Source organism: Psychroflexus planctonicus, from assembly GCF_014640195.1.
Lineage (GTDB): Bacteria > Bacteroidota > Bacteroidia > Flavobacteriales > Flavobacteriaceae > Psychroflexus > Psychroflexus planctonicus.
The window spans coordinates 115,344-318,041 of sequence record NZ_BMGM01000003.1 but is presented as its reverse complement, the minus strand read 5'-3'; the positions used below and the strand labels follow the sequence as shown (position 1 = coordinate 318,041).

Here is a 202,698-nt window from a genome sequence, read left to right as displayed (position 1 = left end):
AGTTTTACACTACCTATTGAATTATAAAAACCAATTGCACCTCTTCCATTGAGGGAAGAGGCTGGGAGTTGGGTGTTTTTAATTTGAATATACTATTATCCAAAACACCCATCTCTGGTCTTCCCTAAAAAAGGGAAGAAGCCGTTTTGAGTTTAAACTAAAATTATGGTTTTAATTATCATTTTTCATTAAATGAAATTCTTATAATTTCTTGGGAATCAAAATGACTTTTTGTATAGTTTTCTTGTTTTTAGCAATTCTGTAAAGACTTTACTTTTAATGAAGAAAATTAGTTAAAATTTTTCCCTTGGAGGGAAATGCCGAAAGGCAAAGGGTGTTACTAATTATCAAGAAACCCTTCCAGTTTCGTCTTTTGTAAAAAAGTTTCAATTCAACTAAAATCGAAATTCAAATTTGTTGAAAAACCTTCAACTCAACAAATAGCCTTATTTTCGTAGTCAAAAAAAAAAATGGACATTTCAATTGAAGCTTCTTGGAAAAAGATATTGTCTTCAGAATTTGAACAAACTTATTTTCAAGAACTCACTAAAGTGGTAAAAGAAGAATACCAAAATTATACTTGCTACCCGAAGGCACAGGATATTTTTCGTGCTTTTGATGTTTGTCCGTTTTCAGATGTAAAGGTGGTGATTTTAGGTCAAGACCCGTATCATGGGCCTAATCAAGCCAATGGATTGTGTTTTTCGGTTCAAAAAGGAATTGCTTTGCCGCCTTCTTTGGTGAATATTTACAAGGAATTGGTCAATGATGTAAAAATTAGTTTTCCAAGTCATGGCGACTTAGGAAATTGGGCAAATCAGGGCGTGCTTTTACTCAATGCTTTTTTAACGGTACGAGCGCATCAAGCGGCAAGTCACCAAGGCTTGGGTTGGGAGAAATTTACCAATGCAGTTATTCAAAAAATTTCAGCCGAAAATGAAGGAGTTGTTTTTTTACTCTGGGGCGGATTTGCTAAAAAGAAAGCCAAATTAATCGATACGAATAAACACCATGTATTAACTTCGGGACATCCATCGCCTTTGAGCGCAAATCGTGGATATTGGTTTGGAAATAAGCATTTTAGTATGACTAACGATGTATTGAAAGCGCAAGGAAAAACGCCTATCGATTGGCAGGTTTAAAAGCTATAATTATTCATTTTTAGCGCTGTTCATCATTTTCAAAATCAAATCCATGAGTCGGCTGCTGTAACCGCGTTCGTTGTCGTACCAACCGATTAGTTTTACCAAATGTCCGCCGATAACCGATGTCATTTGTGCATCGAAAACACAAGAATGAGAATTTCCTTTGATATCTATGGAAACAATAGGATCTTCAGTGTAAGCTAAAATTCCTTTCAATTCATTTTCAGCCACATTTTTGAATAATTTGTTCACTTCTTCAATAGAAGTTTTACGTTTTACATTTAACGTCATGTCCGTTAACGAACCATTTGGAACGGGAACGCGAATTCCGCAACCGCCGATGACTTCACTTAAATCTGGAAAAATTCTGGTCAATGCTTTGGCTGCTCCTGTCGTGGTGGGCACAATAGATTGACCTGCGGCGCGCGCTCTGCGTAAATCGCGATGAGGTTGATCGTGCAAACTTTGGTCGCTGGTATACGAATGAATGGTAGAAATATAAGCTTGCTCTACCTGAAAAGCTTCATGAATTACTTTTAACATGGGTGCTGCATTGTTGGTGGTACAAGACGCATTGGAAACGATTACATCTGATGGCTCTAAAACTGCATCATTTACCCCAAGCACAATCATTTTAACCGAATCGTCTGTAGAAGGAACACTCAAAATGACTTTTTGAGCACCATTTTTCAAGTGATGTTCTAACTCGGTTTTGGTTTTGAATTTTCCTGTACATTCAACAACTAAATCTACATTGTACTTTTTCCAAGGAATAGCTTCAATAGACTTTTCATTGATTACAGCAAAGGATTGATTTTCAATATGAATGGCATTATTTTCAGCAGAAACTTCTTTGCCAAAATTTCCATGAATGGAATCGTATTTTACCAAATGAGCTAAAGTGGCTGCATCTGCTAAATCGTTGATGACCACCACTTTAATTTGCGGATGGATATAAGCCAAACGAAAAAGGCTTCGGCCAATGCGACCAAAGCCATTAATTCCAATTCGAATTGAATTCGCCATGTATTTTTTACTTAATAAATGTGTTTTTGCGCTTTGTAAGAAGAACGTACCAAAGCAGAACTTTCTACGTGTCTAAAGCCCAATTCAAGTCCAACTTCTTCGTATTTTTTGAATTGGTCGGGTGTAATAAATTCTTTTACCGGTAAATGTTGCTTGCTGGGTTGAAGGTATTGCCCAATAGTAACCACATCGCAATCCACACTACGTAAGTCTTTTAAAGTTTGAATTACTTCTTCTTCATGTTCGCCTAAACCTAGCATAATTCCAGATTTGGTACGGTTGATGCCTTGTTTTTTCAAATAATCCAATACGCCTAAACTGCGGTCATATTTGGCTTGAATGCGCACTTCACGAGTTAATCTTCTCACCGTTTCCATATTGTGTGAAACTACTTCTGGGTTCACTTCAATAATTCGATCGATGTGTCTTTCAATTCCTTGAAAATCGGGAATTAAGGTTTCTAAAGTAGTTTCAGGATTCATTCTACGGATAGCTTTCACGGTTTCCGCCCAAATGATGGAACCCATGTCTTTTAAATCGTCACGATCTACCGAAGTGACCACCGCATGTTTGATGCCCATAATTTTGATAGAACGCGCCACTTTTTCAGGCTCATCCCATTCTACTGTTTCAGGTCTTCCAGTTTTTACACCACAGAATCCACAAGATCGGGTACACACATTTCCTAAAATCATGAAAGTGGCAGTCCCTTCGCCCCAACATTCACCCATATTTGGGCAACTTCCAGATGTGCAAATGGTGTGTAAATCGTATTTATCTACTAATTTTCTTAGGTTTCTATATTTTTCACCGGTAGGTAATTTTACGCGTAACCATTTCGGTTTGCCTTTGCTAACCGTGGTTTTTTTCTTTTCAATTACTTCTGGTGCAAGTGTTGCTGTTGCCATATTAATGAATTGTTATGCAAAGATAGGAAATAATATACGTACAAGATAAGGCAGAGAAATTCTTAATAAGGCTTTAATAAAGTTTTACTAGCAAATAATTCGATGCAGTTCTTTTCAGCTGCTAATATTTACATTTATTTTATGCCTAGAGAACATAATATTAAAACAGAAATATTCTAGTATGCATTTTTTTTCATAAATTTAGAAACCAAATATTTTCAATTCCCAAACCTAAATTACTTAGATGAATGTACTTTTTTTTACTAGAGAATTTCCACCCTATGTATATGGTGGAGCTGGTGTTCATGTTGAATATTTAGCCAAGGAATTAGCTAAATTAATCTCATTGGAAGTCCGCTGTTTTGGCGATCAAAACCAAGAAGATAACCATCTACTTGTTAAAGGATTTGAATTTGAAGGATTAGATTTTACTGCTGCTCCTAAAAATTTACAGTCCGTTTTTAAAACCCTACAAACTTGCATCAATATGAATGCAGTATCTACCGATGTAGATTTGGTTCATTGCCATACGTGGTACGCTCAATTTGCTGGTATTATTGCCAAATTGTGTTATGGAGTTCCTTTGGTAATTACCACACACTCATTAGAACCCATGCGTCCTTGGAAAAGAGAACAATTAGGCAGAGGTTACGATATGTCTTCTTGGATAGAAAAAACAGCTATTGAAATGGCTGATGCAATTATTGCTGTTTCAAAAGGTACCAAGGAAGAAGTCCTAGAACATTTTGATGTAGATGAAGAAAAAGTAAAAGTGATTTACAACGGAATAGATTTAAAGCAATATGTTCCTGTAAAGGAAACGCAAGTTTTAGAAAAATACAACATCAATACTTCTAAACCTTATGTTTTATTTGTAGGTAGAATTACCCGACAAAAAGGAATTATACATTTGGTAAATGCAATTCAATTTATTCATCAAGATACGCAAGTTGTACTTTGTGCTGGAGCTCCAGATACCCCAGAAATTGCAACTGAAATGAAGCAAAGTGTTGAGCAAGTAACCAAGGAAAGAAAAAATGTTATTTGGATTGAAGAAATGTTAGACAAGGAAAGTGTAATTCAGTTATATACACATGCTGCCGTTTTTTGTTGTCCTTCAATTTATGAGCCATTTGGAATCATTAATATTGAAGCCATGGCTTGTGAAACTGCCGTTGTAGCTAGTGCGGTTGGCGGTATAAAAGAAGTGGTAATTCACAATGAAACTGGTTTGTTAATTCCTTTAAAACAACAAAAAGAAGCTCCTTTTGAACCAGAAAACCCAACTCAGTTTTCTAAAGATTTAGCAGCTGGAATCAATACGCTAGTCGAAGATGAAGAATTGAGAAGAAAAATGGCTAAAAATGCTAGAAAAAGAGTAGAAGAAACTTTTGATTGGATGGCTATAGCCCAAGAAGTTAAAACACTTTACGAACAATTAATCAAATAATTATGTACAACGACAAAGTTTTAAACATTATTTTAGGAGGCGGTCAAGGTTCTAGATTATATCCATTAACCGAACAACGTTCAAAACCAGCTGTTCCTATTGCTGGAAAATACAGATTGGTAGATATTCCTATATCCAATTGTATTAATTGTGGTTTAAAACGAATGTATGTACTTACGCAATTCAATTCTGCTTCATTAAATAGACACATCAAAAACACCTACCATTTTAGTTTTTTTAGTGAAGCTTTTGTAGATATTCTTGCAGCTGAGCAAACCATAAATAGCGATAAGTGGTTTCAGGGAACCGCCGATGCAGTTAGACAAAGTATGCATCATTTCTTGAATAACGATTTTGAATATGCATTAATTTTATCAGGAGATCAGCTTTATCAAATGGATTTTAATGAAATGATTAAAAAGCATATCGAATCGAATGCACAAATTTCAATTGCTACTCAGCCAGTAACCGCAAAAGAAGCACCTTCATTTGGAATTCTAAAATCGAATACCGAACAGGAAATTACTTCATTTATAGAAAAACCAGCAATGGACCAATTGGAAGGCTGGAATTCTGAAGTGACACCAGAAATGAAAAACCAAGGACGCGAATATTTAGCATCGATGGGGATTTATATTTTTAACCGTGATGTTTTAATAGACTTAATGAACGATCCTGATACAGTCGATTTTGGTAAAGAAATCATTCCTAGTTCAATAAACAAACATAAAGTAGTAAGTTACCAATATCCAGGATATTGGACAGACATCGGTAACATCGACTCGTTTTTTGAAGCAAACTTGAATTTAACAAACGATTTGCCTGAATTCAATTTGTATGATAAAGAAATGCGAATTTACACCCGAGCAAGAATGTTGCCTACATCTAAAGTTACTGGTAGCGATTTAAAAAATACAGTGATATCTGAAGGTTGTATTATTCATGCTAAAAAAATTGAACGCTCCATAATTGGAATTCGTTCTCGAATAGGAAAAGCTTCAGTTATAACCAATACCTATATGATGGGCTCAGACTATTATGAAACTTTAGAAGAAGTAGAGAAAAAGAAAATAGATATTTTCATGGGAATTGGTGAAAACTGCATCATTAACAATGCCATAATCGATAAAAATTGCCGCATTGGTGATGGTGCTCAAATTATGGGTGGTAACCATTTAGAAAATCAAGAAACAGACAATTATGTTGTAAAAGACGGAATTGTTGTTATTAAAAAAGGAGCTGTAATACCTAAAGGGTTCAAAATAGGTTAGTTCATTTTTAGAATAAGCTTAAAAAGATAGCCCACGATTAATTCGTGGGCTAAATTACATTAAGGTAATTACGAATTTCGTAATTTTACACAGCAAAAATTTTAAAATATCAATTTAGCAACATAATGGAACAACAAAAACCATATATTCCCAAAAATCAAATTAGAATTGTAACCGCTGCATCCTTATTTGATGGTCACGATGCCGCCATTAATGTCATGCGGAGAATTATTCAAACCACTGGCGTTGAAGTGATTCATTTGGGCCACGATAGAAGTGTTGAAGAAGTAGTGAATACCGCCATTCAAGAAGATGTGAATGCCATCGCCATGACTTCATACCAAGGTGGACACAACGAATATTTCAAATACATGTTCGATTTGCTTCAAGAAAAAGGAGCAAGCCATATCAAGATTTTTGGTGGTGGTGGAGGCGTAATCCTTACCGAAGAAATTGAAGATTTAATGAAACACGGCATCACAAGAATTTACTCGCCAGACGATGGTCGTGAAATGGGATTGCAAGGAATGATTAATGATTTGGTCAAACAATCTGATTTTCCAACACCAAAACTTGAAGAAGCAGAAAAAACCACGGAAAAACTTCAACAAAAAAATGTAAATACCATTGCGCGTTTAATTTCTTTGGCTGAAAATAGACACGAAGAGTTTAAAGAAATTTTTGATCCCATACAAAAAGCCAGCAAAAATGAAGTTCCTGTATTAGGAATTACTGGAACTGGCGGTTCTGGAAAATCATCTTTGGTAGATGAATTGGTAAGACGATTTTTAGTCGATTTTGAAGACAAACAAATCGGAATTATCTCGGTTGATCCTTCTAAAAGAAAAACAGGTGGTGCTTTGTTAGGCGACAGAATTCGAATGAATGCCATTAACTCACCTCGGGTTTATATGCGTTCGTTAGCTACTCGTCAATCTAATTTAGCACTTTCAAAATACGTGCAGGAAGCCGTTGAAGTTTTAAAAGCTGCCAACTACGATTTAATCATTTTAGAAACCTCAGGAATCGGTCAAAGTGATACCGAAATCTTAGATCATTCGGATGTTTCTTTATATGTAATGACACCTGAATTTGGTGCAGCTACGCAATTAGAGAAAATCGATATGTTAGATTTTGCCGACTTGGTTGCCATCAACAAATTTGATAAACGCGGTGCTAAAGATGCTTTACGTGATGTAAAAAAACAATACCAACGCAATCACCAATTGTGGGATGCTAAGCTTGATTCACTTCCGGTTTATGGAACTATTGCTTCTCAATTCAACGATCCAGGAATGAACATTTTGTACAAACACATCATGGATCAAGTGGCTGAAAAAACCAAAGCTGAACTGAAAAGCAATTACCAAATTACAGATGAAATGTCTGAGAAAATTTTTGTCATTCCACCCGCAAGAACACGTTATCTTTCTGAAATTTCTGAAAACAACAGAAGCTACGATAGCAAAGTAAATCATCAAGTTGAAGTCGCTCAACGATTATATGGAATTTTCAAAACTTTAGAGTCTTCTGCGGAAACGCAATTAGTTTTAGACAAAAACGGAATCGATGAAGAAGCTTTAGCAAATGCTACCAATGAAGATAACCAACAATTAATTAGCTTATTGAAAAAGGAATTCGATCGTGTAAAAATGGATTTGGATCCTTACAATTGGGAGAAAATATTATCATGGGATGCTACAGTAAAACGCTACAAAGATCCGATTTACAGCTTCAAGGTTCGCGATAAAGAGATTAAAATTGAAACCCATACCGAATCGCTTTCACACCAACAAATTCCAAAAATTGCTTTACCCAAATACCAAGCTTGGGGCGATTTACTCAAGTGGTTATTGCAAGAAAATGTGCCTGGCGAGTTTCCATACACCGCTGGTTTATATCCTTTTAAACGAACTGGTGAAGACCCAACTAGAATGTTTGCTGGAGAAGGTGGACCAGAACGGACCAACCGAAGATTTCACTATGTAAGTGCTGGATTACCCGCCAAGCGTTTGTCCACAGCATTCGATTCGGTTACTTTATATGGTAACGACCCAGACCACCGACCAGATATTTACGGAAAAATTGGTAATGCAGGTGTTTCCATCTGCTGTTTAGATGATGCAAAGAAATTGTATTCAGGATTCGATTTGGCGCATCACATGACTTCAGTAAGTATGACCATTAACGGTCCAGCACCTATGCTACTAGGATTTTTCATGAATGCTGCTATCGACCAACAATGCGAAAAATACATCACAGAAAATGGCTTAGAACAAGAAGTGGAAGCTAAAATCAAACAGATTTATAAAGAAAATGGTTTAGAAAGACCCAAATACAATGGCGATTTACCCGAAGGCAACAACGGCTTAGGCTTGATGCTGCTCGGTGTAACTGGCGACTTAGTATTGCCTGCCGAGGTGTATCAAAAAATTAAAATGGATACCATTGCCGTGGTTCGTGGAACCGTACAAGCTGATATTCTAAAAGAAGACCAAGCACAAAACACCTGTATTTTCTCTACCGAATTCGCTTTGCGATTGATGGGTGATGTACAAGAATATTTTATTGAAAATAAAGTAAGAAACTTCTATTCGGTTTCCATTTCGGGTTACCACATTGCTGAAGCAGGTGCCAACCCGATTACACAATTGGCATTAACGCTTTCCAACGGTTTCACTTACGTGGAATATTACTTAAGCCGTGGAATGGATATTAACAAATTTGGTCCTAACTTAAGTTTCTTCTTCTCCAACGGAATCGATCCTGAATATGCCGTAATTGGTAGAGTTGCCAGAAGAATTTGGGCGAAAGCCATGCGCGATAAGTATGGAGCCAATCCACGAGCACAAATGTTGAAATACCACATTCAAACTTCGGGTCGCTCGTTACATGCTCAAGAAATTGACTTCAACGACATCCGAACGACTTTACAAGCTTTGTATGCCATTTACGACAACTGTAATTCATTGCATACCAACGCTTACGATGAAGCCATTACCACACCTACAGAAGAATCGGTAAGACGTGCTATGGCAATTCAGTTGATTATCAACAAAGAATTAGGTTTAGCGAAGAATGAAAATCCAATTCAAGGTGCGTTTATTATTGAAGAGTTAACCGATTTAGTTGAAGAAGCCGTTTTAACCGAATTCGATCGTTTAACTGAACGTGGCGGCGTTTTAGGCGCAATGGAAACCATGTACCAACGAAGCAAAATTCAAGAAGAAAGTTTGCATTACGAAACCTTGAAGCATACGGGTGAATTCCCAATTATCGGTGTGAATACGTTTTTGAGTTCTAAAGGCTCGCCAACGGTAAAACCAAGAGAAGTAATTCGTGCAACCGAAGAAGAAAAAGAATTCCAAATCAATACGTTAAATAAGCTTCACACAGCTTACAAAAACAAAGCCAGCAAGTATTTAGGTGAAGTACAAGATGCAGCCATCAACAACAGAAATATGTTCGCTGAATTGATGGAAGCCACCAAATATTGTTCTTTAGGTCAGATTACTGAAGCTTTATTTGAAGTAGGCGGTCAGTATAGACGGAATATGTAAACATTTCATAGCCCACGGTTTAAACCGTGGGCTATGAAATTTATTGATTATTTTTTTCGAAAATCCATTCCTTCGCATTGACAAATGCTTGTAACCAAGGCGAAACTTCATCGGTTTGGTTTTTGGGATAATGTGCCCAATTCCAAGGAAAAATAGAACGTTCCAGGTGAGGCATCATTACCAAATGTCTACCGGTTTTATCGGTTAATACAGCAGTATTGAAGTCAGATCCATTCGGATTAGCTGGATAGCCTTCGTAACCGTACTTTCCAACGATTTGATAATGGCTTTCTGCTTTTGGAAAACTGAACTTTCCTTCGCCGTGTGCGGCCCAAATACCCAATTGTGTTCCAGCCATGTTTTTCAACATCACCGAATTGTTTTCTTGAATTTTCACACTGGTAAAGTTGCATTCAAATTTACCACTGTCATTATGAAGCATTTTTGGTTTTTCGGCATCTTCGGTGTGCAATAAACCCAATTCAATGAACAATTGACAACCATTACAAACACCCAAAGACAAGGTATCTTCTCTGGCAAAAAAGTTTTGCAAAGCGGTTTGTGCATGCTCGTTATAGGCAAATGCACCTGCCCAACCTTTCGCGCTTCCTAGCACATCCGAATTGGAAAATCCACCAACGGCAGCAATGAGTTGTACATCTTCTAAATTTTCGCTACCCGACATTAAATCGGTCATATGGATGTCTTTCACTTCAAAACCTGCCAAGTGTAAAGCACGTGCCATTTCCCGCTCGGAGTTAGAACCTTTTTCACGGATAATAGCAGCTTGTGGCCGATTTGCTTCATCTATTTTCGGAAGTTTTCCTGTAAAATGTTCTGGAAATTCAAACTTGAGTGGTTGATTTTTATAATTTTCAAATCGTTCGTCTGCTTTTTCTATTCCACTTTGTTGGCGGTCTAATAAATGCGATGTGGTATACCAAACGTCACGGTATTCAGCAATATCAAAACTCAATCTTTCTTCGCTATTCTTCAGTTGAAGCTCAGCGGTTTCAATTGCATTTCCTATTGAAAAGAATTCGATATTTTGTTGTTGAAGTTGTTGTTTTGCAGTTTCATCTTTCAGTTGAAGCAATACGCCTGCATTTTCGGAAAACAGTAATTTAGTTGAATCATTTTCACCTAAAGAAGTCAAATCGATTTCCATACCACGATTGGGTTCAGGAAAACACATTTCCAATAAAGCGGTAAGCATTCCTCCAGCCGAAATATCATGGCCAGCAACTACCAAATCAGCTTTAATCAAATCTTGAATGGCATTGAAGCTTTTGGCAAAAAAAGCATCATCTTGAATACTTGGAGCTACTTTACCAATTTTATTTTTGATTTGCGCAAAAGATGAACCGCCTAACTTGTAGGCATCTTGCGATAAGTTGATGTAAATCAATTCGCCTTCTTTTTGCAAAACCGGCTCTACTACTTTGGTAATGGCATTGCAATTTCCAGCAGCAGAAATAATTACCGTTCCAGGAGAAAGCACTTCTTTGTCGGCATATTTTTGCTTCATCGAAAGTGAATCTTTTCCGGTTGGTACATTAATTCCTAAGGCGATGGAAAATTCAGAAACGGCTTCAACGGCTTGGTATAGTCGAGCATCTTCACCCGGATTTTTGCAAGGCCACATCCAATTCGCTGATAAGGAAACGGAATGCAAACCATCTTTTAATGGAGCAAAAACAATATTGGTCAAGGCTTCTGCTATGGAATTTTTGGCTCCCGCTACGGGATCGATTAATCCTGAAATAGGGGAGTGCCCAACCGAAGTAGCCACGCCTTCCTTTCCTAAATAATCCAAGGCAGCTACTCCACAATTGTTCAGCGGAAGCTGCAAACTACCACAGGTTTGTTGTTTGGCTACACGACCACTTACACAACGATCTACTTTGTTGGTTAGCCAATCTTTACAGGCAACGGCTTCCAATTGAAGCACTTGTTTTGCATCTTCATAAAGCGCTTGCTTTTCGTAGCTAATTTCTTCATAATCATGTTGAATACTTTCGTCTTTCATGATGGTTTTTGGTGAACTACCAAACATGTCAGAAAGTTTCAAATCCATTGGTTTTTCACCTGTTTTTGAATTTTGAAAAGTAAATTGATGGTCGTTGGTTACTTTTCCGACTCGATACATTGGAGCACGCTCACGAGCTGCAATTTTTTCAAGTTTTAAACTGGCATCTTTTGGCAAAACCAAGCCCATGCGTTCTTGAGATTCGTTGCCGATAATTTCTTTTGCAGAAAGTGTAGGATCGCCGATAGGAAGTTTGGCAATATCAATCTTGCCACCCGTTTCTTCTACCAATTCGCTAAGGCAATTCAAATGTCCGCCAGCTCCATGATCATGAATAGATGTGATGGAGTTTTCTTCACTTTCTACCATTCCACGGATGGCGTTGGCTGCTCTTTTTTGCATTTCGGGGTTGGAACGTTGGATGGCGTTCAATTCGATTCCGCTGCTAAATTCGCCTGTATCTGCTGAAGATACCGCAGCTCCACCCATTCCTATTCGGTAGTTGTCGCCACCTAAAATCACGATGTCTTCATCTGCTTTGGGAATGGCTTTTATAGCTTGATTTGCTTTTCCGTAACCAATTCCGCCTGCTAACATAATCACTTTATCGAAACCAAGGTGTTTGTTGTTTTCGGAGTGTTCAAAAGTTAAGACTGAGCCACAAATTAGCGGTTGACCAAATTTATTTCCAAAATCGGATGCGCCGTTGGAAGCTTTAATCAAAATATCCAACGGAGTTTGGTACAACCACTTTCGTGCGGGAAATGCTTTTTCCCAGTTTCTGTCTTCGGTTAAACGCGAATAACTGGTCATGTAAACGGCCGTTCCTGCTAAAGGAAGCGAACCTTTTCCACCGGCTAGTCGATCTCTAATTTCTCCGCCGCTTCCCGTGGCAGCACCGTTGAAAGGCTCCACCGTAGTTGGGAAATTATGGGTTTCAGCTTTTAGCGAAATCACCGATTCGAAATTTGTATTTTGATAAAAGGAAGCTTCATCAGCACGAAAAGGTGCAAATTGTTGTACAACGGGCCCTTTTACAAAAGCCACATTGTCCTTGTATGCAGAAACAATTGAATTGGGATGAGTTTCAGAAGTTTTTCTTATTAATTTGAATAGCGATTCTTTTTTTTCTTCACCATCAATAATAAATGTACCGTTGAAAATTTTATGTCGGCAGTGTTCAGAATTCACTTGCGAAAACCCAAAAACTTCGGCGTCGGTCAAGGGTCTTTCTAATCGTTTTGCTAAATCTTCTAGGTAGGTTACTTCTTCTTCATTTAAGGCTAAACCTTCTTTTTTATTGTAATCTGCAATGTCTAGAATGGGTTTTACATGTTCTGGTGTAATGTTTATGTCGAACAATTCTTGATTCAATTCAGCATAAGCTTGAAACAACATGGGGTCAAAGGCTTCATTTTTTTCATTACGACTAAACTCTTCAATGCGCTCAATTCCTACAATTCCCATGTTTTGGGTAATTTCTACGGCGTTGGTAGACCAAGGCGTAATCATAGCTGCTCGTGGACCGATAAAGTTGCCTTCTATTGTTTTTTCATCGATAAATTTAGCGTCGCCAAATAGCCATTTCAGTTTTTTAATGGTTTCGTAATCAGGACGGTTTGGTGAAGAAACTACATAAAATTGAGTAGGAGAAGACTGAAAAAAATGAATCATTGCACGAAAATTTAGATACTAATTTTTATGCGTTCAAAAATACGATAAATAATAGCATTTTTGGTTTGAATTCATTTAAAATGAAAGTAATGATTTATCTTTGATTTAGGTTGTATTGCAATTCACAATTTATACTTTATTGCGAAAGCTTCAATATTAAGCATATCGCTTTCTTCTATAATAATTAAAGCCGAACGAAATAATCCCTAATACCAAAATTCCACCAACTAATAAAATGGTTTTCCAAGCATTTTGGCTGGCTTCCATTTTGTCTTGGTCTAAAATAGGTAGTTCTATTGATTTTGTTCTTAAATTCACTAAAGCTTCATCACCGAGTAAAAAGTTGGCTGCATTCATCAGAAATTCTTTGTTTCCGTACGTATTTCCTGTGTATTGATCGAAACCTAATTCTTGTGGTTGACCTTTAATTACTTCATTTTTAATTACATCTCCATCCGAAATGAAAATTTGTTGGGTAGACTTACTTTTATTTAAATGATTTTCATTTTTGAAAGGCAAAACCCGTTTGTTGTATAAGGAAGTAAATTCGCCTTCTACCAAAGCAGCTAAAATTTGAGCTCCAGCTTTATATTCATCAGGATTTACTTCATCTTGAATTTGATTGAGTTTAATTTCTCGAGGCGTTCCTTCCAATTTGGTTAAGTCTGAAGATTTTAGCAAAGTGGTTTGCTCAATTTCATCTCGTTTTAAAAACTCAATAGGATTGGCAAAATTAAAATGAACCGCGTTTAAGTTTGCAACGATAGGATGTTTGCTAGCTTCATCTGCCAAAGGTTCATAAAACCAAGGAAAAGGATTGAATTGGGTCTGGCTTCCTTGTCCTTGTGCCAACACGATTGGAGCGGAATACAAATCGTTGACTAAAGTGGGGTTGATGCGAACTCCGTACGAAAAAAACAAATCGTAGGTATCCAATTCCTTTGGAAACGCAACCATGGAGCCTGATTTTACCAAACTGTCTTTTTCTGCCATGACTTGCTCGGTTAACCAAATGGCTTTACCGCCATTCATGATAAATTGGTCTAAGCAATATTTTTCTGCTTCGGTAAATTTTTGTGTGGGTTTGGCATCGATGATTAAATCGAATTTTTGTAACTCGGTTAAGGTCTTTTGGGGTTGTTCTTTTATGGTTTTTAAAGTAAAAGGAGCAATGCGATAGTATTTGCCCAATTCCTTGATATAGTCGGCTATGTAGGCATCTTTTAATTGACCATTTCCACGTAAAACGGCTACTTTCTTTTCTTTTTCACGAGTTAACTTTACCAATGCGTTGGTGATTTGGTATTCCAAATTTTGAATGGAACGGGCTACCAATTCTTCATTACTTGCACCTAACTTTTTTTGCAATAAAGGAATTTGAATTTTCTTGCTACCTATTTTTACTTCAGCCCAAGGAAAAATCCAGTTTTCGATGGTTTTTCCGTTTTGAAGAACGTTCAAACGTTCAGGTGTCATTCCGCGTTGGTAAAACGAATTGGCAACTTCTTCTACTGGTTTTCGGGTATTTAACGGATCGGTAAACCTGAATTTAATATTGGAATTATAAGCTTGGTATTCTTCAAATAAATAACGTGTTTCCAATTGAAGCTGTTTGAAAACGGAAGGCAAATCACCCGTTAAAAAAACTTCAACTGCAAGCGGATGTTCAATTTCGTTTATAAAAGAAACACTGGTTTCAGAAAGGCTGTAACGTTGATCTTGCGTAAAATCGAATCGATAAAAAAATTGACTGGCTATCAGATTCAACACTACAAATCCAACTGCACAATAGGCTAAAAAATAGGATTGCTTTTTCATTGTCCCTGTGTTTTTTGAAGCCGGTGAATGCAAATGGCGATAAACAATGCTGTAAAACTTAAAAAGTAAACGATGTTTCTTGTGTCAATTACACCGCGGCTTAAGCTTTTGTAATGAAAGCTCAAACTCAAGTATTCCATAGCATAAATGGAAGAACCAAACAAAGCGATGTTGCTGATGCCTTCTAAAGCAAAAAATGCTGCTAAACACAAAACTGCCCCGATGCTAAAGGAAAGGATTTGGTTTTTTGAAAATGCCGAAGCCAACAAAGAAATTGCGATGTAACTACACGTGAGTAAGCCCAATCCAAGATAGGAGCCAAAAATAGCGGGGAAGTCTACTTGGTAGGAATTTTTCACTAAAAAGTGAATGCATGCCACAAAAAGTAAACTCGGTAATAAGGCAATTCCAGTAATGGCTAAAGCGGCAAAAAATTTACCTAAGACTAAATTCAGTTTGGTGATGGGTTTGGTGTAAAGCAACTCTAAAGTGCCTGATTTTTGTTCTTCCGAAAAGCTTTTCATGCAAATTGCAGGAATCAAGAAAATAAATATCCATGCAGAAAGTTCAAAAAACGGAACCAGATTCGCATTTCCTGAATTCAATATATTATAGTCTGAATTGAAAAACCATAAAAATAGCACATTGATGACCCAATACATCCCGAGTACCAAAAAGCCAGTGGTGTTGGCAAAAAACGCATTGATTTCTTTTTTAAAAATAGCTTTCATAGATTTATTTTAAGCTAACTAATTTTTGAACGCTCCAAGCTTCTGGTTTTGCACAAAAATTCTTTTTTGTAGCTGCCCAAATATTTTTGAAAAGTTCAGAATTCCGGTAATTTTCTAGATCTTTTTCATCTTTCCAATACGAGTACGTAAAAAAGATTTCTTTATTATTCAAGTCTTGGTAAAGTTCTAAAAATTCGCAACCATCTACATTTCTAATTTTGTGTTTTTGTGCTTCAAATAAAGCTTTAAATACTTCAATTTTATCTTCTTCAAACTGCATTTTTACAATTCTAACCAGCATATTTTGTTTCGTTTTCAAAATTAATGGAAATGGTGTTGGTCAATTTCAATCCAAATAAACTTGCCGCGCTTCCCACCGTATGCGGATTGCTTTTGTAAATGGCCAATTCTAAATAACCAGACGTATTAAAGAGCGCCAACTTCTTGCCTTCTTCTTCTCGCTTTTCTTTTGGAAGCTTAAAATTGATGGCTTCGCTGTAAGAATTATAAACTTTATTAAAATTGATGTTTCTGGCCGAAATCACGAAACTCCTTCCTTTTCCAATTTCCGTAAATCGTTTTTTGGTGATGTTGCTCACTATGTTTCCGTAGTTGTCAATATAAATTACATGCCCCAATATCTGATTTTGTTTATCATTGACAATGGGTTCCAGGTTTTTTATTTGTTGAATTTCAGGAATGAGTTTGCCGATGACTTCAAGCGTCCCGCCACGACAAATGTGAGCCGCAACTTTTACAAATACATCCAAAACAGGGAAATTGGTCTCTATGCTATTATGTATATTGATTTCTACAATTTTTTCTGGTTTTATTTCAGATGCGATTAGTGATAAAATTCCATTATTGGCGCAAATGAAATAATGTCCATCTAAAAAGATAGCCAAATGTTTATTTTCTGGTGAAAGTTCCGCATCAACTCCGATTAAATGTATGCTTCCTTTCGGGAAATTATGGTAGGCATTTTTAATGATGTAAGCTGCTTCAGTAATATGAAAAGGAGAAACTTCATGCGAAACATCTACAATAGTCAGATCGGAAAGTTCACTGTACAAAGCAGCTTTTACCGCAGCAACGGAATGATCCTTATAACCAAAATCTGAAGTAAGTGTAATAATGGGCATAAATGGATAATAATTTTGTAATGTTTACCGAAGAATATTTTCGTAAATTTGTTGTGCGAATTTAACCATAATGTCTAAAATCTTCTGCTTTTGAACGAACTTATTATCGAACTTTCAGAAATTAGTCCACAGGACTTCTTTGGGAAAAACAATGAAAATATTCAACTGATTAAAAAATATTTTCCAAAATTAAAAATTGTTGCTCGGGGAAATAAGGTCAGGGCGTTTGGAGATGAAGATTTACTAGAAGAATTTGACAAACGATTTGCAATGATTTCGGATCATTTTGCCAAATACAATGCAATAGATGAAAATAGCATTGAGCGCATTCTTACCAGTGAAACAGAAAAAGAATTACAAACTTCTGCTTCCGCTGAAAAAACCATTTTACATGGCGTTGGTGGCAGAGTGATTAAAGCACAAACCCACAACCAGCGCAGATTAGTAGAAGAAGCCAGTAAAAACGATATGGTTTTTGCAGTAGGTCCAGCAGGAACCGGAAAAACCTATACCAGTGTTGCTTTAGCGGTAAAAGCCTTAAAAGAAAAACAAGTAAAACGAATTATTTTAACTCGACCAGCTGTTGAAGCGGGTGAAAATTTAGGTTTTCTACCTGGAGACTTAAAAGAAAAGTTAGATCCGTATATGCAACCTTTATATGATGCACTTCGGGACATGATTCCGCATGAACGTTTGGAAACATTTATTGAAAAAGGAGTGATTCAAATTGCACCGATGGCTTTTATGCGGGGTAGAACTTTAGATAATGCGTATGTTATTTTAGATGAAGCACAAAATACATCACATGCACAAATGAAGATGTTTTTAACCCGAATGGGAAAACATGCAAAATTCATTATTACTGGAGATCCAGGTCAAGTTGATTTACCAAGACGAATTATCTCAGGTTTAAAAGAAGCTTTGTTAGTGCTAAAAGATGTAAAAGGAGTAGGCGTAGTGTATTTAGATGAAAAAGACGTAATTAGACATAAATTAGTAAAACGCATTATTGCAGCTTATAAAGCCATAGAAAATCAAGCTTAAAAAATGAACAATACCTTAACCAAAACCAATCTTCAGTTAGAAGGATTACAATCTGTTTATCACGGAAAAGTACGTGAAGTTTATGAAGTTGCCAACAATCAATTGGTGATGGTAGCCACCGACCGTCTTAGCGCTTTTGATGTAGTTTTGCCCCAAGGCATTCCTTATAAAGGACAATTGTTAAATCAGTTGGCATTGCACATGTTGGAAGCTACTTCAGATTTGGTTCCGAATTGGTTAACAGCAAGTCCAGACCCGAATGTGAGTGTGGGCGAAAAATGTACTCCTTTTAAAGTGGAAATGGTGATTCGTGGTTATTTAGCCGGTCATGCTTATCGTGAATACAAAGCAGGAAAACGGACTTTATGTGGTGTGCATTTACCAGAAGGACTTAAAGAAAATGACGCATTTCCCAAACCCATTATCACGCCCACAACCAAGGCAGCAATGGGGAGTCACGATGAAGATATTTCCCGAGAAGCCATTTTGGAAAACGGAATTGTAACTAAAGCAGATTACGAAAAATTAGAAGAATATACGTACAAACTATTCGCTCGCGGAACAGAAATCGCCAAAAAACAAGGTTTGATTTTAGTTGACACTAAATATGAATTCGGTAAAACCGCAGACGGAAAAATAGTGGTGATTGATGAAATTCACACCCCAGACTCTTCTCGGTATTTTTATTTAGAAGGATATCAAGAACGGCAAGACAAAGGCGAAAAACAAAAACAACTTTCCAAAGAATTTGTAAGAGAATGGCTGATTGAAAACGGATTTCAAGGAAAAGAAGGTCAAAAAGTACCTAACTTACCACCAGATTTCATTCAATTGGTTACTCAACGTTATATTGAATTGTACGAAAAAATCACCGGAAAAGAATTTGTAAAAGCAGATACAGAAGATATTCATCAGCGTATACAAAGCAACTTGGATACGTATTTTTCTGAAAAGTAATTTAAAGGCAAATAAAGATTTTTAATTTCATGCCACGAATGCACGAATAATTATTAGTGCATTCGTGGCATTTTTTTTTAGATACAGTCATCACCTTGGAAGTTATATGTGAAATAAATTTTGCTCGATAGATAATAATATGGAGTCTTTTTTTGTTTGAAGAAAATAAAATAAACAAAAAATGGCAAGCGACCTACATCACACCGCTGCGACCATCTACCCTTGCTGCGTTCCCGCCCTGGGGGATTCGACAGGAGCTGGTTGTGTAGGACTTGCCGGTGCAAATATACAATCTTTAGTAATCTTAACAAGTGTTTTTAATCATTAAATTCATAATTTAGCCAACCTAAATAATTAACTTTTTATGCGTCTTTTTAAACACCTGTTTTTCATTTTTTTAGCCTTCGCTGTGGTTTCTTGTGAGGAAGATTTAGCTAATCAAATTCAATTAAAATTTCCAGATAATCAAACTAAAGTTCCTATTGGGAAAACTTTAAATGCAAGCTTAGTCCTACCAAAAGAAGGTGAAGTTTCTGGGAAAGTGAAATTACAAGACGAAGTTTTTTTTATTGAAAGTAAAAACCTGCAAATTCCTATTTCAACAGACTTACTTTTAGGTAAACATCAAATTAGAGTCGACTTTGAGTACTTAGATGAAACATTTTCTATTCAAAAAGAAATTGAAATCATCAATAACAAAGCTCCCAAACTAATGGGGTACAAAATATTAAATACGTATCCGCATGATCCGAAGGCTTACACGCAAGGTTTAGAGTTTTTAGGCGACACTTTATACGAAGGAACGGGACAATATAAACAATCCAGTTTACGAAAAGTAGACTATAAAACCGGAGAAGTTCTACAAAAAATAAATTTATCAGACCGTGTTTTTGGCGAAGGCATTAGCATTTTAGACGGGAAAATTTATCAATTGACATGGCGCTCAGGTTATGGATTTGTTTACGATTTAGAAACTTTTGAAGAATTAGATAAATTTTCATTTAACAATAGTGCTGAAGGTTGGGGACTTTGCAACGATGGAAAACAGTTTTATAAAAGCGATGGAACCGATAAAATTTGGTTGTTAGAACCCGAAACCATGAAAGAGCTGAGCTACATTCAACCTACTACGCACAAAGGAACCAACAAACAATTGAATGAATTGGAATGGGTAAACGGAAAAATTTATGCCAACACATATCAACGTGATGGTGTGGCCATTATCAATCCTAAAAATGGAGCTATTGATGGCATTATCGATCTTCGTGGATTTCGTGATTTAATCAACAAGCCATCTGATTTTGATGAGGTGAACCACGTTTTAAATGGAATTGCAGTTCATCCAGAAACGGGAAACTTATTTGTAACAGGAAAAAACTGGGACAAGCTTTTTGAAGTTGAAATATTTGAAAAATAATCTGTTTTTAAAATCGTTATGAATACCTTATATAAAATATGATTGACCTAACTAAACAACATATCAATTTGAAACTAAATTGCTCTAATTCCAAACTTTTTAGAATATTATTTTTGGGCGTCTTTTTTACCTTTATTGTATTGACTTCTGCATGTCGAGACGATTTTGAAACGGTTCCCAGTACAGGAGAATTGGAGTTTTCTACAGATACTTTGTTTTTAGATACCGTTTTTACAAATACATCATCTAGCACTTATCAATTTAAAGTCTATAACCGAAGTAGCAAAGACATCAATATTCCTAAAATAGAACTCGGTGAAGGAGAAGCTTCCAACTATCGATTGAATGTTGATGGAATTCCGGGTAAAACTTTCGAAAATATTGAGCTTTTAGCAAAAGACAGTTTGTTTGTTTTTGTTGAAGTTACCGCAGATATTGAAAATTTAGCAAATCAAGGTACGCAATTTACCTATGAAGATGTAGTCGCTTTTGATACGGGTATGAACCAACAAAACATCAGGCTGATTAGTTTAATTCAAGATGCTGTTTTTTTATTCCCAGAGCGTTTTGAAGATGGAACAACCGAAACGCTTTCCTTAGGTGTGAATGAAGAAGGAGAAGAATTGTTTATTGAAGGTTTTTTTCTAGATGATGAACATTTGCATTTTACCAATGAAAAACCTTATGTTATTTACGGTTTTGCAGGTGTGCCAAGTGGAAAAACCTTAACGATAGATCCTGGCGCACGCATTCACTTTCATGCCAATAGTGGAATGATTGTAGCCAATAACGGAACTATACAGGCCAACGGCGAAATTAGTCAAGACCAAGAAGCTTTAGAAAACGAAATTATTTTTCAAGGTGATCGGCTGGAACCAGGTTTTAGTGAAATCCCTGGTCAATGGGCTACCATTTGGCTAACCCAAGGAAGTACCAACCATATATTTGATTATACCACCATTAAAAACGGAACTGTTGGAATTTTAATGGATTCTAATGACGGTACCAATAATCCTACGCTTCAACTTAAAAACACGCAAATTTATAACCATACCAACGTAGGCTTGTTGGCTAGAACTGGTTTTGTAGAAGCTGAAAATGTTGTGATTAACAATGCGGGGCAAGCGGCGGTTAATCTTTCACTAGGTGGTAGATACAATTTTAAACATTCAACTATTGCTAATTATTGGAGCAATTCTTTTCGACAATTTCCCGCTTTACTAATTGAAAATAATTTACAAACACAAGAAGAAGTTTTTGTAGCCGACCTAGTTGAAGCAACTTTTAGTAATTGTATTATTTATGGTACAGAGCGAATAGAAGTGCTTTTTAATCAAGTAGATGAAGCTGCCTTTAACTACAAATTTGAAAACTGTCTAATCCGTTTTAACGATATCAACAATCAATATGTAGACAATCCACTTTACAATTTTGAAGATTCAAATATTTTCTTAGATAATGTATTCAATGAATCTCCTGATTTCTTAAATCCAAATCAAAATCAATTGCAAATTGGCTTGGAATCGGCTGCTTTCAATTTAGGAAATACAAATACAGCACAAGAAGTTCCATTAGATTTATTGGGAATTAATCGCGTTGCAAATCCAGATTCGGGAGCATTTCAAGCTATTGAATTTGAAGAAGAAGATTAATAAAAAAAATGAAATTCTAAATAGAAATAAAAAGCCACTTTAAATTAATAAAGTGACTTTTTATTTAATCTATTTGCAATAAATAGTATTTAGTAACCATCCATGTATTTTTGCAAAATTGGCATCAATTCCATAGAAAATTCTTGTCCTATTTGCATCGAAGCTTGAAAAATTTCTTCTTGACCTTCTAACATGGTTTTCCCCAAATCAGTTTCATAAAAATCCAACAATGCTTTTATGTCTTCATGTGAGTATTGTTCAGCTGCAACCTTTGCCAATTTAAGATACATTTCATCTAAAACAGGTTGCATTTCCTGCTTAAAGGCTTCTAAGTTTTCTTCAGGGATTTGGCTATAAATTGGTTGCAAAGAAGATTCAACAGTAGCATTAGATAATTTCATTAGTTTTAATGCATCCTTAATTTCTGGTGATGTTTCTTCTTGGGCTATTCCAAATTGAGCAAATAGAATTGCTAAACAGATAATTATTTTTTTCATGATAATGTATTTTTTATTTAGTTTAAGCATGCACACCATCAACAAACAGTGGACGGTGACTCATCATTTCTTCAACTTCATTTTTAATTGACTTGAGCTCTTGTTCATTTTCAGGATTTTGGATTACACGGTTGATAAATTCAACAATTTTAGGCATTTCACTTTCAGATAAACCACGTGTAGTAACGGCAGGTGTTCCTACTCTAATCCCAGAAGTAACAAAGGGAGATTCTGTATCAAAAGGAACCATATTTTTGTTCACTGTAATGCCAGCTTTACCTAAAGCTTCTTCAGCAACTTTACCAGTAACAGATTTATTTCTAAGATCAATCAACATCATGTGGTTATCAGTTCCACCAGAAATAAGTTGATAATCAAGATTTACAAAAGCCTTAGCCATTGCAGAAGCATTTTTTTGTACTTGTTTCATGTAATACGTAAAGTCATCAGTTAAGGCTTCACCAAATGCAATAGCTTTGGCAGCGATAATGTGTTCTAAAGGACCACCTTGATTTCCAGGAAAAACACCGCTATCCATTAAAGATGACATTTTTTTAAGTTTTCCACTTTTTAATTTTAGGCCAAAAGGATTTTCAAAATCTTCCCCCATCATAATAATTCCACCTCGTGGTCCACGTAAAGTTTTATGTGTAGTTGAAGTAACTACGTGGCAATGTGGAATAGGACTTTGTAATAAACCTTTTGCTACTAATCCTGCAGGGTGTGCAACATCTGCTAATAAAATAGCTCCAACTTGATCTGCTATGTTTCTAAACTTTTTGTAATCTATTTCTCTAGAATAAGCAGAAGCTCCTGCAATAATTAACTTTGGTTTGTGTTTTTTAGCTTGAGATTCAACTTGATTGTAATCAATATAGCCTGTTTTTTCATTTACTCCATAAAAAACGGGCTGATATAATTTTCCAGAAAAATTTACAGAAGAACCATGTGTTAAGTGTCCTCCATGTGCTAAATCGAAACCTAAAATTTTGTCGCCTGGATTTAAAAGCATCGAAAATACAGCTGTATTAGCTTGAGAGCCAGAATGTGGCTGCACATTAGCATAAGCTGCACCAAATAATTTTTTGAGTCGTTCTCTAGCTATATCTTCAACTTGGTCTACAATTTCGCAACCGCCATAATAACGCTTTCCAGGGTAACCCTCGGCGTATTTATTGGTTAAAACTGAACCTGCAGCTTCCAGTACATCGGAGCTCACAAAGTTTTCACTTGCTATAAGTTCTAAACCTTTAGTTTGTCTATCTTGTTCTGCTGAAATTAAGTCGAAAATTTGCTTGTCTTTTGCCATGATATTATTTCGTTAAATAAGCTTCAAAAATAACAAATGTATTCGGTTATTTCAGCTAAAACTATATATTTGAAATATAGTTTTAACTATTATTAATCAACCCAAATAATACACATATGTCATTAGCCGCTAACGATCCATCTAGAAAAACCTGGTTAGCTATTCCAGACAACACAGATTTTCCTATCCAAAATATTCCATTTGGAGTGTTTTTAACTCGAGACGATATTATTACCATCGGAACCCGAATTGGTGATACCGCTATAGATTTAGGTGCTTTGCATCAGTTAGGATATTTTAAAAATATACCATTAACAGACGATATTTTTTTGCAAGACAGCTTAAACGATTTTATTGCTGATGGAAGAAAAACTTGGCGTGCTGTTCGAAATAGAGTTGCTGAACTTTTTGATAAAAAAAACAACGAACTCAAAAATAACAAAGAACATTGCACGCGTGTTTTATTTACTATTGATGAAATTGAAATGCAATTGCCAGTTCACGTAGGTGATTATACCGATTTTTATTCAAGTAAAGAGCATGCTACCAATGTTGGTACTATGTTTAGAGATCCCGATAATGCATTGTTACCTAATTGGCTTCATATTCCAGTTGGTTATCACGGCAGAAGTTCTTCTATTATTCCTAGTGGAATACCTATACATAGACCACAAGGCCAAAAATTGCCAAAAGGAGCAGACGAACCCATTTTTGGGCCATCACGATTAGTAGATTTTGAATTGGAAATGGCATTTATTACCACAGACGCTAACGATTTAGGACAACCTATTCCTATTGATGAAGCTGAAAGCCATATTTTTGGAATGGTTGTATTTAACGATTGGAGTGCTAGAGATATTCAAAAATGGGAATATGTACCGCTAGGACCTTTCTTGGCTAAAAGTTTCGCTTCTTCTGTTTCACCATGGATTGTTACTTTAGATGCTTTGGAGCCGTTTAGAGTAGAAGGACCTAAACCAGAGAAAAAATTACTACCATATTTACAAACTTCAGGTAAAAAGAGTTTCGATATTAATCTACAAGTATCTATTACGCCTAGAAAAGGAGAAGAAACGGTAGTTACCAACTCTAATTTTAAATACATGTATTGGAACATGAGTCAGCAACTTGCTCACCATACCATTAATGGTTGTCCTGTAAATAGTGGAGATATGATGGCAAGTGGAACTATTTCTGGTCCAACTCCAGATTCGTATGGTTCGATGTTAGAGTTATCATGGCGTGGCTCTAAACCATTGAAATTAAAAGGTGGCGAAGAACGTAAATTTATTGAAGACTATGATACGGTAACTATGCGTGGTTATTGCCAAAATCATGAAGTAAGAATTGGTTTTGGTGAAGTTAAAACTCAATTGCTTCCTGTTTTTAAATCTAAATAAATTTTAAAATTTTAATATATTGAGGGGTTGTTTGTATTTTACAAGCAACCTTTATTTTTACTTATGAAAAAAATAAAATTTATTCTAAATTTTTTATACAACATCAAATACATAAAAGTACTAGTTGAAAGTATAAAGGATTTTTCTAAAAACGATTCTATTAATTTTGCAGCAACAACTGCTTTTTATACCATATTTAGTTTACCTGCCTTTTTTATTTTAATATTGAAAGTAGGCTCAACTTTTTATCAAAAATCGAAAATTAAAGAAGAACTTTTTTTACAAGTTGAAAATTTAGCTGGAAGCGAAGCCGTTACAACTATTGAATCTACCTTAGAAAATATTTCTATGGACGATACAGGTGTAGTTTCAAGCACTATTGCTTTTGGTATTTTAGCTTTTAGTGCAACTACAGTATTTGTGAGTTTACAGAATGCCATGAATCATATTTGGCATATCAAAGCAATTCCAAAGCGTGGTTTTTTGAAATACATCATCAATAGGTTACTTAGTTTTTCGTTGGTCTTGTCTATGGGATTTATTCTCATTGTTTCTTTACTGCTAGATGCCATTGTTTCGGTCATTTTTACACACTTGGAATTTTTATTAGATACTTACGCGGTAAAACTTTCATCTGTTGTACAAATTATTTTGTCGCAAGCCATATTGGTTCTAATTTTTGCTTTAATGTATAAAATTTTACCCGATGCAAAAGTTCGATGGAAAGATACCTGGGTTGGAGCTTTGGTTACCGCTATTTTATTTATAGTTGGCAAGTTTGGTATTGGATTTTATTTAGGAAATACGGACTTAGGTAATACCTATGGAGCCGCAGGTTCTTTGGTTATTTTATTGGTTTGGGTTTATTATTCTGTTATTATTTTCCTACTTGGTGGCCAAATAACTTTTTACATAGCCAAATTTTATGGAAATATAATAGAACCAACTTCTAACGCAACACGCATTGAAATTGTAGAAATAGATTAGCCTTGGGTTACAAGTTGATTTTAATTTACACAACTTTGCAATAATTTTAGGCTTAAAAATCAAGCTAAAACATTGAAGTTTAATTCATTTTAATTTAACTTCAATTCATCTTTTATTAGCTATATTTGCCTGCAATTAAATGTAATTGCAATGGCAAATTCTTCAAAAATTAAAGAGAAAGGTTTAACTTACGATGACGTTCTCTTAGTTCCTGCTTATTCTGATGTGCTTCCTAGAGAAGTTAGTATTAAAAGCAAATTTTCAAAAAACATTTCACTTAACGTTCCTGTTGTTTCTGCAGCTATGGATACAGTTACGGAGTCGAGAATGGCAATTGCTATTGCTCGAGAAGGTGGAATAGGGGTTTTGCATAAAAATATGACAATTGCTGAACAAGCTCTAAAAGTTAGAAAGGTAAAACGTGCAGAAAGCGGAATGATTATCGACCCAGTTACCTTACCTAAAAATGCCAGTGTTGGTGATGCTAAAAACAGCATGAGAGAACACAGTATTGGTGGTATTCCTATTGTAGATAAGGATAAAAAGTTGGTGGGAATTGTAACCAATAGAGATTTGCGATTTGAGAAAGATTTTGATCGTCCGATTGCAGATATTATGACCAAAGATAATTTGGTTACAGTAGCCGAAGGAACTTCATTAGATCAAGCAGAAGATATTCTTCAAGCTCATAAAATTGAAAAACTTCCTGTTGTAAAAGACGATAATACCTTGGTTGGGCTAATTACATTTAGAGATATTACCAAGCTAACCCAGAAGCCAATAGCTAACAAAGACCAATTTGGAAGATTGAGAGTTGCTGCTGCTTTAGGAGTAACACCTGATATTAAAGATCGAGCTGAAGCACTTGTAAATGCTGGAGTAGATGCAGTAGTAATTGACACTGCTCACGGACATACTAGAGGAGTTGTTGAAGCTTTAAAAGTGGTAAAAACAAATTTTCCAAAATTAGATGTTGTTGTAGGTAATATTGCAACTGCAGAAGCAGCAAAATATTTAGTTGAAGCGGGAGCAGATGCTGTTAAAGTAGGAATTGGTCCAGGTTCAATTTGTACTACTCGAATTGTTGCTGGAGTAGGTTACCCACAATTATCTGCTGTAATGGAAGTCGCACAAGCTATTAAAGATACTGGCGTTCCCGTTATTGCCGATGGTGGAATAAGATACACAGGCGATATTCCAAAAGCTATTGCAGCCGGTGCAGATTGTGTAATGTTAGGTTCCTTATTGGCTGGAACTAAAGAATCTCCCGGAGAAACCATAATTTACGAAGGAAGAAAATTTAAATCTTACCGTGGAATGGGTTCTGTAGAAGCTATGAAAAAAGGTTCTAAAGATCGTTACTTCCAAGATGTTGAAGACGATATTAAAAAACTAGTTCCTGAAGGAATAGTAGGTCGCGTTCCTTATAAAGGCGAATTAGTAGAAAGTATGGTTCAATTTATTGGTGGTTTACGCGCTGGAATGGGCTATTGCGGAGCAAAAGACATTGAAACGATGAAAAATATTACACAATTTGTAGAAATTACAACTTCTGGAATACTAGAATCGCACCCACATAATGTTTCCATTACTAAAGAAGCTCCAAATTATAGCAGATAAGAACTAATTGATCTTCTCCTCAACTAATTTCATAATTTGATCAAATTGTTCTGTTGGAGATAAATTTGAATTGTCTATTTTAATAGCATCATCTGCCATTTTTAAAGGTGAATGTGTTCTGTTGGAATCAATCTCGTCGCGTTCTTTTACGTTGGCTAGTACTTCTTCAAAACTTACATTTGCTTCTTTTTCTTTGAGTTCGTTGTACCGGCGTTCGGCTCTAATTTTGGCTGAAGCTGTCATGAAAATCTTCAGTTCAGCATCAGGAAAAACTACCGTGCCAATATCTCTTCCATCCATTACAATGCCTTTGTTCTCACCCATTTTTTGTTGAATTTCAACTAGCTTTTTTCGCACTTCAGGAAGTTTTGCAACCGTACTTACACGAGAAGAAACTTGCATATCTCGAATGTATTCTTCAACATTTTTGTTATTTAAATATACTTCACCTTGTTCTTGATTTGCTTGTTTTCGAAATTCAATGTCAACGCTATTCAGTTTTGAAAGTAAGCATTCTTCGTTTAGTTCAACATCATTAAAACATCCTGATTGCAAAGCAAAATAAGTTACTGCGCGGTACATAGCACCTGTATCTACATAAATGTAATTTAGCTTTTTGGCCAATTGTTTAGCCACCGTACTTTTTCCAGTAGAAGAGTGTCCGTCTATGGCAATACTAATTTTTTTTGTCATGTTTTTTTATTCTGGATATTCAATTCTGAGGTGAAAAATATTTTTCAGTTTAGCTTTCAAAACTTTTTTAATCACTTCAATTTCTTTAAAGGTGATGTCTGCGTTTAAGAATTGTTTTTCTTCAATTTGCTTGTCAATTATTTTTTCAACAAACTGATCTACAATTTTTGCGGTAGGCTCTTTTAAGCTTTTACTAGCTGCTTCAACTGCATCACACATCATTAAAATAGCTGTTTCTTTGCTAAATGGAATTGGTCCTGGATATTGAAAATCTTCTCGTTTTACTTCATCTTCACTTTCCTTTTTAGCCTTCGCATAAAAAAAGTATACTGTAGAAGTTCCGTGATGTGTTCGTATAAAATCGATTATTCGATCTGGTAAATTGTGTTTTTTTGCAATTTCAATTCCGTTAATTCTGTGGTCTATTATAATTTTAGCACTTTCTTTTGGAGAGATTTCATCATGTGGATTTACAGAAGTGCTTTGGTTTTCCGTAAAATAATATGGGTTTTTCATTTTACCAAGATCGTGATATAGCGCACCAACTCTTACTAGTAAACTATTAGCCTGTACTTCATTAGCAGATGCTTCAGCTAAATTGGCAACGTTTAATGAATGATGAAAAGTACCCGGTGCAACTTCAGACAATCTCTTCAATAATTTTGAGTTGGTATCAGACAGTTCTAATAAAGACAAATCCGATATCAGTCCAAAGGCTTTTTCATAACCATAAATTAGGGGTTGTATAAATAACAATCCAATTCCATTTATGGCAAAGTAAATTAAATTTTCGAATGCAATTTGTTGAAATGATGCTTCTTGAATTAAGTTGAATGCCAAATAGGCAAAGAAGTAAATAAGTGTTATTCTTCCAACAGCAAGAAACAAATTGGCTCTTTTGTATAATTCTGAAACAGTAAGAATGGTTACAATTCCAGCAATAATGTGCAAGAACATATATTCATAACTATTAGGGACTACAAAACCCAATATTAAAAGTGTGATTACGTGTGTAAATAAACCTAATCTTGCATCAAAAAATACCTTTAACGTAAGTGGAAGTATACAAATGGGTACGACATAAATATAGTCGTTAGAAAATTCCATTACCAGCAAGGTGAGACCAACTACTAATAAAATGTTGAAAAAAATGAAAGTAAGTTTGTTGTTGTTTTCGTAAATATTTGGGCGATACAATTTAATAAATAACAAAAGCATTAATAAGGCCAAAGCTACTAACAAGCTATATCCAAGACTTACAAACAAATACTGATTTTGACTGATGTTTTTTCGCTTGAATTCTTCTCTTAACGAGTCTAGTTTTTTGTATTTATCCGCATCGATTAATTCGCCATTATTAATTATTTTTTCTCCTTCTTTAACTAAACCTTCCGTATATGAAATTTCATCGAACTTCTTATCTAACTTCCTTTGTGTAAAACTCTTGTCGAAACTTATGTTGGCTGGATATTCTTCTATTAAATCAATGAGTACTTCTTCAAATTCTTTTAGATTTGAATTTTCAATTTGAGATCTGTAATTTCTTTTTACATTTTTACGTTGGCTAAATTGTCCGTAAAGTGTTTCAGTTACTAGGTTTCCTTTTTTTAGAAAAACAAGTTGGTTGTTATTGAATTGTTTTTCGTTATCAATTACTCCAACTTGATAAACTTCATCAAAATACGCTTTTGCAAAATTGAAAATTTCGTCTTGTTTTGAAGGTAAAATGCTATCCGGAATAGTTGATTTAGCATTTTGTAGTTTCTTATCAAATTCGTTCCAAATGCCTATATCTACTTTAAAATAAGGAATGTGGTTAGATTCAATCTCTTTTTTTTCATCTTCAATTTGCTGGTCAGACTTGTATAAAGCAAAACTAAATGGCGCATAATAGTCGTCGTACTGCCATACCTGATTTTTTGTGAAGTCGTATTTAAATTGCGCACCTTTTGGAAAAAAGTAAACAATTAAAAATGTACTTAAAGCAAATAAAAAGACTTTGTAAATCAAGCCTTGATATTTATAAAACTGATTGCTGAATTGTTTAAAATATTCCATTAAATTCAAAGTTAGAAAAATATTCAAATTAGCCGCTTAATTTTGTTTTATACTGCATCTTTTGTTTTTAAAATTCTATATTTAAAAATTATGGATATGGCAATATGAGACTAGTTATCAGCTTGCTTTAAGAAGAATTAACAATAAAAGCCTTATTTATTTGAAAACTTCATTTTAACAATGGTTTAATTTGAGTAAATTAGCAGCAAATAAAAATTGAAGTATTATGCAAGAAGTTGTAATTGTTAGCGCAGCAAGAACTCCAATTGGTAGTTTTTTAGGAAGTCTTTCTTCTATACCAGCCACAAAATTAGGTTCAATAGCTATAGAAGGCGCTTTAGATAAAATAAATTTAAACCCGAGTGAAGTCGATGAAGTTTTAATGGGTAACGTAGTTCAAGCTAATAACGGTCAAGCTCCAGCAAGACAAGCTGCACTTGGAGCCGGTATTTCTGATAATACACCCTGTACTACTATAAACAAAGTTTGTGCTAGCGGAATGAAAGCAGTTATGCAAGCAGCGCAATCTATTGCTTTAGGCGATGCAGAAGTAATTGTTGCCGGTGGTATGGAAAACATGAGTTTAATACCACACTATGTTCATTTACGTAAAGGTCAAAAATTCGGTTCAACTGAGTTGATAGATGGTTTGCAACGTGACGGTTTGGTAGATGTTTACGACCAACAAGCTATGGGAGTTTGCGCAGATTTATGTGCAACAGAACACAAGATTTCTAGAGAAGAACAAGATGAGTTTGCTATAGAATCTTACCAACGTTCAGCAGCCGCATGGAAATCAGGAAAATTTGATAACGAAGTTGTCCCTGTTGAAATTCCACAAAGACGTGGTGAGCCTATTATTATGAGAGAAGATGAAGAGTTTAAGAATATTAAGTTAGATAAAGTAACATCTTTACGTCCAGCTTTTTCTAAAGATGGAACAGCCACAGCAGCTAATTCTTCTACAATTAATGATGGAGCAGGAGCAATGATTTTAATGTCTAAGCAAAAAGCTGAATCTTTAGGATTAGAAATTTTAGCAAGCATTACCGGTTATGCAGATGCGGCTCAAGAACCAAAATGGTTTACAACTGCACCAGCAAAAGCATTACCTAAAGCTTTAAGCAAAGCTGGAATTACACAAAATGATGTTGATTATTTTGAGTTTAACGAAGCTTTTTCTGTGGTAGGCTTAGCCAATATGAAACTTTTAAACCTAGATAGTAGCAAAGTAAATATTCATGGTGGTGCCGTTTCATTAGGTCATCCATTGGGTTGCTCAGGTGTAAGAATTTTAATTACTTTGCTAAATGTTTTACAACAGAACAATGCTAAAATTGGTGCAGCTGCCATTTGCAATGGTGGTGGTGGTGCTTCAGCTTTAGTATTGCAACGTTAACTTATAAATATTAGATGCAATACGGTTTATGTCCCTTGAGTATTGTGCCCGTTCGAGCAGAAGCTAACGATCGTGCAGAGTTGGTAACTCAGTTAATTTACGGAGATATTTTTGAAATTATTTCTAACCAAAAAAATTGGATTCAAATCCGTATTGCATTTGATACTTACGAAGGCTGGATAGATATTAAACAAGCCTTTCCAATCGAAGAAAATGATTTTAATGAACTTAAAAAAAGATTCTTCAATTGCTCACAAGACTTAATTGAATTTGTAGAAACTGCCAATAACCAACTTATTCCAATTCCTATTGGCTCTAACATTGCAGCTACAAATATTCTGCAGCATCAATTTGAAGGTCAGGTTTTTAATTCCAAGACTTTTCAGAAAGAGAAAATAGCAGAAATTGCCTTACTTTATTTAAATGCTCCGTATTTGTGGGGCGGGAAAACTCCTTTTGGTATTGATTGCAGCGGATTTACACAAATGGTTTATCGCATTTGCGGATATGCTTTGCAACGCGATGCTTCTCAACAAGCTAAACAAGGTGAAGCTTTAAGTTTCATTGAAGAAAGTGAACCTGGCGATTTAGCTTTTTTTGATAACGAAGAAGGAAGTATTATTCATGTTGGAATTGTCTTAGGTGATAATTACATTATTCATGCTCATGGAAAAGTGAGAATTGACCGCTTAGACCACACCGGAATTTTCAATACTGAAAACAAAACCTACTCACACAATTTACGGGTGATTAAAAGTATTTAGTGAGTATTATTCTTCTTCCTTACCAAAAAATGAAAATGAAGATCCACCGTAATTACGAGTTTCTTGATACAAAAGGCCTTCGGATAAATCCATGTGTTTAGAATGTTCAATAATACACAACTCAACTTCATTTTCGGGCTTTAAGATTTCTTCAACTAACTTTATAAAAGTTTCCGTTTCTAAATCGTAAGGTGGGTCGGCAAAAACAATGTCTGCTGTTAATTTGTTTTTAGCAACAAACTCAAACACATCGGCTTTTATAACTTGTAGTTCTACTCCTAAATCTTCAGCTGTTTGACTTAAAAATTTCACACAGTTAAAGTTTTTATCAACCGATGTGATATTTTCTGTTCCCCGTGAAGCAAATTCTAAAGAAATGGAACCAATACCTGAAAATAGGTCAATTACCCGAATATGTTTGAAACTAAAACGATGATTCAAAATATTAAACAAGGCTTCTTTAGCCATATCAGTAGTTGGTCGAACAGGTAACTTCTTAGGAGCTATTATTCTTCTACCTTTTAATTTTCCGGAAACTATTCGCATAATTGTAAAGCTAAAAATGGATTTGTATTGAAAAAGTTACTTTGTTCTGAGTTTACATCAACTTTAAAGTGTAGTTCTTCAAATGAAATGAGCACTAAATTTTTGATATAAGTATACATATAATGATGTATTTCACTTTCAATTGAAACATCACCTAACATAGAAAAATGCATCTGTTCTCTATCCAATTGAAATTGTTCGATAGCAAATAAACAGTAATAAGTGAAATCTTCAGCTGTAACGTAATCAAAATAATTTGCTAGTTGAAGCTGTTTATCTTTGAAAATAACCAACACAAAAGAATCTTTTTGAACAAAGGCAAAAGCATGTTCTCCGTTTTGATTTCTGCAGAGTTTTTCAGCCCATTCAATACTTGAATGTATACTATGTGTAAATTCTACCAAATTGTATACATCTAGTAATTCGTTGTGAATATTAATATAAGGAACAAAAGGAATATGCACACTTAGTTTTTCTATTTCTTCTTCAGAGATACTATCGTTAGGGAATAATTGTGTGTTGAATTTTAAGTAATCGCTAGTAAATTCAGGGCTATAAATTTCTGATGGAACAATAGCAAAATAAGAATGATGATAACAAATTTTAATTTCTGCATTAGGGTATTCCTTTTTCCAATTTTTTTTCAACTCTTCATCAATCTTTTCTAAAACTGAATTAGCAGAGGCTTGTAAAATGGTCTCAGACTTATAATTTATAACTTGATGTATATTTCTGTCTAAAACAAAAAAAGAATATCCATTTTGAGTAATCAAAATGGATATTAAATGGGTATAAGTTGTATTTAAATTAATCTGCTTTTCCATAGTTAGTTGGCCAGTTACCACTTGAGCTAACTTCATTCATGGATCCAACTTTAATGTATCTTCCATTTACACCGTCTACAGAAACCGTTTGTAATTCCTGAATTAACAAGTCGTTATCTAAATCTCCTAGTATTAATTTTTTATCTGCTTTTACTTCAAAAACAGGTACTTTAGAGTTTTTAACCTGCAACAATCCTGCTTTAAGTTCAAACTTTTCACCATCTGTATAAGGAATAGTCGCCATATTTTTGTAGCGGTCTGTACCATCAAATAAGGAATCTTTTACAGAAACAAAATCTAAGGTGTCAATCACATAATCGTCAATATATTTATCAACTTTATATATTTTTTTAAACTCTTCATCTAAGTAAGTTGTGTCTCTTCTTTGGGTAATGGTAAATTGAGCAGTATCAATAAAACGAACTAATGAGTCGAAGCTAGGGGCGTAGGTTCTTGTAATTTCGTTATATGCTAGCTGAGACTTTCTGATGTCTTGTAATTTTGCAATTACTTTTTCAAAACGTTTTTCTTTTTCTTTGTTAAATTCAACAGGCCCATAAATGGCTTTGTAATTGTAGTATCCTAAAAATACAATCAATACGGTAAGAACAATAGATAAAACAGGTCTGAGCTTTTTGGGAAGATAGTTATCAATTAATTTAACAAGACCTAAGATTAATAATATCCCTACTACAATGTAAATAATAAGTGTTACCATAGCTAATTTTGATAGTTTAAACCGATATAGGCAAAACTACAACTTTTTTTCAATCATAAAAGTTTATGCATCTAAAATCATTTCTATATTTGAGTAATATTTAATTTATATGACTTCAAACCAATTTTACCAACTTCTAAAAAAAGATTTAGGGCATGCGCCAACTCAAAAACAAGATTTGGGTTTACAATTGCTTTCTAAGTTTATAGTCGAAGAGCATTTGGACTATATTTATCTTCTCAAAGGCTATGCAGGTACTGGTAAAACCACTATGATAGGTACTTTGGTAAAGAATATTGGGAAGATTAGAAAGAAGTTAATTTTAACGGCACCAACTGGTAGAGCTGCAAAAGTGATTTCAAATTACAGTAATCAACAAGCGCAAACCGTTCATCGAAAAATATACTATCCTAAGAAAACAAGTAGCGGCGGAGTAGACTTTGTTGCCCAGCAAAACAAGCATAAAAACACCATATTCATAGTAGATGAAGCTTCTATGATTCCTGATATTCCAACGGGTGAAGATTTATTTAAAAGCAATTCACTTTTAGAAGATTTAATTGAATACGTGTACGCTGGTGAAAATTGCCAGCTTATTTTTATTGGCGATACGGCTCAACTTCCACCCGTAAAAGCAGATCTAAGCCCAGCTTTAAGCGAAGAAACCTTAACTAGGCAATTTGGAATGGAAGTAATAAGCGTAGAGTTAGATGAAGTGGTTCGCCAAGAATTGGAAAGTGATATTTTGCGAAATGCCACCTTAATTAGAAATGCACTTCAAAATGAAATTTACGAAAGTTTTCAATTTGAATTAACAGGCAAAACAGACATGGTTCGGTTAGTCGATGGTTACGAAATTATGGATGCCATAAATGATGCCTACCACAACAACGGCCATGAAGATACCGCAATCATTGTGCGTTCTAACAAAAGAGCTAATTTATACAATCAGCAAATTAGAGCTCGAATTTTATATCGCGAAGACGAAATTGCTCCCGGAGATTTTTTAATGGTGGTCAAAAACAATTACTTTTGGGTAAAACCCAATTCCGATGCAGGTTTTATTGCCAATGGCGATATTGTTGAAATTCTGGAGATTTTTAGATTCAAAGAGTTGTACGGATTTCGCTTTGCGGAAGTAAACGTGCAAATGGTAGATTATCCCAATATGAAACCATTTGAAACAGTATTAATTTTAGATACTTTGGATGCCAATGCTCCGTCTTTAAGTTATGAACAGTCTAATAATTTGTATCAAGAAGTAATTAAAGATTATGAAGATGAACGTTCCAAATACAAGAAATTTTTAAAAGTGAAACAAAACAAATATTTCAATGCATTGCAAGTGAAATTCAGCTATGCCATTACTTGCCACAAATCGCAAGGTGGACAATGGAATACGGTTTTTGTTGAACAACCTTACTTGCCAAACGGAATAGATAAAGATTATTTACGTTGGCTTTACACTGCCATAACTCGCGCAAAAGATAAATTGTATTTAATTGGATTTAAAGATGATTTTTTTGCTGAAACCAACCCAGAAGAATAAAGTTTATGAACATAATAGCCATGATTCCCGCCCGTTTTGAAGCTTCTCGCTTTCCGGGTAAACTATTGAAAGATTTAGCTGGAAAACCTGTAATTGTCAGAACTTATGAAGCGGCTTTGCATAGTAGCTTATTTGATGAAGTATACATTGTAACCGATTCGGATGAAATTTACAATACCATTGAAGCCATTAATGGAAAAGTAATTTTAAGTAAAAAAGAACACGAATGCGGTAGTGATCGCATTGCAGAAGCGGTTGAACATATTGATGCAGATATTGTAGTAAACGTGCAAGGAGATGAACCTTTTATCAACGAAAAAGCATTGTCTAAATTATTGGAAGTTTTTAAACACGACGAGCAAAACCAAATCGATTTAGCTTCTTTAAAGACGCGTTTAACCAAAACCGAAGCCATAGCGAATCCCAACAATGTAAAAGTAATCACCGATTTAAACGATTTTGCTTTGTATTTCTCACGTTCACCCATTCCATTTCATCGAGATGAAAGTGTTGAAGTGAAATATTTTAAACACGTTGGAATTTACGCCTTCCGAAAAAAAGCGCTACTCGATTTTTATCATACACCGATGAGTCCGTTAGAAGCAGCAGAAAAAATAGAATGTATCCGTCATCTCGAAAATGGAAAAACCATTAAAATGGTTGAAACCGATCAAGTAAGCATAGGCATTGACACTCCCGAAGATTTAGAAGAAGCTCGAAAGTTTTTTTAGCATCGCGGAATGCAATTCCGCACTATCATTTATCATTTTAACAAACTACACTTGTGAGATCGCGGATTTGCAATCCGTGACTCGAGTTCGCGGATTTGCAATCCGTGAAAACATTTCCCTATTGACTAAAAAAATAGTATCATATGCAGAATCATTATAACGAGCTCAAAACAATTACATTTGTGAGATTGCGGATTTGCAATCTGTGAAAATACATTTCTACTAACTAAAATTTAGCATCATCTATAATTATAGTAAGCTTAAAATAATCACATCCAATTCATTTTCTAATCCTGCATAATTTCTAGCTGAGCTAAAGTAATAATCTTCTGGTGAAGTAACTATTTTGTCTTTTACAGGATTATTGTGAATGTAATTCACTTTTTGTTTTATAAATGAATTGCTAAAAATATGCTCAGCATGATAACCGTTTTGCCAAACTTTATATTGTTGGTTTCGTTTAAGATGCTTGCACGCTTTTTTGAAACTTTCTAACATCCAATCTCTCCTGCTTTCTGGTTCGTTTATTATGTTTTGAATGATTTCCTTGGAAGTAAACTTTTTGAAATCTCTTATTACATCAGACAAAATATTTCCATTGGTTGCCCTACAAAACAAATGCAAATGATTACTCATTAAGCAGTACGCGTAAATTTCTAAACCTTTATTTTGCTGGCAATATTGAAGCGAATTTATAATAATGTATTTTTGATTTAAACGAGTAAATACATCAATCCAACCTACAGTTGTCATTGTGATGAAGTATGCATCTTCGGATGTTGTTGCTTTATATTTAGTTGACATTTTAAATGGTATAGAAACAAAATTAAGTTTTTTTATAAATTAATGAACTGTTAATATAGCCGCACGGAATGCAATTCCGCGCTATCATTTATCTTATCAAATTTTCCAAAAATGCCAATTTCGACTTGTTTTAAGTTTTCATTGGAAGAGATTCCGTATAAAATCTTACTAAACTCAGATTTTTACGAAATGACAGTTTGCGATCGAATTTTCACAAACTACACAAGAGTTCGCGGATTTGCAATCCGCGATTATTTTAATGCAATTCTTTTCCTAAAACACATTTAAACTATTTTTCATAGGTTCTGGTATTTTCTTTTTAAGATGTTCTAAAAATTGATTTAAAGATTCTTCATCAGCTACATCTTTGTTGATTCCTATATCTCTTTTTTCAGATTTAATCAAAATATCGCCAAACTTTTTCTCAATACTAATAATATCCGTGTATTTAATCCTAGGCCATCCAAATTGAGCTATTACTTTTTCATCGTCATATTTTACAGCTTGAAACCCTATCATGCCAAGCCAAAACGCCACTTGAAATACAAATGAGATCATTAACCAAATGTTAGAGTCGTTTGTTAAAAAATTCCATACCGAATAGATAAACGCAATTACTATTATTAAACTAATGGAATTCAACCACAAACGTCTTTTCTTTTTAAATTTTACCGTCATCATTTTTTTATTTAGAATTTACGAGAATGCATCTACTTGCAATCTGCGACTATATTTTTGTTTAAACGCTAGTTCTAAGATTTGTAATCCGTGAAAACATTTTCCCATTGACTAAAAAAAATAGCAGTATTTGCAGAATCATTATAACAAGCTCAAAACAACTACATTCAGTTCACTTTCTAATCCTGCATAATTCCATGCTGAACTTAAGTAATAATCTTCATATCTTTTGCTTTCAAGTCTATCATTGATACTCCAAATGCAGTCTATCTTTGATCTCTAACAATTCTTCCTTTTTGTTGGGGAAGGTAAAAAATAGTTCATCCAAGAGTTTTTTCGCTACTTGGCAGTTTTCAAAGTCATTTTCACATTGAAAACTATATGCATTTACTAATCTATAACTAATATCGTAGTTTTCTGGAAATAATTTGATTGCTTTTTCATATTTAAAAACTGAATTATACCAATTTCCTTTTTTAAACCATTCATCTCCTTCTTTCACTAGCAATAAAAACTCTTTTTCCTTTTTATTATATTCTGATTTTTTTTGTTCTTCAAGTTTTAAATCAATCTGTTTAAATGAAATTGAAGCCAAATAAGAGATTATAGTCAACAATAAAATGAAAATACTTAAAAGTAGTAAATTTTGCTTTTTTCGTTCTTTTATTACTTTTTTCCTTATCGCCAACAATTCTTCTTTCGTTGCCTTTTTTAAAGATGTTTTTTTGCCAGACGCATTAACATATTCTTGCTTGCGCTTCAAAAAGCTATGTTCTTTATGAAATAGTCGTTTAGACCTAAGCAACTTTTTATTGTTACTTAGGCTAGTTATCATTCCTTGAATACTACCGCCACCACCAAACATTTTATTAATTTTTTAAGCTTAATATCAGGGATTATATATATGAATCAATAGAACTTAAACTTTAAGTAAAGCAAATTGCAAATTGAATATATATTTATTTCAACTTTTTAGTTTTTTGTAATTCTTCAAAAGATAAATCCATTAATGGGTATCTTTCCCAACCTTGGTAGTCGAAATGCCACCATTCACTTGGATAAACGCTAAAACCAAAGTTGGTCATAACTTCGATAAGTAAATCTCGATTTTTAATAATTTCTTCAGGTAAATCTACATAATCAGGATGTGCTTTTTCGGTAAAATCATCGTAAGTAGTGGGCATTTTGATTTCTAGACCAGTTTTGGCATCAACCAAAGTCAAGTCGATAGCACAACCGCGGTTATGTCGAGATCCAAATTTAGGATCGGCCACAAAATCGGTATCTGGATAAACTTCATAAAATTTTACGGTAGCTTGGTATGGTCGGTATGCGTCAAACACTTTAATTCTGTAACCTAGTTTCAATAAAGAATCATTGGCTTTTATTAAAGCTTCAGCAACGGGTTTTCTGGCAAAAGCTTCAGCTTCAGGATAAATGATGGTTTTGGTAAAGTTATTTTTGGTTGCATAACGGATATCGAATTTCAAGTTTTTGCCAAATTCTTTTAGATCAATCATTTTAAAATCAGGATTCTTTTTTACGTCAGCTACATAATCTTCAACTTGACTTTGAACATCTAATTTGTCTTCAGAACAACTCATGAAGACGAATAATACAATTAAGGTCAAAAACTTTAGTTTCATTTTTTGGAATTTAGAAATTGAAAGATATTAATTTTTTCAATAGTAGAGTCAAGCTTGCAGATTTGCAATCCGTGACAATGTAAAACTAATTTTCTAATTCTTCCGCAATGTATGTTTTTCAATAATTTGTTTCGCATTGGCTCTCGATTTCTGCGATTGAATTATTCCCCAAATGGAATCTGAAGCTTTTTTTCTAGCTGAATCTAAATCAACTATAGGCATGGGGTAATCTCGTCCCAATTCAAAATTGTACATGTTTTGTTCCATAGGAGTCAATTTCCAAGGTTCATGAATAAATTCTTTTGGAATGTTTTTCAATTCGGGCACATATTGTAAAATAAACTCACCGTCTGGATCGTGTTTGTAGGAATTTTTAATGGGATTATATATTCTGAGCGTGTGTGCACCAGTTGTCCCAGCTTGCATTTGCAATTGTGGATAATGAATACCAGGCTCAAAATCTAAAAATAAACTGGCTAAGTGCGATGAAGCATATTGCCATTTTTGCCATAAAATATGCGTAAAAAACGAAACCAATAAAGCACGCATTCTAAAATTGAGAAATCCTGTTTCAATTAAGCAACGCATACTTGCATCAACCATCGGAAAACCAGTTTTTCCTTGTTTCCATGCTTGAATCAATTTTTCGTTTTTAGGTTGATTCAATACATTAAAAGCTGCATTGAAATTAGAAAATTCAATGCGATCTTCCATTTCAAATTTTTGAATAAAGTGAGCTTGCCAACGCAAACGAGATTTAAATTGCGCTAATGCCGTCTTGCTTTTGGTTTGTACTTGCTCAGCTGCTTGCACCACTTCACGCATGGATAAATTTCCCCAAGTAATATACGGTGAAAGTCGACTGCAAGATGTTCGGGCAGCTAGCGGTTTGGAAATGTTTCGTTGGTAGTTTGTATGCCGATCATTTAAAAAAGATTGTAAGTATTGTAAAGCAAACTTTCTGCCACCATGCTGCATTTTTTTGGAGGTAGTAGTCTTTAAATCTACTATTTTAAAGTTATTTTCTAGGATATTGATTTCATTAATAGGTATAAAATCTCTTGTTTTAGCTTCAAATGGAATAGGTTTTTTGTTCATATGGCTTTCCCATAGTTTCACCCAATTGTTTCTATTTTGAAGCCCACGAGAAACTCCATTCAAAACAAATTCTTTCCATAGAATAGATTTGCTTTTAAAAAATTCCTGAAGTTGTAAATCCCGTTTATAGGTTTTTAAAATACCAGTTTCTTGATGTGAAAAAACCTGTTTGTTGTTATGTAAGTCATCTAGTTTTTGAAACACTTCAACCGCTTCACCTTCAACTACCAGTATTTTTGTTTGGTAGGTTTGAAGTTGACTTTGTAATTCGGTTAAAGATTGTTTGATGAATCGAAAATGCCTTTTGCTGTAATGTGAGTCTTGGAGCAAAATGGGTTCAAAAATGTAGAGTAGGAGACAAGCATCATTTTGTTGAAGCGCTTCAAATAAAGCTTCATTGTCATCTAGCCGCAAATCTTTTTTGAACCAAACGATGTTCATATATAGTTATCTAATTGAAAATTTCTGATTGGAGATTTAAGTATAAAGCCTAACAGCAAACAGCTAAATTCTATTTTTTCTTAACCGCCGCCTTATACGTTTCTAAGCAGCGTTCTCTTGCTATTTTGTGTTCTACCATGGGTTTAGGATAATCATCAGTTCCAAATTCAGGAACCCATTTTTGGATGTATTTTTTGTCCTTATCAAATTTATCAGTTTGTGAATACGGATTAAATACTCGAAAATACGGAGCCGCATCTACACCCGTTCCAGCGACCCATTGCCAACCACCAATGTTAGAAGACATTTCATAATCCAGTAATTTTTCAGCAAAGTAAGCTTCGCCCCAACGCCAATCGATTAACAAGTGTTTGCATAGAAAACTACCCACCACCATTCTGATGCGATTGTGCATCCAACCTGATTTATTTAGCTGTCGCATTCCTGCATCAACAATGGGATAACCCGTTGTTCCTGTTTTCCATTTTTCAAATTCAGCTTCGTCATTTCTCCATTTAATTTCATCATAAATGGGTTTGAACGAACGACTTTGTGTTTCTGGAAAATGATGCAAAATGGCTTTGTAAAATTCTCTCCAGATTAATTCGTTGAGAAAAGTTTCGTTTTTAGCTGAAAGCGCTTTTAGAACAATTTCTCGATAACCAACGGTGCCAAATCGCAAATGTGGACTCAACCTAGATGTTCCATTAATGGAAGGAATATTTCGGGTGTCTTCGTAATTTTCTAAGAACTCTTTTTCTAAGTGATAGTCAGGAACCTGAATTGAAGAAGCTTCAAATCCCATATCACTTAAACTCAAATTGGGTAATCGAGTATTGTTGTAGGTGTTGTTTAGGTGTTTTTTGGATGCATAAGCTTCAATAGAATTTTTTTCAAATTCTTTTTTCCACTGCTTCATATACGGTGTGTATACCAAATACATGCCACCATCATTTTTTTCAACTTCGTTTTTTTCGAAGATAACTTGATCTTTAAAATCATGGAATTCAATTCCATTTTCTGCTAAAAGCGCTTGAATTTTTGCATCACGTTTATATGCATACGGTTCGTAATCCCGATTGGTGTAAACTCCTTTTACATTAAAATCTTCAATAATCTCAGCAAATATTTCTTCAGGATAACCGTAATAGGTAGCAATGGAACTGCCATACTTCTCTTGTAACTCAACGCGCATTTTTTGAATTTCATCAAAAATGAAACTTACACGGGCATCATCTTTAGGCAATTCATCCAAAATGTGTTTATCGAAAATAAAGACCGGTAAAGTAGCGTCATCTTTTTGTAAGGCATGGAAAAGACCTACATTATCATTCAAACGCAGATCTCTTCTAAACCAAAAAATATTTACTTGTTCACTCATAATTGCAAATTAGGATACATTCAATGAAGACATTCCACCGTCTACTCCAAGCACTTGACCTGTAATCCAAGAACTATCTTCACTTAACAAAAATGCGGTTATTTTTGCAATATCCACCGCTTCACCCACACGTTTTAACGGGTGACGTTCATCCATTTTTTCTTTTTTCTTTTCGTTTCCTAGCAACTTATCAGCAAGCGGAGTGTTGGTTAATGAAGGTGCGATTACGTTTACTCGAAAGCTTGGCGCATATTCTGCGGCTAACGAACGTGCAAAACCTTCAATAGCTCCTTTTGCAGCTGCAACACTGGTGTGAAAAGGCATTCCAGTTTGAACAGCAACCGTACTATAATAAACAATACTGGCTTGGTCTGAGTTTTTAAGTTGTTTTAAAACTGCGTGTGTAGATTTCACCAATCCCATAAAATTCAATTGAAAATCTTCTTCAAAAACACTTGGTTTCATCATTTTGAAAGGCTTCAAATTAATGGTTCCTGGGAAATATACCAATCCGTCTAAAGTGTCAGGTAAATCTAAATCAGAAATATCATCCTTGGTAACATCAAACTCATGATGCGTTACATTTAATTCATCTAGCTTACCTTTGCTTCTAGAAGCAACAATAATATTGTGGTCTTCATGTAGTAGTTTAGCAGTTTCAAATCCGATTCCTTGGCTTCCGCCGATAAATAATATATTCTTTTTCATAGCAATTTATTTTATTATAGAATACCGAACAATTCGGTCATTTTTTGTTCTCTCGCTTTAAATATTTCGTTCAATTTTGGTTGTACTAAAAAGGGTTTTACCAACTGGCCTAACCATCCCAATGGTAAAGCATAATGTACGATATCTTCAATTTCTACTCCACCATCGATTTCATGAATAAAATGTTTGTGGTGCCATAATTTGTAGGGACCAGATAGTTGAATATCGACAAATAAATTTGGCTTTTCAACATGAGTTATTTCGGTTACCCATCGTGTTTTAAACAAAGGCAACGGAGTAACATTATATTGAATAATTTGACCTGTATACATTTTTTGATTTGCTCCAGAAATAATTTCAAAACCCATTTTGTCAGGCATTATTTTTTGAAGATTTTTTGGGTTGGAAAGAAAATTCCATGCTTCCTGTTTACTTATTGGAAGTCTTTGTTTGGTATGTATTTCATATATTTTCACATACCAAAATTACAATTGATTTTGTTTAATAAAAAAAGATTCGAGTTAAACAAAAGTTATAATAAAGTACAAAAAAACCACCTTGGCTGAAGGTGGTTTTACATTATCGAATTTATGTTTTAATTATCAATCACATCACCGTCAAAAGCTGGTGGACCAATAAATCGTGGTTCATCATCTTTTTTATTTTGTTGTCTATTTTTTGCTTCAAATAAACGATATGGTGCCACTTTCTGAACTTTACTTCTTTTTTTACAATCCAATTCGTTGTAAGTAGAATCGTATTTTTCTTGAGCTTCATTATTCCACAAGAAAAAATATACTTCTCTTATATAGGTTAAGTAAGTTTTATATTGCTCTGGATGATTGTAATGATTTATTTGAATACTTGCTTTTTTAGGACTACTTGCACGTTCTTTACTATCATCTGGATTGGTGATAAACGTGTAAATAAATTCTTTGAATTTTACATCGTTCAAAAAAGACAAGTCCTTTCCATTTACCAAAACTTTTCCTTCTTGGTTGATGATAATGTCTAACAAATCTGAAGTATTAGCCTTTTCAATATCTGTTGCTGTCATTTCTTCTTCGATAGGACAGGAATTATCAAGCCATTTCTGGGCATGAGTTACAGAAACAAATAAGAATATAAATAAATAACAAATCGGTTTCATAAAATTTATTTTATACAAATATACAGAATGTAATTTGAATGATTATGAATTTAGTTTTTCAAGTAATTCTTTAAAGTAGGGGAATGTTTTTTTCATTCGGCTGCCAAACCAACTAAAACTTTCTCCATCTACAACTTCCAATTTAAGTCGTTTATCAACAAATGCTGAAAAATCATCTTTTTTGAATGGAAAAGGTTCAGATGAAAGAAAAATCCAATCGGTTTCTGGTAAATTTTGTAAATCTACTTCTGGGTAGCGCTCTAGATGGGCAAATGCATTTTTTAAGCCTAATTCATTTAAAACGGAATTGATAAATGTATGGTTTGCAGCTACCATCCAAGGATTTTTCCAAATGAAATAGGTTACTTTTTGTTCTTGTTTGCTTTGTTGAATTGCCCTTAGTTCAGTAAATTGATTTTGAATATCAGCCACTAATTCTTCAGCTTTTTCTTGCTGTTGAAATATCTTCCCATAATCTGAAATAAGTTGGTAAGCATCTGAAAATGTTGTAACATCTGCCACATGAACTTCTGCAATTTGTTGAAGCGCTTTTACCATTTCGGGTGTGTTTTCTTCTTTATTACATAATATTAAATCAGGTTGAAGCGCTTCAATTTTATCTAGATGAACACTTTTAGTCCCACCTACCATTTCAACTTCACTTTTTAAACTTTTGGGATGTACACAAAATTTAGTAATTCCAACCAAACTTTTGCGCATTCCTAAATCTACCACCAATTCTGTTTGGCTAGGTACTAAACTGATAATTCGTTTTGGAATTTGTTTGATATGAATTGGATTTCCTAATTGGTCATTCATCTAAAATGCTTTTGGTCAAAAATAAAAAATCCTGCATCAATTTGATGCAGGATTTAATTTATAAGAGTCGTCTACTGTTATGTTTTACTTTACTTTCTCTACTATTGCTTGAAAAGCTGCTGGATTATTCACCGCTAAATCGGCTAAAACCTTACGGTTTAACTCGATATTATTGGCTTTTAATTGTCCCATAAACTTAGAATAAGACATTCCGTGCATACGTGTTGCAGCATTAATTCTCACAATCCAAAGAGAGCGGAAGTTACGCTTGTTATTTCTACGGTCTCTGTATGCATAAAGCATACCTTTTTCCACCGCATTTTTAGCTACAGTCCAAACGTTTTTTCTACGTCCGAAGTAGCCTTTTGCTAGCTTCATGATTTTCTTTCTACGAGCACGTGAAGCGACTGAATTTGTTGATCTTGGCATAATTTTAAATTTTTTGTAGTAGGCAGCTTATTTGCATTTGTAAGCCCACTCCAGGGTTAATAATTGATTTTTAACCAATCAAACAACAATTACTTTAAACGTAATTGTTGTTTGATGTTAGCTTCGTCTGATTTGTGTACTAAAGTAGTATGCGTTAATTTAAGTTTTCTCTTTTTAGACTTTTTAGTCAAGATGTGACTTTTAAACGCATGCTTACGCTTTATTTTACCAGTTCCGGTTAATTTAAAGCGCTTTTTAGCACTCGACTTTGTTTTCATTTTAGGCATTGATCCTTGATTTATGTATTGACTCTTATTTTATTTGTCTTTTTTAGGAGTAATCAGCATAATCATACGCTTTCCTTCTAATTTAGGCATTTGTTCAACTTTACCTAGGTCTTCTAAATCCTGAGCTAGTCTTAATAACAAAATTTGCCCTTTGTCTTTAAATACGATGGAGCGTCCTTTAAAAAACACAAAGGCTTTTAGTTTGGCTCCTTCTTTTAAAAACTTTTCAGCATTTTTCTTTTTAAATTCATAGTCGTGGTCATCTGTATTAGGACCAAAACGAATTTCTTTCACAACCACTTTAGATGCTTTAGCTTTCATGGATTTTTCTCGTTTCTTTTGTTCATAAAGAAACTTTTTATAGTCCATGATTTTAGCAACTGGTGGATCTGCTTTAGGTGAAATCACTACCAAATCTAAATTAAGCTCTTCTGCTTTTTTTAAACAATCTTTGGTAGGATAAACTCCCATTTCAACATTATCACCAACTAACCTAAGTTTTGGTTCTTTAATGTTTTTATTAATTCGATGCGGATCTTCTTTTTGACCTCTTGGCGAATAATTTTTATTACTACGTCTTCTTAAAGCTATAACTAATTATTTTTTAGGGTTAAACTCTAAATTTTGACAATGAAGCATTTACTTCATTGTTAATTCTATTTACAAATTCTTCAACAGACATGCTTCCTAAATCTTCACCTCCGTGTTTTCGGATGCTAATGCTGTTGTTCTCTTCTTCTTTCTCACCAATGATAATCATATATGGAACTTTATTCATTTCCGCTTCACGGATTTTCTTTCCAGTAGTTTCACTACGATTATCAAATATGGCGCGAATTTCGTGATTTTTAAGTAAACTTAAAACTTTTTTAGAATATTTTTCATACTTCTCACTGATCGAGAGTATAGTAGCTTGTTCGGGTGTTAACCAAAGTGGAAAATTACCACCGGTATGCTCCAATAAAATGGCTACAAAACGTTCCATGCTACCAAAAGGAGCGCGATGTATCATGACAGGTCTGTGCATTTCGTTATCGCTTCCTTTGTATTCCAATTCAAAACGTTCTGGTAAATTATAATCTACTTGAATGGTGCCTAACTGCCAGCTTCTTCCTAAAGCATCCTTAACCATAAAGTCTAACTTAGGTCCGTAAAAAGCTGCTTCTCCAGTTTCAACCACGTAGTTTAAACCTTTTTCTTTGGCTGCATTTAAAATTGCATCTTCGGCTTTTTTCCAATTTTCATCACTTCCGATGTATTTGGTTTTGTTTTCAGGGTCGCGTAAAGAAACCTGTGCAGTAAAGTCTTCAAATCCTAAAGAACTGAACACGTACAAGACTAAATCAATTACTTTTTTGAATTCCAAATCCAATTGATCGGGAGTACAAAAAATGTGTGCATCATCTTGTGTAAATCCACGAACGCGCGTTAAGCCATGTAATTCTCCACTTTGTTCGTACCGGTAAACGGTGCCAAATTCAGCATAACGAACAGGTAAATCTTTGTAACTCCAGGATTGAGACTTGTATATTTCACAATGGTGCGGACAATTCATGGGTTTTAGCAAAAACTCTTCGCCTTCAGCTGGTGTGTTGATGGGTTGAAAACTATCTTCTCCGTATTTTTCATAATGACCAGAACACACATATAAATCTTTGTTACCAATATGCGGTGTAACTACTTGGTCGTATTCTGCTTCGGCTTGGGCTTTTTTCAAAAAGCTTTCTAAACGTTCGCGTAAAGCAGCACCTTTCGGCAACCAAAGTGGCAAACCTTGACCAACTTGTTGCGAAAAAGTGAATAATTTCAACTCCTTTCCTAACTTTCTGTGGTCTCTTTTTTTGGCTTCTTCTAAAAGTGCTAAATATTCTTTGAGTTGTTTTTGTTTTGGAAAGGAAATTCCATAAACTCTTGTAAGTTGTGTATTGTTTTCGTCTCCACGCCAATAAGCGCCTGCTACGCTCATTAGTTTCACGGCTTTAATAAAACCAGTGTTGGGTAAGTGACCACCACGACATAAATCGGTAAAATCATCATGATCGCAGAAAGTAATTTCACCATCTGCTAGATTTTCAATTAACTCTACTTTATACGGGTTTTCTTTTTCTTGATAATAGGCTAAAGCATCTGCTTTGCTAACTTCGCGTAATTGAAATTCATGTTTTCCACGAGCCAATTCCAGCATTTTTTTTTCGATTTTAGGAAAGTCAGCATCGCTGATTTTATGTTCCATAAAGTCGATATCGTAGTAAAATCCATTTTCAATAGCTGGGCCGATGGTTAATTTTACACCTGGATACATTTTTAAAATAGCTTGCGCCATTAAGTGAGCCGTACTGTGCCAAAATGTTTTTTTACCTTCATCATCGTTAAAGGTTAATAAAACCAATTTTCCGTCTTCTTGAAGTGGAGTAGAAGTTTCAACAATTTGATCATTAAATTTTGCCGAAATCACATTTCTAGCTAAACCTTCGCTAATGCTTTTAGCCACATCCATTGGTGTGGTTCCAGCTTCAAAAGATTTTATACTGCCGTCCGGGAGCGTAATTTTAATCATGTATTTTCAAAATTTGTGCAAAGATAAGGATATCCGCCTGCTTACCAAGTACAATTCTTTAAGCATTTACAGAATAGGTGAATTTTTAATTTTTTTGGTGTTCTCAGGAATAGAAAGTTGAAGCTGTTCTGCTGAATAATATTTAATTTTTGTGATTTGTGCTTCGCCTAAAATAGCTTTTTCTTCAAAATTATTTTCTGGATAAAACTTCCAATTTAAGGAAACAGGAATATGGTTAACCGTTATAAATCGGTCGTAATGCAAATGAATATTTTGAGCAGTTCTATTATTTCCTAAAAGTGAAGTCTTCATTTGAAGCCCTTTCATCATATTGGTTCTTCCTTCTACTAGAAAGCTTACTTCATTTGGAAAAAAAGCGGTATGAAAAGCTTCATTTTTAGTATGAATTTGTTTGAAATTACCATCAAAAAAAGTAGTTTCTTGAATTGGGGAAAGTACATATTCATTTTCGTCTAAATGAAAAAAAGCATGATAAAAAAACACTAACTGAAAGTTTCTTTTGGCTTCTCGATCACCCATGTTCGCCATGGCATCGATGAGAATATTTTTTCCGTTGTAATATGATTTCCCAAAGTTTTTTGATGTTATTTCTATCAGGCTCAAATCAGTTGCTGCTCTTACTTTTAATTCATCTTTTAAATTACCAAATTGGTAAGTAATTTGGTAACTCACAATATCTTCACTGAAAAATTTTTCTTTTTTATGAATGTCTTCAACACTGCTTAAAAATACTTGTTCTGTTGTTTTAGACTTTGTGGTTTCTTTTTGCTCGGTACTTTTTTCTTTTGAAGAATTGGAGTTGTTGCAAGCTAAAACAATATTGGCTAATAGTATTAAAGCGAAGATTTTACTGCTAAATTTCATAGTGTGGAATTGAAAGTCAAATATTGTAATTTTAAATTGTATGCGCAAATGTGAAATGAAATAAAAAAAGGAGCTTGAACAAAATTCAAACTCCTTTTTAAATAGTTATTTAAAGCAAGTTTACTTAATCATCTCGTAGCTGCGCTTTACAAATTTGGTCAGTGCTTCCCCACGAAGTAAGTTCTTAGACAGCAAAGCTAAATCTAAACTTTGGTTGATTAAAGCAGCTTGTTCTCCTTCTTCTTTTTGAAGGATGTCCGCCATTAATTCGTGATTTGTGTTCACTACTAAATTGTACATTTCTGGCATATTGCCCATGCCAAACATACCGCCACCGCCAGACTGTTGCATTTCTTTCATTCTACGCATAAATTCAGGTTCGGTGATGGTTATCGGTGCCGCTTTAGAATCCATGGCTTCTAATTGTACAGTGTATTTTTCTTTCGTTATATGAGTTTCAAAAGCTGTTTTTAACTTCTCTTTTTCTTCATCATTTAGCTTTGAAGTAGCTTCTTCACCTTTGTCGATTAACTTGTCAACATGTTCTGAATCTACACGTACAAAACTGACTTTTTGCTCTTTGTTGGCTTCAATTTTTTGAATTAAATGCGAAACAATTGGCGAATCTAAAAGTAATACTTCATAACCTTTGTCTTTGGCTGCTTCAATATAGCTGTGTTGTTCTTCCTTATTTGAAGCATACAGAACCACTAACTTATCGTCTTTGTCAGTTTGGTTGTCTTTTATTTTGGCTTCTAACTCTTCGTAAGTAAAATAGGTTTCATCAACCGTTGGATACAAGACAAATTTTTCTGCTTTTTCGAAAAACTTATCATCGGTTAGCATTCCGTATTCAATCACTACTTTGATGTCATTCCATTTTTTCTCAAAATCGGCTCTGTTGTTATTGAACAAAGATTTCAATTTGTCTGCTACCTTTTTGGTAATGTAGTTCGAAATTTTCTTTACCGCACCATCAGCTTGCAAATACGAACGTGAAACATTCAACGGAATGTCTGGCGAATCGATTACACCACGCAACATGGTTAAGAATTCAGGAACAATTCCTTCTACATTATCGGTTACAAACACCTGATTTTGATATAATTGTATCTTGTCTTTTTGTACCGCTAAATCTTGAGTTAATTTTGGGAAGTACAGAATTCCAGTCAAGTTAAATGGATAATCTACATTTAAATGAATGTGGAATAAAGGTTCTTCAAATTGCATCGGATACAATTCGCGGTAAAAGTTGTTGTAGTCATCTTCTTCTAAATCAGCTGGCTGTTTTGTCCAAGCCGGATTTGGGTTGTTGATGATGTTATCTACCGTTACTTTTTTAGGCTTTTCGTCTTCTTTAGCATCTTCAGGAAGTGGAAGCTCTTTTTCTTTGGTTCCAAACTTAATTGGAATTGGCATGAACTTGTTGTACTTGTTCAACAATTCTGTGATGCGGCTATCTTCTAAAAACTCTTTTTCATCGTCATTGATATGAAGCACGATTTCCGTTCCGCGCTCAGCTCGGTCGTGGTCTTCTAATGTAAATTCGGTTGTTCCTTCGCACGTCCAATGTGCAGCAGGTTCGTCTTTCCAAGATTTAGTAAAAATTTCAACTTTATTGGCTACCATAAAAGCAGAATAAAAACCAAGTCCAAAATGACCGATTATTCCGCTGTCTTTTGCTTCAGAATCTTTGTATTTTTCTAAAAATTCTTCTGCTCCTGAGAAAGCCACTTGATTAATGTATTTTTCTACTTCATCTTTTGTCATACCAATTCCTTGGTCTATAATATGAAGCGTTTTATTTTCTTTATTGATTTTCACTTCAATAGTGGGTTTGCCAATTTCTATTTTAGCTTCACCAATTCGTGCCAAGTGTTTTAGCTTAAGCGTTGCATCAGTAGCATTCGAGATGAGTTCTCTTAAAAAGATTTCGTGATCGCTGTATAAGAATTTCTTAATCAGCGGAAAGATGTTTTCAACAGATACATTAATATTTCCAGTTGCCATAATTTATATTTTGAATTTCCTAGTGTAAATCAAATTGAATACCACTACAACTAATGTGACAAATTGACATTTTGACAAATTTTGATTTAGGTTTAAACAAAATTGAAGCAGGCTAGTATCTAGAAAAGATTGCTTATTTTTGTCAAAAATTTACGCTTGATAAATTTATTCAGTTTTAGGTTGAATCTTCGATATTGGTTTTGTGTAGCATGCTTTGCTTTTCCGTTATTTATTTCAGCCCAACAAAAAATAAAATACGATAGTGACCGAACCCGAATGGATCAAGAAAACTATCCAGGTGCTTTTATATTTACAGGAGTAGAGAAACAAGTCTATTTTATTCACGAAGGCATTAAAGTTTGGTGCGACCAAGCTATTTTTTACGAAGAACAAAACTTTTTTAGAGCCTTTGGAAATGTAAAAATGAATCAAGGCGATACCATAAATCTTACTAGTAAATATGCAGAATACGACGGAATGACGCAATTTGCATTTGCAAGTGAAGATGTAGTTTTGACTTCACCGAGTAACGTCTTAACAACCGATTCCTTATTTTTTAACAGGATAAAACAAGAAAGTTTTTACCGAAGCGGTGGCATGGTAAAAGATTCTTCAAGTACCATTAATAGTATTGTAGGCAGGTATTTTATGGAGCGTGACAAATACGCTTTTAGAGATGATGTTGTGGTTACCAATCCTGAATATAAAATGAATACTGAAATTCTTGATTTTTATCCAGAATCGGGTCATGCCTATTTGTATGGACCATCTACAATTATTGGTGAAACCAGCAAAGTATATTGCGAACGTGGTTTTTACAATACAACGCTAGACGAAGGATATTTTACCAAAAATGCTAAAATTGATTACGACAGTAGAAATGTGGTTGGCGATAGTATTTACTTTAGAAGAGCAGATAATTTTGCTTCGGCAACCAACAATATCGTGGTGACCGATACATTGAATCAATCGGTTGTAAAAGGCCATTATGCAGAAGTGTACAAAGATTTGGATTCTTTGTTTATCACCAAAAATCCAATTGCTTCCACCAAGCAGGACAAAGATTCAGTACACATCGCTAGCGATGTTTTAATGATTACAGGACCAGAGAAAAACAGGATTATTCGTGCTTTTAAAGATGCTAGAATTTACAAAACAGACCTGAGTGGAAAAGCAGATTCCATTTGGAGTGGAGAAGCTTCTGGTTTAACAAAAATGATTACCAATCCAATTCTTTGGGCGGAAGAAAGCCAAATAACAGGCGACACTATTCATTTAATTTCTAATCAAGAAACCGAAAAAATAGATTCATTGAAAGTATTTTATGATGCTTTTATGGTTATGAAAGATAGCATTGAAGGTTACAATCAAGTGAAAGGAAAGGAAATGTATGCTTTGTTTAACGATGAAAACGATATTGAAGAAGTCAACTTTATTAAAAATACAGAAACCATTTATTACGTTCGGGAAGATGATGGCACTTTAGTGGGAATTGATAAAGCTTTGTCTGCTACCATTAAATTGCTAATGAAGGACAATGATATTGAGGATGTGTATTACTACAATGCAGTAGAAAGCGATTTGATGCCTGAAGAAGAGTTTCCACCTAACGCAAGAAAATTAAAGAATTTTAATTGGCGCGGAGATGAAATGATTAGGAGTAAAGCTGATTTATTTAAAGATAGGAAGGCATTTGAATTAGTCCCTATTCAAGGATTAAAAGCACAAGAAATTGAAGATGCCTTTTTTGATGATACAAATTCTTCAGAAAATCCAATAAATAATTCTAATTCTACCTTTCAGCAAAAGAATATAAAAGGGAAACAGGAAGATGAATCAGCTAATAAAAATGAAAAAAATTCCATTAAACCACAAACTAAAGATAAACCTAAAGAGAAACCACAGTTAGAAAAAATCGAAAACAAAAAAGAGTAAAGCTGATGAAAGCAGATTTTTTCACATATCAAGCGCAGACTACACCACATCCATTAGCCATGGAAGTAGATTTTGCAGAAGGAAGTTTTGTATACACTACAGACGGCAAAAAACACTTGGATTTTGTGGCCGGAGTTTCTGCTTGCGGATTAGGACACCGAAACCCAAAAGTGGTTAACGCAGTAAAAGAGCAAATAGATAAGTATTGGCACGTTATGGTTTATGGCGAATACATTCAGCAACCTGCGGTAGAATTTACCAAATTATTGGCACATCATTTACCTAAAAATTTACAGAAAACCTACTTGGTTAACAGTGGAACTGAAGCCATAGACGGAGCGATGAAATTAGCGCGAAGAGCAACTGGCAGAAGTCAAATAATCGCTGCTAAAAATGCCTATCATGGCAATTCTTATGGTGCTTTAAGTTTGATGGACAACCAAGAACGCACCGAAGTGTTTAAACCTTTAGTTGGAGATATTACTCATCTTGAATTTAACCAAACTTCTTGTTTGCAGCAAATAACCAACAAAACGGCAGCTGTTGTGTTAGAAACCATTCAAGGTGGTGCTGGGTTTATTGAACCAACAAATAATTACTTGCAAAAAGTAAAACAACGCTGTGAAGAAGTGGACGCTTTGCTTATTTTAGATGAAATTCAGCCTGGATTTGGCAGAACGGGTAAACTCTTTGGTTTTGAACATTACAATATTGTTCCAGATATTTTAGTGATAGGAAAAGGAATGGCATCAGGTTTGCCTGTAGGTGCTTTTATAGCTTCAACTGAAATGATGGATTTACTTAGCGATAAACCCAAATTAGGACATATAACCACATTTGGTGGAAATCCAGTTATTGCGGCGGCAGCTTTAGCTACACTGAAAGAATTAACCACGTCAAACATTATTGATCTAATTCCAAAAAAAGAGCAGCTTTTTAGACGACTTTTACAGCATGAACTCATCAAAGAAATTCGTGGCAAAGGATTGATGTTAGCCCTTATTTTTGAAGATGCAGAAATAGCTAATCAATTGGTTTTGATGGCTAAAGAAAAAGAATTGATTTTGTTTTGGTTATTGTTTGAAAAGCGAGCAGTTCGAATTTCGCCACCATTAACCATTACCGAAGAAGAAATAAAGTTAGGTTGTTCCATTATTTTGGAATGCTTAATTGAAATAAAAACAGCAAAACAGAGTTCAATTGTTAATTAAATTGTTGAAAACTGTTTTCATAAACTTAAAAAAGTATTCATTTTGCTAGTACATTAGCTAATGAAACCTAAATTGCACATATGAATTTTGGTAACCACGAAGAATTTGAATTTCCTATTCAAAAGTTTGAGCACATGCTCAAGACCAACGAAGTCCTATTTTTTGATACCCAAGACTTTGAAAATATCATATCTTACTATTTAGATATGGGTAAAATTGGATTGGCTAAAAAGGCCATGAAAATTGGATTGGAACAGCATCCCAATACCCCAACTCTTTTATTGTTGAAAGCAGATTTACTCATGTTTGAAGAAAAACATGATGAATCTTTAGAATTGCTGAATGAATTGAAAGAATTGGAACCCACAAACGATGAAGTTTTTGTTCTCATTGCCAATGTGTATTCCAAACAAGACAATCACCTAGCTTCCATATCAAATTTAAAACAAGCAGCCGCATTAACCGATGATGCTGAAGATATTTACCATTTAATTGGAATGGAATATTTAATGCTGGAATTATACGAAGAAGCAAAAGAGAACTTCATTAAAAGTTTAAGTGAAGATTTTGATGATTACGCTACTTTATACAACATTGTGTATTGTTTTGAATTTTTAGATCAACGCGAAGAAGCAAAAGTTTTTTTGAATAAATTTATAGACGAAAACCCGTATTGCCAGATTGCATGGCATCAATTGGGTTTGTTATATGCTGAAGAAAACGAATTAGTTGAAGCTTTAGACTGTTTTGAATATGCCATTATTTCAGATGAATATTTTGTAGGTGCTTATTTAGAGAAAGCCAAGATTTTAGAAAAAATGAAACGTTTTCCTGAAGCGGTAGAATTGTACCAAGTTACACTTCAAATTGATGATCCAACTGCTTTTGCTTACTACAGAATGGGCAAGTGTTACCAAAAAATGGGAGACACTAATAATGCATTGCGTTCCTTTAAGAAAGCGGTTCATGAAGATCCGTTAATGGATAGAAGCTGGTTGGCTTTAACCGAATTTTTCATTGAACAAAACAACTTTGAAAAAGCCTTACATTACATCAATAAAGCCTTGCACATCGATGAAGAAAATGAATTGTATTGGAAAAAATACGCCTTAATTTGTTCCAAATTGGGATTAAAAAAAGAAGTTTCTACAGCACACGGGAAAATCAATGATATTCGCCAATTTGATCTTTCTTTTTACACTTCGCATACCGATTTGATGGTTTCTGAAGGTTTATGGGATGAAGCCGAAGAAATTGCTATTGAAGGTTTAATCTTCTTTCAAAACAATCATGAACTTTTGTACCGTTTGGCTGCTATTCAATTGCACTTAGGGAAATCTCTAGAAGCTTTAGATCATTTTAGAGAAGCTTTTTCAGCATCGCCAGCCTACATAGAATTAATGCCGATTATTTTTCCTGACATTACACAAACAAAAGCCTATAAAGCAGTTTTAGGAATCTTAGGAGTAGATGATGACGATCTGCAAAATTTTTGATAGTTAGGAGTTCTAACAAAAGCTAAATTTTATTGTTCTCAAATTTAGTTAAAATTTCGCACTTTAGTTCATCCGCTTTAGTTTCTAAAAGCTTATTAAGCGCCACGAATACACGAATAAATGTGGTTTGTACTTTATCCATTAGTGTATTGGTGGCAAAACAGACTTTCAGTTTGCAATCAAACCTATGGACTTTAAGCACATAGTGATTGAGTTTACTCAACAAAACATAAATAATGAGACTTAATTAGTCAGCACAAAAAACTTATCTTGGATTTCTAATTGTTTAAACTCAAATGTTTCAGCTATGTAATGCAGTGTTTTTGCACTATAGAAAAAACAATGTGTAGGATCGTTTTTGTACCACCATTTTCTAAAATCTTCTGCGTCTAAGGCTTCGTAAAGCAATTCTGTTTTTCCGTAGAATTTCCCATTTGGGTCAAGTAGTTTTTTAATTCTTTCGAATTCCTTTTTTGGGTTGCTAAAATGTTCGACTACTTCGCAGCAAATTATAAATTGATAGGTTTGGCTTAGTAATTCATCATTAGGATAAAAGTAAGGATCATAGAGTTTGATGTTTTTAAAGCCGTTTTCTTTTAGTACATGCGTTATCACTGGTCCAGGGCCACATCCGTAATCTAGACCAATAGCATTTGTATTCTGATCTTTAATAATCTGTTCAGAAACAGGCGATACAAATTTTTGGTAGCGTTCATCTTCCACATCATTGTTGTGCATAGCATAACGACGTTCTTCTTCTTGAAAAGCTAATAATTCTTTTTTATCTAAATGAATTGAAGCGCAATTTGAGCAAGCATAGTAATTTCGGTTACCTAGTTTGGTTTCAAATGTCAAAAAATAGTCCGCTTCGTTTTCACAAAGCGGACATTTAGAAGTTTGCAAATTTACATTTGCCATAGCTTATAATTCATTAATTTTTTTCAACTTGGTTTTCCACATTTCCAGCTCTTCTCTATAACGTTCAATTTTATCCATTACTTCTTTTACTAACGGATTAGACTCATCTTTGGAGCTAAAAAACTGTAAATTATTTTCAAACTGATTGATGTTTTCTTTGGTTTCATCAATCTTCTTGCGTAAGAAAAAGACTTCCCGATTTACATCTCTGTCAGAGCCTTCATCTAAATCTTGTAAGCGTGTTTCGTATTTAAGCAATTCTGCTTTTTGTCGTTCAACACCAATTTTCTTAAAAAGTTGATCTAAAGCTCTATTGAATTTACCTTCAATATACCGCTTGTTTTGGGGGACAGAACCAATTTCGCTCCAGGTTTTTATAAACTCCTTTAAAGTTTTTAAATCAGCTTCTTTATCGTCTTTTAATTTGGTAGACTTCAGTTTGTTGATCAAGTCTTTTTTAGCTACAAAGGCTTTAAATTCTTCGTCTAAGTCTTCATTTTTCTGTGCATGTAAACGGTCGAAGTAATGGTTGCAAGCTTTCTTAAATTTCTTCCAAATTTTGTCGCTATCCTTTCTGGGTACGTGACCAATTTCTTTCCACTGATCCTGGATTTTTTTCATCAGCGGCGTAACCGTATCAAAATCTTCACTGTCTTTGTTTTCTTCAGCAATTTTAATTAATTCTTGCTTTTTCTCAAGATTCTCAAATTGTTCGCGTTTTAAATTTTTGTAAAACGCATTTTTCTTTCTATTGAAGCTTCTTGTGTTTTTCTTAAACGCATCCCAAACATCGTCCATATCTTTGCGTGGTACTTTCCCAGCTTTAAAGAATATTTCACGAAGCTTTTCAATGTGCTTCATTTTAGTTTGCGCATCTTGATGTGAAGTTACTTCTTGATCTGCAATTTTTCTAATTTCTTCAATTACATCATTTTTTACAGCTAAGTTTTTTTCACGCTCTTTGTCTAATTCATCAAAATAAGCTTGTCTTTTATCATGAATAACTTGTGTTGCTTTGCTGAATTTTTCCCAAATGTCTTCGCGATATTCTCTAGCTACAGGACCTAATTCTTCTTTCCACATTTTATGAAGCAACTGCAACTCTCTAAAAGCACGATTCATATCGTCTTCATTGGCAAGCTCTTCTGCACGGGAAATCAGTTTTAATTTTTGATCTAAATTGTGTTTAAAATCCATGTCTCTGAACTCTCGGTCCAGATGCAAAAAGTCATAAAAACGCTCTACATGAAAATGGTAATTTTGCCAAACCTGCTTGTAATCAGATTTAGGTACAGAACCTGCATTTTTCCAACGTTCTTGTAAATCTTTGAACTGTTTAAAAGTAGAATTCATGCTCTCGCCAGAGCCAATCATGTTTTTTAATTCTTCTATAATAGAAAGGCGTTCGTTTAAATTTTGGTTGAGGTTCTTTTTTAATTGGCTGTAGTAATTATCTCTCTTTTCTCGATAGTCGAAATAAATGGAGTTGAATTTCTTTTTGACAGGAGATGCGTACTGAAAGTCTATTATATTTCCGCCTTCTTCAATAAAAGCTTCTTTCTTTTCTTCTACTATTTCATTGAATTTTTTATCAAATTCAATTTTTATATTGGTAACATGGTCGCGAATGGCTTGAATTTTCTCTTTGCTTAGTAGGCTTTCTAATTCAATAACCAATTCGTCTAAAGACATGCTTTCGTAATCTTTCATCTCAATGCCGTGGCGTTGCGATACATCTTCGTCTTCTGCATCTTCTGCGTTGGCTTCATCAAGTTCGTCTTCTACTTTTTTATCTTCTTCCTTTTTTTCAGAAGCTTCACTTCTTTCATTTACTTGCTCAGTTTCAACAGATGTTTCAGCTTCTTCTTGATTTTCTTCAACTTGAACTTCTTTATTTTCAGCTTGGTCTACAACTTTGTTTTCATCAGAAACAACTTCTTTTTCTGTTGCATCTTCCACATTTTTATCAACTGCAGAATCTGTTTTATCTTTTTGATTTTCAGAAGTTTCTTCTACATTCTTTTCTGCTAAATCCTTTTTGGGTTCAGGGGATTTGGCAGATTTTTCTTCCTTTCGATTTGTTTCTTCTTGACGTAAATCTTTGTTTGCTTCTTCAGACATTTTTTTCAATGTTAAGGTTCCTAATAAAAGTTGAAATATAATAACTTGATGCATACTACACAACAAATTTAAAATTATGTAGTCAAGTAGCATTTAGGGAATAAAGTTTATTCCAAAATTTGTTTTTTAATGATGGTAATATTCTTAATTAAGGTTGATTTTTAGAAATAGCACAACTCATCCTTAAAATACAACAAGTCAGTACAAATGATTTTCTATTTTAGTCTATTCGAAGCATTTTGCCTTCAAATTAAAAATTATGAAACGAAAATTAATTATTTACTTAATTATTACGGTTGGTATCGCGTTATTAATTCACTTTATCAATTTCATGGCCATGGGATTTGATCAAGAATTTTTATGGCAGTGGAAGCAGATTCTAATTAACTACAGTTATGCAGTAATTATTGGTGTAGCTAATATTATCTATTTTTACTTTTTAAACACAAAAAATTCTTGGGAGAAACATCCAAAACAAATGATATTTATGGGTGTTATTGGTTCTGTAGTGATATCTACACTTTCTTTTTTTTTAGCAAGGGTTTTTCATATTGTGGTAATAGAAGGCTATAGCTTTGCAAATTTTTTAAGGATTGAGCACATTCAGAATTATATTTTTTCTATGCTCATTGCATTTTTAATCACACTTATTTTTCATTTATTTTATTTTTACAAAGCTTTGCAAGAATCTAAAATCAGGGAGCAACAAGTTATTTCTTCAGAAAAATCTGCAAGATTGAAGGCTTTAAAAGACCAATTGGATCCACATTTTTTATTCAATAGTTTAAATGTATTGACATCTTTAATTGAAGAATCTCCTGAAAAAGCTCAAGATTTTACAACAGGACTTTCAAAAATATACCGTTATGTCTTGGATCAAAAAGAAAAAGAAAAAATTGCTTTAGTGGAAGAAATCAATTTTGCCGAAACCTATGTAAACCTATTAAAAATGCGTTTTGAAGACAGTATTTCTGTTGACTTTAAAACAGCAACAAATACAGCATATTACTTGGTGCCGCTTTCGTTGCAATTGGTTTTAGAAAACGCCGTAAAGCATAATAAAATTAGTGCTACACAAATTCTTCATTTACGAATTTATATTGCAGATGAAATGTTGGTAGTAGAAAATTCTTATCAGCCCAAAAAGCAGCTTTCTAAGCGAAAAGGTGTTGGTTTAAAAAATATTGAAAGTCGTTACCAATTGTTTACTAATCGAAAAGTAAAAGTGGAGCAAAAAGGAAGTACTTTTCAAGTACATTTACCTTTATTAAGCAATTAAGTTATGGAAAAATTAAGCTGTGTAATTGTTGAAGATGAAAAGCCAGCCGCGAGAAGGCTAGCTAGATTGCTAGTTGATAATTCTTTGGATTGTAAAACTCAACTTCATGATGTAAAATCTGCGGTTAGTTGGTTTCAGCACAATCCTGCTCCAGATTTAATTTTTTTAGACATTCAATTAAGCGACGGTTTGTCTTTTGAAATTTTTGAAGAAGTAGCTATTTCTTGTCCAATTATTTTTACCACTGCTTATGATGAATACGCCTTGCGAGCTTTTAAATTAAACAGTATTGACTACTTATTGAAACCCATTGACAAAGAAGAATTGAGTTTTGCCATAAGAAAATTCAGACAGCAAAAATTAAGTAATAAAATAGATTTGAATAAGTTGCAGGATTTCTTGAATAATCAAGTTAATTCCAGAGCGTATAAAGAACGTTTTTCTGTTGTAGTAGGTCGCAATTTAAAAAGCATTACAACAGATGAAATCGCTCTTTTTTACAGTAGTAACAAAGCTTCATATGTGTTACATGCAGAAGGTAGATCCTATGTTGTAGATTATTCCTTAGATCAGTTAGAAGCTTATTTAAACCCCAAGGAATTTTTCAGAATCAGCAGAAAGTTTATTGTGAAGCATTCCGCAATTAAGCAAATTATCAGTTATTCTAATTCGCGTTTAAAAGTTGAATTGTTCACTGCTTTTGATGAATTATTAATAGTGAGTAGGGAACGCGTTAAAGACTTTAAAGTTTGGTTGGGTTAGAATGCTTTAATTTATTACTTGGATGTAGATTTAAAAATATAATTACCAGTTTTGTATTTTGAGTTAAAATAGATAGCACAATGTCAGCTTACTTGTAGCATTCAGGTCTGCCTTTTCACTCAGACAGGATTAAGCCTTAGAAAATTTTTTAATCTAAACTATGTATCATCTTCTTCCCTTCCATTGATGAAAGGCTAAGAAATGGGTATAAACTAACATACTAAAACACCCTTTGCCTTTCGGCATTTCCCTTGTAGGGAAAAAATTTCAATCAAACTTATTCATTAATAGTAAAACCAGTAAACCTTTTTGATAATATCAGAAAATAGACAAATTAAATAAAAATGTCATTGGTATTGATTTTTTGATAAAAAAATCGTTTTGAGAACCAATTCATATCCAAAAATTCTTATTCTTGATACTCCCGATACTTCGGGATCACTATTTTAAACGTTAAATTCATTCGATTTGACAGAATGTTATCAAAATGCACAACGGGTCATAATTATATATATTTAAAAAACAGCAAAAAAACTATCTAAAGCTATAATTTGTGTGGTGCAATGAAAACCAACTTTCCTGATTAAACTCATTTTGCAATCAATTAAAAAAAAGTAACTTGAACAAAAATAGTAGTATGAAGACTTTAGGACTTATAGGTGGTACTTCTTGGCATTCTACAATTGAATATTATAGAGAAATCAACACCCAAGTAAGTAAAGAAATTGGCAGCGCTTCTAATCCAGAGCTTTTGTTGTATTCTATCAATATCGATATTATGCGAAAGCAAGTTCTAAACGATATACAACAAAAATATTTAGAAGTATCTCAAAAACTCATTAAAGCAGGAGCAGAAGCAATTTTGATTTGTGCTAATACACCGCACATGGCAGCTGATTTTGTTCAGCCAAAAATAAATGTACCAATTTTACATATTGCTGATGCAACAGCAGAAGAAGCCAAAAAAATGGGATATAAAAAACTGGGCCTATTAGGAAACAAACCTACTATGACTAAGGCTTTTTTAAAAGATAGAATAGCCGAAAAGCATGATTTACAAGTTTGTATACCAGATGAAAAGGAAGTACAACAATCACATTACTTTGTTTCTAAAGAATTAACTCAAGGTAAATTTACACAGGAAGCCAAAGATTTTTATGTGAAGCAAATTATAGCATTTAAAAATAGGGGAGTAGATGCTGTAATTTTAGGATGTACCGAACTTCCCATTTTGTTGAAAGATGTTCAAACGGAGCTACCTGTATTATCAACAACAGATTTACATATTCAAATGGCAACTAATTTTATTATGAATACTTAAAAATAAAATATTCATTAATAGCATTTCTTTCTTTTGGCTTTCGTAATTTAAACATCAATAAATTACAAAATCTCTAAGCTTTAACATTTTATGTAACTAAAGTTACAAATTTCAATCATTTCAACTTCTATATTTGGTCAATTTATAAATTTATAGAGATGAAACCAAATTATCAAGTACTCATAATTGGAGCAGGAACAGCAGGAATAATGACGGCTGCACAATTATTGAAAAAAAATCAGAAGTTAAGTATAGGAATAATTGATCCAAAAGATACTCATTACTATCAACCTGCTTGGACGCTTGTCGGGGCGGGAACTTACAATTTTAAAGATACCGGTAAACCAATAAAAGAATTAATTCCTAATGGTGCTGATTGGATACAAGATTATGCAACTGCTTTTAAAGCTGATGAAAACATACTTGTAACTCAAAAAAGTGGAGAAATTTCTTATGAATATTTAATAGTAGCACCGGGATTAGTAATGGCTCCAGAAAAAATTGAAGGTTTAAAAGATGCGCTAGGAAAAGGGGTAGTTTGTAGTAATTATACCGATCCGAAACATACTTGGGAAGTGCTTCAAAACTTTAAAGATGGAAATGCTATTTTTACACAGCCTACAACACCTATAAAATGCGGCGGAGCTCCACAGAAAATTGCATATTTAGCTGCAGATTATTTTAAGAAAAATAAAATTGATGCTCGTGTTGTTTTTGCTACTCCAGGTTCCGTTTTATTTGGAGTTAAGCCTATTAGAGATACCTTAACGCGAGTAGTAGAGCGTTACGGAATACACTTCAAACCTTTTTATGCTCCTAAAAAAGTTGATGCTGATAAAAAGATAATCACCTTTCAATATGTTGGAGACGATGAAAACCAATGTGTAACCAATGAGAGTAAAGAAATTGGAGAGAAAATTTCTGGTATCACCAATATTGAAGTTCCTTTTGATATGCTTCATTTGGCTCCACCACAAGCTCCACCCAAGTTTGTGTCAGATTCTAATTTAGTTAATGAAGATGGTTGGTTAGATGTAAACATTAACTCGCTACAGCATAATACGTATCCTAATATTTTCGGATTAGGCGATGTGGCTGCTTTACCAACTGCAAAAACTGGAGCAGCAATTAGAAAACAAGTGCCTGTAGTAGTAGAAAATGTAATGTTTATGATGAATAATAAACCTGCCAACAATAAAAGTTACAAAGGATATTCGTCTTGCCCATTAGTTACTGGCTACGGAAAAATGGCTCTAGCAGAGTTTGATTATGAAGGCAATTTTACTCCCGACCCTAAACTTAAACAAATGTTGGTCTTTAATTCTGCTAAAGAACACTGGCGCTTGTGGATGCTTAAAAAATACGGGTTGCCTTATCTTTACTGGAATAAAATGATGAAGGGAGAAAACGTGTAATAAATGAAACTAAAAAGCAAAATTGATATAAGTTGATTTTGCTTTTTTTATATCATAATTAGTCAGTGTCTTAAGTGAATTGAAATATAATGCGTTCCTGCTTTTAATACTTCTAAGTTTAATAAAGCTTTTGATATAAGGATTAGAACACGTCGTAGTGTTATCATATTACAAAAATCTTAATTTTATAATTTGCATATCCTTATTTTTAATTCACATAAATTTAACTAATTTAATATATCTGAAGTTAATCAAATCTTAATTTATGTTCATTAGTAATTCATTAAATGGCTAACTTTAAGTTGTTCAGCAACAAAATTTTATTATGTTGAGTCTAAGGTGATGAGAAATATCCGAAAACAGTTAAATAATATTGCCGTAAATTATTAAAAATATTGTTAATGTTTAGGTGTGATGCTTGACTTAAATTTTTAAATTTGTCTTAAAATATTACATTATCAAAGCACAAATTTGCCTTAAACTGTTAATTACTCTTATTCTTTTCGGTTGTGCCGACGAGAATAAAGAACAAAATATACCCGTTCAAAAGAAAAATTACTTGTTTAATGACCTACCTGCAGAACAGAGTGGTTTATTTTTTAGTAACATGGTTTATGAAGATTTAGAGCACAGCATCATTAATTATATTTATTATTACAATGGTGGCGGTGTAGCTACAGGTGATATTAATGGTGATGGATTACCTGATTTGTTTTTTGTGTCTAATATGGGTGACAATAAACTTTTTTTAAATAAAGGGAATTTAAATTTTAAAGATATTTCAGAAAAAGCTGAGATTAGCGGAAATTCAAGTTGGAACACTGGAGTTACAATGGTAGATATCAATAATGATGGTTTACTTGATATTTATGTCTGTGCTGTTTCAGGACTATTAGACTTTACAGGCCATAACGAGCTTTTCATCAATAACGGAGATGGTACATTTACAGAAGATGCTAAATCCTACGGACTTGATTTTAAAGGTTATTCAACTCAAGCATATTTTTTTGATTACGACAAAGATGGAGATTTAGATGTGTACATTGTAAATCATGCTGTGCACACCAATTTATCTCATGGAAAAGCAGAGTTAAGGAATAACAGAGTTCCAAACGTAGGAGATGTTTTATTAAAAAATGACAATGGTAAGTTTATAGATGTAAGCAAATCAGCTAACATTTTTGGAGGTGTTAACGGTTATGGTTTAAGTGCAAGTATAGCCGATTTTAATAACGATGGCTGGGATGATATTTATGTTTGTAATGATTTTCATGAAGACGATTACTATTACATCAACAACCAAGATGGTACTTTTTCTGAACGCTTAGGTGAAGCATTTACAACTATTAGTAGGTTTTCTATGGGAAGCGATGCCGCAGATATAAATAAAGACGGATTCCAAGACCTGATTACATTAGACATGCTTCCAAAAGAAGAAAAACTTTTGAAAGAAACAGAAGGAGATGATGCTATGTTCAACATGCAAGCTTACCTTAAAAAACTAGGTTATAAAGATCAGTTTTCTAGAAATATGCTTCAAGTCAATCACAATGGTGATTATTTTAGTGAAGAAGCACTTTATCATCAAATAGCAGATACAGATTGGAGTTGGGCTGCTTTATTTGCAGACTACAATAACGATATGCATCAAGATTTATTTATTTCTAATGGAATTCTCAGAAGACCAAATAGTTTAGACTTTAAAAAATACGTTTCAAGTGCATTTAAAGGAAGAAGTGAAAATGAAGGTCTTAAGTGGTTATTCAATTCAATAGATCAAATGCCGAGTGGTAATGTGGCAAATGAAATTTTTCAAGGAAATTCTGAAACATTTACAAATCAAACAGGAACCTGGATTAAAAATGAGCCACAGCTTTCTAATGGAGCTATTTATGTAGATTTAGATTTGGATGGAGATTTAGATTTAGTAACCAATAACTTCAATAAAAACGCTTCTATTTTTGAAAATACAACAAACAAAAAATCCAATTACATCAACTTAAAATTTAGCTATACTGCAAAAAATAAAGAAGGAATTGGTGCCAAAGCAAGCGTTTACTCTGGTGGGACTTCACAATTTAAACAACTATTTAAGTCCAGAGGCTTTTTGTCTTCAGTTGAAGGAAAATTACATTTTGGATTAGGTACAAATACATCTGTAGATTCAATTCAAGTAATTTGGCCAAATAATGAAGTGGTTACACTCAAACAACCAACAATAAACTCTACAGTTACTATTGATTATAAAAAAGGAGAATCTTTTTTTAATTACCAAGATGAAACAGAACAAAACAGGATGTTCACTAAAACAAATCGTATAGATTTTGTGCATAAAGAAGATAACTATAATGATTTTGCCGAAGAAAAACTTATTCCATATCAAGTTTCTACCTTAGGACCCGCTTTTGCAATTGGAGATGTAAATAATAATGGTTACCAAGACCTTTTTATAGGTAGTGCGGCAGGGAAACCCGCACAATTACTAATAAACAATGGAGTGAGTTTTCAAGTTTCTGAACAACCAGAATTTGAAGAAGACTTTAAATTTGAAGACAATTCAGCTGTATTTTTAGATGTAGATAAGGATGGAGACTTAGATTTATACGTAGCATCTGGAGCCAATGAAGATGCTAATTTTAGAAATGATAGATTGTACGTAAATGAAAATGGAAAATACATTAAAAGCCAAGGCTTAATACCTGATAATAATCTAATTACTACTTCTATTGCTGTTTATGATTATGATAATGATGGAGATCAAGATATATTTGTAGGTAATTATGCTGAGCTAGGTAATTTTGGCAAAATGGTAGATTCCTATATTTTAGTCAATCACAGTAACGGTAGTTTTACAAAAGACAAAAACTTTAAACTTCAATCTAAAGTTACAGATGCTCAATGGCATGATGTAAACGGAAATGGACAAAAAGATTTAATTATTACTACAGAATGGGATAGACCTTATGTTTACATGAATTCTAATGGAAATCTATCAGAGATGAATCTGCCAGAAGAACTCAACGGACTTTGGCAAACTTCAATGTTATTTGATATAGATGAAGATGGCGACCAAGATTTACTCTTAGGAAATTGGGGCTTAAATACAAAATTCAACCTTTATTTTGATGGACCATTAAAAATGTTTCATTCAGATTTTGATAATAATGGGAAGGAAGAAAGTATTTTAGCATATAATAGAAATGGAAAATATTATCCATTAAATTCCAAAGACGAGCTTTCGGCTCAAATGAATATCATCAGTAAGCGATTTGTAGACCATAAAAGCTTTGCTAGCAAAACAATTGAAGAGGTAGTTACAAAAGATGCAATTTCTAATGCAGACCAGTTTACAGTTGAAGAATTAGCTTCCGGATATTTACTAAATGAAAATGGACAATTCACCAAATTTGTTCCATTTCCAAAAGATTTTCAATTAGCACCTATCAATAGTTTTTTAGAAATGGAAGTAGACCAACAAAAACATTTTATACTCGGTGGTAATTCAAATAAAATGAATACATATCATGGTAAGTATGTTTCTTTAAAAGGTTTATTAGTAAAAAATAAAAATGAATACAATTGGATTTCCGAATTAGGAATAGATCCTTTTCATTCCCAAATTAAAAAAATGGAAACAATACAAATGAAAGACTTTAACTTACTAATTATCATATCAAATAATGATGAAGTCAAATCCTATTCTTACAAGTAGGTATTTGTTTTGATGAATTTTAAGCACTATGAAAATTAATTTTTCCATTTCAATATTTCTTTTTTTAAGCTTACTAGCTTGTCAAGAAAACAAACAGTCTATTAAAATAGAGAGAGAGCATTATCATCATGCAATAGATAAACTTACTGAAGTTATGGTGCATGATATTTTTTCTCCTCCTGTAGCTAGTAGAATTTACGTTTATCCAAATATTGCAGCTTACCAGACCTTTAGTGATAAAAGTGAAAAATATTTTCCGCTTACAAATCAACTAAACGGCTTACAAAATTACGAGGCAATTCCAGTTCAAGCCCAGTTAAATTTAAATTTAGCATCATTAATTGCGTATATCAATGTTTCTAGTGAGTTAGTTTTTTCTAAAGAAATAATCACCAACTATCGAGACAGTTTATATCTAGAATGGAAGAAAATCAATCCTGTTGAATTTGAAGTATCCAAAAAACATGGTATTCAAGTGGCTGAGCAAATTATCAATTGGATGCAAATGGACGGTTATGTTGAAACGCGAAATATGCCAGACTATAATATATTTTCTGAAGATCCATCTGTTTGGCAACCTACACCACCGGCTTATATGAAAGGAATTGAACCACATTGGAATAAACTTAGACCTTTTGTTTTAGATTCAGCTTCACAATTTAAGCCTGTGCCACCTCCTGAGTTTTCACTAGAACCGGGTTCTAAATTTTATAAAGAGTTAATTTCGGTTTATAATATCAATAATACAATTAGAGGAGCAGGAGATGAAAGTGAAGAAATAGCTATCGCTAGATTTTGGGATTGTAATCCCTTTGTTTCAGTGAATAAAGGGCATTTTATGTTTGCTGATAAAAAAATATCACCTGGTGCACATTGGGTAGGTATTTGTAAAATTGCATGTAATGAAACAGAAGCCGATTTTAAAAAATCGGTTTATGCGCAAACTAAAACTTCAATTGCTATTGCAGATGCTTTTATAAGTTGTTGGGATGAAAAATACCGCAGTAATTTAGTAAGGCCAGAAACACTCATTACCAAATATATAGATTCTGAATGGCTGCCTATTTTACAAACACCACCATTTCCAGAATATACAAGCGGTCATTCTGTTGTTTCCAACTCAGCAGCAGAAGTCCTAACAGATATGTTTGGAGAAAACTTTGGTTTTTTAGATACTACAGAAATTCCTTATGGCTTGCCTTCCAGAAAATTCAATTCTTTTAAGGATGCAGCAAATGAAGCCGCAAGAAGTAGAGTATACGGAGGAATACATTACGATTCAGCTGTATTTGAAGGAATTACTCAAGGATCTAATATAGGCAAATTGGTTAACGAAAAAATTGACTTCTTAAATACAAATGCTAAACCATAAATAGATTTGTAACTTTCTTTCATCTTTATAAGTTGCCTACCATTTTAAATTGAAAAACTAACTTTAAATTAAATAAATGAAATCCAGATTATATGTTTTTATAGGCTTTATAATTTTATTTTTGAGTTGTAATGATATAAAACAAACTGAAGAAAAGGTAGAAACGAAAAAAGTTGACTATCCATCATACGATTTAATTAGTGAAAATGAAAGTATTACAGTTGAGTCATTTGATTCTACTGTGGTAGATATAAATAAATACAATCATAATAATATTGTGTATAAAGTAGGAGCTGAGTTTGTTTATGAATATCAACATATAACAAAGGAAAATAAAATTCAGTACTTTAAAAAAGCACCTAACGATAGTCGAATTTGGCACTTTGTAGATTCTGATTCTATTGATACTTCAACTATTAAAACAGTGAAAATATCTGTTGCAGATGGAAACCCAATGTCCAATCATATACCTGATTATAATCAAACCTGTGTAAAATATAGTTTTGATGATGAAATAACAAATTCAATGTCTGGGGTTATAGAAAATGAAGCAAATGTATGGATTCATCCACCTCGAAGTAATTATTTCAAAATACTTGAATTAAACCCATTTCCATATATAAAAGCTCCATATGAAATTGGGAATGAATGGGATTGGAGTTTACAAATCGGAGATTCTTGGGCTGATGCGCGTTGGAAAATGTGGGAAGGTTCTATCGAGAACAAATGCAAATATGAAATTATTGATAAAATAAAATTGGAAACTAAACTAGGAGAATTTGCGTGTTATGTAATTAAATCGACTGCAAAAAGTAGAATCGGACAAACAGAATTAACAGCGTTTTTCAACGAAAAATTTGGATTTGTAAAACTGAATTACACAAATATCGACGGCACTAAAACAAATCTAGAACTTATAGAAAAGAGACAGTACTTGTAATCGGTAAAGTTAAAACACTTGAAAAAATGCTGATATTTGTGCTGAACCTGCCTGCCGTAGTCAGGAGATGAGAGTTTTATTTTATTTAGAAAATTAAAAATTTTCATCTGTAAATACTTATACCAACATAGGTTTTTATGAATAAGCAGTTAAAGAAATAAAGCCTAAAACAAAAGTTTCAGGCTCTAAATAGAAAAATATTAGCTTTAAAATTCTGAAGAATTAAATCTATACTTTTTTAATAGCTCGTTTAAGCATATTTCTTTTTCATTACCACATAATACACCAATGGAACTACCAATAAAGTTAAGAAGGTAGAAACAATGGTTCCGCCCATAAGCGATAGTGCTAATCCTTGAAAAATCGGATCAAATAAAATCGCCACCGCACCAATAACTACGGTTCCTGCAGTGAGCAAAATCGGAGTGGTCCGAACTGCTCCAGCTTCAATAATGGTTTGTTTGAATGGAATACCGTCATTTAGTCTTAATTCGGTTGTATTAATCTATAAATCCCATCCACCACCAAGTGCTAAATAAAAATTCACGTACGCATTGAGCAATTGTTGTCTGGTCTCCACATAATTAAGTTCTGACTCAAAAGCCTGACGCTGAGATTCTAAAAATTCAAGATAACTTGTCGCACCTTTGTCATAGCGTTCACCGGATAAATACTGTGCTTTGAGTGACGCATCTAATCGATCCTGTCTGGCTTTCAGTTGTTCTTTAAGGGTTGAGATTTCTACAAGAGCATCTTCAACGGAACGAAAGGCGTCTAAAACGGTTCTTTCGTAAGCTAATAAAGCTTGTCTGGTTTTACTCTCTTCAATACTTAACTGACGCCTAAGCTGACCAAAATTGAATAAAGGGCCTAAAATAGAACCTCCGACATTCCAAGCTAAAGGTCCGTCTGTAAGCATTGACAATTCATTGGAAACTCCACCAACCAATCCGGTTAAGCTGATATTTGGAAATAGATTCGCTTTAGCTGAACCTGCAAAGGCGTTTTGAGCAATTAGGTTTTGTTCGGCTGCCATCACATCTGGACGCCTTAACAATAAATCACTTGGCAGACCAGCTGGAATTGTGAATGTGGTATCTATTTCTAAAAGTTTGCTTTCGGTAACTATTCTGCCTGGGTTTGCGCCGGCCAATAAACTCAATCGATGTTCGGTTTGAGCGATGAATCTTTTCCATACTGGAACAGACTCGGCTGCCACAGCACGTTTGATTTGGGCTTGATTCACATCAATTTCAGCAACAATGCCTTTTTCAAATCGTTGTTCGATGATGTTGAGCACACTATCCCTAAGCGCTAAGTTTCTTTCTGAAATTTCTAATCGTTTTTTATAATCTAAAAGCAGAAAGTAATTAGTAGCTACTGAAGTTACTAAGCTGAGTTTTGTTGCTCGATAGGCTTCTTCACTTTGCATCAGTCTTGCTCTGGCCGCTTCATTAAGACGCCGAAACTTTCCCCAAAAATCAATTTCCCAATTGGCAAATGCTACAGCAGAAAATGTATTTTGCGTGCTTGGAAGCTGAACCCCTTGAAAATTACCCCTTGTAGCCCGACCTTCGACCCCAAAACTGGGAAGCATGGCAGAACGTTGAACAATGATACCATCTTGTGCCTGAACAACAGTTTCAGCAGCTATATTTAAATCCTGGTTATATTCAATTGATTTCTGTATTAAACTGTCCAGAACAGGATCTTGGAAAAGACTAAAGAAATCCAAATCAGAAATACTGTCTTTTGATAAATCCATAGGGTTAACAGTAAGTTCGTTTGGCACTTCAGCTTCTTCTTCGAAATAAAAACGATCTGGCACATCAACTTCGGCACCTTTATAGTTTTTTCCAGCTTTACAGCCTATTAAAACCGATAATATTAAAACGACTAATATCAATCTATTTTTCATGGCTATCGTTTTTAGGTTCAAGGCTTCGGTTTTTTTCGTAGCCTGCCAATTTTCCAATCAACACAAACAGCATAGGATACATCAATACACCAATAGCAGTAGCAACGCCCATGCCACCAAGCAGAGCTACACCCATAACTTTTCTTGCTTCGGCTCCAGCTCCACTTGCAAGTAAAAGTGGTAAAACACCTAATATAAAAGCAAAAGTTGTCATTAATATTGGTCTGAATCTTAATACTGCTGCTTCTACAGCCGCATCAAATAGGCTGAAGCCTTCATCAAATTTAATCTTGGCAAATTCAACAATAAGAATAGCGTTTTTCGCAGCCATGGCAATTAACATCACCAAAGAAATTTGAGCAAAGATATTGGTGAGGTAACTCTCGCTAAATAATCTGGCTATGTATAAAAATCCAAAAGCACCCATCAACGCAAATGGTGTTCCTAGTAAAATAGCCAGTGGCATGCTCCAACTTTCATATTGTGCAGCCAAAATCAAGAATACAAAAAACAAGGAGAATGCAAACACTATCGAAAGTTGACCGGAAGATTTCTTTTCTTGATAGCTCATTGCATTCCAGCTGTAGGTCATATCGGATGGTAAAACTTCGGTCGCCACTTCTTCTAAAGCATTGAGGGTTTCTGCAGAACTATAGCCAGAAGCCGGTTGTCCGGTAACTTCTGCTGCACGATATAAATTGAATCTGGTTGTATAATCCGGTCCTGAATCCGGCACCACATCAACAAACGTAGAAAGTGGCACGGAGACCCCATCTTTATTTTGAACAAAAAACAAATCAAGTCCTTTTTCACTTTGTCGATATTCGGGTTCAGCTTGAACATAAGCTTTGTATAAACGGCCATATTTTGTAAAATCGTTGACATAAGCCCCCCCAAGAAAAGCCGCAAAGGTGTTGTAAACATCACCTAAAGCCACGTCAGATTTTAATATCTTGTCTTTATTAAGAATCATACGTCTTTGTGGTACACTGGCTTGAAAAGTTGTAAATGCAGATGCCACTTCAGGACGTTTTTGGGCTTCTGCAATAAATTTATAAGTTTGTTCAGCTAAATATGCCGGGGTTTGACCGCCTTTATCCTGAATCATAATACTAAACCCTGAACCATTCCCAAGACCAGGAATTGCTGGTGGCCCAAATGCCACGGCTTGAGCTTCAATAATATTATTACGCAATAAGGTATTAGTTTGTGAAATGGCTTCATTTGCTGTTCGCTCACGCTCATCCCAATTGGCTAATTTCACAAAAACAAAGGCGTTGTTTGGTATCATGGCGCCGGATAATAAGCTATATCCTGTAACCGCAGTCACATACTCTATATCTTCTTCCTGCATGAGTAATTCTTCAATGTCTTTAACCACAACATCTGTTCTTTGAAGAGATGCAGCGTTAGGTAATTGAACATTAACAAAAAAGTAGCCTTGGTCTTCTTCGGGTAAAAATCCGCCAGGTACCATAGCGCCAAAAATACCCGCAGCAATAACACTAATAATAAGATAGACTACACCGCGTTTCATTTTGCCTGATATTGCAGCAGTTGCTTTTCCGTATTTCTGGGTACCACGATCAAACATGGTATTGAACTTCTTGAAAAAACGAGCTAAAGCGCCTTTAGACTCGGTAGGTTTTTTCATTAATAAGGCGCATAGAGCTGGACTTAAAGTCAAAGCATTAATCGATGAAAACACTACAGATACAGCAATGGTAATCGCAAATTGCTGATACAGACTTCCCGTAATACCAGCCATAGCGGCAACGGGCACAAACACAGCTATCATGACTAATGTGGTTGCTATAATTGGGCCTGTAACTTCTTTCATGGCTGCAGTTGTAGCAGCTTTTGGGTTCATGCCTTTTTCAATATTAACTTGTACGGCTTCTACCACAACAATAGCATCATCTACCACAATACCTATAGCAAGTACAAGGCCTAAGAGAGATAAAGAATTGACCGTAAAATCGAGCATTGGGAAAAACATAAATGTAGCGACCAATGATACCGGAATAGCTAAAGTAGGAATTAATGTGGCACGCCAATCTTGTATAAACAGGAATACGACAAAAATAACTAAAACTAAAGCAATAATAAGGGTTTCGATAATTTCATGGATACCGGCCATAATAGGTTCAGTAGAGTCTAAAGACACTTTGTAAGCAATATCTTCTGGAAAATTTTCAGCCATGTTATCCATGGTTGAAGTCACTTTTTCTGCTAATTCCACAGCGTTTGTTCCCGGGGATTGAAAAATAGCTATGGCCGCTGCATCCTTTCCGTTAGTTCGTGATAAGGCGTTATAGTTTTCTGTGCCTAAATTAATTTCAGCAATATCCTTTAATCGTAATTGGCTTCCATCAGGTAAGGTACGAATTACAATATCTTCAAATTCGCTTTCATCTACAAGTTGTTCAGGCAATCTCACCGTATATGTGAATTCTGTTCCTGGCGGTGCCGGCTCAGATCCAATTTGCCCACCTGGTGAGACAACATTTTGTTGACGAATGGCATTCATGATTTCAGGTATAGATACACCCAATTTCGCTAACCTGTCCGGTTTTACCCATATACGCATTGAGTAATTACTTGAGCCTAAAACCTGAACTCTACCTACACCTTTAATACGGGCCAATTCATCTTGGATGTTGATGATGGAATAATTACCCAAAAAGTCTTTATCGTAGGTTCCATTGGGAGAAGTTACTGATAGTAACATCAAGATACTACTCATCGATTTTTTTGTGGTTACTCCAATTCGCTTTACGGCTTCAGGGAGTTTAGGCGTGGCCGTGGCTACACTGTTTTGAGTAAATACCGTGTTCATGTCCGGGTCTGTACCCAGATCGAAAGTTATTTCAAGGCTCATGCTACCATCATTGGCGTTGGTAGATTTCATGTAGAGCATATTTTCTACCCCGTTGATTTGTTGTTCAAGTGGGGCGGCAACAGAATTTTCAACCGTTGTGGAGTTTGCTCCGGTGAAGAACGTACTTACTCGGACTATTGGAGGCGTAATATTAGGGTATTGTTCAACGGCTATTCCTAAAACAGAAACTCCACCGATTATAAGCATAAATATAGCGATGACAATAGCAACAATAGGGCGTCGTACAAAAAATATATCTTTTTGATTCTCTTCCATAATTAATCCGCTTTGTATTGCGATTTGAATTCTATGACCTCTGCATCTACAACACTTCCGCTTTTGGCACGTTGTAAGCCTTCATAAACTACCCTGTCATTTGGCGTTAAACCTTCATCAACGACAAAATAATCCTTGTAGGCTTGGCCAAGTTTTATTCCAACTTGTTCAGCTTCACCATTATCTTTAACACGCATCACAAAATAATTACCTTGGATTTCACTTACACAGCGTTGAGGCACAAGCAAAGCATTTGGTATGGATTTCACAGAAGCTCTAACACGCGCAAACTGACCAGGTCTCACCAAGCGATCTGGATTAGGAAAGATAGATTGAACTAAAATAGCACCTGTAATAGCATCGACCTCCCTATTGATGAAATTTATTTTCCCTTTATACTCAAATAAACTGCCATCAGATAGTATTAACTTCAAAGGTATATCAATGGTTTTATCATCTTCTGATTTATCACGTTTACTCCACGATATATAATCATTTTCAGTCACAAAAAATTCAACCCGTAAAGAATCTATGGTAGATACCGTATTTAAAATTACAGGGTTTGGCGCTCTACCAACAAACTCTCCTTCACCAGCCAACGATTTTCCTATAACACCATCTACAGGCGATTTAATACTTGCATAGTTCAATCTTATTTGTGCTAGTCGTAATTTGGCTTCAGCAGCTTCTACAACAGATTCAGAACTTTTTTTGGCAGCAACTGCTGCATCTAAGTCTTTTTGACTCACAGCGTTTATTTTAGCTAAGGGTTCGATTCTGTTTAAATCGCTTATAGCACGTTCTTTGTTGACTTTGCTTCGCGCTAAATCACTTTTTGCAGCATTTACAGACTCTAAAAGTTGATCGGGATCTACTACATATAATAAGTCGCCTTTTTTAACATAGCTTCCTTCTTGAAAAGCAATTTGTTCTAGAAATCCAGCTACACGAGCTCTGATAGGGATATCATTATACCCATATACTTGTCCTACAAAATCCTTTTCGAGGCTAATGTTATGTTCTCTTAAACTAACGACTTGGACTTTTGGGTTTGTAACACTAACAGCCTTAGGTTTATCTTTACAAGCGAATAAACCTATGACTAGAAAACTCAATAAAAATTTTTTCATATCAAAAATTGAATATTTAATAAACTCCTTTTAGATAAATCAAGAACAATAAATTTTATTTTAAAGAATTAAAGATTTTTTTAGCAAACACCTTTGCATCATTATCAATGTCTTGTGGATTTTCAATTTTTGAAGTAACAACTGCAATCAATTGATCATTTTCTTTCTGATTCAAGTTGTAAACCACGGTTTCTAAAACATAAGTTTTGTAAGAATAAGTTGTAGTGGTCGGTTCAACATAAGTTCCAAATGAAGTATATGAATAAGGATTAAAATAATAAGTATAAAAACCATTGTAATATGAAGGATAAAAAGGTACAGTTGCACCGGCGTAATAGCCTCCGTCGCTATAGGTTTTTGTAGTTTCTTCTAAATCCTTAATGACATTTAGTACAACACCATCGAAACCTTCGATTTTTAGAAACTCTTTAAAAGCCATTTTTTGTTCTTCAGTTAATTCCTTACCTATTTTTAAATTGGTTGGCAAAATTGAAAAACTACTCGTTGCATTTATTCCTTCTTTATTTAATTTTTCAGCAATTTCAGATTCAAAAGCTATCCGAGCTTGTTTATCTCCTGTACGTGCAATTACAAGTACGTTTTTATTGTTTTTAATCTGATTCGCATTTTCTGATTTCCATGATGCGATTACCTTAGTATTAGAGCACGCAGAAATAACCAAAAGCATGAGCACTGATATTATTTTAATGTGATTTTTCATTTTAACATATTTTTTTCAATATTACAAAAAAATCATAAATCTACATTATTGACATCTAACCTGTTGTAAACAATTATTACATATTTTGATTTATAAAATAAATCATCTTTCTCAGATAATAAAGTCTTTTGCAAGCTTTTTAATTTTGAACAAATTCAAATTTTACGTTTAAACATCAACTATTTAGTTTTTTAATTTTAACTTTTAATTATGAATTAATGAATTGTATGATTTATCCTTTTATTAAAAGTCAATTATTTGTATTTATTTTTGAATGGAATTATTAAACACGATTGGTTTAAAGGCTTAATTTTAAACAATATATTAACAAGCATAAATTTATCATTATCAATATTATTTTGGCTGTATAGCTATATATCTCATAAAATTGGTTTTATTAAAAAAAGATATCCCAGTAGGTTTTGTACAGTAAATAAAATGTATTCCTATGAAGCATATTTCTTCTTCATTACCACATAATACACCAATGGAACTACCAATAAAGTTAAGAAGGTAGAAACTATGGTTCCGCCCATAAGCGATAGTGCTAATCCTTGAAAAATCGGATCGAATAAAATGGCTACTGCACCAATAACTACGGTTCCAGCGGTGAGCAAAATCGGAGTGGTTCGAACTGCCCCAGCTTCAATAATGGCTTGTTTGAATGGAATGCCGTCATTTAATCTAATTTCAATAAAATCGATTAATAAAACGGAGTTTCGAACCATGATTCCCGCTAAAGCAATCATACCAATAAAGGATGTAGCCGTAAAAAAGGCATCAAAAATCCAGTGTGCTAAAATAATTCCCACAAGCGAAAGTGGTATGGCGATCATCATAACAATTGGTGAACGGAAGCTTTGAAACCAACCTACAATTAACATGTATATAATGAATATTACACCAATAAATGCGATGCCTAAATCGCGAAATACTTCTAAGGTAATTTGCCATTCGCCGTCCCACTTTACTTTGTAATCGTCGGTATCTACAGGGATTTCAGTGTACAATTCTTCAATAGAATATCCCTCGGGTAGGTGCATGTCTTTTAAATATTCTTCCATGCCGAGAATGGCGTAAACCGGACTTTCTAATTCTCCAGCCATTTCAGCAGTTACATATACTACTCTTCGTTTGTTTTTTCTAAAAATGCTTTTCTCTATGGGCTGTTCTACAACTTTTACCAAGTCGCCAATTTCAACTGGATTTCCTTTTGCTGAAATTACTTTCAATTTCAATAACTGGTCTAAGTCGGCTTTGTCTTCATTTTTGGTTTTGTATACAATTCCTACATTTTGGTTAGAATTTTCTCTGTAGGCTTGTGCTATCGCATGTTCACCAAGACTGAGTTGCATAGCATTGACTAACTGTGCAGGAACAATTCCTTCTAAACTAGCACGCTCACGATCAATTTCAAAATGCATTTCTTTTTGGTCGGCTTCAACTCGCCAATCAATATCTACTACATCCTGAGTTTCGCTTAAAATTTGCTTGATGTTTCTGGCAATGTTAATTTGCTCGTTATAGTCTGGACCATAAACTTCAGCAACAATGGTAGACAAAACTGGCGGTCCTGGCGGAACTTCTACAATTTTAATATTTGCACCATATTGATCGCCTATTCTCTGAACATCTGCTCTAAAGGATTTTGCAATATCATGACTCTGCTCGCTGCGGTCGTTTTTATGGGTAATGTTTACCTGTATATCGGCCATGCGTGGTTCATTACGTAAATCGTAATGTCTAACTAACCCATTAAACGTTATGGGAGAAGCTGTGCCTACATAGCTTTGGTAATCGACTACTTCAGGTCTGTTTTTTACATATTCAGCAATTTCTTGCGTTACTGCATTGGTACGTTCTAATGTTGTTCCTTCGGGTAAATCGATAACAATTTGAAATTCATTCTTATTATCAAACGGAAGCATTTTTACTAACACCGACTGATTTAAAAATAGTACAATTGATGCCAGTAACAATAAAGTAATTCCACCAATAAACCCCCAGCGCTTGGTTCTACTTTCTAGCATTGGGCGTTGAATTTTATTGTACAACTTATAGATTTTTGTTTGTTGCAAATCCTTGTCTTCTTCACCAGCCGAGTCATTTTCAATTTCTTCAAAATCATCATCTTCATCTTCACCTTCAACGGGTTGTTTTCCATCTGCTTTTAAGAAATAATAAGCTAAATAAGGAACAATGGTTAAAGCAATAAACAAAGATAAAATCATAGTAATGGAAGCACCAATAGGCATCGGACTCATATAAGGTCCCATTAAACCACTCACAAATGCCATAGGAAGCACAGAAGCAATTACAATAAAAGCAGCTAAAATGGTTGGATTCCCCACTTCATTAATCGCGTAAATGGCTGCTTTTCGAAGACTCATTTTTTTCATCTTAAAATGCCGGTGCATATTTTCAGTAATAATAATAGAATCGTCTACCACAATACCAGTAATGAAAATCAAAGCGAAAAGGGTAATTCGGTTTAAAGTATAATCGAATAAATAATAACTCAACATGGTTAATGCAAAAGTGATGGGTACCGAAATAAATACCACCAAACCACCACGCCAACCCATGGAAAGCATTACAACAAGCGTAACTGCAATAATTGCACTAAGTAAGTTGAACAATAAATCGGATACCTTATCGGATGCGGTTTCTCCATAATTTCGCGTAACTTCCATTTGTACATCTTCTGGAATAATGTATTTTTCCCAGCGTTCTTTTTGCTTTACAACTGCTTCTGCAACTTGCATGGCATCTGCTCCTTTTCGCTTAGCAACTGAAATGGTAACCGCTGAATAAGAAGATGGCATTTCCTTTTTTAATTCGGATGCAGCACCATAACCAAAACTCACATAATTTTTGGCTGTTTCTGGTCCTTCTGAGATGGAAGAAATCTGATGCAAATAAACAGGTTGTTGTTGATAAGTACCAACAATCAATTGCCTTAAATCTTCTGGTCTAGAAATGTAATTACCGGTTGAGATTTTTATTTCCTCATCACTTTTTTGAATGTTTCCACTCGAAGACTGAATATGATTAGCTTGAATCATTTCGGTTACCTTCAAAATATCTAAACCGTAGTTGGCCATTTCTTGGTGGTTCAATTCAATTTGAAGTTCTTTATTTCTCCCACCTATGTTTTTAGTGGTGGAAACATTTTCTACCTTTTCAATTTCAACAATTAATTCATTTGCCATTTGATGCAATTGGTAATCGTCGTAATTTTCACTAAAAAGTGTGATTCCCATTACGGGTACATCATCTATAGAACGTGTTTTGATGAGCGGTTGCGTAACTCCTTTGGGCATCATATCCATATACTTCATAATTTCGTTATGAAGCTTTACATACGAGCGCTCAATATCTTCGCCAACATAAAATTGAACAATCACCATCCCTTGTTCTTTCATAGAAGTAGAATACACATATTCTACACCTTGAATATTTGAAATGATTCGCTCTAAAGGTACAATTACTCTATTTTCAACTTCTTTTGGACTGGCTCCTGGGTAACCCACAAAAATATCGGCCATGGGCACATCAATTTGTGGTTCTTCTTCTCTGGGAATTAATAAAGTAGCATAAATTCCAACTCCCATAAAAACCACCATTAATAAAACTGTGATTTTTGAAGTTAAAAACGCATTGGCTAATTTTCCTGCTATACCGTTTTTCATTTTGTTTTATTTAGTCCCTAATCTCAAAGAGAAACTTTAATTTAGCCTTTTGAATTAGTGGAAATTTTATTAGTTTTTTTTATTCTTTTACTTCTAAAATGGTTTTCGATTTTTCCCCTTGATTGAAATGCCAATAGGCAAAGAGAGTAATCGTTTCAAACTTTACACCCATCTCCCGTCTTCCCTGAAGGGAAGAAGCTTATTGGCTTTTTTAAAAAGCAATTTTGATTCCATTATACAACTTAGATTTTCCTGAGCTAATTACTTGTTCGTCGGGAGATAATCCGCTTAAAATCTCTATGTTTTCATCGATAATGCTTCCTACTCTTACCCAGCGTAACAAAGCTGTGTTTTGCTGACTAACCACATACAATCCTTTTAATTCTCCTCTTCTAATGATACTGTTTTTCGGAACAAAAATCCCTTTGTGAAGTTGGTCTGTTTGTAAAGACAAGCTTGCATTCATTCCAGCGAATAAAGCTTCATTTTCTACTGAAGTAATGCTTGCTTTTACCTTGTATTGTCCTCCAGTTGAAGCAGAAGATGCGCTTACTTCAGTTATTACAGCAGCTAATTTTCTATTTGAATCATTTAAATGAACTACCGCTGAGTCACCTTGTTGAAAGTTAGCAATATTGCGTTCTGAAACTGAAACTTCTATTTCAAAACCCGCTTTTCCTTCCAATTGAAGCATAGCTTGTTGCGGATTGGCCAAATCGCCTTTTTGAACATTTTTTGCAGTAATTACTCCGCTAAAAGGCGCTTTAATTTGGTAATATTTCATCTCTGAATTTACTTCTTGTAACTGTTGAAGTGCCGTTTGTTTCTGCGCTTTTACCGATGCCAACTGGAGCTCTATATTTTCCAGTTCTTTTTCAGAAATACTTTGCTTTTCGTATAAGTTTTGATACCGTTCTACGTCGCGTTGTGTGTTGTTTAATTGTGCATTAACTTGTTGAATTTGTGCTTCAACTTGTGCTTTTTTAGCTTGCAAATCGGCATTATTTAGGCGAATAAGTAAATCTCCTTGCTGTACTTGGTCGCCTGTTTTCACATACACTTCTTCAACAAAACTAGATCCACGTGTACGAATGCTAGTAGATTTTGCTGCATTAATTTTTCCTTTAAAACTTAAGGTTTTAGCTACCTCCGTAGTAGGTTTTACAAGCTTGACATCAACACTTGGAGCTTCATTTGTTGTTTGCTCTTCTTTGCTTTCACAGCTTATTAGTAGGCCAAAAGCGAAGATTAGTATTCCGAAAGTGTAGGTTATTTTATTCATTTTAAATGGTATTAAGTACATAGTATTAATTATAAGGCAAATTATTTTTATTAATTTTTTAAGTGTTATTGCTTTCTGCTTAATTTCTTAACCGCTAAGACGCCAAGGGCGCAGAGCTACTTTAGTTAGCATTCCCTAAAAATTGAACTTGCAATTGAGCTAAGTTAAATTGAAAAATAGATTGATTATAAAGTAACTCTTGATTGGCCAATTGTACTTCTGCGTTGAGTAAATCGGTTGCTCTTTCTAGGCCTTCATCAAATCTGTTTTTTCTAATTTGAAATGCTTCTTGTGCTTGCTCTAATGAAAGTTGATTTCTATTCATTAAGTTTTCAGCTTCTTCAAGTTTACGTTTTGCTTTTTGCAGTTCAACTTCGGCTGAAGCTTTGTAGTCTTCTGCTTCTAATTTTGCTTGTTGAAATTGAGCTTTCATTTTTTGGTTTTTGGCAATTCGGCTTCCGCCTTCAAATAAATTCCAATTTAATGATGCCCCAACAAAAAAGTTATCTGCGCCTGTGCCAAAAAGTTTTTCATCAAAATACTGTATGTTTCCAAAGGCATTGAGTGTAGGTAAATACATCATCCCTGCAGACTGCTTCATTTTTTGGTAAGCTTCCACACTTAAATCCATAGCCAAAATATCCTTTCGCGCATCTAAGTTTTCAGTAACATCATTTAGCTTTAGGTTAACTTGCAGCTCGTTTTCAGGAGCTAACAAGCTTCCTTCATCATTCATCATGTAATACATATAATCTGAAATAGATTGCAGTTCATTTTTGGCTTTAGTCAGCGCATTTTCTACTTCATTTACACGAACTTTTGCACTTAATACATCCGATTTTACCAATAAGCCTTCCGCATAAAAATCTTCAATACTTTTTAAATTGGCTTCAGCAGTAAGTTTAGATTTTTCTACAACCAGAATGCTCTTATAGGCTAATTGTAGTTGCATATACAAGCGATCAGCTTGTAAAAACAAGGCGTCTTTTTTAAAGGCGTTTTGTTGTAATTGTGCATCCGCTCGATCTTTTAAAGCCGAACGCATTACCAATTTATCTAAATTGATTAAGGGTTGTTCTACTTGAAAAGTGGTTACAAAGTTGGAAACGGCTGAGGGATTATTCAGGTTATCAACTGCAAAATCATTTTCTGAAAAAACACCTTGATTCAACAAAGTTCCAAATGCCATTACCGGATTGTCAGTGCGATAAGCCGTGTGTGAAGCACTTAATTGCGGTAAAAATGCCGTATTGGTTTCCCGGTATTCTGCCTTCATTTGTAAATAGGCTTGTTCGTTTACCAATAAACTTCTATTGTTTTGTTCTATTTTGTTTTTGAATTCTTCTAAACTGATGCGTTGCTCTTGTTGTGCAAAGCCAATGCTCAGAAAAAAAACAAATACCAAAGTAAAATTCAATTTTTGTTTCATATCACATTAATTTATAGTGCAAAATTAAAGCGATAGAGTTGTTCTATTAGTAACCTAAGTTACGTTAGCGAAATTGTCTTACATAAAATTGATTTTGGTCAGGTTTAGTTTATGAAAAGTGATAGAAAGCTTTCTAAAAAATAAAACTTACAAACGCGTTTGGTGTAAAAGCTAAGTTTTGAAGTATACGATTTTCTACTTGAGTTGCATCTTCATTGAGTTGATAAAATTGGTTTAGTTCAGTGTTTAAGTTGAATACATTCATCAAGCTCAAACCAAACTGGAGTTGACTTTTTTGGAATTCAATTTGCTTTGAAGCACTTGCGTTAACTTGAAAATAAACCGGTAAATTATCTGTATTTGGTGACAAGAAATTTATGGATGGATTGATATCTGGATCTAAAATTGGGCTATTTTCATTTATTCCTGTAGTGGGTTTGCCTGTATGAAACCTACTACCTAAGGAAAGAGAATAGCCATTATTTTCAAAAGTAATTCCGCTTGCATTGCTTAGACTTAACTCAAAATTATTCGGAAATACGGAAGGTGTAAATGCTGAAAATTCATAATTGTTTTGGGTTAAGGCAAAGTTGCTCCACACGCGCCAATTTCTCCACTTTTTCTGTACTAAAGCTTCCCAGCCAAAAGCAGTGTAATCTCCTATGATATTTACGTTTTCCAATTGGTTTTGAAACCCTTGGCTACTGGAATTTAAACCCATAACTGTTTTGTAGTACAAGTTGGTTTGTAGCAACCAATTTTGCTGATTGAAATTCCAACCCACTTCAATTTGATGGCTTTTTGCCAATTGAAAATCATTATTGTTATTAAGCGTCCATCTTCTTTTTTCAATTCCAAAAAAATCTTCTTGTTGGTCGATAACTTGACTTAAACTTTGGTGCTTTATTTGCCCCAAAATAAATAATTTATGACCATTATTGAAACGGTAATTCAAATTTAGCCTGGGTTCAAAAACAGCTTCATTTATCCTTGAGTAGTAATTTGTTCTCAATCCTAAAGTAGCTTCAAAACTATTCAAGAAATAAAATTTGGTTTCAGCAAATGCCGAATGAATATGTAAAATTTTCTGGTCTACAATTTCAATATTAGGTTGATTTACAATATTGGAATTGCTTACGCCTATCTCTTGAAAATTATAACCCAATAGCAGGTTTCCATTTTCATTCAATTGAATTTTGTGTTGCAGTTGAAGCCCTAAATCTAAAACTTCATTTTCTTGATTTAAAATTTGAGAAGATGTAGGGGAAGCATCTTTTGCAAATAAATTGTAATAAGAAGCAGTTGTATTGATTTTGCTCTCCTGTTTTTCATTCCACTGGTGTTTCCAAGAAGCAACTGCCAATGCATTTTTTTGCTCTAAAAGGTTAGATGCAGTTCGCATTTCGTCGGTTGAAGTTTCATCAAAATTCAATTGATTTTCGAATGCCATGAAACCAAGTTTGAAATGATTTTTTTCATCGGGTTGGCATTGCATTTCAAATGATACATCTCTAAAAAAGAAACCTTGTTCTTGTATAAAAACTTCATTTGAAGCATTTTCGGTAACGGCTGTATTCTGAAAAACACGATCAGAAAAATTTTGATAGGTAATTGAATTCAAAAAATCGGTAAACGAATAGCGAGCAGATGCTTGAATTTGAAATCGGTTATTTATTTTTTGCTGGGTAGAAAAGCTTCCACTGAGTAAATTAGCATGCATTGTTGTTTGATGGTTTTCTTCAAAACTTGAAAATGTGTTGATGTTCATCACTGAAGAAACTCCTTCGCCATAGCGTGCAGAACTCCCGTTTTTATAGACCGAAACTTCATGCAACGAAAATGGATTCAAGGCAGAAATCATCCCAAAAAAATGACCTGTTTGGTACATTCTTGCTCCATTCCATAAAATTAAATTTTGGTCGTGCGTTCCACCTCGGGTGTTGATTTCTGAAATGCTCTCCGTGGGACTTAAAACACCTGGAACATATTGTAAACTATGGAAAACATCAGGATTAATCAATCCTGGTAGGCTTCCGAATTCCTTTGGGTTAATTTCAATGCCTTGGTCGTTTTGCAAACGAATTCCTTTGGCTAAATAATCCACAATGAATATTTCATCTAGCGTTTCATTTTGAATAACATACACCGTTTGACAGCGCTTACTTTTTGAAAACTGTGTAGGTGTATTTTCCAATTCGTAAGCAGAAGACCTCAATTGAATGTGATCAATTTGTTTTAAATTATTGACAAACACTTTTCCAACGGTGTTGGTTTTTGCTTCCACGTTTTGGTTGATGATCAATGCTAAATCAGAAACTTCCTTTTCATTTATCAAATTGATGAATTGAAAGCAAAAATCATAGGTATAAGAAGTTATATTGTAATACCCATCTTTGTATTCAGTGATGTTGGAGTAGGTATGTAATTCAATAAAATAGATAATTTCTTCTAAAGATGAGCTACTTTTCAATAAACTTTCAGGTACTTCAAAGGATTGTGCATCTTCTGGTAAATAATTAAAATTTACCTGAAACCGATTTTCGAGTTGCTTAAAAATTGCCTTGCCTTCAATAAGCTTTTGACTACTCGCAAATTGGCTAAGCGCAATAAAACAAAAAAGGAAAAGTATGTTTTTAGTTTTCTTCATCTTCAACAAAAATATATTTATTCTTGTTGACTTGCTCGATTTTAAATTGATAAGTTGATGAAATGATTTCAAAGTTTTCTTTTAAATCCTGAGTGCTTAGTTTTCCACTGAATTGTTTTTCTTTTGAAATTGTTGAAATATCGATTTCTATATTAAAATGCTTTTCTAATAATTTTACCACTTTTTTCAATTCAGCTGCATTTAATTGAACATGTGCATCTGTCCAAAAAGGCTGATTGTATGGTATAAACTCTTTTTTTAATTCATTTTTGTTTGAGATGAAAACAGATTCATTTGCTTCAAGAATTTCCTGATGTTGATTGGTAATTACTTTTACTTTTCCTTCAAAACAGCGAACACTGAATTGATTTTCTGTTGCATCTACTTCAAATTTAGTTCCTAAAACCTGTACTAAACCAAGTGGAGTTTCAACATTAAATGTACTGCCTTTTTCTACTTCAAAATAGGCTTTTCCATTCAAACTTACATCTCTGTTGAACCACCATGTTAAAGCGTTGTATTGCAATTGCGAATTTGCTGCAAGCTGAATTTTGGATTGGTCAGGTAATTCAATTTTTTGTGTTTGGCTTAGGGTTACCACTTCTTTGGCAGCAAAGAAAAGAGAAAACGATGCCACACCAACAAGTAAGGCTAGTGCTGCTGCAAATTTGTAAAAAACCTTGAAATTTGATTTTTGCTGTATATTCCTGAATTCAATTTGTTGAAAGGTTTTTTCTTCGTTTAGATTAGGAGCAGCTAAATCCTGACTAATTTTTTTGATTTTTTGGTAGGTGTCAAAGCCTTCCAAATCTTGCATTTCACGGTCAGGAATTTGGTTATCTAACCATTTTGCTAATTTGTAATTTTCTTCCATAACTAAATGTTTTCAATAACATTACGCAAACTTTTTAGCGCATTGCTCATTCTTTTTTCTACTGCTTTAATGCTAATCTGTTCAATTTCTGCTATTTCTCTATAGCTTTTATCATCTATGCGATGTAGTAAAAAAACACTTCGTTGCTTTGGGCTTAACTTGTTTATAGCGGAAAGCAAACGCGTTTTAAATTCTTCTTCTTCCAATACATACAAAGGAGTTTGCTCATCTTCCGTTCTTCCTTGGTAATCATTTTTGTATTTTAATTTTACCTTTTCATGGTGGTGTTTGTTAATCAGCCAATTATTAGCGACGGTATACAAAAAGGATTTTACCTTTGGTAGAGGAACATCTTTACACTTTTTCCAAAGTTTTATAAACGACTCTTGCACGACATCTTCTGCCCATTCTACATTTCCAAATTTGTAGTAAAAATGTTTGAACAAGACTTGTGCATGCTCCGAATACAAATTTTGATATACCTTTTTTTCACAAACTTGAGATGGTATTTTTTTAATCATTATGCAATTGCTTATTGGTATAACATCTGAAGATTATTTTACCCTACCTTAGGGTAAATTAAATTTAGATTGTTTAATTATTACAAGATTATCTAATTTTACAAAATGAAAAAACATTATTGGTTATTTTTTTGCTTCATTCTACTTCATTTAGCTTCTTGCCAAAGTGATGATTTTTCGGTAAATTTTGATTCGGAAAACAGCATAGAAGCAAATGGAAGTTTAGCAGAATTAATCAGTAGAGCAACGCAAAACCCAACTGCATTGGATGATTTTATAGACCGAAGCAGCAGCACCAAAATTGAATTTCCCTACCAATTAAGCATCAACAGTGGAGAATTTATTGAATTAACTTCTGAAGAAGACTACCAATTGGTGATCAATGAATTGCAAAACTTGGGCGCCAATTACAGCATTCAGTTTCAATTTCCATTGGAAGTATCTTTAGTTAATTATGAAAACCTTGAAGTTTCCACACCAGAAAATTTAGAAAACATCAGTTCTTTGGAAGAAAATTCATCTGAAATAAATTGTATTGAATTTGTTTTTCCACTTCAAATCAATTCGTTTACCCTATCAAATGAAGTTGCAGAAAGTAGAAGTTTTTCAAACAAAGCCCAATTTTATAATTACTTGAAGCAGCTTCAAAACCAAAATGGATTTTTTGAATTTTCCTATCCTATTGAAGTTAATGTAGAAAACAGCATAGTAAGTATTTCTAATCTCACTCAATTAGAAACTACTTTTGCTAATTTAGACGCTTCTTGTTTTAGTCCTATTTTGTTTGAGCCCAGCCCAATCAATATTCAGTTTGAAGAATTTATTTTGAATGAAAGTTTTATCATTACTAGCTTTACGGATGATGGTGAAGATGAAACCCAGGAATTTGAAAATTTTGAATTTACCTTTTTAGAAGGTGGAGTAATTTCCATTTTTAATTTAGAAACTGAAATGAATTTCACAGGTGAATGGGAAATAAACGCAGATGATGGAGATTTGGAATTGAATTTAGACTTTACCGATTCGGTTTTTGGAGAACTTGATGACGATTGGTTAGTTGTTGAATTTGGTAACGATCAATTTATTTTAGAAGATGGTAACGATATTTTTATTTTTGAAAAAAATTAAAACAAAGGTAGGGTAGATTACTTTTAACCTGTTTTACCTATATAATTTAAAACATACACAATGAAAACGATTTCAAAAATCCTATTTTTCAGTTTAAGCTTAGTATTTTTCTCTTGTTCATCAGACGATGATGGGGGTTCATCGCCAAACTTGTCAAACTACGAAGCAGCCAGTCTTACAATTGAAGCTTCTCGGGCAACAAGTCAATCGTCAGGAAGACCAAAGGACATAAATGAAAATTTAGAAATAGCATCATTCATGCTCAATATATCACGAATTGAATTTGAATTTGCTGATGGTTTTGGGCAAGGAATTTCATCTCCTAGTGTTGATGACGAACACCTAAGTTTTGATGAACTTCCCCAAGAAATTCAAGATTATGTAAACGAAAACCATCCAAACGATACCTTTTGTAAAGCAGAATTAGAAGACGACCTAGACGATCCTTACCGTTATGAAGTAGAATTGCAAAGCGGGACAGAATTGTATTTTAGAGAAGATTTTAGTCTCTACGCAACCGATTTTGATGATGACGGATGCGAAGATGATGATGATTATGACGACGATAGCGATGATGATGAAGACTACAAAATTTTTGGTCCTTTTGAAATTGATTTATCTAACGAATCGACCACCATTGTTGAAGTAGAAATACCTGTTGCGGAATATGAAGAAGTAGAGTTTGAAATGGAACGAGGAATTGATGTTAACAGTCCGTTATACCAAAAATCAATGTTAATGACTGGGACTTTAAACGGAATGCCATTTGAATTTTATCACACCTTCAGTGAAGATTTTGAAGTTGACTATGAAGATGCTGGACAAAATTTAGTAATTACAGAAAACAACAATAACCAAGTTACTTTTCAATTCGATTTAGTGAGTGTTATCAATTCTGTTGATATGAATAATGCTTCAGATGGAAACGGAAATGGAATTATTGAAATTAGTCCTGAAGATACCGATGGGAACAATGCCTTAGCCAATCAAATTAAAAATGCGGTTAAGCAGTACGTAGATTTAATAGACTAATAATTTTTAGTTCAATTTAAAAATCCGCTTCATGCAAATGAAGCGGATTTTTGTTTGTATTAAACATCAGTAAATTGGTCGTAAATAGTGTTCTTATTCTTCAAATTATGTAATAATTCAATATTCTTGTAAACTTTTTTCAAATTTTAATTGTTACTTTTATAATTTACCGATGTAAATTTTATTGAAGTATTTTTCAAAAACTTTTTCCATGTTTTCAAAATTCTTTTTCATTTTTTATCTTTCAATTTTAGACGCTAAGCATTCCTTTTTGAGTAAAAAGAAAAGTCTATTTATAAAATCATTGTTTATTATCCTTTGTGCTTTTCAATCTGGTGGTCTTTTGGCTCAGGAAGGTGATAAGTTAGATGGCATCCGGAAATCATTAAGTCAACAAACCAACGATTCACTTCGGGTTTTAGATGAAATTAAATACACTAGAGCGCTCCACCGAAATAAACATGATCAAGCAGAAGAATATGAACATGCGCAAAACGCCATCGATTTGGCGCTTCAACTAAAAGATACATTGTTGTACGCGCGTGCTTTAGATAACTCAGGTTTATTGCATCGTTTTCATGAACAATATAATGAAGCTATCGATTTGCATGCAAAAGCATTTCAATTGGTAAGAGAAAAAGATGTGCAACCTATACATAAAATGATTTTTGCAAACAATGCAGGAGTTGCAGCACGATATAATCAAAATTATGATACCGCTCTTTCCTTTTACTTAGAAGCTTTGAAGATTGCCGAAGAAGAAGAAAATTTGCGAAACATCGCGATTTCCAGCAATGGAATTGGAAATACATTGGCTCAAATTGAAGATAGAGAAGATGAAGCATTAGCATACTTTCAACGTGCTTTGGAAGCCGAAAAAAAGCGCGATAATACTTTGGGAATGGCGATGAATTATCTTTCTATCAGCGATTTTTATATCAATAAAGAAGACTACATCACAGCAAGAAGTTATTTAGATAGACTAATTGAAATCAACGAAGAAAGGGATGATTTATATGGCTTGGCAATTACTCAAGAATTTTTAGGAATAAGTTACTTGAATGAAGGTACAGATTTAAATAAAGCAGTTTTTTACTTTGAAGAATCTTTAGCCAAATTTAAAAAAATTGGAAGCAAGCACAAGCAATCCGAATTGCTTAATATGATTGCTGATGCATATAAAAAACAGAAAAAAGGCAATTTAGCTGAGACATACTATAAACAGTCGCTTAATTTGGCAGAAGAATTGAATCAATTTGGACTCATTAGCTCTAATAGTTTAGCGCTTTCAAAAATTTATGAAAACAAAAACTATTATAATGAAGCTTTATCTTATTTAAAAATTGCAAAATCCTATGAATATAGTATTCAATTAAATGAACAAAAAATTAAAATTGAAGCCATAAAAAGTGAATACGATTTAGATAAAAAAGAAAACCAAATCGCTTTATTAGAAATAGATAAAGAATTACAAAATGCCTTATTAGATAAGCAAGAAGAAAAAATTAAACGAAGAGAAATTGTAACTATTTCACTTGGTATTGGCCTTGTATTGATTCTTGTGGTTTTTATTTTACAATATCGAAATTTCCAAACTAGAAAACGAATAAATGCTAAATTAGCTGAAGAAGAAAAAGACAAATTGAATGCCATTTATGAGCGAAATTTAGCTCAAGCTGAAATCTTAGTTTCTCGCCTAAGGCTTAATCCACATTTTTTGTTCAATAGCCTAAACGCGATTACTTATCTTATACAGAGTGAACAAAACTATAAAGCTATAAAATACCTAAAGATTTTTAGTAAGTATACAAGAATGGTATTAGAGACTTCAAAAGAGCAAGTAATTTCGTTAAAAGATGAATTACAACTTACCAGAAACTATTTAATGTTAGAAGGCAATCGTTTTGAAAAAGATTTTACTTTTAAAATAATAGGTGAAGATTCAACAGGAGTAGAAAAGGTTTTCATTCCGCCACTTTTGTTGCAACCATTCTTAGAAAATGCCATTTGGCATGGCTTGTTGTTAAGTGAAAATCAAGAAAAATTTCTAAATATTGAAGTCGATTTTCAACCAAAGCAAACAAAAATTTACATTGATGATAATGGGGTTGGAAGACAAGAGAGCATGAAAATTAAACGTAGCAAATCGCATAAAAGTATGGGAATGCAAATCATAAAAGAACGTATTGAGTTGTATAATAAAACGCATGCAAATACCTTAAGTTTTGAAGTTATTGATAAAAAAGACCAAAACAATTTACCTTTAGGGACTCAAATTGTAATAAGCATTTCAAAAAGCTAAATGCCACTATGCTAAAAAAAATAACATCCTAAAAAATTATTTTTTTAGGATGTTATTCATTATCAGCACTATTTACTAAAAATCATATTTTAAAAATACAGTAAAGTTTCGTCCTGGGTCAGTTAAACGTTCCATTCCACTTAAACCAGCTTCAGCTTGATTACGGAATGCAAAGTTTAAATGATCAAAATACTGCGTATCAAATAAATTCAATACAGCAGCTCCTAAATTAAGGTTCGGTAAAACTTCATAACCCAACCTAATATCCATTAATTCGTATCCAGGAGTTGCTTGGTTTTCTCCAAACGAAGTTGCTAATTTATCTTGTTCGCTAATTACGCGTAAATCGATTGCACTCCAGAACTTATTTTTGTTAAACTGTAAATTGAATTTGGTTCGTAGAGGAGGAGTGAGTGGTAAAGATTCGCTTAAATCTTCATTTCTAGCATAAACATAGGCTGTTTCTACATTGAATTGAAAATTTTCAAAAAATTGAATTCCCAAGTTAGCTTCAAATCCAGTTTTGTAAGCATTGTCTAAATTTCTGAATACTTTTGGGTTTGCAGGTTCTTGATTAGGCATAAATTTTCGATCTTTTGTAGGATCGATTATGGCAACAATATAATTTTCAAAATAAGAGAAATACACAGAAGCACCCCAATTGATAGTGTTCAGGTTAGTATTAAATTGTTTTTTACCTTGATAAGCTACTTCAAATTGGTTGTTTACTTCGGCATCTAAATTTGGATTTCCTATATATTCAAATGGGTCTTGTCCTACTTGAAAATGATTAATAGCTCGCTCAATCATATTCGCTGAACGCACGCCACGACCAAATGCAAATTCTAATTGATTGTTGGCATTTAGCAGTTTTTTTAAAGATAATGTAGCACTAAAGTTATGCTCAGTTCGGCTATCTAAATTTGGATAGTAGGCTAGAAAATCTGCTTCAGGGTCTTGAATTTCAGAATGTACTAAATCGTAACGTAGTCCAGCATTTAATAAAGTAGAAGCATTTATTTTGTAACGTGATTCTGCAAAAACACCATAATCGTTTAAGTAAGCATCTTGCCATATTTTATCGGTAAAAGCCATTGGTGGGTTGAGTGGCATGCCCATCATGTTTTGTTTTACCAAACGATTCCTAACTCCATCTCTACTAATTAATAATGCATCAGTTCCCGTAAAAAGCGTCCAAAAATCGGCTAATTTCCATTCTAACTCAACTCGACCACCTGCTGTGGTAGCTTCAACAGGCGAAGATGCTTCCGATATAGCAAAGTTGCTTCTTCTAGTATTGCTCATTAAGTGGTCTACATAAGAATAGTAAACTTTGGCTTGAATTTTCTGAAGTGTTTTTCCATGTCTTTTTTTAGAATAATCTAATGATAACATAGACGAATCATCATAATCTGAATCCATTGGCAAAGAAGCATGTAAAACATCTCTACCAAAAGATTGTCTCCAATGAAGCTGCAGTCGTTCTACATTAGAAAAATTATATCCCATTCTGAAGCTGTAATCGATGCTTCTAAACGAAGAAGGAATTTCTCTTCCCGCTCCATCTTCATAATTACCAAAATCTCGGTAACCGTACATGCCAACTACATCAAATTTCTCTTCAGCATATTGTAATCTAAGCATGTTTACAGAAGAGTTTCCATTGGTTTCATAACCAGTAGATGCGCTTCCTGAAAATCCGTAATTTCCGATTTCTGGTTTTTTAGAAACCATGTTTATTAAACCTCCAAAAGTTGCTCCGTAACGCATGGTGTAGGGGCCACGAACTACTTCAATTTTTGAAATATCTTCAGGAATTACATGTGTGGTTATAGGGTCCATACGGTTGGGGCATGCGTGCATTACTTTAGTTCCGCCATCGTATTGAATATTGAGTTGCTCGTACTGTGCAGCACGAAATGATGGGTCTATAGCGTAATTTCCACGTTTAATTAGCCCAAAACCATTAATGTCTCTAAATAAATCACCCACATTTTTAGGTTGTGTAACTTGTTCGGTTAAATCTGGTGTAGTGATACTCATTACAGGATCTTGAAACACTTTTCCAGTAATTAAAACTTCTGCCAATTCATTTTGATCTTTTTCTAATCGAATTAGCTTTGAACTTTCATTTTTTAAAAGCTGAATAAACTTGGTTCTATAGCCTAAGTAGGTAATTGAAATATCCTGCTTGACATGTTTTGAAAAGTCAACTACAAAAAAGCCATTTTTGTCGGAAAAACTACTTTTGTCTTCGTTTAAAAAAGTAATATAAGCTTCTGCGATAGGTTGACCTGTAGATTGGTCAATTATTTGATATTGAATTTCTTGGGCGTTTAGCTGAAATGCTGCTAACACCATAAATATAAAATGATATATTTTCATTGTGTATGCAATTTAGTTGATCGAACGAATTCGAATAATTTTTAAAATGATTCTGCCTAAACATTAGTTTGGCATAACGGAAATTAAATCAACTTTGCATTGGGTGGCTTCACCAAATCAGAAGTAAATAAGTATTGGTAAAGGTTGTAATAGGGTAGTAATTGTGTTTTATAATAATCTACTTCAAATAGATGGGTATTATTTTCTGAAAAGAAAAAGATTAGGTTACCTTCAACATAACTTGGTATTTCTGGTGTTTCTGTATTTTTCTTTTCAATTAAATCACTCAAAAAGCATTTTCCATCGCATTGCAGTTCTGGTTTGTCTTTGTTCTCACAAAAATTTTCAATAAAATTTTCAGTAAATGCAATGTAATAGCCAAAAAAGAAAGATTGCTTAAACGTAGCTAGAAACACGATTAGTGTAAAGATACAAGTAGTATATATTTTGGCATTTTTCACAATGCAAAAATAGATGTAAGAGTTTTTTTCTTTTGTAATTTAAGTTACAAATAGTGTTTATTTTTGCTAAAGTTGATATTTGTCAACTTTAGCAAAATGCTCAGTTTTACAACTTATTCTTATAAATCTGACCGTTTTTCATGATTAGTAACAAATTCGATTTTGTATCTGTAAACAACTCTAAGTTTTCAATAGGATTTCCATCTATGATAAGAAGGTCTGCAAAAGCACCTTCTTCAATAATTCCCACTTTAGCTTTATAAGGACTTCGTTTACCAGATAAAGCAAGTAAGTCGGCGTTATCTGCCGTAGCCATTTTCAAAATTTCATAATTGTCGAACCACCGTTTCATTTTGAGCAACTGTGCATTGGGCTTTGATGCCTTGTTTTTATTGAATAACACATCCGAACCGTAAGCAATTTTCATTTTGTATTTTTTCGCCATTGCAAATGCATTGTCAGTACCAGCGTACATTTCTAATTGTTTTGCACGGCTTTCTGGGGATAAATTACCGGTATTCCCTTCATCTATAAAAGGCTGCAGACTCCAAAAAACATTTTTTTTGACCATCATTTTTACGGTGGCTTCGTCTACAAGTTGACCATGGTCTATGCATTTTACACCTGCTTGAATAGCTTGTTGAATTGCTCTGGGAGTGTAAGCATGAACAGTAACATAGGTTCCCCAATTTTCGGCTGCTTCTACTGCGGCTTTAATTTCATTTTCAGTGTATTGCGTTACATCCAACGGGTCGTATACTGATGATACTCCGCCACCTGCCATCAACTTTACTTGGCTTGCTCCTTGCATGAGTTGTTCTCTTGTTCTTAAACGAACTGCATCTGGGCTATCCGCAATGGCAGCGGCATTTATCCGCTCTGCATAAGACAAACCCCGATTTGGGTCTGATGGTATTTCATTAGGTAAGCGAAAATCACCGTGTCCACCCGTTTGTGAAATAAAAGCACCCGATGGCCATATTCTTGGACCAATTGAAACTCCTTGATCAATCGCTTTTTTCAAACCAAAAACAGGACCGCCTAAGTCGCGAATACTTGTGTAGCCATTCATTAGCAAATTTTCTGCATTTTTCCCAGCTACTAAATTTACATAACCAATATCAGAAGTGAGTAACACAACTTGTGGTAAACTAGCAAACATGGCATGGTAATGCGCATCGATAAGTCCTGGCATAAGAAACTTGCCCTTTCCGTCTATAATTGTGATGTTTTCGTAATTGTCTGTTTCTACCTTTTCTTTTGAAATGCGATGGATAAGCTGGTCTACTATTAATACATTGGCCTTGATGGTTTTTTGGTCTTTGCCATTAAAAATTTCAACATCATTGATTAAAATGTTTGTTTGTGAAAATGAAAAATTCACAAAAATGAAGAAAGAAAAAACTACAGAAAGATGTCTCATGCTTTTCAGTTTTGATTTGTTAAAACAAAGATGATTAATTTTTCTTATTGAAAATAGCTTGCAACCTATTTTTTCTTAAAGCATTTGAAAATGAAGAAGATGAAAGATGAACTACTTAGTTGAATGTCTATTGAACCCAAAAAACGTATTAGCTTTTCTTCCAAAAACATGAGTAACATCATAGTTTACAATGTCCTTTGAACATACTTTTGCAGCTTCATTTTAGTAGAAAATAAATTTATACCGATGGAAAATAACCACGAATATAACGTAGAAGTAGAATGGATCAATACGCGCAAAGGAAAAATGTATTCACCAGAATTACATAATTTTGAAGCTGATTTACCCAATGAAATTGAAGTCGCTACTCCAACTCAATTTCCAGATGGAATACCACATACTTGGTCTCCAGAACATTTGTTTACATCGGCGGTGAGCAGTTGCTTAATGACAACTTTTTTGGCCATAGCCGAATATTCTAAACTGGATTTTGAAAGCTTTAAATGCAAATCGAAAGGCATTTTAGACAAAGTAGAAGGCAAGTTTGCCATGCGTGAGATTCAATTGTATCCAGAAGTAGTCATCAAGGATGAAGCTCACTATGACAAAACCCTTAAAGTTTTAGAAAAGGCAAAAAAAGCCTGTTTAATTTCCAATTCAGTTAAATCTGAAGTAAACATGTTTCCACAAATAATAGTGCTTCAACAAGAAGCGGTTTAAGTTAGACATCTCTTAAACCCTTAAATCCCTAATAAAGTTTCTAGCTTCATTAGGGATTTTGTTTTTATTGTTATTTAACATTAAACAAACGTAAAATTTTAAATTATGTAACACAGGTTACTTCTGATGTCTGCATTCAATATTATTTTTACAAATAAAAATCATGGATGTAGAAATTCTCTCTCGTATCCAGTTTGCTTTCACCGTTGCTTTTCATTACATCTATCCTCCATTAAGTATTGGTATAGGTTTAATTATGGTGGTTTTTGAAAGCATGTACTTGCGAACCAAGAAAAAAGAATACGAAGTTTTAGCCAAATTCTGGACTAAAATATTTGCCATTACTTTTGGAATAGGAGTAGTTACAGGAATTGTAATGGAGTTTGAATTCGGTACCAATTGGGCGACGTATTCGCGTTATGTTGGCGATATTTTTGGAAGTGCATTGGCAGCCGAAGGCATTTTTGCTTTTGCTTTAGAAAGCAGTGCACTGGGCGTCTTGCTATTTGGTTGGAATCGAGTAAAACCTTGGGTGCATTTGGTCGCTACTTGGGCGGTTTTTTTGGGATCTATGTTTTCAGCCGTTTGGATTGTAGTAGCCAATTCTTGGCAACAAACTCCGGCAGGATATCACATTGTAGGTGAAGGTATGCAAGCTAGAGCTGAGATTGTTGATTTTTGGGCTATGGTTTTTAATCCGTCTTCTGTAGATAGATTAACGCATGTTTGGTTAGGTGCATTTTTAGCAGGAACTTTTTTAATATTAAGTGTGCATGCCTACTATATATTGAAAGGGCGCTATGTGGTTTTATCGAAAAAAGCCTTTAAAATCACCTTGGTTGTGGCAGCAATTTCTTCTCTTGCACAATTGTTTACAGGACACAGCTCTGCTGAAGGGGTTTCTGAAAATCAACCCGCTAAACTAGCAGCAATGGAAGGTCATTTTGAAAAGTCAGCTCCAGCCGATTTATATTTACTTGGTTGGGTAGATAAAGAAAAGCAAGAAGTCACCGGATTGAAAGTTCCCGGTGGTCTATCGTTTATGCTTGACCAAGATTTTGAAACGCCCGTTACTGGTCTCAATGCTTTTCCTGAAGAAGATCGTCCTTCACAAGTAAATGCGGTTTTTCAATTTTATCATCTTATGGTGGCTATCGGTATGTTTTTAATCGCTTTGAGTTTATTTGCTTTATGGCAATGGAAACGCGGTAAGTTATTCGAAAAAAAATGGTTGCTTTGGACGTTTGTTTTCACAGCTATATTACCACAATTGGCCAATCAGTTTGGGTGGTTTGCTGCCGAAATGGGAAGACAGCCTTGGGTAGTGTATGGTTTGCTTAGAACGTCTGATGCTTTATCAAAAAGTGTTCAAGCCAACCAAGTTTTATTCTCACTGATTTTATTTTTTGTGGTATACCTTATTTTGTTCTTACTCTTTGTGTATCTAATGAATAAGAAAATAAAAAGCGGTCCCGATAGCGATATCGACTTCGATGAAGGAAGTTTAAATAAAGAAATAGCGGAAGTAATTTCAAAATAAAATAATATGGAAACCTTATTAGGTATTGATTATCCAACATGGTGGTTTTTAGTGGTTGGAGCTCTTTTCTCAGGATATGCCATTTTAGATGGGTTTGATTTTGGAGCAGGAGCATGGCACATGTTTTTTAGACAAAATAAAAGTAGAGAAACTGCACTTAAGGCAATTGACCCCACTTGGCATGGTAACGAAGTTTGGTTAGTAATTGGTGGTGGAACATTGTTCGCAGGTTTCCCCGTATTTTATGGTACTTTGTTTTCAGCGATGTACACACCATTTATTTTGTTTTTGCTTTTTATCATTTTTCGAGGAATTTCCATAAAATTCAGAAATATGGAAGAAATGCTTTGGTGGAGAAGAATGTGGGACTGGAGTTATTCAATCTCTAGTATTATGCTTGCTTTTTTATTAGGTGTAGTATTGGGCAATATTCTCAATGGAATGCCATTAGATGAAAACTACGAATATGTTGGACGTGGTTTTTTTGAATTTCTTAATCCTTTTTCTATTTTGGTTGGTCTTACAAGTTTAGCTTTGTTTATGATGCATGGTGCAATTTACCTATTACTCAAAACGGAAGGTAAACTATTTAACCGTATACAAGGATTCCTAAACAAGGGAATGGCTTTTTTTATTATTGCTTACCTAATTACTACGGTGTATGGTTTTCTGTATTTAGACCATTTGTTAGTGGTCTTTGAAGAAAATAAAATTTTATTTGTTGTTCCATTACTGGTTTTTTTAAGCATTGCGAATGTGCCTAGGTTAGCTAGCAAAAAACAATATGGCTGGGCATTTATTTTTACTAGTATTACCATCTCATTATTACTGGTAGTAGTCGCTTTTGAATTGTACCCAAGACTATTGCTTTCTAATCCTAGTATTGAAAATAGCATCACCATTTATAATGCAGCTGCATCGATTAAAACCTTAAAAATCATGATGGGTTTTGTGGCTATTGGTGGTCCTTTGGTGTTACTTTACAGCTACTTTGTGTACAAAACTTTCTGGGGTAAAGTAAAACTAGACCAAGATAGCTATTGATTTATAATGACTTAGTTTAAGCATTTTGTTTTAACTCCAAAATTATTTAAATTTAGTTTAAATAAGCTTTGCGGGCTTTATTTTGAATTATATATTTGCATTGTATTTATAACAAGTCTAAATAAAAACAATCAAATTAATTTTTTAAATGAAAAAATCAAATTTATACTTTAGTTTATTTCTAAGTTTTTCCGCAATTCTTTTTACATCGTGTAGTAGTGACGATGATTTGAATGGGGTTACAAATCCTGATGTAGAAATGCCATCAACCTATGCATTTGAGCGCAATGGAAATTCTTCGGTAAGTTACTCTGGCCAAACCGAACGCTTATTAATGGGAGCTGAGTTGGAGAGTGGTCTTATGAATACGGAAAAGACAGCATCAGAATTACTAGCCATGTATGCACATGAAGAAGGAAACAATGATTTTTCGGATCCTATGTTGAATGCTTCATCAAAAAATTTAAGAAGCAAAACTGCTGCTTCACGTGATTACTTTTCTGCAAACACAACAGCTGCAAACGAAATTAGAAGTCAAATAGAAGAATGGATTTCTAAGCAAGCCACAGAAGTTTTTCCAAATTGGGAAAGCTTTGCAGAAGCTGGTCAGGCAGGTCAAATACAAGAAGCTGGTGGAGGTTCAGTGCGGTATGTAAACGCGAAAGGTTTGGAGTATGACCAAGCGGTTATTAAATCCTTAATTGGTGGAGTAATGGCAGACCAAATGCTCAACAATTATTTAAGTACAGCTGTTTTAGATGAGGCCGATAATGTTGAAAATAATGACAATAACATCACCGAAGAAGGCAAGAGCTACACAACCATGGAACACAAATGGGACGAAGCATTTGGTTATTTGTACGGTACAGACAATGCCACCAATCCAGAACTTGGACAAGATTCTTTTTTAAACAAATATTTGGCTCGTGCCGAAAACGATGATGATTTTGCTGGTATTGCAAATGAAATTTACGATGCCTTCAAATTAGGTCGTGCAGCCATTGTTGCTAAAGAATATGACTTGAGAGATGAACAAGCTGAAATCATTAAGGAAAAAATTTCAGAAGTAATCGCTATTCGTGCGGTGTATTATCTTCAACAAGCTAAAAGTGGATTGGTTAATAATAAAGCCGCTGCATTTCACGATTTATCTGAAGGAGTTGGATTTATTTACAGCCTTCAATTTACGAGACAGCCAAATTCAAGCAATCCTTACTTCACAAAAACAGAAGTGGAAACTATGTTAAATACGCTTATGGAAGGCAACGGTTTTTGGGATGTTTCTGAACAAACTTTAGACGATTTAGCTAATCAAATTGCAGACCGTTTCGACTTTAGTCTTGCTCAAGCAGCAAACTAATTTAGAATTAGTTTAAGATTAAATCAAATAAGCAAACAACAGCTTACATTTATATTTGCAAAAATTTATAATTTATGATGAAGAGAACCTTTTTAGCCCTGTTTGCACTCGTTTTGCTATGGGCTTGTAGTTCAGATGATGAAGGGACGAATAACAACCCGAATGATGGTTTTAATCGTTCTGCAATGCTTACCAATTGGGCAGACAATATTATCATTCCCGTTTATGAAGATTTAAATACCAAGCTTGATGAATTGGTGTCTCAAAAAGATAATTTTATCGCGGAACCCAATGCAGTTAATCTTGATAACTTAAGAACTGCGTGGCAAGAAGCGTATTTGGTTTGGCAACATGCGGAAATGTTTAATATAGGCATGGCAGAAAACATGAATTATTTGTTTCAAATGAATGTGTATCCTACCAATGTAAGTGACATTCAGAACAATATTCAAAATCAAAATTATGATTTGGCAAGTGTTAATAACAACGATGCAGTTGGTTTTCCAGCCTTAGATTACATGTTGCACGGCGTAGGTGATACCGATAATGAAATCATAGAATTTTACACAGCTTCTGCTCAAGCTGAAAACAATAAAGCTTATTTGTCGGATTTGTCTGACCAGATGAAAAGCTTAACTCAAAACATCTTAGATGATTGGAAAAACGGCTACAGAGATTCTTTTGTAAGCAGTACCAATAACTCAGCAACAGGTTCAATCAATTTATTGGTGAATGATTTTATCTACTATTACGAAAAAGGATTTAGAGCAAATAAGTTTGGTATTCCGGCTGGAAATTTTTCTACAAACCCTTTACCAGACCGTGTTGAAGCTTATTACAAAGACGACTTTTCTAAGGCTTTGGCTTTAGAAGGTATGACGGCTATTCAAAACTTCTTTAACGGAATAGCTTACCAAAGTGGAAATGATGGCCAAAGCTTAGATGATTATCTCGATTACTTAGAAACAACTGATGATGGTGAAAAATTGAGTTTTTCAATCAATAACCAATATACTGAAGCATACGCAAAAATTGAAACACTTGATAACAGTTTTGCGCAACAAGTGCAAACCAATAATGTAGCTATGACGGAAACTTTCGATGTCATTCAGTTGGCTGTGGTTTTAATGAAAGTGGACATGTTACAAGCTTTAGACATCAGTGTAGATTTTGTTGATGCTGATGGCGACTAGTTTTCAATATTGTTGGTAAATAAATAATTAATTAAATACAAGGGATTTTCAAGCTTTGGAAATCCCTTTCTACTGTTATGTTAAACCAAATTAAAACCTATTTTAAAAAACAAACATCTGCTGCTCCGCTGGCAGTCTTCAGGGTCGGTTTTGGCTTAATGATGTTTTTAAGCATCATTCGGTTTTGGAGTTACGGTTGGATTGAAAAGCTATATTTAGACCCAAAATTTCATTTTTCATATTATGGTTTTGAATGGGTAAAACCCATTGGAGATTGGACTTACCTGATTTTTATTATTTGTGGGATTTCAGCTTTATTGGTTGCCCTAGGCTTGAAGTATCGTTTGGCTATTTTGGTTTTCTTTTTGAGTTTCACCTACATCGAACTCATGGATAAAACTACCTATCTCAATCATTATTACTTCATCAGTATAGTTAGTTTTTTAATGTTGTTTTTGCCAGCCAATGCATATTATTCAGTAGATAATCTCCTTCAAAAAAAACAATATTTACACATTCCAAATTGGACCATAGATAGCATTAAATTGATGTTGGGTATCGTTTATTTTTACGCAGGTTTAGCCAAAATAAACAGCGATTGGTTGTGCAAAGCCATGCCTTTAAAAATTTGGCTTCCGTCCAAGTACGATTTGCCCTTTATCGGTGAAAATGTAATGCATCAAAACTGGTTTCATTTTGCCATGAGTTGGTCTGGAATGCTGTACGATTTATTGATTCCTTTTTTGCTTTTGTACAAACCAACTCGAATTTTCGCCTTCATTTTAGTTGTGTTTTTTCACCTATTTACCAGAGTACTTTTTCCCATCGGCATTTTCCCTTATGTAATGATTGTAGGGAGTTTAATCTTCTTTGATGCTAAATTGCATCACAAAATCATCAACATTTTAAGGGTGATTTTAAAATCCTTCAAAATACAACCCAAAACTATGGCTCCTAAACCATTTCGATTTAACTACGAAAAAATTGTAATTTATGGTTTCGGTATTTTTTTCGCCATTCAATTGCTTTTGCCTTTTCGGTACGTACTTTATCCAAGCGAATTATTTTGGAGAGAAGAAGGCTATCGATTTTCATGGCGGGTCATGCTCATGGAGAAAAAAGGCTATGCGAATTTTAAAGTGGTTAACCCAGAACAAAACACCTTCTTTTATGTTGATAACACCGATTTTCTTTCTTCATTTCAAGAAAAACAAATGAGTACTCAACCCGATTTTATTTTAGAATACGCTCATTTTCTTGGTGAACATTTCAAATCACAAGGTCATCAACCTATCGAAATTTATGTAGAAAGTTTCGTAGCACTCAATGGAAGAAGAAGCCAAGCTTATATTGACCCAAACGTAGATTTACTAAAACAATACGAATCATTCCAACCAAAAAGTTGGATTTTACCTTTTGAAGATGAAATTAAAGGACTTTAGCATATTCATTATTTTGAATCTTTTTTCGGCGATAGCTTGGTCTCAAACTTATGAAGTGGAAGGTTATGTTTACGATAAAGCCAATCAAAAGCCGTTGGAATCCGTCATGATTTACGATAAGGTAAAAGGTTTACTCACCGAAACCGATACGAGCGGTTATTTTACATTTGAAACTTCCAAAAAACAATTGACCTTGGTTTTTTACGGTTTTGAATTCGAAATTGTAGAAAGAGTTATTAATGCTGAAACCGATTCCAACCTAGTCATCAACATCGAGACTTTATCACAAGAACTTTCAGAAGTTCAAATTACAGCTCGGAATGAAAAAGTGTTCGAGTTAAACCGCTTAAAAGATACCGAAGGAACGGCCATTTATGCCGGTAAAAAAACGGAAGTGGTTCAAGTTGACCAATCCATGGCTAATTTGGCTACCAATAATGCCCGACAAATTTATAGTCAAGTTGTAGGTTTGAATATTTATCAAAATGACGATGCGGGTTTGCAACTCAATATCGGTGGCCGCGGTTTGAATCCTAACCGAACATCCAATTTCAATACACGTCAAAATGGTTACGATATCAGTGCTGATGTCTTAGGTTATCCTGAAAGTTACTATACGCCAGCTTCGGAAGGTTTACAACAAATACAAATTGTGCGTGGGGCAGCTTCTTTACAATACGGGACGCAGTTTGGTGGGTTGGTAAATTTTGTAATGAAGAAACCCAATCCCAATAAAAACCTTGAAGTAATTACAAGAAACACAGGTGGTAGTTTCGGTTTGTATACCAACTTCACCAGCTTCAGCGGAACAAAAGACAATTGGAGCTACTATGCTTATGCAAATTACAAAAGGGGAGATGGTTTTAGACCCAATTCTGAATATGAATCGATTAATGTTTTTTCTCACGTAGGTTACCAATTCAATGAAAAAACGAAACTTACTGGCGAAGTAACTTATTTGAATTATCTAGCTCAACAAGCCGGTGGGTTAACCGATGCTATGTTTGACGAAGATCCTTTTCAAAGCAATCGAGAACGCAATTGGTTTGAAGTAAATTGGCTGCTATATAATTTAGAATTCTCTCATGAGTTTTCTGAGCAAACCAATTTTACATTCAATTTTTTCGGGTTAAAAGCACAAAGAAATGCCTTAGGTTTTCGAACCAATCGGGTGAATCAAATCGATCCGAATCAAGAACGGGATTTAATTGCCAGTGATTTCAATAATTTTGGTTTTGAAGCTCGATTGCTCAATAAATACACTTTGCTAAATAAAGATGCCACTTTCTTAATCGGAACCAAATTTTACAATTCCAACAACCAAGAGCAACAAGGAGCAGGATCAGATGGATTTGGAGCAGATTTTAGTTTTCAAAATGAAGCATTTCCCGCTTATCCTAATCAGTCGGTATTCGATTTGCCCAACACCAATGTGGCTTTATTCGGGGAAAATATTTTTTATATTTCAGATAAATTATCGGTTACTCCCGGATTCAGGTTAGAATACATTAAAACGGAAAGCGATGGTTTTTTTAGAAGAATAAACACCGATGCAGCTGGAAATGTAATTGACGACCAAACCATAGAAGACCAACGAAGTTTTGAGCGTTCTTTTGTGCTTCTCGGCATGGGTTTAAGCTACAAGCTCAACAAACAAGTAGAAATGTACGCCAATATTTCTGAAAATTACCGATCGGTAACCTTTTCAGATATCAACATCAGCAATCCCGCATTTGCAGTCAACCCTGATATTACCGATGAAGAAGGTTTTACCACCGATGTAGGTTTTAGGGGGAATTATAAAAATTTCATTTCCTATGATGCCAACATTTTCGCACTGTCTTATCAACGTAGGATTGGTTTTGTACAAAAGGTTTTAAATGATAATCGGGTAATTAGCGAACGCGGCAATGTGGGTGATGCGCTTATTTATGGCGTTGAGTCTCTTGTGGATTTTAATTTGAAGAAAATTTTAAGTTTAGGATCAGAATATGGCTTAAATTTCTTTGTGAATACATCCTTCATCAATTCTGAATATACACAATCTCAACAATCAGGTATTGAAGGAAATAAAGTTGAATTTGTACCTGACTTAAACTTCAAAACGGGCTTGAGATTTGCCTACCTAGATTTTGCCGCTAGCATGCAATACACCTATTTGTCGAGTCAATTTACCGATGCAAGTAATTCAGTTGAATCTAGTCTGAGTGGTGTAATTGGTGAATTACCACAATACGATGTTTTGGATTTTTCGTTTTCTTATCGCTACCAAAACTTCAAACTGGAAACAGGAGTCAACAACCTGTTGAACGAAAAATATTTTACACGCAGAGCTACTGGCTATCCTGGTCCCGGAATCATTCCTTCAGCACCTAGAAATTGGTTTGCAACTTTAGAAATTAAGTTTTGATCCAGAAAAAATTGCTTGATTTGAAGGAATAGCTTTTCTTTTTTTCTAGTAACATTTGTTACTGTTTAGCATCAATTTTGCAAGGATATTTGCATTACTATGAAGCTAAATTACTCCGTTTATTTTTTTTGTTTTGCTTTTGTAATTTGCAGCTATAGCCAAGAAGCTGCAACCAACAGGAATAGTTTTTTGGAACGCCACATTTTCTCTGGCGAATTGCGTAATTTTTATATGAATACGCTGAATCTTCAACCAGGTTTAGAAGACTATCAAACCAATGCAACCGCTTTGTTTTTAGCATATGTAAGTCCAAAATTCAATAACTTCAGTTTTCATGTTGGTAGTCGGTACATTACACGTTTAGATAATTTTAATCTAAATAAGATGGATGAAATTACGGAAAAAACAGCCAAGTGGGAATACGAACTTTACAATGTATTAGATAAGAATGACTTTTCTATTTTTACTTTAGATGAATTTTACCTTCAATTTGAAACTGAAAAGCTAAAAGCCAAAGTGGGTAACTTTTATAGTAGTCATACTCCTTTTTTTAATCAAAGTGATGGTAGGATGAGACCTTTTGCTTATCGTGGTCATTGGTTAGATTATCAAATTTCGGAAAAACACAAGATTCAATATGCTTGGCTAAGTCATGTTTTGGTGCGTTCTACTGCTAATTGGTATGGTTTTTCTGAAGCGATAGGCTTGTTTTCGCAAGGGTTTCAACCCAACGGAGAGGTGGCAGATTATGCTGATTTTATTCAGAGCAATGGAGCTGGTTTTTTAAATTACACTTTCAATAAAAAATCCTTCCAATTAGATTTGTATCAGTTTTATGTAGATCAATTGCTGGGAATTTCTTTTGCCGAGGTACACTATACATTTAAAAAATGGACTTCAGGTGTGCAGTATGCGTATCAATTCCCACTGCAAAACAGCCGTCAAATTGCTTATCAAAACCGTTACATTCAACCAGATGAAAATGCACAGGTCATCAGTTCAAAATTGGCGTACGACCATTCTTCTCAGTTAAAATTTTCAGCCGCTTATTCTTATTCTTTTGCCACAGGTAGAGTTCTTTTTCCTAAAGAGTTGGGCAGAGATTGGTTTTATACTTCTATAGCTAGAGCACGAATGGAAGGCTTGGGAGATACACATGCCATTTTGTTTACAGGAAATTACCGTTTAGAAAACCCAAATTTAAAAATAGGTTTGGAAATGATACAAATGTATGGGCCTAAACAAAACGATTTTCAGTTTAATAAATACAACATTGATGAATTTTGGCAACTGAATACAAGGCTAACGTATCAAACAAACTTCCTAAAAGGACTGGAATTCGATGTCTTATTCATCATTAAAGAAAATTTCAACTCAAATGCTATCGACTTTGTTTTCAACCGAAGTGATTTTGCACAGCTTAGCTTTGTAACTAAGTTGCATTTTTAAATGATTGTAGAAGTATTCTTTAACTTGTCAAATTAAGAATTTAAATTGATATAACTAAGCGCCTACTTAATAGTTATGCCGATTTGTTCATTATCCAAACGTGCTGATTTTGCTGATGTATATTTTAACCACGGAGACACAAAGATAACAGTGATTTTTAGATTCATTGTAAATACAACTTAAAAAACTAATTAATTGTAAATTATAGATAATATTTAAACACCTAAGTCAATAAATAGATGGCACGTAAAAATGTTAAATTTTGACATATGGCATTTTTTTTAAGACAAAATGCGTAAATTTATACAAAATAATTTGTGATGGAAACCTATAATTTACAACCTAACCGTATCGCATCAAAAGTCTTAGCACCTGCGTTGCTATCAAGTCAAGTAAGTCATTCATATAATGTATCTTCTTCTACAGATGAGACTCACCCTAAAGTTTCAGAAGTAGCCGAGCCACCTTATACCTTAGAAGCATCTACTGCCAGTTCATTTCCAAAAATCCTAAACGACGACCAAAATTACTTCACTCTAGTGATGGCTACCCGAAATGGTTTACCTTATAAAAGCTTTGAAAATGCACAAAGCTTAATGCCTTTTTCTTCTCAAGAATGGGCTGAAATATTGCATATTTCCAATCGTTCTTTAGTCCGTTTAAAGTCCGATAAAAAGCATTTATCTCGTACACAGTCCGAAAAGCTTATTGAAGTTACCTTACTTTTCGATTATGGGGTAGATGTTTTTGGTTCCACAGAAAAGTTTACACAATGGTTAAGCCGTACAAACATTGCTTTGGGTGGTATTGTACCCAAGTCTTTACTCGACACCAATCAAGGCATCAAAGCCGTCGAAACCGCTCTATCAAGAATAGAACATGGTGTTTTGGCTTAACTGCGATTATACATGAATGTTTTTTTAATGAATATTTCGGCTTAATGAAACTCTATAGACTTTCAAGAGAAAAATACACTAGAGACTTGACAGGCACAGGCGCTATGTTAAACGGTGGCCGGTGGAATTCTAGAAATAAATATGCACTTTACACTGCTGAAAATATTTCGTTAGCTAAGCTTGAAGTAGCAGTACATCTAGATTTCGACTTAATTCCTGAGGATTATTACTTAATTGAAATTGAAATGCCCGATGATGCAACTTTACAAATTATAGATAGTGCTCAACTTCTTGCAAATTGGGATTCTATTCCGCATTCGGAGAGCACTCAACGCATTGGAGATGAATTTTTAGATAGCCAAGAATTTTTAGCTTTAAAAGTGCCATCTGCCATTGTAAAGCAAGAATTCAATTACATTTTAAATCCTATCCATACTAGCTATTCAAAAGTAAAAGTGACAGCTATTGAATCTTTTCAATTTGACCATCGGCTGTTTAAGCGGTAAATCTCACAGTCAATGATTTTATTTTTCATTTCCCCCACTTATAATTTTTGAAATAATGCCTTTTTGAGTTGTGAATTCAGCAATAGCTACCCCTGCTAGGTGAAGAATTATAAATGAAAGCAAGTAGTATATTGAAAGCTCGTGGATTTCTTCCATTGGTTTCTTTATAGTCTTGGAACCGAACTCTATTAATAAACCAGTTACTAATGAAGTCAAAACACAAAAGTAGAAGAAGATATACACCCAACGTTGAAATTTTTCTTTTGTGGTAAGTGTTTTATTCAGTGGGTTTTGTATTTTCATTTCACCCCAAAAAGGAAGGGCAAAGCGAATACTAAAAAGCCCAACGAGTACATACCCTAAATAAACATGCCATTGCCACATGGGTTGTCTTATTTGTTTCGCCAAAACAATTAATTGGTCTTGGGTTAAACTGACTTCGTTGGTTGTTAAGTAGGTGTTGATGATGCCAGCCATGTGTTCTTTTTCCATCCAAGTGAGTCTTAATAAAATGGTAATCAGCAACAGCATAAAACTTATTGCTAAGCTCCAGTGTACGATTCGATATAGGGTAGAATATGAAGGTTTCATCGTTTTGGTATTGAAAATTGTTTTTTAGCTAGTCTGCTACAAAATTGAAGCTCAGTGAAGTAATATGAGCAGTAAAGTTTTGCGAAGTTCGGTTGTAGTAATTATATTCTATATTGATGCTTTTTAAACCAAAACCACCTAAGTTGAATTTACTTAGCGGGTCGTAATATTTAAAGCCTACCCCATATTGATGGGCATCATAACTTGCCAAATCGTAATCTGATGTGTAAAATTCTTGTGTAGATAGCAAGCTGTTATACGCACCAAATGCATCTGCTTGGGTTTGTGTATAGTATCTATACATTGGGTATAAGGCGTATTTTAAGCCCACTTTTACAGGCACTTCCATTTTAAAGGTGTGTGAATCTATTCCCCAATCGTCTGTGTAATAGCGATAATAAGTTCTTAAAATAAAATTTTCGTTCAAATAAAAGTTAGTTCGGTTACCTAAGGCAATTTTTAAATGGGAATCTGGTAAGCGTTCAATATCATTTCCAATAACAAAGTTTTCGATAACTGTATCGGCAATGTCTGCAAAATATACTCGTTGATGAGGGGTAGAAAGCAATCCGTCTTGCATTACAAAATCAGCCATAAAGGCAGTTTGAATGTTTTTTGTGAGAATTTGAGAAAAATTTATTCCAAGACTGTAAGAATTTCTGTTTAAAGTGGAAAATTCAGTATAACCAGAAGCAAAGTTGCTTTCACCTTCAAAATCGTAGTCACTTATAGTAAAGCTATTTCTAAATTCAATAGGATATTGTGGATTCCAGGTATCAAAAAAAACATTGGCTTTCAGTTGAAGTTCGGTGTTTTTTTGATTGAATAATTTGGTTAGGCTTCCGCCAAATCCAAAAGAGGTATAGTCATATTCATTTGCAAAGGAAAGGTTTCCGCTGATAATGGTGTTTCTGTCGTCGGATGAATGGGAATAGTTAGCCGTTAGTCCAAACCAAGTATCTTGTCTTGAAGCCCCAGTAGAAGCCACAAATGGATCAGCAGGCTGGTCTCCATCAAAAGGGTCTATATTGCTAGATGAAGCAGAGGTATAAGCTGAAACAGTAGCATCTATGGCCAGTACATCATCTTCATTGAGGGGAATGGCTACGTTGATGGATGGAGCAAAATCGGTTAGTTCTTCTGTACCTCGTCCACCTGTAACGGCAGCATTTTCACCATCTTGTGAATAATAGCTCGATAGCAAATTGACTTCGGTGCTTTCTAGTACTCGCTTTTTGTATTCAGAGGTTTTATCATTTTGGCAATACGTATTTTGTGCCAAGAGGAAACAAACACCTAAAAAAAGTATATTTTTCATAATCTATATGTTGTTTTGTATCAATTCTGGTTGTTTTTTAGTTGCAACCACAACCACCTCCAGTTTTTCCTCCGTTAGCGCCAGCTGCTGCTTCTCGATAGGATTGAAAGGTGGACTTGTATTTATCCAATTCTCGCTCCGAGAGTTTCATGTCTGGATCGTTCAGGTTTACTTTTTCATATTCTTTTACGGCTACACAAGAAGTAAATAGCAGGCTAATAAGTGCGAGTTTTGAAATGGTCTTGATCATTTTGTTGAAATATTTATGTGAGTTGAAGTGGCTAAACTGCCGTCGCTTTTTACAATGATGGCTTCTACTTGAGGAAGCTGATTAATAACATTTAAGCCTGCATCTACGCCCATTACAAAAATTGAAGTTGCCAATGCATCGGCCAGTTCTGCTTTTGTAGCAAAAACACTTACGCTTAAAATTCCTTGTGTGGGCATACCAGTGCGAGGATCGATGATATGCGCGTAGCGTTTCCCATCAATAATTACAAACTTTTCGTAGTTGCCAGAAGTAACTACTGTTTGATTTTCTAGTTCAAACAAACCGTAGTTTTTTGTTTTGTCCAACGGATTGGTAATGGCAATTTTCCATGGATTTCCATTGGGTTGTTTTCCCCATGTATTCATGTCGCCAGAGGCATTGATAATGCCTGCTGTAACACCCGCTTTTATCAAGAGATCCTTTGCTTTGTCTGCAGCATAGCCTTTTCCAATGGCTCCAAAGCCTATTTTCATTCCTTTTTTGGTAAGGAAAACACTGCTTTCTTTTTCGTTTAATTCGATGTATTGATAACCGATTTTTTCTACAGAGGCTGCTATTTCAGATGGACTTGGCATTGGGGTTTCTTGGCCATTAAAATTCCAAATGCGATCTATGGCAGCATAACTTAAATCGAAAGCACCGTCTGTAATTTTGGAAATGGCTATGCTTCGTTTGATAAGTTGAAATAGCTCGTCATCTACTTTTACGGGTTTTATGCCTGCATTTTGGTTGATGACAGAGGTTTGCGAAGTGGCTTTCCAGGAAGAAATCAAATTTTCTATGCGCTGTATTTCTTGAACTGCCTTATCGATAAACGTATTGCCTTCTTCTTCTGAATTGGCTACTACGGTGATGTCAAATTTGCTTCCCATCAAACCTAAATCTCGTTTGTAAATGGATTGGCTATAGGAAAAATTAACCCACAGGAAGACAATTGCAAATAATAGGTTAGTTTTCATAGATGGCGTTGATGTAGGCTTTAGGGGCTAAATTTTTATACCCTAGCTGGTTGATTATTTCTCCCTTTGCATTTAGTAAGATGACGAATGGGAAGTAGCCGTTGGGGTTGTAGCGTTCGGCTAAGGCTGCATTTTTTTTGCTTTGTTCTTCTGGGAGTTGGTTGTTTTTTCGTTTTGGAAAATCGGCTTTTACCATCACCAAATTTTCTCTGGCATGCGCTTCAAAAACATCCGATTGCCAAATTTCGTGATCTAACTTAATGCATGGTGCACACCAGTCTGAACCTGAAAAAACAAGAAGTATGTTCTTTTTTTCTTGTTGTGCTTGTTGTTTAGCTTGTTCAAAATCAAGTTGCCAATTTTGCGCAATAGATGTGAAACTAATGCAAATGAATAAGAGGAAAAATATTTTTTTCATGACGTATTTTATTTAACAAAATAACGCCATATTGGTGAGAGAAGTACAAGACTAAACCAATCTTAAGCCAATCTTAAGGTAGCTGTTTTTTAGGAATTTGAATGGTAAAAGTAGTTGCTTTATCAAGCTCCACAAGAATTTCATAGGCTAGTACTTTAGCGGCTTTTTGCACCAAAGCAAGGCCGATACCATAGCCTTTTTCTGTATTGTTGGTGCTTCTGTAAAAGGTGTCGAAAACATGCTTCACATCTTCTTTTAATAGGTTTCCACCTGTATTGCTAATGGAAATTGAAATAGTTTCTTTATTCTCTTTCAGATAAATATGTATTGTTTTTTTAGGTAATGAATATTTAATGGCATTGGAAAGTAGGTTTTCAAGAATAATTCTTAAGAAGTATAAATTGGTTGTTACCATTTTAGTATAAAGCTCTTGTTGTACTATAATTTTCAATTCTTTTTGTTCAATAGTTGCTTTGAACAATTTGATTTTGGAATTGATTATTTCTACAAGATTTACATCTTCTTTTTTTATGCTTTTGGCATCTTCATCAATTCGAGCTAAAATAAGCAGATTGTCTAATGCAAGATTAAGACGGTCTATTCTATCTATGGTTTCTTGTATATGCTGTTCATATTCTTCTATACTTCGCTTTCTGCGTAGCGATACTTCAAGGTTTCCTTTTATCGCTGTAAGTGGTGTGCGTAGTTGATGCGATGCATTGGCTGTAAATTGCTTTTCCTTTTCAATGGAGGCATGTATTCGGTCTAAAAATCCATTGATGCTTTTGGTAAGCACACTTAGCTCATCGTCGCCTTTTATTTCGTGAACTCTTAAATTTAGATTTTCACTGGAAATGACACTTACGGTGTCAGTAATTTTTGTGAGGGGTTGAATTGTGATTTTTGAAATATACCTCGATGCAAAAAAGGTAATGAGTAGAAGTATAGGATAAATGGCAAGCAGATTGTTTTTTAAGTTTTTTAAAACGGATAAGGTATCTTCTGATGAAACAGCAATTGCTATTTTACCATAAATTTTTCCATTTTTTTCTAATGGAATCTGTATTTGCCGAAGGGGTTCTTCAGATACATAGGTGTTAAAAATTTCTCTTGAAGTGGAATTGGATTCAAGAATAATCGATTTGTTTTTTAAATTTTCAGACTTTACAAGAAGTTGTTTTTTTGTGTCAACTAATTCTATGTAAATAGGATATACTTCAATTTCTAAATGCTCTCTTTCTAACAATTCTTCCGCGTAAGCGAAATAAACGGTGTCTTTTTTAAAAATAAGCTCATGGATATGTTTTGTAGCTTCAAATTCAAGCTTCTCATCAATTTCGCTAAAAGCAGAAACCTTCAAACTTTGATAGATAGCTATAAACACCACAAGCGATAGTATGGCTACAGAAATAACTGAAATGAGGGCAATTCTATTTTTGATGGAAATATTCATTCTTCTGCTATAAATCCTGAACCACGTATGGTTTTAATCAATTGATTTCGTTGTAAATTCAGTTTTTTTCTCAAGGCATTCATATGCACATCAAGAACACTGGTGTCATATTCAAAATGGATATCCCAAACATCTTCAATAATTTTCTTTCGGCTACAAACCTGTCCTTTATTTCTGATTAAATAGGCGAGCATGTGGTATTCCTTATCAGTTAAGCTTACGAGTTTTTCGCTTCTATATACCAAGTGTTTAGCTGTGTCTATTTCAATAAAACCCAATTGAAGAAGCGCTCCAATTTTATAGTGCATATTGAGTTGACTTTCAATTCGTGCCAACAATTCTGAAAAATGAAAAGGTTTTTTGATGTAATCGTTTGCTCCAGATTTTAGACCTTCTACCGTATCTTCTACGGTATCTTTGGCAGTTACAAAAACAATGGGGAATGTAAATTGCTTGTCACGCAGTAACTTGCATGCTTCTAGTCCGTTCATTATAGGCATAGTCCAGTCTAAAAGAGCAAGGTCAACATGGTTTTTTTCGGCAAAACTTACCGCATCTTTTCCGTTAGCAACCCTATGAACTTGATAGCCTTCTTCCGAGAGTCCTTTTACAAGAAAGACCGCAATTTCTTCTTCATCTTCTGCAATGAGTAAGGTAAAATCTTGTTTATCCATTTTTCAAAAATAATGTATTAATGATCATGTCCACCGCCTTCACCTTCTACTAAGTCAAAACCACCTTGGGTAAGGAAGGGTTTTTCTTTAGCAAAACTCTTTTTGCTTTGTAATGGTTTGAAACCATTTTGCTCAGGCAAATTTTCGACTTCTATCATTTTAAAATGGTATTCATCAGCAGTTTCTTCGGTAAGTTGCAGCACGTGAAGTTGATTGTCTTGATCGACAAATGCAGTAGTTGGTAAGGAAATTTCTTGTTTAGGGTCATTACTAAAATAGGCTTCTACAAACATACCCACGGCAAAATTTTCATCTTCGTTTACCGGATGTGCGTGTATGCGAACGCTTCTTTTTTCGTTGATTTCAGCACCGATTAATCGTACATAAGCTCGATACGATTGATTGGATATTTCAGGTATTTTGAAGTTTAAGCTGTCTCCTTTCTTAATTTTCAATACGTCTTTTTCAAATACATCTAACTCCAGATGCACATGGTCGGTGTCCAGAATTTCCATGATTAACGTAGAATTATCCAAATACATACCTTGCGCTACATTTACTTTCGCAATTTTTCCGCTGATGGGAGCATAAATACTGATTTCATCGGTGTAATTTCCAGCCAATACCGATTTGGTATTTACGTTCATCAATTGCAAGGTTTTTTGCAAACCTTCCACTTTGGCTTTCATTCGCATATAATCGCTTTTGGCTTTTTGGAAAACTTTTTCTGAAATTACCTGGTCGGCCAATAAATTTTGCTTGCGCTGAAATTCAGATTGAAGGTATTCCAATTCGCTATGGTTTTCGGCATAGTTTTGTTGAAGCTGAATAAACTCAGGGTTTTTCAGTTGAAGCAACAAGTCGCCTTTTTGTACTTCATCTCCTACCAGTAAGGTGGTTTTGCTTACAAATCCATTGAAAAATGAACTTACTAAAGCTCTATTATTGGGCGGCACATCAATCATTCCCGTTACGCGAAATGATTCTGAAAAAGTTTGAAGCACTGCTTTTCCTAGTCGAAAGTTTCCGTTTTCAAACTGTGCTTTAGTAAGTACAATTTCATCTTCATGAGCGTGTTCTTCTTGTTGATTTTCTTCATTTTCAGCTGTTTTTTCATCAGTACAGCTAAGCATGAAAAGGCTGGCTAAAAGGCTGATATATAATATTGAATTTTTCATTTCTCTAATTTAAAAGTAAGTAGTTAAATTGAATTACTTGTTGATTGTAAGCTGCCAGTAAGTTGAGGTATTCCAGCTTGATTTGCATAGCATTATCTACGCTTTGGGCGTATTGAAAAAAGTTGATTTCTCCATTTTTGAAGCTGCTTCTGGCGGTTTTCAAAATTTCTTTGGCCACTTGCAATTGGGTTTCTTCAAAGCGGTTGAGGCTTTCGGTTTGTGAAGTAATTCGGTTGAGCAATTTATTTTGTTGCGTTTGCAAATCGATTTTGGTTTGCTCTTCTTCCAATTGCACAACTTCAGTTTGCATTTTTTGAGCTTTTATTTTAGCCCTATCTCCAAAAAACAACAAAGGTACATTCAGCCCAATTTGATAACCGTTGAAATTTTTATCAATTGAAGCATTAGTTCGAATAAAATAACTTGCCGAAATACCTGGAAGCAGTTCGTTTTTGGCTAGGCTTAATTCATTGTTGGCTAGCTGAACTTCGGCTTGTTTTAAAACTAAATTGGGGTGATTTTCTATATTTTTCAACTGAAACTGCAAACGCCTAATTTCTTGCTCTTGTAACTGAATTTCTTCATCTGTTTGCAATAAATTCTGCAATTGAAGTCGATTGTTTTCTTCTTCTGCTTGAAGCAATTGCAACTGATTTTCAATTTGGGTTTGCTTGGCTTGTGCGGTTATTTTTTCAAGATAAGTAGACTCGCCTTCTTCAAACCTTCGAGATGCCATTCGGTAAAAATCGGCATATACGCTGTCCAATTCTTGGTAAATTTTCATTTTTGAATGGATCATCAACTGATTTTGATAGGCTAATTCTAAATTTTGAAATTGTTGCTGTATGGCCAACTCATTTTGAATGCTTCTTAATTCGGTAAAAGATTTATTTCTCTTTAATCGCTTGCCATACACGGTTGGGAAATCAAAATTTTGAATACCACCCCATTGGTACAATGGTTGATTCGCAATCGGGTCCCATTCGGCTTCATCGTAATTTTGATACAGCTGCAACTTCTGAAACTGAAAAGCTTCGCCTTCGGCCATTTTGCTTTTGGTGATGCTTTTTTCTGAAGCTTTTAAACCTTTGTTGTTATTCAGCATCACTGTTTTTAAACTGTCCAATTCTGTGGTTTGTGCTTGGCTAGTTGCTATACTTCCCACACAAAAGATACCGATCAGTAATAGGTTTACGGTAGATTTTGATAGTTTTAGTTTTTTGTTTCTCCCTTCAAAAGCGGCATACAAAACGGGCAACACAATGAGTGTAAGTAGGGTAGAAGTGAGTAATCCGCCAATGACTACGGTAGCTAACGGGCGTTGGACTTCAGCACCTGCACCAGTAGAAATGGCCATGGGTAAAAAGCCCAATGCGGTGGAGCTGGCGGTAAGTAGCACAGCTCGTAAACGTTCTTTGGTTGCTTTCATAATGTTTTTATTAGTCAATTCTTCTCCATTGTTTTGGAGGTCTTTAAAATATTCTACTAAAATAATTCCGTTGAGTACAGCAATACCAAACAAAGCGATGAAACCTACTCCTGCCGAGATACTAAAAGGCATATCTCGCAGCCATAACAAGAATATTCCGCCCACGGCAGAAAATGGGATGGCGGTAAAAATCAATAATGCATCTTTTAGGGTTTTTAAAGCAAAATACAACATGATGAAAATCAGTACCAAAGCAATAGGAACGGCAATTTGCAATCGCTTGGTGGCACTTTCTAAATTTTCAAATTGACCGCCGTAGGTAATGCTATAGCCTGTGGGCAAGCTAATATTTTCATCAATTAATTGTTTAGCATCGTCCACCACCGATTTTAAATCACGGTTTCTTACGTTGATGCCTACTACTATGCGTCTTCTGGTTTCGTCTCTGGATATTTTGGCTGGACCTTTATCATACACAATTTCAGCTACTTCGTTGAGCGGAATTTGTCCATGATTAGGAGTGCTAATGATCAGGTTTTGCAAATCGGTGATGTCTTGTCGGCTGCTTTCTTTTAAGCGAATGACCAAATCAAAACGCTTTTCACCTTCAAAGACAACTCCGGCTTTTTTTCCAGCAAATCCCGCTGAAATCACATCGTTGATGGCTTTTATTTGAAGGCCGTATCGAGCGATTTTACTTCGGTTGTAGTTTACAGACATTTGGGGTAAGCCTACAATTTTTTCTACCGAAATATCGCCTACACCTTCCATGTTTTTCACCAATTCTTTTATTTCATTGCCTTTTTTGGCTAGGATGTCTAAATCTTCCCCAAACAGCTTGATGGCCACATCTGAACGAACTCCGGTAATCAATTCATTGAAGCGCATTTCGATGGGTTGGGTAAACTCGATTTCCATATTGGGGATGATGCTGAGTTTTTCTTTCATCAATTCGGCAAGTCCTTCTTTGGTTTCGGCTGAAGTCCATTCGCTTTTAGGTTTTAAGCGAATAATCACATCCGAATCTTGCATAGACATCGGGTCGGTAGGAATTTCGGCGGCTCCGATGCGCGATACCACTTGCATTACTTCAGGAAACTCTTCCAACAGAATTTTTTCAATTTCTGTGGTGCGTTCAATCGTGCCTTCTAAGGATTTTCCTGTTTTAAGGATGGGCTGAATCACAAAATCGCCTTCGTCTAAAGTAGGCACAAACTCACTTCCCATCTTATTAAAGGTAAACACCCCAATTCCGATTAAAACAACGGCAGCTGCCAATACTATTTTTACGTTTTTTAAAGCCCATTTTATGCTGGGTTCGTAAACCCGATTTACCTGGTCTATAATTTTTGAAGAGAAGTTTTTTTCTTTCAGTTTTTCAGGTTTTAAGAACCAACTACTCGCTACAGGAATCCAAGTGAAACACAAAATAATCGCGCCGATGAGTGCGAAACTAAAGGTCAATGCCATGGGTTTAAACATTTTGCCTTCAACCCCAGTAAGGGACAAAATAGGAATAAACACAATCAAAATAATCAATTGCCCAAAAATAGCTGAGTTCATCATTTTGGTTGCTCCAGTGAAGGTGATTTTGTCTTTGAGTTCTTGCAATTCACTTCCTTGTAGAGATTTAAACTCCTTGGAGTTTTGAAGCATTTTAAAAGCGACAAACTCCACAATAATCACTGCCCCATCGATGATGATTCCAAAATCGAGTGCTCCCATGCTCATCAAGTTGGCATCGATGTTAAAGATGTACATCAAGCTGATGGCAACCAAGAAGCTTAGCGGAATTACAGAAGAAATGATCAATCCCGATCGGTAATCGCCTATAAGCAGTATCACAATAAAAGTAACCACTAAAAAACCCAGCAGTAAATTTTCTAAAATGGTATAAGTGGTTCGGCTAATGAGTTCACTTCGGTCTAAAAATCCATTGATATAGACGCCTTCGGGTAGGCTGTTTTCAATTTCAGCAAGGCGTTGCTTTACTTCATTGATGACTTGGTTGGAGTTGGCATCCTTTAGCATCATGATTTGCCCTAATACTTTTTCACCTTCACCATTTCCAGTAATGGCACCAAAACGGCGGGCATACCCATACCGCACTTCGGCTACGTCGCGGATTAAGATGGGTTGGCCATCGCGGTTTTCCACCACAATGTTTTCAATGTCTTCTATGCTTTTCAGCAAGGCTTCACCACGAATAAAATAGGCTTGTTCGTTTTTTTCAATATAACTTCCACCGGCTACCGAATTGTTGTTTTCTAAAGCTGCTAAAATTTCAGCAACCGAAATGTCTTTAGCCTGCAATTCTTCCGTTGAAAAAGCCACTTCATATTCTTTCAAATAACCACCCCATGTGTTGATTTCTACCACGCCTTTGATGCCAGCCAATTGGCGTTTTACAATCCAATCTTGAATGGTACGTAATTCGGTTGCATCGTATTGGTCTTTCATTTCATCTTCTACTTCTAAAGTATATTGATAAATTTCACCTAAGCCAGTAGTAATCGGCCCCATAGTTGGGGTGCCAAATTCAGATGGAATATTTTCTGATGCCGATTTTATTTTTTCAGAAATTAGCTGCCGAGGAAGATAGGTACCCATATCATCTTCAAAAACGATGGTAACTACCGAAAGTCCAAATTTTGAAGTCGAACGAATTTCTTTCACTCCCGGCAAATTGGCCATTTCTAGCTCGATGGGATAGGTGAGAAACTGCTCCACATCGGCCGTAGAAAGATTACGCGAGGTGGTGATGACTTGTACTTGGTTGTTGGTAATATCGGGTACCGCACCTATGCTGATTTGGCTCAAGCTATAGATACCAAAACCGATAATACATGCGATAAATAAGACGATAAGGAATTTAGATTTTAAGCTAAATTCAATGATTTTTGAAAGCATTTAAAAAAGAATTTGATGGATAAAAAAGACTTAACTTTTGTAATCGATCAAATGCTTGGGTGGTTGCAGAATTTCGGTAGCGTGTAAGAATGAAAAATGGTCTTCGTAGTTGAAGTTTTCTTGCTTGAAAATTATGCTTTGAATAGGAGTAAAATTGAATTGCTCAGTAGAGATGTAATACACATTAGCAGCTATTGAAAAACCTTCTTGAAAAGGCAATTCTTGGTGTTCATCGTGTTCATCGGAATGTGCTTGTTTTTGGCTTCCGTAATGTAAGTCTATGAATTCCCAAAAACTATCTTGGTGTTCGACTTTATGGTGATTGTAATGCGAAATTAAGTTTGAAAAGTTCACCAAATTCATTGCATTGACCCCAAAGGATTGCAAGGAAAATAAAATGATTAACAAATAGGTAAAACTTAGTTTCATGATTACAAAGGTAATACAAAACCCAAATTGAAGCTTGACTTTTTTGCTGATTTCATGTGCTACATCTTATTTTTATTGAATTTAGATAAAATGAATATTTCGTTTAACTTTTCAATTCTAAAATTTTTTTTGAAAAACAACTAAATTAGGTGTTCAATTATTGCTTTTATCATTTTGATTATCAGTTTTTTATAATTTTTCCTTACCTAGGATTATGAATTTCAGCTTTATCAGTTTCAAAGCCTTTAAGGCTATGTAAATTTTAGTTGCAAATCAATAACCGCAAAGGCGCAATGAACGCAGAGATTATTATTTTGTCAAACTATAAAACAAATGCCTTAATCAAGAAAATTAATAAGTTTACATTCTCCAAATATTACCAACTTTCTTAAAGTTTAACAATTATTTTGCTTGTATTCAGGGTATTGGTGAATTTCTTTGGCTAAATTGTGATGAATTTTTAAATAAAATCACAAAACATTATGGCTACTTTAAATTACGCAACAATCGATTCACTACTTCATCAAAAAACCTACTTAGATAATGGGGAATTAGTAAAGTGGAATGGACAAATGGATGATGTGCATTCTTCCATTTCCACAACTGAAGAATACAAACCTACTTTGCTTGGTAGCATTCCACATATGGATGAAAAAACAGCTTTAGATGTGTTGGATTCAGCTGTGAAAGCTTACGACCAAGGAAAAGGAAATTGGCCAACCATGCGGGTAAAAGACCGCGTTGCTTGCATGCAACAATTTGTTGAAATCATGCAAACCAAACGAACAGAAGTAGTGAAATTACTGATGTGGGAAATCGGGAAAACCTTACCCGATTCTGAAAAGGAATTCGATAGAACCGTGCAATACATTCACGATACTATCGAGGATTACAAACAATTGGATAGAGACAGTGCCAAGTTTGTAAAAGTCGATAGCATCAACGCACACATTCGCCGCGGACCGCTAGGTGTGGTGTTGTGTTTGGGACCTTACAATTATCCGTTAAACGAAACTTTTGCCTTGTTAATTCCAGCTTTAATGATGGGGAATACCGCTGTTTTTAAACCTGCCAAACATGGAGTTTTATTGTTATCTCCATTGTTAGAAGCATTTCAAAAAAGTTTTCAGGCTGGCGTAATCAATGTAATTTATGGTAGGGGAAGAGAAGTAGCAGCACCGATTATGAAAACAGGAAAAATTGATGTGCTGGCACTCATCGGAAATTCCACTTCGGCCATTGCCCTGCAAGACCAACATCCATATAAAAGCAGACTTCGACTCATCTTAGGCTTAGAAGCTAAAAATCCAGCCATCGTTCTTCCGGGAGCCGATTTAGATTTAGCCATTGCCGAATGCATCAACGGTACTTTATCTTACAACGGGCAACGTTGTACAGCTTTGAAAATTCTGTATGTACATGATGAAATTAAAGAAGAATTCAATAAACGATTTGCAGAAAAAGTAGATCAACTAAAATTTGGTCAACCTTGGGAAGAAGGCGTAAAATTAACTCCGCTTCCAGAACCCAACAAACCGGCTTACATTCAAGAATTGATTGATGATGCAACCCAAAAAGGAGCGAAGGTTTTGAATGAAAAAGGTGGAACGACAACGCCTAACTACATTTATCCAGCGGTTTTGTATCCTGTGGATGAGTCGATGCGTGTTTACCAAGAAGAACAATTTGGCCCGGTTATTCCAATTAAACCATTTAAGAATATTCAAGAAATTTTAGATGATATGGCCAAATCCGATTATGGTCAGCAGGTTAGTTTGTTTGGAAAAAACATCAACGAATTGTCGCCACTCATCGATGTATTGGTCAATTTGGTTTGCCGTGTTAATCTGAATAGTTCTTGTCAACGTGGACCTGATGTGCTGCCTTTTACTGGTAGAAAAGATTCAGCTGTGGGAACATTGAGTGTGCATGATGCTTTGCGTTCGTTTTCTATTCGAACTTTTGTGGCTTCCAAAGACAACCCGAAGAATAATGAAATTTTAGAAGAATTATTAAACAGCAAAAAATCGAATTTTGTAAGTACAGATTATTTGTTGTAAAATTCAGAACCAAATAAAATAGCGTTTTTTTGAAGCAATACTACTCAAATGAAAAATCATTTTAGTAGTATTGTTTTTTTGCGAAATCTTTCAAAGTTTAAAACATGACTACAAAACCCATCAAAAGGCATCCCGCTTTACAAAATTTAAGCAGAGAACATCATGATGGATTGGTTTTCGCTTTGCGACTTCAAAAAGGCATTGCTAAAAAAGCCGATTTGCTTGATATGAAAGCCTATTCCGATTGGTTTTGGGAAAATTACTTGGTAGACCATTTCAAATTAGAAGAAGAGATTTTGTTTCCCTTATTAGGCAATGAGCATGATTTGGTTTTGAAAGCGAAAAATCAACATTTAGCCTTGAAATCACTTTTTGAACTTCCTTCCAAAAACTTTTCAGATTTTGAAAAAATACACGATTTGTTGCAACAACACATTCGTTTCGAAGAACGGGAATTGTTCAATGTGATGCAGGAAAAAGTAGCTGAAAAGGATTTGCTTCAATTTGAAAAGCTGCATTCCGAACAAAAAGTCTGTAGTTTTTGGGAGAATCAATTTTGGAAATAATCTGAAACTTTCTTTTCTTACCATTAATTTTTTTCAAAACAAGCTTCAAACTCTTGCGCATCCTACAATGTAAATTAATTGTCACGAAGTGATATTTAAATTTTAAGGCTTCAACTAATTCATTAATTTTACCTTTTCAATTTAACCTATGGAAATTCCTTTATTAAAAGAAATCGTCATTGTTATGGGCATTGCTTTGCCTATAATTCTGCTCTTCCAAAAATTGAAAGTTCCTTCTATTCTTGGCTTTCTTATCGCAGGAATTATCGTAGGACCAAGTGCATTCAATTTGTTGAGTTCGCATCATGAAGTGGAGCTGCTTTCAGAAATTGGAATCATTTTTCTGTTGTTTATTATTGGTATTGAACTTTCTTTTAAAGGTTTAATCAGCATTTGGCGAACTGTTTTTATCGGTGGTGGTTTGCAAGTTGGTTTTACCATTTTAATAACCGCTTTAGTTGCTATGGGTTTAGGGCTTCCCATCAATCAATCGGTATTTTTAGGTTTTTTAATTTCATTGAGCTCCACGGCTATCGTGCTGAAAATATTGAACGACCGAAACGAAATTAAATCAACGCACGGTAGAATGGCACTTGGTATTTTGATCTTTCAAGATATTATAGTTGTGCCGATGATGTTGCTAACCCCAATTTTAGCCGGAAAAACAGATGATGTAACCAACACCTTACTTATTTTATTGGTGAAATTAATCGGTGTAGGATTGGTTGTGTTTGTCTTGCAACGCTACATTGTTCCATGGGTTTTGGAATTGGTGGTGAAAACCAAAAACAGAGAACTTTTTATTTTAACCGTTATTGTATTGTGTTTTGGTGTGGCTTGGCTAACGTCTTCCGTTGGACTTTCACTTGCACTCGGTGCTTTTTTTGCGGGTTTAATTATTTCAGAATCAGAATATTCGCATCAAGCTACTGCCAATGTGCTTCCGTTTAGGGAAATCTTTATCAGCTTCTTTTTTATCTCCGTGGGTTCGTTGTTAGATTTGAATTTTTTCATCGATAACGTGCCTGTTATTTTAGGATTTGTATTGGGTGTTTTTTTATTGAAAAAAATCATTGTCGTACTGATTGCGCTTCTACTTAAATACGATATCAAAAATTCACACATCGCAGGTTTCAACTTATTTCAAGTAGGTGAATTTTCGCTTTTGCTTTCTACAGTAGGCATTCAAAATGAAATTCTTACCACAGAAGTGTATCAATTATTTTTAGCGGTTTCCATCATTACCATGGGAATTACGCCGTTTATCATGGCCAAAGCCGGAGCGATGACCAATAAATTGATTCAGCTTCCTGTTCCTAAAAAGGTTAGGAAACGGATGGAAAACCGAAAGAAATTTATCAACGAAAATCCCAATGAAGGTTTTGATGAACTAGAAGACCATTTGGTGATTATTGGTTACGGTATTAATGGCAAAAACATCGCCCGAGTTGCTGAAAGCATGAACATTCCGCATGTTATTATCGAGTTTGATGCCAAATTGATGCGAGAAGCCAAAGCAGAAAACAAACATGTAGTTTTTGGCGATGCTTCACAACCTGAAATTTTGAACCATGTGAATGCTCACAAGGCAAGAGTAATTGTAATTGCTATTTCGGATAAGGAAGCAACACATCAAATCATTTTTAATGTCCGACAGTATTCGCAAACCACACACATCATTGTGCGAACGCGTTATGTGAAGGAAATCGATGAAAATTTAAGATTAGGTGCCGATGAAGTCATTCCAGAAGAATTTGAAACGTCCATCGAAATATTTTCGCGTGTGTTGAAGCAATATCTAGTAACCGAGTCTAAAATTTCAGAAATTGTCAACTCCATTCGTTCATCAGACTACGAATTGTTTTCATCGGTGAAACCCATCAACAAAAAAGGAAGTTTCGAGCAATTTAATGTTCCTAACAAAGAGTTGGCCACCCTGCATGTGCAACACGGCAGAAACGATATTGTTGGAAAAGTATTGAGTGAAACCGGTTTAGCGAATAAGTATCAAGTAAACTTACTCGCCATCAAACGCGGTAGAAAATACATTACTAATATCGGTCCAGATACCACCATAAAGGTGGATGATTTAATTTATCTATTTGGCTCTCCAAACCGAATTAACACCTTGAATAAGGAAATAAAAATTTAACTTTTAGCTTAAAATGGTATTTTCGTTTTAGCACATACGGATTATGAAAAAGTGGAAAAAAATATTCATAGGGTTGGTTTTAGTGCCCATCTTCATTTTTGGTTTGGCCAGTGTATTTTTAGTGGTGAAAAAAGATGCCATCACACAAAATTTAATACAAGACTACAGCGAAAACATACAAGGCAGAATTGAAGTTGAAGCGACTCAAATTTCGCCTTTCAAGAACTTTCCTTATATTTCGGTAGACCTTCAAACCTTCAAAATATACGAAGACAAAAATCAAACAAAGCCTTTTATTTCGATTGAAGATGTGTACGTTGGTTTTGATGTTTTGAACATTATTCAAGGTGATTTCAAAATAAAAAGCATTCAGCTTGAAAATGGTGAAATGGCTATTGTTCAGCATCTTGATGAAAGTTATAATGTTGTAAAAGCTTTTGAAAGTTTAGTTGAAGAAGCGGAAGATTCCAATGAAGCAACAAACTATTCTTTAGAAAAAATTCAACTGAAAAACATTCGTTTTTCAAAATTGAATACAAATGATTCGTTGAAACTTTCTGCACAAATTGAAACGGCAAAAGGAAAACTCAAATCAGCTGAAAATCAATTGAATATACACTTAGATACCGAGCTTATTTTCAACTTAATCAATGCAAAAGACACCAGTTTTGTGAAAAACAAATACATGGAATTGCATACTGATTTTTCCTACAATGTAAGCGAACCAAAAATTACATTTGAAGAATCTGAATTGGTTTTAGAAAACGGAGTTTTTAGAATGAACGGCAGTATTGATATAGCCAATGATGCAGATGTACAATTGGAATTTAAAGGGCTAAAAGAAAACTTCGACTTGTTTATAGCCTTAGCGCCGCCCGAAGTGGAAGAAGCGCTTAGTGTGTTTGAAAATCAAGGAGATGTGTTTTTCGAAGCTAAAATCAACGGAAAATCAATCAACGGATTTTCTCCTTTAGTTGAAGCTAAATTTGGTTGTAAAAATGGTTTCTTAGATAATTTAGAAGCAAACAAAAAACTTAGCGACTTGAACTTTGTAGGTAGCTTTACCAACGGAAAAGATCGCAATTTGAGTACATCTGAAGTGCAAATTCAAAACTTTAGCGCTTCACCTGAAGCTGGAATTTTTAAAGGAGATTTGCGCATCACTAACTTTGTAAGTCCAGAAATCGATTTGCAATTGGATTCTGATTTCGATTTGAATTTCTTAACGCGTTTTTTCAATTTAAACGACTTGCGCAATTTAACCGGACAAGTACAATTGAAAATGAATTTCAACGACATTATCGATCTCGAAAATCCAGAATTGGCTTTGGAAGAATTCAATCAAGCTTACTATTCTGAACTGGAAATCAATAATTTAAATTTCACTACCGATTCCTATCATTTGCCCATTAAAGATTTGAACATCAAAGCCAAAATGGATGGAAATTTAACCCAAGTGGAGTTTTTTAAGTTCAAAATAGGGGAGTCCGATTTAGCTTTAAAAGGTGAACTTACTCATCTTCTCGATATCATTCATCGGTCTAACAAAACAGTTGAAGCCAACTTACAAATCACTTCCGATTTGATGGATTTTACCGAAATTACCACCACAGGTAAAGCAAATGAAAAGGTATTTGATGAAAAGCTTTTCAACTTTCGTGCACAATTGAAATTTAATGGTGCTGCCAATACCCTTCAGGTTTCCGAAAGTCTTCCAATTGGAACGTTTTATATAGAAGGGTTATTTGGGAAGTTTCAAAATTATCCACACGAATTGCATGATTTTTTTGCTCGAATTTACATTCGTGAAAATGAATTAGAAATAGTCAATTTCAAAGGAATGGTAGACGATTCCGACATTCATTTTACGGGTAAACTCGAAAACTATAATTTGTTTTTAGTTGAAAATCCGAAGGGTGATGCGGTTTTTAAATTTGATGTAGATTCCAATTTAATTCGCTTAAAAGATGTGTTTTCTTACGGTGAAGAAAACTATGTCCCCGAAGATTACCGCGATGAAGTTTTACGCGAAATAAATGCAGATGGTAACTTGGCTTTGCATTTTCAAGATTCGTTGCAATCTTCCGATTTTCGGTTGGCTAATCTAGAAGGACGAATGCGCATACATCCTTTAAAGTTTAAAGATTTTTCAGGACGACTTCATTTTGAAAACCAACAACTTCGTTTTGAAGAATTGAAAGGTAAAATTGGTAAATCTCATTTTAGCCTTACTGGAAATTACTATTTAGGAAAAGACGAAAAATTGCTGGAACAAGGAGACGAAATCAATTTTAAGGCCGCTTATCTTGATGTTGATGAATTGACCAATTACAAAGAACCCAAATCAAATGAAGCGCAACAAATCGACCATGATGATGCCTTTAATATTTTTGAAGTTCCTTTCAGAAATATGCAGATTACCGCTTCCATCGGGCATTTAAATTACCACAAATACAATTTGACTAATTTTAGTTCAACATTGCGGATGCAAGCCAATCATTATATTTATGTAGAAGATATGCGTTTTGAAGCCGCTGGCGGAAAAGTTGCTTTATCAGGCTACTTCAACGGTTCAAATCCAGATAGCATTTACATGCATCCCAACTTAAAATTGCAAAAATTAGATTTAGACCAGTTATTGTTTAAATTCGATAATTTTGGGCAAGATCAGGTAATTTCAGAAAATTTGCATGGCATTATGACGGGTGAAATCGAAGGAAAAGTTTTTTTGCATACCGATTTAACGCCTTATGTAAACAAAAGCAATTTGCAAATAGATGTTTCTATTGAAAACGGAATGCTAGAAAATTTTGAACCTATGCAAGCTTTATCCGATTTTTTCGACGATAAAAACCTGAATAAAGTTCTGTTTGGAAGTTTAGAAAATCGCTTGGAATTAAGAGATGGAAGTTTGGTCATACCAAATATGGTCATCAATTCTTCATTAGGTTATATGCAGCTTTCCGGTAAACAAAGTTTAGAAATGGACATGGATTACTACTTGCGTATTCCATTAAAAATGGTGACAAAAGTGGCAGCAAAAAAACTCTTTGGAAGCAGTAAAGAAAAAATTGACCCAGAGCAAGAAGACGAAATTATTTACAAAGACGAATCTGAAAATACCAACTACGTAAACCTAAGAATGAAGGGCGAACCCGAAAGTTACAGCATTTCACTACGCAAGAACAGGAACGAAGATAAGGGAGCTAAAGGTTTTGATAAAGGAGAAGATTTTCTGTTTGAAGACCTAAAAATTGAAAAATTTGAGTGGTAAATTGTTTTTTTAAATCCACCAAAATTCAACGCAATCCAATTTCTAAACCTTAAATTTGCGTTCGTTTTTATAAATCGCTGTTTTGCTAAAAAAATTCTTAATTAAATTCAAATTGAAAAGGGGCCTGCAAGTTCCTTTGCCAAAGGGAAAAAATAACGCGAAAGTTTTGTTTTTAGTAAATGCAGACGAATTTGATGCAGCTGATATTCATACTAGTTTTCAAACAACTTTTGAAAATAAATATACTGTTGAAAAGCTATGTTTTTCGCAGCAAAAAAAGAAATTTAAAGAAAACGCAGATGCTTTTTTTGGAACTAAAGATTTTTCATTCAACGGAAATATTTCAACTGAAAAATTAAAAGATGTAATCCATCAAGATTATGAATATGTGTTTCAGTTTTTTAACAAAGAACATTTGTATTTGAATTATCTTTCAGCTAAAACTAAAGCCAATTTAAGAGTCGGTTTTGAAGACGTAAACCCCAAACTAACCGACTTGCTTTTCAAATTGAATAAAACAGATTTAGATTTGTTTTTTGAAGAAGCCAAAAAATATCTAGAAATTATAAAAAAATCAGCATAAATGGAACAATTTAAAGGAACAGGTGTGGCACTGATTACACCATTTAAAGAAGATAAAAGTCTAGATTTAGAAGCCTTAGAAAACCTTGTGGAGTACCAAATTGAAAACGGTATTGATTATATTGTAGTCTTAGGAACAACTGCGGAAAGCGCTACTTTAACGCAAGAAGAAAAAAGCTTGGTCAAGCAAACCATAGTTTGGCAAAACAAAGGTAGACTTCCGTTGGTTTTAGGCATGGGTTCCAACAATACTAAAGCTTTAGTAGATGAAATTGAAGCAACAGATTTTACCGGTTTTGATGCCATTTTATCCGTTTCGCCTTATTACAACAAACCCACGCAAGCTGGAATTTACGCTCATTTTGCAGAAGTAGCAAAAGCCAGTAAAATTCCTATTATTTTATACAATGTACCCGGCAGAACAGCTTCTAATATGGAAGTAGAAACCGTAGCCAAATTGGCTAAGGATTTTGATAATATTATCGGTATAAAAGAAGCGAAAGGCGATTTGGTTCAAGCCATGGATTTAATTGCCGCCACACCTGACGACTTTTTAGTGATATCGGGAGACGATATGATTACTTTACCGATGGTTTTAGCCGGCGGAGCAGGAGTTATTTCAGTAATTGCAGAAGGTTTTCCTAAAGAATTTAGCCAAATGGTAAATTTAGGTTTAGAGCGAAAAGTAGACGAAGCATACCAATTGCATTATAAAATTGCACCTGCTATCAATATAATTTTCGAACAAGGAAATCCAGCAGGTATAAAAGCTGTTTTTGCACACAAAGACTTGTGCAAAAATGAATTGCGTTTACCTTTACTGCCTGTTGATGAAAGCTTGAACAATCGTTTGCTAGACTTAGTAAATCGGTTAAAATAAAATGCAATTTAGCACTTGTTTTATCGTTAAAATTAGGGCGAAAGAGAAGTTGAAAACTAAATTTTACAATTCAAGTGAGAATCAGTAACTTTGCAAATCAAAATTTGAGAATGAAAAACCTTTGTTTTATATTAATCTTGTCTTTGACTTTAATTTCATGTGGAGAATACAATGAAGTACTTAAAGGAAACAGCACAGAAGATAAGTTTAATTTAGCTAAAGAATTTTACGAAACATCCCTAGAAAACGGCAAACGCGGTAAAATGTTAAAGGCGCTACGATTGTTCGAGCAAATTCAGCCAGGAATGCGTGGCAAGCCACAAAATGAAATTGTTTCTTTTTATATTGCTAACGGAAATTACGCAATAGGAGATTATATAGTCTCAGGTTACAAGTTTGAGCGTTTTATTAAATCCTTTCCTGATTCAAATAAAAAAGAAGAAGCTGCATACAAATCTGCAGATAGCTATTATCAAGCATCACCCAGATACAGTCTTGACCAAAAAGAAACTTATACAGCAATTGAAAAGCTTCAGATTTATTTAAATGCTTATCCAGAAGGAGAATATTTTGATCAAGCCAACTCACATTTAGCAGAATTAACAGATAAATTAGAGAAGAAAAGTTACGAGATTGCTAAAAAATATCACCACATGGAATATTGGCAATCTGCTGCCCATGCGTTAAACAACTTTATTGAAGCCAATCCTGGTTCTAAATACAATGAAGCAGCTTATTACTATAAATTCGAAAGCCAATTTATTTATGCTGAAAAAAGTTTTAAAACCTTAATGAGAGAACGTCTACAAAAAGCTGACTCTTACTACAAAGATTATATAGAACGCTACCCAGAAGGAGAATTTATTGAAAAAGCCAATGCTTTAAAAGCAGAAATGGCATTATTATACGAAGATTTAGATGAACTAGAATTATAAAGAAAATCATGAATACAAACCTTAAAGAATCAAACGCGCCTACTTCAACAACCACGATTAATAAAAATCACGTTGATGCGCAAACCAATAATATCTACGAAGCTATTTCGATAGTATCAAAAAGATCTACTCAGATCAATACGGAGATGAAGAAAGAACTAATTGAAAAATTAGAAGAATTTGCTACACATAATGATAGCTTAGATGAAGTTTTTGAAAACAAAGAACAAATTGAAGTTTCTAAGTTTTACGAGCGTTTGCCAAAGCCACATTCTTTAGCCATGGACGAATGGTTAAATGAAAAAATTTACTTCAGAAAAACGGACGAAGAGCTAGATGCTTAATGTCTTTTTTAAAAGGTAAAAATATCTTATTGGGTGTAAGCGGCGGAATTGCCGCTTACAAATCCACTTTTTTAGTTCGCTTATGTATTAAGTCTGCTGCAAAAGTAAGAGTGATACTTACCCCAGATGCAGAAGAGTTTGTAACTCCACTAAGTCTTTCAACACTTTCTAAAAATCCGGTTATTTCTTCTTTTTATAACGAAGAAAAAACTTGGTATAATCATGTTAAATTAGGCGAGTGGGCAGATTTAATGATCATAGCTCCTGCAACAGCCAATACCATTTCTAAAATGGTCGCTGGACATTCTAATAACTTTTTACTTACCACTTATCTGTCAGCTAAGTGCCCTGTTTTTGTAGTGCCAGCAATGGATTTGGACATGTATAAACACCAAAGCACACAGGATAATTTAACTACATTAACTTCTTATGGAAATAAAGTTATTCCAGTAGGAAGTGGAGAGTTAGCTAGTGGTTTGTCTGGTAAAGGCAGAATGGCTGAACCTGAAGAAATTATTGATTTTATAGAAAATCATTTTCAGGAACAATCGCCACTACATAACAAAACTTTTTTAATTACGGCAGGTCCAACTTATGAGCCTATTGATCCGGTAAGATTTATCGGAAATCATTCTAGCGGAAAAATGGGGATGCAAATTGCTAAAGCAGCTCTTCATTTAGGAGCAAAAGTAAAATTGGTTTTAGGACCAAGTGCTGAATTTTACGAACACACCAACTTAGAAATCCTAAAAGTTCAAACTGCGCAACAAATGCTGGATGCGTGTTTGTCTATTTTTAATCAAGTAGATGTAGCTATTGCTACTGCGGCGGTTTCAGATTATAGACCAGCTCAAGTAGTTGATCAAAAAATTAAAAAGAAAGATGAAACGCTCACGTTAGAATTAATTAAAAATCCAGATATTTTGAAAACGCTGGGAGCTAAAAAAACTAATCAGCTATTAGTTGGTTTTGCTTTAGAAACTCAAAATGAAGAAGAAAATGCAATACAGAAATTGAGCAATAAAAACTTAGATTTTATCGTTCTTAATTCTATGAATAATGATGGCGCTGGATTTCAACACAACACGAATAAAATAACTATTTTAGCTGATAACTATAAAAAGGAGTTCGATTTAAAAACCAAATCTGAAGTAGCATCAGATATTTTAACCGAAATCCTTCAACGCATTGCATAACATGAAAAAAGTAGTTTTTTTAATTTTAAGTTTTTCATTTTTGATGCATTTTTCTGCAAACGCACAGGAATTTGATTGCCAAGTAGTAGTTGATGCTAAACAAACTGGAAAACTTCAACTTACCATTTTTGATAATTTAGAAAAGGCTATTCAAGAATTTGTAAATCAAAAAAAATGGACAGATAAACAATACAAAGATCACCAAAAATTGAAGTGTAGTATGTTTATTTTGATCACGAGTTATGATTCAGATAACTTTACAGGAAGTATTCAATTTCAAGCATCAAGACCTGTTTTTGGTTCTGATTATTCTACACCGCTTCTAAATGTTAACGATAGAAATTTTTCATTTAGATATACCGAGTTTCAGCCTTTAAATTTCAATCCAAATTCATTTGAAACCAACTTAATGTCTGTTGTTGCTTATTATTTGAATACAAGTTTGGGCTTAGATGCCGATTCTTTTGAACCTTTAGGCGGAACATCTTATTATGAACAGGCACAACAAATTGCCAATGCTGCACAATCTGCAAATGCAACTGGTTGGGGTGGAAGAGGAAGTAGCGGAGACTTTAACCGCTTTAACATAAACAGAGATTTACTAGCACAAAATTTTAGTACATTTCGGGAAGCGCTTTATGTTTATCACAGAGAAGGACTTGATGTAATGCATGAAGATATAGATTTAGGCAAAGAAAAAATTATTGCTTCTTTAAATATGATTCAAGAAGTAAACAAAACCCGACCTAATTCTGCTTTAATCCGTACCTTTTTTGATGCCAAAGCTGGTGAAATTCAAATGATTTTAAAAGATGGTCCTAAAAAAGACATTGCTTCTATAAAAGAAGCTTTATACAAAATGGCACCTGTTCACAACCGTCTTTGGAAAGAAATAAAGTAAACCACTTATTTTTCACTTCGTATTGCATTTGCTTTTGTATTTTTGAAAAAAAATAAAACTGCGTGCTTTCAAGCTTATCTATTAAAAATTACGCCTTAATTGAAGATGTTCATATCGATTTAAAAAAATCTTTAAACATTATTACAGGTGAAACTGGTGCAGGAAAATCTATTATTCTTGGAGCACTTGGTTTAATTATTGGCAACAGAGCAGATTTGTCCAGCTTAAAAGACAATCAAAAAAAATGCATTATTGAAGCTAATTTCAATATTGCTCACCTTCATTTGAAACCTTTATTTGAAAAACTAGATTTAGATTACGAAACCAACACGATTATAAGGAGAGAGATTTTAGCTTCTGGTAAATCCCGTGCTTTTGTAAATGATTCTCCTGTAAAATTACAAAGCCTACAACTATTGGGTAACGAATTAATCGATATCCACAGTCAGCAAGAAACCCGATCTTTAGCAGAAAGTGCTTATCAGTACCAAATTGTAGATAGTATTGCTGGTGTTGAAGTAGATTTAAAAGCTTTTAAAAAACAAGACCAAAAAATTAAAAAACTGTCTTCTCAATTAAATCAACTTATTGAAAAAGAAGCAGAATTAATCAGAGCCAGAGATTACAAAGCTTTTTTGTTAAGTGAGTTAGAAGAAGCCAAATTGAGTGAAATTCAATTAGAAGAATTGGAAAGTGAACAGCTTCAGTTGAGTAATGTGGAAGCTATCAAAGAACAACTCTCTTTTGCTAGCAACGCTATTCAGGAAGAAAACTATGGAATTTCTGAGCAATTAAATGAAATTAATAATCGGTTTCAAAAAATAAGCGATTTTGGAGAACAGTATTCAACTTTACAAGAACGTTTCAACAGTTTGCGTATTGAAGCAGAAGACCTTTCTTTTGAAGTTGACAAATTGAATACTTCTTTAGAAGATGATCCACAATCTTTAGAAAAAATAAACGATAGATTAGCATTGATTTATAAGCTTCAAAAAAAGCACCAAGTAGAAAGCTTGGAAGAATTGCTTCAAATTGAAGAAAATCTAGCTCAAGAAGTTTTTGAGACGGAAAACATTCAAAATCAAATTTCAAGTTTAGAAAAGGAGATTTCAGCAGAGCAGATTAAATTAGTTGCATTTGGAAAAACGCTACATAAAAAACGAAAAGCGGTGTTGCCGAAGCTAATTGAAAAAGCAAAAGTGCATTTGCAAGATTTGGCCATGCCTAATGTGCAATTTGATTTCCATATTCATTTTACAGAAAAAGCAAGTGCTTTTGGGATGGATGAAATGGAGTGGAAATTTTCAGCAAACAAAGGAAGCAGTCCAAAACCCATCGGGAAAATTGCATCAGGTGGAGAACTTTCTCGGCTTACCTTAGCTTTAAAATTTATTTTAGCAGAACACAAAAAACTTCCAACCATTATTTTTGATGAAATTGACACGGGTGTTTCTGGCGATGTGGCTTTAAAAATTGGCAACATGCTTTCGGCAATGGGAAATTTTTTACAAGTGGTTTCCATTACACATTTACCACAAATTGCCAGCAAAGGCGAACAACATTTTAAAGTATACAAACAAGAATTGAACGCTAGAACAACTACGCAGCTAAAAGCACTAAACAAGGAAGAGCGAATTACAGAGATTGCAGAAATGCTCGGAGGAGATGCTACATCAACTTCAGCAATTGCACATGCAAAAACCTTATTTCAATAAAACAACTTATATTTACCAACTTAAATTTAACAATTATGGCATACAACTTATTAAAAGGAAAACGTGGAATTATTTTTGGCGCTTTAGATGAAAATTCAATTGCTTGGAAAACAGCAGAGAAAGTTCACGAAGAAGGTGGAAGTTTTGTATTAACCAACGCGCCCATCGCTATGCGAATGGGTTCGATTAATCAATTAGCAGAAAAAACCAATTCTAAAGTAATTCCAGCAGATGCTACCAATGTTGAAGACTTAGAAAAATTAATAGATGAAGCTCAAGAAGTTTTGGGTGGGAAGCTAGATTTTGTATTGCATTCTATAGGAATGTCTATTAACGTTAGAAAAGGAAGAAAATATACCGACCAAAACTACGATTGGACGCACAAAGGTTTAGATGTTTCGGCGATGTCTTTTCATAAATTGATGCAAACCTTGCATAAAAAAGATGCCATGAACGAATGGGGAAGTATAGTTGCGCTAACGTATATGGCAGCACAGCGTGTTTTTCCAGATTACAATGATATGGCAGACAATAAAGCTTTTTTAGAATCTATTGCTAGAAGTTTTGGATATTTTTATGGGAAGGATAAAAAGGTAAGAGTAAATACCATTTCGCAATCTCCAACACCAACTACCGCAGGAAAAGGTGTTAAAGGTTTTGATGGTTTTATAGCTTATGCAGAAAAAATGTCTCCATTAGGTAACGCAACTGCAGACGAATGTGCAGATTATACCCTAACTTTATTTTCTGACTTAACCAAAAAAGTAACCATGCAAAATTTATTTCATGACGGAGGTTTCTCTAACGTAGGTGTAAGTCAAGAAGTAATGGAACAATTTCAATAACAGTATAATTTTCATAGGTTAAACCCCAGTAAATCAATTTGCTGGGGTTTTTTGTTTAGAAAAATTTAATATTTAAGAGAATTAAAAGTCATGTATGCTAACTTTTTTTTAATTTACGCCCACGAATTAAAAAAACATAAAGATGAATAAATTTTTACTAACTGGATTACTATTTGTATTTGGTTTGTGCTTCTCACAAGCCCAATATTGTGTGCCTACCTATGCAACAGGTTGTTCTTCTGATTTAATAGAAGACTTTACCATACCAGACGCAGGTTTTAGTCATTTAGACACAGGATGTTCTCCTGATGCATATGGAGATTTTACTGATGATAGCAATTTAGAAATTGACATGCAAATTAGTGTTCCCTACAACTTTGAAGTAGTTTATGGAACTCAATTTACACAGAGTGTTAAAATCTGGATTGACCTTAACGAAGATGAAGTTTTTGATGAATCTGAATTATTGTTTGAATCTTCTAATCCAGCTGCTCAACATTCAGGAGTACTAACTATTCCTAGTAATTTAACACCAACAACTACGCGAATGAGAGTTATGGGTAGATTTGGTGGATGGGTCGATGGTAACGATGCATGTACGCCAGGCTCTTCTTGGGGAGAAACACAAGATTATACGGTAAATATTACGCCAGCCCCAGATTGTCCTATGCCTACAGGTATTTCAATCAGCAATATTACAGGTGTTACAGCAGATCTTAGTTTTGACGAAGTCTCCGCAGCAGTAAACGGATATACCTATAACGTGTTCTTACAAGACGATGATATTGAAACCGCTGCACCAGTAATATCTGAAACTTTAGCTTCAGATGAAACTTCTACTACAATTACTGGTCTTTCCGGTCAAACAGATTACAAAGTAACATTACAGTCTGATTGTGATACTAACGGATTAAGTAATATAACTTCTCCTATTTCATTCACAACTTTAGAAACGTGTATTCCTCCAAATGGATTTGAAGCCAATAGTATTACAGAAGATTCTGTTATTTTTAGTTGGGATGAAGTTCCTAATGCAGAAGATGGCTATGAATGGTTTGTGTTCAGCGATGGTGACGACCCAGAAGTAGACACTGCTTTGCAATCAGGAACAGTAGATTTTGGAACAAATCAAGTAACCGTTAATGGTTTAGACTCAGGAGAGACTTTTCAGGCGTACATATCATCAGATTGTGGCAGTGTTGATGGGCAAAGTTTATTGAGCGCTGCAATACAATTTACTACACTTTGCTCTACTTTTCCGGCTCCCTATTTTGAAAATTTTGATGGTTCATCATGGGTATCTGGTGGCGGTTTTGGAAATGCAACTCCTTTACCAGAATACGATCCTTGTTGGACAGCCGATCCTGCTTCTCCAGCTTTTTTCTGGGGAACTAGAGAAGATGGAACAGGATCTGGAAGTACTGGCCCTAGTGCAGATGCATCCGGTAGTGGGAATTATGTATATACTGAAGGATCTAACGGTGTAGAAGGAGATGAAGCCTTATTACTTTCTCCACCCATAGATTTATCTGCTCTTGGAACTCCTGCGGTTACATTTAAATACCACATGTACGGACAAAGCATGGGATCTTTTTCTTTAGAAGTAAGGTTAGTAAGTGATTCAGAATGGGACGAAATTTTCTTTGTTGAAGGTGAGCAACAGACATCAAACGATGCAGATTGGTTAGAAGAAATTATTGAAATTGATGCTTATCAAGATGAAGTAGTTCAATTCCGTTTTAAAGCAGTACGAGGAAATGACTTTTATAATGACTTAGGTGTAGATGAATTTCTAGTTGACGAAGCACCAACTTGTTTTAATGTTTCAAACTTAGCTGTAACAAGTACAGTTGTAGATGGTGCATCTTTTTCATGGGATGAAAATCCAGATGCAACAGATGGATACGTTTGGGATGTTTTTGAAGAAGGTGATGATCCATTTACAGACACTCCTATTGCAGATGGATCTTCTACCACCAATTCTGCTAGTGTTTCTGGTTTAGATGCCAGTACTGTTTATCAATTTAGAGTTCGCTCAGATTGTGGCGCTAGTGGTTTGAGCAGTCCTGGTGTTTTAATAAACTTCCAAACAGAATGCGATGTAGTGCCAGCTCCTTATTCCGAAAATTTTGATGGATCTACTTGGGTTTCAGGAACTGGTTTTGGTAATACAGATTCAGAAATAGATCAGTGTTGGGATAGAGACCCAGATGCATTGGGTTTTTTCTGGGGAACTCGAGAAGGAACAACAAGTTCAGGTTCTACTGGACCAAGTTCAGATTTTTCAGGTAGTGGTAACTATATTTTTACAGAAGGTTCTAATGGAAATGAAGGTGATGTTGCTAATTTAACTTCACCACTTATAGACTTAACTCCTTTAACTGATCCATCCGTTTCATTTTATTATCACATGTACGGTCAATCAATGGGAGATTTTATAGTAGAAGTTAAAGAATCTTCTGCTACAGAATGGGACGAAATATTTACTATTTCTGGCTCACAACAAACTTCTAGTGATGATGACTGGATTCAATTATTTCTTGACTTAAATGCATACCAAGGACAAGTTGTACAAATTAGGTTTAAAGCAGTACGAGGGAATGATTTTTATAATGACTTAGGTATAGACGAATTTTCAGTTGACGAAGCACCAACTTGTTTTAATGTAACTGGTTTTACAGTTAGTGCCGGTTTAGATACGGCAACCTTTAATTGGAATGAAATTGAATCTGCTACAGATGGTTATACTATAGAAGTATACAATGAAGGTGATGAAATTGGAGTTGACACTCCTATTGTATCCGAAGATTTAGCACAAGATGTAACTACTTATGAAGCAACAGGACTAACTGAGAATTCAGATTATGTTGCTACTATAATTTCCAATTGCGGTACAGATGGTTTTGGAGAATTGATTACGTTAGAATTCTTTACTGTGGCTTTAGGAGATAATTGTTCAGCTGCTATTGAGATTAGTTCAGTTCCTTACAATACTACAGACGACACTACTAATTACACTGATTTTTATGATGGTAGTGCAGGTGCAGAATGTGGCTCAACTTCACCTTATTTAAATGGTAATGATGTTGTGTATTCATTTACACCAAATCAAGACATGGTCGTTCTTGTAACTATGGATCCAACTAATACATGGTCTGGTATTTTTGTTTATGAATCTTGTGCAGATATTGGTACTCAATGTCTTAATGGTGAAGCAAATTCTGGATCAGACATAAGAGAGTTTGAAGTTACCTTGACCGGAGGCGAAGACTATTTCTTTGTAATATCAACTTTTGCAGCTCCACAAACAACAGGGTATACGCTAGAAATTTCTGAAGTACTATGTGGGGCAGTAAGTGGTTTAGAAACTACATTTATAGGAGGAGAAGAAGTAGACTTAAGTTGGGATTCTGTTCCATCTGCAGTTAATTATCAATGGAAATTATTCAATGCTGGTGCTGATCCAGATACAGACACTCCAATAGAGAGTGGTTCTACATCAGATACTTTTTTAAATCTTACAGATTTAACAAGCTCTACAGCCTATGATTTCTATGTGCTTAGCGAATGTAGTGGAGGTGAAACAGGAAACCTTTCAGATCAATTATCTTTTGTAACAGATTGTTTACCACAGTCTTTTCCAACACCGGTAGAAGACTTTTCTAATGCTACATTTAATTACAATAACAACGATCTAATGCCATGTTGGTCTGAAGGTACAGGAGACTTAACAGCTTCAATGTCTATTACAGATGCTAATAGCACCTGGGGAGCTGGTAACTATGCAAATACGCCTAATACAGAGAATGGCCAATCGGCACGTTTAAATGTATTTGGCACGGGTACAAATTGGTTAGTTTCACAACAAATTGATTTAGGAGACGGAACAACTGATTTGGTGATTGAGTATGATGCAAGCCTTGTGCCTTTTAGTGGTGGTTCTATCGATAGCCCGCAAGTAACCACAATGGGACAGCACACAATTGATGTTGTTGTTTCTACAGACGGAGGTAATACTTGGAGTGACCAAGATATTATTTATACATATGATAATTCAAATATCCCTAGCCCTGATCAAACAGATTATGTTTCATTAGATGGTTATTCAGGTCTTGTAAAAATTGGATTCTATGTAAATAGAGTAGCTTCTGAAGATTTGTGGTTTTCTATGGATAATTTTAGAGTTATTGAGTCTCCAACATGTTTTGCACCGATTAACCTTGAAGCTGAAATAGTAGGTTTAGAAGATGTTGAGTTTTCTTGGGATACCAATGAATTGAATGCTGTTGAAGATGAATGGGAAGTGCAATATGGATTAGAAGGTTTTGAATTAGATAGTGACGAATCTGAATCTGTTATTGTAAATGATACACCTAGTGTAATAGTAGACGGCTTAGCTTCTGCGTCTGATTACGAATTCTATGTTAGATCAATTTGTGGTACAGACGATTTTAGCGAATGGCGTGGACCAGAAAGTTTCAGAAGTCCAATTGTTCCTATTGAAATTGGAGAAGGTGAATTTCATAATGAAGTTTACTGTTATGGTAATTTTGAAACTACCGAGTGGCTATTTGTTTCTACCGCTGATGAAACTTTAGATTTAATATTTAACGCTGGAAGTATTGAAGATACTTCAGGTTCCAACGATGTTCTATTAATATATGATGGATTTAATGAAAACGGAAACTTAATTTACGATTCGTCTTCAGATGGAGCAGTCCTAGCAGGAGTAACTTTAACTTCCACTTCGGGTGGTTTTTATATGAAGTTAACTTCAGACTTGGTTCAATCCTGTCAAGGTGGACAAGGAGAATTACCTGAAGAGTTTGATTTTGATGTTTTGTCAGAAACCTTCTCTACGCCTGGTTTTGGAAAAGAAGATTTTTCTTACTATCCAAACCCTGTTCAATCAAGTTTAAATATTCAATCAGATAAACTAGTTGAATCTATCGAATTGTTTAACATTTCAGGACAGAAATTAATAGTTGAAACGCCTAATAGCAATACACCTAGCATACAAATGCAAGATTTGCCATCAGGAGTTTACTTAATGAAAGTTACAATAGAAGGGAAGTTTGAAACCTTTCAAATTATCAAGGAATAGTCGATATACTTAGTTTGATTACAATAACCCGCTTTTTTAAAGCGGGTTTTTTTGTAATAAATAGTTTACCTTAAAATTTATTTCTGAAAATAATCTTAAATAATCAAGCTTGTTTTAATTTAAATTTATAAGTTTAGGCAAATAAAATAAATATAATAAATTATGAAATTTAAATTACTAAGTTTAAAGTTCACTTTGTTATCCTTGTTGATTTTCAGCGTAAGCTGGGGGCAATACAGTGGTACAGGTGAGTTTAACAAAATTAACTCGACAGCCGAGTTAGAAGACGGTTATTATGTAATTGCAAATGAAACAGATGAGTTTGCAATGAATAATGCACACACAGGAAGTTTATTTCCTGAAACAGCTATCTCTCCTTCAGGAGATCAGTTAACTGATGTCTCTGTAGCAGATGTCTGGTTAATTGAAAATGATGGTACAGGATGGACCATCTACAATGAAGCTGACGATATTTACGCTTCGTACTCTGGATCTAGTAACAATATTCAAGCTGTTGCTACCGTAGCCGGAGACAACGAAAGATGGACTATGGCGTATGACGATACGGAGTCTTACTTCACTGCAACAAATGCAGCAGTAACAGACCGAGTATTACGTTACAATACAGGTTCGCCTAGATTTGTATGTTACGCTTCATCATTTGGAGATAATTTGCAGTTGTACAAACTTGCATCTGCTTCAACACCAACTGCACCTGAAACTTCAGCACCTGTTCCTACAGAAGATGCAGCGAATGTAGTATCTATTTATTCAGATGCGTATACAAATGTGTCTATTGAAGATTTCGATCCATTTTGGGGTCAGCCAGTAGATCCGCAGGTAAATACTACTTTCGACCCAACAGGTGATGGAACTAATTTTGCTTTAGAATATGTAGATTTTACATACCAAGGTACACAATTTGATTCAGATAATAACAATGCACTAGACCTGTCTGACATGGATTATTTCCATGTAGATATATGGGTGCCAGATGGTACAGACCGACAAGTAAGAGTTTCACCAATAAACTTTGGCACAGGAGCTGGAGAAGTACAAGTTGAAGTGCCTTTAACTCCAGGATCTTGGAACAGCGTAACCTTAGACAAAACGGATTTTACAAATATGACTTGGGACGCTGTAAATCAATTGATTTTTAACGGTCAGTTTAATGGAGATGGTTCAGCCAATACCACCCCATTTAATATTTATTTAGACAATATATATTTCAGTCAAGAGCCTGCTTCAACGGGTTGTGACTATGTTTTTGATTTAACAGATACGTGGGGTGATGGATGGAATGGAAATGCGATGGAAGTTTATTTAGACGGTGTTTTATCTACTACAGTCGGAGCTTCGTTTACCGATGGTGCTTCTGCACAAGAAACCATAACTGTAGATGATGCTGCTCAGATTGAAGTTTTTTGGGTAGACGGCAGCTTCGAAAGTGAAGTAGGATTTACAATAACTAATGGAAATGGTGATGAAATTTTCAACTTGCCAAGTGGTTCAGGAAGTTTATCAGATACTACAATTTATACAAGTGCTGTAGATTGTGATAACTGTACTGCACCATATAATCCAAGCAGTAGTGGCGTTAGCCCAACGGAAGAAGAAGTATCTTGGTTAACTTCAGCCTCAGAAGATGCAGGTTATGAATGGACGGTTGTACTATCAGGAGATCCAATTTCAAATGCCGTAGCTTCTGGAGATGCTACTACTGGAACTTTAACTGCAAATGTAACCGGTTTACAAGCAGAAACAGATTATGACATTTATATTAGTAGTGTTTGTGGGAGTGATGTAGGTAATCCTGTTTTATATAGTTTTACAACGCTTGACTCTTGTTTAGCTCCTGAGAATTTATCAGTTTCTAATATAACAGATACTACAGCAGATTTATCTTGGGATTTATCAGTTAATGCTTCTGATGGGTATGATTACGTGTTAATAACAGATGGATCAACTCCTGACAACTCTACAACTCCAACAGGTAGTGTAGGTAGTGGCGTAGATACTGAAAGTCTTACTGGGCTTACTGAGGCAACCGATTATGAAGCTTTTATTCGTTCTAACTGTGGTGGAGGATCATTAAGTGAATGGTCATCAGCATTAAGTTTCACGACGGAATGTGCTACGTTTACATCACTTTCCGAAAACTTTGACAATAGTGGTACAGATTTACCAAATTGTTGGTCTCAAAGCAGTAGTGATGGCGAATGGCAAGTAGATGACTCTCCAACATTTGGAAGTACTTATACCGATAACACTACTGGAAGTGGTTCGTTTGCATTTGTTGATGCTTCAACATTCAATGGAGCCGCAGACGATATTACTTTAACAAGTCCTTTTGTAGATGTGAGTGGCTTGACTACTCCTGCATTAGAGTTTTATGTACATCATTATAAATCTCAAGGCGATGCAGATAATAGTATTACAGTTGAATTCTGGGATGGAACTGCATGGAATCAAGTGTATTTTGATGATCAAGCTAATGTAGATGGTTGGCAACAAGTACTTATAGACTTAGGTTCATTTACCATTACTGGTGATGTACAAGTTCGATTTATTGTAGACAACACACCTGACAATTTCTACAATGAGATTGCAATTGATGATGTTTCTTTTATAGAAGCACCAAGTTGTTTTGCTCCAACATCATTAGAAACTTCTAATGTAGCAGGAACTAGTTTAGATTTTAGCTGGGATGGTTCTTCAAGCTCTGTAAATGGTTATGAATGGGCGATTATTGATGATTCAGGTGATATTTCAGATGATACCACTTGGATTGATAATGGCTCTACTGATGTGAATACAACAAATGATACATCAGCTTTATTATCGCCAGAAACAGATTATGTATTATATGTAAGAACAGATTGTGATACGGATGGTTTAAGTGATTGGGCATCAATTAGCTTCACAACAACTGTTTTGTGTCCAACGCCAAGCGATTTAGCAACAAATGGTATAGATGATACCTCTGTAAATCTTGAGTGGACTGCAGCAATCTCTGAAACCGCTGGGTATGAATATGTTTTAATGCCTGATGGTTTAGACCCTGTTGATGACTTTGGAGACAATGTAGCTAACGGTACAACTGCTGCTGGGGAAACTACACTTTCCTTAAGTAGTTTAAGTTCAGAAACTTCATATGATTTTTACTTGCGTGCAGTATGTGATGCGGGAGAGTTTAGTGAATACATTTCAGTAAGCTTTACCACAGCATGTTCAGCTGCAACGTTGAATTATGAAGAAGATTTCACAGGATTTACTACCAATATCAATACTTCATCACCTTGTTGGGCTGAAGGAACAGGAATCTTTGATAACGTAACCTTTGGAGGTTGGGGTGGCCAGAATTTTAATAATGATGCTGCCAATCCAAATGGAACTGCTTTGTACATTAATCTATATAGTAGTTCAACTAGTAGTGACTGGGCAGCTAGCCAAACAATCGATTTAGGCGCTGGTAGTGCAGATAATATTTTATCTTATGATGCTTTTGTTAAACCTTGGTCTGGAGATGAAACCGTGACCGATATGGGTAACCATTCTGTACAAGTAGTTATTTCGGAAGACGGTGGTTTAACTTGGGATTTAGCAACCAACAGTGTAGCTACCTACGATAACAATAATATTCCAAATGATTTATCAAATACTGAAGAAGAAATTTCATTGGCAGGATATTCAGGTGTAATTCAAGTAGGATTTTACGCAGAACAAGATGGAACTACTCCAGATTTAAGATTTTACATCGATAATGTTTTTGTAGGTGTACCACCAACATGTGATGCCCCACTTGGTTTAGACGTTTCTAATATTACATTAGATGGAGCTGAATTATCTTGGGATGCAGTTGTTAACCCGGCTACTGAAGATGCATATACTTGGTATGTATTTGCAGAAGGAGATGATCCTGCAGTAGATACTCCTGTAGACTCTGGAGTTACAGATGACACAAGCGTAACCGTTACTGGATTAATGGCTGAAACAAACTATGAATTTTATGTGGATGCAGATTGTGGAGCTGATGGAGAAAGTGAACTAAGTGATGCTTTTTCATTCTTCACAGGATATTGTAGTCCAGTTCATACTAGTACTTTTGATTATGTTGCTTCTTTAGAAACCCTTGGAGCTGTACAAAATGTATCTATTGCTCAAACTGAACAAGGTCCTAACAGCGGTTATCAAGACTTAACTTCAGAAACCATAGAAGCATTTGTAGATTCTTCTTTTGATGTAGAAATTGAATATAGCTTTGATAATTTTGGTGCAAAAGCTTGGGTTGATTGGAATAATGACTTAGAATTTGCTGAAGATGAAGTGATATTTACAGATGAAAATGACGCTGATACAGCAACTTCTGTCTTTACAGTACCAAGTGATGTAACTCCTGGAGATTACAGAGTAAGATTCAGAGCTTACTGGCAAAATAATATAGATCCAGGATCTTGTGAATCAATTACTTATGGAGATGCATTTGATTATACATTAACTGTATCAGATCAGCCAGATCCAGTATTTGCTAACGTTCAGATAATTCACAATTCACCAGATCCAGCCGCTGCATCTGTAGATGTGTATTTAGACGGACAATTGCTACCTGCTTTAACAGGTGTAGATTTTAGAACTGCTAGTGAGTTTTTATTAGCTCCTGCAGGTGTAGACTTTGTAGTAGATGTGGTTCCAGCTGGAGCAGATTTATCAGAAAGTGTGCACACTGAAACCTTCAATTTAATGGAAGATGAGAATTACATCATCGTAGCCAATGGAGTTTTAGATACTGATGCATTTATTAGTGATAATGCATTTGAGTTATCTGTTTATGCAGGCGCACAAACAGTAGCTGCAGATCCAACGCAAGTAGATGTATTGGTGCACCACGGTTCACCAGATGCACCAGCGGTAGATGTAAATGAAACTGATGCTGGAAACTTGGTATCTAATATTGCTTATCCTGAATTTGATGGATACTTAAACTTAGCCGTTGCAGATTACACCATAGAGATTGCGGCAGCAGGAGATCCAGCAGCATTGTTTTCTTATGAAGCACCATTAGCTACCTTAGGAGGCTTTGAAGGCGCTGCAATTACAGTTGTAGCAAGCGGATTCTTTGGAGATGATGCAGATACAGACAATGGCTTTGGATTATGGGTAGCCACAGCAGCTGGTGGTCCTTTATTAGAGTTACCAGAAACAAACATTTCTACAATAGACTTCGATTCAGCTAACTTTACATACTATCCAAACCCTGTAAAGACTAGCTTGACCATTGAAGCGCAAAACAATGTAGAGCAAGTAGAAGTATTCAATGTGTTAGGGCAACGTGTAATTACGCAACGTCCAAACCAAACCAATCCAAGATTGGATATGAATACACTTGAATCTGGAGTATACTTAATGAAAGTAAGCATCAATGGTGCTAACAAAACATTCCAGATTATAAAAGACTAAACTCTTTTAAATATCAAATCAAAATCCCAGTACGAAAGTGCTGGGATTTTTTTATACTTTATATTTACAGCATGGAATATTTGTATTCATTTATTATTCCCGTTTTCAATAGGCCAGATGAAATTGATGAGCTTTTGTCTAGCCTTATCAATCAAAATTTGCAAATCCCTTTTGAAGTGGTTATTGTAGAAGATGGGTCAACTAAAACATGCGACCACATTATAAAAAAATACAATTCAAAAATTCAAATTCATTACTTTCAAAAAGAGAATACTGGACCTGGCGATTCAAGAAACTTTGGAATAAAAAATGCCAATGGAAACTTCTTTCTTATCTTAGATTCAGATGTTATCCTTCCTGCTAATTATTTACAAAATATAGATTCTTTTTTAAAGAAAAACACTACTATTGAATGTTTTGGTGGTCCAGATTTAGCTCATGTAAATTTTTCTAATTTGCAGAAAGCTATCGATTTTACCATGACTTCATTTTTAACTACAGGTGGAATTCGGGGAAATAAAAGGCAAATACAACAATATGAGCCGAGAAGTTTCAATATGGGAATTTCGCAAAATGTATTTCGGTTAACCAATGGTTTTACCAACATACATCCAGGAGAAGACCCAGACTTATCCATTCGTATACAAAAATTAGGCTTTCCAACTGTTTTTCTACCAAATGCAGGTGTGTATCATAAAAGGAGAATTTCTTGGTATAAGTTCTTTCAACAAGTCTACAAATTTGGTTTAGTTAGGCCCATTCTATTCAAAAAACACAAAAGCAGTTTTAAACTGAGCTATTTTTTTCCAAGCATTTTTTCAATAGGATTATTATGTAGTTTCTTACTGTTGTTTATAGGTTATCCAGCGCTTTTTTTTCTGTTTCTTTTGTATATGTTATGCTTGGTTTTAGTTTCATTTATGAAGTATAAATCCGTTACTATTTCGCTATTTGTTATCTTGGCGGTAACTATACAATTTGTAGGATATGGTTTTGGTTTTCTAAAAAGTATATTTTATTTTCATTTACTAAATTATAAACCCCAAAAACAATTTCCATTTTTATTTTATAAAGGAAACAACACTTTTTAATGACAAAGATTGATATAAATAAAAAGAAGATTACAAAATCATTAAGCCAAACCAATTGGAAAGCAATTTTGTTTTTTACAACATTTACATTTTTGTTATGGATTATACTTCAATTTACCAAAACACATAATGTTGATGATGAAATTAGCATTGCTTTTTCAGATGTTCCAGTAAAAGAGATACTTTCTGTTCAAGAAATTCAATTGCCTATAAACATTGAGCAAACTGGCTTTTCACTTTTTAAAAAACAATTTATTGATGGTAAGATTGTATTTCCTATAAACGAATTACAAAAAAAAGATTCGGTTTATGTATTTCAAAGCAGTTTGTTTATTACTCAAATTGCAAAAAAACTCAAACTATCTACCGAAGAATTTAGTGTTACCAACAAAGAAGTTATTATTCCGTTTGATGTAAAAGCTACTAAAAAAGTTCCGATACATAGCAATATAGAAATCAATTATGCCAAATCTTATGCTAGTTACAAAGGCGTTCAGATCAATCGTGATTCGGTAAACATTGCTGGACCAACAAATGAAATAAAAGGCATAAAAAGCATAGAGACAGAAGAACTTATTTTGAAATATGTCAGAAAGAATTCATCCGGTGAATTGCCATTGTTGAAACCTTTTACAGATGCGGTTGCCCTTGAATTTGATAAAGTAGATTATGCTTTTGAAGTTGAAAAATTTTCAGAACAGAGTTTTAATTTACCCATACAATTAAAAAATGCTCCTGATAACTATCAAGTAGAATTAATTCCAAATAGCATAACTATCAAGTTTCAATCTAGTTTAGACGAATTAGAAAATATTAATGAAGAGGATTTTCAAATTGAATGTAACTTCAATTCTGCTTTAAGTGAAGCTTCAATTTTAGTACCTAAATTAACGGAAAAACCCAAAAAAGCAATCCGTATTCAACTTACACCCAACCGAATTGAATATATACTCAGAAAATAAATGAAAACAATAGTTATTGGTATTACTGGCGGAATTGGCAGTGGTAAAACCACTGTAGCTAATTTTTTTAAAGATTTAGGAGTTCCAGTATTTATTGCAGATGAAGAAGCAAAACGTTTAATGAGTACATCTATTAAATTGAAGGAACAAATTACTGCCAACTTCGGCAGTGAAGCTTATAAAGATGGACAATTGAATCGGGAATATTTAGCCAGCAAAGTCTTTAATCATAAAGAAGCTTTAGAACAGCTAAATAAGGTAGTTCATCCAGCTGTAGCTGAAGCTTTTTTAGAATGGAAAAACAAACAAGATTCAACACTAGTTGCTTATGAAGCTGCTATTCTTTTTGAAAAAAATAGACAGGAAATATGCGATTATACCATTTTGGTAGTTGCTCCTAAAGAAACTAAGGTACAACGCATCCAACATAGAGACAATGCAAAGCGTTCTCAAATTGAAGCAAGAATGAGTAACCAATGGACAGATGAACGCAAAATGAAATTAGCTGATTTTATAATAAAAAATGAAGAATTAATAAAAACAAAAGAAAAAGTGCAGGATATTTATAAATATTTAAAGAATATTCATAAAATTTAAATTATTTTGCAGTTAATATTTTCTTAAAGCAACAAATGTTAAAAGCCTTAAATTTTACATTTGGGGTATGAATAAAAAGCTTTTTCGACTATTAATTGTTTTGATGAGTATTTCCTTGATTGGAATTATCTTTGTCCAGGGATATTGGATTAAAAATTCTGTTGAAAGCAGCGAAGAACAATTTTCAATTTCGGCTAAACAAGTATTAATCAATGTGGCTAGAACCGTTGAAAATGAAGAGATTGACAAATATTATTTTGAAGTGGCTGCCATGGCAAATTCAGCCAACGCTTTAGATACACAATTAAGTGAACTCTTTCATGTAAAAGATAAAGACGAATCCAGCGAATATTATGTGTATTCAAATTCAATTTTGCAGGAAGATTACAAAGTTTCTTCTCCATTTCTTTACGGTGACCAAGATAGTATTGAATTTAGAAAGTTGGTAAATAGAAAAGTAACCCGAGTTGTTCGAAAAGAAGGTTTAGACGATAAACAACTTTCTGCAATGGATCGGTATGAAAAAATCCAAAATATGGATAGGGAAGAACGCTATTTAATGCGTGACGCTATTCAGGAAGGAGCGAGTATGCTGCCAATACATCAGCGCATTAAAGTAGACCATTTAAAAGCCTTAATTAAGGAACAAGTAAAACAGCGAAACTTAACTTCAGACTTTGAATATGGCATTTACAGTAACGATTTACCAACCAAAGTACGTTCTGAAAATTTTGTTTTAAATTCTCCTTCAACCTACGGAGTTCCTATTTTTCAATCTAAAAACAAACAAGACAACTATAAACTTTTTATCAATTTTACCGATAAAAATAAAGAGATCTTGTCATCGGTTTCAAAAATGGCAATCATCTCTATCATCTTCACCATAATTATTGTGTTGGCCTTTTCTTCAGCTATAAGTCAACTTTTTAAACAACGTCAGATTTCAGAAATAAAAACTGATTTTATCAACAACATGACGCATGAATTCAAAACACCAATAGCAACTATCAATTTGGCTTTAGATTCAATGAACAACCCTAAAATTGGTGAGAATAAAGAAATGATGAATCGCTATCTGAAAATGATTCGCGATGAAAACAAACGCATGCATGCGCAAGTGGAAAATGTCTTGCGTATTTCTAAATTAGAACGCAACGAATTGGATATAGACAAAGACAGGCAAAAATTACACGATTTAATTGATGCGGCAGTAGGTCATGTAGATTTAATTGTGAAAAATAGAAATGGTTATATTCAAAAGCACTTAGAAGCAAACAAATCTTCAATTCTAGCCAACGAGTCGCATTTTACCAACGTTATTGTAAATGTGCTGGATAATGCTATTAAATATTCACCAGAAGAACCAAAAATTGACATTTTTACTGAAAACGTAAAAAATTACATCATTCTAAAAATTACCGATCAAGGTTCAGGAATGAGCAAAGCAGTTCAAAAGAAAATATTCGATAAATTTTATAGAGAACATACCGGAGACGTGCACAACGTAAAAGGCCATGGCCTTGGTTTGGCGTACGTTAAACGTATTGTAGAAGACCACCACGGTGAAATATCCGTAGAAAGTGAAAAAGGAGTCGGAAGCTCCTTCATTATTAAATTACCCTTAATATCTTAAACATATGGAAACTGAGAACAAAAAAATCTTACTAGTAGAAGACGATCCGAATTTCGGAATTGTATTGAAAGATTACCTTACCATGAATGATTATGACGTGACCCACGCCAAAAATGGAATGGAAGGATTTGAAAAATTCAAAAAAGGAGATTACGATTTATGTATTTTAGACGTAATGATGCCTTACAAAGATGGATTTACTTTAGCTAAAGAAATTAGAGAGAAAAACGAAGACATTCCAATTATCTTTCTTACAGCAAAATCCATGAAAGAAGACGTATTAAAAGGTTATAAAGTAGGAGCAGACGATTACTTAAATAAACCTTTTGATAGCGAGGTATTGTTGATGAAAATAAAAGCCATCATGCAACGTAAAGCTAGCGATAGCATTGCCGATAGCAAGCAATTTGAGTTCAATATTGGAAATTTCCATTTGAATTCTAAACTTCGTTTCTTAACCTTTAAAGATGATGAGCCTATTAAATTATCTCCAAAAGAAAATGAGCTTTTACGTTTGTTGGCTTTACATGAAAACGATTTAATGCCACGTGAATTGGCGCTTACTAAAATTTGGAGAGACGATAATTACTTTACATCTAGAAGTATGGATGTGTATATCGCCAAATTGAGAAAATACTTAAAAGTAGACGATTCTGTTGAAATTTTAAACATCCACGGTGAAGGTTTCCGTTTGGTGGTTAAAGGATCTGACGGAAAAACAGCATAAGCAATTGCAAACTGCTTTTCAGTTTCAAGTTACACAGGCAAATTAATTTGCCTGTGTATTCTTAACTTCAATTTGTTGAATAATAGTTTCAAGTGGAGTTTGGTAATCAAACCAAATTACATCTTCTTCTTGATTTTTAAACCAAGTCAATTGTCGCTTGGCAAAGCGCCTTGTGTTTTTTTTGATTTCTGAAACAGCTTCAACTAAGGTGCAATTTCCTTCTAAATAGTTAAATAGTTCTTTGTATCCAACCGTATTGAGTGCATTTAAGTTTCGGTGCGGGAAAAGTTTTTTGGCTTCATCAAGCAAGCCATTTTCCATCATGATATCTACGCGTTGTTCAATCCTGCTGTAAATAATTTCTCTTTGAGCGCTTAAGCCAATTTTTAAGGTAGTGAAGTTTTTATCCTTCTTCTTTTGTCCTAAAAAAGAAGAATATGCCTTACCCGAAGCACGATAGACCGACAAGGCACGAATCACTCGTTTTGGGTTGTCAACAGCAATGGAGTTATAAGTTTGTAAATCTACTTTTTTCAGTTCAACTTGCAAGTGAGCTAAGCCTTTTTCTTTCAATTCTTGATTTAATTTTTCTCGAATTTCTTCATTTACTTTAGGAAATTCATCTAAACCCTCAGTAACCGCTTTTACATACAAACCGCTACCGCCCACTAAAAATACTTTATCCTGTTGTTTAAAAAGCAACTTCAGTTTTTTATCAGCATCTTGTTCAAATTTTCCGACGCTATACTGTTCTTCAATAGAAATATGCTGAATAAAATGATGTTGGGCAGCCGCTAATTCTTCAGTTGAAGGAACCGCTGTACCGATATTCATTTCTTTGAAAAATTGCCTGGAATCTGCAGAAATAATTTCAGTTTCAAAATGCTTTGCTAACTGAATAGCCAAAGCCGTTTTACCTATAGCGGTAGGTCCTAAAATGCAAATGAGTTGATTTTTTATAGGGCGCATTTACTTCGTTTTTTTCTTCTTGTCCTTTTTCTTGTTCAAAGAATATCCACAAGCGTGGCAATATTCTGCATGGTTTTGATGTTTGTTTTCCCCACAATTAAAGCAATCTTGCGTATTGTTGTGTAAGCGTTCTTCCTTTACCATTTCTGCTGAAACAATTCCCGTAGGAACAGCAATTACACCATAACCCATCATCATAATAATAGAAGCCACAAATTGACCAATAGGAGTTACGGGATGAATATCGCCATAACCTACCGTAGTTAAAGTAACAATTGTCCAATAAATACTTCGCGGTATGGATGTAAACCCATGTTCAGGACCTTCCACCATATACATAATTGCGCCTGCAATAAATGAAACAATAATTACACTATACAAAAAAGTCAATATTTTGGGCAAAGAATTATTAATTGCCACACTAATTTTTGCACCTGCTCCAGTGAATTTCGCCAGTTTTAAAACTCGAAATACTCGCAATAATCGCAATGCACGTAAAGTGAGCAAAGCTCCCGAACCAGCAAAAACTAAAGAAATATACAATGGGATGGTGCTTAAAAAATCAATGATGCCATAAAAACTAAAAATATACTTGCTGGGTTTTTTGATGCTGATGATTCGCAAAGCATATTCAATAGTGAAAAAGATAGTGATGACCCATTCTGCAATTACAAACCAATCATGGTAAGCCTCGTACAAATAATCTACCGAATCTAACATCACCAATACAAGGCTGATGATGATTACAATGAGCAGGATTACATCAAAAAGCTTTCCTGCTTTGGTGTCTGCTTCATAAATTACCTCGTGGAGTTTTTCCTTCCAAGTCATGAGTTCAAAATTACTGAAATCATTTTAAATGAATTAACTTAATACGTTTTTCATTTTTTCGAATATAGGCTTGCACAATATGTCTTGCATCTCGGTTATCATCTAAAGGAGTAATCACTTGTTGAAGAATTTCAGGGTTTTGAATTTGGTAATTTAAATTGAAAAAGCCCATGCCTTTCAATTCACCATCAGCTACCCAAACCACCGATTTTTCAGACCTGTTTCTACCTCGATCAACCACCAACATATTCTTTCTGTCGAAGCTGTAGCGGTCTAAAACTTGCTGTGCTCTACTATTGTAACTTTCAACCGATTCATCTCCCACGCAAGCGCCTTGACAAACTTTAATGGTATAATTAAAACAGGCTCCTTTGGTTTTGTGTAAGCCACATAAACGCTGGCACAAATTGTATTCTTCCACAATAAAATTCAGCACAGACTTGGCTTGCATACTATTGGTGAAAGTAGTTATAGGTTCAGCTTTTTGGTTGGCCGAACCTATTTTAAATTCAATATAGCCATCCGAATTTACCTTGCTATACAATGCGTGTGTAAAAAGTTTCTTTTTTAAAGCCCGATTGTATTTGGGTTGAATTTTTTTAATTTCCTGATTCTCTTTCAGCAAAGCAATAAGTTCGCTGCCAGTAACTTCTATGTTAATCTGCTCAACTTCTTGTTGAATTTGCCTAGACTTAGGACTATCGTTGGTGAAATGTTGATTAGCTCGCTTTCTTATATTCTTACTCTTCCCGATGTAAATAATTTTTCCATCAGCGTTATGAAAATAATACACGCCCGTTCGTGCAGGCAATTCTTCAATTAAACGGATTAATTTTTGGTCTTTTCGCTTCTTCGGTTTCACCTGAATACTCTCTGAGATAACTTCTTTTGAAGTATCTTTTTGTAACAGCAATTTAAACAATTCTACTGTAGCTAAGGCATCTCCAGAAGCGCGATGCCGGTTGGTAATTGGGATGCCTAAATTTTTCACTAACTTTCCTAATGAATACGAAGGCAAATCAGGCATCAATTTTTGGGATAAATCTACAGTGCAAATGGATTTACGTTCAAACTCAAATCCCAATCTACTAAATTCAGTGCGTAAAATTCGGTAATCGAATTTAGCATTGTGTGCCACTAAAATACATTCATCTGTAATTTCAACAATGCGTTTCGCTACTTCGTAAAACTTAGGCGCATTGCGAAGCATTTCATTATTAATTCCCGTGAGACCAACTACAAAGGATTGTATTTTACGCTCAGGATTGATTAAGCTAATAAATTGGTCTACAATCTTTTCGCCATCAAATTTATAGATAGCAATTTCGGTGATGCCTTCTTCGTTGTACTTTCCTCCGGTAGATTCTATGTCTAATATGGCAAACAAAGGCTATTTTTTAGTTTCGTTTGCCAAAGATAGCACTTCCAATCCGAATCATGTTGCTACCGTGTTGAATCCCTAATTTGTAATCTCCACTCATTCCCATGGATAAAATTTGAAGCTGTGGATGCGTAGTTTTCAATTCGTCATATGTTTTTTTCAAAAAGGAAAATTCCCTTTCAATTTGAGCTTCATCGTCCGTGAAGGTTGCCATTCCCATTAAACCTACAATCTTTATATTTTCAAATTTACTGAGTTGTTCATTCAAAAGTAAAGCCTTTAAATCATCCTTACTCATTCCAAATTTTGAATCTTCTTCAGCGATTTTCAATTGAAGTAAACACCGAATTTCTCGTTCGTTTTGCTTGGCTCTTTTGTTGATTTCCTTCAGTAATTTCAGCTTATCAACCGCATGAATCAAACTTACATACGGTGCCATGTATTTCACCTTATTGGTTTGTACATGCCCAATCATGTGCCATTCAATATCCTTGGGAAGCGCTTCCCATTTGTCCGTCATTTCTTGGATTTTGTTTTCTCCAAAAATGCGCTGTCCAGCTTCATAAGCTTCCATTACATCGGCATTGGGTTTGGTTTTGGAAACCGCAACCAAAGCTACGTCCTCAGGAATTTTAGCTAAAAAGGTTTTGATGTTTTTTGAAATATTTACTGACATAATTTTCAATTCTTAAAATTCGTGAATACAAATCCCACTTCGTAATTTGGGATCGATGTAAGTACTTTTGGGCGGCATGCTTAAACCTTGGTCGGCTATTTGCTTCACTTCTTGCATCTGAATTGGCAACATACCAAAACCAACCGCATATTTATTAGCGTCTACTTTTCCTTTTACATAAGCCATGTCTTTTTGAGCTGGAACGTAAGTTACACGCTTGCTATTTTTGAAATTTTGAATTCCTAATATGGGTTTTAAAATGAAGTTATTCAAAATTTGCGCATCCAATTCATCTAAAGCATTGTTGAATGTTTGGTGATTTTTCCGAAGATATAAAGAATAAAATTCACCATCCAAATACATACTAAAATGATGTTTATAGGTTGGCTTGTAATATTCTTGCTTTCGGTTTTCTATTCTGAAATATTCGTCCAATTGGATTAAAAATTCTTCTTTGCTTAATCCATTCAAGTCGGTAACTAATCTGTTAAACTCCCGAATTTTCAATTGATTCTCTGGAATTAAATAGCTTAAAATGAAGTTATAAGCTTCATCTCCAGTATGTTCTTCATTTTCAAGTGCCATTTCATTAGCAAGCATAACCGAAGATGAAATACGATGATGTCCATCAGCAATATACAAATGCGAAATTTTATCTATGGCAGTTTCAATTGCTTCAATTTGAGCCGAATCTTTTATAACCCAAACATAATGCGTTTCTCTAGAAGTCGTGGTAAATTCGTATTCCGCTCGATTTTGAATAACTTCAGCAGTAATTTCATCTAATTGATTTTGCTTAGGATACGTCAACAAAACAGGATCGGTGTTGAAACGAACCGTTTTCAAATAATCTGTAAAAAGTGAAACCCGCTTCGATAAAGTTTCTTCGTGGAGTTTGATTTTATTTTGATTGTAATCTTCTGCATGACAGCAACCTACAAAACCTGAAAACACATCACCATTTCGGTAATGAATTTGGTGCAACAAAAAAACGGGCTGTTCTTCGGTTTTGAAAATTTCATCTTCTTTAAATTCTAAGAAGCGATTTTTTACCAAACTAAAGCGTTGTTTTCCTGCAATTTCTTTTTTGTATTTGTAACCCGGATTTACAATGTGCAAAAAAGAAAACGGATTGTGTTCCAATCGAGCTTCGCGCTCTTTTTTAGTATAACTTTCATACGGACGCGAAGCCACCAAACTCACTTTGGTTCGGGTGGGTCTTGTAGCTTGAAATGCACAGAATTTAGGCATTTTAGTGGGTAAATTGACTAGAAACAACTTCCGCTTTTCTGCTTTCGCTGTAATCGTAAAAACCTTCACCTGATTTTACACCCATTTTTCCTGCTCTTACCATATTTACTAACAACGGGCAAGGTGCGTATTTTGGATTTTTGAATCCGTCATACATTACTTCCAAAATAGAATGACACACATCCAATCCAATAAAGTCAGCTAATTGTAGCGGTCCCATCGGATGCGCCATGCCTAATTTCATTACGGTATCAATTTCTTGAACGCCAGCAACTCCAGTATACAATGTTTCAATGGCTTCATTGATCATCGGCATTAAAATTCGGTTGGCAACAAAACCAGGATAATCGTTTACTTCGGTTGGAACTTTTTTCAAGTTTTTAGCCATTTCCACCACTTTGTCGTTGGTTTCGTCTGAAGTATTGTAACCACGAATGATTTCAACCAATTTCATGATCGGTACCGGATTCATAAAATGCATGCCAATTACTTGATCTGGTCTAGAAGTTACCGCTGCAATTTTAGTAATGGGAATCGATGATGTGTTGGTTGATAAAATGCAGTTTTCTGGACATATTTTATCTAAACTTCTAAAAATATCCAACTTGATTTTTTCATTTTCTGAAGCTGCTTCAACTACTAAGTCGGCTTGCTTTGCTCCATCTTCTAATTTCGTAAAGGTTGAAATATTTTTTAAGGTGGAAGTTTTTTCTTCTTCACTAATTTTTTCCTTAGCCAGCATGCGGTCTAAGTTTTTAGTGATGGTAGCTAGACCACGGTCTAAATTTTCTTGACTTAGGTCTACTAAACTTACTTGGTATCCAAATTGTGCGAAGGTGTGGGCAATTCCATTTCCCATGGTTCCTGCGCCGATTACGGTTATATTTTTCATGTTATGTTTGTTTTAATTTTCCTATCCCTAGCCCTTTCCAAAGGAAAGGGGACTTTTTTCCTTTCTCTAACTTTTTCCTATCTGTAACTCTTTCCAAAAGAAAGAGAATTATATTTTTTCAAAGTATTAATTGAATAATTATCCTTCTAACTTCTAACTAGTAGCTACCAGCTAAAAGCTAACGGCTATTTCCCAAAGGCTTCAATCACTTGCATGGCCACTTTTAAAGCTTTGGTACCATCTTCTAAATTGACGATGGGTCTTGTTTTATTTGTAATGGCATCGGCAAAGGTTTCCAATTCGTCTAAAATGGCGTTGTTGCTTCCTACATCTGGATTATCGAAATAAATTTGTTTTTTCACACCTTCTGCATTTTGCAAAATCATATCGAAATCGCCTGGATTTTCTGGAGCATCTTTCATTTTAACTACTTCAATTTGCTTTTCTAAGAAATCGACAGAAATGTAGGCGTCCTTTTGAAAAAACCTAGACTTTCGCATATTTTTTAATGAAATTCGGCTTGCGGTTAAATTCGCGACACATCCATTTTCAAATTGAATTCGTGCATTAGCAATATCGGGTGTTTCTGAAATTACCGAAACTCCTGAAGCATTGACCTGTTTTACATCTGATTTTACCACGCTTAAAATCGCATCGATATCATGAATCATTAAATCCAAAACAACGGGCACATCGGTTCCACGCGGGTTGAATTCTGCTAAGCGGTGCGTTTCAATAAACATCGGGTTTCCAATTTTAGAAATCGCTGCTCGAAATGCTGGATTGAAACGTTCTACATGTCCAACCTGACCTAAAACTTTGTGTTTTTTAGCCAGTGTAATCAATTGTTCTGCTTCTTCAACGGTATTGGTGATGGGTTTTTCTAAAAACACATGTTTTCCTTTTTCAATAGCCATTTTAGCCATTTCAAAATGAGAGAGCGTAGGCGTTACAATGTCAATAACATCTACTTCTTCGAGTAATTTATTATAATCTGAATAAAAGGAGTAACCGAAATCTTTTTCAATTTCTTTCGCATAATCAGGGTTTACATCGTAAAAACCAACTAATTTATATTTGGGAGATTCGTTGAGTAAACGCAGGTGGATTTTTCCTAGATGTCCCGCGCCTAAGACGCCAATTTTAAGCATAAGTTTTGCATTTCCTACAAAGGTAGCATTCTTTTTTAGTTTCCATAAAAAGCTTGTGTTTTTTAAAGATTGCTTAGGATTTGAAGGAATGCAAAAATTTGATATTAGATATGAAGAGCCTGTCTGTGTGACCTTTTTAGGTAGTTTAAATGGTAGAAGTTTTAAAAAGTTAGATAATAAAAGTTGGATTGTAGAAGTTAGCAGTAGTGAAGCTTATTGAATTGGAATACAATTTCAATTTACCCATACTTACAAAATAGAAAACCCTAAATTAGCAGAACATTGTTCAGTTAATTTAGGGTTTTCTAAAATATAAAATAGCTTTAAATGAAGCTTTTAAACTAAAAATCTTCAATAGCAGAACTTAAATCATATACTTTACTGCCTTTTAATTTGGCTTCTAAAATACTCGCACCAGCAGCACTTCGGTAACCGCCTGCACAATGAACCACAACGTGTTTATTAGGCTTAATTTCTTCAGCAGATTTGCGTAAATCATTTAATGGGTGATTATCAGAAGATTCAAACTTTACTTCGTTTTGATGTTCGCTTTTACTGCGAATGTCAATGATGTGGTATTGTTCTTTATTGGCTTTAAACTCTTCAACATCCAATACTTCAGTAGAAACTAATTTGGCTTCTCGACCGATTGTTAATACCGCTTCAATTTGTTTTTCGTAGCCAATTTTTGCAATTCTACTTAAAATACTTTCAATGTCACTCACACTTTTTACTACTACATAAAACTGTTCTTCGGGTTGAATAATCGCACCTAACCAAGTTTCAATTTTATCGCTTTCGCTTCTAGCCATAATATTGAAACTTCCTTCAAAATGACCATTCTTGAAATCGGCTTCATCTCGAACATCTACAATTGGCAGCTGCTTTTCAATAGTATTGGTGTACAATTTCAACGGAATTCCGTTTGTGCTTTGTTGAAAATTGGCAGCTCCTTTTTTATTTATATCCACATTAAAACCGAAATAACTCGGAATAAACGGTTGATCTTTTAAAATTTCGTTGACAAACTCTTCTTGAGTTTGGTCTTGAAACGCCCAGTTTCCAGTACGTTCGTTTCCTAATGTTGAGCTTGCTGCATCACTCATGTTTTTACCACATAAACTTCCTGCTCCATGAGCTGGATAAATCAAGACATCATCTGCTAAGTCAGTGAATTTCTCTTGTACGGTTTTATACATGGCTTCTGCTAATTCTTGGCGTTTGGCTTTCATGTTTCCCGCTTTTTCACGTAAATCGGGTCTACCTACATCGCCAATAAATAAAGTGTCTCCAGTAAATAGCGCTTTGGAATTGCTGTTTTTATCGGTAACATAAAAACTAATTCCATCAGGCGAATGTCCTGGCGTATGGATAGCTTTTACTGTAGCATTTCCAAATTCAAATTGATTTCCTTCATCAAAAGCTTGGTGCGGATATTCAGCACCAACCATTTTACTCACATAAATTGTAGCTCCCGTTTCTTGGTGAATTTGTAAATGACTACTCACAAAATCAGCATGCGGATGCGTTTCTAATACTGCAATTATTTCAGCATCATTTTCTTCTGCAAATTGATAGTAGGGTAGTGGGTTTCTGGCTGGATCTATTACAATTACTTTTTGTTTGCTCAGTATAGCGTATGAATAATGCGCTAAAGGCGCATCTTCAAATTGTTTGATTTTCATAGTTTTTTTATTTAATTAGACATTCTTCCAGTTGCACAACTAACAAAGGATTTTGCTTTACTACTAAAGGCATTTTTATCGCCTTCTACAGGATAACCTAAATTAAGCAAAGCTTTCTTTAAAGATGCTTCTACATCAGTTTTAGTTACTTTTACACTGACGATAGAAGTTTCTGGATTTACTTCTACTTGGTTAACTTCTTGTATGCTTGAAAGTTTTTTGGTTATGCTGTTAGCACAACCGCCACACTTTAAATTTTGTACTTTAAAATTCAGTTCCATGTAATTTATTTTGTACAAAAATACAGAATAGACACAAAAACACATGTAACTAAAGTTACGTTTCTAAAATGGAAGTTGATTTGAAGCGAAAACTACAGCTATACTAAGCTATTCGAAGTTGTAAACTTCGCATTTTCTTTGTGGTTTTATGTAATGAGTACATAAAAAAAGCGAAGTCTTAGACTTCGCTTAGCGAATAATTAAGCTAAGTAGAAAAATTAGCCTAACAAAGATCTAAACTTTTAGGTACACCAATTACACCACAAGCTAGTAAGCATTTTTCAATTTGCATTGCAGTGCGTTGTATATCGTGATCTAGTCCGATGGAAAAGCGAACAAGTCCAGAAGAAAGTCCCATTTCTTTTTGTTCATCTTCGGGTATTTCGGAAGAAGTAGAACTTCCTGATGCTGTAAATAAAGTTTTATAAAAACCCAAACTCACTGCTAAATAGCCCACATTTTCATGTTGCATAAGCTCCATTAGTTCAGTAGCTTTTTCTAAAGTTCCTAAATCTAAAGTGAATAAACCGCTACACCCAAATTCAGTATTTGCCATTTTTTTAAAAGTAGGATTTCCTTGGTGACTCATCAGTCCAGGATAAGCACATTTCACTCCTAAATTTTGAAAGAATTCCGCTAAATACAATGCATTTGCACTGTGTTTTTGCATTCGGATAGGTAATGTTCTAAGGTTTTTTAATATGGATGCTGCTCGTAAACTATCCATGGTTTGACCCAACAACATTCCGGCTCCATGATTTACATCTTTTAAGCTTTCTATGAATTCTGTGCTAGCACAAACCGCTCCGCCAACTGCGTCTGAATTTCCATTGATAAATTTGGTTAAACTATGAATAACTACATCTGCCCCATGATTTGCTGGCGTAATACATAAAGGCGTAAAAGTATTGTCTACTACCAAAGTTAGATGGTGTTTTTTTGCAAGTACAGAAAGTGCCTTAATATCTGCAACTTCTAATAAAGGATTGCTTAGTGTTTCACAGTAAATTACTTTGGTTTGTGGTTGGATGGCTGCTTCAATGGCTTCGATATTGGTTATATCTACAAATGAAGTTTCTACACCAAATTGGGGTAAAAAGTGTTTCATAAAAGCATAGGTTCCTCCGTAAATAGTTCGGCTAGAAACAATGTGATTTCCTTGCTTACAAAGCTGCATAAGTGTTGTACTTATGGCGCCCATTCCAGAAGCAAATACTTGAGCAGATGCAGTATTTTCCATTCGGGCAAGTGCTTCTGCTAAATATTGTGTACTTGGCGAACTATGTCTTGAATACAAATAACAACCTTCTTGTTCTCCCTCAAAAGTATCCATCATAGCTTTTGCACTCATAAAAGTATAAGTAGAAGAATCGGATATAGACGGATTTACTCCGCCAAATTCGCCAAAAAATTGTAAGTCTTGTATCTCATTTGCTGGTTGATGTGCCATGATGTGAAATTTTTAAATTCAGTTCAAAAGTGATAAATACCTATAAATAATACTATTTAAAATAATATATTTAGTAAAATAATCTATTTAAGTATATTTTATAGATAAATATTCTAAATTTATCTAGTAATTTTGTTTTAACTGAAAATTTTACAAAATGAAACTAGATACAACAGATAAAATGTTGTTGGAGTTGCTTCAAAAGGATGCAAAACAAAGTGTAAAAGCTTTAGCTAATCAAGTTAATCTTTCGGCAACTGCAGTTTACGAACGCATTAAAAATTTAGAACGAAATCTAATAATTCAACACTACACCATAGCGCTTGATGCTGAAAAAGTAGAAAAGGAATTCTTATCTTTTTGTATGATTCAATTGGATAAACACAGTCAACAAAATCTAATTGAATTCGAAAAGAAAATCCAAGATTTAGATGAAGTTTTAGAATGTTTTCACATTAGTGGTACCTATGATTATATGTTAAAAATCAGGGTGAAAAACATTGCTGAATACAGGAGTTTTATGGTTGATAAGCTTACCGATATTCCGCATATAGCCAACACACAAAGTGCCTTTAGCATAAATGAAGTAAAATCCAACACCGGAATTAAATTGTTAACCTAAAATTTAATTTGGTTATAATTTACTTACGCTAATTTAAAGCATCATTGACTTTTAAGATACCTACCTAAAAGAAATATTCATTTTTTTTGTGTCGTAATTAATAACAATAAAAACACAATGAAAATGAAACAAACTTTACTGTTTTTTATGACGCTATTATCCTATGGCGTATTTGCACAAGGAGTTACTTCTTCTAGTATGCAAGGAACGGTTAACGACGATGCTGGAATTCCTTTAATGGATGCAGAAGTGGTTGCCACACACGTACCTTCTGGTACAAATTATCAAACTACTACTAATTTTGATGGAAAATTTTATTTTCCTAATCTTAGAGTTGGTGGACCTTACAAGGTAGTGGTAAGTTATGTAGGTTTTGAAAACCGAACCTACACGGACATAATTTTAGGTCTTGGACAGAGTTACAACTTAAAAGTGGTGATGGAGAGCGGAGATTTACTAGATGAAGTTGTAGTATCTTCTAAGCGTGGAATTGCTGATCCTTCTAAAACAGGAGCATCAACCAACTTGTCTCGAAAAAAAATCGATGCTTTACCAACCATTAGTAGAAGTATTAACGATTTTACACGTTTAACACCGCAATCTAACGGAACTTCATTTGCGGGTACTTCTAGTCGATTTAATAATTACACTATAGATGGAAACATTTATAACAACAACTTTGGTTTAGGAAGTTCTCAGTTTGCAGGTGGAAACCCAGTTTCTTTAGATGCAATTGAAGAAGTACAAGTAAACCTAGCACCTTACGATGTTAGAACGGCTGGATTTACTGGAGCTTCTGTAAATGCAGTAACAAAATCAGGTGACAACGAATTTACAGGTTCAGCTTACTACTTTTTACGCAATGACCAAATGACTGGAGATTTAGTAGGCGATTTACGTTTGAATAAGGATGATGCCAAAACGGAAATTCAAGGTTTTACTTTAGGTGGTCCAATCATTAAAGATAAATTGTTCTTTTTTGTTTCGTATGAAGAAGAAGAAGAATTGGTACCCAGTTTCAACAAAAGAGCTTTGCGTCCAGGAGAAACTCCAAATAATGTATCTATTTCTCGTGTTCCTGCCAATTTGTTGCAAAATGTTAGAGACAATATGTTGAGTTTATACGATTACCAAACAGGAGCGTTTGAAGGCTACAGCTTTGGTTCAGAGCAAACCCGATTCAATGCGCGTTTAGATTGGAACATCAACAAAGACCATAAATTTATGGTTAGATACAATCGCTACACAGGCTTTAACGATGTTCCCACGAATGGAAACTCTATTCGATTTATAGATACAAGATACAGAAACACTTCAAGAACAGGCATTGAAGCCATGAATTTTAGAAATACAAACTATACTAATGATAGAGAAGTTTCTTCTTTGGTAGGTGAGTTAACCTCAGTAATAGGTAAGAACATGTCTAACCAATTAAATATTGGTTACACGTCTATTCAAGATCCAAAGCGTGGCATTCCAGGCGGGCAGGCTTTTCCATTTATTGAAGTACTAGAACCTGGACCAGCAGGTGATCCATTGTATTACTTTTCATTAGGTAATGAATTGTATACCGTTGGAAATTTATTAGAAAATCAAATTTTTAATATCACCAACGATTTTTCTTACTTCTACAAAGAGCATAAATTTACTGCAGGGGTAAATTTTGAAAGAATGACATTTGACAATGCATTTAATCCAGTGTTTAATGGTTTCTATCGTTTCAACACTTATCAAGCATTTGAAGATGCTATTATTAATAGAGTTCCAGGAGCTTTGCCAGATGCCTTTGCAACAAGCTATGCATTAGACGGCTCGACTACGCCACCTACAGATCAAACTATCTTTAATCAATTTGGGGTTTACTTTCAAGATGAATGGCAAGTTACGGACAATTTGAAATTAACAGCTGGTTTACGTGTAGATTTACCTTTCTATGAAACGCCAATTCCTAGAAATCAACTTTTAGATAATCTAGTTGAAGCAAGAAGAACTTCTGGAAATAGCGAATTTATTTCTGAAAATTGGGGCTTCCAAGATAATAATGGAAATACATTTACCCCAGATGTAAGTCAATTCCCAGATGTTAACCCATTGTGGTCACCAAGAGTAGGTTTCAACTGGGATGTAAATGGAGACGGAACTACACAAGTACGTGGTGGAACCGGAATATTTTCAGGTAGACTTCCATTTGTTTGGTTATCTAATCAAGTGAACGGTTCTGGTGTAGTACGTGGAGGTTTAGGTTTCGAAGGAGATGAAGTAGCTAACTCTGGACTTTTTGGGCCAGGCTGGCAATTTAATCCTGATGTTACTTTTGGTAATCCAGAAAACCCAGAACAAACACTTTCTAACGAATTAAATTTAACCGATAAAAACTTCAAATTACCACAAGTTTGGCGTTCTAATTTAGCGGTAGATCAACAATTGCCCTACGGTATTGTAGGAACACTAGAATTAATGTATTCTCAAGATGTTACTACGCCTATTGCTTACAACGCTGTTTTAAGAGAGCCTGATGGTATATTAAACGGTCCAGATGAACGTCCGTATTGGGAAGGAAACTATTCTAACGACGAACAGTTTAGAAATGTATTTTTATTGACTAATGCTAACAAAAAAGCAGACTACTATTCAGTAACCGCTCAATTTTCAAAAGAGTTTGATAATGGGTTTTCTACTTTTGCAGCATATACACATTCTCGTTCAAGAGACTTAGATGCAGCAGGAGGAAGTCAAGCACAATCTTTATGGGCAAGTACGGTAAAAGAAGATAGAAACAATCCAGAGTTAAGTTATTCAGCTTTCGATATTCCACATCGTGTTATTGGTAATTTAGCATATTCAACAAAAAACACAACCATTTCTGTTTTTTATCAAGGGAGTAATGCAGGTAGATTTAGTTATACCTATTCTGGAAATTTTGGAGATTCATCAAACCGTTTAATGTACATTCCAAACTCTGCATCAGAGCTTAATTTTGAAATTTACTCTGCTGGAGATAGAACAATTACGGTGGCAGAACAAAGAGCTGCTTTAGATGCATACATTAATCAAGACGATTATTTAAGCGAAAACAGAGGCAGCATTGCTGAAAGAAATGGTGTATTGCGTCCGTGGTTACATCGTTTTGACTTGCGTTTGACTCAAGATGTTATTTTAGCTGATAAAAATAAATTGCAATTTTCATTAGACTTCTTAAACTTCGGAAATTTATTAAATTCTGATTGGGGTGTACCCGAATTTGCAAACCAAACCACTTTGTTAAACTACCGTGGAAGAAACGATCAAGGTGAGCCCATTTACAGAATGAACACGGTTTCAGGAACTAGCGAATTACCCACAGAAACTTTCAGAAATACCAATAGTATTGGCGATACGTGGAGACTTCAATTAGGAGTGCGCTATAATTTCAACTAATACATATTGAATTAGCTAAAAAGCCCCATTTTTGGGGCTTTTTTAGTTTTTATACTTTACTTGAAAAATTTTTGTTTCTTTGTGCTTTGTTTTAGTATTCATTAGATAAAATACCTTGAAGATATGCGTTCACTACTTCCTTCCTTTGTTAGATTTCCACTTTACGCTTTGCTTTTATTTTTTAGCACGCTTATGATTAAATTCGATTTTATGGCTGGAGAATTTAAGGAAGATTCGCTTACTGAACGTGCACAAGAAACATTTTTACTTATCGGAATTATAATTTTAGTAATAAGCAGCATTAAATTTGAAGCTTTTCGATACTTCAATAGTATTTTAAGTTTATTCTTTTTAACGCATCTTATTAGAGAATTAGATTCAATTTTAGACAGTGTTTTCGATGGACTTTGGCAAATTCTTGCTTTTAGTGTTGTTGGTATTGCCATTGTAATTTTAATTAAGCACGGAAAGTTATTTTGGAAACAAGTAGCAGAAATACAACACCAATTTGCTTTTGGAATTTTTACAGTTGGATTACTCACTTTACATGTCTTTTCTCGGTTGTATGGAAAAGGAACCAACTGGGAAAATTTGATGGGAGATGGTTACTTTAGAACCATAAAAGATGCATCTGAAGAAAGTATTGAACTTTTAGGATATACCATTATACTTATTTCTATCGGTGAACTTTTTTACCTTAGTAAAAAACAAAATTCAATTAACTAATCTAGATGGTTTTAGACAAAATTCTTGAATGGGATACACAACTTTTTTTATACTTAAACAATTTAGGTAGTAGAGAATGGGATTGGTTGTGGATTATTATTACAGAAAAATGGACGTCTATTCCATTGTATATTTTCTTGTTGTATTTTATTTACAAGAAATTCAATCTTAAAACCTTAGGAATAACATTATTAATCGCTTTGATTTTAGTTACGATAAACGATCAACTAGCAGGATTTTTTAAATACTTTTTTGAAAGACCCAGACCTTGCAACGAAGATTTTATGGAGTTTGCTCGGTTTTCGGCCAAACGATGTGGTAAATTTGGTTTTTATTCTGCACACGCTTCAAGCAGTATGGCGATTGCAATTTTCATCGGTCGTATTTTAAGACCAATTTTTCCAAAAATTTTAATCTGGTTATTGCTTTGGTCTTTTATAATAACTTATAGTAGGATTTATATTGGTGTACACTATCCTGGAGACATTTTGGTTGGTTTTAGTGTTGGTTTCATATTAGGAAACCTTGGGTTTTTTCTTTTTCAAAAGTTTCAACAGAAGTACAACAAATAGCTAAGTTGAATATTCATAAAGCAAAATATTACAATAGAATCAATATTATTTAATTTGTTATTACCACTTCTTCATTAGTAGCTTACAAGCCTATTGTACTATAAAAAAGCAATAGCCGTTTTCTGTTTTCAGTTTAATTTTAATTTGGATTCACTATTTATGTTTTTCGTATTTAAGTCGAAATAGTCAAATTGAGATAAATCCTATTCTTCGCACACAATTATTGGAATAAATTACGTTTACATCTATAGATATATTTCTATCTTTGACTAGTTTTAAATATTGACGTATGAAATCTTTTGCAGTTGTAATTTTTCTTTCCTTTTTCGCATTTACTAACGGATTTGCTCAGCAATCTGAAGAACATTACAGCGATATTTCAACTTTTCAACAAGCTTTAGATTTATTTCAGAAGAAACAATTTGCTTCAGCAAAAATTTTATTCGCACGGGTTGCTGAATCCAGTGAAAAAAGACAACTTAAATCCAATGCTAAATTTTATGAAGTTAGCTCGGCTTTAAAATTAAATGAAGCCAATGCTGCCATAGCTATGGAAGATTTTATTAGAAGTCACCCAACAAGTAATAAAAAAAATGAAGCTGTTTTCGAAATCGGGAATTACTATTTTGGTGTAAATAATCATAACCAAGCGAGAAGATGGTTCAATCAAGTTGATGTGTATAATTTAAACAAAGAACTTCAGTCTGAATACTATTTTAAATTTGCTTATGCTTCATTTAAAAGCGATGATTTTAAAAGAGCAAATACGTATTTCAATAGAGTAAAAAATCATAAAGAATACGGTTCGCAAGCAAAATATTATTTAGGTTACATCGCTTATGCAGAAAATGACTACCGCAAAGCAAAAGAATTATTTGATGAAGTGGAAGCCGACCCAAATTTTAATCAAGATATGGCTTATTTTAAAAGCGATATGAATTTTAAATCGGGTAATTTTGAATCTGCCATTGCAGCAGCGAAAGAGAAATTACAAAAAGCCAACTATCAAGAACGCTCACAACTCAATAAAATAATCGGGGAGAGTTATTTTAATTTAGAAGAGTACGAAGAAGCGATTCCGTATTTAGAAGCCTACGAAGGAGATCGCTGTAAATGGAATAACACCGACCATTACCAATTGGGTTACGCTTATTTCATGCAAAAAAACTATCCCAAAGCCGTATCAGAGTTCAATAAAATTATTGGAGGTAAAGACAAGGTTGCTCAAAATGCGTATTACCACTTAGCTCAATCTTATTTAAAAAGCGATGCCAAATCTGAAGCTTTAAATGCTTTTAAGAATGTATCGGAACTAGATTTTGATAAAGAAATACAGCAAGATGCATTTTTAAACTACGCAAAATTGAGCTACGAGATAGGAAATGCATACACTAGTGTTCCAGAAGTGTTGACACAGTTTCTAGAAAAATACCCCAATTCACAAGAAGCAAATCAAATTGGGAGTTTACTTGTTGGTGCCTATTTAGCAGAAAAAAATTACGAAAAAGCGCTTTATTTATTAGAAGGAAGCAGAAATTACGAAGACAAGAAGCAATACCAACAAATAGCTTATGCATACGCAATAGAACTCTTTAAAGAACGGGACTATTCAGCTGCTAAAACCTATTTTAATAAAGCTTTGAAACAAGCAATCGACAAAAAAATTGTCGCTAAAACACAATTTTGGAATGCTGAGGTAGATTATTTGTTAGGTAATTATACCGATGCCATTGTGGGTTTCAAGCAATTTGAAGGTTCAACATCTGCCAAGAATACGAAGGAGTTTCAGGATTTGAACTACAATTTAGGATATGCTTATTTTAAAAATAAAAACTACGAGCAAGCTCAAATCTACTTTGAAAAATTTGCTCCAATAGCAAAAGATGCCGCATTACAACACGATGCTTTTGTTCGATTAGGAGACGCTTATTTTGCTTCTGGGACTTATTGGCCCGCCATGGAAGCTTATAACAAAGCTTTAGGAATGCCTAATTTTAATAACGATTATGCTTTCTTTCAAAAATCCTTAAGCTATGGTTTTGTAGATAGAAACCAGCGAAAAATTGAAGAACTACAGCGCTTTTTAAGCGAGTTTAAGAGCTCAGCATATCTAGATAATGCCTTATACGAATTAGGAAATACACACGTAGCAGAAAACGAGCAAAATAAAGCTTTGACTGCTTATCAAAAAATTATAGACCAACATCCAAACTCTGCATTAATGCCACGAGCTTTGTCTAAAAAAGGTTTGATTTTTTACAATACAAATAAAAGCGAAGAGGCATTAGTTACTTTTAAAAAGTTGGTTTCAGATTATCCTAACTCAGAACAAGCTGCTCAAGCGGTAAATACAGTTAGATTAATTTATATTGACCAAGGCAAAACAGAAATGTACGCAGCTTGGGTAAGCGATTTAGATTTTATGGACGTTGCCGATGCCGATATAGATAATGCTACTTATGAAGCTGCTGAAAAACCATTTTTAGATGGCGTTAATGAAAAAGCCATTGCAGGTTTTCAAAAATATTTAGCTCAATTTCCAAAAGGAATTCATGCTTTAAAAGCAAATTTCTACTTAGGCCAGTTGCTTTACAACAAAGGCGAAAAAGAAGAAAGTTTAGTTTATTTTGAAGAAGTAATACAATCTTCTACATCAGAGTTTACGGAAACCGCATTGTCAAGATCTGCTCAAGTGTATTTAGAAAATGAAGACTATACCAATGCCATTCCGTTGCTTAAGCAATTAGAAGAAAAGGCTCAATTTACCCAAAATGTAATTTTTGCTGTTTCTAATTTAATGAAAGCCTATTACCGAACAGATAATTTTGAAGAAACCATTGCTTATGCAGACAAGGTAAAACAATTAAAATCTGTTGAAGAACGTGCTATTAACGATGCATATTTATTTTCTGCTAGGGCCAATATGAAATTGGATAATGAAACCGATGCTGAAAAGGCTTATGCTGTGGTAGAAGAAAGTGCAAGCGGTAAATTAGCTGCTGAAGCTTTGTATTATTCAGCTTATTTTAAACATCAACAAGGCAATTTTGAAGCATCTACAGAAGTAGTAAAAGAACTAACTAAAAACTATTCAAGGTATCAAGAATTTGGTTTCAAAGGATTGATAATTATGGCGAAAAATTTCTTTGCTTTAGACGATGCTTTCAACGCTACTTACATTTTAGAAAGCCTTGAAAAAAGTGCAGCAAAATACCCAGAAATTGTAGATGAAGCGCGTGAAGAATTGGCTAAAATGAAACGTAAAATTGCAGAGAAAAACTCATCTGTAGAATTAGATAAAGAAACAGACGATGAAGAAACAGAAGAGAAAAAGTCTGAAGTAGATCGTGTAATTAAATTTTAAGAAATTTAAATCCCCACCATTTCATTTGGTAAACAGTTTCATCTTGATTTTTGATGGTCTTCATTCTAGGTGATAAAATAATGGCAATAATAGCCGCAATTCCCATGTGTATTTTGGTAATTTCTTCAAAAACAAATTGAAAGATTAACCACAATATTCCTGCAAATATTAAAATCACTACATATCGAAAACCAATGGCTTGCCATAAATTGCTAAACTCTTTCATATACATCAATTTCAAAAATGCAAATTACAAGCATTTTAATGAATAGTTAGGCATGTTAGTGTTTATTTATTCAACTTGAAATATGGATAAATAAATACTTTTCTAAAATAAATTAAAATCAATAAAAAGTAAGCAACGTAGGTTATAAAATGGCCAATTACAGCACCTTCAAGACCAAACTTTCCTATAAGCATGGTGGCGCTAAAGTATAAGCTTACAGCTAAAAATAAATCGGTAAGAATAAATGAAATTGTCATTCTTTTAGCATGAAATTGATACACCATAACCAAGGTGATAATTCTAAAAAAGTCACCTAAAATCTGATATAAAAATAAGTTTTCAGCGGGCAAGAATTCATCTGTATAAACCAAAAGTAATAATGGTTCCCGAATAAAATAAACCAATATCAATCCAATTACATACAACGGGATAATTTGTTTGTAAAAAGCAAATACAATAGATTTGAATTCGATGTTATTTTTTGCTTTTACCAATTTAGGTAAAATGAATAAGTTAAGCATAGATAACACAAACATCAAATAATAAGTAGCAATTCTATTTACAGCTTCCCAGAACCCTGCTGCTTCTTCAGATAATTCTGTGATAATTGAATTTCGAATACCTAAAAAAACCAATGGAAAACTAACACTCGATATCAATGTCATTAATGCATAGTGACCAAAATTTTTCAGCATTTTACTATCAAAAGCTTTCCAGTCAAAAAGGCTAAATATCGACCAATAAGCTTTAAAATAATACAGGCTAAAAAACACAAGTGCTGATGGAATAATTATAAGTGTAATTAAAGCGCCTTTTAAGTCAAAATTATAGACTAGCAGTGCAAAAACAACAAGATTTAATACATGACCAATAATGTGAACCCGAATTATTTTTTGGAATTCTTCAAAAGCTTTAAGCAAAGCAATAATGTATATGTTTAATACATGTAGCGGTAATATGAAAGCAAGTATTTGTATTACTTGAGTAAAATTTCTTTCATAAAAAAGAATACGATTAATGTATGTTGAAAAGCTAAAAATAAGTATTCCTACTATTAGGCAAACCAACAAGCCCATTCCAAGCAAGCTAGAAATAAAGGCTTTTTGTTTCTCTTGTTCGTTTTCACTTTCAGCTCCGTATTTAACAACAGCACGTTCTAAACCACCTGCTGAAAAGTTATGTGCAATGTTTAAAAAGTTTCTAAAATTTCCGATTAATGCAAAACCTTGTGGACCTAAGAAATAGGCTGAAAGTTTAGAAACACCTAAACCGGTAATCATTTTTATAATCACACTAAGCGAATTAAAGGAAGTAACCTTTAAAAGGGGAGAACTCTGTACCACTTTTTTCAATCGCTTTAGCATATTTCAAATATAGTTGAAGTTTTTAATTTTGTTCTATTCAATAAAAAAATATGAAAGCTGATTCTTCAAGCTAATGATAAAAACAACTGATTTAAAAAATCTGTTTTTACGCTACAAATCATATTGATGTTTACAACTTAAGTTCAATTTAAGTCAGTAGAAGAAAGAGATGATAATCACCTTGATGAGATTTAGGGGTGTTTTTTTTCATATATAATGGAAATGTAGTATTGAATTACAGAAGACTATAAATCGAACTCAGGCTTTTAGGTGCTTTATTGTGGCTCATTTTTGTTAGTAATTCTTTCTGCAAAAAATTATACTAATTTGTTTTTGTATGAAACCATAAAAAAACTGTTTCTTTTTACAGAAACAGTTTTAAATCGATTTTAAGATGAGCTAATTAAATAATCAACATGGCATCTCCATAGCTATAAAAGCGATATTTTTCTTTAATGGCTTCTTTGTAAGCTTTCTCCATTAAATCATGTCCAGCAAAAGCTGAAATCATCATCAATAAAGTAGATTTTGGCATGTGGAAGTTGGTTACCATACAGTTTGCCATACTAAAATCGTAAGGAGGAAATATAAACTTGTTTGTCCAACCTTCGTATTCTTGTAAAGTGTTGTTTGCATTTACAGCACTTTCTAAAGTACGCATAACTGTGGTGCCAACTGCACAAATTTTTCGTTTCTCTTTTAGCGCTTTATTTACAATTTGAGTTGCATCTTTGGTTATAGAAATTTGCTCGCTATCCATTTTGTGTTTCGATAAATCTTCCACTTCAACGGGGTTAAACGTACCTAGGCCAATATGTAAGGTTACTTCAGCAAAATCAACTCCTTTTATTTCAAGGCGCTTCATTAAATGTTTAGAAAAGTGAAGTCCCGCGGTAGGTGCGGCAACGGCTCCTTCATTTTTAGCATAAATGGTTTGGTAACGTATTTCGTCTTCTGGTTCTACAGGTCTAGAAATGTATTTTGGTAAAGGTGTTTCACCAAGTTCGGTTAATTTTTTTCTAAATTCGGTGTAAGAACCATCATATAAAAAGCGAAGTGTTCTTCCACGGGAAGTGGTGTTATCAATTACTTCAGCAACTAGACTTTCATCGTCACCAAAGTATAATTTGTTTCCAATTCTAATTTTTCTAGCCGGATCTACAAGTACATCCCAAAGGCGTGTTTCTGGGTTAAGTTCTCTAAGTAAGAATACTTCAATACGTGCGCCAGTTTTTTCTTTGTTTCCATATAAACGAGCAGGAAAAACTTTAGTGTTATTAAACACCATAACATCTTTTTCATCAAAATAATGAATCAAGTCTTTAAACTGTTTGTGTTCTATACTTTCATCTTTACGATTTACAACCATTAATCTAGACTCATCTCTGTTTTCAGCAGGACGTTCAGCTAGTAATTCTTCGGGTAAATCGTAATCAAATTGAGATAATTTCATCTGTAGGTGTTTTATTTAAGAAGCTGCAAATATACAACTTGCACATAGGCCTTGTCAAGTGTTTTGCTGGATTAATTCTGTAATAAGACAAAATTCATTCATATTCAGGCAAATTCTTTAGGATTGTAAGAAGTTCTAACTTTATAAATAGGGTTTAAAATGCTACCTTTGCCAACTTTTAATGGCAAAAAACGTATTGCGAAATTTATATATATGAAAGCAGGAATTGTAGGACTTCCCAACGTTGGTAAATCAACTCTTTTTAATTCACTCTCTAATGCTAAAGCACAGAGTGCAAATTTTCCATTTTGTACCATAGAACCTAATATAGGTGTAATTAATGTTCCCGATCCGCGTTTACACAAACTAGCAGATTTAGTAAATCCGCAACGTGTTTTGCCGGCAACTGTAGAGATTGTAGACATTGCTGGATTAGTAAAAGGAGCAAGCAAAGGCGAAGGTCTTGGAAATCAGTTTTTAGGAAATATTCGTGAAACCGATGCTATCTTACACGTGCTACGCTGTTTTGATGATGACAATATTGTTCATGTTGATGGCAACATCAATCCTATTAGAGATAAAGAAACCATCGATATTGAGCTCCAGTTAAAAGATTTAGAAAGTGTAGAAAAACGCTTAGAAAAAACAAAACGTGCTGCCAAAACAGGCAATAAAGAAGCTATAAAAGAATTTTCAGTTTTAGAAAAATTACAAAAAGGACTTGAAGAAGGAAAATCGGTTAGAGCTATTGAAATTGGTGAAGAAGAGCGAGAAGATTTTGTAAAACCCATGCAGCTCATTACCGATAAGCCTGTTTTGTATGTATGTAATGTAGACGAAAAATCTGCTGTAAACGGAAATGCTTACGTAGAAGAAATTAAAAAATTAGTGGCAGATGAAGGTGCAGAAGTACTTGTCTTGGCAGTTGGTATTGAAGCTGATATAGCCGAATTAGAAGATTACGAAGAACGAAAATTATTTTTAGAAGACATTGGTTTAGACGAAGCTGGTGTTGCCAAATTAATACGTTCTGCTTACCAATTACTCAACCAACAAACCTACTTTACCGCTGGTGAAAAAGAAGTTAGAGCTTGGACTGTTCCCGTGGGAGCAAGTGCTCCGCAAGCAGCTGGCGTAATTCATACCGATTTTGAAAAAGGATTTATTCGAGCTGAAGTAATTAAATATGAAGACTTTATCCGTTTAGGAAGTGAAGCAAAAATAAAAGAAGCAGGTTTGTTAAAAGTAGAAGGAAAGGAATACATTGTTCAAGATGGCGATATTATGAATTTCAGGTTTAATGTGTAAACTTTCAATTTAAGCAGATTCCTTAAACGGAAACTAAAAGCAGGAAAGGTGAATATTTCAATTGAAGTCTAAGAAAAATTCATGCATTATTGCATTTCCCAAAAAATAGCTAAATATTAGTACAAACTTTGCTAATAGCCAAAATGCTTAATTACATTTGAAATAAAAAATCATGAAGAAAGTTGTTTTCATATTCAGTTTATTCTTTTTCTTTAGTTCGTATTCACAAACAAAATCCAATAGCATGAGCAATAGCATACATCAATTTTCTACTACTACGCTTGAAGGCGAAGACTTTGACTTTTCTTCTTTAAAAGGAAAAAAAGTAATGGTAGTTAACACGGCTTCAAAATGTGGATTAACGCCACAGTACAAAGATTTACAGGCTTTGTACGAACAATACAAAAACCAAAATTTTGTAATTGTAGGTTTTCCTGCTAATAATTTTATGGGGCAGGAGCCAGGCAGTAATGAAGAGATTGCTCAATTTTGTGAACGAAATTATGGAGTTAGTTTTCCTATGATGCAAAAAATTTCGGTAAAAGGAAAAGACATGCATCCTATTTATCAATTTTTGACAAATAAAGCGCAGAACGCGAAACAAGATTCTGAAGTAGAATGGAATTTTCAAAAGTACTTGCTGAATGAAGATGGAGAATTAGAAAAGGTAATCTCTCCAAGAACCAGTCCGATGGATGGTGAAATTCTTGATTGGATAAAAGCTTAAATTTCAGTTTTATGCAAATCAATTGCAAAGGGAATTTAATAGATTTATCAACTCCAAAAGTAATGGGCGTGCTTAATCTTACGCCAGATTCATTTTACGACGGCGGGAAATACAAAGATTTGCCCAAAGCGCTCAAACAAGCAGAAAAAATGCTCAATGATGGAGCTACTTTTATAGATTTGGGTGCCTACAGTTCTCGTCCTGGTGCTGATCATATTTCAGAAACAGAAGAAAAAAAGCGATTGATTCCTGTTCTAAATGAATTGATTAAAGCATTTCCAGAAATTTTAATTTCGGTTGATACGTTTAGAGCAAATGTGGCTAAACTAGCAGTTGAAGCAGGCGCAAGTATGGTAAACGATATTTCTGCTGGAAACCTTGATCAAGATATGTTTTCAACTCTCGCAAAATTACAAGTTCCTTACATTATGATGCACATGAAAGGAACTCCACAAACCATGAAGCAGCATGCAAAATATTCTGATGTTGTAGAAGAAGTCAATTTTTATTTTTCCGAAAAAATAAGTCAAGCCAGAGCACACGGAATAAACGATTGCATCATTGACCCTGGATTTGGTTTTGCAAAAAACGTAGAACAAAACTATGTATTACTCCAACATCTTGAAGCGCTTCAGTTTCATAAAGTTCCCGTTTTAGTAGGTCTTTCCAGAAAATCTTTAATTTATAAATTGCTGGAAACTACTCCACAACAAGCCTTGAACGGAACTAGTGTTTTAAATACGATAGCCATTCAGAAAAAGGCTAAAATTTTACGTGTGCATGACGTAAAAGAAGCAACAGAAGTAATTCAGCTTTTAGCGCAGTTCAATTAATATCCTTACTTTTAAGCCATGGGATTAGATTTTTTAGAAATTGGCTTTTTTGATATTTTAGATATCCTACTTGTAGCTTTTTTATTGTTTTACGTTTATCGTTTGGTAAAAGGTAGTGCAGCTATCAATATTTTTATTGGTATTGTAATTATTTACTTACTCTGGCAGCTTACTTTGTTGCTAAATATGGAAATGTTCAGCAGCGTTTTAGGGCAATTTATAGGTGTAGGAATGTTTGCTTTAATTGTGGTTTTTCAACAAGAAATCCGAAAATTTTTATTGATGATTGGTTCTACCAATTTCTCATCAAAAAAAGGACTTTTGCAAAAGATTAATTTTTCGACAAAGTCGGTTGAAAGTGTTGCTTATTTAGAAGATTTAGTTGAAGCTTGCCAAAAAATGGGGAGTACACAAACTGGAGCACTTATTGTTTTACAACGAAACACGAAGTTGGATTTTGTGAAAAATTCTGGAGACCAAATGCAAATAGAATTTAATATTCCTATTTTAGAATCTATTTTTTATAAAAATTCTCCCTTACACGATGGAGCTGCTGTAATTGAAGATGGATATATTACCGCAACACGAGTAATTTTACCCGTTTCAAACGATAGAAATATTCCCTTACGTTTTGGCTTGCGCCATAGAGCAGCAATTGGTATTACTGAAAAAACAGATGCTTTGGCTTTGGTAGTTAGTGAAGAAACAGGGCAAATTTCCTATATAAAAGATGGTGAATTTAGAATTTTTGATAATGATGAAGATTTAGTTGAAAAGCTTCAAAACGACATGCAATAAAAACTCCCTAGCCAAAATTGAAAATCGCTAGGGAGTAAAAAAAAACTATTTGCTATGAAAAATTTTATTTCAACCCTTTGTCTTTTTTAGACATATAATAAACCGCGCCCACCAAAGCAGCGATTACCAATCCAAAAACAACAGTCATTATTATTGCTCCATTTGTCCAATTTACAAATATTAAGTCTAGCATGTTCATTTAGGTTGATTTAAAATTCTACTCCAAAAATAATAGCTAAGTCCCATTTTTTAAATGACAATTGTCATGTTCTACTAACTGTTTTCAAATTGAATTGATATTCTTTAGGATTAAAAAGTTAGGACATAAAAAAAGCCGTTTCTATTCGAAACGGCTTTTTTGTAATACTTAAATCAGTGTTTATGCTTTTGCTGTAGATTTAACAGCTAATGAATAAACTACCAATCCAAAACCAATTTTGTTTACTGCATCACCAATGTTGTAAACTACATCCATGAAGCTTGCATCTACACCAAAGTCATATCCAAACAATCCGCCTGGAGTTCCTAAAATGTATCCAACTGGGTAAATTGCCCAACCTACTAACACAAACCAACATAAAACTTTGTGTGCAGCTAAAACATTACCACCTGCTTTTTCTGCAAGTTTTTTCGCTTCACCAAACCAGATCATGTAAACAATGATAAAGTAAGCAATACCTGATAGAAGACCCCACTGCCAAGACCAGTCTGGCTGAACAGCTTCACCAAAGTAACCTGTAACTAACATAACAACTGACCAGAAAATTAATTTCCACATCAATGATTTTTTAGCTCCAGCGGCTCTTAAAATTAAGAAGAACTCAACACACATTAATGGCACTGTTAATACCCAGTCTACGTAACGGAAAAATGTTGGAGACTCTCCAACAGCATCCCAATAATCACGCATGTAGAAGTAGTGTACAGCGGCAATAAATGTAATTAAACCTGAAACCAACACAGATGTTCTCCATTTCGAGTCGAATTGGTTCAGCGATAAAAAGAAAAAGGCAGAAGCAGCCATCATAGCCATACTACCTACAAAAAAAGTAAAACCAACGTAATCGTCATTTGCGATTTTTGAGACGTCAGCTAATAAATACATAAAATTACTCATAGCGTTATAAATTTTTGATTTGTTCAAACAAACATAATTAAAGATTAAACACTTAATTGTAATTTTAAGAAATATTTTTGATTAATTTTGTCAACACAATAATTTTATAAATTGAATATTAAGAAAGTCTCAATATTGTCTAGTTTCTTAGGGATAGCTATCTCACTATCATTTGCTGAAATATTTTCGGTCTATTTAGCTTTATTTCTAATTATTAGCATCGGAATTTTACATGGAGCAAACGATATTTTGCTTATCGAAAAATCTAAATTTGTAGTAAACAAAAACAAATGGTACATTAAATTAACATACGTGTTTATTGTTTTGTTAGCTGTAATCTTATTTTACTTCGTTCCCTTTTATGCACTGATTATTTTTATATTGTTTAGCGCATATCATTTTGGTGAACAACATTGGAGTCAAAAATTTAGTACAAATCAATACGGCTTTTTGAAGAAAGTCTTTCAATTTACATTTGGTCTCCTTATTTTAAGTTTACTCTTTCTGTTGAAGCCCGAGACAACAAATCAAGTAATAGAAGATTTAGCTAACTTTTCAGTACCTTTTAATTGGTTTACTTATTTATCTGCTTGCTCACTAACTATGAGTTTAATTTTTAGCGTATTGCTTTTGATAAAAAAAGAACTAATTCTTACAAAATTTAGTTTTGAATTTTCTTTATTGATTTTATATACGCTTGTATTTTACTTTACACCTTTAATATTAGGTTTTGCTATTTATTTTGCTTTTTGGCATAGCTTACCTTCTTTAAACGATCAAATAAAATTTATCTACGGTGGAAAACTTGTTCCTGGAATTAAATCCTATATCAAAGATGCAGGTATTTATTGGTTGGTTTCGGTTGTAGGTTTTGCAGCCTTTTTATTCTTTTTTTACGAGACGAAACTATTTTACAGTTTTCTTTTTGCATTTATTGCAGCCATTACATTCCCACATGTAATAGTTATGGGAAAAATGTTTAGTTATCTAAAAAAACAAAAATCTGTATAAGCTTAATCTATATAAGCTTTTCTAAAGTTTTCCAACATAAAATCGTGCATTATTTCAGTGTAATCTAAATGCGTAACCATCCGCATTTTTCCTTCGCCCATATCGCTAATTCTTATACCGAGTTCATCTAATTTATGCATGAATTTTTCTGCATCTACTTTTTCATCTAAATAAAAGATCACAATGTTGGTTTCAACGGATTCAACTTTTTCTACAAAATTTAACGAGGCTAACATTTCACCTAATTCATTAGCTTTTTTGTGGTCTTCTTCCAATCGTTCAAACTGATTTTGTAAGGCAAACAGTCCAGCAGCTGCCATAAATCCAACTTGCCGCATTCCGCCACCTAATACTTTCCGAACGCGCATAGCATTTTGCATGATAGCTTCATCACCTACTAAAACGGTTCCCATGGGTGCGCCCAAACCTTTAGATAAACAAATGGTAATGGTATCAAACAATTTACCGAATTCTTTAGGATCTTGTTTTTTAGCAATGATGGCGTTAGCAATTCGGGCTCCATCTAAATGATAGCCCAATCCGTGTTGTTTACAAACTTGATGTATGGCTTTTAATTCGTCCAATTCATAACAAGCACCACCACCTTTGTTGGTTGTATTTTCAACACAAACTAAAGAAGTTTTAGGACTGTGATAAAAATCTGGTGGATTGATTGCTTTTTCAGCTAAATCAGCTGTAATTTTTCCGCGTGAACCATCTACTAATTTACAAGAAACGCCAGAATTAAAAGAAACTCCACCGCCTTCATAATTGTAAACATGTCCCCATTTATCGCAAATAAGCTGTTCTCCTGGATTGGTATGCAATTTAATTGCGGCTTGATTAGCCATGCTTCCTGTCGGGAAATATAAAGCAGATTTTTTTCCAAATAAATTAGCTACATAGTCTTCTAGTGCGTTTACACTCGGGTCTTCTTTATACACATCGTCACCAACTTTTGCGTTATAAATAGCATTGAGCATAGCAGGAGTGGGTATGGTAACCGTATCGCTTCGTAAGTCTATCTTCATTTTCTTTTTATCGGAAAACTATAAAAATATTTAGAATTTAGAACAATTTTTCCACTAATAAATTACATTTGTTTTTCAAAATATTAAAACACATCATGATCAATTCAGAACATATCCAAGAGCTTAAAAAACGTCTTACTGCCTTAAAACAATATCTTTGACTTAGAAGCCAAAAAAATTGAAATAGCTAACGAAGAAGAAAAAACTTTTGCACCTGATTTTTGGAATAAACCCCAAGAAGCACAATTGCTAATGCAGGAAATCAATGCTAAAAAGCAATGGGTTAAAGATTATGAAGAAGCTGCTAATTTTACTGAAGATGTAGAAGTTTTATTCGATTTTTTCAAAGAAGGCGATGCTGAAGAAGCAGATGTAGCATCCAGATTTGAAAAAGCACTTCATGCAATTGAAGAATTAGAGTTTAAAAACATGCTTTCTGAAGAAGGCGATCAACTTTCTGCGGTTTTGCAAATTACAGCAGGTGCTGGCGGAACAGAAAGTTGTGATTGGGCAGAAATGCTCATGCGCATGTACATGATGTGGGCCGAAAAACGAAAATACAAAATCAAAGAACTGAATCATCAGGCTGGAGATGTTGCAGGAATTAAAACGGTTACCTTAGAAATTGAAGGCGAATTTGCCTTTGGTTGGTTAAAAGGAGAAAATGGTGTTCATCGTTTAGTACGTATTTCTCCATTTGATAGCAATGCTAAGCGGCATACTTCATTTGCTTCAGTTTACGTTTATCCGCTAGCTGATGACTCAATTGAAATTGATATCAATCCAGCTGATATCAGTTGGGATTTTGCCCGCTCTAGTGGAGCTGGTGGGCAAAACGTAAACAAAGTAGAAACCAAAGTAATTCTTACCCACGAACCTTCAGGAATTGTAATTCATAATTCTGAAACACGTTCGCAATTAGAGAATCGGCAAAAAGCTATGCAAATGCTAAAATCGCAGTTGTATCAAATTGAATTGGAAAAACAGCAAGCTGCCCGTAAAGAAATTGAAGCCAATAAGAAAAGTATTGAATGGGGTTCACAAATTAGAAATTATGTTATGCATCCTTACAAATTGGTAAAAGATGTACGAACCGCACATGAAACCGGAAATGTTGAAGCGGTTATGAATGGCGATATCAATGCTTTTTTAAAAGCCTATTTAATGATGACAGGCCAAAAACAAGAAACCGATTAAATTGAAATTACATGAGTACACAAATTTATCACAATCCAAGGTGTAGAAAATCTAGAGAAGCTTTAAAATTATTGGAAGAAAACAATATTGATTTTGAAATCATTAAATACTTAGATGAAGTTCCTAGTGAGCTAGAATTAAAAGCTTTGCTTAAAATGCTGAATTTACAGCCCATAGAATTAGTTAGAAAGAACGAAAAAATTTGGAAAGAAAGTTACAAAGGAAAAACCTTAAGCGATGCTGATGTAATTAAAGCGATGCATGAATATCCTAAATTGATTGAACGTCCGATTCTTGTTCATAATAGCAAAGCAGTTGTTGGACGCCCACCAGAGAAAATCCTAGATTTAATAGCCTGATACTTTTGTGAATGTTACTTTTGTTTTATGTATTTATTTAAGCTAATGTCGTTTAAATTGTTGGGTATTCGGAATAGTAGTTTTGCGAAGGCAAAATCAAAAACTTATTCCAAGAAAAACACCAAACTACTATTTATAGTAAGGGCAATTATTTTTTTAGCATTAACTGCAATTACTCAAATTGGAGGGGTGATTTATTTAATTACGCTTGCCATTACATACAATTTAAAGAAGCATACTTTTCTTTTTAGAAGTTTAATTTTTATCAGCCTGTATATAGTGGCTACTTATATTGTTACACCAAAATTAGCCCCGTATTTTGGACGTGAAAAAATTTCATCTACTGAATTTGTCCAAGCACATTCATCTTTTTACAGTTGGACCAATCGGAATTACGTTACTGCAGAACTGCATCAAGTACTGCAGAATATGGGTAAACAATTGAGCAAAGAAAACTCAGGAATTAAATTGGTTTACCTAGATGCCAATTTTCCTTTTATAGACGGTTTTCCACTGTTACCACATCGCTATCATAATGATGGTAAAAAAATTGATGTTAGTTTTGTTTATAAAGACGGGCAACAAATCACCAATAAAAAACCTTCATTTAGTGGTTATGGTATTTATGTAAATCCTTTGGTAAACGAATGGAATCAAATCAATGCCTGTTTAGATACGGGTTATAGTCAATACGATTTTACCAAATTTGTAACCTTTGGTTGCATTAATCCACAGCTTCAATTTTCAGAATCGGTAAACCATAAACTTTTATCCGATTTGATTTTGGAAGAAGATGTAAATACCATTTTCATTGAACCCCATTTAGTTACCCGTTTGGGTTTAGAAAATGATAAATTGGTGTATCATGGTTGCGGGACCGTTAGACATGACGACCATATTCATATTGAAGTGAAGTAATTTGCGTTTTTTGTTTTGAAGTGAGTTCACAAGTTTTTCAATTTACAAAAGCTGTTTAGTCAAGCCCTAATTTAAAAGTAACAAACCGAAAAACTTTAAGAAGAAAAAATTACCTTCGTTATTCAAATTTATTTACAATGAAACTTTTAGAAACATTACAAGAAGAAAAATCGAGCAATCTAAAAGGTGGAATTTATCATAAAACTCAAATAAGGCTAACCTACAATACCAACAGAATAGAAGGCAGTAAATTGTCTGAAGAACAAACAAGATACATTTACGAAACCAATACCTTATTTACTGAAAAAGGAACAACTGCTACAAACATTGATGATATTATTGAAACAGTGAATCATTTTCAGTGTTTTGATTATATGCTTAAAATAGTCAATGAACCTTTATCAGAAAAACACATTAAAAAATTTCATAAAATCTTAAAATTAAACACTTCTGACTCAAAAAAAGAATGGTTCAGAGTTGGAACTTATAAGTCAAAGCCTAATGTTGTTGGTGGAATTGAAACATCTAAACCCAATGAAGTAGAAAAACACATTTTTGAGTTGTTGGAAACTTATAATAACAAGAATACTATTGAAATTAACGATATTATTGATTTTCATTACGAATTTGAGACGATTCACCCATTTCAAGACGGAAATGGAAGAGTAGGAAGACTAATCATGTTTAAAGAATGCTTAAAAAATAATATTGTCCCATTTATTATTGAAGATGAATTTAAGTTTTTCTATTACAGAGGCTTGACTGAATACCCAAAAATAAAAGACTATTTGGTTGATACCTGCCTATCTGCACAAGACAATTATACGGAATTAATGAAATATTTTGAGATTGAGAAATAATACAATTAAAGGGATCAATAGCACATATAAAGCTTCCCTTTGCGGATAATCATTGAGACAAGCCGAAATGCAGGAGGTAGTACAATGTTTAAATCTAAATTTTTACCTAAAATTTACATCACCAACCATTTCATTAAACTTGCAAAATTTTGTGGTGCAACTCCATGACCTACGGGAAATTCTTCATATTTGAATTCGATGTTTAGTTCATTTAGAATTTCTTGGTTATTTCGTGCCCAATCAACAGGAATTACTTGGTCTTGGCTTCCATGCGAATTGTACACTTTTAAATGTGAAAAGTCCTTGATATCAAATCCATTTACCAACATGTTTTTATCGATGTAGCCACTCAACCCGATAATTTTGTTGAATTTTTCAGGGTAGGATAGAGCGGCTGCAAAACTCAAAATAGTACCTTGGCTGAAACCCAATAAATTGATGTCTTTTTCGTCTATCGGATAAGCATCAATCAATTCATCAATAAATTGCATGATGCGTTCACGGGATTTGATCGCTTGCTCCGTATCTGAAAATTTATCGCCAGCGGCATCAAAGTTAATAGCATACCACGCATTTCCATATGGTTGTAGGCTGTGTGGTGCTTTAGCTGAAACTACAATATATTCTTTAGGCAATTCACTTGCGAAAGAAAACAAGTCGTTTTCATCGCTTCCGTAACCGTGAAGCAGTAGCAAAAGCGGTGCTTTTTCAGTTAAAGATGAAGGTCTTATGTTGTGGGTTAAGCTTAAATCTTTTGTGGTCATTTAGGTTAAATTTTTAAATGTTTTTTGAAACAATTCCCCGAGAATAGGCACTTTTTTTTCCTTTCCAGAAACGGCCGCAACAAAACCATATATCCATAAAATAAAGTAGGCTAAGTAAAATGCAGCACCAACCATTAGATTTTGAAATTCACTTAAATATTCATACACTCCGTTTAGGATTACACCGAATAAAATAAAAACTAAATTCAGTCCTAAGCCTTGCCGAATATGAAAACTCCCAAACTTGGTTTTGTTTTCTTCACTGTTCAAAAACAAGGCTAAAAAGCTTCCAAAGATGGTTAAATAGCCAACAATTGCAGCAGTTTTGCCTTTTCGTTCTGGTTTTTTTAAAGGTTGTTCACTCATCGGGTTTTTTCTTTATTTATTGCTATTTACAACATTTTAATCACTCGTCCTTGCAATGCTTGGTTTAAGAAAATAGCATTTTTCGATTTGGATAAAATATCTTCTTTGTCAAAAGTATATTTATCATTGGTGGTAAAAAGAGTAAATCTTCCTTTAGATTTCTGTTGAATTACATCTTGTGTCAAACCATAAACTTTCCTTCCAGCAGTCAACATTTTTACGCTCAACTCCGCTCCAAATAATTTGTTCATAGCACCAAAAGCACTTTCTAAACCAATACTTCCGAAGGCAGCCAAGACAAAATCGACTTCTTTCTGCTCCAAATTCATGGGTCTGTGGTCGGAAATTACAAAATCCACAACGCCATCTTTTACGGCTTTTCGAAGTGCTTTTACATCGCTTTTGGAACGCAAAGGCGGAAATACTTTGTAATCGGCATCAAAATGTTGAAGGACTTCATCGTCAAAAAATAAATGATGAATAGCAACGCTGCATGAAACATGCAAACCTTTCTTTTTAGCACTTTTAATCAAGTTGATTCCTTCTTCCGTACTAATCAATGGAATGTGTAATTTTCCGCCAGTATATTCTAAAATAGCCAAATCCCGATGTATTTGAAGCGATTCTGCCAAGCTCGGCATTCCTTTTAAACCCAACTTCATGGAGTTTGAACTTTCATGCACTTGGGCTTGATTGGCAATTTTTCTATCCAACGGAAAGGATGCCACACAGCCACCAAAACTTTGGGTGTATTGCAAAGCCAATTTTAGCAAATTAGGATTTTCGATGGGTTGTAAATCATCTGAAAAAACACGTGCTCCAGCTTGATACAAATCGTATAATTCGGCTAAATCTGTTCCGTTTATCCCTTTGGTTAAACAAGCCGTGGGATGAATTTTAGTCAGTGAATGATTTGCTTTATCGCGCAGACTTTCCAGTACATTTTTAGAGTCGGTACAAGGTTGGTTGCTGGACACTAAAGCAATATCGCTAAAGCCACTTTTTTCGGCTACTAGTAAACCGTTGGCAATGCTTTCGCGTTCTTCAAAACCTGGTTCGCCAAAGGAAACGCCCGCATCAAACCAAGCTGGTGAAAGGTGCAAATTGGCTTCATCATAAACCTGATCTGCTTCAACTGAAAGTTGATTTTCGATTTGAAGAATTTCTCCTTTTTCAATTAAAATATCCTTTGTTTGTTGGTGGTAAGGACTGTTTTCATCAATAATAGTAGCAGATTTCAGCAGGATTTTCATGGGACATTATTTTAAGTAACGTAAGGCCAACATTTCTAAAATTAAAAAAAGAATAGCAAACATAAGCAAGACTTTCCAATATTCATCTACTTGTTGCAAGCGCGATTCTTGATTGAAAAAATCTTCAATAGACTTTAATCGGTCTTGATTTTGAAGCTGATTGGCTTGCAGATAATCAAGTTTACTTTCTGTTCTGGGATAATTAAAGCTGATGTTTTTCAAGGTTTCACCAGCAGCTTCAACTTGGTACGTTCCTGCTTCTATTGGCAACTCGGGAGTATTGATTTCCACACTTTGGCTAAATCTTCGCTGTTGCGGAATCAAGACATCTTCGTCTTTTGTTAGTTTTACCACTTCGTCGCTAGCCAGATTCACTTCTACTAAATACTGATTGATTTCATCCGTAAAATCAAAAATATTTTGTTTCAGCACGCTTTCCCTTGCGATATTGTACAAAATCGGTACAATTAAAGGCGAATTGGTAAAGTTGGAATTTTCTGTTGAAAAGCTGGCAGCAAACACATAATTCTTGTCGGCAGAAGTTAAAAAAGCTTCTTGATTGGCATAAAGTAAAATGGCATTGTTTCCCGCTTTCATTTGAAAATGTGAACGGGTTAAAGGATATTCAAAATTTGTAATTTGTTCTGTAAACACATTTTCCAGTAAAGGATGCTCAAAATTGATGTTGGTGATTTTTTGTTCATTGTCAATAGCAGCATTGAATTTTGGTAAATTCAAGTTGAGTAAAGTGGTGTTGTAATTTTCTAATTTTGCTTCTTGATGTGGAATAATTACCACTGAACCAGCATCTTCTGAAAACTTAATCAAGCTGTTATTCAGTTGATTACTGATGTTTTTTACACCGTTTAGCACAATAATATTTTTTTCATTCAATTGTGCATAGTCTAAATTTTCAATAGAAGTGGATTCAAATTCAAATTCTTCATTTTTGAAAATGCGCCGTAAAAAGGAAGCTTCTTCTTCATAAATAGCTAACACTTTAATTTTTGGAGTTGAATTGATGCTGAAAAAAAACTGGTTGTCATACTGAATGGCTTCATCTTCAATTTGCACATTTCCGTTGGTAATTTCGCCTTCGCTTAAAGAAATTTCAATTTCAGTTGAAGCTGAATTTTCAAAAGCTACTTCTTGTTTCGCCAGTAATTCTGAAGCATTGTAAACGGAAAGTTCAACTTGTTCTTGGGTTTGTTCGGAAGCCGAAAGTTGAATTTTTAAAGTTTGTTCATTTTCATTAAAATCCAGATTTGCTATGCTAAAATTGATTTTGTTTTCGGGTTGAACTTGCAGTAACGAAATGCTTTCATCTTTCAACAAAGCAGCGTAATCGGTTTCATCTTTCAGTTGAAAATCAGATACCAAAACAATTTTGTTGTTTGCATTTTTGTTGCCAAATAAGCTTTTGGCTTTATTTACTGCGTTTTCAATTTTTAATTCTTGATCGGAAAATTCAATAGCTAAGACTTCTTTTTTAAAAGTAGCTGCATTTAAATTGGTAAAACGGTCTTGGTTGGTAAAAAAATGAACAGTGGCGTTTTCAGGAATCAATTCGACTAACTCTTGTTTAGCTTGTGTAAGCAAATTACCTCGTTTACTTGGCATTTGCATACTAAACGAATTGTCTAAATACACTGCATACACCGTTTTTTGTGAAGCTTCTGTAGAAGCTGGAATAAAAGGTTGTGCAAAAGCCAACACAAAAGATGCAATGGTGAGCATGCGTAAACTCAGCACAATCCATTTTTTAATTTGTGAACTTTTCCTAGATTGAACGCTCAGTACTTTTAACAATGCTACATTGGTAAACGCTGTTTTTTTGAAACGCCGAAGTTGAAATAAATGAATGATAATGGGAACGAGCAATAAAAAAAGGAAGTAAAGATATACTGGGTTTTTAAATTGCATCATTTAGGTAAAGTCGAAAATTTGCTGCTAAAATACGGATTTTAAAAGTTGTTCATTTTAATTTCTTATTCTTTTTCAATAAAGAATTTAAAACTGGTTTTTAGGCCCACTTTAGATTCCACTTTAATGTCTCCGCCTAAGTTTCTGATTATTTTTTTTACGGTAGAAAGTCCTATGCCATTTCCTTTGCTGCCGCGTCTATCTTTCTCGGCTGCTGTAGAAAACAATTCGAATATGCTTTTTTGTTTTTCTTTTGGGATGCCAATACCGTTGTCAGTAACCACAAAATTGTAAAATCCTTCTTCTTCAATACATTCTATATGAATAATAATTTTGTCTTTATCGTTGTATTTGAAGCTATTACCAATTAAGTTTAATAGAATTTGTTCTAAAGCTACTCGATTGGTAGATAAGGTTAAATCTTTTTCAGGAAAATGCAATTGGTAGTCTTCTGTAATATCTAACATACCAATAATATCTTCAATCAGATCGTTGAGTTTAAACTCTTCTATCTGGTTATTATCTGTAATGTTATCAGATTCATAATGCATTAAAATATTGCTGATGTAATCGCTCAGTTTAAAAGCGGAACGTTTTAAGTTTCGCAAGTATTCAATACCGGCTTCGTCTATTATATTGGCGTATTTTGCTTTTAAAATATCAATGGTTACAATCATATTAGCCAAAGGCATTTTCATGTCATGTGAAACTACACCGGCAAAATTTTTGAGTTGAGTATTTTTTTCTTTGAGTTGTTTTTGAGATTCGCGTAAAACATTGTTTTTCAATCGAATATTAAACAGTTGGACAACTTGATTGGCAAGGTAAATCAACGCTTTCCGTTGTCTATCGTCTAAGGTTCTAGGTTCGTGATCTATCACACACAAGGTTCCTAATGCAAAACCATTTTCATCTTTTAGAGTAACCCCGGCGTAAAACACAACTGGATTTTCGCCAAAAGTGAGCGGATTATTTTTAAATCTAGCATCTATTCTGGCGTCTGTAATTTCAAAAACCGGTTTATTACTGGCGATTGCGTGTTGGCAGAACGAAATTTCTCGATTGGTTTCTTTTTTTCCAATTCCAATACAAGACTTAAACCATTGTCTGTTTTTATCTATTAATGAAATTAGAGCGATTGGTGCTTCACAAACTAGAGAGGCCAGCTCTGTAACTTCGTCATATTGCTGTTCTGGCTCGGTATCTAGTATTTCTAAATTTCGCAAAGCCTTTAAACGTTTAGCTTCTGCGGTAGATAGTGGTGTAGTTTTCATCAAAGTATATTGTTTTGCAATTTACAAAAAAATAAGTTAATATTTTTAGCAATTTTAGATGTTGTTTGGTGTGAGATATTAGATAATTGAACTTCCAAATTCTTCATTCTTTTTATTTTAATACTCTAGTAAATTGATAGAGATACTTTATATTTGTCGACTTTCAATTTGAAAAAATGGCTACAGCAGCAATTATCACATTGGTTATCATAGGAGTTGCCGTATTTTTATTCGCAACCGATTTGTTGCCTATAGACTTAGTAGCAATACTTATCATGCTTGCTTTAATTCTAACTGGTAGTATTTCTGCCGAAGAAGGCGTTGCTGGTTTTAGCAACAAAGCAACTATTACGGTTGTTTTTATGTTTGTTTTAAGTGAAGCACTTCTAAAAACTGGAGCGCTACAAGTTTTAGCACAGCGATTGTCTAAGCTTTTTAAAAGAAATTTCAATTTGGGATTGTTATTAATGATGCTGCTTATTGCATTCATTTCCGCTTTTATTAACAACACACCTGTTGTTGCTGTTTTTATTCCTGTGGTTATTCAAATTGCACATCGTGCGGGTCTAAGTCCTGCTAAAATGCTCATTCCTTTGTCTTTTGCTTCTATTTTTGGAGGAATGTGTACACTAATCGGTACTTCCACAAATATTTTAGTGAGCGGTATTGCCGAAAAAGAAGGCGAAGCGGCTATCGATTTGTTTGCTATGACCAAAATGGGAGTAATTTTATTGGTGATTGGCATTTTGTACATGATTCTTTTTGGTCGAAAATTACTTCCCAACAGAGCAAATCAGAATTTAAAGCAAAAGTTTAATTTAAGATCTTATGTAACTGAAATAGAATTATTAAGCGATTCTTCTTCAGTGAATACAGCCATCATGGATTCGGAGCTGGTAAAAGATCTAGAGTTGGATGTAATGGAGGTGAGAAGAAGCACCAATCAATATGTACAACCGGCAGGAGATTTTATTTTAAAAGCGGGCGATATCTTAAAAGTGAGATGCAATGTAGATAAAATAAAATCTTTAAAAGATCAAGCCAAAATTCTGGTATCAACTCCTATAAAAATTGGTGATGACGATTTAAAAGGAACGCAATCTACTTTGGTGGAAATGGTTATTTCAGCTGAATCTGAATTGCATAATAAAACTTTGAAGGAATTAGACTTCAGAAGAAGATTTAGAGCCATTCCATTGGCAATTCAGCACCGAGAATCCATTTCTAATGATGGTATTTACGATGTAAGACTGCGTTCTGGAGACATTATTCTTGCAGAAGTAAAAACCCATTACGTAAAAGAATTAAAACGCATTGAAAGTGATCAAAAAGCTCCATTTGTTCTTCTCAGCGAAGATATGATCACTGATTTTGATAAGCCTAAATTTATTAAAGTATTGAGTTTAATTTTAGTGATGGTTGGTTTGGCTGCATTCAATATCTTAGATATCATGGTAGGTGTAATTTCTTGTGTTGTTGCTTTGGTATTACTCAAAGTATTGGATATGAAAGAAATGTATCAAGCCGTAAATTGGAAAATTATTTTTCTTTTAGCCGGAACTTTAAGCTTAGGTACCGCCATGGTAAATACTGGCTTAGACTTGTACATTGCTTATTTTATAACTAATCAATTGGGTGGTTTTGGTCCAGTTGCTGTTATTTCAGGTTTGTATTTAACTACTTCACTTTTAACCGAAATCATGTCTAATAACGCTTCTGCTGCATTAATGGCACCTATTGCTATTGCAACTGCTCATGGAATGGAAATGGAAACACTGCCATTTTTAATTACCATCATGTTTGCTGCTTCTGCAACATTCATGACGCCTGTAGGCTACCAAACCAACGCCATGGTATTTAGCGCAGGAAAGTATACATTTAGAGATTTCTTTAAAGTAGGAGTAGGGTTAAACTTACTTTTTTGGGTTGCGGCTAGTATTTTAATTCCGTTATTGTATTTTTAAAACATTTGTAATTGAAATTCCAAAGTTGTAAATATGAAATCTAAAAAATTTGCATTAATTCTCGGAGGAAGTAAAGGTTTAGGTTGGGCTAGTGCAAAAAAACTTGCTAAACACGGTTGGAATTTAATCTTGATTCATCGTGATCCAAAAAACCAGTTAGACGAATTTCATAACGAAATTGAAGAATTCAAAAAACAAGGTTTAGCGTGTTACAGTTTCAATAAAGATGCAACTAAAACAGAAGTTATCAAAGCAATCATTGAAGAAGTAAAAAATGAAATCCCTTCATTAAAAATAGATTTGGTTTTACATAGCATCGCCAAAGGAAGTTTAAAGAATATGTATGGTGAAAATAAATTAACAGCAACCGATTTTTCCATCAGTGTTCATGCTATGGGTTATAGTTTGTACCAATGGGTCGATGCTTTATTTGAAGCCAAATTGCTCAATAATCCGTGTCGTATTTTAGCTTTTACCAGCGAGGGAAATCAAAAAGCTTGGCCAGGATATGCAGCCGTTTCTTCGGCAAAAGGTGTTTTAGAAGCAGTAAGTAGAAATATAGCAGTAGAATTTGCTCAATTTGGAATAACATCCAATTGTATTCAAGCTGGATTAACCTTAACTGAAGCTTTTAAACAAATTCCCAATAGCGAAAAATTAGCAGCAGTCAAACAAAAATTAAATCCGATGGGCAGATTAACTCAGCCAGAAGATGTGGCCAATATGGTCTATTTAATGAGTTTACCCGAAGCCAACTGGGTCAACGGAAGTATTATTAAAGTAGATGGCGGCGAAAGCATCACTTAGTTTTCAGCATTTAATCTTCAGCTCTTTTCCATTGAATAGTTTTATAAACAATAGAAATATAACCTCTCAAATTTAAAATGGAAGAATCATCTTCATCAACCCAAATTTTACCGTCGTAAGTTTTATCGTTTTCTGGGTCTATAATTTTTCCGTCTACATATTCAACTCCATCTTTTTCAAAATTTTTTAAAACTTCAAATCCCATTAGTTTTTTGCCTTTCATATCGCCTTTGCAATGCTGGCATGGCTCATCTGGCTTAGCATCATCTTCAAGAAATTCAACTATTTTACCGTAATATTTTCCATCTTTTTTAAATATTTCAACAATAGATTTTTCGACATTAGTTTCTTCATCAATAGTAATCCACTTTCCAGTTACATCTTGTGAAAAAGAATTCAAACTAAACAGAATTGATAAAGCAATTAGGAAATATTTCATTTTTTTAATGCAATCTATTTAGTATTTTACTAAACACATCCAGTTTAACGCTATTTTAAAGGGGCAAAATCAATGAACATAAGAACTTAAATTATCAAAATACAGATAAAAGACGAGATTATTTCATATTTATAAGATTATCTTATAGTTATAATTAACTCAATTCGAATGACTTATTGTTTGAAATAATTTTATCTTATCCCATAATAATAAAATTGAAAGCCTTAAGTAAATCTGATAATTGCTAAATATATTATTTTTGAATCGTTATAAAATTCATTAATAATTAAATATTTTAAGAATATGAAAAATTTAGTACTCCTATGTAGTCTCTTGTTTTCATTTTCTTTAATCGGACAAAGTGAAGCTACTTGTCCAGTTACTGGAATGAAAGGAAATGGACACTCAGCATCTGCACATGCAAATGCATCAAGTAAAGCAGAAAGCTACAAAGATTCTGCCGTAAAACGTGTTTCAACTAAAGACAAAAACTGGTGGCCAAATAGTTTAAATGTTGGTATTTTAAGACAAAATGCAAAGAAATCTAATCCTATGGGAGAAGATTTTAATTATGCAGAAGCCTTCAGTACTTTAGATTTAGAAGCTTTAAAAACCGATTTAAAAGCATTAATGACAGATTCTCAAGATTGGTGGCCAGCAGATTTTGGTCACTATGGCGGTCTTTTTATCAGAATGGCATGGCACAGCGCAGGAACGTACAGAACTGGCGATGGTCGCGGCGGCTCAAGAGATGGTCAACAGCGTTTTGCACCCATCAATAGTTGGCCAGACAATGCCAATTTAGATAAAGCAAGAAGATTGTTATGGCCTATCAAACAAAAATATGGCAATAAAATTTCTTGGGCAGATTTAATGATTCTAGCTGGAAATGTAGCCTTTGAAGATATGGGATTTGAAACCATTGGTTTTGCTGGAGGTAGAGAAGATACTTGGGAACCCAACACAGATATTTATTGGGGACCAGAATCTGAATGGCTAGAAGATGAAAGATACTCAGGAGATAGAGATCTTGAAAAACCTTTAGCCGCTGTACAAATGGGATTAATTTATGTAAATCCAGAAGGACCGAATGGTGAACCCGATCCAGTTGCTGCCGCACATGACATTAGAGAAACTTTTGGGAGAATGGGGATGAATGATGAAGAAACGGTAGCTTTAATTGCTGGCGGTCATACATTAGGCAAAACACACGCAGCTGCAGAAGATAAACACATGGGACCTGAACCAGAAGCGGCAGGTATCGAAAACCAAGGTTTAGGTTGGATGAGTGACTATAAATCGGGTAGCGGTGCAGACGCTATTACATCTACTGTTGAAGTAACTTGGACGTCTACACCAACCGAATGGAGCCACGATTATTTAACCTTCTTATATGAATACGAATGGGAATTGATGAAAAGTCCTGGTGGTGGTCATCAATGGAAAGCAAAAAATGCTGAAGCCATAATTCCGCATGCTTTTGATGATGAAAAGAAACAACCACCTTATATGTTAACCACCGATTTATCTTTAAAGATGGATCCTGCTTACGACAAAATTTCAAAACGATTTTTAGAAGATGAAGAAGAATTTAAACGCGCCTTTGCTAAAGCTTGGTTTAAATTGATTCACCGTGATATGGGACCTACTTCAACCTATTTAGGTGATGATATTCCAAATGAAGAATTTATATGGCAAGATCCAATTCCAGCTGTAGATCATACATTGGTAGCAGATAAAGATGTAGACAAATTAAAAAAAGCGATACTAAAATCTAATCTTTCGGTTTCAGAGTTGGTATCAACAGCTTGGGCTGCAGCTTCAACTTATCGTGATTCAGATAGACGTGGTGGTGCCAATGGAGCAAGAATTTTATTAGAGCCACAGCGCAACTGGGATGTAAATAATCCAGATCAATTGAATAAAGTAATTTCCGAATTAGAGAAAATTCAAAAGAATTTCAATAAAAAAACCAAAGGAAACAAAAAAATATCCATGGCAGACTTAATTGTTTTGGCTGGAAATGCAGGAGTTGAAAAAGCAGCTAAAGATGCAGGTGTAAAAATCGAAATTCCATTTACACCAGGAAGAATGGATGCTTTGCAAGATCAAACTGATGTAGAATCAATTAATTTGCTTAAACCTATTGCAGATGGTTTTAGAAATTACACAAGCGGAAATTACATCTTTACAACTGAAGAATTGTTAATTGATAAAGCACACTTATTAACTTTAACTCCACCAGAAATGACAGCATTAATCGGTGGAATGAGAGTTTTAGACACCAATTATGATGGTTCTGAGCATGGAGTGTTAACCAACAATAAAGAAGTTTTAACCAATGACTTTTTTGTAAATCTGTTGGATATGAATGCTAAGTGGGAAGCTATAGATGAAGATAAAGAAGTATTTGAAATTAAAGACCGAACCACTGGTGAAGTAAAATGGACAGCAACTCGAGCCGATTTAATTTTTGGTTCTAATTCTGAATTAAGAGCTTTATCTGAAGTTTATGCTGCGGAAGATGCTAAAGAAAAGTTTGTAAAAGATTTTGCAGATGCATGGCATAAAATAATGACACTAGATCGCTTCGATTTAAAATACGGAAAGTATAAAAAATAAACGCTTAGTTTCATAAAACTGAAAAACCGCCTTTATTGGCGGTTTTTTTATGTTTATTAGCTATTCAGAAATGAATTAATAGCTGAAAAATAACTTAAAACTGATTGATGGTTTTTCTAATTTCAACTAATCGCGTCAATAAACCTTCCAAATGTTGTAAATCCAACATATTGGCTCCATCACTTTTGGCATCTTTAGGACTAAAATGAGTTTCGATAAACAAGCCATCTACTTGATTTACAATTCCAGCGCGTGCTATGGTTTCAATCATGTCTGGTCTTCCGCCGGTTACCCCTGAAGATTGATTAGGTTGCTGTAGCGAATGCGTAACATCCAAAACCGTTGGTGCGTATTGCTGCATAGTCGGAATTCCTCTGAAGTCTACAATTAAATCTTGATAGCCAAACATAGTTCCACGGTCGGTAATCATGGCTTTATAGTTTCCAGAATCGGTTACTTTAGTCACCGCATGTTTCATGCTTTCTGGACTCATAAATTGTCCTTTTTTCAAATTTATTGCTTTACCAGTTTTGGCAGCAGCCACCACCAAATCGGTTTGTCTTACCAAAAAAGCGGGGATTTGCAAAACATCTACATATTCAGCAGCCATTTCTGCATCGCTTATTTCGTGAATATCGGTAACGGTAGGAACATTAAATTCTTTACTGATTTTAGCTAGAATTTTCAGTGCTTTTTCATCACCAATTCCCGTGTAAGAATCAATTCTACTGCGGTTTGCTTTCTTAAACGAACCTTTAAATATATACGGAATCTTCAATTTATCGGTAATCTCGACAACGCGTTCAGCAATTTTAAAAGCCATGTCTTCACTTTCAATTGAACACGGTCCAGCCAATAAAAAGAAATTATTTGATGTTAAATGATTGAGTTTCGGAATCTGATTTAAATCCATGAATTATTTTTTTTCAAAGATAAGTTTTATAAATGATTTTACATTTTACCTGATAAAACTAAAAAGTGATACCATTTCACCAATCGAATTGCACACAGAAATTCTTGTATTTTCAATATTTTCTCTTTTTATTATTTTTCAGCAATACATATCATTTGCTTTTTAGTCTTTGTTTTAGTTCCTTGTCAAAATCGGAAACATAATTTTGGTCTTGAACAACACGGAATTTATCATACTCACTCTCAGCTTTTAACTTTGCTTCCAACATTGATATTTTGCCTTTATCCCTTAAAATAGGATAATCTGCCAATTCCAAAAATTGAACTAAAAAGCTATCCCAATCTTTCATATTCATTACTTGCCAGTTTCTTGCCCTATTTTCGGCTAAGTCTAAATAAGAAGTAACTATTCTTTCTAAAGCTTTTAGATGTTCAGCATTCAAATAATTTTTTGCAATCGTTACATCGCTTTTTAAAATCTTTCCGTCAGGGGCTTGCTTCCAATTTTTTAAGCCCATATAAATCTTTGTAGCATCTGCTTCGGTATAAATAATTTCTGCAGCCGTTTTCCCTGTTATTGCCCAATGTAGCTTATTTTGAACTGTAGCAAAAAAATGTTGGGTTATTTCCGATTTATTGTCATAATCAGCGGATAGTGCATAGATGTCGGTAATTTTTTGATATAAACGCCTTTCGCTTAATCGAATCTCTCGGATTCGCTCCAACATTTCTTCAAAATAATCTTCTCCAAAATGTTTGACTTGCTTCAAACGCTCATCATCCATAGCAAAACCTTTGATGATGTATTCGTGCAAAATTTCAGTTGTCCATTTTCTAAATTCAATAGCTCTTTGTGAGTTTACTCTGTAGCCAACCGCTGTTATGGCTCTTAAATTATAGTATTTTACAGTCGTTTCTTGTTCTTTCCCTTTGATAGCACCGTGTTGAGTGGTGTGTCGGAAATCCCGACACACCACTTTCTCATCTAATTCACCGTTTTCAAATATTTTTTTAAGGTGTTCGGTTATGGTAGAACGTCCTTTTTCAAAAAGTTCAGCTATTTTTTTTTGCGTTAACCAAAGCGTTTTGTCTTGATAAAAAACGTCTATATTCACTTTGCCACTTTCGGTTTTGAAAATAACAAAGTTGTTTATAGGCTGTAAATCGCTATTTTGATTTTCGTTACTCGTTTTACTCACTTTATTCTTCATACAAATTCATCAATAAAAATATAAACTTTTATTCACTAAATCGTTTTATTGCTATTTCAAATCCTCAGTGCCTATAAAATAGGAGTGTATTAGGTGGTTTTGCAATATGAAATTTGCTATTATGTGTTGTCTACATCCTTCTAATCTAAATTCCGTTACTTTACTTTGCTTTTTTTGGATAGAATTGATTAAACAATATATATCAAATGTAAAGGGTCTTTTCTAATGGAAATTAAAATTGTTTGAAAACTTATGAACATTTATTGGTCTCAAATTTAGATAAAACTTCGCACTTTAGTGCATCTGCTTTAACTTCTAAAAACTTATTAAACGCATCGAATACAATAATATAAATGGTTTGTACTTTAAAATTATTAGTGCATTGGTGGTAAAAAGACTTTTTAGTCTGCAATCAAAACTATGGACTTTAAATCCATAGTGATTGAGTTAGGTCCATAAAAGAAAAAGTGACAGGTAATTACTTAGACATTATTAGATTTGTATAGTATCGTGTTTTTAGTCAAGCTTACCATGTAATTTATTGTAGCTGTTTTTTAGCCTTTTTTGTAACATCAGTTACCATCCCAAGTCTTTTAAGTTTGTATTTTTGCACACATTAAAATCATAAGAATATGAAATCTAGTTTTAACGATATCATCAACGAAGACAAAGCCATTTTAATCGATTTTTTTGCTGACTGGTGTGGTCCTTGCAAAATGCTTGCACCTATCTTACAAGAAGTAAAAACAGAATTAGGTGAAGCGGTTAAGATTGTAAAAATTGATGTGGATAAAAATCAGGAATTAGCCGCAAAATATCAAGTTAGGGGAGTGCCGACCATGATGTTATTTAAAAAAGGACAACAAAAATGGAGACAAAGCGGTGTTTTGCAAAAAGGTGAAATTGTTCAAATTATTAAATCGAATAGCTAATTTATTTCTTTATAGTACACGACAAAAAAATAAATTCTCTAAAATTCCTTGATTTTTGCCCCGCCCCTAATGGGAGAAATCAAGGAAAATCAGGCTCCCTTTAGGGATGGGGCAGAACTGATTTGACTAATATCAATTTTTGTCGTGTACTTTACTATTTCTTAATGAATTTTTGCGTCCATTGATTTATATCTGACTTTAACTTTAAAATGTAGGTTCCAACAGAAAACGAGCTTACGTCTAAATCTATATTATTTTCTGATGATGTAATTTCCTTTTGATAGACAGACTTGCCTAAAATATCAAATACTTCAATTGAATGCGGATTTGATGTGTTGGGGATTTCAATATGTAAAAGATCTGAAGCTGGATTGGGATACAAGTTAATTCCATATGGAATAAAATTTTCGTCAGCTAAGGTTGTTGTTTCAGCAACTATTTCAAATCGAAATGCACTTGCACTCTCTGGCGAAGCATTGTCGACTTCAAATGGAATAGGGGAATCGTTTTGTAATTCAACTAAAGTGTCTGTAAAATGATCTTTCAAAAAATAAGTCACTTCACTTTCATAAAAAGTAATTTCAGGTACAAATGCATAATGCGTTTCTGTATAATTATTAATGAACAGCGGAATGCTTTCTTTATGAAGTAAATGTTGTCTTTTGGTGATGCTCCATAATTGATTGTTTCCAATAATGGCTAAATTTTCGTTTGCATTTCCCATTTTACCTGCATCCGCATCAGTAAATGCGTTGTTGTAAGTTTCATTAAAGCGCAATCCAATGGCATCAATTTCACCTTGACTATTGACTAATTTCAGATTAATTTCTTCATTGAATTCAGTATTAGAAAACACTTGTGTCGCATTTTGGTTTACATTTTTGCTTGTCTCTGTAAAAGTGATACTTGGAGTAGTAGAAACGCTTAAATTGTTTCGAATAAAAACAGCTTGCCCAGGTTGAATAAATTGATTGGCTTCTGATGTAGTAGCATGATCGCCTGTGGCAATTTCCACGGTTACAAATCCACCATTAGTATTTAAATTGGGATCCCAAATATACATAAAGTTGCTATTAATGTCGCCTGAGAAAGTAAGTAAATTAGCGTCTACAATAGCTTGATACGGATTACCCACAAAACTGAATTGTTCATTTCCTGAAGCCAAATTGGGACTAAAATCACCTACAAACAAACTGCCTTCTGTTCTTAATTTGGTGTTGGTTGGTGTTGGTGAGTTGGTGCTTAAATCGATAGTTCGATCTCCACGAATTAGCAAACGATATGGATTTCCTGCTGAAATGGTATTTACATCGGTATTATCTATTTCTGTCCAAGCTGCGCCACCTGATTGGTTTGTTTCTGCATGATCAAACCAATACATAGAAGGATTTCCGGTGCTTGTGGCATCAAAACCATTTAAGCCTGTTTGGCTTCCTGTAATATGTGTGCCAAAACCTTGGGGTTGATTTCCATTTTCTTGCCAATTTGCATAAATGCTACTTGTAGAACTGACTGGGCTAGAAAGCATTCTAAATGCGCGTGTACTTTGATTGCCTGCTGGAATCCAACGTTCAACTTGCGTTTCTACATTTACCATAGATGAAATAGGTAGTGTAGCCATTTGGCCTAAATGAGTTTTATTATTTAGGAATTTTAATAAGCCATCACCCGTGATATTTTCATCTATTTCTAGAATATCTGCTATGGCTAAAGTTGAGTTGGTTTCAATTTGAATGGATTTTGCCAAGGTCTTTTTATGTAAAGTAGCCGTTTTGTTCTCTACCCAAATATCATCTGTTAAAGTAGAAACTTCATTTTCAGGATTACTTGGTCTCCAAACCCAATCTTGAAAATGATAACCATCGTACAAGATTCGAAAATGATCAATAGCACTCATCGGACCGCTTTTACTTATTCCTTTTAAAATAATTCTAAATGGAGTAGAAGTAGTAGTAAGCGGTAAAGTAATTTCTGTCCAATCTGAATAGATTGCAGTTAAGTGAGCTATTTCAACTGGCAAACTTCCTTGTTCTTCAAAAAAAACTTTCATTTCATTTTGATTTCCTGCGTCTTCTTGCTGAACAATAAAAAACTGCAGTTGTACATTTCCAAAGCTAGAAACATCAAAATAAGGAGAAACAAAACCCAATTCTTCGGTTCCGTTTGGAACAAATACCATATTTCGGTTACCTGAATAAGGAGATCTAACGGAACCAAAATTTGTACCTGAATTAAATGGAGCCCAAAAAGCACTTGTACTTGCATCAACACTCCAACAGTCATAGGAAGCTGAAGATGAAGTGAAATCTTCCATGAAAGGAAATAAATCAAGGGTTCCACAAGGAGTTGTAAACGCAATTTTGTTCCATTCGCTAGTTTCTGAAGTACAATTGGTTTTTACAAAAAATGAATAATTAGTAGCTGGACTTAAATTAGTTGTGCTTAAGGATGTTGTTCCTGTACCTAAAGTTCCTTCTTGAATAATTTGATGATCATCAGGATGTTTTCCAGCTTCAGCAATGGCCCAATCATAACCGTTGATTTCATCTGGTGATGCGTCCCATGAAAAATCATGACTTGTTGCATCAATACTGGTTTCTGCAAGGTTTTGTATAGGAGAACAAACCACAGTATTTGGAGAAACGCCTGTTACTATTAAAGTGAAGTTTTGTTCTCCGTCTGTTAAACTTTCAGCGTGTGTAACTTCAATTGTATATTGACCGTTTGCATTAGCAATTTCAATTTTTTCAAAAGGATCAACATTATTTACTCCTGTGGTGTTGGTATTTACACCTGTGAGCTTCCAAGGAAAGTAATCTGTTGTATTTTGACTTACTTTTAAATTTAAATTGTTTACCAAAATTGGGTTTGAATCGTTAGCAGTTGTGCTTAAGGTTCCTGCTGGATCTGTCCATGAAATTGAAATTTCCAAATCTTCAATTTCGTTAGCATCAACATTTAAGGTATAAGTTTGACTATCCAGTAAAACATCTTCTATAATGATGCTTTTATTTACATTTTTATTTTGGATTTCTTCTGCTGCTTTTTTGGCATTCAACAATCCCCAGCCGTAAATCGCATCCGGTCCAGTCATTCCAGCATCGTCAGCAGTGTGTAAAACCAAAGCTTTTAAAGTTGCTGCACGCATAAAATTGCCTTGTTCACCTTCGTATAATTCTTGAAGTAGCAGTAAAGTTCCAGCCACATTTGGAGATGACATTGAAGTTCCTGTTAAGTATTCATAGGCATCATCTGCACCACTTGTAGTTGAAAAAACCCGAGTGCCAATACCAGTAATGTCGGGTTTAATACGTAAATCGTCTGTTGGTCCTTGACTTGATGAAGAATTAATATCAACTGAAAGCAACTCACCACTTGGACTTACAGAAGCCGTGTTGGCGTTAGCAACGACTAATGGATTTTTACTGGTTTTCATACCAGATAGTTTATCGTATTCAGGATTGGCCGGGTCAAGCGGATCGTCATTAAAATCAAAGTTTCCATCGTTTCCTGCTGAAGTTACCGGCAAATAGTAAGGTGCATTTACAGTTATTTCATCCCATTCTCTGGATCTACTTATATATGCACCTACAACTTCAGAAAAACCACCATCTTTAATTTGTTGACTACTAAATCCGTAAGAATGATTGGAAACCAACATGCCATTAGTTGTTTCGCTAGTAGCTTCAATTTCTGCATCGGTAAATTCATAAGCTTTAATTTGCGCTTTTTTAGCCATTCCGCGAGAGCGAAGTTGATTGTTTCCCGTGCTTGCTATAATTCCTGATACGTGTGTAGAATGATTGTCTAAATTATATTCACTTATATCTTCACCAATGGTAATTTTGCTTGTAGCATCTTCATTCTCAAAATCTTGATGTGAAATTCTAGCATGACCTGAATCCCAAACATAAGCGGTTAAATTTTCACCTTGTAGATTCAAATTAAGAACTTGATTCTCAAAAAGCCAGTCTGTTCGTGTAGAGTGTGCTGCCTGAATTGTATTTGTGGTCTGATAAAGTGGTTTTCCTTTATAAATTTCAACCATAAGCACCAAATTCCCTAAGGAATCTCGATAACGAATAGGTAAGTTGTTTTCTTTAACATATTGCTCAACTTCCTTTTTATCTTGAATACTTTTTCTTTTAAAATCT

Annotated in this window: 155 protein-coding genes, 1 other RNA gene and 1 pseudogene (1 of these 157 cut by a window edge); 75 read left to right on the top strand and 82 right to left on the bottom strand. The window is 34.3% G+C overall.

What is annotated here, in order from left to right; genetic code table 11:
• Window positions 1-470 precede the first annotated feature (470 nt).
• Window positions 471-1,142, top strand: coding sequence for a uracil-DNA glycosylase (gene ung / locus IEV72_RS04925; RefSeq protein ID WP_188457976.1), 672 nt, complete (start codon window positions 471-473; stop codon window positions 1,140-1,142).
• A gap of 9 nt (window positions 1,143-1,151) precedes the next feature.
• Here ung and gap read toward each other — a convergent pair whose 3' ends face one another.
• Both gap and lipA read right to left on the bottom strand, forming a co-directional pair.
• The gene (gap, locus tag IEV72_RS04920; protein ID WP_188457975.1) at window positions 1,152-2,171 is read right to left on the bottom strand and encodes a type I glyceraldehyde-3-phosphate dehydrogenase; all 1,020 of its coding nucleotides are present in this window, start codon (window positions 2,169-2,171) and stop codon (window positions 1,152-1,154) included.
• Window positions 2,172-2,182: 11 nt separating this feature from the next.
• The gene (gene lipA / locus IEV72_RS04915) at window positions 2,183-3,079 is read right to left on the bottom strand and encodes a lipoyl synthase (protein ID WP_188457974.1); all 897 of its coding nucleotides are present in this window, start codon (window positions 3,077-3,079) and stop codon (window positions 2,183-2,185) included.
• Between the two features lie 244 nt (window positions 3,080-3,323).
• On the opposite strand from lipA, the gene glgA reads away from it, so the two are divergent.
• The 3 genes from glgA (at window position 3,324) to IEV72_RS04900 (ending at window position 9,360) form a co-directional block, all read left to right on the top strand.
• On the top strand, window positions 3,324-4,529 hold the full coding sequence (glgA, locus tag IEV72_RS04910) for a glycogen synthase (RefSeq protein ID WP_188457973.1): 1,206 nt from the start codon (window positions 3,324-3,326) through the stop codon (window positions 4,527-4,529).
• A 2-nt stretch (window positions 4,530-4,531) separates the two neighbouring features.
• On the top strand, window positions 4,532-5,800 hold the full coding sequence (locus tag IEV72_RS04905) for a glucose-1-phosphate adenylyltransferase (RefSeq protein ID WP_188457972.1): 1,269 nt from the start codon (window positions 4,532-4,534) through the stop codon (window positions 5,798-5,800).
• A gap of 125 nt (window positions 5,801-5,925) precedes the next feature.
• A complete protein-coding gene (locus tag IEV72_RS04900) occupies window positions 5,926-9,360 on the top strand; it encodes a methylmalonyl-CoA mutase family protein (protein WP_188457971.1) in 3,435 nt (1,144 codons plus the stop codon).
• Window positions 9,361-9,400: 40 nt separating this feature from the next.
• Here IEV72_RS04900 and purL read toward each other — a convergent pair whose 3' ends face one another.
• The 5 genes from purL to IEV72_RS04875 form a co-directional block, all read right to left on the bottom strand.
• Window positions 9,401-13,063 (bottom strand): phosphoribosylformylglycinamidine synthase, encoded by a 3,663-nt coding sequence (purL, locus tag IEV72_RS04895; RefSeq protein WP_188457970.1) that lies wholly within the window; start codon window positions 13,061-13,063, stop codon window positions 9,401-9,403.
• A 156-nt stretch (window positions 13,064-13,219) separates the two neighbouring features.
• A complete protein-coding gene (gene gldG, locus IEV72_RS04890) occupies window positions 13,220-14,881 on the bottom strand; it encodes a gliding motility-associated ABC transporter substrate-binding protein GldG (protein ID WP_188457969.1) in 1,662 nt (553 codons plus the stop codon).
• Window positions 14,878-15,612, bottom strand: coding sequence for an ABC transporter permease subunit (locus IEV72_RS04885; RefSeq protein WP_188457968.1), 735 nt, complete (start codon window positions 15,610-15,612; stop codon window positions 14,878-14,880). Before IEV72_RS04885 ends, gldG begins: the two co-directional genes overlap by 4 nt.
• Before the next feature lie 4 nt (window positions 15,613-15,616).
• The gene (locus tag IEV72_RS04880; protein ID WP_188457967.1) at window positions 15,617-15,913 is read right to left on the bottom strand and encodes a putative quinol monooxygenase; all 297 of its coding nucleotides are present in this window, start codon (window positions 15,911-15,913) and stop codon (window positions 15,617-15,619) included.
• Window positions 15,903-16,754, bottom strand: coding sequence for an SAM hydrolase/SAM-dependent halogenase family protein (locus tag IEV72_RS04875; RefSeq protein WP_188457966.1), 852 nt, complete (start codon window positions 16,752-16,754; stop codon window positions 15,903-15,905). Before IEV72_RS04875 ends, IEV72_RS04880 begins: the two co-directional genes overlap by 11 nt.
• 90 nt (window positions 16,755-16,844) lie before the next feature.
• Between IEV72_RS04875 and IEV72_RS04870 the strand changes: the two genes are divergently transcribed.
• Window positions 16,845-17,798, top strand: a complete 954-nt coding sequence (locus IEV72_RS04870; protein WP_188457965.1) for a PhoH family protein — start codon at window positions 16,845-16,847, stop codon at window positions 17,796-17,798.
• 3 nt (window positions 17,799-17,801) lie between these two features.
• Window positions 17,802-18,755 (top strand): phosphoribosylaminoimidazolesuccinocarboxamide synthase, encoded by a 954-nt coding sequence (locus IEV72_RS04865; RefSeq protein ID WP_188457964.1) that lies wholly within the window; start codon window positions 17,802-17,804, stop codon window positions 18,753-18,755.
• 179 nt (window positions 18,756-18,934) lie between these two features.
• Here the strand turns inward: IEV72_RS04865 and ffs are convergent.
• Window positions 18,935-19,033, bottom strand: an RNA gene (gene ffs / locus IEV72_RS04860) — signal recognition particle sRNA small type.
• A gap of 86 nt (window positions 19,034-19,119) precedes the next feature.
• On the opposite strand from ffs, the gene IEV72_RS04855 reads away from it, so the two are divergent.
• Window positions 19,120-20,172, top strand: coding sequence for a glutaminyl-peptide cyclotransferase (locus tag IEV72_RS04855; protein WP_188457963.1), 1,053 nt, complete (start codon window positions 19,120-19,122; stop codon window positions 20,170-20,172).
• Window positions 20,173-20,285: 113 nt separating this feature from the next.
• Window positions 20,286-21,824, top strand: a complete 1,539-nt coding sequence (locus IEV72_RS04850) for a hypothetical protein (RefSeq protein WP_308420157.1) — start codon at window positions 20,286-20,288, stop codon at window positions 21,822-21,824.
• 89 nt (window positions 21,825-21,913) lie between these two features.
• On the opposite strand, the gene IEV72_RS04845 is transcribed toward IEV72_RS04850, so the two are convergent.
• Both IEV72_RS04845 and glyA read right to left on the bottom strand, forming a co-directional pair.
• Entirely contained in the window at window positions 21,914-22,321 is a 408-nt protein-coding gene (locus IEV72_RS04845) for a DUF2059 domain-containing protein (RefSeq protein ID WP_188457962.1), read from the bottom strand.
• Between the two features lie 22 nt (window positions 22,322-22,343).
• Window positions 22,344-23,630 carry a serine hydroxymethyltransferase gene (gene glyA / locus IEV72_RS04840; RefSeq protein WP_188457961.1) on the bottom strand — a complete coding sequence of 429 codons (1,287 nt, stop codon included), beginning with the start codon at window positions 23,628-23,630 and terminating at the stop codon, window positions 22,344-22,346.
• 116 nt (window positions 23,631-23,746) lie between these two features.
• On the opposite strand from glyA, the gene fahA reads away from it, so the two are divergent.
• From fahA to guaB, 3 genes are all read left to right on the top strand, one after another.
• A complete protein-coding gene (gene fahA / locus IEV72_RS04835; RefSeq protein WP_188457960.1) occupies window positions 23,747-25,030 on the top strand; it encodes a fumarylacetoacetase in 1,284 nt (427 codons plus the stop codon).
• Window positions 25,031-25,093: 63 nt separating this feature from the next.
• A complete protein-coding gene (locus IEV72_RS04830; protein ID WP_188457959.1) occupies window positions 25,094-26,017 on the top strand; it encodes a YihY/virulence factor BrkB family protein in 924 nt (307 codons plus the stop codon).
• A gap of 150 nt (window positions 26,018-26,167) precedes the next feature.
• A complete protein-coding gene (guaB, locus tag IEV72_RS04825; protein ID WP_188457958.1) occupies window positions 26,168-27,637 on the top strand; it encodes an IMP dehydrogenase in 1,470 nt (489 codons plus the stop codon).
• Window positions 27,638-27,640: 3 nt separating this feature from the next.
• Here the strand turns inward: guaB and cmk are convergent, their stop codons facing one another.
• Window positions 27,641-28,330 carry a (d)CMP kinase gene (gene cmk / locus IEV72_RS04820; RefSeq protein ID WP_188457957.1) on the bottom strand — a complete coding sequence of 230 codons (690 nt, stop codon included), beginning with the start codon at window positions 28,328-28,330 and terminating at the stop codon, window positions 27,641-27,643.
• 6 nt (window positions 28,331-28,336) lie between these two features.
• Window positions 28,337-30,388, bottom strand: a complete 2,052-nt coding sequence (locus IEV72_RS04815; protein WP_188457956.1) for an HD family phosphohydrolase — start codon at window positions 30,386-30,388, stop codon at window positions 28,337-28,339.
• Between the two features lie 226 nt (window positions 30,389-30,614).
• On the opposite strand from IEV72_RS04815, the gene IEV72_RS04810 reads away from it, so the two are divergent.
• On the top strand, window positions 30,615-31,787 hold the full coding sequence (locus IEV72_RS04810; RefSeq protein WP_373283989.1) for an acetyl-CoA C-acyltransferase: 1,173 nt from the start codon (window positions 30,615-30,617) through the stop codon (window positions 31,785-31,787).
• A 14-nt stretch (window positions 31,788-31,801) separates the two neighbouring features.
• On the top strand, window positions 31,802-32,551 hold the full coding sequence (locus IEV72_RS04805) for a C40 family peptidase (protein ID WP_188457955.1): 750 nt from the start codon (window positions 31,802-31,804) through the stop codon (window positions 32,549-32,551).
• Window positions 32,552-32,557: 6 nt separating this feature from the next.
• Here the strand turns inward: IEV72_RS04805 and IEV72_RS04800 are convergent, their stop codons facing one another.
• The 3 genes from IEV72_RS04800 to IEV72_RS04790 are packed head-to-tail and all read right to left on the bottom strand — an operon-like array spanning window position 32,558 to window position 34,639.
• Window positions 32,558-33,097, bottom strand: coding sequence for an RsmD family RNA methyltransferase (locus IEV72_RS04800; RefSeq protein WP_188457954.1), 540 nt, complete (start codon window positions 33,095-33,097; stop codon window positions 32,558-32,560).
• A complete protein-coding gene (locus IEV72_RS04795) occupies window positions 33,088-33,957 on the bottom strand; it encodes a DUF3822 family protein (protein ID WP_188457953.1) in 870 nt (289 codons plus the stop codon). Before IEV72_RS04795 ends, IEV72_RS04800 begins: the two co-directional genes overlap by 10 nt.
• Window positions 33,905-34,639, bottom strand: coding sequence for a hypothetical protein (locus IEV72_RS04790; RefSeq protein ID WP_229731806.1), 735 nt, complete (start codon window positions 34,637-34,639; stop codon window positions 33,905-33,907). The genes IEV72_RS04795 and IEV72_RS04790 overlap by 53 nt, the downstream gene beginning before the upstream one ends.
• A gap of 109 nt (window positions 34,640-34,748) precedes the next feature.
• Here IEV72_RS04790 and IEV72_RS04785 point away from each other — a divergent pair, with 109 nt between their 5' ends.
• Window positions 34,749-36,188, top strand: coding sequence for an ATP-dependent DNA helicase (locus IEV72_RS04785; protein ID WP_188457952.1), 1,440 nt, complete (start codon window positions 34,749-34,751; stop codon window positions 36,186-36,188).
• A gap of 5 nt (window positions 36,189-36,193) precedes the next feature.
• Complete coding sequence (kdsB, locus tag IEV72_RS04780) at window positions 36,194-36,919, top strand: 3-deoxy-manno-octulosonate cytidylyltransferase (RefSeq protein WP_188457951.1); 726 nt, start codon at window positions 36,194-36,196, stop codon at window positions 36,917-36,919.
• Window positions 36,920-37,168: 249 nt separating this feature from the next.
• Here kdsB and IEV72_RS04775 read toward each other — a convergent pair whose 3' ends face one another.
• The 16 genes from IEV72_RS04775 to htpG all read right to left on the bottom strand — a co-directional run bounded on the left by IEV72_RS04775 (window position 37,169) and on the right by htpG (window position 51,812).
• A complete protein-coding gene (locus tag IEV72_RS04775) occupies window positions 37,169-37,723 on the bottom strand; it encodes an REP-associated tyrosine transposase (RefSeq protein ID WP_188457950.1) in 555 nt (184 codons plus the stop codon).
• 273 nt (window positions 37,724-37,996) lie between these two features.
• Complete coding sequence (locus tag IEV72_RS04770) at window positions 37,997-38,404, bottom strand: hypothetical protein (RefSeq protein ID WP_188457949.1); 408 nt, start codon at window positions 38,402-38,404, stop codon at window positions 37,997-37,999.
• Window positions 38,405-38,645: 241 nt separating this feature from the next.
• Complete coding sequence (locus IEV72_RS04765) at window positions 38,646-39,266, bottom strand: hypothetical protein (protein WP_188457948.1); 621 nt, start codon at window positions 39,264-39,266, stop codon at window positions 38,646-38,648.
• Window positions 39,267-39,360: 94 nt separating this feature from the next.
• The gene (locus tag IEV72_RS04760) at window positions 39,361-40,047 is read right to left on the bottom strand and encodes a M15 family metallopeptidase (protein WP_188457947.1); all 687 of its coding nucleotides are present in this window, start codon (window positions 40,045-40,047) and stop codon (window positions 39,361-39,363) included.
• A gap of 93 nt (window positions 40,048-40,140) precedes the next feature.
• A complete protein-coding gene (locus IEV72_RS04755; protein WP_188457946.1) occupies window positions 40,141-41,586 on the bottom strand; it encodes a cryptochrome/deoxyribodipyrimidine photo-lyase family protein in 1,446 nt (481 codons plus the stop codon).
• A gap of 70 nt (window positions 41,587-41,656) precedes the next feature.
• The gene (locus tag IEV72_RS04750; RefSeq protein ID WP_188457945.1) at window positions 41,657-42,967 is read right to left on the bottom strand and encodes a cryptochrome/photolyase family protein; all 1,311 of its coding nucleotides are present in this window, start codon (window positions 42,965-42,967) and stop codon (window positions 41,657-41,659) included.
• Between the two features lie 9 nt (window positions 42,968-42,976).
• A complete protein-coding gene (locus IEV72_RS04745; protein ID WP_188457944.1) occupies window positions 42,977-43,675 on the bottom strand; it encodes an SDR family NAD(P)-dependent oxidoreductase in 699 nt (232 codons plus the stop codon).
• A gap of 14 nt (window positions 43,676-43,689) precedes the next feature.
• Complete coding sequence (locus IEV72_RS04740; RefSeq protein ID WP_188457943.1) at window positions 43,690-44,151, bottom strand: SRPBCC family protein; 462 nt, start codon at window positions 44,149-44,151, stop codon at window positions 43,690-43,692.
• Between the two features lie 119 nt (window positions 44,152-44,270).
• On the bottom strand, window positions 44,271-44,825 hold the full coding sequence (locus IEV72_RS04735; RefSeq protein ID WP_188457942.1) for a hypothetical protein: 555 nt from the start codon (window positions 44,823-44,825) through the stop codon (window positions 44,271-44,273).
• A 42-nt stretch (window positions 44,826-44,867) separates the two neighbouring features.
• Window positions 44,868-45,644: an ABC transporter substrate-binding protein gene (locus IEV72_RS04730; RefSeq protein ID WP_188457941.1), complete on the bottom strand. Its 777-nt coding sequence runs from the start codon at window positions 45,642-45,644 to the stop codon at window positions 44,868-44,870.
• Between the two features lie 84 nt (window positions 45,645-45,728).
• Entirely contained in the window at window positions 45,729-46,073 is a 345-nt protein-coding gene (gene rplT, locus IEV72_RS04725; protein ID WP_188457940.1) for a 50S ribosomal protein L20, read from the bottom strand.
• 89 nt (window positions 46,074-46,162) lie between these two features.
• On the bottom strand, window positions 46,163-46,360 hold the full coding sequence (gene rpmI, locus IEV72_RS04720; RefSeq protein WP_188406267.1) for a 50S ribosomal protein L35: 198 nt from the start codon (window positions 46,358-46,360) through the stop codon (window positions 46,163-46,165).
• A gap of 30 nt (window positions 46,361-46,390) precedes the next feature.
• Window positions 46,391-46,951: a translation initiation factor IF-3 gene (infC, locus tag IEV72_RS04715; RefSeq protein WP_262890026.1), complete on the bottom strand. Its 561-nt coding sequence runs from the start codon at window positions 46,949-46,951 to the stop codon at window positions 46,391-46,393.
• Between the two features lie 19 nt (window positions 46,952-46,970).
• A complete protein-coding gene (gene thrS, locus IEV72_RS04710) occupies window positions 46,971-48,917 on the bottom strand; it encodes a threonine--tRNA ligase (protein ID WP_188457939.1) in 1,947 nt (648 codons plus the stop codon).
• Between the two features lie 66 nt (window positions 48,918-48,983).
• A complete protein-coding gene (locus tag IEV72_RS04705; protein WP_188457938.1) occupies window positions 48,984-49,802 on the bottom strand; it encodes a hypothetical protein in 819 nt (272 codons plus the stop codon).
• A gap of 120 nt (window positions 49,803-49,922) precedes the next feature.
• Entirely contained in the window at window positions 49,923-51,812 is a 1,890-nt protein-coding gene (gene htpG / locus IEV72_RS04700; RefSeq protein ID WP_188457937.1) for a molecular chaperone HtpG, read from the bottom strand.
• A 156-nt stretch (window positions 51,813-51,968) separates the two neighbouring features.
• Between htpG and IEV72_RS04695 the strand changes: the two genes are divergently transcribed.
• The 3 genes from IEV72_RS04695 (at window position 51,969) to IEV72_RS04685 (ending at window position 56,454) form a co-directional block, all read left to right on the top strand.
• A complete protein-coding gene (locus IEV72_RS04695; protein ID WP_229731805.1) occupies window positions 51,969-53,747 on the top strand; it encodes an OstA-like protein in 1,779 nt (592 codons plus the stop codon).
• A 5-nt stretch (window positions 53,748-53,752) separates the two neighbouring features.
• Window positions 53,753-54,958 carry an aspartate aminotransferase family protein gene (locus IEV72_RS04690; protein WP_188457936.1) on the top strand — a complete coding sequence of 402 codons (1,206 nt, stop codon included), beginning with the start codon at window positions 53,753-53,755 and terminating at the stop codon, window positions 54,956-54,958.
• Window positions 54,959-55,038: 80 nt separating this feature from the next.
• Window positions 55,039-56,454, top strand: a complete 1,416-nt coding sequence (locus tag IEV72_RS04685) for a tetratricopeptide repeat protein (RefSeq protein WP_188457935.1) — start codon at window positions 55,039-55,041, stop codon at window positions 56,452-56,454.
• A gap of 243 nt (window positions 56,455-56,697) precedes the next feature.
• Here IEV72_RS04685 and IEV72_RS04680 read toward each other — a convergent pair whose 3' ends face one another.
• Complete coding sequence (locus IEV72_RS04680) at window positions 56,698-57,372, bottom strand: class I SAM-dependent methyltransferase (protein ID WP_188457934.1); 675 nt, start codon at window positions 57,370-57,372, stop codon at window positions 56,698-56,700.
• Between the two features lie 3 nt (window positions 57,373-57,375).
• Window positions 57,376-59,493, bottom strand: a complete 2,118-nt coding sequence (locus IEV72_RS04675) for a DUF349 domain-containing protein (protein WP_188457984.1) — start codon at window positions 59,491-59,493, stop codon at window positions 57,376-57,378.
• 259 nt (window positions 59,494-59,752) lie between these two features.
• Here IEV72_RS04675 and IEV72_RS04670 point away from each other — a divergent pair, with 259 nt between their 5' ends.
• The 7 genes from IEV72_RS04670 (at window position 59,753) to IEV72_RS04640 (ending at window position 70,294) form a co-directional block, all read left to right on the top strand.
• Complete coding sequence (locus IEV72_RS04670; RefSeq protein ID WP_188457933.1) at window positions 59,753-60,772, top strand: sensor histidine kinase; 1,020 nt, start codon at window positions 59,753-59,755, stop codon at window positions 60,770-60,772.
• Between the two features lie 3 nt (window positions 60,773-60,775).
• Entirely contained in the window at window positions 60,776-61,534 is a 759-nt protein-coding gene (locus IEV72_RS04665) for a LytR/AlgR family response regulator transcription factor (protein WP_188457932.1), read from the top strand.
• A 637-nt stretch (window positions 61,535-62,171) separates the two neighbouring features.
• Window positions 62,172-62,855, top strand: a complete 684-nt coding sequence (locus IEV72_RS04660) for an aspartate/glutamate racemase family protein (protein ID WP_188457931.1) — start codon at window positions 62,172-62,174, stop codon at window positions 62,853-62,855.
• A 158-nt stretch (window positions 62,856-63,013) separates the two neighbouring features.
• A complete protein-coding gene (locus IEV72_RS04655; protein WP_188457930.1) occupies window positions 63,014-64,270 on the top strand; it encodes an NAD(P)/FAD-dependent oxidoreductase in 1,257 nt (418 codons plus the stop codon).
• 607 nt (window positions 64,271-64,877) lie between these two features.
• Complete coding sequence (locus IEV72_RS04650; RefSeq protein ID WP_188457983.1) at window positions 64,878-67,982, top strand: VCBS repeat-containing protein; 3,105 nt, start codon at window positions 64,878-64,880, stop codon at window positions 67,980-67,982.
• Window positions 67,983-68,010: 28 nt separating this feature from the next.
• Window positions 68,011-69,354, top strand: a complete 1,344-nt coding sequence (locus IEV72_RS04645; protein WP_188457929.1) for a vanadium-dependent haloperoxidase — start codon at window positions 68,011-68,013, stop codon at window positions 69,352-69,354.
• 76 nt (window positions 69,355-69,430) lie between these two features.
• Window positions 69,431-70,294, top strand: a complete 864-nt coding sequence (locus IEV72_RS04640; protein WP_188457928.1) for a hypothetical protein — start codon at window positions 69,431-69,433, stop codon at window positions 70,292-70,294.
• A gap of 250 nt (window positions 70,295-70,544) precedes the next feature.
• On the opposite strand, the pseudogene IEV72_RS04635 reads toward IEV72_RS04640, so the two are convergent.
• The 11 genes and pseudogenes from IEV72_RS04635 to IEV72_RS04585 form a co-directional block, all read right to left on the bottom strand.
• Window positions 70,545-70,799: pseudogene (locus IEV72_RS04635) on the bottom strand (efflux RND transporter permease subunit); the annotation flags it as partial.
• Window positions 70,800-72,212: an efflux transporter outer membrane subunit gene (locus IEV72_RS04630; RefSeq protein ID WP_188457927.1), complete on the bottom strand. Its 1,413-nt coding sequence runs from the start codon at window positions 72,210-72,212 to the stop codon at window positions 70,800-70,802.
• Window positions 72,202-75,369 (bottom strand): efflux RND transporter permease subunit, encoded by a 3,168-nt coding sequence (locus IEV72_RS04625; RefSeq protein ID WP_188457926.1) that lies wholly within the window; start codon window positions 75,367-75,369, stop codon window positions 72,202-72,204. Before IEV72_RS04625 ends, IEV72_RS04630 begins: the two co-directional genes overlap by 11 nt.
• A 2-nt stretch (window positions 75,370-75,371) precedes the next feature.
• The gene (locus tag IEV72_RS04620) at window positions 75,372-76,484 is read right to left on the bottom strand and encodes an efflux RND transporter periplasmic adaptor subunit (protein WP_229731801.1); all 1,113 of its coding nucleotides are present in this window, start codon (window positions 76,482-76,484) and stop codon (window positions 75,372-75,374) included.
• 70 nt (window positions 76,485-76,554) lie between these two features.
• Window positions 76,555-77,220 (bottom strand): hypothetical protein, encoded by a 666-nt coding sequence (locus IEV72_RS04615; RefSeq protein WP_188457924.1) that lies wholly within the window; start codon window positions 77,218-77,220, stop codon window positions 76,555-76,557.
• Between the two features lie 446 nt (window positions 77,221-77,666).
• Complete coding sequence (locus tag IEV72_RS04610) at window positions 77,667-80,912, bottom strand: efflux RND transporter permease subunit (RefSeq protein WP_188457923.1); 3,246 nt, start codon at window positions 80,910-80,912, stop codon at window positions 77,667-77,669.
• A gap of 211 nt (window positions 80,913-81,123) precedes the next feature.
• Window positions 81,124-82,194: an efflux RND transporter periplasmic adaptor subunit gene (locus tag IEV72_RS04605; RefSeq protein ID WP_188457922.1), complete on the bottom strand. Its 1,071-nt coding sequence runs from the start codon at window positions 82,192-82,194 to the stop codon at window positions 81,124-81,126.
• Window positions 82,195-82,315: 121 nt separating this feature from the next.
• A complete protein-coding gene (locus tag IEV72_RS04600; protein ID WP_188457921.1) occupies window positions 82,316-83,623 on the bottom strand; it encodes a TolC family protein in 1,308 nt (435 codons plus the stop codon).
• A gap of 133 nt (window positions 83,624-83,756) precedes the next feature.
• Window positions 83,757-86,270: a TonB-dependent receptor plug domain-containing protein gene (locus IEV72_RS04595; protein ID WP_188457920.1), complete on the bottom strand. Its 2,514-nt coding sequence runs from the start codon at window positions 86,268-86,270 to the stop codon at window positions 83,757-83,759.
• A complete protein-coding gene (locus IEV72_RS04590; protein WP_188457919.1) occupies window positions 86,257-87,144 on the bottom strand; it encodes a FecR family protein in 888 nt (295 codons plus the stop codon). Before IEV72_RS04590 ends, IEV72_RS04595 begins: the two co-directional genes overlap by 14 nt.
• Before the next feature lie 2 nt (window positions 87,145-87,146).
• On the bottom strand, window positions 87,147-87,665 hold the full coding sequence (locus IEV72_RS04585) for an RNA polymerase sigma factor (RefSeq protein WP_188457918.1): 519 nt from the start codon (window positions 87,663-87,665) through the stop codon (window positions 87,147-87,149).
• 105 nt (window positions 87,666-87,770) lie between these two features.
• Between IEV72_RS04585 and IEV72_RS04580 the strand changes: the two genes are divergently transcribed.
• From IEV72_RS04580 to IEV72_RS04570, 3 genes are all read left to right on the top strand, one after another.
• Window positions 87,771-88,793 (top strand): hypothetical protein, encoded by a 1,023-nt coding sequence (locus IEV72_RS04580; RefSeq protein WP_188457917.1) that lies wholly within the window; start codon window positions 87,771-87,773, stop codon window positions 88,791-88,793.
• Between the two features lie 60 nt (window positions 88,794-88,853).
• Window positions 88,854-89,825 (top strand): PepSY-like domain-containing protein, encoded by a 972-nt coding sequence (locus tag IEV72_RS04575; RefSeq protein WP_188457916.1) that lies wholly within the window; start codon window positions 88,854-88,856, stop codon window positions 89,823-89,825.
• A 271-nt stretch (window positions 89,826-90,096) separates the two neighbouring features.
• Entirely contained in the window at window positions 90,097-92,127 is a 2,031-nt protein-coding gene (locus IEV72_RS04570; protein ID WP_188457915.1) for a tetratricopeptide repeat-containing sensor histidine kinase, read from the top strand.
• 75 nt (window positions 92,128-92,202) lie between these two features.
• Here IEV72_RS04570 and IEV72_RS04565 read toward each other — a convergent pair whose 3' ends face one another.
• The 3 genes from IEV72_RS04565 to IEV72_RS04555 form a co-directional block, all read right to left on the bottom strand.
• On the bottom strand, window positions 92,203-94,512 hold the full coding sequence (locus tag IEV72_RS04565) for a TonB-dependent receptor domain-containing protein (RefSeq protein ID WP_188457914.1): 2,310 nt from the start codon (window positions 94,510-94,512) through the stop codon (window positions 92,203-92,205).
• Window positions 94,513-94,595: 83 nt separating this feature from the next.
• Window positions 94,596-94,973: a hypothetical protein gene (locus IEV72_RS04560; protein WP_229731800.1), complete on the bottom strand. Its 378-nt coding sequence runs from the start codon at window positions 94,971-94,973 to the stop codon at window positions 94,596-94,598.
• 106 nt (window positions 94,974-95,079) lie between these two features.
• Complete coding sequence (locus IEV72_RS04555; protein ID WP_188457913.1) at window positions 95,080-96,396, bottom strand: metal-dependent hydrolase family protein; 1,317 nt, start codon at window positions 96,394-96,396, stop codon at window positions 95,080-95,082.
• A 246-nt stretch (window positions 96,397-96,642) separates the two neighbouring features.
• Here IEV72_RS04555 and IEV72_RS04550 point away from each other — a divergent pair, with 246 nt between their 5' ends.
• The 10 genes from IEV72_RS04550 (at window position 96,643) to IEV72_RS04505 (ending at window position 108,956) form a co-directional block, all read left to right on the top strand.
• A complete protein-coding gene (locus IEV72_RS04550) occupies window positions 96,643-97,116 on the top strand; it encodes an OsmC family protein (RefSeq protein ID WP_188457912.1) in 474 nt (157 codons plus the stop codon).
• A gap of 163 nt (window positions 97,117-97,279) precedes the next feature.
• On the top strand, window positions 97,280-98,656 hold the full coding sequence (locus IEV72_RS04545; RefSeq protein ID WP_188457911.1) for a cytochrome ubiquinol oxidase subunit I: 1,377 nt from the start codon (window positions 97,280-97,282) through the stop codon (window positions 98,654-98,656).
• A gap of 6 nt (window positions 98,657-98,662) precedes the next feature.
• Entirely contained in the window at window positions 98,663-99,700 is a 1,038-nt protein-coding gene (gene cydB, locus IEV72_RS04540) for a cytochrome d ubiquinol oxidase subunit II (protein WP_188457910.1), read from the top strand.
• A 148-nt stretch (window positions 99,701-99,848) separates the two neighbouring features.
• A complete protein-coding gene (locus IEV72_RS04535) occupies window positions 99,849-101,060 on the top strand; it encodes a DUF4856 domain-containing protein (protein ID WP_188457909.1) in 1,212 nt (403 codons plus the stop codon).
• Window positions 101,061-101,134: 74 nt separating this feature from the next.
• On the top strand, window positions 101,135-102,253 hold the full coding sequence (locus tag IEV72_RS04530) for an imelysin family protein (protein ID WP_229731799.1): 1,119 nt from the start codon (window positions 101,135-101,137) through the stop codon (window positions 102,251-102,253).
• A gap of 77 nt (window positions 102,254-102,330) precedes the next feature.
• Window positions 102,331-103,695 (top strand): HTTM domain-containing protein, encoded by a 1,365-nt coding sequence (locus IEV72_RS04525; RefSeq protein ID WP_188457908.1) that lies wholly within the window; start codon window positions 102,331-102,333, stop codon window positions 103,693-103,695.
• A complete protein-coding gene (locus IEV72_RS04520) occupies window positions 103,676-106,105 on the top strand; it encodes a TonB-dependent receptor domain-containing protein (protein WP_188457907.1) in 2,430 nt (809 codons plus the stop codon). The genes IEV72_RS04525 and IEV72_RS04520 overlap by 20 nt, the downstream gene beginning before the upstream one ends.
• A gap of 99 nt (window positions 106,106-106,204) precedes the next feature.
• Window positions 106,205-107,554: a hypothetical protein gene (locus IEV72_RS04515; RefSeq protein WP_188457906.1), complete on the top strand. Its 1,350-nt coding sequence runs from the start codon at window positions 106,205-106,207 to the stop codon at window positions 107,552-107,554.
• A gap of 320 nt (window positions 107,555-107,874) precedes the next feature.
• Window positions 107,875-108,450, top strand: a complete 576-nt coding sequence (locus IEV72_RS04510; protein WP_188457905.1) for an Xre family toxin-antitoxin system antitoxin — start codon at window positions 107,875-107,877, stop codon at window positions 108,448-108,450.
• A 44-nt stretch (window positions 108,451-108,494) separates the two neighbouring features.
• A complete protein-coding gene (locus IEV72_RS04505) occupies window positions 108,495-108,956 on the top strand; it encodes an RES family NAD+ phosphorylase (protein ID WP_188457904.1) in 462 nt (153 codons plus the stop codon).
• A gap of 18 nt (window positions 108,957-108,974) precedes the next feature.
• Here IEV72_RS04505 and IEV72_RS04500 read toward each other — a convergent pair whose 3' ends face one another.
• From IEV72_RS04500 to IEV72_RS04455, 10 genes are all read right to left on the bottom strand, one after another.
• Window positions 108,975-109,547: a cytochrome b/b6 domain-containing protein gene (locus tag IEV72_RS04500; protein ID WP_188457903.1), complete on the bottom strand. Its 573-nt coding sequence runs from the start codon at window positions 109,545-109,547 to the stop codon at window positions 108,975-108,977.
• A gap of 28 nt (window positions 109,548-109,575) precedes the next feature.
• On the bottom strand, window positions 109,576-110,865 hold the full coding sequence (locus IEV72_RS04495; protein ID WP_188457902.1) for a DUF3570 domain-containing protein: 1,290 nt from the start codon (window positions 110,863-110,865) through the stop codon (window positions 109,576-109,578).
• 37 nt (window positions 110,866-110,902) lie between these two features.
• Window positions 110,903-111,115: a DUF4266 domain-containing protein gene (locus IEV72_RS04490; protein WP_188457901.1), complete on the bottom strand. Its 213-nt coding sequence runs from the start codon at window positions 111,113-111,115 to the stop codon at window positions 110,903-110,905.
• Window positions 111,112-112,095 (bottom strand): FAD:protein FMN transferase, encoded by a 984-nt coding sequence (locus IEV72_RS04485; RefSeq protein ID WP_188457900.1) that lies wholly within the window; start codon window positions 112,093-112,095, stop codon window positions 111,112-111,114. Before IEV72_RS04485 ends, IEV72_RS04490 begins: the two co-directional genes overlap by 4 nt.
• Entirely contained in the window at window positions 112,085-112,513 is a 429-nt protein-coding gene (locus tag IEV72_RS04480) for a thioredoxin family protein (RefSeq protein WP_188457899.1), read from the bottom strand. The genes IEV72_RS04485 and IEV72_RS04480 overlap by 11 nt, the downstream gene beginning before the upstream one ends.
• A gap of 73 nt (window positions 112,514-112,586) precedes the next feature.
• Complete coding sequence (locus IEV72_RS04475; RefSeq protein ID WP_188457898.1) at window positions 112,587-113,966, bottom strand: sensor histidine kinase; 1,380 nt, start codon at window positions 113,964-113,966, stop codon at window positions 112,587-112,589.
• A complete protein-coding gene (locus IEV72_RS04470; RefSeq protein WP_188457897.1) occupies window positions 113,963-114,640 on the bottom strand; it encodes a response regulator transcription factor in 678 nt (225 codons plus the stop codon). The genes IEV72_RS04475 and IEV72_RS04470 overlap by 4 nt, the downstream gene beginning before the upstream one ends.
• A 17-nt stretch (window positions 114,641-114,657) precedes the next feature.
• Complete coding sequence (locus tag IEV72_RS04465; RefSeq protein WP_188457896.1) at window positions 114,658-115,818, bottom strand: efflux RND transporter periplasmic adaptor subunit; 1,161 nt, start codon at window positions 115,816-115,818, stop codon at window positions 114,658-114,660.
• A 4-nt stretch (window positions 115,819-115,822) separates the two neighbouring features.
• The gene (locus IEV72_RS04460) at window positions 115,823-120,157 is read right to left on the bottom strand and encodes a CusA/CzcA family heavy metal efflux RND transporter (RefSeq protein ID WP_188457895.1); all 4,335 of its coding nucleotides are present in this window, start codon (window positions 120,155-120,157) and stop codon (window positions 115,823-115,825) included.
• A gap of 30 nt (window positions 120,158-120,187) precedes the next feature.
• Window positions 120,188-120,586, bottom strand: a complete 399-nt coding sequence (locus IEV72_RS04455; protein WP_188457894.1) for a hypothetical protein — start codon at window positions 120,584-120,586, stop codon at window positions 120,188-120,190.
• 482 nt (window positions 120,587-121,068) lie between these two features.
• Between IEV72_RS04455 and IEV72_RS04450 the strand changes: the two genes are divergently transcribed.
• The 19 genes from IEV72_RS04450 to IEV72_RS04360 all read left to right on the top strand — a co-directional run bounded on the left by IEV72_RS04450 (window position 121,069) and on the right by IEV72_RS04360 (window position 151,607).
• Entirely contained in the window at window positions 121,069-122,646 is a 1,578-nt protein-coding gene (locus IEV72_RS04450; RefSeq protein WP_188457893.1) for an NADP-dependent glyceraldehyde-3-phosphate dehydrogenase, read from the top strand.
• 104 nt (window positions 122,647-122,750) lie between these two features.
• On the top strand, window positions 122,751-123,212 hold the full coding sequence (locus tag IEV72_RS04445) for a hemerythrin domain-containing protein (RefSeq protein ID WP_188457892.1): 462 nt from the start codon (window positions 122,751-122,753) through the stop codon (window positions 123,210-123,212).
• A gap of 148 nt (window positions 123,213-123,360) precedes the next feature.
• Window positions 123,361-125,364 carry a monovalent cation:proton antiporter family protein gene (locus IEV72_RS04440; RefSeq protein ID WP_188457891.1) on the top strand — a complete coding sequence of 668 codons (2,004 nt, stop codon included), beginning with the start codon at window positions 123,361-123,363 and terminating at the stop codon, window positions 125,362-125,364.
• Between the two features lie 43 nt (window positions 125,365-125,407).
• The gene (locus tag IEV72_RS04435; protein WP_188457890.1) at window positions 125,408-128,638 is read left to right on the top strand and encodes an AsmA-like C-terminal region-containing protein; all 3,231 of its coding nucleotides are present in this window, start codon (window positions 125,408-125,410) and stop codon (window positions 128,636-128,638) included.
• Window positions 128,639-128,720: 82 nt separating this feature from the next.
• Window positions 128,721-129,221 carry a DUF6913 domain-containing protein gene (locus IEV72_RS04430; protein WP_373283987.1) on the top strand — a complete coding sequence of 167 codons (501 nt, stop codon included), beginning with the start codon at window positions 128,721-128,723 and terminating at the stop codon, window positions 129,219-129,221.
• Entirely contained in the window at window positions 129,222-130,100 is an 879-nt protein-coding gene (gene dapA, locus IEV72_RS04425; RefSeq protein ID WP_188457888.1) for a 4-hydroxy-tetrahydrodipicolinate synthase, read from the top strand. It abuts the gene before it with no gap.
• A gap of 110 nt (window positions 130,101-130,210) precedes the next feature.
• Window positions 130,211-131,035, top strand: a complete 825-nt coding sequence (locus IEV72_RS04420) for an outer membrane protein assembly factor BamD (RefSeq protein WP_188457887.1) — start codon at window positions 130,211-130,213, stop codon at window positions 131,033-131,035.
• A gap of 8 nt (window positions 131,036-131,043) precedes the next feature.
• Window positions 131,044-131,379 carry a DNA-directed RNA polymerase subunit omega gene (locus tag IEV72_RS04415; RefSeq protein WP_188457886.1) on the top strand — a complete coding sequence of 112 codons (336 nt, stop codon included), beginning with the start codon at window positions 131,044-131,046 and terminating at the stop codon, window positions 131,377-131,379.
• On the top strand, window positions 131,379-132,575 hold the full coding sequence (coaBC, locus tag IEV72_RS04410; protein ID WP_188457885.1) for a bifunctional phosphopantothenoylcysteine decarboxylase/phosphopantothenate--cysteine ligase CoaBC: 1,197 nt from the start codon (window positions 131,379-131,381) through the stop codon (window positions 132,573-132,575). Before IEV72_RS04415 ends, coaBC begins: the two co-directional genes overlap by 1 nt.
• A gap of 1 nt (window position 132,576) precedes the next feature.
• Window positions 132,577-133,476, top strand: coding sequence for a type IX secretion system protein PorD (gene porD / locus IEV72_RS04405; protein ID WP_188457884.1), 900 nt, complete (start codon window positions 132,577-132,579; stop codon window positions 133,474-133,476).
• A gap of 62 nt (window positions 133,477-133,538) precedes the next feature.
• The gene (recN, locus tag IEV72_RS04400; RefSeq protein WP_188457883.1) at window positions 133,539-135,191 is read left to right on the top strand and encodes a DNA repair protein RecN; all 1,653 of its coding nucleotides are present in this window, start codon (window positions 133,539-133,541) and stop codon (window positions 135,189-135,191) included.
• Window positions 135,192-135,226: 35 nt separating this feature from the next.
• Window positions 135,227-136,036: an enoyl-ACP reductase FabI gene (locus IEV72_RS04395; RefSeq protein ID WP_188457882.1), complete on the top strand. Its 810-nt coding sequence runs from the start codon at window positions 135,227-135,229 to the stop codon at window positions 136,034-136,036.
• A 142-nt stretch (window positions 136,037-136,178) separates the two neighbouring features.
• Window positions 136,179-141,140 (top strand): GEVED domain-containing protein, encoded by a 4,962-nt coding sequence (locus IEV72_RS04390; protein ID WP_188457881.1) that lies wholly within the window; start codon window positions 136,179-136,181, stop codon window positions 141,138-141,140.
• A 162-nt stretch (window positions 141,141-141,302) separates the two neighbouring features.
• Entirely contained in the window at window positions 141,303-146,597 is a 5,295-nt protein-coding gene (locus tag IEV72_RS04385) for a fibronectin type III domain-containing protein (protein WP_188457880.1), read from the top strand.
• A 71-nt stretch (window positions 146,598-146,668) separates the two neighbouring features.
• Complete coding sequence (locus IEV72_RS04380) at window positions 146,669-147,688, top strand: glycosyltransferase family 2 protein (protein ID WP_188457879.1); 1,020 nt, start codon at window positions 146,669-146,671, stop codon at window positions 147,686-147,688.
• Window positions 147,688-148,650: a YbbR-like domain-containing protein gene (locus IEV72_RS04375; protein WP_188457878.1), complete on the top strand. Its 963-nt coding sequence runs from the start codon at window positions 147,688-147,690 to the stop codon at window positions 148,648-148,650. The genes IEV72_RS04380 and IEV72_RS04375 overlap by 1 nt, the downstream gene beginning before the upstream one ends.
• Entirely contained in the window at window positions 148,651-149,247 is a 597-nt protein-coding gene (gene coaE, locus IEV72_RS04370) for a dephospho-CoA kinase (RefSeq protein WP_188457877.1), read from the top strand.
• Window positions 149,248-149,314: 67 nt separating this feature from the next.
• Window positions 149,315-150,880, top strand: a complete 1,566-nt coding sequence (locus tag IEV72_RS04365; RefSeq protein ID WP_188457876.1) for a sensor histidine kinase — start codon at window positions 149,315-149,317, stop codon at window positions 150,878-150,880.
• A 4-nt stretch (window positions 150,881-150,884) separates the two neighbouring features.
• Window positions 150,885-151,607: a response regulator transcription factor gene (locus IEV72_RS04360; RefSeq protein ID WP_188457875.1), complete on the top strand. Its 723-nt coding sequence runs from the start codon at window positions 150,885-150,887 to the stop codon at window positions 151,605-151,607.
• A 42-nt stretch (window positions 151,608-151,649) separates the two neighbouring features.
• On the opposite strand, the gene miaA is transcribed toward IEV72_RS04360, so the two are convergent.
• The 10 genes from miaA to IEV72_RS04310 all read right to left on the bottom strand — a co-directional run bounded on the left by miaA (window position 151,650) and on the right by IEV72_RS04310 (window position 162,174).
• Entirely contained in the window at window positions 151,650-152,576 is a 927-nt protein-coding gene (gene miaA, locus IEV72_RS04355; RefSeq protein ID WP_188457874.1) for a tRNA (adenosine(37)-N6)-dimethylallyltransferase MiaA, read from the bottom strand.
• The gene (locus tag IEV72_RS04350; protein ID WP_188457873.1) at window positions 152,577-153,407 is read right to left on the bottom strand and encodes an ion transporter; all 831 of its coding nucleotides are present in this window, start codon (window positions 153,405-153,407) and stop codon (window positions 152,577-152,579) included.
• A 19-nt stretch (window positions 153,408-153,426) separates the two neighbouring features.
• Complete coding sequence (locus IEV72_RS04345; protein ID WP_188457872.1) at window positions 153,427-154,794, bottom strand: exonuclease domain-containing protein; 1,368 nt, start codon at window positions 154,792-154,794, stop codon at window positions 153,427-153,429.
• A gap of 10 nt (window positions 154,795-154,804) precedes the next feature.
• Window positions 154,805-155,464: a YggS family pyridoxal phosphate-dependent enzyme gene (locus IEV72_RS04340; protein ID WP_188457871.1), complete on the bottom strand. Its 660-nt coding sequence runs from the start codon at window positions 155,462-155,464 to the stop codon at window positions 154,805-154,807.
• A gap of 12 nt (window positions 155,465-155,476) precedes the next feature.
• Window positions 155,477-156,715 (bottom strand): DUF1015 domain-containing protein, encoded by a 1,239-nt coding sequence (locus IEV72_RS04335; protein WP_188457870.1) that lies wholly within the window; start codon window positions 156,713-156,715, stop codon window positions 155,477-155,479.
• 1 nt (window position 156,716) lies between these two features.
• On the bottom strand, window positions 156,717-157,607 hold the full coding sequence (locus IEV72_RS04330) for a 3-hydroxyacyl-CoA dehydrogenase family protein (RefSeq protein ID WP_188457869.1): 891 nt from the start codon (window positions 157,605-157,607) through the stop codon (window positions 156,717-156,719).
• A gap of 185 nt (window positions 157,608-157,792) precedes the next feature.
• Window positions 157,793-158,758: a Gfo/Idh/MocA family protein gene (locus IEV72_RS04325; RefSeq protein WP_188457868.1), complete on the bottom strand. Its 966-nt coding sequence runs from the start codon at window positions 158,756-158,758 to the stop codon at window positions 157,793-157,795.
• A gap of 341 nt (window positions 158,759-159,099) precedes the next feature.
• Window positions 159,100-160,443: an MBL fold metallo-hydrolase gene (locus tag IEV72_RS04320; RefSeq protein ID WP_188457867.1), complete on the bottom strand. Its 1,344-nt coding sequence runs from the start codon at window positions 160,441-160,443 to the stop codon at window positions 159,100-159,102.
• Between the two features lie 11 nt (window positions 160,444-160,454).
• Window positions 160,455-160,724: a heavy-metal-associated domain-containing protein gene (locus IEV72_RS04315; RefSeq protein WP_188457866.1), complete on the bottom strand. Its 270-nt coding sequence runs from the start codon at window positions 160,722-160,724 to the stop codon at window positions 160,455-160,457.
• 223 nt (window positions 160,725-160,947) lie between these two features.
• Entirely contained in the window at window positions 160,948-162,174 is a 1,227-nt protein-coding gene (locus IEV72_RS04310) for an aminotransferase class I/II-fold pyridoxal phosphate-dependent enzyme (protein WP_188457865.1), read from the bottom strand.
• 157 nt (window positions 162,175-162,331) lie between these two features.
• Between IEV72_RS04310 and IEV72_RS04305 the strand changes: the two genes are divergently transcribed.
• The 5 genes from IEV72_RS04305 (at window position 162,332) to IEV72_RS04285 (ending at window position 170,875) form a co-directional block, all read left to right on the top strand.
• The gene (locus IEV72_RS04305) at window positions 162,332-162,796 is read left to right on the top strand and encodes an Lrp/AsnC family transcriptional regulator (protein WP_188457864.1); all 465 of its coding nucleotides are present in this window, start codon (window positions 162,332-162,334) and stop codon (window positions 162,794-162,796) included.
• 123 nt (window positions 162,797-162,919) lie between these two features.
• A complete protein-coding gene (locus tag IEV72_RS04300; RefSeq protein ID WP_188457863.1) occupies window positions 162,920-166,213 on the top strand; it encodes a TonB-dependent receptor in 3,294 nt (1,097 codons plus the stop codon).
• Between the two features lie 123 nt (window positions 166,214-166,336).
• Window positions 166,337-166,939 (top strand): hypothetical protein, encoded by a 603-nt coding sequence (locus tag IEV72_RS04295; protein WP_188457862.1) that lies wholly within the window; start codon window positions 166,337-166,339, stop codon window positions 166,937-166,939.
• Between the two features lie 5 nt (window positions 166,940-166,944).
• Complete coding sequence (locus IEV72_RS04290; RefSeq protein ID WP_188457861.1) at window positions 166,945-167,511, top strand: phosphatase PAP2 family protein; 567 nt, start codon at window positions 166,945-166,947, stop codon at window positions 167,509-167,511.
• 289 nt (window positions 167,512-167,800) lie between these two features.
• On the top strand, window positions 167,801-170,875 hold the full coding sequence (locus tag IEV72_RS04285) for a tetratricopeptide repeat protein (RefSeq protein WP_188457860.1): 3,075 nt from the start codon (window positions 167,801-167,803) through the stop codon (window positions 170,873-170,875).
• Here IEV72_RS04285 and IEV72_RS04280 read toward each other — a convergent pair.
• The 3 genes from IEV72_RS04280 to queA all read right to left on the bottom strand — a co-directional run bounded on the left by IEV72_RS04280 (window position 170,865) and on the right by queA (window position 173,918).
• On the bottom strand, window positions 170,865-171,101 hold the full coding sequence (locus IEV72_RS04280; protein ID WP_188457859.1) for a hypothetical protein: 237 nt from the start codon (window positions 171,099-171,101) through the stop codon (window positions 170,865-170,867). The genes IEV72_RS04285 and IEV72_RS04280 overlap by 11 nt on opposite strands.
• Before the next feature lie 62 nt (window positions 171,102-171,163).
• On the bottom strand, window positions 171,164-172,444 hold the full coding sequence (locus tag IEV72_RS04275) for an O-antigen translocase (RefSeq protein WP_229731808.1): 1,281 nt from the start codon (window positions 172,442-172,444) through the stop codon (window positions 171,164-171,166).
• Between the two features lie 424 nt (window positions 172,445-172,868).
• Window positions 172,869-173,918 (bottom strand): tRNA preQ1(34) S-adenosylmethionine ribosyltransferase-isomerase QueA, encoded by a 1,050-nt coding sequence (queA, locus tag IEV72_RS04270; protein ID WP_188457857.1) that lies wholly within the window; start codon window positions 173,916-173,918, stop codon window positions 172,869-172,871.
• Between the two features lie 213 nt (window positions 173,919-174,131).
• Here queA and ychF point away from each other — a divergent pair, with 213 nt between their 5' ends.
• From ychF to IEV72_RS04250, 4 genes are all read left to right on the top strand, one after another.
• Window positions 174,132-175,226, top strand: coding sequence for a redox-regulated ATPase YchF (gene ychF, locus IEV72_RS04265; RefSeq protein WP_188457856.1), 1,095 nt, complete (start codon window positions 174,132-174,134; stop codon window positions 175,224-175,226).
• Between the two features lie 172 nt (window positions 175,227-175,398).
• Entirely contained in the window at window positions 175,399-175,953 is a 555-nt protein-coding gene (locus tag IEV72_RS04260; protein WP_188457855.1) for a glutathione peroxidase, read from the top strand.
• A gap of 11 nt (window positions 175,954-175,964) precedes the next feature.
• On the top strand, window positions 175,965-176,786 hold the full coding sequence (gene folP, locus IEV72_RS04255; protein WP_188457854.1) for a dihydropteroate synthase: 822 nt from the start codon (window positions 175,965-175,967) through the stop codon (window positions 176,784-176,786).
• Between the two features lie 18 nt (window positions 176,787-176,804).
• Window positions 176,805-177,584 (top strand): diadenylate cyclase, encoded by a 780-nt coding sequence (locus IEV72_RS04250; RefSeq protein ID WP_188457853.1) that lies wholly within the window; start codon window positions 176,805-176,807, stop codon window positions 177,582-177,584.
• Window positions 177,585-177,648: 64 nt separating this feature from the next.
• Here IEV72_RS04250 and IEV72_RS13695 read toward each other — a convergent pair whose 3' ends face one another.
• The gene (locus IEV72_RS13695; RefSeq protein ID WP_262890025.1) at window positions 177,649-177,783 is read right to left on the bottom strand and encodes a hypothetical protein; all 135 of its coding nucleotides are present in this window, start codon (window positions 177,781-177,783) and stop codon (window positions 177,649-177,651) included.
• A 180-nt stretch (window positions 177,784-177,963) separates the two neighbouring features.
• Entirely contained in the window at window positions 177,964-178,701 is a 738-nt protein-coding gene (locus IEV72_RS04245; protein ID WP_188457852.1) for a bacteriorhodopsin-like, read from the bottom strand.
• A gap of 135 nt (window positions 178,702-178,836) precedes the next feature.
• Between IEV72_RS04245 and IEV72_RS04240 the strand changes: the two genes are divergently transcribed.
• On the top strand, window positions 178,837-179,712 hold the full coding sequence (locus tag IEV72_RS04240; protein WP_188457851.1) for a Brp/Blh family beta-carotene 15,15'-dioxygenase: 876 nt from the start codon (window positions 178,837-178,839) through the stop codon (window positions 179,710-179,712).
• Window positions 179,713-179,714: 2 nt separating this feature from the next.
• On the opposite strand, the gene IEV72_RS04235 is transcribed toward IEV72_RS04240, so the two are convergent.
• Entirely contained in the window at window positions 179,715-180,743 is a 1,029-nt protein-coding gene (locus IEV72_RS04235; protein ID WP_188457850.1) for a threonine aldolase family protein, read from the bottom strand.
• Between the two features lie 95 nt (window positions 180,744-180,838).
• On the opposite strand from IEV72_RS04235, the gene prfB reads away from it, so the two are divergent.
• The 4 genes from prfB (at window position 180,839) to IEV72_RS04215 (ending at window position 184,077) form a co-directional block, all read left to right on the top strand.
• A protein-coding gene (prfB, locus tag IEV72_RS04230) for a peptide chain release factor 2 (protein WP_188457849.1) occupies window positions 180,839-181,940 on the top strand; the annotation gives its coding sequence in 2 pieces (ribosomal slippage) (window positions 180,839-180,901 and window positions 180,903-181,940; 1,101 coding nt in all).
• An 11-nt stretch (window positions 181,941-181,951) separates the two neighbouring features.
• Window positions 181,952-182,299 (top strand): arsenate reductase (glutaredoxin), encoded by a 348-nt coding sequence (arsC, locus tag IEV72_RS04225; protein ID WP_188457848.1) that lies wholly within the window; start codon window positions 181,952-181,954, stop codon window positions 182,297-182,299.
• A gap of 189 nt (window positions 182,300-182,488) precedes the next feature.
• The gene (locus tag IEV72_RS04220) at window positions 182,489-183,217 is read left to right on the top strand and encodes a hypothetical protein (protein WP_229731797.1); all 729 of its coding nucleotides are present in this window, start codon (window positions 182,489-182,491) and stop codon (window positions 183,215-183,217) included.
• A 137-nt stretch (window positions 183,218-183,354) separates the two neighbouring features.
• Complete coding sequence (locus IEV72_RS04215; RefSeq protein WP_188457847.1) at window positions 183,355-184,077, top strand: Fic family protein; 723 nt, start codon at window positions 183,355-183,357, stop codon at window positions 184,075-184,077.
• Between the two features lie 113 nt (window positions 184,078-184,190).
• Here the strand turns inward: IEV72_RS04215 and IEV72_RS04210 are convergent, their stop codons facing one another.
• The 5 genes from IEV72_RS04210 to IEV72_RS04190 all read right to left on the bottom strand — a co-directional run bounded on the left by IEV72_RS04210 (window position 184,191) and on the right by IEV72_RS04190 (window position 189,657).
• Window positions 184,191-184,841, bottom strand: coding sequence for an alpha/beta hydrolase (locus IEV72_RS04210; RefSeq protein WP_188457846.1), 651 nt, complete (start codon window positions 184,839-184,841; stop codon window positions 184,191-184,193).
• A complete protein-coding gene (locus IEV72_RS04205; RefSeq protein WP_188457845.1) occupies window positions 184,842-185,207 on the bottom strand; it encodes a magnetosome magnetite crystal formation protein family in 366 nt (121 codons plus the stop codon).
• 26 nt (window positions 185,208-185,233) lie between these two features.
• Window positions 185,234-186,460 carry a dihydroorotase gene (locus tag IEV72_RS04200; protein WP_188457844.1) on the bottom strand — a complete coding sequence of 409 codons (1,227 nt, stop codon included), beginning with the start codon at window positions 186,458-186,460 and terminating at the stop codon, window positions 185,234-185,236.
• 6 nt (window positions 186,461-186,466) lie between these two features.
• The gene (locus IEV72_RS04195) at window positions 186,467-188,386 is read right to left on the bottom strand and encodes a BatA domain-containing protein (protein ID WP_188457843.1); all 1,920 of its coding nucleotides are present in this window, start codon (window positions 188,384-188,386) and stop codon (window positions 186,467-186,469) included.
• Window positions 188,387-188,448: 62 nt separating this feature from the next.
• Window positions 188,449-189,657: a sensor histidine kinase gene (locus IEV72_RS04190; protein WP_188457842.1), complete on the bottom strand. Its 1,209-nt coding sequence runs from the start codon at window positions 189,655-189,657 to the stop codon at window positions 188,449-188,451.
• A gap of 176 nt (window positions 189,658-189,833) precedes the next feature.
• Between IEV72_RS04190 and IEV72_RS04185 the strand changes: the two genes are divergently transcribed.
• Together IEV72_RS04185 and IEV72_RS04180 are read left to right on the top strand one after the other, a co-directional pair.
• Entirely contained in the window at window positions 189,834-191,621 is a 1,788-nt protein-coding gene (locus IEV72_RS04185) for an SLC13 family permease (RefSeq protein WP_188457841.1), read from the top strand.
• A gap of 33 nt (window positions 191,622-191,654) precedes the next feature.
• Window positions 191,655-192,428 carry an SDR family oxidoreductase gene (locus IEV72_RS04180; RefSeq protein WP_188457840.1) on the top strand — a complete coding sequence of 258 codons (774 nt, stop codon included), beginning with the start codon at window positions 191,655-191,657 and terminating at the stop codon, window positions 192,426-192,428.
• Between the two features lie 10 nt (window positions 192,429-192,438).
• On the opposite strand, the gene IEV72_RS04175 is transcribed toward IEV72_RS04180, so the two are convergent.
• Complete coding sequence (locus IEV72_RS04175; protein ID WP_188457839.1) at window positions 192,439-192,867, bottom strand: DUF2147 domain-containing protein; 429 nt, start codon at window positions 192,865-192,867, stop codon at window positions 192,439-192,441.
• A gap of 303 nt (window positions 192,868-193,170) precedes the next feature.
• On the opposite strand from IEV72_RS04175, the gene katG reads away from it, so the two are divergent.
• Window positions 193,171-195,489, top strand: a complete 2,319-nt coding sequence (gene katG, locus IEV72_RS04170) for a catalase/peroxidase HPI (RefSeq protein ID WP_188457838.1) — start codon at window positions 193,171-193,173, stop codon at window positions 195,487-195,489.
• Between the two features lie 94 nt (window positions 195,490-195,583).
• Here katG and kdsA read toward each other — a convergent pair whose 3' ends face one another.
• The gene (kdsA, locus tag IEV72_RS04165; protein WP_188457837.1) at window positions 195,584-196,402 is read right to left on the bottom strand and encodes a 3-deoxy-8-phosphooctulonate synthase; all 819 of its coding nucleotides are present in this window, start codon (window positions 196,400-196,402) and stop codon (window positions 195,584-195,586) included.
• Between the two features lie 151 nt (window positions 196,403-196,553).
• Entirely contained in the window at window positions 196,554-197,612 is a 1,059-nt protein-coding gene (locus IEV72_RS04160) for a virulence RhuM family protein (protein WP_188457836.1), read from the bottom strand.
• Between the two features lie 632 nt (window positions 197,613-198,244).
• Here IEV72_RS04160 and trxA point away from each other — a divergent pair.
• Window positions 198,245-198,544 (top strand): thioredoxin, encoded by a 300-nt coding sequence (trxA, locus tag IEV72_RS04155; protein WP_188457835.1) that lies wholly within the window; start codon window positions 198,245-198,247, stop codon window positions 198,542-198,544.
• Between the two features lie 154 nt (window positions 198,545-198,698).
• On the opposite strand, the gene IEV72_RS04150 is transcribed toward trxA, so the two are convergent.
• A protein-coding gene (locus IEV72_RS04150; protein WP_188457834.1) for a S8 family serine peptidase crosses the window boundary here: on the bottom strand, window positions 198,699-202,698 show its 3' portion. Its footprint extends 125 nt past the window's final position; only the last 4,000 of its 4,125 coding nucleotides appear in the window; its start codon lies off the right edge, out of view — the gene reads right to left on this strand; its stop codon occupies window positions 198,699-198,701.

Bases quoted from the DNA above. Each gene is read 5' to 3' on its own strand.
- ung (WP_188457976.1), top strand. From the start codon at position 471: ATGGACATTTCAATTGAAGCTTCTTGGAAAAAGATATTGTCTTCAGAA.
- gap (WP_188457975.1), bottom strand. From the start codon at position 2,171: ATGGCGAATTCAATTCGAATTGGAATTAATGGCTTTGGTCGCATTGGC.
- lipA (WP_188457974.1), bottom strand. From the start codon at position 3,079: ATGGCAACAGCAACACTTGCACCAGAAGTAATTGAAAAGAAAAAAACC.
- glgA (WP_188457973.1), top strand. From the start codon at position 3,324: ATGAATGTACTTTTTTTTACTAGAGAATTTCCACCCTATGTATATGGT.
- IEV72_RS04905 (WP_188457972.1), top strand. From the start codon at position 4,532: ATGTACAACGACAAAGTTTTAAACATTATTTTAGGAGGCGGTCAAGGT.
- IEV72_RS04900 (WP_188457971.1), top strand. From the start codon at position 5,926: ATGGAACAACAAAAACCATATATTCCCAAAAATCAAATTAGAATTGTA.
- purL (WP_188457970.1), bottom strand. From the start codon at position 13,063: ATGATTCATTTTTTTCAGTCTTCTCCTACTCAATTTTATGTAGTTTCT.
- gldG (WP_188457969.1), bottom strand. From the start codon at position 14,881: ATGAAAAAGCAATCCTATTTTTTAGCCTATTGTGCAGTTGGATTTGTA.
- IEV72_RS04885 (WP_188457968.1), bottom strand. From the start codon at position 15,612: ATGAAAGCTATTTTTAAAAAAGAAATCAATGCGTTTTTTGCCAACACC.
- IEV72_RS04880 (WP_188457967.1), bottom strand. From the start codon at position 15,913: ATGCTGGTTAGAATTGTAAAAATGCAGTTTGAAGAAGATAAAATTGAA.
- IEV72_RS04875 (WP_188457966.1), bottom strand. From the start codon at position 16,754: ATGCCCATTATTACACTTACTTCAGATTTTGGTTATAAGGATCATTCC.
- IEV72_RS04865 (WP_188457964.1), top strand. From the start codon at position 17,802: ATGAACAATACCTTAACCAAAACCAATCTTCAGTTAGAAGGATTACAA.
- IEV72_RS04855 (WP_188457963.1), top strand. From the start codon at position 19,120: ATGCGTCTTTTTAAACACCTGTTTTTCATTTTTTTAGCCTTCGCTGTG.
- IEV72_RS04845 (WP_188457962.1), bottom strand. From the start codon at position 22,321: ATGAAAAAAATAATTATCTGTTTAGCAATTCTATTTGCTCAATTTGGA.
- glyA (WP_188457961.1), bottom strand. From the start codon at position 23,630: ATGGCAAAAGACAAGCAAATTTTCGACTTAATTTCAGCAGAACAAGAT.
- fahA (WP_188457960.1), top strand. From the start codon at position 23,747: ATGTCATTAGCCGCTAACGATCCATCTAGAAAAACCTGGTTAGCTATT.
- IEV72_RS04830 (WP_188457959.1), top strand. From the start codon at position 25,094: ATGAAAAAAATAAAATTTATTCTAAATTTTTTATACAACATCAAATAC.
- guaB (WP_188457958.1), top strand. From the start codon at position 26,168: ATGGCAAATTCTTCAAAAATTAAAGAGAAAGGTTTAACTTACGATGAC.
- cmk (WP_188457957.1), bottom strand. From the start codon at position 28,330: ATGACAAAAAAAATTAGTATTGCCATAGACGGACACTCTTCTACTGGA.
- IEV72_RS04815 (WP_188457956.1), bottom strand. From the start codon at position 30,388: ATGGAATATTTTAAACAATTCAGCAATCAGTTTTATAAATATCAAGGC.
- IEV72_RS04810 (WP_373283989.1), top strand. From the start codon at position 30,615: ATGCAAGAAGTTGTAATTGTTAGCGCAGCAAGAACTCCAATTGGTAGT.
- IEV72_RS04805 (WP_188457955.1), top strand. From the start codon at position 31,802: ATGCAATACGGTTTATGTCCCTTGAGTATTGTGCCCGTTCGAGCAGAA.
- IEV72_RS04800 (WP_188457954.1), bottom strand. From the start codon at position 33,097: ATGCGAATAGTTTCCGGAAAATTAAAAGGTAGAAGAATAATAGCTCCT.
- IEV72_RS04795 (WP_188457953.1), bottom strand. From the start codon at position 33,957: ATGAAGTTAGCTCAAGTGGTAACTGGCCAACTAACTATGGAAAAGCAG.
- IEV72_RS04790 (WP_229731806.1), bottom strand. From the start codon at position 34,639: ATGGTAACACTTATTATTTACATTGTAGTAGGGATATTATTAATCTTA.
- IEV72_RS04785 (WP_188457952.1), top strand. From the start codon at position 34,749: ATGACTTCAAACCAATTTTACCAACTTCTAAAAAAAGATTTAGGGCAT.
- kdsB (WP_188457951.1), top strand. From the start codon at position 36,194: ATGAACATAATAGCCATGATTCCCGCCCGTTTTGAAGCTTCTCGCTTT.
- IEV72_RS04775 (WP_188457950.1), bottom strand. From the start codon at position 37,723: ATGTCAACTAAATATAAAGCAACAACATCCGAAGATGCATACTTCATC.
- IEV72_RS04770 (WP_188457949.1), bottom strand. From the start codon at position 38,404: ATGATGACGGTAAAATTTAAAAAGAAAAGACGTTTGTGGTTGAATTCC.
- IEV72_RS04765 (WP_188457948.1), bottom strand. From the start codon at position 39,266: ATGTTTGGTGGTGGCGGTAGTATTCAAGGAATGATAACTAGCCTAAGT.
- IEV72_RS04760 (WP_188457947.1), bottom strand. From the start codon at position 40,047: ATGAAACTAAAGTTTTTGACCTTAATTGTATTATTCGTCTTCATGAGT.
- IEV72_RS04755 (WP_188457946.1), bottom strand. From the start codon at position 41,586: ATGAACATCGTTTGGTTCAAAAAAGATTTGCGGCTAGATGACAATGAA.
- IEV72_RS04750 (WP_188457945.1), bottom strand. From the start codon at position 42,967: ATGAGTGAACAAGTAAATATTTTTTGGTTTAGAAGAGATCTGCGTTTG.
- IEV72_RS04745 (WP_188457944.1), bottom strand. From the start codon at position 43,675: ATGAAAAAGAATATATTATTTATCGGCGGAAGCCAAGGAATCGGATTT.
- IEV72_RS04735 (WP_188457942.1), bottom strand. From the start codon at position 44,825: ATGAAACCGATTTGTTATTTATTTATATTCTTATTTGTTTCTGTAACT.
- IEV72_RS04730 (WP_188457941.1), bottom strand. From the start codon at position 45,644: ATGAATGACCAATTAGGAAATCCAATTCATATCAAACAAATTCCAAAA.
- rplT (WP_188457940.1), bottom strand. From the start codon at position 46,073: ATGCCAAGATCAACAAATTCAGTCGCTTCACGTGCTCGTAGAAAGAAA.
- rpmI (WP_188406267.1), bottom strand. From the start codon at position 46,360: ATGCCTAAAATGAAAACAAAGTCGAGTGCTAAAAAGCGCTTTAAATTA.
- thrS (WP_188457939.1), bottom strand. From the start codon at position 48,917: ATGATTAAAATTACGCTCCCGGACGGCAGTATAAAATCTTTTGAAGCT.
- IEV72_RS04705 (WP_188457938.1), bottom strand. From the start codon at position 49,802: ATGAAATTTAGCAGTAAAATCTTCGCTTTAATACTATTAGCCAATATT.
- htpG (WP_188457937.1), bottom strand. From the start codon at position 51,812: ATGGCAACTGGAAATATTAATGTATCTGTTGAAAACATCTTTCCGCTG.
- IEV72_RS04690 (WP_188457936.1), top strand. From the start codon at position 53,753: ATGAAAGCAGATTTTTTCACATATCAAGCGCAGACTACACCACATCCA.
- IEV72_RS04685 (WP_188457935.1), top strand. From the start codon at position 55,039: ATGAATTTTGGTAACCACGAAGAATTTGAATTTCCTATTCAAAAGTTT.
- IEV72_RS04680 (WP_188457934.1), bottom strand. From the start codon at position 57,372: ATGGCAAATGTAAATTTGCAAACTTCTAAATGTCCGCTTTGTGAAAAC.
- IEV72_RS04675 (WP_188457984.1), bottom strand. From the start codon at position 59,493: ATGTCTGAAGAAGCAAACAAAGATTTACGTCAAGAAGAAACAAATCGA.
- IEV72_RS04670 (WP_188457933.1), top strand. From the start codon at position 59,753: ATGAAACGAAAATTAATTATTTACTTAATTATTACGGTTGGTATCGCG.
- IEV72_RS04665 (WP_188457932.1), top strand. From the start codon at position 60,776: ATGGAAAAATTAAGCTGTGTAATTGTTGAAGATGAAAAGCCAGCCGCG.
- IEV72_RS04660 (WP_188457931.1), top strand. From the start codon at position 62,172: ATGAAGACTTTAGGACTTATAGGTGGTACTTCTTGGCATTCTACAATT.
- IEV72_RS04655 (WP_188457930.1), top strand. From the start codon at position 63,014: ATGAAACCAAATTATCAAGTACTCATAATTGGAGCAGGAACAGCAGGA.
- IEV72_RS04650 (WP_188457983.1), top strand. From the start codon at position 64,878: ATGGTTTATGAAGATTTAGAGCACAGCATCATTAATTATATTTATTAT.
- IEV72_RS04645 (WP_188457929.1), top strand. From the start codon at position 68,011: ATGAAAATTAATTTTTCCATTTCAATATTTCTTTTTTTAAGCTTACTA.
- IEV72_RS04640 (WP_188457928.1), top strand. From the start codon at position 69,431: ATGAAATCCAGATTATATGTTTTTATAGGCTTTATAATTTTATTTTTG.
- IEV72_RS04630 (WP_188457927.1), bottom strand. From the start codon at position 72,212: ATGAAAAATAGATTGATATTAGTCGTTTTAATATTATCGGTTTTAATA.
- IEV72_RS04625 (WP_188457926.1), bottom strand. From the start codon at position 75,369: ATGGAAGAGAATCAAAAAGATATATTTTTTGTACGACGCCCTATTGTT.
- IEV72_RS04615 (WP_188457924.1), bottom strand. From the start codon at position 77,220: ATGAAAAATCACATTAAAATAATATCAGTGCTCATGCTTTTGGTTATT.
- IEV72_RS04610 (WP_188457923.1), bottom strand. From the start codon at position 80,912: ATGAAAAACGGTATAGCAGGAAAATTAGCCAATGCGTTTTTAACTTCA.
- IEV72_RS04605 (WP_188457922.1), bottom strand. From the start codon at position 82,194: ATGAATAAAATAACCTACACTTTCGGAATACTAATCTTCGCTTTTGGC.
- IEV72_RS04600 (WP_188457921.1), bottom strand. From the start codon at position 83,623: ATGAAACAAAAATTGAATTTTACTTTGGTATTTGTTTTTTTTCTGAGC.
- IEV72_RS04595 (WP_188457920.1), bottom strand. From the start codon at position 86,270: ATGAAGAAAACTAAAAACATACTTTTCCTTTTTTGTTTTATTGCGCTT.
- IEV72_RS04590 (WP_188457919.1), bottom strand. From the start codon at position 87,144: ATGGAAGAAAATTACAAATTAGCAAAATGGTTAGATAACCAAATTCCT.
- IEV72_RS04585 (WP_188457918.1), bottom strand. From the start codon at position 87,665: ATGATTAAAAAAATACCATCTCAAGTTTGTGAAAAAAAGGTATATCAA.
- IEV72_RS04580 (WP_188457917.1), top strand. From the start codon at position 87,771: ATGAAAAAACATTATTGGTTATTTTTTTGCTTCATTCTACTTCATTTA.
- IEV72_RS04575 (WP_188457916.1), top strand. From the start codon at position 88,854: ATGAAAACGATTTCAAAAATCCTATTTTTCAGTTTAAGCTTAGTATTT.
- IEV72_RS04565 (WP_188457914.1), bottom strand. From the start codon at position 94,512: ATGAAAATATATCATTTTATATTTATGGTGTTAGCAGCATTTCAGCTA.
- IEV72_RS04555 (WP_188457913.1), bottom strand. From the start codon at position 96,396: ATGAGACATCTTTCTGTAGTTTTTTCTTTCTTCATTTTTGTGAATTTT.
- IEV72_RS04550 (WP_188457912.1), top strand. From the start codon at position 96,643: ATGGAAAATAACCACGAATATAACGTAGAAGTAGAATGGATCAATACG.
- IEV72_RS04545 (WP_188457911.1), top strand. From the start codon at position 97,280: ATGGATGTAGAAATTCTCTCTCGTATCCAGTTTGCTTTCACCGTTGCT.
- cydB (WP_188457910.1), top strand. From the start codon at position 98,663: ATGGAAACCTTATTAGGTATTGATTATCCAACATGGTGGTTTTTAGTG.
- IEV72_RS04535 (WP_188457909.1), top strand. From the start codon at position 99,849: ATGAAAAAATCAAATTTATACTTTAGTTTATTTCTAAGTTTTTCCGCA.
- IEV72_RS04530 (WP_229731799.1), top strand. From the start codon at position 101,135: ATGATGAAGAGAACCTTTTTAGCCCTGTTTGCACTCGTTTTGCTATGG.
- IEV72_RS04525 (WP_188457908.1), top strand. From the start codon at position 102,331: ATGTTAAACCAAATTAAAACCTATTTTAAAAAACAAACATCTGCTGCT.
- IEV72_RS04520 (WP_188457907.1), top strand. From the start codon at position 103,676: ATGAAATTAAAGGACTTTAGCATATTCATTATTTTGAATCTTTTTTCG.
- IEV72_RS04515 (WP_188457906.1), top strand. From the start codon at position 106,205: ATGAAGCTAAATTACTCCGTTTATTTTTTTTGTTTTGCTTTTGTAATT.
- IEV72_RS04510 (WP_188457905.1), top strand. From the start codon at position 107,875: ATGGAAACCTATAATTTACAACCTAACCGTATCGCATCAAAAGTCTTA.
- IEV72_RS04505 (WP_188457904.1), top strand. From the start codon at position 108,495: ATGAAACTCTATAGACTTTCAAGAGAAAAATACACTAGAGACTTGACA.
- IEV72_RS04500 (WP_188457903.1), bottom strand. From the start codon at position 109,547: ATGAAACCTTCATATTCTACCCTATATCGAATCGTACACTGGAGCTTA.
- IEV72_RS04495 (WP_188457902.1), bottom strand. From the start codon at position 110,865: ATGAAAAATATACTTTTTTTAGGTGTTTGTTTCCTCTTGGCACAAAAT.
- IEV72_RS04490 (WP_188457901.1), bottom strand. From the start codon at position 111,115: ATGATCAAGACCATTTCAAAACTCGCACTTATTAGCCTGCTATTTACT.
- IEV72_RS04485 (WP_188457900.1), bottom strand. From the start codon at position 112,095: ATGAAAACTAACCTATTATTTGCAATTGTCTTCCTGTGGGTTAATTTT.
- IEV72_RS04480 (WP_188457899.1), bottom strand. From the start codon at position 112,513: ATGAAAAAAATATTTTTCCTCTTATTCATTTGCATTAGTTTCACATCT.
- IEV72_RS04475 (WP_188457898.1), bottom strand. From the start codon at position 113,966: ATGAATATTTCCATCAAAAATAGAATTGCCCTCATTTCAGTTATTTCT.
- IEV72_RS04470 (WP_188457897.1), bottom strand. From the start codon at position 114,640: ATGGATAAACAAGATTTTACCTTACTCATTGCAGAAGATGAAGAAGAA.
- IEV72_RS04465 (WP_188457896.1), bottom strand. From the start codon at position 115,818: ATGAAAAATTCAATATTATATATCAGCCTTTTAGCCAGCCTTTTCATG.
- IEV72_RS04460 (WP_188457895.1), bottom strand. From the start codon at position 120,157: ATGCTTTCAAAAATCATTGAATTTAGCTTAAAATCTAAATTCCTTATC.
- IEV72_RS04455 (WP_188457894.1), bottom strand. From the start codon at position 120,586: ATGAAACTAAGTTTTACCTATTTGTTAATCATTTTATTTTCCTTGCAA.
- IEV72_RS04450 (WP_188457893.1), top strand. From the start codon at position 121,069: ATGGCTACTTTAAATTACGCAACAATCGATTCACTACTTCATCAAAAA.
- IEV72_RS04445 (WP_188457892.1), top strand. From the start codon at position 122,751: ATGACTACAAAACCCATCAAAAGGCATCCCGCTTTACAAAATTTAAGC.
- IEV72_RS04440 (WP_188457891.1), top strand. From the start codon at position 123,361: ATGGAAATTCCTTTATTAAAAGAAATCGTCATTGTTATGGGCATTGCT.
- IEV72_RS04435 (WP_188457890.1), top strand. From the start codon at position 125,408: ATGAAAAAGTGGAAAAAAATATTCATAGGGTTGGTTTTAGTGCCCATC.
- dapA (WP_188457888.1), top strand. From the start codon at position 129,222: ATGGAACAATTTAAAGGAACAGGTGTGGCACTGATTACACCATTTAAA.
- IEV72_RS04420 (WP_188457887.1), top strand. From the start codon at position 130,211: ATGAAAAACCTTTGTTTTATATTAATCTTGTCTTTGACTTTAATTTCA.
- IEV72_RS04415 (WP_188457886.1), top strand. From the start codon at position 131,044: ATGAATACAAACCTTAAAGAATCAAACGCGCCTACTTCAACAACCACG.
- coaBC (WP_188457885.1), top strand. From the start codon at position 131,379: ATGTCTTTTTTAAAAGGTAAAAATATCTTATTGGGTGTAAGCGGCGGA.
- porD (WP_188457884.1), top strand. From the start codon at position 132,577: ATGAAAAAAGTAGTTTTTTTAATTTTAAGTTTTTCATTTTTGATGCAT.
- IEV72_RS04395 (WP_188457882.1), top strand. From the start codon at position 135,227: ATGGCATACAACTTATTAAAAGGAAAACGTGGAATTATTTTTGGCGCT.
- IEV72_RS04390 (WP_188457881.1), top strand. From the start codon at position 136,179: ATGAATAAATTTTTACTAACTGGATTACTATTTGTATTTGGTTTGTGC.
- IEV72_RS04385 (WP_188457880.1), top strand. From the start codon at position 141,303: ATGAAATTTAAATTACTAAGTTTAAAGTTCACTTTGTTATCCTTGTTG.
- IEV72_RS04380 (WP_188457879.1), top strand. From the start codon at position 146,669: ATGGAATATTTGTATTCATTTATTATTCCCGTTTTCAATAGGCCAGAT.
- IEV72_RS04375 (WP_188457878.1), top strand. From the start codon at position 147,688: ATGACAAAGATTGATATAAATAAAAAGAAGATTACAAAATCATTAAGC.
- coaE (WP_188457877.1), top strand. From the start codon at position 148,651: ATGAAAACAATAGTTATTGGTATTACTGGCGGAATTGGCAGTGGTAAA.
- IEV72_RS04365 (WP_188457876.1), top strand. From the start codon at position 149,315: ATGAATAAAAAGCTTTTTCGACTATTAATTGTTTTGATGAGTATTTCC.
- IEV72_RS04360 (WP_188457875.1), top strand. From the start codon at position 150,885: ATGGAAACTGAGAACAAAAAAATCTTACTAGTAGAAGACGATCCGAAT.
- miaA (WP_188457874.1), bottom strand. From the start codon at position 152,576: ATGCGCCCTATAAAAAATCAACTCATTTGCATTTTAGGACCTACCGCT.
- IEV72_RS04350 (WP_188457873.1), bottom strand. From the start codon at position 153,407: ATGACTTGGAAGGAAAAACTCCACGAGGTAATTTATGAAGCAGACACC.
- IEV72_RS04340 (WP_188457871.1), bottom strand. From the start codon at position 155,464: ATGTCAGTAAATATTTCAAAAAACATCAAAACCTTTTTAGCTAAAATT.
- IEV72_RS04335 (WP_188457870.1), bottom strand. From the start codon at position 156,715: ATGCCTAAATTCTGTGCATTTCAAGCTACAAGACCCACCCGAACCAAA.
- IEV72_RS04330 (WP_188457869.1), bottom strand. From the start codon at position 157,607: ATGAAAAATATAACCGTAATCGGCGCAGGAACCATGGGAAATGGAATT.
- IEV72_RS04325 (WP_188457868.1), bottom strand. From the start codon at position 158,758: ATGCTTAAAATTGGCGTCTTAGGCGCGGGACATCTAGGAAAAATCCAC.
- IEV72_RS04320 (WP_188457867.1), bottom strand. From the start codon at position 160,443: ATGAAAATCAAACAATTTGAAGATGCGCCTTTAGCGCATTATTCATAC.
- IEV72_RS04315 (WP_188457866.1), bottom strand. From the start codon at position 160,724: ATGGAACTGAATTTTAAAGTACAAAATTTAAAGTGTGGCGGTTGTGCT.
- IEV72_RS04310 (WP_188457865.1), bottom strand. From the start codon at position 162,174: ATGGCACATCAACCAGCAAATGAGATACAAGACTTACAATTTTTTGGC.
- IEV72_RS04305 (WP_188457864.1), top strand. From the start codon at position 162,332: ATGAAACTAGATACAACAGATAAAATGTTGTTGGAGTTGCTTCAAAAG.
- IEV72_RS04300 (WP_188457863.1), top strand. From the start codon at position 162,920: ATGAAACAAACTTTACTGTTTTTTATGACGCTATTATCCTATGGCGTA.
- IEV72_RS04295 (WP_188457862.1), top strand. From the start codon at position 166,337: ATGCGTTCACTACTTCCTTCCTTTGTTAGATTTCCACTTTACGCTTTG.
- IEV72_RS04290 (WP_188457861.1), top strand. From the start codon at position 166,945: ATGGTTTTAGACAAAATTCTTGAATGGGATACACAACTTTTTTTATAC.
- IEV72_RS04285 (WP_188457860.1), top strand. From the start codon at position 167,801: ATGAAATCTTTTGCAGTTGTAATTTTTCTTTCCTTTTTCGCATTTACT.
- IEV72_RS04280 (WP_188457859.1), bottom strand. From the start codon at position 171,101: ATGAAAGAGTTTAGCAATTTATGGCAAGCCATTGGTTTTCGATATGTA.
- queA (WP_188457857.1), bottom strand. From the start codon at position 173,918: ATGAAATTATCTCAATTTGATTACGATTTACCCGAAGAATTACTAGCT.
- ychF (WP_188457856.1), top strand. From the start codon at position 174,132: ATGAAAGCAGGAATTGTAGGACTTCCCAACGTTGGTAAATCAACTCTT.
- IEV72_RS04260 (WP_188457855.1), top strand. From the start codon at position 175,399: ATGAAGAAAGTTGTTTTCATATTCAGTTTATTCTTTTTCTTTAGTTCG.
- folP (WP_188457854.1), top strand. From the start codon at position 175,965: ATGCAAATCAATTGCAAAGGGAATTTAATAGATTTATCAACTCCAAAA.
- IEV72_RS04250 (WP_188457853.1), top strand. From the start codon at position 176,805: ATGGGATTAGATTTTTTAGAAATTGGCTTTTTTGATATTTTAGATATC.
- IEV72_RS13695 (WP_262890025.1), bottom strand. From the start codon at position 177,783: ATGAACATGCTAGACTTAATATTTGTAAATTGGACAAATGGAGCAATA.
- IEV72_RS04245 (WP_188457852.1), bottom strand. From the start codon at position 178,701: ATGAGTAATTTTATGTATTTATTAGCTGACGTCTCAAAAATCGCAAAT.
- IEV72_RS04235 (WP_188457850.1), bottom strand. From the start codon at position 180,743: ATGAAGATAGACTTACGAAGCGATACGGTTACCATACCCACTCCTGCT.
- arsC (WP_188457848.1), top strand. From the start codon at position 181,952: ATGAGTACACAAATTTATCACAATCCAAGGTGTAGAAAATCTAGAGAA.
- IEV72_RS04215 (WP_188457847.1), top strand. From the start codon at position 183,355: ATGAAACTTTTAGAAACATTACAAGAAGAAAAATCGAGCAATCTAAAA.
- IEV72_RS04210 (WP_188457846.1), bottom strand. From the start codon at position 184,841: ATGACCACAAAAGATTTAAGCTTAACCCACAACATAAGACCTTCATCT.
- IEV72_RS04205 (WP_188457845.1), bottom strand. From the start codon at position 185,207: ATGAGTGAACAACCTTTAAAAAAACCAGAACGAAAAGGCAAAACTGCT.
- IEV72_RS04200 (WP_188457844.1), bottom strand. From the start codon at position 186,460: ATGAAAATCCTGCTGAAATCTGCTACTATTATTGATGAAAACAGTCCT.
- IEV72_RS04195 (WP_188457843.1), bottom strand. From the start codon at position 188,386: ATGATGCAATTTAAAAACCCAGTATATCTTTACTTCCTTTTTTTATTG.
- IEV72_RS04190 (WP_188457842.1), bottom strand. From the start codon at position 189,657: ATGAAAACTACACCACTATCTACCGCAGAAGCTAAACGTTTAAAGGCT.
- IEV72_RS04185 (WP_188457841.1), top strand. From the start codon at position 189,834: ATGGCTACAGCAGCAATTATCACATTGGTTATCATAGGAGTTGCCGTA.
- IEV72_RS04180 (WP_188457840.1), top strand. From the start codon at position 191,655: ATGAAATCTAAAAAATTTGCATTAATTCTCGGAGGAAGTAAAGGTTTA.
- IEV72_RS04175 (WP_188457839.1), bottom strand. From the start codon at position 192,867: ATGAAATATTTCCTAATTGCTTTATCAATTCTGTTTAGTTTGAATTCT.
- katG (WP_188457838.1), top strand. From the start codon at position 193,171: ATGAAAAATTTAGTACTCCTATGTAGTCTCTTGTTTTCATTTTCTTTA.
- kdsA (WP_188457837.1), bottom strand. From the start codon at position 196,402: ATGGATTTAAATCAGATTCCGAAACTCAATCATTTAACATCAAATAAT.
- IEV72_RS04160 (WP_188457836.1), bottom strand. From the start codon at position 197,612: ATGAAGAATAAAGTGAGTAAAACGAGTAACGAAAATCAAAATAGCGAT.
- trxA (WP_188457835.1), top strand. From the start codon at position 198,245: ATGAAATCTAGTTTTAACGATATCATCAACGAAGACAAAGCCATTTTA.